At 62.9% G+C, this 204,329-nt stretch carries 196 protein-coding genes, 3 tRNA genes and 1 riboswitch (1 of these 200 cut by a window edge); of the genes, 105 read left to right on the top strand and 94 right to left on the bottom strand.

Going from position 1 to position 204,329, the window contains the following annotated elements; all coding sequences use genetic code 11:
* Nucleotides 1-466: 466 nt before the first annotated feature.
* Nucleotides 467-1,411, bottom strand: a complete 945-nt coding sequence (locus ACTJKE_RS04155) for a LysR family transcriptional regulator (protein ID WP_112997376.1) — start codon at nucleotides 1,409-1,411, stop codon at nucleotides 467-469.
* Between the two features lie 229 nt (nucleotides 1,412-1,640).
* Between ACTJKE_RS04155 and ACTJKE_RS04150 the strand changes: the two genes are divergently transcribed.
* Nucleotides 1,641-3,236: a GMC family oxidoreductase gene (locus ACTJKE_RS04150; RefSeq protein ID WP_113133423.1), complete on the top strand. Its 1,596-nt coding sequence runs from the start codon at nucleotides 1,641-1,643 to the stop codon at nucleotides 3,234-3,236.
* A 214-nt stretch (nucleotides 3,237-3,450) separates the two neighbouring features.
* Nucleotides 3,451-4,488 (top strand): Tim44 domain-containing protein, encoded by a 1,038-nt coding sequence (locus ACTJKE_RS04145; RefSeq protein ID WP_113133428.1) that lies wholly within the window; start codon nucleotides 3,451-3,453, stop codon nucleotides 4,486-4,488.
* An 82-nt stretch (nucleotides 4,489-4,570) separates the two neighbouring features.
* Here ACTJKE_RS04145 and ACTJKE_RS04140 read toward each other — a convergent pair whose 3' ends face one another.
* Complete coding sequence (locus tag ACTJKE_RS04140) at nucleotides 4,571-5,497, bottom strand: LysR family transcriptional regulator (RefSeq protein WP_057255078.1); 927 nt, start codon at nucleotides 5,495-5,497, stop codon at nucleotides 4,571-4,573.
* An 84-nt stretch (nucleotides 5,498-5,581) separates the two neighbouring features.
* Here ACTJKE_RS04140 and ACTJKE_RS04135 point away from each other — a divergent pair, with 84 nt between their 5' ends.
* From ACTJKE_RS04135 to ACTJKE_RS04100, 8 genes are all read left to right on the top strand, one after another.
* Nucleotides 5,582-6,070, top strand: a complete 489-nt coding sequence (locus ACTJKE_RS04135) for a DMT family transporter (protein ID WP_112997384.1) — start codon at nucleotides 5,582-5,584, stop codon at nucleotides 6,068-6,070.
* Between the two features lie 331 nt (nucleotides 6,071-6,401).
* Nucleotides 6,402-7,880 carry an aldehyde dehydrogenase family protein gene (locus tag ACTJKE_RS04130; protein WP_057255076.1) on the top strand — a complete coding sequence of 493 codons (1,479 nt, stop codon included), beginning with the start codon at nucleotides 6,402-6,404 and terminating at the stop codon, nucleotides 7,878-7,880.
* Between the two features lie 117 nt (nucleotides 7,881-7,997).
* Nucleotides 7,998-8,918 carry a polyphosphate kinase 2 gene (gene ppk2, locus ACTJKE_RS04125; RefSeq protein WP_440691214.1) on the top strand — a complete coding sequence of 307 codons (921 nt, stop codon included), beginning with the start codon at nucleotides 7,998-8,000 and terminating at the stop codon, nucleotides 8,916-8,918.
* Nucleotides 8,919-9,142: 224 nt separating this feature from the next.
* Complete coding sequence (locus tag ACTJKE_RS04120; RefSeq protein ID WP_112997395.1) at nucleotides 9,143-9,985, top strand: MurR/RpiR family transcriptional regulator; 843 nt, start codon at nucleotides 9,143-9,145, stop codon at nucleotides 9,983-9,985.
* Between the two features lie 294 nt (nucleotides 9,986-10,279).
* Nucleotides 10,280-11,743, top strand: a complete 1,464-nt coding sequence (locus ACTJKE_RS04115) for an MFS transporter (protein ID WP_058325623.1) — start codon at nucleotides 10,280-10,282, stop codon at nucleotides 11,741-11,743.
* Entirely contained in the window at nucleotides 11,740-12,399 is a 660-nt protein-coding gene (locus ACTJKE_RS04110; protein WP_112997078.1) for an aspartate/glutamate racemase family protein, read from the top strand. Before ACTJKE_RS04115 ends, ACTJKE_RS04110 begins: the two co-directional genes overlap by 4 nt.
* Before the next feature lie 133 nt (nucleotides 12,400-12,532).
* Nucleotides 12,533-13,123: an ankyrin repeat domain-containing protein gene (locus ACTJKE_RS04105; RefSeq protein ID WP_112997077.1), complete on the top strand. Its 591-nt coding sequence runs from the start codon at nucleotides 12,533-12,535 to the stop codon at nucleotides 13,121-13,123.
* A 29-nt stretch (nucleotides 13,124-13,152) separates the two neighbouring features.
* Entirely contained in the window at nucleotides 13,153-13,656 is a 504-nt protein-coding gene (locus ACTJKE_RS04100) for a YHS domain-containing (seleno)protein (protein ID WP_255571361.1), read from the top strand.
* Between the two features lie 29 nt (nucleotides 13,657-13,685).
* Here the strand turns inward: ACTJKE_RS04100 and ACTJKE_RS04095 are convergent, their stop codons facing one another.
* Nucleotides 13,686-15,902, bottom strand: a complete 2,217-nt coding sequence (locus tag ACTJKE_RS04095) for an adenylate/guanylate cyclase domain-containing protein (protein ID WP_113133422.1) — start codon at nucleotides 15,900-15,902, stop codon at nucleotides 13,686-13,688.
* A gap of 234 nt (nucleotides 15,903-16,136) precedes the next feature.
* Between ACTJKE_RS04095 and ACTJKE_RS04090 the strand changes: the two genes are divergently transcribed.
* Nucleotides 16,137-17,159 (top strand): DUF1254 domain-containing protein, encoded by a 1,023-nt coding sequence (locus tag ACTJKE_RS04090; protein ID WP_440691210.1) that lies wholly within the window; start codon nucleotides 16,137-16,139, stop codon nucleotides 17,157-17,159.
* A 39-nt stretch (nucleotides 17,160-17,198) separates the two neighbouring features.
* Nucleotides 17,199-18,005, top strand: coding sequence for an alpha/beta fold hydrolase (locus ACTJKE_RS04085; RefSeq protein WP_112997076.1), 807 nt, complete (start codon nucleotides 17,199-17,201; stop codon nucleotides 18,003-18,005).
* 78 nt (nucleotides 18,006-18,083) lie between these two features.
* On the opposite strand, the gene metH is transcribed toward ACTJKE_RS04085, so the two are convergent.
* The 4 genes from metH to ACTJKE_RS04065 form a co-directional block, all read right to left on the bottom strand.
* A complete protein-coding gene (gene metH, locus ACTJKE_RS04080) occupies nucleotides 18,084-21,854 on the bottom strand; it encodes a methionine synthase (RefSeq protein ID WP_440691208.1) in 3,771 nt (1,256 codons plus the stop codon).
* A 164-nt stretch (nucleotides 21,855-22,018) separates the two neighbouring features.
* The gene (locus tag ACTJKE_RS04075) at nucleotides 22,019-23,179 is read right to left on the bottom strand and encodes an AGE family epimerase/isomerase (protein ID WP_110878826.1); all 1,161 of its coding nucleotides are present in this window, start codon (nucleotides 23,177-23,179) and stop codon (nucleotides 22,019-22,021) included.
* 3 nt (nucleotides 23,180-23,182) lie between these two features.
* A complete protein-coding gene (locus ACTJKE_RS04070) occupies nucleotides 23,183-23,677 on the bottom strand; it encodes a heme-degrading domain-containing protein (protein WP_112997075.1) in 495 nt (164 codons plus the stop codon).
* 4 nt (nucleotides 23,678-23,681) lie between these two features.
* On the bottom strand, nucleotides 23,682-24,578 hold the full coding sequence (locus ACTJKE_RS04065) for an ROK family protein (RefSeq protein ID WP_112997074.1): 897 nt from the start codon (nucleotides 24,576-24,578) through the stop codon (nucleotides 23,682-23,684).
* Nucleotides 24,579-24,829: 251 nt separating this feature from the next.
* Between ACTJKE_RS04065 and ACTJKE_RS04060 the strand changes: the two genes are divergently transcribed.
* Together ACTJKE_RS04060 and ACTJKE_RS04055 are read left to right on the top strand one after the other, a co-directional pair.
* Nucleotides 24,830-24,906: transfer RNA gene (locus ACTJKE_RS04060), tRNA-Arg, on the top strand.
* Between the two features lie 132 nt (nucleotides 24,907-25,038).
* Nucleotides 25,039-25,539 carry a GNAT family N-acetyltransferase gene (locus ACTJKE_RS04055; RefSeq protein ID WP_112997073.1) on the top strand — a complete coding sequence of 167 codons (501 nt, stop codon included), beginning with the start codon at nucleotides 25,039-25,041 and terminating at the stop codon, nucleotides 25,537-25,539.
* On the opposite strand, the gene ACTJKE_RS04050 is transcribed toward ACTJKE_RS04055, so the two are convergent.
* On the bottom strand, nucleotides 25,536-26,438 hold the full coding sequence (locus ACTJKE_RS04050) for a LysR family transcriptional regulator (protein ID WP_112997072.1): 903 nt from the start codon (nucleotides 26,436-26,438) through the stop codon (nucleotides 25,536-25,538). The two genes, ACTJKE_RS04055 and ACTJKE_RS04050, sit on opposite strands and share 4 nt — an antisense overlap.
* A 113-nt stretch (nucleotides 26,439-26,551) precedes the next feature.
* Here ACTJKE_RS04050 and ACTJKE_RS04045 point away from each other — a divergent pair, with 113 nt between their 5' ends.
* Both ACTJKE_RS04045 and ACTJKE_RS04040 read left to right on the top strand, forming a co-directional pair.
* Nucleotides 26,552-27,274 carry an SDR family NAD(P)-dependent oxidoreductase gene (locus ACTJKE_RS04045; RefSeq protein ID WP_112997071.1) on the top strand — a complete coding sequence of 241 codons (723 nt, stop codon included), beginning with the start codon at nucleotides 26,552-26,554 and terminating at the stop codon, nucleotides 27,272-27,274.
* Nucleotides 27,268-27,756: a RidA family protein gene (locus ACTJKE_RS04040; protein WP_112997070.1), complete on the top strand. Its 489-nt coding sequence runs from the start codon at nucleotides 27,268-27,270 to the stop codon at nucleotides 27,754-27,756. The genes ACTJKE_RS04045 and ACTJKE_RS04040 overlap by 7 nt, the downstream gene beginning before the upstream one ends.
* Before the next feature lie 185 nt (nucleotides 27,757-27,941).
* Here the strand turns inward: ACTJKE_RS04040 and ACTJKE_RS04035 are convergent, their stop codons facing one another.
* The 4 genes from ACTJKE_RS04035 to ACTJKE_RS04020 all read right to left on the bottom strand — a co-directional run bounded on the left by ACTJKE_RS04035 (nucleotide 27,942) and on the right by ACTJKE_RS04020 (nucleotide 30,585).
* Nucleotides 27,942-28,904 (bottom strand): phosphatase PAP2 family protein, encoded by a 963-nt coding sequence (locus tag ACTJKE_RS04035; RefSeq protein ID WP_162752618.1) that lies wholly within the window; start codon nucleotides 28,902-28,904, stop codon nucleotides 27,942-27,944.
* A 159-nt stretch (nucleotides 28,905-29,063) separates the two neighbouring features.
* A complete protein-coding gene (locus ACTJKE_RS04030) occupies nucleotides 29,064-29,432 on the bottom strand; it encodes a VOC family protein (protein ID WP_440691203.1) in 369 nt (122 codons plus the stop codon).
* 135 nt (nucleotides 29,433-29,567) lie between these two features.
* Nucleotides 29,568-29,729 carry a Thivi_2564 family membrane protein gene (locus ACTJKE_RS04025; RefSeq protein ID WP_089044368.1) on the bottom strand — a complete coding sequence of 54 codons (162 nt, stop codon included), beginning with the start codon at nucleotides 29,727-29,729 and terminating at the stop codon, nucleotides 29,568-29,570.
* A gap of 133 nt (nucleotides 29,730-29,862) precedes the next feature.
* Complete coding sequence (locus ACTJKE_RS04020) at nucleotides 29,863-30,585, bottom strand: META domain-containing protein (RefSeq protein WP_112997068.1); 723 nt, start codon at nucleotides 30,583-30,585, stop codon at nucleotides 29,863-29,865.
* Nucleotides 30,586-30,794: 209 nt separating this feature from the next.
* On the opposite strand from ACTJKE_RS04020, the gene dxr reads away from it, so the two are divergent.
* On the top strand, nucleotides 30,795-31,970 hold the full coding sequence (gene dxr, locus ACTJKE_RS04015) for a 1-deoxy-D-xylulose-5-phosphate reductoisomerase (protein ID WP_113133425.1): 1,176 nt from the start codon (nucleotides 30,795-30,797) through the stop codon (nucleotides 31,968-31,970).
* 250 nt (nucleotides 31,971-32,220) lie between these two features.
* Here the strand turns inward: dxr and hemA are convergent, their stop codons facing one another.
* From hemA to ACTJKE_RS03995, 4 genes are all read right to left on the bottom strand, one after another.
* A complete protein-coding gene (gene hemA / locus ACTJKE_RS04010; RefSeq protein WP_057255058.1) occupies nucleotides 32,221-33,435 on the bottom strand; it encodes a 5-aminolevulinate synthase in 1,215 nt (404 codons plus the stop codon).
* A gap of 330 nt (nucleotides 33,436-33,765) precedes the next feature.
* Nucleotides 33,766-34,563 (bottom strand): FAD binding domain-containing protein, encoded by a 798-nt coding sequence (locus ACTJKE_RS04005; RefSeq protein WP_057255057.1) that lies wholly within the window; start codon nucleotides 34,561-34,563, stop codon nucleotides 33,766-33,768.
* Between the two features lie 15 nt (nucleotides 34,564-34,578).
* The gene (locus ACTJKE_RS04000; protein ID WP_112997303.1) at nucleotides 34,579-36,924 is read right to left on the bottom strand and encodes a xanthine dehydrogenase family protein molybdopterin-binding subunit; all 2,346 of its coding nucleotides are present in this window, start codon (nucleotides 36,922-36,924) and stop codon (nucleotides 34,579-34,581) included.
* Nucleotides 36,925-37,005: 81 nt separating this feature from the next.
* Entirely contained in the window at nucleotides 37,006-37,494 is a 489-nt protein-coding gene (locus tag ACTJKE_RS03995; protein WP_034802397.1) for a (2Fe-2S)-binding protein, read from the bottom strand.
* A gap of 430 nt (nucleotides 37,495-37,924) precedes the next feature.
* Here ACTJKE_RS03995 and ACTJKE_RS03990 point away from each other — a divergent pair, with 430 nt between their 5' ends.
* The 5 genes from ACTJKE_RS03990 (at nucleotide 37,925) to ACTJKE_RS03970 (ending at nucleotide 47,047) form a co-directional block, all read left to right on the top strand.
* Complete coding sequence (locus ACTJKE_RS03990) at nucleotides 37,925-38,182, top strand: glycine zipper domain-containing protein (protein WP_058321762.1); 258 nt, start codon at nucleotides 37,925-37,927, stop codon at nucleotides 38,180-38,182.
* 218 nt (nucleotides 38,183-38,400) lie between these two features.
* Nucleotides 38,401-39,630, top strand: coding sequence for an MFS transporter (locus ACTJKE_RS03985; protein ID WP_058325673.1), 1,230 nt, complete (start codon nucleotides 38,401-38,403; stop codon nucleotides 39,628-39,630).
* Between the two features lie 269 nt (nucleotides 39,631-39,899).
* Nucleotides 39,900-41,813, top strand: a complete 1,914-nt coding sequence (locus tag ACTJKE_RS03980; RefSeq protein WP_082616183.1) for an autotransporter assembly complex protein TamA — start codon at nucleotides 39,900-39,902, stop codon at nucleotides 41,811-41,813.
* A gap of 103 nt (nucleotides 41,814-41,916) precedes the next feature.
* Entirely contained in the window at nucleotides 41,917-46,095 is a 4,179-nt protein-coding gene (locus ACTJKE_RS03975; protein WP_440691200.1) for a translocation/assembly module TamB domain-containing protein, read from the top strand.
* A gap of 160 nt (nucleotides 46,096-46,255) precedes the next feature.
* Entirely contained in the window at nucleotides 46,256-47,047 is a 792-nt protein-coding gene (locus ACTJKE_RS03970) for an APH(3') family aminoglycoside O-phosphotransferase (protein WP_425985584.1), read from the top strand.
* A gap of 66 nt (nucleotides 47,048-47,113) precedes the next feature.
* Here ACTJKE_RS03970 and ACTJKE_RS03965 read toward each other — a convergent pair whose 3' ends face one another.
* Nucleotides 47,114-47,596: a VOC family protein gene (locus ACTJKE_RS03965; RefSeq protein ID WP_057255053.1), complete on the bottom strand. Its 483-nt coding sequence runs from the start codon at nucleotides 47,594-47,596 to the stop codon at nucleotides 47,114-47,116.
* Nucleotides 47,597-47,707: 111 nt separating this feature from the next.
* Nucleotides 47,708-48,142, bottom strand: a complete 435-nt coding sequence (locus ACTJKE_RS03960; RefSeq protein WP_043614769.1) for an Lrp/AsnC family transcriptional regulator — start codon at nucleotides 48,140-48,142, stop codon at nucleotides 47,708-47,710.
* A gap of 154 nt (nucleotides 48,143-48,296) precedes the next feature.
* Between ACTJKE_RS03960 and rocF the strand changes: the two genes are divergently transcribed.
* The 4 genes from rocF to ACTJKE_RS03940 all read left to right on the top strand — a co-directional run bounded on the left by rocF (nucleotide 48,297) and on the right by ACTJKE_RS03940 (nucleotide 53,485).
* Nucleotides 48,297-49,220, top strand: a complete 924-nt coding sequence (gene rocF / locus ACTJKE_RS03955) for an arginase (RefSeq protein WP_058321760.1) — start codon at nucleotides 48,297-48,299, stop codon at nucleotides 49,218-49,220.
* Between the two features lie 22 nt (nucleotides 49,221-49,242).
* Entirely contained in the window at nucleotides 49,243-50,448 is a 1,206-nt protein-coding gene (gene rocD / locus ACTJKE_RS03950) for an ornithine--oxo-acid transaminase (RefSeq protein ID WP_112997084.1), read from the top strand.
* Between the two features lie 339 nt (nucleotides 50,449-50,787).
* Nucleotides 50,788-51,267 (top strand): chemotaxis protein CheW, encoded by a 480-nt coding sequence (locus ACTJKE_RS03945; RefSeq protein ID WP_057255050.1) that lies wholly within the window; start codon nucleotides 50,788-50,790, stop codon nucleotides 51,265-51,267.
* 433 nt (nucleotides 51,268-51,700) lie between these two features.
* A complete protein-coding gene (locus ACTJKE_RS03940; protein WP_113133418.1) occupies nucleotides 51,701-53,485 on the top strand; it encodes a methyl-accepting chemotaxis protein in 1,785 nt (594 codons plus the stop codon).
* 150 nt (nucleotides 53,486-53,635) lie between these two features.
* Here the strand turns inward: ACTJKE_RS03940 and ACTJKE_RS03935 are convergent, their stop codons facing one another.
* The 7 genes from ACTJKE_RS03935 to ACTJKE_RS03905 all read right to left on the bottom strand — a co-directional run bounded on the left by ACTJKE_RS03935 (nucleotide 53,636) and on the right by ACTJKE_RS03905 (nucleotide 61,707).
* Nucleotides 53,636-53,869 carry a formate dehydrogenase subunit delta gene (locus tag ACTJKE_RS03935; RefSeq protein WP_057255048.1) on the bottom strand — a complete coding sequence of 78 codons (234 nt, stop codon included), beginning with the start codon at nucleotides 53,867-53,869 and terminating at the stop codon, nucleotides 53,636-53,638.
* Nucleotides 53,859-54,698, bottom strand: a complete 840-nt coding sequence (fdhD, locus tag ACTJKE_RS03930) for a formate dehydrogenase accessory sulfurtransferase FdhD (protein WP_113133417.1) — start codon at nucleotides 54,696-54,698, stop codon at nucleotides 53,859-53,861. The genes ACTJKE_RS03935 and fdhD overlap by 11 nt, the downstream gene beginning before the upstream one ends.
* 21 nt (nucleotides 54,699-54,719) lie before the next feature.
* On the bottom strand, nucleotides 54,720-57,599 hold the full coding sequence (gene fdhF, locus ACTJKE_RS03925) for a formate dehydrogenase subunit alpha (RefSeq protein WP_058321755.1): 2,880 nt from the start codon (nucleotides 57,597-57,599) through the stop codon (nucleotides 54,720-54,722).
* Nucleotides 57,600-57,610: 11 nt separating this feature from the next.
* The gene (locus tag ACTJKE_RS03920) at nucleotides 57,611-59,167 is read right to left on the bottom strand and encodes a formate dehydrogenase beta subunit (RefSeq protein WP_112995707.1); all 1,557 of its coding nucleotides are present in this window, start codon (nucleotides 59,165-59,167) and stop codon (nucleotides 57,611-57,613) included.
* Nucleotides 59,164-59,643: a formate dehydrogenase subunit gamma gene (locus ACTJKE_RS03915; protein ID WP_057255044.1), complete on the bottom strand. Its 480-nt coding sequence runs from the start codon at nucleotides 59,641-59,643 to the stop codon at nucleotides 59,164-59,166. The genes ACTJKE_RS03920 and ACTJKE_RS03915 overlap by 4 nt, the downstream gene beginning before the upstream one ends.
* A gap of 179 nt (nucleotides 59,644-59,822) precedes the next feature.
* Nucleotides 59,823-60,719 carry a LysR family transcriptional regulator gene (locus ACTJKE_RS03910; RefSeq protein WP_112995706.1) on the bottom strand — a complete coding sequence of 299 codons (897 nt, stop codon included), beginning with the start codon at nucleotides 60,717-60,719 and terminating at the stop codon, nucleotides 59,823-59,825.
* A 220-nt stretch (nucleotides 60,720-60,939) separates the two neighbouring features.
* Nucleotides 60,940-61,707, bottom strand: a complete 768-nt coding sequence (locus tag ACTJKE_RS03905; RefSeq protein ID WP_112995705.1) for an SDR family oxidoreductase — start codon at nucleotides 61,705-61,707, stop codon at nucleotides 60,940-60,942.
* A 171-nt stretch (nucleotides 61,708-61,878) separates the two neighbouring features.
* On the opposite strand from ACTJKE_RS03905, the gene ACTJKE_RS03900 reads away from it, so the two are divergent.
* From ACTJKE_RS03900 to ACTJKE_RS03865, 8 genes are all read left to right on the top strand, one after another.
* The gene (locus tag ACTJKE_RS03900) at nucleotides 61,879-62,643 is read left to right on the top strand and encodes a DeoR/GlpR family DNA-binding transcription regulator (RefSeq protein WP_058321804.1); all 765 of its coding nucleotides are present in this window, start codon (nucleotides 61,879-61,881) and stop codon (nucleotides 62,641-62,643) included.
* Nucleotides 62,644-62,774: 131 nt separating this feature from the next.
* Nucleotides 62,775-64,292: a glycerol-3-phosphate dehydrogenase gene (glpD, locus tag ACTJKE_RS03895; protein ID WP_058321751.1), complete on the top strand. Its 1,518-nt coding sequence runs from the start codon at nucleotides 62,775-62,777 to the stop codon at nucleotides 64,290-64,292.
* A 139-nt stretch (nucleotides 64,293-64,431) separates the two neighbouring features.
* The gene (locus ACTJKE_RS03890) at nucleotides 64,432-65,502 is read left to right on the top strand and encodes an ABC transporter ATP-binding protein (RefSeq protein ID WP_110878788.1); all 1,071 of its coding nucleotides are present in this window, start codon (nucleotides 64,432-64,434) and stop codon (nucleotides 65,500-65,502) included.
* 21 nt (nucleotides 65,503-65,523) lie between these two features.
* Nucleotides 65,524-66,594 (top strand): ABC transporter ATP-binding protein, encoded by a 1,071-nt coding sequence (locus tag ACTJKE_RS03885; protein WP_093233142.1) that lies wholly within the window; start codon nucleotides 65,524-65,526, stop codon nucleotides 66,592-66,594.
* Nucleotides 66,595-66,596: 2 nt separating this feature from the next.
* Nucleotides 66,597-67,463, top strand: coding sequence for a carbohydrate ABC transporter permease (locus tag ACTJKE_RS03880; protein ID WP_057255038.1), 867 nt, complete (start codon nucleotides 66,597-66,599; stop codon nucleotides 67,461-67,463).
* A gap of 22 nt (nucleotides 67,464-67,485) precedes the next feature.
* Entirely contained in the window at nucleotides 67,486-68,304 is an 819-nt protein-coding gene (locus ACTJKE_RS03875) for a carbohydrate ABC transporter permease (protein ID WP_057255037.1), read from the top strand.
* Nucleotides 68,304-68,726, top strand: a complete 423-nt coding sequence (locus tag ACTJKE_RS03870) for a DUF2160 domain-containing protein (protein WP_082616181.1) — start codon at nucleotides 68,304-68,306, stop codon at nucleotides 68,724-68,726. Before ACTJKE_RS03875 ends, ACTJKE_RS03870 begins: the two co-directional genes overlap by 1 nt.
* A gap of 79 nt (nucleotides 68,727-68,805) precedes the next feature.
* Nucleotides 68,806-70,527 (top strand): ABC transporter substrate-binding protein, encoded by a 1,722-nt coding sequence (locus ACTJKE_RS03865; protein WP_057255036.1) that lies wholly within the window; start codon nucleotides 68,806-68,808, stop codon nucleotides 70,525-70,527.
* Nucleotides 70,528-70,638: 111 nt separating this feature from the next.
* Here the strand turns inward: ACTJKE_RS03865 and ACTJKE_RS03860 are convergent, their stop codons facing one another.
* A complete protein-coding gene (locus ACTJKE_RS03860) occupies nucleotides 70,639-71,094 on the bottom strand; it encodes a hypothetical protein (RefSeq protein WP_162728077.1) in 456 nt (151 codons plus the stop codon).
* Nucleotides 71,095-71,395: 301 nt separating this feature from the next.
* Between ACTJKE_RS03860 and ACTJKE_RS03855 the strand changes: the two genes are divergently transcribed.
* Nucleotides 71,396-72,883, top strand: a complete 1,488-nt coding sequence (locus ACTJKE_RS03855) for a nucleobase:cation symporter-2 family protein (protein WP_113133414.1) — start codon at nucleotides 71,396-71,398, stop codon at nucleotides 72,881-72,883.
* A gap of 158 nt (nucleotides 72,884-73,041) precedes the next feature.
* Nucleotides 73,042-73,953, top strand: a complete 912-nt coding sequence (locus ACTJKE_RS03850) for a DMT family transporter (RefSeq protein WP_112995701.1) — start codon at nucleotides 73,042-73,044, stop codon at nucleotides 73,951-73,953.
* A gap of 71 nt (nucleotides 73,954-74,024) precedes the next feature.
* Here the strand turns inward: ACTJKE_RS03850 and ACTJKE_RS03845 are convergent, their stop codons facing one another.
* Nucleotides 74,025-74,453 (bottom strand): Fur family transcriptional regulator, encoded by a 429-nt coding sequence (locus tag ACTJKE_RS03845; RefSeq protein ID WP_057255032.1) that lies wholly within the window; start codon nucleotides 74,451-74,453, stop codon nucleotides 74,025-74,027.
* Between the two features lie 122 nt (nucleotides 74,454-74,575).
* On the opposite strand from ACTJKE_RS03845, the gene ACTJKE_RS03840 reads away from it, so the two are divergent.
* Genes ACTJKE_RS03840 through ACTJKE_RS03825 form a run of 4 tightly spaced genes read left to right on the top strand, consistent with a single transcriptional unit; the run spans nucleotide 74,576 to nucleotide 78,115 of the window.
* Entirely contained in the window at nucleotides 74,576-75,481 is a 906-nt protein-coding gene (locus ACTJKE_RS03840; protein WP_112995700.1) for a metal ABC transporter substrate-binding protein, read from the top strand.
* Complete coding sequence (locus tag ACTJKE_RS03835) at nucleotides 75,478-76,413, top strand: manganese/iron ABC transporter ATP-binding protein (protein WP_058321745.1); 936 nt, start codon at nucleotides 75,478-75,480, stop codon at nucleotides 76,411-76,413. Before ACTJKE_RS03840 ends, ACTJKE_RS03835 begins: the two co-directional genes overlap by 4 nt.
* Nucleotides 76,410-77,270 carry a metal ABC transporter permease gene (locus tag ACTJKE_RS03830; RefSeq protein WP_440691193.1) on the top strand — a complete coding sequence of 287 codons (861 nt, stop codon included), beginning with the start codon at nucleotides 76,410-76,412 and terminating at the stop codon, nucleotides 77,268-77,270. Before ACTJKE_RS03835 ends, ACTJKE_RS03830 begins: the two co-directional genes overlap by 4 nt.
* Nucleotides 77,267-78,115, top strand: coding sequence for a metal ABC transporter permease (locus tag ACTJKE_RS03825; protein WP_112995699.1), 849 nt, complete (start codon nucleotides 77,267-77,269; stop codon nucleotides 78,113-78,115). The genes ACTJKE_RS03830 and ACTJKE_RS03825 overlap by 4 nt, the downstream gene beginning before the upstream one ends.
* Before the next feature lie 39 nt (nucleotides 78,116-78,154).
* Here the strand turns inward: ACTJKE_RS03825 and ACTJKE_RS03820 are convergent, their stop codons facing one another.
* Together ACTJKE_RS03820 and ACTJKE_RS03815 are read right to left on the bottom strand one after the other, a co-directional pair.
* Nucleotides 78,155-78,904: a F0F1 ATP synthase subunit A gene (locus ACTJKE_RS03820; protein ID WP_112995718.1), complete on the bottom strand. Its 750-nt coding sequence runs from the start codon at nucleotides 78,902-78,904 to the stop codon at nucleotides 78,155-78,157.
* 432 nt (nucleotides 78,905-79,336) lie between these two features.
* Complete coding sequence (locus ACTJKE_RS03815; protein WP_112995717.1) at nucleotides 79,337-80,242, bottom strand: aminoglycoside phosphotransferase family protein; 906 nt, start codon at nucleotides 80,240-80,242, stop codon at nucleotides 79,337-79,339.
* Between the two features lie 277 nt (nucleotides 80,243-80,519).
* On the opposite strand from ACTJKE_RS03815, the gene ACTJKE_RS03810 reads away from it, so the two are divergent.
* Complete coding sequence (locus ACTJKE_RS03810) at nucleotides 80,520-81,446, top strand: DUF6030 family protein (RefSeq protein ID WP_255571356.1); 927 nt, start codon at nucleotides 80,520-80,522, stop codon at nucleotides 81,444-81,446.
* 36 nt (nucleotides 81,447-81,482) lie between these two features.
* Here ACTJKE_RS03810 and ACTJKE_RS03805 read toward each other — a convergent pair whose 3' ends face one another.
* Nucleotides 81,483-81,914, bottom strand: a complete 432-nt coding sequence (locus ACTJKE_RS03805; protein ID WP_057255025.1) for an Lrp/AsnC family transcriptional regulator — start codon at nucleotides 81,912-81,914, stop codon at nucleotides 81,483-81,485.
* Nucleotides 81,915-82,036: 122 nt separating this feature from the next.
* Here ACTJKE_RS03805 and ACTJKE_RS03800 point away from each other — a divergent pair, with 122 nt between their 5' ends.
* Nucleotides 82,037-83,140, top strand: a complete 1,104-nt coding sequence (locus tag ACTJKE_RS03800; RefSeq protein ID WP_057255024.1) for a saccharopine dehydrogenase family protein — start codon at nucleotides 82,037-82,039, stop codon at nucleotides 83,138-83,140.
* A gap of 223 nt (nucleotides 83,141-83,363) precedes the next feature.
* Here the strand turns inward: ACTJKE_RS03800 and ACTJKE_RS03795 are convergent, their stop codons facing one another.
* The 8 genes from ACTJKE_RS03795 to ACTJKE_RS03760 all read right to left on the bottom strand — a co-directional run bounded on the left by ACTJKE_RS03795 (nucleotide 83,364) and on the right by ACTJKE_RS03760 (nucleotide 93,100).
* The gene (locus tag ACTJKE_RS03795; protein ID WP_112995698.1) at nucleotides 83,364-84,791 is read right to left on the bottom strand and encodes a mannose-1-phosphate guanylyltransferase/mannose-6-phosphate isomerase; all 1,428 of its coding nucleotides are present in this window, start codon (nucleotides 84,789-84,791) and stop codon (nucleotides 83,364-83,366) included.
* Nucleotides 84,792-85,034: 243 nt separating this feature from the next.
* Nucleotides 85,035-85,436 (bottom strand): F0F1 ATP synthase subunit epsilon, encoded by a 402-nt coding sequence (locus ACTJKE_RS03790; protein WP_057255102.1) that lies wholly within the window; start codon nucleotides 85,434-85,436, stop codon nucleotides 85,035-85,037.
* 119 nt (nucleotides 85,437-85,555) lie between these two features.
* A complete protein-coding gene (gene atpD / locus ACTJKE_RS03785; protein WP_093233134.1) occupies nucleotides 85,556-87,073 on the bottom strand; it encodes a F0F1 ATP synthase subunit beta in 1,518 nt (505 codons plus the stop codon).
* 24 nt (nucleotides 87,074-87,097) lie between these two features.
* Complete coding sequence (locus tag ACTJKE_RS03780; protein ID WP_058325690.1) at nucleotides 87,098-87,979, bottom strand: F0F1 ATP synthase subunit gamma; 882 nt, start codon at nucleotides 87,977-87,979, stop codon at nucleotides 87,098-87,100.
* 27 nt (nucleotides 87,980-88,006) lie between these two features.
* Complete coding sequence (gene atpA, locus ACTJKE_RS03775) at nucleotides 88,007-89,536, bottom strand: F0F1 ATP synthase subunit alpha (RefSeq protein ID WP_057255020.1); 1,530 nt, start codon at nucleotides 89,534-89,536, stop codon at nucleotides 88,007-88,009.
* Nucleotides 89,536-90,096, bottom strand: coding sequence for a F0F1 ATP synthase subunit delta (locus ACTJKE_RS03770; protein WP_058325691.1), 561 nt, complete (start codon nucleotides 90,094-90,096; stop codon nucleotides 89,536-89,538). Before ACTJKE_RS03770 ends, atpA begins: the two co-directional genes overlap by 1 nt.
* 262 nt (nucleotides 90,097-90,358) lie before the next feature.
* On the bottom strand, nucleotides 90,359-90,745 hold the full coding sequence (locus ACTJKE_RS03765) for an AGROH133_08824 family phage infection protein (RefSeq protein WP_057255018.1): 387 nt from the start codon (nucleotides 90,743-90,745) through the stop codon (nucleotides 90,359-90,361).
* A gap of 138 nt (nucleotides 90,746-90,883) precedes the next feature.
* Nucleotides 90,884-93,100 carry a primosomal protein N' gene (locus ACTJKE_RS03760; protein ID WP_112995697.1) on the bottom strand — a complete coding sequence of 739 codons (2,217 nt, stop codon included), beginning with the start codon at nucleotides 93,098-93,100 and terminating at the stop codon, nucleotides 90,884-90,886.
* Between the two features lie 177 nt (nucleotides 93,101-93,277).
* Between ACTJKE_RS03760 and fsa the strand changes: the two genes are divergently transcribed.
* Complete coding sequence (gene fsa / locus ACTJKE_RS03755; RefSeq protein ID WP_057255016.1) at nucleotides 93,278-93,931, top strand: fructose-6-phosphate aldolase; 654 nt, start codon at nucleotides 93,278-93,280, stop codon at nucleotides 93,929-93,931.
* A 51-nt stretch (nucleotides 93,932-93,982) separates the two neighbouring features.
* Here the strand turns inward: fsa and ACTJKE_RS03750 are convergent, their stop codons facing one another.
* Together ACTJKE_RS03750 and ACTJKE_RS03745 are read right to left on the bottom strand one after the other, a co-directional pair.
* The gene (locus tag ACTJKE_RS03750; protein WP_112995696.1) at nucleotides 93,983-95,116 is read right to left on the bottom strand and encodes an AAA family ATPase; all 1,134 of its coding nucleotides are present in this window, start codon (nucleotides 95,114-95,116) and stop codon (nucleotides 93,983-93,985) included.
* 62 nt (nucleotides 95,117-95,178) lie between these two features.
* Entirely contained in the window at nucleotides 95,179-96,102 is a 924-nt protein-coding gene (locus tag ACTJKE_RS03745) for a GNAT family N-acetyltransferase (protein WP_057255014.1), read from the bottom strand.
* A gap of 134 nt (nucleotides 96,103-96,236) precedes the next feature.
* Between ACTJKE_RS03745 and ACTJKE_RS03740 the strand changes: the two genes are divergently transcribed.
* The gene (locus tag ACTJKE_RS03740; RefSeq protein ID WP_112995695.1) at nucleotides 96,237-97,172 is read left to right on the top strand and encodes a tyrosine recombinase XerC; all 936 of its coding nucleotides are present in this window, start codon (nucleotides 96,237-96,239) and stop codon (nucleotides 97,170-97,172) included.
* Between the two features lie 99 nt (nucleotides 97,173-97,271).
* On the top strand, nucleotides 97,272-98,360 hold the full coding sequence (locus tag ACTJKE_RS03735; RefSeq protein ID WP_113736639.1) for a TraB/GumN family protein: 1,089 nt from the start codon (nucleotides 97,272-97,274) through the stop codon (nucleotides 98,358-98,360).
* 27 nt (nucleotides 98,361-98,387) lie between these two features.
* Here ACTJKE_RS03735 and ACTJKE_RS03730 read toward each other — a convergent pair whose 3' ends face one another.
* Nucleotides 98,388-98,876, bottom strand: a complete 489-nt coding sequence (locus ACTJKE_RS03730; RefSeq protein WP_112995693.1) for a DUF2867 domain-containing protein — start codon at nucleotides 98,874-98,876, stop codon at nucleotides 98,388-98,390.
* Between the two features lie 215 nt (nucleotides 98,877-99,091).
* Here ACTJKE_RS03730 and ACTJKE_RS03725 point away from each other — a divergent pair, with 215 nt between their 5' ends.
* Nucleotides 99,092-99,586, top strand: coding sequence for an acyl-CoA thioesterase (locus ACTJKE_RS03725; RefSeq protein ID WP_057255010.1), 495 nt, complete (start codon nucleotides 99,092-99,094; stop codon nucleotides 99,584-99,586).
* A gap of 149 nt (nucleotides 99,587-99,735) precedes the next feature.
* Here the strand turns inward: ACTJKE_RS03725 and lpdA are convergent, their stop codons facing one another.
* The 17 genes from lpdA to sdhC all read right to left on the bottom strand — a co-directional run bounded on the left by lpdA (nucleotide 99,736) and on the right by sdhC (nucleotide 117,358).
* Entirely contained in the window at nucleotides 99,736-101,142 is a 1,407-nt protein-coding gene (gene lpdA, locus ACTJKE_RS03720; protein ID WP_058325694.1) for a dihydrolipoyl dehydrogenase, read from the bottom strand.
* Between the two features lie 24 nt (nucleotides 101,143-101,166).
* A complete protein-coding gene (locus tag ACTJKE_RS03715; protein ID WP_440691188.1) occupies nucleotides 101,167-101,919 on the bottom strand; it encodes an SDR family oxidoreductase in 753 nt (250 codons plus the stop codon).
* Nucleotides 101,916-102,416, bottom strand: coding sequence for a hypothetical protein (locus tag ACTJKE_RS03710; RefSeq protein ID WP_057255100.1), 501 nt, complete (start codon nucleotides 102,414-102,416; stop codon nucleotides 101,916-101,918). Before ACTJKE_RS03710 ends, ACTJKE_RS03715 begins: the two co-directional genes overlap by 4 nt.
* Before the next feature lie 2 nt (nucleotides 102,417-102,418).
* Complete coding sequence (locus tag ACTJKE_RS03705; RefSeq protein WP_057255008.1) at nucleotides 102,419-103,060, bottom strand: LysE family translocator; 642 nt, start codon at nucleotides 103,058-103,060, stop codon at nucleotides 102,419-102,421.
* Nucleotides 103,057-103,482, bottom strand: coding sequence for a VOC family protein (locus ACTJKE_RS03700; protein ID WP_057255007.1), 426 nt, complete (start codon nucleotides 103,480-103,482; stop codon nucleotides 103,057-103,059). The genes ACTJKE_RS03705 and ACTJKE_RS03700 overlap by 4 nt, the downstream gene beginning before the upstream one ends.
* A gap of 14 nt (nucleotides 103,483-103,496) precedes the next feature.
* Nucleotides 103,497-103,886, bottom strand: coding sequence for an MAPEG family protein (locus ACTJKE_RS03695; protein ID WP_057255006.1), 390 nt, complete (start codon nucleotides 103,884-103,886; stop codon nucleotides 103,497-103,499).
* A 64-nt stretch (nucleotides 103,887-103,950) separates the two neighbouring features.
* Nucleotides 103,951-105,183: a 2-oxoglutarate dehydrogenase complex dihydrolipoyllysine-residue succinyltransferase gene (odhB, locus tag ACTJKE_RS03690; protein ID WP_057255005.1), complete on the bottom strand. Its 1,233-nt coding sequence runs from the start codon at nucleotides 105,181-105,183 to the stop codon at nucleotides 103,951-103,953.
* Between the two features lie 56 nt (nucleotides 105,184-105,239).
* Nucleotides 105,240-108,236 carry a 2-oxoglutarate dehydrogenase E1 component gene (locus ACTJKE_RS03685; protein WP_057255004.1) on the bottom strand — a complete coding sequence of 999 codons (2,997 nt, stop codon included), beginning with the start codon at nucleotides 108,234-108,236 and terminating at the stop codon, nucleotides 105,240-105,242.
* A 244-nt stretch (nucleotides 108,237-108,480) separates the two neighbouring features.
* Nucleotides 108,481-109,383, bottom strand: a complete 903-nt coding sequence (gene sucD / locus ACTJKE_RS03680) for a succinate--CoA ligase subunit alpha (protein WP_058321727.1) — start codon at nucleotides 109,381-109,383, stop codon at nucleotides 108,481-108,483.
* A 17-nt stretch (nucleotides 109,384-109,400) separates the two neighbouring features.
* Entirely contained in the window at nucleotides 109,401-110,594 is a 1,194-nt protein-coding gene (gene sucC / locus ACTJKE_RS03675; protein ID WP_057255002.1) for an ADP-forming succinate--CoA ligase subunit beta, read from the bottom strand.
* Nucleotides 110,595-110,707: 113 nt separating this feature from the next.
* Entirely contained in the window at nucleotides 110,708-111,673 is a 966-nt protein-coding gene (gene mdh / locus ACTJKE_RS03670; RefSeq protein WP_057255001.1) for a malate dehydrogenase, read from the bottom strand.
* Between the two features lie 183 nt (nucleotides 111,674-111,856).
* Complete coding sequence (zapE, locus tag ACTJKE_RS03665; RefSeq protein ID WP_057255000.1) at nucleotides 111,857-113,011, bottom strand: cell division protein ZapE; 1,155 nt, start codon at nucleotides 113,009-113,011, stop codon at nucleotides 111,857-111,859.
* A gap of 59 nt (nucleotides 113,012-113,070) precedes the next feature.
* Nucleotides 113,071-113,619, bottom strand: coding sequence for a protease inhibitor Inh/omp19 family protein (locus tag ACTJKE_RS03660; RefSeq protein WP_057254999.1), 549 nt, complete (start codon nucleotides 113,617-113,619; stop codon nucleotides 113,071-113,073).
* A gap of 304 nt (nucleotides 113,620-113,923) precedes the next feature.
* Nucleotides 113,924-114,703 carry a succinate dehydrogenase iron-sulfur subunit gene (locus ACTJKE_RS03655; protein WP_057254998.1) on the bottom strand — a complete coding sequence of 260 codons (780 nt, stop codon included), beginning with the start codon at nucleotides 114,701-114,703 and terminating at the stop codon, nucleotides 113,924-113,926.
* A gap of 18 nt (nucleotides 114,704-114,721) precedes the next feature.
* A complete protein-coding gene (sdhA, locus tag ACTJKE_RS03650; protein WP_057254997.1) occupies nucleotides 114,722-116,563 on the bottom strand; it encodes a succinate dehydrogenase flavoprotein subunit in 1,842 nt (613 codons plus the stop codon).
* 7 nt (nucleotides 116,564-116,570) lie between these two features.
* Nucleotides 116,571-116,951 carry a succinate dehydrogenase, hydrophobic membrane anchor protein gene (sdhD, locus tag ACTJKE_RS03645; RefSeq protein WP_058321723.1) on the bottom strand — a complete coding sequence of 127 codons (381 nt, stop codon included), beginning with the start codon at nucleotides 116,949-116,951 and terminating at the stop codon, nucleotides 116,571-116,573.
* Nucleotides 116,952-116,965: 14 nt separating this feature from the next.
* Nucleotides 116,966-117,358 carry a succinate dehydrogenase, cytochrome b556 subunit gene (sdhC, locus tag ACTJKE_RS03640; protein WP_034802580.1) on the bottom strand — a complete coding sequence of 131 codons (393 nt, stop codon included), beginning with the start codon at nucleotides 117,356-117,358 and terminating at the stop codon, nucleotides 116,966-116,968.
* 305 nt (nucleotides 117,359-117,663) lie between these two features.
* Here sdhC and ACTJKE_RS03635 point away from each other — a divergent pair, with 305 nt between their 5' ends.
* Together ACTJKE_RS03635 and ACTJKE_RS03630 are read left to right on the top strand one after the other, a co-directional pair.
* Nucleotides 117,664-118,497: a hypothetical protein gene (locus tag ACTJKE_RS03635; protein WP_057254995.1), complete on the top strand. Its 834-nt coding sequence runs from the start codon at nucleotides 117,664-117,666 to the stop codon at nucleotides 118,495-118,497.
* A gap of 61 nt (nucleotides 118,498-118,558) precedes the next feature.
* Entirely contained in the window at nucleotides 118,559-118,837 is a 279-nt protein-coding gene (locus tag ACTJKE_RS03630; RefSeq protein ID WP_112995691.1) for a DUF4304 domain-containing protein, read from the top strand.
* A 290-nt stretch (nucleotides 118,838-119,127) separates the two neighbouring features.
* Here ACTJKE_RS03630 and ACTJKE_RS03625 read toward each other — a convergent pair whose 3' ends face one another.
* The 6 genes from ACTJKE_RS03625 to tsaD all read right to left on the bottom strand — a co-directional run bounded on the left by ACTJKE_RS03625 (nucleotide 119,128) and on the right by tsaD (nucleotide 123,241).
* Complete coding sequence (locus tag ACTJKE_RS03625) at nucleotides 119,128-119,535, bottom strand: DUF1761 domain-containing protein (protein ID WP_440691186.1); 408 nt, start codon at nucleotides 119,533-119,535, stop codon at nucleotides 119,128-119,130.
* Between the two features lie 49 nt (nucleotides 119,536-119,584).
* Nucleotides 119,585-120,250 (bottom strand): class I SAM-dependent methyltransferase, encoded by a 666-nt coding sequence (locus ACTJKE_RS03620; RefSeq protein ID WP_057254993.1) that lies wholly within the window; start codon nucleotides 120,248-120,250, stop codon nucleotides 119,585-119,587.
* Nucleotides 120,251-120,311: 61 nt separating this feature from the next.
* Nucleotides 120,312-120,743, bottom strand: coding sequence for an EVE domain-containing protein (locus ACTJKE_RS03615; RefSeq protein WP_058325701.1), 432 nt, complete (start codon nucleotides 120,741-120,743; stop codon nucleotides 120,312-120,314).
* A 6-nt stretch (nucleotides 120,744-120,749) separates the two neighbouring features.
* Nucleotides 120,750-121,043 carry a YciI-like protein gene (locus tag ACTJKE_RS03610; RefSeq protein WP_058325702.1) on the bottom strand — a complete coding sequence of 98 codons (294 nt, stop codon included), beginning with the start codon at nucleotides 121,041-121,043 and terminating at the stop codon, nucleotides 120,750-120,752.
* A gap of 78 nt (nucleotides 121,044-121,121) precedes the next feature.
* Nucleotides 121,122-122,123, bottom strand: a complete 1,002-nt coding sequence (locus ACTJKE_RS03605; RefSeq protein WP_112995690.1) for an NAD(P)H-dependent glycerol-3-phosphate dehydrogenase — start codon at nucleotides 122,121-122,123, stop codon at nucleotides 121,122-121,124.
* A gap of 23 nt (nucleotides 122,124-122,146) precedes the next feature.
* Nucleotides 122,147-123,241, bottom strand: coding sequence for a tRNA (adenosine(37)-N6)-threonylcarbamoyltransferase complex transferase subunit TsaD (gene tsaD / locus ACTJKE_RS03600; protein WP_112995689.1), 1,095 nt, complete (start codon nucleotides 123,239-123,241; stop codon nucleotides 122,147-122,149).
* A gap of 74 nt (nucleotides 123,242-123,315) precedes the next feature.
* On the opposite strand from tsaD, the gene hemC reads away from it, so the two are divergent.
* The 6 genes from hemC (at nucleotide 123,316) to ACTJKE_RS03570 (ending at nucleotide 129,398) form a co-directional block, all read left to right on the top strand.
* Nucleotides 123,316-124,245, top strand: a complete 930-nt coding sequence (gene hemC, locus ACTJKE_RS03595) for a hydroxymethylbilane synthase (protein WP_112995688.1) — start codon at nucleotides 123,316-123,318, stop codon at nucleotides 124,243-124,245.
* A gap of 4 nt (nucleotides 124,246-124,249) precedes the next feature.
* Nucleotides 124,250-124,963, top strand: coding sequence for a uroporphyrinogen-III synthase (locus ACTJKE_RS03590; protein WP_113132358.1), 714 nt, complete (start codon nucleotides 124,250-124,252; stop codon nucleotides 124,961-124,963).
* Nucleotides 124,964-125,119: 156 nt separating this feature from the next.
* Nucleotides 125,120-126,388: a COG4223 family protein gene (locus ACTJKE_RS03585; RefSeq protein ID WP_112995686.1), complete on the top strand. Its 1,269-nt coding sequence runs from the start codon at nucleotides 125,120-125,122 to the stop codon at nucleotides 126,386-126,388.
* Nucleotides 126,389-126,509: 121 nt separating this feature from the next.
* A complete protein-coding gene (locus ACTJKE_RS03580) occupies nucleotides 126,510-128,147 on the top strand; it encodes a heme biosynthesis protein HemY (RefSeq protein ID WP_112995685.1) in 1,638 nt (545 codons plus the stop codon).
* Nucleotides 128,148-128,173: 26 nt separating this feature from the next.
* Nucleotides 128,174-128,656 carry a TerB family tellurite resistance protein gene (locus tag ACTJKE_RS03575; RefSeq protein ID WP_057254984.1) on the top strand — a complete coding sequence of 161 codons (483 nt, stop codon included), beginning with the start codon at nucleotides 128,174-128,176 and terminating at the stop codon, nucleotides 128,654-128,656.
* 1 nt (nucleotide 128,657) lies between these two features.
* The gene (locus ACTJKE_RS03570; protein WP_058321716.1) at nucleotides 128,658-129,398 is read left to right on the top strand and encodes a glutamine amidotransferase; all 741 of its coding nucleotides are present in this window, start codon (nucleotides 128,658-128,660) and stop codon (nucleotides 129,396-129,398) included.
* Nucleotides 129,399-129,431: 33 nt separating this feature from the next.
* On the opposite strand, the gene ACTJKE_RS03565 is transcribed toward ACTJKE_RS03570, so the two are convergent.
* Entirely contained in the window at nucleotides 129,432-130,673 is a 1,242-nt protein-coding gene (locus tag ACTJKE_RS03565; RefSeq protein WP_058325708.1) for an MFS transporter, read from the bottom strand.
* 134 nt (nucleotides 130,674-130,807) lie between these two features.
* On the opposite strand from ACTJKE_RS03565, the gene ACTJKE_RS03560 reads away from it, so the two are divergent.
* Nucleotides 130,808-131,101 (top strand): YggT family protein, encoded by a 294-nt coding sequence (locus ACTJKE_RS03560; RefSeq protein ID WP_093233116.1) that lies wholly within the window; start codon nucleotides 130,808-130,810, stop codon nucleotides 131,099-131,101.
* Between the two features lie 2 nt (nucleotides 131,102-131,103).
* The gene (locus ACTJKE_RS03555; RefSeq protein WP_057254980.1) at nucleotides 131,104-131,421 is read left to right on the top strand and encodes a DUF167 domain-containing protein; all 318 of its coding nucleotides are present in this window, start codon (nucleotides 131,104-131,106) and stop codon (nucleotides 131,419-131,421) included.
* 2 nt (nucleotides 131,422-131,423) lie between these two features.
* Here ACTJKE_RS03555 and ppa read toward each other — a convergent pair whose 3' ends face one another.
* Nucleotides 131,424-131,957: an inorganic diphosphatase gene (gene ppa / locus ACTJKE_RS03550; RefSeq protein WP_057254979.1), complete on the bottom strand. Its 534-nt coding sequence runs from the start codon at nucleotides 131,955-131,957 to the stop codon at nucleotides 131,424-131,426.
* Nucleotides 131,958-132,118: 161 nt separating this feature from the next.
* Between ppa and ACTJKE_RS03545 the strand changes: the two genes are divergently transcribed.
* Nucleotides 132,119-132,721, top strand: coding sequence for a hypothetical protein (locus ACTJKE_RS03545; RefSeq protein WP_057254978.1), 603 nt, complete (start codon nucleotides 132,119-132,121; stop codon nucleotides 132,719-132,721).
* A 131-nt stretch (nucleotides 132,722-132,852) separates the two neighbouring features.
* Here ACTJKE_RS03545 and ACTJKE_RS03540 read toward each other — a convergent pair whose 3' ends face one another.
* From ACTJKE_RS03540 to ACTJKE_RS03530, 3 genes are all read right to left on the bottom strand, one after another.
* Nucleotides 132,853-133,359: an N-acetyltransferase family protein gene (locus ACTJKE_RS03540; protein ID WP_440691182.1), complete on the bottom strand. Its 507-nt coding sequence runs from the start codon at nucleotides 133,357-133,359 to the stop codon at nucleotides 132,853-132,855.
* 202 nt (nucleotides 133,360-133,561) lie between these two features.
* Nucleotides 133,562-135,388, bottom strand: coding sequence for a translational GTPase TypA (gene typA, locus ACTJKE_RS03535; RefSeq protein ID WP_058325711.1), 1,827 nt, complete (start codon nucleotides 135,386-135,388; stop codon nucleotides 133,562-133,564).
* A gap of 199 nt (nucleotides 135,389-135,587) precedes the next feature.
* Nucleotides 135,588-137,153, bottom strand: coding sequence for an alkaline phosphatase D family protein (locus ACTJKE_RS03530; protein WP_112995683.1), 1,566 nt, complete (start codon nucleotides 137,151-137,153; stop codon nucleotides 135,588-135,590).
* A gap of 262 nt (nucleotides 137,154-137,415) precedes the next feature.
* Here ACTJKE_RS03530 and ACTJKE_RS03525 point away from each other — a divergent pair, with 262 nt between their 5' ends.
* Nucleotides 137,416-138,726, top strand: coding sequence for an amidase (locus ACTJKE_RS03525; RefSeq protein ID WP_058325751.1), 1,311 nt, complete (start codon nucleotides 137,416-137,418; stop codon nucleotides 138,724-138,726).
* A 486-nt stretch (nucleotides 138,727-139,212) separates the two neighbouring features.
* Here ACTJKE_RS03525 and ACTJKE_RS03520 read toward each other — a convergent pair whose 3' ends face one another.
* Nucleotides 139,213-139,374 (bottom strand): hypothetical protein, encoded by a 162-nt coding sequence (locus tag ACTJKE_RS03520; protein WP_192495158.1) that lies wholly within the window; start codon nucleotides 139,372-139,374, stop codon nucleotides 139,213-139,215.
* A gap of 242 nt (nucleotides 139,375-139,616) precedes the next feature.
* Here ACTJKE_RS03520 and ACTJKE_RS03515 point away from each other — a divergent pair, with 242 nt between their 5' ends.
* The 6 genes from ACTJKE_RS03515 (at nucleotide 139,617) to ACTJKE_RS03490 (ending at nucleotide 144,984) form a co-directional block, all read left to right on the top strand.
* On the top strand, nucleotides 139,617-140,126 hold the full coding sequence (locus tag ACTJKE_RS03515) for a hypothetical protein (protein ID WP_113132357.1): 510 nt from the start codon (nucleotides 139,617-139,619) through the stop codon (nucleotides 140,124-140,126).
* Between the two features lie 160 nt (nucleotides 140,127-140,286).
* Nucleotides 140,287-141,420 (top strand): PspA/IM30 family protein, encoded by a 1,134-nt coding sequence (locus tag ACTJKE_RS03510; RefSeq protein WP_112995681.1) that lies wholly within the window; start codon nucleotides 140,287-140,289, stop codon nucleotides 141,418-141,420.
* A 5-nt stretch (nucleotides 141,421-141,425) separates the two neighbouring features.
* Nucleotides 141,426-142,055 (top strand): OB-fold-containig protein, encoded by a 630-nt coding sequence (locus tag ACTJKE_RS03505; RefSeq protein WP_112995680.1) that lies wholly within the window; start codon nucleotides 141,426-141,428, stop codon nucleotides 142,053-142,055.
* 21 nt (nucleotides 142,056-142,076) lie between these two features.
* Complete coding sequence (locus ACTJKE_RS03500) at nucleotides 142,077-143,750, top strand: flotillin family protein (RefSeq protein WP_113132356.1); 1,674 nt, start codon at nucleotides 142,077-142,079, stop codon at nucleotides 143,748-143,750.
* A 351-nt stretch (nucleotides 143,751-144,101) separates the two neighbouring features.
* Nucleotides 144,102-144,365: a hypothetical protein gene (locus ACTJKE_RS03495; RefSeq protein ID WP_058325717.1), complete on the top strand. Its 264-nt coding sequence runs from the start codon at nucleotides 144,102-144,104 to the stop codon at nucleotides 144,363-144,365.
* A 181-nt stretch (nucleotides 144,366-144,546) separates the two neighbouring features.
* Complete coding sequence (locus tag ACTJKE_RS03490) at nucleotides 144,547-144,984, top strand: hypothetical protein (protein ID WP_309239058.1); 438 nt, start codon at nucleotides 144,547-144,549, stop codon at nucleotides 144,982-144,984.
* Nucleotides 144,985-145,110: 126 nt separating this feature from the next.
* On the opposite strand, the gene ACTJKE_RS03485 is transcribed toward ACTJKE_RS03490, so the two are convergent.
* Nucleotides 145,111-145,200: transfer RNA gene (locus tag ACTJKE_RS03485), tRNA-Ser, on the bottom strand.
* A 294-nt stretch (nucleotides 145,201-145,494) separates the two neighbouring features.
* On the opposite strand from ACTJKE_RS03485, the gene rplU reads away from it, so the two are divergent.
* From rplU to ACTJKE_RS03465, 4 genes are all read left to right on the top strand, one after another.
* Entirely contained in the window at nucleotides 145,495-145,869 is a 375-nt protein-coding gene (gene rplU / locus ACTJKE_RS03480) for a 50S ribosomal protein L21 (protein WP_057254969.1), read from the top strand.
* Nucleotides 145,870-145,902: 33 nt separating this feature from the next.
* Complete coding sequence (rpmA, locus tag ACTJKE_RS03475) at nucleotides 145,903-146,172, top strand: 50S ribosomal protein L27 (protein ID WP_037470908.1); 270 nt, start codon at nucleotides 145,903-145,905, stop codon at nucleotides 146,170-146,172.
* A gap of 126 nt (nucleotides 146,173-146,298) precedes the next feature.
* Nucleotides 146,299-146,931, top strand: coding sequence for a GNAT family N-acetyltransferase (locus ACTJKE_RS03470; RefSeq protein ID WP_034802649.1), 633 nt, complete (start codon nucleotides 146,299-146,301; stop codon nucleotides 146,929-146,931).
* Nucleotides 146,928-147,512, top strand: coding sequence for a GNAT family N-acetyltransferase (locus tag ACTJKE_RS03465; protein ID WP_093233098.1), 585 nt, complete (start codon nucleotides 146,928-146,930; stop codon nucleotides 147,510-147,512). The genes ACTJKE_RS03470 and ACTJKE_RS03465 overlap by 4 nt, the downstream gene beginning before the upstream one ends.
* A gap of 39 nt (nucleotides 147,513-147,551) precedes the next feature.
* Here ACTJKE_RS03465 and ACTJKE_RS03460 read toward each other — a convergent pair whose 3' ends face one another.
* The gene (locus ACTJKE_RS03460) at nucleotides 147,552-148,412 is read right to left on the bottom strand and encodes an endonuclease/exonuclease/phosphatase family protein (RefSeq protein ID WP_112995677.1); all 861 of its coding nucleotides are present in this window, start codon (nucleotides 148,410-148,412) and stop codon (nucleotides 147,552-147,554) included.
* An 85-nt stretch (nucleotides 148,413-148,497) separates the two neighbouring features.
* On the opposite strand from ACTJKE_RS03460, the gene obgE reads away from it, so the two are divergent.
* From obgE to ACTJKE_RS03410, 10 genes are all read left to right on the top strand, one after another.
* The gene (gene obgE, locus ACTJKE_RS03455; RefSeq protein WP_057254966.1) at nucleotides 148,498-149,520 is read left to right on the top strand and encodes a GTPase ObgE; all 1,023 of its coding nucleotides are present in this window, start codon (nucleotides 148,498-148,500) and stop codon (nucleotides 149,518-149,520) included.
* A gap of 1 nt (nucleotide 149,521) precedes the next feature.
* Nucleotides 149,522-150,691 (top strand): glutamate 5-kinase, encoded by a 1,170-nt coding sequence (gene proB, locus ACTJKE_RS03450; protein ID WP_058325720.1) that lies wholly within the window; start codon nucleotides 149,522-149,524, stop codon nucleotides 150,689-150,691.
* Entirely contained in the window at nucleotides 150,684-151,967 is a 1,284-nt protein-coding gene (locus ACTJKE_RS03445; protein ID WP_112995676.1) for a glutamate-5-semialdehyde dehydrogenase, read from the top strand. Before proB ends, ACTJKE_RS03445 begins: the two co-directional genes overlap by 8 nt.
* Nucleotides 151,968-152,004: 37 nt before the next feature.
* Nucleotides 152,005-152,592, top strand: coding sequence for a nicotinate-nucleotide adenylyltransferase (locus ACTJKE_RS03440; RefSeq protein ID WP_112995716.1), 588 nt, complete (start codon nucleotides 152,005-152,007; stop codon nucleotides 152,590-152,592).
* 102 nt (nucleotides 152,593-152,694) lie between these two features.
* On the top strand, nucleotides 152,695-153,126 hold the full coding sequence (rsfS, locus tag ACTJKE_RS03435; protein WP_057254963.1) for a ribosome silencing factor: 432 nt from the start codon (nucleotides 152,695-152,697) through the stop codon (nucleotides 153,124-153,126).
* Between the two features lie 260 nt (nucleotides 153,127-153,386).
* On the top strand, nucleotides 153,387-153,869 hold the full coding sequence (gene rlmH, locus ACTJKE_RS03430; RefSeq protein ID WP_057254962.1) for a 23S rRNA (pseudouridine(1915)-N(3))-methyltransferase RlmH: 483 nt from the start codon (nucleotides 153,387-153,389) through the stop codon (nucleotides 153,867-153,869).
* Between the two features lie 164 nt (nucleotides 153,870-154,033).
* The gene (locus tag ACTJKE_RS03425; protein WP_112995675.1) at nucleotides 154,034-155,431 is read left to right on the top strand and encodes a murein hydrolase activator EnvC family protein; all 1,398 of its coding nucleotides are present in this window, start codon (nucleotides 154,034-154,036) and stop codon (nucleotides 155,429-155,431) included.
* Nucleotides 155,421-156,743 (top strand): S41 family peptidase, encoded by a 1,323-nt coding sequence (locus ACTJKE_RS03420; protein WP_057254961.1) that lies wholly within the window; start codon nucleotides 155,421-155,423, stop codon nucleotides 156,741-156,743. Before ACTJKE_RS03425 ends, ACTJKE_RS03420 begins: the two co-directional genes overlap by 11 nt.
* A gap of 352 nt (nucleotides 156,744-157,095) precedes the next feature.
* Complete coding sequence (locus ACTJKE_RS03415) at nucleotides 157,096-158,304, top strand: divergent polysaccharide deacetylase family protein (RefSeq protein ID WP_113132354.1); 1,209 nt, start codon at nucleotides 157,096-157,098, stop codon at nucleotides 158,302-158,304.
* 52 nt (nucleotides 158,305-158,356) lie between these two features.
* On the top strand, nucleotides 158,357-158,884 hold the full coding sequence (locus ACTJKE_RS03410) for an RNA pyrophosphohydrolase (protein WP_057254959.1): 528 nt from the start codon (nucleotides 158,357-158,359) through the stop codon (nucleotides 158,882-158,884).
* A gap of 87 nt (nucleotides 158,885-158,971) precedes the next feature.
* On the opposite strand, the gene bfr is transcribed toward ACTJKE_RS03410, so the two are convergent.
* Both bfr and ACTJKE_RS03400 read right to left on the bottom strand, forming a co-directional pair.
* Nucleotides 158,972-159,463: a bacterioferritin gene (bfr, locus tag ACTJKE_RS03405; protein WP_112995672.1), complete on the bottom strand. Its 492-nt coding sequence runs from the start codon at nucleotides 159,461-159,463 to the stop codon at nucleotides 158,972-158,974.
* Nucleotides 159,429-159,686 (bottom strand): (2Fe-2S)-binding protein, encoded by a 258-nt coding sequence (locus tag ACTJKE_RS03400; RefSeq protein WP_375374132.1) that lies wholly within the window; start codon nucleotides 159,684-159,686, stop codon nucleotides 159,429-159,431. The genes bfr and ACTJKE_RS03400 overlap by 35 nt, the downstream gene beginning before the upstream one ends.
* Between ACTJKE_RS03400 and ACTJKE_RS03395 the strand changes: the two genes are divergently transcribed.
* A complete protein-coding gene (locus ACTJKE_RS03395; protein WP_244495724.1) occupies nucleotides 159,588-159,812 on the top strand; it encodes a hypothetical protein in 225 nt (74 codons plus the stop codon). The two genes, ACTJKE_RS03400 and ACTJKE_RS03395, sit on opposite strands and share 99 nt — an antisense overlap.
* A gap of 298 nt (nucleotides 159,813-160,110) precedes the next feature.
* Here ACTJKE_RS03395 and ACTJKE_RS03390 read toward each other — a convergent pair whose 3' ends face one another.
* From ACTJKE_RS03390 to ACTJKE_RS03380, 3 genes are read right to left on the bottom strand one after another with little or no spacing between them, the layout of a single operon-like run.
* Complete coding sequence (locus ACTJKE_RS03390) at nucleotides 160,111-163,470, bottom strand: error-prone DNA polymerase (RefSeq protein ID WP_113132353.1); 3,360 nt, start codon at nucleotides 163,468-163,470, stop codon at nucleotides 160,111-160,113.
* Nucleotides 163,467-165,020 carry a DNA polymerase Y family protein gene (locus ACTJKE_RS03385; RefSeq protein WP_255571363.1) on the bottom strand — a complete coding sequence of 518 codons (1,554 nt, stop codon included), beginning with the start codon at nucleotides 165,018-165,020 and terminating at the stop codon, nucleotides 163,467-163,469. The genes ACTJKE_RS03390 and ACTJKE_RS03385 overlap by 4 nt, the downstream gene beginning before the upstream one ends.
* Nucleotides 164,935-165,888: an ImuA family protein gene (locus ACTJKE_RS03380; RefSeq protein ID WP_058321701.1), complete on the bottom strand. Its 954-nt coding sequence runs from the start codon at nucleotides 165,886-165,888 to the stop codon at nucleotides 164,935-164,937. The genes ACTJKE_RS03385 and ACTJKE_RS03380 overlap by 86 nt, the downstream gene beginning before the upstream one ends.
* Before the next feature lie 170 nt (nucleotides 165,889-166,058).
* Between ACTJKE_RS03380 and ACTJKE_RS03375 the strand changes: the two genes are divergently transcribed.
* Nucleotides 166,059-166,493, top strand: coding sequence for a metallopeptidase family protein (locus ACTJKE_RS03375; protein WP_057254954.1), 435 nt, complete (start codon nucleotides 166,059-166,061; stop codon nucleotides 166,491-166,493).
* A gap of 222 nt (nucleotides 166,494-166,715) precedes the next feature.
* Here the strand turns inward: ACTJKE_RS03375 and ACTJKE_RS03370 are convergent, their stop codons facing one another.
* Both ACTJKE_RS03370 and ACTJKE_RS03365 read right to left on the bottom strand, forming a co-directional pair.
* Nucleotides 166,716-166,922: a DUF1737 domain-containing protein gene (locus ACTJKE_RS03370; protein WP_057254953.1), complete on the bottom strand. Its 207-nt coding sequence runs from the start codon at nucleotides 166,920-166,922 to the stop codon at nucleotides 166,716-166,718.
* The gene (locus ACTJKE_RS03365; protein ID WP_112995668.1) at nucleotides 166,919-167,824 is read right to left on the bottom strand and encodes an HpcH/HpaI aldolase/citrate lyase family protein; all 906 of its coding nucleotides are present in this window, start codon (nucleotides 167,822-167,824) and stop codon (nucleotides 166,919-166,921) included. Before ACTJKE_RS03365 ends, ACTJKE_RS03370 begins: the two co-directional genes overlap by 4 nt.
* A gap of 125 nt (nucleotides 167,825-167,949) precedes the next feature.
* Between ACTJKE_RS03365 and ACTJKE_RS03360 the strand changes: the two genes are divergently transcribed.
* From ACTJKE_RS03360 to ACTJKE_RS03320, 9 genes are all read left to right on the top strand, one after another.
* A complete protein-coding gene (locus tag ACTJKE_RS03360; RefSeq protein WP_058321700.1) occupies nucleotides 167,950-168,204 on the top strand; it encodes a hypothetical protein in 255 nt (84 codons plus the stop codon).
* 188 nt (nucleotides 168,205-168,392) lie between these two features.
* Complete coding sequence (locus ACTJKE_RS03355; RefSeq protein WP_057254950.1) at nucleotides 168,393-168,824, top strand: VOC family protein; 432 nt, start codon at nucleotides 168,393-168,395, stop codon at nucleotides 168,822-168,824.
* A gap of 154 nt (nucleotides 168,825-168,978) precedes the next feature.
* Nucleotides 168,979-169,584 (top strand): 3-isopropylmalate dehydratase small subunit, encoded by a 606-nt coding sequence (gene leuD, locus ACTJKE_RS03350; RefSeq protein ID WP_057254949.1) that lies wholly within the window; start codon nucleotides 168,979-168,981, stop codon nucleotides 169,582-169,584.
* Between the two features lie 8 nt (nucleotides 169,585-169,592).
* The gene (locus ACTJKE_RS03345; RefSeq protein ID WP_057254948.1) at nucleotides 169,593-169,973 is read left to right on the top strand and encodes a RidA family protein; all 381 of its coding nucleotides are present in this window, start codon (nucleotides 169,593-169,595) and stop codon (nucleotides 169,971-169,973) included.
* 112 nt (nucleotides 169,974-170,085) lie between these two features.
* A complete protein-coding gene (locus ACTJKE_RS03340; protein WP_112995667.1) occupies nucleotides 170,086-170,925 on the top strand; it encodes an AAA family ATPase in 840 nt (279 codons plus the stop codon).
* On the top strand, nucleotides 170,922-171,374 hold the full coding sequence (locus ACTJKE_RS03335) for an NUDIX hydrolase (protein ID WP_112995666.1): 453 nt from the start codon (nucleotides 170,922-170,924) through the stop codon (nucleotides 171,372-171,374). The genes ACTJKE_RS03340 and ACTJKE_RS03335 overlap by 4 nt, the downstream gene beginning before the upstream one ends.
* Nucleotides 171,375-171,601: 227 nt before the next feature.
* A riboswitch (SAM riboswitch) is annotated at nucleotides 171,602-171,679 on the top strand.
* 61 nt (nucleotides 171,680-171,740) lie between these two features.
* A complete protein-coding gene (gene metA / locus ACTJKE_RS03330; RefSeq protein ID WP_057254945.1) occupies nucleotides 171,741-172,673 on the top strand; it encodes a homoserine O-acetyltransferase MetA in 933 nt (310 codons plus the stop codon).
* 3 nt (nucleotides 172,674-172,676) lie between these two features.
* Nucleotides 172,677-173,861: a vWA domain-containing protein gene (locus ACTJKE_RS03325; RefSeq protein WP_057254944.1), complete on the top strand. Its 1,185-nt coding sequence runs from the start codon at nucleotides 172,677-172,679 to the stop codon at nucleotides 173,859-173,861.
* Between the two features lie 160 nt (nucleotides 173,862-174,021).
* Nucleotides 174,022-175,038, top strand: coding sequence for an aldose epimerase family protein (locus ACTJKE_RS03320; RefSeq protein ID WP_440691221.1), 1,017 nt, complete (start codon nucleotides 174,022-174,024; stop codon nucleotides 175,036-175,038).
* A gap of 189 nt (nucleotides 175,039-175,227) precedes the next feature.
* On the opposite strand, the gene ACTJKE_RS03315 is transcribed toward ACTJKE_RS03320, so the two are convergent.
* A tRNA-Gly gene (locus ACTJKE_RS03315) sits at nucleotides 175,228-175,302 on the bottom strand.
* Nucleotides 175,303-175,550: 248 nt separating this feature from the next.
* On the opposite strand from ACTJKE_RS03315, the gene ACTJKE_RS03310 reads away from it, so the two are divergent.
* The 4 genes from ACTJKE_RS03310 (at nucleotide 175,551) to ACTJKE_RS03295 (ending at nucleotide 178,170) form a co-directional block, all read left to right on the top strand.
* Nucleotides 175,551-176,060, top strand: coding sequence for a prolyl-tRNA synthetase associated domain-containing protein (locus ACTJKE_RS03310; protein WP_093233086.1), 510 nt, complete (start codon nucleotides 175,551-175,553; stop codon nucleotides 176,058-176,060).
* Between the two features lie 58 nt (nucleotides 176,061-176,118).
* Entirely contained in the window at nucleotides 176,119-177,093 is a 975-nt protein-coding gene (gene trxA, locus ACTJKE_RS03305; RefSeq protein ID WP_057254941.1) for a thioredoxin, read from the top strand.
* A 197-nt stretch (nucleotides 177,094-177,290) separates the two neighbouring features.
* The gene (locus ACTJKE_RS03300) at nucleotides 177,291-177,971 is read left to right on the top strand and encodes an LON peptidase substrate-binding domain-containing protein (protein ID WP_057254940.1); all 681 of its coding nucleotides are present in this window, start codon (nucleotides 177,291-177,293) and stop codon (nucleotides 177,969-177,971) included.
* 10 nt (nucleotides 177,972-177,981) lie between these two features.
* On the top strand, nucleotides 177,982-178,170 hold the full coding sequence (locus ACTJKE_RS03295) for a Trm112 family protein (RefSeq protein WP_057254939.1): 189 nt from the start codon (nucleotides 177,982-177,984) through the stop codon (nucleotides 178,168-178,170).
* A 209-nt stretch (nucleotides 178,171-178,379) separates the two neighbouring features.
* Here ACTJKE_RS03295 and ACTJKE_RS03290 read toward each other — a convergent pair whose 3' ends face one another.
* Nucleotides 178,380-179,594 (bottom strand): ubiquinone biosynthesis hydroxylase, encoded by a 1,215-nt coding sequence (locus tag ACTJKE_RS03290; protein ID WP_112995663.1) that lies wholly within the window; start codon nucleotides 179,592-179,594, stop codon nucleotides 178,380-178,382.
* Nucleotides 179,595-179,678: 84 nt separating this feature from the next.
* On the opposite strand from ACTJKE_RS03290, the gene tesB reads away from it, so the two are divergent.
* From tesB to ACTJKE_RS03255, 7 genes are all read left to right on the top strand, one after another.
* A complete protein-coding gene (tesB, locus tag ACTJKE_RS03285) occupies nucleotides 179,679-180,563 on the top strand; it encodes an acyl-CoA thioesterase II (RefSeq protein ID WP_112995662.1) in 885 nt (294 codons plus the stop codon).
* 234 nt (nucleotides 180,564-180,797) lie between these two features.
* A complete protein-coding gene (locus ACTJKE_RS03280; RefSeq protein WP_057254936.1) occupies nucleotides 180,798-181,136 on the top strand; it encodes a P-II family nitrogen regulator in 339 nt (112 codons plus the stop codon).
* A 27-nt stretch (nucleotides 181,137-181,163) separates the two neighbouring features.
* Complete coding sequence (locus tag ACTJKE_RS03275) at nucleotides 181,164-182,588, top strand: ammonium transporter (protein WP_112995661.1); 1,425 nt, start codon at nucleotides 181,164-181,166, stop codon at nucleotides 182,586-182,588.
* A gap of 233 nt (nucleotides 182,589-182,821) precedes the next feature.
* The gene (locus tag ACTJKE_RS03270) at nucleotides 182,822-185,476 is read left to right on the top strand and encodes an FtsK/SpoIIIE family DNA translocase (protein WP_112995660.1); all 2,655 of its coding nucleotides are present in this window, start codon (nucleotides 182,822-182,824) and stop codon (nucleotides 185,474-185,476) included.
* 192 nt (nucleotides 185,477-185,668) lie between these two features.
* Nucleotides 185,669-186,331 (top strand): outer membrane lipoprotein carrier protein LolA, encoded by a 663-nt coding sequence (locus tag ACTJKE_RS03265; RefSeq protein WP_112995659.1) that lies wholly within the window; start codon nucleotides 185,669-185,671, stop codon nucleotides 186,329-186,331.
* 193 nt (nucleotides 186,332-186,524) lie between these two features.
* Nucleotides 186,525-187,331, top strand: coding sequence for an exodeoxyribonuclease III (locus ACTJKE_RS03260; protein WP_057254932.1), 807 nt, complete (start codon nucleotides 186,525-186,527; stop codon nucleotides 187,329-187,331).
* A gap of 346 nt (nucleotides 187,332-187,677) precedes the next feature.
* Entirely contained in the window at nucleotides 187,678-189,861 is a 2,184-nt protein-coding gene (locus tag ACTJKE_RS03255; protein WP_113736953.1) for a TonB-dependent siderophore receptor, read from the top strand.
* 22 nt (nucleotides 189,862-189,883) lie between these two features.
* On the opposite strand, the gene ACTJKE_RS03250 is transcribed toward ACTJKE_RS03255, so the two are convergent.
* Entirely contained in the window at nucleotides 189,884-190,339 is a 456-nt protein-coding gene (locus ACTJKE_RS03250; protein ID WP_112995657.1) for a cyclic nucleotide-binding domain-containing protein, read from the bottom strand.
* A gap of 120 nt (nucleotides 190,340-190,459) precedes the next feature.
* Nucleotides 190,460-191,143, bottom strand: coding sequence for a response regulator transcription factor (locus ACTJKE_RS03245; protein WP_034802783.1), 684 nt, complete (start codon nucleotides 191,141-191,143; stop codon nucleotides 190,460-190,462).
* A gap of 143 nt (nucleotides 191,144-191,286) precedes the next feature.
* Here ACTJKE_RS03245 and ACTJKE_RS03240 point away from each other — a divergent pair, with 143 nt between their 5' ends.
* Nucleotides 191,287-191,835: a L,D-transpeptidase family protein gene (locus tag ACTJKE_RS03240; RefSeq protein ID WP_110878750.1), complete on the top strand. Its 549-nt coding sequence runs from the start codon at nucleotides 191,287-191,289 to the stop codon at nucleotides 191,833-191,835.
* Between the two features lie 18 nt (nucleotides 191,836-191,853).
* On the opposite strand, the gene ACTJKE_RS03235 is transcribed toward ACTJKE_RS03240, so the two are convergent.
* The 5 genes from ACTJKE_RS03235 to rplS all read right to left on the bottom strand — a co-directional run bounded on the left by ACTJKE_RS03235 (nucleotide 191,854) and on the right by rplS (nucleotide 196,614).
* On the bottom strand, nucleotides 191,854-192,390 hold the full coding sequence (locus ACTJKE_RS03235; RefSeq protein WP_057254928.1) for a SixA phosphatase family protein: 537 nt from the start codon (nucleotides 192,388-192,390) through the stop codon (nucleotides 191,854-191,856).
* 261 nt (nucleotides 192,391-192,651) lie between these two features.
* The gene (gene leuC, locus ACTJKE_RS03230) at nucleotides 192,652-194,061 is read right to left on the bottom strand and encodes a 3-isopropylmalate dehydratase large subunit (RefSeq protein ID WP_057254927.1); all 1,410 of its coding nucleotides are present in this window, start codon (nucleotides 194,059-194,061) and stop codon (nucleotides 192,652-192,654) included.
* Nucleotides 194,062-194,304: 243 nt separating this feature from the next.
* A complete protein-coding gene (locus tag ACTJKE_RS03225; protein ID WP_110878749.1) occupies nucleotides 194,305-195,126 on the bottom strand; it encodes an amino acid ABC transporter permease in 822 nt (273 codons plus the stop codon).
* A 9-nt stretch (nucleotides 195,127-195,135) separates the two neighbouring features.
* Nucleotides 195,136-195,945 (bottom strand): basic amino acid ABC transporter substrate-binding protein, encoded by an 810-nt coding sequence (locus ACTJKE_RS03220; protein ID WP_057254925.1) that lies wholly within the window; start codon nucleotides 195,943-195,945, stop codon nucleotides 195,136-195,138.
* A 126-nt stretch (nucleotides 195,946-196,071) separates the two neighbouring features.
* Nucleotides 196,072-196,614, bottom strand: coding sequence for a 50S ribosomal protein L19 (gene rplS / locus ACTJKE_RS03215; RefSeq protein WP_057254924.1), 543 nt, complete (start codon nucleotides 196,612-196,614; stop codon nucleotides 196,072-196,074).
* Between the two features lie 326 nt (nucleotides 196,615-196,940).
* On the opposite strand from rplS, the gene ACTJKE_RS03210 reads away from it, so the two are divergent.
* Nucleotides 196,941-197,687 (top strand): sulfite exporter TauE/SafE family protein, encoded by a 747-nt coding sequence (locus ACTJKE_RS03210; protein WP_112995715.1) that lies wholly within the window; start codon nucleotides 196,941-196,943, stop codon nucleotides 197,685-197,687.
* Here the strand turns inward: ACTJKE_RS03210 and trmD are convergent.
* The 6 genes from trmD to ACTJKE_RS03180 all read right to left on the bottom strand — a co-directional run bounded on the left by trmD (nucleotide 197,669) and on the right by ACTJKE_RS03180 (nucleotide 202,054).
* Nucleotides 197,669-198,361: a tRNA (guanosine(37)-N1)-methyltransferase TrmD gene (gene trmD, locus ACTJKE_RS03205; protein WP_058321797.1), complete on the bottom strand. Its 693-nt coding sequence runs from the start codon at nucleotides 198,359-198,361 to the stop codon at nucleotides 197,669-197,671. The two genes, ACTJKE_RS03210 and trmD, sit on opposite strands and share 19 nt — an antisense overlap.
* A gap of 11 nt (nucleotides 198,362-198,372) precedes the next feature.
* Nucleotides 198,373-198,936 (bottom strand): ribosome maturation factor RimM, encoded by a 564-nt coding sequence (gene rimM / locus ACTJKE_RS03200; protein WP_065374096.1) that lies wholly within the window; start codon nucleotides 198,934-198,936, stop codon nucleotides 198,373-198,375.
* Nucleotides 198,937-199,082: 146 nt separating this feature from the next.
* Nucleotides 199,083-199,457 (bottom strand): 30S ribosomal protein S16, encoded by a 375-nt coding sequence (gene rpsP / locus ACTJKE_RS03195; protein ID WP_057254922.1) that lies wholly within the window; start codon nucleotides 199,455-199,457, stop codon nucleotides 199,083-199,085.
* 37 nt (nucleotides 199,458-199,494) lie between these two features.
* Nucleotides 199,495-199,830: a chorismate mutase gene (locus ACTJKE_RS03190; protein ID WP_065374094.1), complete on the bottom strand. Its 336-nt coding sequence runs from the start codon at nucleotides 199,828-199,830 to the stop codon at nucleotides 199,495-199,497.
* 13 nt (nucleotides 199,831-199,843) lie between these two features.
* Entirely contained in the window at nucleotides 199,844-201,409 is a 1,566-nt protein-coding gene (gene ffh, locus ACTJKE_RS03185; RefSeq protein ID WP_093233080.1) for a signal recognition particle protein, read from the bottom strand.
* 255 nt (nucleotides 201,410-201,664) lie between these two features.
* Complete coding sequence (locus ACTJKE_RS03180; RefSeq protein WP_255571351.1) at nucleotides 201,665-202,054, bottom strand: MarR family winged helix-turn-helix transcriptional regulator; 390 nt, start codon at nucleotides 202,052-202,054, stop codon at nucleotides 201,665-201,667.
* A 207-nt stretch (nucleotides 202,055-202,261) separates the two neighbouring features.
* Between ACTJKE_RS03180 and ACTJKE_RS03175 the strand changes: the two genes are divergently transcribed.
* The 3 genes from ACTJKE_RS03175 to mtaB form a co-directional block, all read left to right on the top strand.
* Complete coding sequence (locus ACTJKE_RS03175) at nucleotides 202,262-203,278, top strand: MBL fold metallo-hydrolase (RefSeq protein ID WP_112995655.1); 1,017 nt, start codon at nucleotides 202,262-202,264, stop codon at nucleotides 203,276-203,278.
* Nucleotides 203,279-203,370: 92 nt separating this feature from the next.
* Nucleotides 203,371-204,276 carry a diaminopimelate epimerase gene (gene dapF, locus ACTJKE_RS03170; RefSeq protein ID WP_058321794.1) on the top strand — a complete coding sequence of 302 codons (906 nt, stop codon included), beginning with the start codon at nucleotides 203,371-203,373 and terminating at the stop codon, nucleotides 204,274-204,276.
* On the top strand, nucleotides 204,273-204,329 hold the 5' end (the start) of the coding sequence (mtaB, locus tag ACTJKE_RS03165; RefSeq protein ID WP_112995654.1) for a tRNA (N(6)-L-threonylcarbamoyladenosine(37)-C(2))-methylthiotransferase MtaB. 1,218 nt of this gene lie beyond the right edge of the window; only the first 57 of its 1,275 coding nucleotides appear in the window; its start codon is at nucleotides 204,273-204,275; its stop codon lies beyond the right edge, outside the window. The genes dapF and mtaB overlap by 4 nt, the downstream gene beginning before the upstream one ends.

Below are 204,329 nucleotides of genomic sequence, written 5' to 3'. Positions count from 1 at the left end.
AGAAAATAGGTGTAGTCTCTTGTTAAAACGTGACCGCCAAAGTCTCTTTCTGAAAGAACCCTTTCGAGTTCCTCACGAGCTCCGCCGCCCACGTTTCTCTTTCTCTATATTCAATTGTCAAAAAACCGACGAACTCACCGTCCGTCAAACCGTTTCCTCAAAGCCCGAAACTCGCGTCCCAGACCCCAAAATCAGCCTCAGCCAACCAGGGAAACTCTAGAGCGAAGGTCGTCGTCGCCAGCAGCGCCGCCGCCCTCGTCAGTGATCGGGCTTATAGACCCCCATCCTCACAGACGTCAACAGCGATCTTCAAAAAAACTTCAAAAAAGAACAAGCTATTGAATTTAAAAGACAATTTCGACTGTTGATAAACTCGATCGATTTCGAGGAGCGAAAACACGGGCGTTTGCGGCGCAAATCACCCCGTGGCCACGAAGAGACCCATCCCGGCATCACCCGACACGGATTACGATCGCGATATGCGCCGCATGCCCGTCATCGGCGGCGCAGTTTCCCGGGTGAAATCCGCCCGGTGTTCCCGAACGATCTGCATCAGGAATTCGCGCACCGCCCTTACCCGCGGCACCGCGACCAGATCCCGGTGGCAAACCAGCCAATAGGTGCGCTTGAGCTCAATCTCCTCAGGCAGAACGATCTCCAGGTCTTCTTCCTGCTGTGCTATGAAGTAAGGCAACACGCATAGTCCCAGCCCCTGCCGCACAGCCTTTAGCTGCGTCAGGATGCTCGAACTCTGGAAATGCGCATGCAGGCCCGGCTGGAGTTCTCCCAGATAATCGAGACCCGGCGCAAAGATCATGTCTTCGATATACCCGACGAAGCGGTGCGCGGCGAGGTCGTTGCGTCCGGTGATTGGCGGATGTTTCGAGAGATAGCTGCGCGCGCCATAGACATGCAGCGTATAGGGCGTCAGCACCTCGGACTGGTAAGGTCCGGCCTTCGGCGCCGTCAGCGCCACCTGGATATCCGCTTCCTTGCGCGATAGCGACATGATCTGCTGGATCGCCACCAGTTCCAGCGAGACGTTCGGATAGTTTTCGGCAAAATCCGCCAACCGATCGGCCAGGAAGAAATTGCCGAAGCCTTCGAGCGTGTTCAACCTGACGACGCCGTGCTGCGCCGTCAGGCCATCATTGATGTCGAGCTGCAATTGTTCGGTCTCGCGCTCGATCCGCTCGGCGGTTTCGATGAAGCGCTGGCCCATGCCGGTCAACACGTAGCCGCGCGGATTGCGCTCGAACAGCTTGACCTTGAGCGCGAACTCCAGCCGATCGATGCGACGCGAGACCGTGGCATGGCTGGTCCTCAAGCGTCGGGCCGCCGTCGACAGTTGTCCGGTACGGGCAACCGCGAGAAAGAACTGCAGATCGTCCCAGGTGAAATTCGGATTCATCGCCACCCTCATCTGTTCGAAAATGAACAGATCCTGTTTCGCAATTTACGGTCCAGGCCGCTTGCATCCAAGCGGTTTTTTCCGGATTGTAGTCGCCGGAGCCGACATCTGAGGAGCATGTCTGGCCAATTATGAACAGAACGAAACGGCACCGCCATCCGCGCAGAGGAGCCCGCGTACATTCCTACGCGCCCGTTTCGCGGCGGTTCCCGAACACCAAGAGAACCCAATGGACACGTTCGACTATATCGTCGTCGGGGCGGGTAGCGCCGGCTGCGTGCTTGCCAATCGCCTTTCCGAAAACCTAGGGCATCGCGTGCTGCTGCTCGAGGCCGGCGGCCGCGACAACTACCACTGGATCCACATTCCGGTCGGCTATCTCTACTGCATCAACAATCCGCGCACCGACTGGTGCTTTACGACGGCCGCCGAAGAGGGCCTCAACGGCCGTTCCCTCGGCTATCCCCGCGGCAAGGTGCTTGGCGGCTGCTCCTCGATCAACGGCATGATCTACATGCGCGGCCAGGCGCGCGACTACGACCATTGGCGCCAGCTCGGCTGCACCGGCTGGGGCTGGGACGACGTGCTGCCGCTCTTCAAGAAGTCGGAGGACCACTATAAGGGTGCCAACGACATGCACGGCGCTGGCGGCGAATGGCGGGTGGAAAGGGCCCGCGTGCGCTGGGACGTGCTCGACGCGTTCCAGAAAGCCGCCACCGAAGCCGGCATTCCCGAAACGCCGGATTTCAACCGCGGCAGCAACGAAGGCTCCGGCTATTTCGACGTCAACCAGCGCTCCGGCATCCGCTGGAACACGGCGAAGGCGTTCCTGCGCCCGGCGCAGAAGCGCGGCAACCTGACGGTTCTGACCAAGGCGCATGTGCGCAAGCTGATCATCGAAGGCGACCGCGTCGCCGGTGTCGAGTTCCAGCATGATGGCACGGTCAAACGCGCCCGCGCAGCCCGCGAGACCGTGCTTTCCGCCGGCGCGATCGGCTCGCCGCAGATCCTTGAGCTCTCCGGCATCGGCCGCGGCGACGTGCTTCAGGCCAACGGCATCGAGGTCCGCCACGAACGCGCGAACGTCGGCGAGAACTTGCAGGATCATCTGCAGCTGCGCATGGCCTACAAGGTGACGGGCGTGCCGACGCTCAACGAAAAGGCCAATTCACTCTTCGGCAAGGCGTCGATCGGGCTGGAATATCTGCTGAAACGCTCCGGGCCGATGGCGATGGCACCAAGCCAGCTCGGGATCTTCACCCGGTCCGGCCCGGAGAAGGAAACGCCCGACCTGCAATATCACGTGCAGCCGGTCTCGCTCGACAAGTTCGGCGAACCTGTTCATTCTTTCCCGGCGATCACCGCCAGCGTTTGCAATCTGCGCCCGGAAAGCCGCGGCTCGGTGCACCTCAAAGGCCCGGACTTCGCCGCGGCACCGGACATCCGGCCGCGCTACCTGACCGCAGAGGCCGATCGCAACGTCGCCGTCAGCGCCATCCGCCTGACGCGGCAGATCGTCAAACAGCCCTCCTTCGCCCGCTTCAACCCGGTCGAGTTCAAACCGGGGCCATCCTACGAGACGGAGGACGACCTGAAGCGCGCCGCCGGCGATATCGGCACGACGATCTTTCATCCGGTCGGGACCTGCCGCATGGGCGCTGACGCTGAAAGCGTTGTCGATCCCGAACTGCGCCTTCGCGGCCTCAAGGGGTTGCGCATCGCCGACGCCTCGATCATGCCGACGATCACCTCGGGCAACACCAATTCGCCGACGATCATGATCGCCGAAAAGGCCGCCGCCATGATCCTGGCAGCCAATCGCTAGCGAAAATGCGGGGTGGTTTTGCGTCAACGAATGCGACATCCAATGTGATCGAAGGTGCTGATTCGACGCCGGATTCGGCCCGGAGAGCGGCAGCGGATAACGGTAAACTGGCCGAAATACGAGGCGAAACGCTTAAATCACGGGCCTTGAACCCCTATATCAGGCCCTGATGGCTCAGTTTTGAGCCCAAGCAAGAATAGGGGTTGTGATGGCAATGCAGCGATTTGGGCGTCTTGGACGAGCTCTGGCAATGATGGCGATTGGCTTGACCGTCGCGTTGACAGTTGTAGACGTCGCCGAAGCGCGGCGTTCGGGTGGCGGTTTCGGTAGCCGCGGCACCCGCACCTTCTCGCAGCCGCCCGTTACCCGCACGGCGCCGACCAACGCGGCACCGATCGACCGCTCGATGACGCCGCGCCAGGACGCCGGCCCCACCGCCACCAATCCGGCGGCCGGCCAGACGCGCCCGAACGCTACCCAGCCGAACGCCCGTCCGGGCTTCTTCAGCGGCTTTGGCGGCTCGCTGCTCGGCGGCCTCATGGTCGGCGGCCTGATCGGCATGCTGATGGGCGGCGGCTTCGGCGGTGCGGCCGGTTTCCTCGGCCTGATCGTGCAGATGCTCCTCATCGGCGGTCTGATCATGCTTGCCATGCGCTTCTTCGGCCGCAACCGCCAGCAGACGGCCTATGCGGGCCCGTCCGAGCGGTCGTCGGCTCAGCCGAACGGCATGCCGTCGTTCAAGATTCCGAGCATCGGTGGCGCCCAGGCCGGCGGTCAGGCGAACGCGCGCCCGACGGCAGCACCTGCACCGGCCCCCGTCACCGACGGCCCGGCTGACGAAATCGGCGTCCAGCAGGCCGACCTCGAACAGTTCGAAAAGATGCTGAAGGACGTGCAGGCGGCCTACGCCGCTGAAGACTACGGCACGTTGCGTCGCCTGACGACGCCGGAAGCCATGTCCTACCTCGCCGAAGAACTGAGCGACAACGCGACGAGCGGCGTCAAGAACGATGTGCGCGACGTGCACCTTGTCCAGGGCGACGTGGCCGAGGCCTGGTCCGAAAACGGGACCGACTACGCGACCGTTGCCATGCGTTACGAAAGCATCGACGTGATGCGAGACCGCGCCACGGGCAAGGTCATCAGCGGTGATCCGGACAAGCTGACCGAAGCGGTCGAGCTCTGGACCTTCGTCCGCAAGCCGGGCGCGGAATGGCAGGTTTCGGCGATCCAGGGCGTCAGCCACGACTGACGCGAAACAGAGTCTATGAGAAAGGCCCGGTCGGCATCGCCGCACCGGGCCTTTTCATTTTCAGGATCACATTTTCCCACGATCAAACGATGGCCGGAACCGACTCCGATGGCGCGAGAATGTGGGTGATCAGATCCCGGAGCCAGCGGTGGGCGGGATCGCCGTCGCGCCGCCGATGCCAGATCTGACGGAACGAAAAAGGCGGGATGGCGAAGGGCGGATCGAAGACGGTCAGTGACCCGGCCTCAGCATCACGCGGCAGGATGCGGTGTGCCACCGTAAGCACCATGTCCGTGCCGAGAACCAGGCCGGGCGCAGCACTCCAATGGGGCAGCGCCAGCACGATGCGGCGCTTGTGCCCCGCGGCCGCCAGCGCCAGGTCGATCTCGTTGCCGGTGTCGCCGCGCAGCGAAACGAGAATATGCGGCCGCTCCAGATAGGCCGTCAGATCCATCGCCTTTTCGCCACCAAGGCTCGCGCCATCTGCCAGGCAGGCGAAGTGTTCCTTAAACAGGAGCGATGTCCTCAGATCCTCGGTCAGCGTCGGAAACACCCCGAGCGCCAGATCGATCTCGCCGTCGACAATTTGCGACATCATCACTTCACGGCTCGCCTGGCTAACGATGAGATCGACGTACGGCGCTTGCCGGCGCAGCACCGCCATCAAGCGCGGCAGCAGAACGAGGGCGGCATAGTCGGACATCGCGAGCCGAAAGATATGGCGCTCCATTGCCGGATCGAACGGCTGAGACCCCATGAGCTGGCGCATGTGCGCCAGGGCCTCGGCAAGCTGTGGCGCGATCTCCAGCGCCCGCACCGTCGGTTCAAGCTGTCCGCCATGGCGGACGAGCAAGGGATCGTCGAAAAGAGCCCGCAAGCGCGCAAGCGCATGACTGACCGCCGGCTGGCTCTTGTTCAGCCGCAGGGCCGCACGCGATACATGGCGTTCCGCCAGCAGGGCATCGAGCACCACCAACAAGTTCAGGTCGATTCCGCCGAGATTATTCATGAGGCGAATGTAACACGTACGAAATTTGAATTTCCATTCCTCCCATCGATGCGTGAGGATGAGGCAATCAAGAAGGAAAAAACAATGCCCACTCTCTCCTCCCTCCTCATGCTTGCCACGGCGATCTTCGCCGGCGCCGTCGTCCCCCTCCAGGCCGGCGCCAATGCCAACCTTGGCCGCCTCCTCGGCCATCCGCTCTGGGCGACGGTCGTCTCGCTCGGCGTCAGTCTCGCGCTCATCCTGCCGATGCTGATCGCGTTGCGGGCGCCGTTGCCCAGCCTTGCGACGGCATTCAAGGGTCCGTGGTGGATCTGGATCGGCGGCGCCGCCGGCGTGATCTATATCACCGCTGCTCTCCTCCTTGCGCCGAAGCTCGGCGCGGCAAGCTTCATCGTCGCCGTCATCGCCGGCCAGATGGCGGTCTCCCTGCTCATCGATCACTTCGGCCTGATGGGTTTCCCCGCAAAGCCGGTCAATGCGGCGCGACTGACCGGCCTACTCTTCATCGTCGGCGGCATGGTGGTTACACAGATCGCCAATACTGCTCCGGCATTGGCCAACGCAACGCGATAGCGCATAGCCGCAAAGCGGACAGCGCTGCCTGCCCTTGGACGCCAGACGGTCTTCTATGCCGTTACCTTGCCCCTGATGGATCTTGGCCTTGCCGCAGGGATGCTGTCGGGAGCGATGTTTACGAATGGGCTCATGTCGCTTGGACAATTCTGGCTGTTTGCCAGTGCCTGCGCCGTGCTGCCGGTTCTGCCGTTCCTCGCATGGCGCGGGCGCGTTACCGACCGCTGAGCGACGTCTCCGAACCAAAAAGATCAACGCCAGCCGTAACTTGCGACTGGCGCGCTTCGCATAGACTGGCCATACTTGCTCCGGGCTAAAAAGGGGTTATGGCATGCAGGATCGGCTGTTCATTGGCGGCAAATGGGAAAAACCGCGGCGCGGCGGCACGCTCGACGTGGTCGACCCGGCAACGGAAGAGGTCATCCACCGGGCGCCGGCCGCGACCTATGAAGACGTGGACAGGGCCGCAAAGGCCGCCCGCATCGCCTTCGACAGCGGTTCCTGGCCGAAACTGTCAGGCACTGAGCGTGCCGTCTATCTCCGGGCGATCGCGGCGAAGATCGAAGAGAAGCGCCACTCGCTGGCGCGGCTCGAAGTCGCCGACAACGGCAAGCCGCTGCCTGAGGCGCTCTGGGACATCGACGACGCCGCCGGTTGCTTCCGCTTCTATGCCGGCCTCGCCGAGGAACTGGACGCCGATCCGGAGGAGACGATCCCCGTCGGCGACAGCCGCTTCACCGCACGCGCCGTGCGCGAGCCGCTCGGCGTGGTCGGTGCCATCACCCCCTGGAACTATCCGCTGCTGATGGTCTCCTGGAAGGTAGCACCGGCGCTTGCCGCCGGCTGCACCATCGTGCTCAAACCCTCGGAACTGACGCCGCTGACGGCGCTTGAGCTTGGCGTCATTGCCGAGGAAGTCGGGCTGCCGCCCGGCGTGCTCAATATCCTCACCGGCACCGGCCAGGATGCCGGCCAGCCGCTCACCGAGCATCCGCTGATCGACAAGCTCGCCTTCACCGGCTCTGTCGTGACCGGCCGCAAGGTGATGATGGCCGGCGCTCAGGACATCAAGAATGTCAGCCTCGAACTCGGCGGCAAGTCGCCCTTCGTCGTCTTTGCCGACAGCGACATCGACAAGGCCGTCGAATGGATCATGTTCGGCATCTTCTGGAACCAGGGCCAGGTTTGTTCGGCAACCTCGCGGGTGCTGGTCGAGGAGGAGATTTACGAGACCGTCGTCAGCCGTCTTTGCGAAGAGGCCGCGAAGATCAAGATCGGCAATGGCTTGGAGGACGGCACGCTGCTCGGGCCGATCGTCTCGCGCGGCCAATATGACAAGGTTGTCGGCGCCATCGATCGCGCCCGGCAGGACGGGGCCACGGTCGCTGCAGGCGGTGGCCGCCCGGCCGGCCTCAACAGCGGTTACTTCCTCGAGCCGACCGTGCTGACCGACATGCGCGAAGACAGCTTCGTCTGGCGCGAGGAGATCTTCGGCCCAGTCGTCTGCGTCAAGCCGTTCCGCGAAGAGGCGGACGCGATCCGCATGGCCAATGACAGCCGCTTCGGTCTCGCGGCGGCTGTCATGTCGGCTGACCGCGAGCGTTGCGAACGCGTCGCCCGGGCTTTTCGCGCCGGTATCGTCTGGATCAACTGCTCGCAGCCCACCTTCCCCGAGGCTCCCTGGGGCGGCTACAAGCAATCGGGCATCGGCCGCGAGCTCGGCCGCTGGGGCCTTTCGAACTATCTCGAGACCAAGCAGATCACCAGCTTCGACACCGACGAACCCTGGGGCTGGTATATGAAGGGATAGGGGCGATCAGGGGCGCAGAAGTCCCGGCGTCAAATTCCTTTCATGCGGCTGTGAAATAAGCCGACTAACGATAGAATTTGCAAAGCTGTCGGTGGACACATCGTATCGGAGGGTCAGATGAACAGGTCGAACGACGAGATCGAGACGCAGGACTGGCTGGAAGCGGAACTGGCCGGCACGCTCGACGAAGACTACGAACTCGAGCTTTCAGAACCGGCGCTCTCTGAAGAGATCCGCAAGATCTATCGCAAGAGCCACCCGCCGACGATCCCGCGCATCGATTACTTCCGCGCGCTGCTGAAGCTGCAGTCGGAGCTGATCAAGCTGCAGGACTGGGTGGTCTACCACAAGGAAAAAGTGGTGGTGATCTTCGAGGGGCGTGACTCCGCCGGCAAGGGCGGCGTCATCAAGCGCATCACCCAGAGGCTCAATCCGCGTGTCGTGCGCGTCGTCGCGCTGCCGGCACCCTCCGACCGTGAAAAGACGCAATGGTATTTCCAGCGCTACGTGCCGCATTTGCCGGCCGGCGGCGAGATCGTGCTCTTCGACCGCTCCTGGTACAACCGCTCCGGCGTCGAGCGGGTCATGGGCTTTGCCGCCGAAGATCAGGTCGAGCAGTTCTTCAACGACGTCCCTGAATTCGAGCGCATGCTGGTGCGTTCGGGCATTCGGCTGGTCAAGTACTGGTTCTCGATCACCGATGAAGAACAGCAGATGCGCTTCCTTGTGCGCATCCATGATCCGCTGAAGCAGTGGAAGCTGTCGCCCATGGACCTGCAATCGCGGGTGCGCTGGGAGGGCTATACCAAGGCCAAGGAAGAGACCTTCGCCCGCACCAACATTCCGGAAGCGCCCTGGCATATCGTCGAAGGAAACGACAAGAAGCGTGCCCGGCTCAACTGCATCGATCATCTTCTGACGCAGTTCCCCTACGAGGAGGTGCCGCACGAGGAAATCTCGCTGCCGGAACGCGTCTTCAACCCGGATTACGAGCGCAAGGTGCTGCCGCCGGAACTCTACGTGCCGTCGAAGTACTGACGGCGGGGCTACTGCATGTCTCCTTAAATCGACCTCGATTTAAGGACGAAGACATGCAGCAAATCAAAGTGCTACAGCGACCTTCGCGCGTCTGATAAGACGCGCGGCGCTGTAGGACCTTCCCCCGTTCCCAGTTGAAAGCGAGGCGGCACCCGCCCGCCTCGCTTGCAATATCCTCTCGAAAATCAGAGATTGCCGTGAAACGACAGTTTCATGGAATCGACATGAGCCCCAAAGAACGCTCCTTCCTCACGCGCGTCCGCCAGGTGCTGCCGGAGCTGCATCCGGCCGAGCGGCGGCTGGGGGATTTCCTTTGCGATTTTCCCGGCGAGGTCGCGAGCTACTCGGCCCAGGAGCTGGCGGCGCTGGCGCATGTGTCGAAGGCGACCGTCTCCCGCTTCATCCAGCGCTTGGGCTACGACAACTACGAGGAGGCGCGCCGTCATGCTCGCGCCGACAAGCAGACGGGCTCGCGGCTGTTCCTTGCGACTGCCACCGACAGCGGCGGCGAACAGTCGCTCTCCTCACATGTGGCGCAAGGCGTGGCCAACATCGAGGCGACCTTTCTCGCCATCTCCGAGACCCAGGTGACGGCGGCGGCAACCGCCATTCTCGGCGCCCGCAAGGTCTGGGTCATCGGCTTCCGCGCCAGCCATTCCTTCGCCACCTATCTGCAATGGCAGATGACCCAGGTGGTCGAACACATCGCCGCCATCCCCGGCGGCGGCCAGACGCTCGGCGAACATCTGGTCAGCATCGGCCGCGACGATGTCGTGATCCTCTTCGGGCTGCGCCGGCGCGTCTCCCTCATGGAGCCGATTCTCGGACAGCTGGAAAGATCCGGCGCGCGGCTGCTCTACATCACCGACGAGGGCGTGCCCTTCCTCAACCAGGCGGAATGGCATTTCCGCTGCCAGACACTGGCGCCAGGCCCCCTCTTCAACCACGTCTCGGTCATGGCGCTCTGCCATCTCTTGACGACACGATGCATCGAAATCGCCGGCACTGCCGGTCGAAATCGGCTGCGTGGCATCGAAGCCATCAACGATGCGCTCGAGGAATTGTGAGCGTAGATTGGGCAGCGGCCTGAAACGCCAGATTATTTTTTGCACATAAGAAATCTCAGTTTCGTTCGCTTGCGACACGACAGCCAGCCTCCAAGCCGCTGACTGCAAAAGAGAAACTGTGGTTTCTCTTGAGATGGCACGAAACCTGCATTCCACGAATTTTATGCAGCGAAGGGCTCCGTCCTTTCGCAGTGCATCACAGAATCTTCTATGAAACCTCAGTTTCATGATGTAGATTTCATGAAACTGAGTTTTCACATTTTCACGTTGTTAAGCCATAAAGGGGAACGAACCATGGCAGCGGAAAATATGGTGCCGTCCGGCAGGTCATCGCCGGTCATCAGACAGTTGGAATCAGCCTTCACCAAAATCGGCGTCACCGGCGCCCACAAACAGATCCTCGCCCTCGTGCTCATTGGCTGCCTGTTCGACAGCTTCGAACAGAACACCATCGGCGTCGCCGGTCCGATCCTGAAAGAACATTGGGGTCTCACCGGCACCGACATCGGCTTCCTCAACACCATCACCTTCGGCAGCGCCGCCATCGGCCGCCTGCTCTCCGGTATCCTTGGCGACCGCTACGGCCGCCGCGTGATGCTGACCATCAACCTCCTGCTTTTCACCATCGGTTCGGCCGCCTGCGCCATGGCGCCGAACTTCGCCACCCTCTGCTTTGCCCGCGCCATCGTCGGCTTCGGGGTCGGCGGCGAGATCTCCACGGCGGTCACGATGCTGTCGGAATTCTGCTCGCCAAAATTCCGCGGCACGGCAGCCGGCCTCGTCAATGTCGGTGCTGGCGGTTTCGGCAACTTCCTGGCACCTGCCTTCGGCCTGATGATCTTCACCCTCTTCCCGGGTGAAAACAGCTGGCGCTGGCTTTTCGCCTCGCTTGCTCTGCCGGCCCTGCTTGTCGTCTTCTATCGCCGTTTCGTGCCGGAAACACCGCGTTTCCTGGCATCACAGGGCAAGATCGACGAGGCCAATAAGGTGCTTTCGATCCTCGCCTCCGGGTCGCTGCGCCCGCGCAACCTCAAGGTCCAGGAATATCTGACCAAGGACCACCTCAAGGACCAAGAACCGGCCAAGAGCGACTGGAAGGAACTCTTCCGCGCGCCCTTCATCGGCCGCACCGTCCCGGTCGCCATCGCCATCCTGATGAGCTACGGCGCCCAGCTCTCGGTGCTCACCTTGATGCCGATCATCTTCGTGTCCATGGGCTACACGCTCCAGGGAAGCCTGCTCTACAGCATGATCATCCAGAGCGGCAGTGTGCTCGGTGCTATCGCCGCCTCGATGTTCGGCTATTACTTCCCGCGCAAGAGGGTGCTGACCCTGGGTGCCGTCTTCGCCTGCCTTGCGGCGGTCTCGATCGCCTATCTCGGCACCAACATCTATCTGGTGCTGATGTTCGGCGCGATCTTCCAGTTCTTCGTGCTCTTGCTCAACACCTCGATCTGGATCTATGCGCCCGAACTCTTCCCGACCCGCATCCGCGCCTTCGGCGTGGCGCTGATCCTGGCAACCGGCTCGGCCGCGGGCTCCTTCATCCCAACCATCGCCGGCGCGCTCTTCGACGTCTACGGCATGGTCGGGGTCTTCGGTCTCGCCGCCGGCATGTATGCGGTCTTCGCCTTCTGCATCCAGCTCGGGCCCGAGACCTATGGCATGTCGATGGAAGACCTGACCCAGCCTGCCGATGCCGACCTCGCAAAGGCTGACACTTCTGAAATCAAAGTCGGCGCGGAACTGAGAACGTGAGTGCACATATCCTTCTGATTAACCCGAACAGCTCGCTTGCCACCAGCGACATGATGGTCTCCATCGCACGCCGGGCTGCATCAGGACGCATGGCCGTGGCAGTCGCCACGGCCATGCGGAACCCGCCGATGATCGTGACGCCCGAGCAGTTGGATGCGGCCGCTGCCGAGGTCGTCGAGATCGGCGAAAGGCATGAGGCTGGATGCCTCGGTATTGTCGTCAGTGCCTTCGGCGATCCCGGCCTTGCCGCCCTCAAACGCCGCCTCGCGATCCCCGTGATCGGCATCTGCGAGGCCTCGATGATCGAGGCCTCGCAGGGCGGCCGCAAGTTCGGCGTCGCCACCACGACGCCGGAATTGATCCAGGCGATCGACGACCGCGCCCGCGATCTCGGCGTGTGGGACCAGTATACCGGCATTCGCTGCACGCCCGGCGACCCGCTCGCGCTCTCCGCCAACCCCGAGCGCCTGCTGGAAGCCCTCGGCGACGCTGTCCGTCAGTGTATTGACTTGGATGGCGCCGAGGCCGTCATCATCGGTGGCGGCCCGCTCGGCCAGGCGGCCGAACAGCTCCAGCCGCTGTTCCCGACGCCGATCATCGCGCCCATTCCGAGCGCGATCGACCGCATGCTCGACCTGATGCAGGTCGCCGCCTGACAGGCATTCATCATCGCAGCCACCCAAAAGGAGTATGGATCAGGCAACGGTAACGCCTGTTTCCACCGGTCGCCCTGTGGTATTTTCGCTCTTTCCAATTGGGCAAGACCGAAGCTGGGGCGGAGGTTGCGCGATGAAATCTATCCTGGCAGCATTCGTCGCGGTGGCGTCCTTTGCTGCGGTGGCGATGGCCGGCCCTTTGCATGACGCGGCACGGGACGGCGACACGGAACGAGTCAAGCAGTTGCTCGATCAGGGAACCGACATAACCGAGCCCGATGCGGCCGGCGAGCCGGCGCTGCTGATTGCCGCTCTCAAAGGGCGCACCGAAGTTGTCGCGCTTCTCATCGAGCGCGGCGGCGACATCGAGATCCGCAACAAAGGCGGCCTGACCGCACTGCACGCCGCCGCCTATGGCGGCAGTCTCGAAACCGTCAAGCTGCTCGTCGCCAAGGGTGCCGCCGTCAACGACGTCGCCAACTTCTACAAGATGTCGCCGCTGCATGCGGCAGCCGAAGAGGGCCACGCCGAGATCGTGGCTTTCCTGCTGACCAACAAGGCCGACATCGAGGCCAAGGAACGCAACGGCTACACCCCGCTGACGCAAGCGGGGTGGCGCTCCCACTGGCCGGCCGCCGAACTGTTGCTGAAGGCTGGAGCCACCTGCCAGAAGGCCGACCTCGTCGGCGACTGGCTCTACGGCGAATGCACCAAACGACAATAACAAGCACATCCGGAAACGGAGGACATAGCATGTCTCGATATCCGATAGCGGGCGCAATCACGGCGACGGCAGTGCTGTTCGCATTCGCCAGCCCGGGGTTAGCGGAAGAACCTGTCAACACCGGCTACTTCGGCGACGTGGCGATCAAGGGTTATGATCCGGTCGCCTACTTTACAGAGAACAAGGCGGTCGAAGGATCGCCCGAATTCAGCTATCGCTGGCTCGGCGCCACCTGGCAGTTCGCAAGCGCCGAGCACCGTGACCAGTTCATCAAGGAACCCACTCGCTATGCGCCGCAATATGGCGGCTACTGCGCCGACGGCGTCTCCTTCGGCACGGTGACGACCAACATCGACCCCAAGGCCTGGCGCATCATCGAGGACAAGCTGTACCTCAGCTACGATCCGGGCGCTGCTGACGGCCTTGTGAAGAACCCGAACAAGGTGGTCGATTCGCGCAAGCACTGGTCCGAGGTCGAGCAGACGCTGCTCACCGAGAAGGCGTCGATCAACTGGACGAAGCCCTCGCCCTGAGTGGCTTATCGCTCGGACGATGATCGCGATCACCGCTCGATCGAGAAGAACTTCAGAGCCTGCGGCGTGACGTTGATGTAGTCCGCCGTGCGCTCGCCCTTTGCCGTGTTGCGGTAGACGTAGCCACAAACCATGCGGTCGAGGAAATATCCGTCATACTTCTCGCAGAGCTGGTTGCCCTTCACCTCGATGCGGCCGGTGATGTTCGTATTGCTGGTGCGGTAGGCGGTGTTTCCGTCCTTGTCGAAGAACTGCGCGAAGCTCGTGCCGTTCTTGTGCACGCCAACCCAGGTCTTGTCATCGGTCAGTTGCTTGAGTTCCGCCGGGCCAAGCCGGTCGCTGGCAGCACCAACAAAGCCGAAGGGCCATTCCGGAATGCCAGCGACACGCAGGCCGAAAAGGTGACGATAGAGGTCCTCTTCGCGCCAGTAGTCATAGAGATAGCTATAATAGGTCAGGTTGGTGTCCGGAAAGAGTTTTAGCAGTTCCGCGGCTACTGCCGCTGCGCTCGGCTGATCGCCGCGCTGGGCATAGGCCGAGGCGAGATACTCCTTCACGGCTTCCGCCTTCGGCAGCGTCTCGCGCGCCGCTTCGATCAATGGGATCGCCTTTTCGAGGCGGCGCGCCGTGTAGTAGACGATGCCCGCCAGAAGCTGCAGGCTCGATGAGGGCGACGGATCGAGCCTGAGTGCCCGTTCGATATCGTCTAAGGCCTGCTCGTGCTCCCCGGTCTGGGCAAGGATCAGCGCCAGATTGGCGAGCGCCTCGGCATCGTTGGGCTGCATCGAGACAGCCCTAAGCGCCGATTCCTTTGCCTCCGAAGCGCGTCCATCGACGAGCTGCAGCAGCGCCAGCACCGTGTGGGCGCGCGCATTGTTGGCGTCGAGTTTCAACGCCTGCCCGGCCGCATCATAGGCGATCTTGCGTGCCACGGCCGCCGACCAGAGATAGTTGTAGTCGTTGCGCCAGACGTCGACCGCGATGCGGGCTATGCCGGCATGAGCATCGGCGAAATTCGGATCGAGATCGATCGCCCGCTGATAAAAGGTGAGTGTCTGACGATTTGTCTCGACATCGCGCCAGATAAGGCCTTGCTGCTCGGCGCGCATGTAGTTGTCATAGGCCTCGAGATTATCGGTGGGGATCCGTGCCAACCGGTCGCGCTCGCCCTCGCTGAGCTTGACCTCAAGCGCGGCAATGATCTTGCCGATGACGTCATCCTGAACGGCAAAGAGATCGGCATATTGGCGGTCATAGCGCTCCGCCCAGAGCGACAACCCGCTCACCGCGTCGAAGAGCTTGACGTTGATGCGCAGCCGCTGGTCGGCCCGCTGCAGCGTGCCCTCCAGCACATAATGCACGCCGAGTTCGGCCGCCACGTCCTGGATCTTGGTGGCGCTCCCTTTGAGCGCAAATACCGAGTGCCGGGCGATGACGAAGAGGCCGGAAACCTTGGACAACTCGGTGATGAGATCGTCGGTGAGTCCCTCGGCCAAGTGGTCGTGGTCGCTGTCGCCGCTGACATTGATGAAGGGCAGCACCGCGACGGAAGGCTGGTCCGGCAGGGGATAGGCGAAACGCTGCGCCGGGCCGTCCTGCCCGATCCATGTCCACGGCTGCCACCAGGCGAGCGCGGCTGAAATTGCGATCGCCGCAAGTCCGACCACCAGCCCCTTTAACCAGGCAGTATTTCGCCGGTTTTTCTCAACAAGCGTCCTGCCCGCGGCTTCCGGGTCCAGGAGCACACGGTAGACCCGGATCGGATCGCCGAGCCCCTTGACCGGCTGCTGCCCGAGCGACACGAAACCGGCCTTCAGCTTCGAGTTGACCTGGTCATAGGCCGTGCCGGATATCGCAATGCCGCCAGGCTCGGCCAATCCCTGCACCCGGTCGGCGATATTGACGCCATCACCATGGATGTCGTCGCCCTCGACGATGATATCGCCGAGATTGATGCCGATGCGGAAATCCAGCCGCTCGCCATCTGGCCCCTTGTCGACCTCTGCCGCCTTGCGCCTCTGGATTTCGATTGCGCACTGCGTCGCATCGACGACGCTGCGGAACTCGACGAGCAGCCCGTCGCCCATCGTCTTCACCAGACGCCCGTGATGCTCGATAAAAAGCGGCACCAGGATGTTGGAAAGGTCCGACTGGAATCGCAGGCGCGTCCCTTCCTCGTCCAGCCGGCTCAGGCGGCTGTAACCGACGACATCCGCGATCAGGACGGCAGCGAGACGGCGCTCCATCGACGAGCTCTCAACGTACGATGTACTCCAACGCAGATGTTACCGCAGCTTGGCAGGCGGCGCCATCGGCGCGGTCCGGCGATGGCGCCCCGCGTGCGTCGTAACCGTTACGTACTTGCGGTTCCCCGTCGAACTGGCACGATTTTGGGCGACCATCGGATGGAGTTTGCCACGCTAGGTGACGAAGCGAGCGCCGCCGATGCAGCGCGGCAACTGACTGAGAAGGATCCGAGCATGATGTTTTGTCGTTCGCTCTTCATGGCCGGCGCACTGGTGATGGCCGTCGCCACACAATCAACCGCCGCCGACCCCGACACGGTCGGCGTTGACAACTTCGTTCGTGCCGAAAGCGACATGTACCTCGCCTCCATGGTCAAGGACGGTGCCTTCGGCAAATTCCTGCACCGGCGCGAGCCCGCCTCGATCGACAATCAGACCGTCATTCGCCTCAACCGCGATACGCTCTATTCGTCGGCCGTGTTCGATCTCGATGCCGGGCCGGTTACCATCACCATGCCGGACGCGGGAAAACGCTTCATGTCGTTGCAGGTGATCAACGAGGATCACTACGTGCCTGAGGTCGTCTACGGCGCCGGCGAAACGACGCTGACGAAGGAAAAGGTCGGCACGCGCTACGTCGTCGTCGGCGTCCGCACGCTCGTCGATCCGGCCGACCCGAAGGATATCGCCGAGGTTCACACCCTGCAGGACGCGATCAAGGCCAGCCAGCAGAAGGAAGGCAAGTTCGAGGTTCCCGCGTGGGATCCGGCCAGCCAGAAGAAGGTGCGCGAGGCGCTGCTCGCCCTCGGCGCCACCATGCCGGACTTCAAGAAGGCGTTCGGCACCAGGGAAGAGGTCGATCCCATCCGCCACCTGATCGGCACCGCGACCGGCTGGGGCGGCAATCCCGACAAGGATGCGACCTATCTCAACATCACGCCCACTAAGAATGACGGCAAGACGATCTACAAGCTTGACGTCAAGGACGTGCCGGTCGATGCCTTCTGGTCGGTCAGCGTCTACGATGCACAAGGCTTCTACGAGAAGAACCGGTATGATGCCTATACCATCAACAACATCACCGCCAAGAAGGGCGACGATGGCAGCGTCTCGATCCAGTTCGGCGGCTGCGACGGCAAGATCCCCAACTGCCTGCCTGTGGTCGACGGCTGGAACTATACCGTGCGGCTCTACCGGCCCCGGAAGGAGATTCTCGACGGCTCCTGGCACTTTCCCGAGCCGCAACCGATGAACTAAGCTTCCCGCGTCGTGAATCAGGCACGGGAGACTGAGCGCATGGAGTTCCGGGACGATGATCTTGTCGCGTTTGCCGAGCATGGCGCAGCGCCTCTGCCCGTCGCAACCGTCGAGGGCCACGTCGAGCACAATGGCGCGCGCATCTGGTACGCAGCCTATGGCAGGGGCACTCCGGTGATCCTGCTGCATGGCGGCCTCGGCCATAGCGGCAACTGGGGCTACCAGGTCCCGACGCTGCTTGAGGCCGGGCACCGCGTCATCCTGATCGACAGCCGTGGCCACGGCCGCAGCACCCGCGACACCAGGCCCTACACCTATGAGCTGATGGCGTCGGACGTGCTCGCCGTTATGGACAGGCTCGAGCTTCAAAAAGCAGCCTTTGCCGGCTGGAGCGACGGCGCCTGCATTGCGCTCGTCCTCGCCTCGATGGAACCGGAGCGTGCCGCCGGCGTCTTCTTCTTCGCCTGCAACATGGACCCGAGCGGAACCATGGAAATCGAGCCGAGCCCGGCGCTCGACCGCTGCTTCGGCCGCCATTCGAGCGACTACAGACAGCTGTCGGCAACGCCGGATGATTTCGGCGCCTTCGTCGATGCCGTCAGCGAGATGCAGAAGACTGAGCCGAACTACACCGCCGAAGAACTCGGCCGGATCCGCGTACCGGTCGCGATCGTCCAGAGCGAAAACGACGAGTTCATCAAGCGCGAGCACGCCGACTATCTGGCGCGCAGCATTCCCGGCGCCGAGTTCATCCTGCTCCCCGGCGTCAGCCACTTCGCACCGCTGCAGCGGCCGGACCGCTTCAACGTCGCGCTCATCGGCTTTCTGGCAAGCCTTCCCGACTGACCGCACTCCCCGGGCGCGACGGCCTCCGTGCGAATGGACGGGCCAAGACCGGACCGTCTGGCTGCCATTCGAACGAGATTACTCGGCCGCCTCGGTCTCCGGCATCGGCACGTAGTTGAGGATCGGCGACAGCCAGCGCTCGACCTCGCGCACCGGCATGCGCTTGCGTGTCGCGTAATCCTCGATCTGGTCGCGCTCCACCTTGGCGACACCGAAGTAATATGCCTCGGGGTGGCCGATATAGAGGCCGGACACTGACGAACCCGGCCACATCGCATAGCTCTCGGTCAGGCTGACGCCGATCGCTGCCTCCGCATCGAGCAGCCGGAAGAGCGTCGCCTTTTCCGTATGGTCGGGCTGCGCCGGATAGCCCGGCGCCGGACGGATGCCGGCATAGGGCTCGCCGATCAGATCCTGCGGCGTGAAGACCTCGTCGGCCGCATAGCCCCAGAGCTCCTTGCGCACATATTCATGCATGCGCTCGGCAAAGGCCTCGGCAAAACGGTCGGCCAGCGCCTTGACCAGGATCGAGGAATAGTCGTCATTGGCGCGTTCGAAACGCTCGGCAATCGCCACTTCCTCGATACCGGCGGTGACGACAAAGCCACCGACATAGTCGTTGGAGCTGCTGTTGGCCGGAGCGACGAAGTCGGAAAGGGCCACATTCGGGCGGCCGTCGCGCTTCGTCAGCTGCTGGCGCAGCGTGAAGAAGGTCGCAAGCTCAGACGCCCGATCTTCGCCGGTGAAGAGCCGGATGTCGTCGCCGACGGTGCCGGCCGGCCAGAAGCCGACCACGGCCTTCGGCGCGAACCACTTCTCCTCGATGATCTGCGCAAGCATCGCCTGGGCGTCGTCGAACAGTTGCCGGGCGGCCGCACCTTGCGCCTCGTCCTCCAGGATCCTCGGATAAACGCCCTTCAGTTCCCAGGTCTGGAAGAACGGCGTCCAGTCGATGTAGCGGGCGAGTTCCGCCAGATCCCAGCTCTCGAAGACCCGCGTGCCGAGGAAGGACGGCGCCTTCGCCTGATAGGCAGACCAGTCGACCTTGTGCTGGTTGGCGCGCGCCTGCGACAAAGGCAGCCGTCGCTTTTCCGCTTCGTTGCGGGCATGCGCCTCTGCAACCTTGCGGTATTCCGCCCGGACGGTCTCCATATAGTTGCCCCGCGCCTCCGGCGACAGGAGGCTTGAAACCACGCCGACGGCGCGGCTGGCATCGGTGACATAGACAGTCTGGCCACGATCGTAGCGCGGATTGATCTTGACCGCCGTATGGACGCGGCTGGTCGTCGCGCCGCCGATCAAAAGCGGAATGTCGAAGCCTTCGCGCTCGAGTTCGGAGGCGACATGCACCATTTCGTCGAGCGACGGGGTGATGAGCCCCGAAAGGCCGATGATATCGACCTTCCGCTCGCGCGCCACGTCGAGGATCTTCGCCGAAGGCACCATGACGCCAAGATCGATGATCTCGTAATTGTTGCAGGCGAGCACGACGCCGACGATGTTCTTGCCGATGTCGTGCACGTCGCCCTTGACCGTCGCCATCAGGATCTTGCCGGCGCTTTCGCGCGCTTCGCCGCCATTGGCAAGCTTCTCCGCCTCCATGTGCGGCAAGAGCACGGCAACCGCCTGCTTCATCACGCGTGCGGATTTCACCACCTGCGGCAGGAACATCTTGCCGGAACCGAAGAGGTCGCCGACGACGTTCATGCCGGCCATCAGCGGGCCTTCAATGACGTACAGCGGCCGCGCGGCGGTTAGCCGGGCCTCTTCGGTGTCGATCTCGATATACTCCGTGATGCCGTTGACCAGAGCATGTTCCAGTCGCTTTTCGACCGACCATTCACGCCAGGAGAGATCCTTCTCGCGCGCCTGTGAACCACCCTGACCACGATAGCGCTCGGCGATTTCAAGCATGCGCTCGGTCGAATCGGCGCGGCGGTTGAGCACCACGTCCTCGCAGGCCTCGCGCAGCTCTGCATCGATTGCATCGTAAACGGCAAGCTGGCCGGCATTGACGATGCCCATGTCCATGCCCGCCTGAATGGCGTGATAGAGGAAGACGGCATGCATCGCCTCCCGCACCGGCTCGTTGCCGCGGAAGGAGAAGGAGAGGTTGGAGACACCGCCGGAGATATGCACATGCGGCAAGGTCTTGATGATCTCGCGCGTCGCCTCGATGAAGTCGACACCGTAATTGTTGTGCTCCTCGATGCCGGTCGCCACCGCGAAGATGTTCGGGTCGAAGATGATATCCTCGGGCGGGAAGCCGGCCTCTTCCGTCAAGAGCTTGTAGGCGCGGCTGCAGATCTCGACCTTGCGCGCCTTGGTATCGGCCTGACCGACCTCGTCGAAGGCCATGATAACGACCGCTGCACCATAAGCGCGGCAGAGTTTCGCGTGATGCAGGAAAGCCTCTTCGCCTTCCTTCATGGAAATGGAATTGACCAGCGGCTTGCCCTGAACGCATTTCAGGCCCGCCTCGATCACTTCCCATTTCGACGAGTCGATCATCACGGGCACGCGGGCGATATCCGGCTCGGAGGCGACGAGGTTCAGGAACTCGATCATCGCCTGCTTCGAATCGATCAGGCCCTCGTCCATGTTGATATCGATGATCTGCGCGCCGTTTGCCACCTGGTCCCGCGCGACATCGAGCGCTGCCGAATAGTCGCCGGCGGTGATCAGCTTGCGGAATTTGGCCGAGCCGGTGACGTTGGTACGCTCGCCGACATTGACGAAGGGAATGTCCGCGGTCAGCGTGAACGGTTCCAGGCCGGAGAGCCGCATCAGCGGTTCGACCTTGGGGATCTCGCGCGGCGGATGCTTGGCAACCGCTCTCGCAATCGCGCTGATATGAGCCGGCGTCGAGCCGCAGCAGCCGCCGACGACGTTGAGGAGGCCATCGCGCGCGAAGGCTTCCACTTGGGCGGCCATCTGCTCGGGTGTTTCGTCATACTGGCCGAACTCGTTCGGCAGACCGGCATTCGGATAGGCGCAGACAAGGGTATCGGCAACGCCCGAGAGCTCGTCGATATGGGCGCGCATGGCATTGGCGCCGAGCGCGCAATTGAGCCCGATGGTGAACGGATCGGCATGGCGAACGGAATGCCAGAAGGCGGTCGGCGTCTGGCCGGAAAGCGTGCGGCCCGAAAGGTCGGTGATCGTGCCTGAGATCATCACAGGCAGCTCGATGCCCTTTTCGGCGAAGACTTCCTTGGTGGCGAAGATCGCGGCCTTGGCGTTCAGCGTATCGAAGATCGTCTCGATCAGGATGATATCGGCGCCGCCGTCGATCAGCCCGCGGATCTGTTCGGCATAGGCGATCCTGAGGTCGTCGAAGGTGACGGCGCGGTAACCGGGATTGTTGACTTCGGGCGAGATCGACGCCGTGCGGTTGGTCGGTCCGAGCGCGCCGGCGACAAAGCGCCGGCGGCCGTCCTCGGCCTCGGCACGCTTGGCGGCGCGGCGCGCCAGCCGGGCGCCGTCGCGGTTGAGCTCATAGACCATGTCCTCCATGCCATAGTCGGCCTGGGCGATGCGGGTCGAGGAGAAGGTGTTGGTCTCGAGGATGTCGGCGCCGGCGATCGCATAGGCGTAGTGAATGTCCTCGATCGCCTTCGGCTGCGTCAGCGTCAGAAGATCGTTGTTGCCCTGCTGATGACACGCGCAGCCGCCGAACCGGTCACCACGGAAATGCTGCTCGATAAAGCCGAGCTGCTGGATTTCCGTGCCCATCGCGCCATCCATGATCAGGATGCGTTCACTCGCCGCCCGACGCAGCGCCTCTTTGATCTCGGAGCCGTCCGGCTTGGAGGAAACGTCACCGAAAAGGGCGCCGATGGCGGACATGGGAAATCTCCCGTTCTGAAAACGACAAACAATAATCGAGTCAATCACATAAAGATATCTTTATGTCAACATATGGCGCGATCACATTTGGCCATCTGGACAAAGAAAATGGCCCGCCGCGATTGCGACGGGCCATTATGAAAGGACCTGCTCCGGACGGCAAATCAAAGCCGTGCCAGGCAATCCTCGGTTTCGTATATGGCGCAGAGGATGTGATAGAAGCTGCTGGCCGGTGCAGGCTCGTCAACGAAGCTGCCATCGGCCTTCTGCTTGTCGCGCCAGAGACCCGCGACCGGGGTCTCCAGGAAAGTCTGAAGCGCTGCCGCCGCCCGCGCAGCCGAAGCGAGATAACGCTCCCGCTCGGCGCCGCCGGTCAGCGCCGCGAAACGAACCGCGGCCTTCAGCCACTCGGTCTGCGGCCAGAGCCGCGCGATCGGGTCGGCCACCGAGAGATCGTCGAGAAGTGTCATGATCGCAACGTTGCGGTTCGCGCAGATGCCGTGCGCCTCGCCGATATCGAAGAGCCGCCGCGCTTTCACGATCGCCTCGGCGCTGCCGCGGCGTTCCGCCCAGCGCAACAGCAGCCAGGCCCATTCGAAGAGATGACCGGGCTCTACGATGCGGCCCTTGTCGCCGGCAATCGGCGCCCAGTCGTGATCGAAGAACTCACGCAGGACGCCGGTCTCAGCGTCGATGAAATGATCCATCGCCAGATCCGCAATCTCGTCAGCGAGATTGGCCCAGGCGACCTGATCGAAGCCCTCGACCGCCTCGCTGGCGAGGCACGCCTCGAAGAGATGCATGTGCGGGTTGGAGCAAAGCGGCAGGCGCGGAGGGTTGTCTTCCTCGAAGCCGGCGACCGGATGCTTGACATGCGCCTCGATCCGAGACCGAAGGTCGTTGCTGCGTTCGATCATCTCCGCCTTTCGAGCCGGCACGACCTCGGCAAGGTAAGCGAAGGCGAGCAGCGCGAAAGCCTGGTTGTAGAGATCGAAGGACGGATCGAGAAGATTACCGTCGGCATCGGCGAGCGCGCCGTAGAAACCGCTCGGCTGCTTGAAGACGCGATCGAAATAGGCAAGTCCGCCTTCGGCAGCACCGCGCCAGTCGCCGCTCCATCCGCGTCGGCCCGCCTCCGAGAAGCAATAGACCTGCCGCGGCTGCACCCGCGAACGCCGGTTGGCGCGCGTCGGTTCACCTGCCATGTCGATCGTCTCAACGAAGCCACCTGAGGGATCGACACCCTTGTCACGCCAGAGCGGCAGGGCTTTGTCGGCCAGCCATTGCGACAAAATCTGGGACTGAGAGAAAATATCGCCTGCCAACACTTAACCCTCAAGCTTCAGCGCGTCGTGATCCTTGCTGAGCAAGGACGAAAGCGCTTCAACGACCATGTTGTGGTCCTCGCGCTGCGGCAAGCCGGAAACCGTGACTGCGCCGATGCAGCCGGTGCCTTTGACGACGATCGGGAAGCTGCCGCCATGCGCGGCGTAATCAGCATCGGCAAGCCCGAGCTTTGCCTGCAGATTGGTCTGTGCCTTGGCGAGCTCGCGGCCCGTGGCATAGCTGCTCTTGAACAGCCGGAAGACGGTGTTGCGCTTGCGGCGCACCCAGTTCGGATTGTCGGGCGTCGCCCCTTCGAGCGCGGCGTAGAACACCTGCATCGAAAACAGCGTGATATCGATGACCACACCGAGCTTGCGCTCGACCGCCATCTTGCGCAGCAGCGCGCCGAGCTCCCAGGCCGTTTCGAGATCGAAGCGCTCGAACTGCAATTCCTGTTCCTGCCGCGCGATGCGGCCCAAGTCCTTGTCGATATTCATGGGTTCAGTCCTTCCAGAGCCAGGCCGCACCGCGCACACCGGAACTGTCGCCATGCAGGGCCTTGCGGATGGGGGTTTCGAACGTGTCGCCGAAGAGATAGTTGACCACCCGCGGCGGCACGTCGTCATAGATCTCGTCGACATTCGACATGCCACCGCCGAGCACGAAAACGTCGGGATCGACGATATTGGTGAGCAGCGCCAGGCTGCGCGCCAGCCGGTCGACGAAGCGCTCGTAGACGCCCGTTGCCACCGGGTCGCCCGCCCGCTTCGCCTCGATGATGTCGCGCCCGCGCTTTTCGACACCTGTCGTCAGGCGATAGTCGAGCTCGACGCCGGTACCGCAGGCATACATGTCGAGGCAGCCGTGTTTGCCGCACCAGCACTTATGCCCGGGATACTCGTCCTTCGTCATCCAGGGCAGCGGATAGTGGCCGATCTCGGCGGCAACGCCCTGGTAGCCGGCATGCACCTTCTTGTCGATCGCAAGGCCGCCGCCATGGCCGGTGCCGACGATGACGCCGAAAACCACATGCGCGTCCTTGCCCGCACCGTCGACCGCTTCCGAAACCGCCAGGCAGTTGGCGTCGTTGGCGAGCCTGACCGCACGGCCGAGTGCCGCCTCCAGGTCACGTCCGAGCGGCTTGCCATTGATCAGCACCGCATTGGAGTTGCGCACGATGCCGGTGCGCGGGTTGGGGCTGCCGGGAATGCCGATGCCGATGGAGCCTTTTTCGCCCGCCGTCTGCTCCGCCGCGGCAACCAGGTCGAGAACGGCGCGAATGCAGTCGTCGTAACCGCTGGTCGGGGTCGCGACGCGATGCCGGGCGCGCGTTTCGCCATCGCGGCCAAGCGCGATGACTTCCATTTTTGTGCCGCCCCAATCTATTCCGATGAACATATGTGGATCAGGTCTCTGATGAAGGTCTCACGGGGAACGCCAGCCTCCTCAAGCCGACGCCCGCCTTGCTTAGCATTCGAAAGACCGGAAAGACCAGCCCCCGTTTCGTAATCGATTTCAACCCGTGGGGACCCCGGCGACGCGCCGCCCTTTCAGGATAGCCGAAGCTCGACACGGCCTGCATTTCCGCCGGTACTCATGCAAAAACACTTGGCTAAGACGCCTTGCTTTTGTATGGGTGCTATCCAAGTGGTCCCGTAGCTCAGCAGGATAGAGCATCAGATTCCTAATCTGGGGGTCGCGCGTTCGAATCGCGCCGGGATCACCATAAAAATCAAATAGATAGAATTCCAACCCTCCGACACATTCCCCGGGCCGTTCCCCACTCGCGTTTACGCAGCGCTCTATGCCCCCGGCCAAAATGTGAGATTCCAGCCAAACGCATTACACTGGTGCACTCATGGTTCAGTTGCTCGTGACCTATATGGAAATGCGTGGACAACGCGCGGGCGAAGCGCTTCCACCGCCGATCGAGCATGCAGCGGTCGCGCCCGAGCTGCCCGATGCCGCCACGTTCCTATCGCTCTACCGCGCCGTCGGCGAGCCGTTGCGCTGGGATCAGCGCCTGCGCATGAGCGCAGCCGAGCTCGACGGTTTTCTTCGCAGCGAATCGACTGGCCTCCACATCCTGCGGGTGGACGACCGAGCGGTCGGGCTCTGCGAATTCGACCGCGTCGGGACACCCGACATCGAGCTCACCCATTTCGGCTTGGTCCCCGAGGCGTACGGCAGGAAGCTCGGACCGTTCCTGCTCGACAGCGCGCTGCGCGCTGTCTGGAGCCGCGGCCCGAACCGCATCTGGCTTCACACCGACGAATGGGATCATCCCAAGGCGCAGGACACCTATCGCCGCGCCGGCTTCAGCGTTTTCGCGCAGAAGCGCGAAGAGGTCGACGGCTAGCGAAGCGGCTGCCATGCCGGGCCACGCCAGGCTCTCAACGCCTGCAGAAAGACCTGCAGTCGCGACGGCAGAAACCGCCGCGTCGGATAGACCGCGTGCACAAAGACATCAGGGGCCGACCATCCGGGAAGCACGCGCACGAGCCTGCCGTTCGCAAGCAGGCTGTCGCAGAAGATCGGCGGTAGCCGGCCGATGCCATGGCCTCGCTCGGTCATGGCGCTGGCCGATTGAATATCGTGGACCGAGACGGCTCCGGTCACGTGAAGCCTGATCGATTCGTCCCCGTTGACGAGATGCCATTCGGTTTCATTGTTCCGGGCGTTGACCAGCACACAGCGGTGGTCGCGCAGATCTTCCGGCGCGGAGGGCATGCCGTGTTCGTGCACGTATTCTGGAGCAGCCACGAGGAAGTGGGTGCTCCTGCCGATGCGCTGTGCGACGAGCGACGAATCGCGCAATTCGCCAAACCGGACCGCGACGTCGATGTTTTCGGCAACGAGGTCCATGAACATGTTTGTGACCAGCAGGTCGACCTTGATCTCGGGGTATTTCTTCAGGAAACCAGACAGGAAATCAAAGAACGGCGGCTGCCCGAGAGTCATGGGGACTGTGATGCGCAAAAGCCCCTCGGGTTTTCTTTGCGCTTCGCTCAGGACCCGTTCCGCGTCGTGAAGCTGCTTCAGCGGTTCGCTGCATTCCGCGTAGTAAGCGCGCCCCTGAAGCGTGAGGTTCAGTTTGCGCGTCGTCCGCTGCAACAGAGTGACGCCCAGTTGCTCCTCGAGGGCCGTGACCTTGCGGCTGACGGTGGAGACCGGCATGCCAAGCGCCCGCGCCGCCCGGCTGAAGCTCTCGAATTGGGCAACGGCCGCAAAGACCGCGATATCGTTCAAATCGACCATGCCCGCGACTTTTGCACTGATGGAAAAGTAATTCCAGATAATTTCATATAATCGTGCAATCGCACCTCGATCATATTGATCCCACGAACGCAATCCAACCGTGGAGAGATCAAATGACCAACAAGGTCGCCATCATCACCGGCGCGTCCCAGGGTATCGGCGCGGGCCTTACAAACGCCTTCCTCGCTCAGGGCTACAGTGTCGTCGCAACCTCGCGAAGCGTCAGCCAGTCCCGGGACATCGTCGAATCGGACCGGCTGGCCCGCGTCGACGGCGATATCGCCGATCCGGCCACGGCGAAACGCGTGGTCGAAACCGCGATCGATCGATTCGGCTCGATCGACGCACTCGTCAACAATGCCGGTATCTTCTTCACCAAGCCCTTCGTCGACTACACCGCCGAAGACTACCGCCAGCTGAGCGCGACGAACATCGAAGGCTTCCTCCACACGACCCAGCTGGTCGTCAAGCAGATGCTGGCGCAAAAGAGAGGCGGCAGCATCGTCAGCATCACGACGCCGCTGGCCGATCGCCCGATCGCGGGCATGAACGCCTCGGTCGCGATGCTGACCAAGGGCGGCATCAATGCGATCTCGAAGAATATCGCCATGGAATACGCAAGGGACGGTATCCGCGTCAACGTCGTTGCACCCGGCGTCGTCGACACCCCGCTCCACAAGGACAACCCGAAGGATTTCCTCAACACGCTCTCGCCGATGCACAGCATTTCCAGCGTCGATGAAATCGTGGATGCGGTCCTGTTCCTGACCAGGGCGCCCCGCGTCACCGGGGAGGTGCTGAACGTCGACGGCGGCGCGCATTTGGGCAAATGGTAAGCCGCGGGCAAGCACCCGCCGCTGGCGCAGAACAGCGGCTGAATGAACTCGGCATCGCGCTGCCTCCTCCACCGACACCGTTCGGCAACTATGTCGAAGGGGTCAGGATCGGCAAGCTGCTCTATCTGAGCGGAATGCTGCCGGTTATCGACCGCAAGCCGCAGGTCGTCGGCCGGCTTGGGGTCGAATTAACGGTCGATGAGGGACGGCGCGCCGCGGAAATCGCTACCCTGAGTGCATTGTCGGCAATCAAGGCGGCGCTCGGTTCGCTCGACAAGGTCGCTGCCGTCGCCAAGCTCGGCGTCTACATCGCAACATCAGGCGATTTCCGCGATCATCCTCAAGTCGCCGATGGCGCATCCGATCTGCTGGCCAAGGTCTTCGGTCGCGAGCTTCTCTCGGGCCGTATCGTCCTCGGCGTCGCCAGCCTTCCGCTGGGATTGTCGGTCGAAATCGAGCTTTTGGTCGAAGTGGCAGATTGAGACCATCGGTCGGCGGCGATCCACGCCGCCGACTTTCGGGAAGGAAGTCAGTTCGTCATTCGCCTGTCACGAACAGAAGCTATTTGAACAGTCACACCTTCTTGATGACCACGGATGAACTGGCGTCGATCGAAGGTGATGAGGAAGGTCGGGTTTGCCCCGGCCTTTTTTGTTTCGGTCATTGCCTACAGTGTCGTCGCAGCCTGCTCTGGCCGGTACCGTTCCCTTCCCAGCCCCATGACCGCTCTAACCACCAGGATTGAAACCACAGCGACCATTGCGCCGGCAATCACATCACTCAAATGATGTCCACCTTCCGGCAGCGTACCGATGATCATCACTGCGTTCAAAACAGCGATCGGGCCGGCGGCCCAGCGAACGCTGCGCAGGGAATACACGACCATGATTCCAAGGGCCGTGTGGTAGGAGGGGAAAGTCACAAGGCCTTGCGCGTTCCCAACGAACAGGTTGAAGTTGTCCCCCGACCTCAGCCTCAGCAGTTCGGAGTAGTGCCACATCCCGGCTTGTGCCGTAAACGCGTCGAAGGTTTCGGGCGGCGGATCGAAATAGGCATAGGCGCCCGCGGCCGGAAACATCGCCATCAACAGGCCGGTAAACACCGAGGAAACCGCAAGCAGCGCGACGAACTCCAAGGCTTTGTCCGCTCGCCGAGCCGCACTGTACAAGAGAAACAGCGCAATCACCTGAGGCGTCAGGCTGTGATAGGCGATTACCAATGCCCATGCGACCGGCGGAGACCCGTTCGTCGTCTCCAGAAACGAACGCCAATCGAAGCCTAGCGCCGCGTCGAGTGCGGCCAGTTTGCCATCGACCAGGGGAACCTGGGTTGCCGAGGCCAAATACATGAAGATGGCACTGACGAAGCCGAGTGGTAGAAAGATCGTGGAAACCGCGACCAGTACAATCAGGCGGTCCGCAGCCCATCGCATCGCACCGGCCGCCCACGATCTTTCATCGCGCAGGCGGTAGAGAACAAGCCTGCCGATCAGATAGGCAGCCAAAGCGGCCGACGCCGCCTTCGCAAGGTGACCAAAGTTTCGAGGATCAAGGCTGATCACTGAAAATGGCAGCCACACAACATCGATCGCCGCGAACAAGACAGTCACGGCAACGATGATCGAAACCAAACGACGATTAGCCCCCATATCGCATAGAACCATTCTTTGCCAGTACCGGCAATACTTGGTTCAACTCGAGCAAGGGCCGCGTCACTGCTTTCCCGAATAGGGATCAACCACCTGCAGGCTTAGGCAAAATCGACCCGGAATCACAGCGTTCGCAGCACTTCAATCATCGGGCCGGCACACACGCAGCCGATGGCCATCCGGGTCGAGCGCGACGAAGGTGCGACCGAAGACGGCCGTTTTCAGCTCCTGCTCGATCGTAAGCCCCCGCTCCCGCCAAGCGGCATAGAGCCGCTCGACCTCGGCATCGTCCTTCACCATGAAGGCGATTTCCGAGCGATGGCCCGTGCCGGAGGATACGAAATCCTTCGCCGCCGTGGACCAGAGACTGAAGGTCAGGCCGTTTTTCAGTTCGAAGGCGACATAGCTTGGAAAGGCGGCGGCGGGCTCGCCATCGAGCAGGTCGGTGTAGAAGCGTGCGCTCGCCAGCGGGTCTTCGACATAAAGCAGGATGAGGTTCGGTGACAGCATGGTCGGGTCTCCCGTTTCGATGACGCGACCCTAGACATAACGACTGTCAGCTTCCGTCAGCATCGACCGACCGCGCAGAAAAACCGCAGGCACATCGGAGCCGGCGGCTTTCACATTGGTTGGGAACGAGGTGCGTCAGAAGACGGCCAGGTATTTCAACAGAGAGATGATGCCGATGATGATGACGATGATCTGGACGATCTGTTTGGCGCGCGCGTCGAGCGGCAGCCGCTGGACGAGATAAAGCACCAACACGATGACAAGGAACGTAATCAGGATTCCGATAAGTAGCCCCATGGATCAACTCCCTTTTCACAACGACAGCGCGATTGCGCCGGGATTGTAACTATGGAGCGAGGGTAAAAGTTCCGATTCTCCCGGAAACTTCTTTAGCCGGGTTGGTTGGAGAAGTTGCCGGGCAGCCTCCGCGTCAAGGCGCAGGCTTGCAGGCGATGCCCTGGTCCTGTTCGCCCTTCGTCGCGTCGAAAAGCGTCGCTTCGTCGCCCTTGGTCCACCAGATATACTGGCCGCCGGCATATTTCGCGCCCGAAGCGGCAATCACATTGGAGGCGACGACAAAGGTATCGTCGATCGTGAAAGTCACCAGCGAGACCGGGCCGGCATTGATGTACTCCGCTTCGACGGGCTTGCCGCCGCAGTCATAACGCGCCGATTGCCGGTTCACCGCACCGGCTCCCGGAGCACGGAACGTCACGTCGATCCCTTCGGAACCCACCGTCATCGACGCCAGTTTGATCGCGGTCCGGCCCTCCGCCTTGCTGAGCACGAGTTTCGATCCGTCGACTGCCCAGGAGAGTTCGCTGCCAAGCGCCTCCAGGAATTTCTGTTCCTGGGTCATCGCCGCCGGCACGCACATCTTGCGTGTCGATGCGGCCGGGCCGAAGGTGATCTTCGTGCCCGACAGACTGAAGGTGCCGGTGAAATGGTTGCAGCCGGCCATGCCGCCATAGGTGCCGTCCTCGCGGATTTCCAGCGTCGATTGCAGATCGTCGATGACGCCGCCGCCACCGATGTCCTCGGCAAGCCAGGTACCGACGAGCTGCGGCGGAACGTTTTCGGCTGCAACCGGCTGCATCGAGGCCATCTCGATGGTCACGCACGCGCAGGAAACGGCGGTAATGATCTTCAGCATCGCGAACTCCTTCGGGCTCCGACTCAAAGCAGTCCGATTCTTAGCCCGTGGACGACACGGATTGAAGACCGCGCCCTTGTTGCCGGCGGAATTCGCCTGTAGAGCCTAGCAAACAACATAAAAACTCGGATCGATCTCGCGAAGATCACGTGTCCGCAGCGCAGGCTGCGCCGGGCATCCCGTCCGAAAAGAAGAACATGGGTATTGGTATGGCATCCCGCGACAGTGCGAAGCGCCGACTGACGATCCTCGGATCAACCGGTTCGATCGGCACCAACACGCTCGACGTCATCGAGCGCCTTGGCGGTCGCGAGCGCTTCGAAGTCGTCGCTGTCACCGGCAACGGCAACATCCCCCTGCTCGCCGAACAGGCCGTGAAGGTTGGTGCAGAACTCGCCGTCACCGCCAACGAAAACCAATTCGAAAACCTGAAGGCAGCCCTTGCCGGCACCGGCATTGCCGTCGCCGCCGGCCGAAGCGGTCTGATCGAGGCAGCCGAACGCGATGCCGATTGGGTGATGGCGGCGATCGTCGGCAATGCCGGTCTTGCTCCCACGCTCGCAGCCGCCCGCCGCGGCGCCGACATCGCACTCGCCAACAAGGAGTGCCTGGTTTCCGCCGGAAGCCTCTTCATCGACGCGGTGAAGAAGGGTGGCGGCCGGCTGCTGCCTGTCGACAGCGAGCACAATGCCATCTTCCAGGTGCTGGACGAGCACCAGCGCCACGCGGTCGAGCGCATCATCCTGACGGCTTCGGGTGGCCCCTTCCGCACCAAGTCGCTCGAGGAGATGCGGCATGTAACCGCCGATGTCGCCCGCGCCCATCCCAACTGGTCGATGGGCCTCAAGATCTCGATCGACAGCGCCTCCATGTTCAACAAGGCGCTGGAGATGATCGAGGCGAAGCACCTCTTTGCCCTCAAGCCGGAACAGGTCGAGGTGATCGTGCATCCGCAGTCGGTGATCCATTCGATGGTCGGCTACACGGATGGCTCGGTGCTGGCGCAGCTCGGCTGCCCGGACATGCGCACCGCCATCGGCTACGCACTCGCCTATCCGAGCCGCTGCAGCCTGCCGATCGAACGGCTCGATTTCGCCAAGCTGTCGCGCCTCGATTTCGAAGCGCCGGACGAAGTGCGCTTCCCGGCAATCCGCCTGGCGCGCCGCGCCATGGTCGAGGGCGGCGTGCAGGGGGCCGTGCTCAACGGCGCCAAGGAAACGGCGCTCGACGCCTTCATCGCCGGACGAACCGGCTTTCTCGCCATGGCGGAGATCGTCGAGAAGGTCATGGACAAGCTCGCCGACCTGCCGGCGGCTACATCGATGGACGATGTCTTCGCCGCCGACGAAAAAGCCCGGCATCTCGCGGCCGGGCTGCTTCAATAACTGGTCTGGTCGGGCATCCCGCCCCTCATCCGCCTGCCGGCACCTTCTCCCCGCAAGCGGGGCGAAGGGACGTTGCAGCACCCGCTCTGATCCGCCCCTAACGCTCGAAGTTCCTGCTTCTCTGAATGGAGAGAGGCGGTGTTTCGGCATTGAACGGACACAGAGTTCAGCCGTTGTCCTCGTTCCCTCTCCCCGCGAGCGGGGAGAGGGTTAGGGTGAGGGGCATACTTCTCGGAAGCTAAGCCGCCGCTTACGCGACCGCGCGGGCCAGCGCACAGCGCGACCACAGCGAATGCAGCGCGTTGACGAGATGGTCGATATCGGCATCCGAATGCAGCGGCGTCGGGGTGATGCGCAGGCGCTCGGTCTTCTTGGGCACCGTCGGATAGTTGATCGGCTGCACATAGACGCCGAAATTGTCGAGCAGCAGGTCGGAGATCCACTTGCACTTGGCAGCGTCGCCAACCATGACCGGCACGATATGGCTCGGGTTCGGCATATGCGGAATGCCGCGCTGGTCGAGCAGCGAACGCAGACGACGGACGCGCTCCTGGTGTGCGAAGCGTTCGACCTGGCTTTCCTTCAGGTGGCGGATCGAGGCGAGCGCACCGGCGGCAAGCGTTGGCGGCAGCGCCGTGGTGAAGATGAAGCCGGAGGCAAACGAGCGGATGAAGTCGCAGAGCGCCGCAGAACCGGTGATATAGCCACCCATGACGCCGAAGGCCTTGCCGAGCGTGCCTTCGATCACCGTCAGGCGATGCATCAGGCCTTCGCGCTCGGCAATACCGCCACCGCGCGGACCGTACATGCCGACGGCATGCACTTCGTCGAGATAGGTCATGGCGCCGTACTTGTCGGCGAGGTCGCAGAATTCCTTGATCGGCGCGATGTCGCCGTCCATCGAATAAACCGACTCAAACGCGATGATCTTCGGCGCGCGCGGATCGGCGGCGGCGAGCTTGGCTTCGAGGTCAGCGACCGAATTGTGCTTGAAGATGACGCGTTCGCACTTGGAGTGACGGATCCCCTCGATCATCGAAGCGTGATTCCCGGCGTCCGAGAAGACGATGACGCCAGGAATCTTCGAACAGAGCGTCCCGAGTGCGGCCCAGTTGGACACGTAGCCCGAGGTGAACAGCAGCGCCGATTCCTTGCCGTGCAGGTCCGCGAGCTCGCGCTCAAGCAGGACGTGGTAATGGTTGGTACCGGAGATGTTGCGGGTGCCGCCGGCGCCGGCGCCGCATTCGTCGATGGCGCGCTTCATCGCCTCGGTGACGATGGAATGCTGGCCCATGCCGAGATAGTCGTTCGAACACCAGACGGTGACTTCCTGAACGCCCGCAGCCGTGTGGCGCGCTGCCTTCGGGAAGTTGCCGCGATGACGGGCGAGGTCTGCGAAAACCCGGTAGCGGCCTTCCTGATGCAGCCCGTCCAGCTCGTTCTTAAAGAAATTCTCGAAATCCATCATTTTCTCCAGTGCCCGGTCGCTTTTCTTCAATCAAAGCGACCTGGGGTCAACCTCGGAATGCTCGGCATCTGCCAACTGCGGCAAAAGGCCCCTGAAGCGCTGCGTGTCCAATGAATGCATCCGGAATGATCTAGCATTTTCGGACCGAAGCATCTTCGCTGCTTTCACTGAAACCGTTTCAACCTGGAGAGCCCTAGTTTTGAAACATTCCAAAGAAAGCCCTAGCGCATGTTCATCTCTTCAAGCTTGATCGAAGTCAAGCAAGGATGAAAAAAGGACGGCCGAAGCCGCCCCCTTTTTTTGCTGTTTGGCGATACCCCATGCCGGTCAGGCCGCCGCCACGGCGCGCTTGGCCATGACCTTCACCAGATTGGCGCGGTAGGCCGCGTCGGCGTGAATGTCGGAGAGCAGTTCCGAGGCATCGACGCTGACATTGCTGAGCGCGTCCGGCGACCAGTTGGCAACCAGCGCCGCCTCCATATCGCCATGCCGGAACACCCCGTTCGCTCCCGCTCCGGTAACGGCCACCCGGACGTCGCCATTGTCCCGTCGCGCGACGAACACACCGGTCATCGCGTAGCGCGATGCCGGATTGGCGAACTTCTGATAGGCAGCCTTGGCAGGCGCTTCGAAGCTGATGGCGGTGACGATCTCGCTGTCCTCCAGCGCTGTTTCGAACAGGCCGGTGAAGAAATCATCTGCCGCAATCTCGCGCTTGTTGGTCACGATCGTCGCACCGAGCGCCAGCATCGCCGCCGGATAATCGGCCGCCGGGTCGTTGTTGGCGATGGAACCGCCGATCGTGCCCATGTGCCGCACATGCGGGTCGCCGATATGGCTGGCAAGGCTGCAGATCGCCGGACAGACGGCTTTGAGCGCCGCCGCCGACGCCACGTCATAATGTGTCGTGGCGGCGCCGATCCGCACTGACCGGCCGGAAACCGTGATGCCTTGCATCTCGGCGATATGCCGGAGGTCAATGAGATCGCTCGGTGCCGCCAGCCGCTGCTTCATCGTCGGGATCAGCGTCATGCCGCCGGAGACATACTTGCCTTCGCCGGCCGCTTCCATTCGGCTGACGGCATCCTGAACCGAGGACGCCCGGTGATATTGGGTCTCGTACATGCGGTGTCCTCCCGTTCACTTGGCCGCGTGCGCCGCCGCCCACACCTTCTGCGGTGTTGCCGGCATGGTGAGCGCGTTGTTGCCGATGGCATCCGTAATGGCGTTGATCAGCGCCGGCGGCGAGCCGATCGCGCCCGCCTCACCGCAACCCTTGATCCCCAAGGGATTGTTCGGGCAGGGCGTGTTCGAGGTCGAGACCTGGAACGACGGCAGATCGTCGGCACGCGGCATGGCGTAGTCCATGTAGCTTGCCGTCAGCAGCTGGCCCGAGGGGTCGTAGTGTACCCCTTCGAGCAGTGCCTGGCCGATGCCCTGGGCAATGCCGCCATGAACCTGCCCCTCGACGATCATCGGGTTGATGATATTGCCGAAGTCGTCGGCGGCGACGAACTGGACGATCTTGGTCCGCCCCGTATCGGGATCGACCTCCACCTCGCAGATGTAGCAACCGGCCGGGAAGGTGAAGTTGGCCGGATCGTAGAAGGCGCCCTCCTTCAGGCCCGGCTCCATGCCCGCGGGCAGGTTATGGGCGGTGTAGGCGGCAAGCGCCATCTGGAACCAGGGCACCGCCTTGTCGGTGCCGGCAACCTTCAGTTCGCCGTTCTCAATCACGATGTCGCTTTCGTCCGCTTCCATCAGATGCGCGGCGATCTTCTTCGCCTTGGCCTCCACCTTGTCGAGTGCCTTGACGACGGCGGACATGCCGACGGCGCCGGAGCGCGAGCCGTAGGTGCCCATGCCCATCTGCACCTTGTCGGTATCGCCATGCACGATGTTGACGCTGTCAATCGGAACGCCGAAGCGGTCGGCGACGAGCTGTGCAAAGGTGGTCTCGTGGCCCTGGCCGTGGCTGTGCGAGCCGGTCAAGACCTCGATCGTGCCGACCGCATTGACCCGCACCTCGGCCGATTCCCACAGACCGACGCCGGCCCCGAGGGAGCCCACCGCCGCCGACGGCGCGATGCCGCAGGCCTCGATGTAGCAACTCATGCCGATGCCGCGCTTCATGCCGCGGCGATCGGCTTCCGCCTTGCGGGCGGCAAAGCCGTTCCAGTCAGCCGCCTGCATCGCTGCGTTCAGCGACGCTTCGTAGTCGCCCGCGTCATAGTTCATGATCACGGGCGTCTGGTGCGGGAAGGAGCGGATGAAGTTGACCCGCCTCAGTTCCGCCGGTGAGACCCCGAGTTCGCGCGCCGCCGTCTCCATGGTGCGTTCGAGCAGATAGGTCGCCTCCGGCCGCCCGGCGCCGCGATAGGCATCCACCGGTGCGGTGTTAGTGTAGACCGTGCGCACATTCGCGTGGATCGCCGGGATGTCGTACTGGCCGGAAAGCAGCGTCGCATAGAGATAGGTCGGCACCGCCGAGGAGAAGAGCGACATATAGGCGCCGAGATTGGCGATCGTGTCGACCTTCAGCCCGATGATGCGATTGTTCGCATCGAAGGCCATCTTCACCGTCGACACGTGGTCGCGGCCATGCGCATCGGTCAGGAACGCCTCGGTCCGATCCGATGTCCATTTGACCGGCACGCCGGTGCGCTTCGACGCCCAGAGACAGACGATCTCCTCCGGATAGATATAGATCTTCGAGCCGAAGCCACCGCCGACATCGGGCGCGATCACCCTGAGCTTGTTTTCCGGAGCGACATTATAGAAGGCGCTCATCACCAGCCGCGCCACATGCGGGTTCTGGCTGGTGGTGTAGCAGGTGTAGTGGTCGTCGCCGGCGTCATAGATGCCAAGTGCGGCCCGCGGCTCCATCGGATTGGGCGAGAGCCGGTTGTTATGAATCGTGACCTCGGTGACATGCGCGGCCGATGCGATCGCCTTGTCAGTCTCCGATTCGTCGCCGATCTGCCAGTCGAAGATCAGGTTGTTGGGCGCTTCCGGATGAAGCTGTGGCTGTCCCGCCTCGAGCGCTTTCGACGCATCGATCACGACGGGAAGTTCCTGATAATCGACGACGACCGCCTCGGCCGCATCGCGTGCCTCGGCCACGCTATCGGCAACGACGATCGCCACGGCATCACCTACATAACGCACGGTCTCGTGCGCAAGCGGCCGCCAGGCGCCCATCTTCATCGGCGATCCGTCCTTGGAGTGGATCATCCAGCCGCAGATCAGGTTGCCGATACCGTCGGCGAGGATCTGCTTGCCGTCGAGCACGTCGATCACGCCGGGCATGTCCTTGGCCGCAGACGCGTCCACCTTCAGAATCTTCGCGTGCGCATGCGGGCTGCGCACGAACACCGCATATTTCATGCCCGGCACGGACATGTCGTCCGTATAGCGGCCCTTTCCGGTCAGGAACCGCTTGTCTTCCTTGCGCGCCACCCGCGCGCCAATGCCTTCAACGCCCATTGCCTATCTCCTCCCGAGATATCCAGCGACAGTCCTTCGATGACATGCCTTCGGGGCGAGGTCCCGCCCCCAAATCTACCGCTATTCTGCGGCCACGCGGGCGCCGCTCATCTCAGCGGCGGCAGCAAGGATCGCCTTGACGATATTGTGATAGCCGGTACAGCGACAGATGTTGCCTTCGAGCTCGGCGCGCACCGTCGCCTCGTCCAGTTGGCCCTGGTGCCTTCGGATCATGTCGACGGCCGTCATCACCATGCCGGGTGTGCAGAAGCCGCATTGCAGGCCGTGATTGGCCTTGAACGCCGCCTGCACCGGATGGAGTTCGCCGTCCGCCGCCAACCCTTCGATGGTGGTGATCGTGGATCCGGCCGCCTGTGCGGCGAGGATGGAACAGCTCTTGACCGATTTTCCGTCCATATGGATGACGCAGGCGCCGCACTGCGACGTGTCGCAGCCGACATGGGTGCCGGTCAGTCCGAGATTTTCGCGTATGAATTGCACCAGCAGTGTGCGGTCGTCGCAATGACCGCTCACCTGACGGCCGTTGACCGTCATTGTTACTTTCGCCATTTCGCTCCTCCGGGGTCGGTCAATGCCAACACGAGCGCGGCCGAAAAGTCGGGTGAGATGGTTCACGCGACTAGGGTACGCGCCAACTGATATCGATGCCCGTCGCCCACGGATCCGCTCCTCCGGATGTCGCAGGCTTGTTTGTATCATTTGTCTTTTTTGGGAATGCCGCAACCGCTACCGCCCGCCGGACGACAATATTTTTCCACGCGGGTTGTATCTCGCGGAACTGAGCCTTCATGTCCCGTTCAGGAACGATATCATTATCTTGCGCGCCGGAAGAAGCCGCAGGTCCCCGTAGACTTTCAATAGGGACCGCGTATTTTCCGAACTGCAAGTTCAGGTGGAGCGGGATGTTCCCGGCTTCGCCATCATCCACGGGACGGACTGAGCGCTAGGCTTAAGATCCGTAGAGATCGGAGAGAACAACATGAAGAAAGCCATCGCACTTGTGCTGGTCGCCCTATCGGTCGCAAGCTGCACCCAGACGGAAAAAGGCGCCGGCATCGGTGCCGTTTCCGGCGCGATCATCGGCGGCGCTGTCACCGGCGACGTCCGTGGCGCAGCGGTCGGCGCGGCCATCGGCGGCGTTTCCGGCGCAGTCATCGGCAACGTCACCGAGCAGCCGGGCCAGTGCTACTACCGCGACCGCTATGGCCGCCGCTACATCGACTCTTGCCCGCGCTAAGGCGTAGCGAAGACGGTCATCCTTCGGCGTAGCGCAAGCTCTCCGTAGGATCCAATTACCCCCCTCATGGCGCAAAGCCTGAGGGGGTTTTTCGTTCCGGACGCGCCGGCGAAGCTAGGCATACCCCCAAGAAATGATCCGACGCGCGCAAACCGGGTGGTTATCGGCCGCGCAAATCCGTCTGCTGTCCTCGAAGTATCATCCATCGAGGCCGTCACATGTCGAAATCACCAGGCAATCCACTGCCGCCAGCCTTCAAGCGGATCGGCTGGTCCAATCTTTTTGCGCAATTCTCGGAGCAGATGGCGCTGGCTGCCGCTCCGCTCGCCGCGGTGCTGCTGCTCGCCGCCGGTCCGGCGGAAACCGGATGGCTGCAGATGGCCCAGACACTTCCGTTTCTCCTGCTCGCCATTCCGGCCGGGCTCGTCGCCGATCGCGCCTCGCGACTGAGGCTGATGGTCTCCTCGGAAATGCTGCGCGCGCTGTCGCTGGTCGCCACGCTGCTCCTGATGGTCAGCGGCCTTTTGACCCTGCCGCTTCTGGCTGCGATGGGGTTCGTCGGTGCCATCGGCACCGTTTGTTACAATGTCGCTGCCCCTGCCCTTATTCCGGTGATCGTTCCCCGCGCCCAACTGGCCGATGCCAACCGCTGGCTGGAACTCGCCCGCAGCCTTGCCTATTCGGGCGGGCCGGCGATCGGCGGCGCGATCGTCGCATGGACGGGCGCATCCCTGGCCTATGTCGCTGCCACATGCCTTTCTCTTCTCTCCGTCGTCCTGCTTGCCGGCCTTGGCGAGCATCACCAACCCGCCGCGGCAAAACGCAAACTTCTGCAGGATCTGACCGAAGGCGCACGGTTCCTTGCCGGCCACACGCTGCTCAGGCCGATCCTCGTCACGGCGATAGTCTTCAACACCGCCTGGTTCGTGCTGCAGGCGGTCTATGTCGCTTATGCCATTCAAACCCTCGGCATGACGGCGACAGGCGTCGGCATCACGCTCGGCATCTATGGCGCCGGCATGATGATCGGCGCATTCGCCGCGCCCGCCATTGCGCGCCGTGTCCCCTTCGGCGTGATGATTGCGCTTGGTCCGCTCGGCGGGTTGGCGGCGGCCGCCGTGATGCTCTCGACGATCTGGATGCCATCCGGCGTTCTTGCCGGCTTGAGCTTCTTCCTCTTTGGCGCAGGGCCTGTGCTCTGGTCGATCGCCACCCTCACCTTGCGCCAGGCCGTCACGCCGAATGCGATGCTGGGTCGGGTTTCCGCCTTCATCACCACAGCCACGTTCGGCGCGCGGCCGATCGGCGCAGCGCTGGGTGCCGTCGTCGCCACGCGTTTCGGCGTCGAGGCATGCCTGGCCGTTGCCGCGACGGGTTTCCTGGTCCAGTTTCTCGTTATCATAGCCTCTCGCGTGCCGCAGTTGCGGGCACTGCCGGAAGCCGCATAGGCCCGACGATCCGCGGACAAAACCAGCCAAACACCCAGCAAAATGCCGGCGCGCCTGGCTGGCAACCGTCCGTCCGGAGCCTATGGTTGTGCTGCGCCGACAACATTTCGGAGCTTTTTCCCGGAAAACGGCACCGAAAATCGGTATCAGGGGTGGATGCAGCCGGCTGTCATCGTTAACAGATGGAAAACCTTAGGCATGCAATAGTGACCCGGCCGCATAAGCAGGCAGTTTGTATTGGGTCGCCTGAAGACGGGATGCGGAAGCGAATGTCCCCACCACGGTCGAGTATTGCGTACTGGAAGGCCGCAACTGCGCTTGCAGTCGCCTTCTCGTTTGCGCTCGGCCCGATTTCCGCCAAAAACGCCCATGCCTTCAAGCTCTTCGGCATGAAGTTCTTCGAGAGCGACGAAGAGGAAGCGCCGGTCATCGACCCGGTCAACTATACGCTTACCTTCGACGCCGGCACCGAAGACAAGGAACTGAAGGAAGCGCTGGAAAACAGCTCGCAGCTCGTCCAGGGTCAGGAAAAGCCCGTGTCCGGCGATCTCGGTCTTGCCATCCGCGCGCGCGACGATCGCGACCGGCTGCTCGCCGCCCTCTACGAAAAGGCCCGCTACGGCGGCACCGTGGCAATTCGCGTCAACGGCCAGGACATCGACAGCCTGCCGCCGGATCCCGCCTTCCCCGACGGGCAGGCGATCCCGGTAACGGTCACCGTCACGCCCGGCCCCGCCTTTACGGTCGGTTCCGTCAGGTTCGAAGGTGATGCGGCCGGCTTCAATCCTGATAACTATGGCCTGCCTGCCGGCGCACGCGCCGATTCGACCCTGATCATCAAGGCTGGCGAAAAGGTCGTGAACGACCTGCGCGAGCAGGGCCGGCCACTCGCCAAGCTCACCGAACGCAGCGCCGTCGCCAACCACGCCAATTCCACCGTCGACGTCGTCATCGGCGCAAGCGGCGGGCCGGTCGCGCCTGTCGGCGATGTCAGCGTATCGGGAACCAAGACCGTCGATCCCGGTTTCGTGCGCGACTATTCGCGCCTCAACGAAGGGCGCCCCTATTCGCCCGAGGATATCCGCAAGGCATCCGAGCGCCTGCGCCAGCTCGGCGTGTTCTCAAGCGTGACGATCAAGGAAGCCAACACGCTGTCGCCTGACGGATCGATCCCAATGAAGATCGAGGTCTCGGAAGGCAAGCATAAATATTTCGGCTTCGGTGCGCAGGTTTCGACCACCGATGGTCTGGGTGTCTCGGGTTATTGGGGACACCGTAATCTCTTCGGGCGGGCGGAATCGCTGCGCATAGAAGGCTCGGTCGACCGCATCGGCGAGACGAAGGAACTGGACAAGCTCGACTATTCGGTCGGCATCCTCTTCGCCAAGCCCGGCGCCTTCGGCCCCGCCTCGACCTTTACCGCCAGCCTCAAGGCCAACATCCAGGATCCGGACGCCTACCGCGCCAAGATCCTGACGGGTGCTGCCGGCGCCACATTCGAACTCTCGCCGACCGACACCGTGTCCGGTGGCGGCGAGCTGAGCTGGGCCAACATCGACGACGCCTTCGGCTCGAACTCCTACCTGACTGCCGCCATTCCGCTCGAATATGTGCGCGACACTCGCGACGACAAGCTGAACGCGACCGACGGCTACCGGGCGATGATCAACGCCAAGCCGAGCTACGAGATCAAAGGCCAGACCTTCTTCTCGTCCTTCGAAGCGTCGGCATCGGGCTACCATGCGCTCGGCGACGAGAAGCGTTTCGTTCTCGCCGGCAAGATCGGCGCCGGCGTGCTCGTCGGCGGCAGCGGGCTTGAGGATATCCCGGCGAACCGTCGCTTCTATCTTGGCGGTGGCGGTTCCGTGCGCGGCTACTCCTACCAGGAGATCGGCCCGCGCAACGCCGACAACGAGGAGACCGGCGGGCGTTCCTATGTCAACGCCTCGCTTGAAGCCCGCATCGCGATCACCGACACGATCGGCGTGGTGCCGTTTATCGATGCCGGCACGGTGTCGGCGAAAACGACGCCCGATTTCTCCGACATTCGCGCCGGCGCCGGCATCGGCCTGCGTTATGCCACGCCCTTCGGCCCCATCCGTCTCGACTTCGCCGTGCCGCTCAACAAATATCCCGGTGGCACCAAGTACGGCATCTATGCCGGTATCGGCCAATCGTTCTGAGTAGGGCCGATTCTCCAGCAAGAACCGGCAAATTGCCGTCATTGCGCGATAGTTTCGCCCTGCGGCGATTCCGCTGCAGCGCAACTTGCGCTAAGGGTAGAGCATGAATCAGGTCGTCCGCTTCCTTCGCGCGACGCTGCGCTATGGCCTTCGTGTGCTTGGCGTGATTGCGGTCGTTGCCCTCCTTCTCGTCGCCTTCGTGGGCTTCACGACTCCAGGCGCCCGCCTCGTCGCCTGGGCAATCGAGAAATATGCGGCAACGCCTGACCAGATCGTGCGGATCGCTGATCCGAGTGCGCTGCTGACAGGTGAGTTTGCGGCAGGAAGCATCACGCTTTTCGACGGCCAAGGCGTCTATGCGGAGGTCCGCGACCTCAAGCTCAACTGGTCGCCGGCGGCCCTCCTCTCCTTCCGCTTCGACGCCGCGGCGTTGTCCGCCGGCTCGGTGCGTGTCGAACGCCTGCCGATCCCCTCGACCGAGACCAAGGAAGTGCGCGCGACCTTCGCGCTTCCCGTCGACGTCAAGATCGACGCGATCGATCTCAAGGAGATCGTCATCGGCAAGGCAATCGCCGGCGAAGATCAGTTCCTGACCGCCAGCGGCAAGATCAATGCGACCAACGAGAGCATTGCCCTCAGCCTGACCGCCGCCCAGCGTGACCGGCCGGAAGCGCGCGCCGTCGCCGATATCGTCTTCAACCCGGCGGGCAACGAGCTGAAGCTGGAGGCAACCGTCGATGAGCCCAACAACGGCGTGCTCGCAAAACTCCTTCGCCTGCCCAACGAGCCCGCGGTCAACATCAAGCTGACCGGCGAAGGTCCTCTTTCCGACTGGGCCGGCACTGCCACGGCCGCGCTCGACGGCAGCGAGATCCTCAAGCTCGACGGTCGCCACGTCCAGACACCCGACGGCATGCATCGGCTCACCGTCACTGGCGGCGGCGGCTTCGGTTCGCTGATGCCGCCGGCACTGCGTGCGATGTTCGAGGGCGAGACCAGCATCGACGTCGCAGCCGCGTTCAACGGCCAGGGCATGGTGCGCGTCGACAAGGGGCAGATCGCGACCGGCGCGCTGACCTTTGGCGCCTTCGGCACCTTCGACAGCAAGGGCGACAACAATCTGCAGGCCCGGCTTGCCGGCACCAACGGCGCGATCGACTTCCGCTGGCCGCTGCAGAAGGGCGAGGCCCAGGCAAAGATCAACGCCGTCAACCTGTCGCTGATCGGCGACGCGCAGGCCGCAATCCTCGATCTCGCCGCCGACGTCGCCTCCGTGACGCTGCCGGACGCGGCACTTGGCGCCGTCAAGCTGTCGGCGCGCAGCGACGGCTTCAACCTCGCTACACAATCAGGCCCGCTAAAAACGGTGATCGAAGTCGGTGAGGCAGGCTTCGTCGACGCCAACGTCACCCGGCTGGTCCAGGCGCCAATGAAGATCGACGCCAGCCTGTCGGTGACGAAGGAGAACATCGTCTTCGATCCGGTGACGATCGAAAGCCCCGGCATTGGCGGTTCGGTCACCGGTGCCGTCTCACGTGAGGAAAACACAGTTGCCGCCGCGTTCAAGCTCTTTACCGTTCCGGAGGCTCTGCCGCCGGCTGCGGCAGCGAAGTTCGACGGGACCATCGCGCTTGCCGGCGAAGTGAAGACGGCGACCGACGGCAGCGTGACCGTCGAGGGCCTCGAGCTCAAATCGAGCACGATCGAGGCGGCCGGCACGATAGCCTTGGCCCAGGGACAACTGACCACCGATCTCAAGGGAAAGCTGCCCAATCTCGGCAAGCTTCTGGCTGACGCCAAGGGCGAGGCTGAGTTTACCGCAGCCGTGACCGGCCCGCTCGCCGAACTCGGCATCAAGGCCGAACTGACCTCGAGCGGCGCCACGCTCGCCGGACGCACCCTCAGCGACCTCACGATCAAGGCCGACGCGAAGGCCAACCCCTCGAGCCCGCAGGCGAGCCTGACCGCAACCGGTGCGCTCGACGGCCAGGCGATCGACGTCAAGGCCGACGTCGTCTCCAAGGACGGACGCACCGCGATCCCCGTGCTCGAAGCCAGGATCGGTGAAAACAAGCTGACCGGTGCGATCAGTTTCACCCCGGACTTCAAACCGGACGGCAAGATCGATTTCAACCTGCCCGATCTCGGCCTGCTTGCCGCCATGGCCGGGCAGAAAGCCTCTGGCGATATCAACGGGTCGGCCGCAATCAAGACCGCAAACGGCATCACCTCCGTCGTCGTCAAGGCCGGCGGCAGCGGCATCAAGCGTGATGCCCTGACGATCGCCAAGCCGACTGCCGATATCACGATCTCCGATGTCGCGGCCCTCGCCATCAAGGGCAGCGTGCGCGCCGAAACCATCGCTCAAGGCGCCAACCGCGTTGCCGGCCTCGCCGTCGATTTCCAGCAGCAGGCGGGACGCACCGGCTTTTCGATCGACGGCAAATATGATGGTGGCCCGCTCACGGCTAAGGGCGATCTCACGAGTGCGAAGGGACGCACGGAAATTCGCCTCGCCTCCTTCGGCGCGACGCCAAAGGGCATCCCGCTGAAGCTCGCGCAGCCGACGGTCATCGCCATCGAAAACGGCACCGTCCGCCTCAACGCGCTGACGATCCAGGCATCGAAGGGCACCATCGCGGTCAACGGAACGGCCGGCGAAAAACTCGACATCACCGCCAAGCTCAATGCGCTGCCCGCAGCGCTGGCCAACGCTTTTGTCCCGGACCTCGGCGCCGAGGGCACGATCGCCGGCACCGTCGACGTCGCTGGCGCAACGTCCGCACCTGTCGTCGCCTACAACCTCAAATGGTCTGGCGCGTCGCTGGCCGCCGCACGCACGGCCGGGGTCGCCGCCTTCGACATCGCCGCCATCGGCAAGTTCGCCAACAACAAGGTAACGCTCGACACGACGCTTTCGGGCGCCAGCGGCCTTTCCTTCAAGGGCGGCGGCAATGTCGATATCGGCGGCAACATGCCGATCGCAATGAAGTTCAACGGCAACCTACCCTTTGCCCTCATTGCCAACCTGATGGCGGAAAAAGGCTTCACGCTCACGGGCCAGGCCGGCATCAACCTCGCGATTTCCGGCTCCGCCAAGGCGCCGCAGATCGCCGGCACCGTCAGGACATCCGGCGGGCGGCTCGTCGACGTGCGCCGCAACCTGGCACTGAACGATCTGACCGCCAATGTCGCGCTCGACGGAAAGCAGGCGACGATCTCCAAGCTCTCGGCCAATCTCGCGACCGGCGGCTCGATCGAGGCGACCGGCACCGTCGGCACGGTCCCCGGCTCCGGCTTCCCGGCCAATCTGACGATCCGCCTGAACAATGCCACCTATGTCGACGGCACGCTGTTCAACGCCAATCTCAATGGCGAAATGACGCTGACCGGTCCGCTGGTCGCGACCCCGACGCTCGGCGGCAAGGTTACGATCCGCAAGGCATCGATCACCATTCCCGAGAAGCTGCCCACCTCGCTCTCGGCAATCGACATCAAGCACAAGAATGCGCCGCCCAAGGTGCAGAAAATGGTCAAGGACCTGCGCAAGGACGAGGTGCCGGCAGCCGGCGCCAATGCCAGCGGCGGCATCGCCTTCGATCTGGCAGTTGCCGCCAACCAGGTCTTCGTGCGCGGCCGCGGCATCGACGCCGAACTCGGTGGCAACCTGACGATCCGGGGCACGGCCGTGCAGCCGATCGTTTCCGGCGGCTTCGAAATGCGCCGCGGGCGCCTCGAAATCCTCGGCAAGCGCCTGACCTTCACCGACGGCAATATCGGCTTCGGTGGCGACCTGATCCCGACGCTTGACCTCAAGGCGACCTCCAGCGTCGGCTCGACGACCATCACAGTCTCGGTTGCGGGCCTCGCTAACAATCCGCAGATCGCCTTCTCGTCATCGCCGGCGCTGCCGCAGGACGAGATCCTGGCACAGCTGATCTTCAACCGGTCGCTGTCGAACCTCTCGGCCTTCCAGATCGCCCAGCTCGCCTCCGCCGTCAGCCAGCTTGCCGGCGGAGGCTCGACGTCGCTGCTTGATGGCCTGCGCAACAAGCTCGGCGTCGACGACCTCGACGTCACCACCGACGAGCACGGCGGCGCTTCGGTGCGCGCCGGCAAGTATCTCAACGACCGGACCTATATCGAGCTGCAGCAGGGCTCTGATTCCGCCTCCAGCAAGGCGGTCATCAATCTCGATGTCGGCAAGGGCGTGAAACTCAAGGGCTCGGCCGCCGGCGACGGCTCGGCCTCGGGCGGTATCTTCTTCGAAAAGGAATATTGAGGGGCGGTTTGTCTGGCGTCGCGCTCCTCGACGACATTTTGATCAGATCAAGATATGGCCTGCGGACCGAATACGATTCGCAGCCGCGCGAATGCGTACCTACATCGGCATCAGCCGCCGTCACGGCCGATTTGCTGCATTCATTTTTCAGGTGATTGTATTGTCTTCCCGAAAACCGCATCTCGAATTGCCCGAGAATCTCCTGCCACTCGTTGCAGGCTATGACTGGAATCATGACACGCTCGGACAGTCGGACTCGAGCATCTTTCTACTGAAGGCGCCGGATCGCGCGATGCTGGTGCTGAAAGTCGAGGCTGCCGGCCCCTTCAGCGAATTCGTTGACGAGGCGGAGCGGCTTGATTGGCTGGCGTCTCAGGGCATGCCCTGTCCGCGGGTGATCGCCCGCGCCTTCGACGCGGAAACGAACTGGCTGCTGCTGCAGGCTGTCGAGGGCACGGACCTCGCCTCCACGACGCTGTCGCCAAAGGACCGGATCGTCATCTTGGCGGACGCCCTGAAACGCTTGCATGGGCTGGACGTCGCCGACTGCCCCTTCGATCACCGGATCGAAAAGCGCATCGCCATCGCGGGAGCGCGCACCGAAGCCGGCCTTATCGATGAAGACGATTTCGACGAAACGCGACTCGGCCGCACGGCGGCAGATCTTTTTGCAGAACTCCGAGCCCGCGTACCTTCGATCGGCAAGCTCGTCATTACCCACGGCGACGCCTGCCTGCCGAACATCATTGAGAGGTATGGCCGGTTCTCCGGTTTCATCGATTGCAGCCGGCTGGGCGTCGCCGATCCCTATCAGGACATTGCACTTGCCTGTCACAGCATCGCCCACAATCTCGGCGAGGAATGGGTGCAGCCGTTTCTGGCGCGCTATGGCATCGACAGGGACGATCCGGAGAAACGCGACCTCTACTGCCTGCTCGACGAGTTCTTCTGATTGCCACGCGGCGGGCAACATATCCCGCCAAAGTGCACGGCCATACAGGGAGAGGCCCGCAACGCCTCAGGCGGCGTTGCGGGCCTCGATGTTCAGATCGACGATTTCGGCATCCTCAATGGCGTTGAACAGCGCCCAGATATGGCCGAAAGGATCGATAAAGGCACCGACGCGGTCACCGGTCGACAAAGTCTCGGCCGGATTGCGCAGGCTTGCCCCCGCGCCGATCGCCCGGCCGATCACACGATCGACATCGCGAACATGCAGTTCCAGGATCACCGCCGTCGTGCCCAGCGCATGCGGAGAGCGCGGTCCTCCAAGCTTGGGCTCCGCATCGCGGCGCGGGTTGGCCCCGGCAATCCGGAAGACCGATTCCCCGATCCTCAGATCCGCACTCGTCAGAATGCCGCTCGGCCATTCGTGCCGCTGCAGGAGCTCGGCGCCGAGCGCCTCGCGATAAAAGGCGATGGCGCGATCCTCGTCGCCATGCCTGACAAACAGCTTCACACAGATCTGCCGATCGGCAAGCCTGCCGCCATTGGCAACCATGACATCCTCCATCTTGGGTGAGGCGCACATCATAGCGAAACATGAGAACAAAGCAAGAACAATTCGACTCCGAGTCGCGATTTCCTCACCGCTTTGGGCGGCGAAAGATGATCAGAATGCACCGGTCATCTTGCTGGTTTTCAACAGGATATTCGTCTCGGTGACGGTGATCCCGTCGATCAGGCGGATGCGCCGCAGCGTCTCGTCGAAGGAGACGAGATCGCGATCCTGCAGCTCGGCGATGAAGTCCCAGCGGCCATTGGTGCTGTGCAGCGCCCGGACCTGCGGCAGGCCGCGCAACTGTTCGGCAACGCGGTCGGCCATCTTTCCATGCACCTCGATCATCACCACGGCGCGGACCCCGGAAGCCGGGATTTCCGCGCCGGTTCGGATGGTAAAGGCGGCGATCGTGCCATTAGCGACGAGCCTGTCGATGCGGGCAGCAACGGTCGCGCGCGATACGCCTGTCATTTCCGATAGCGTTGAAACGGGGATGCGCGCATTCTGGCGCAAGGCGCTGATGAGTGCCTGATCGAGATCATCCATTGCTATCACTTTGTAACATGGTGCTTATCAATCTGTCGATTTTATCTCACTAATCGGCAGTTTTCCATCTTTTTGCTGACATGCATTTTGGCCATAATCCGCGCGATCCCAACCGGGTACACACGGAATTATCTTGAGAAGGAATCGGGCGGATATGACGACCATCACGCTGATCGGCGCACCCATCGAAGAAGGTTCTGGACGGCGCGGCGCAGCCATGGGGCCGACGGCCCTGCGCATAGCCGGCATCGACACGGTGCTGCGCGACCTCGGCCACACGGTTCACGACGAAGGCGACGTCAAGCCGCTGCCGGCCCGCGACCTCGCCAACCACCCGGGCGCCAACAATCTGCAGATCGTCGCAGCCTTTGCCCGCGCGCTGCACGATTCCGTGCACGACACGGTTCGCAAGGGCCACTTCCCGATCATCCTCGGCGGTGACCACGCGCTCTCCATGGGCAGCGTCTCCGGCATGGCGCGTTACGCCGCCGAAGTCGGCCGGCCGCTCTTCGTGCTCTGGCTCGACGCCCACGCCGACTTCAATTCGCCGTCAACCTCCCCCTCCGGCAACATGCACGGCATGCCGGTCGCGTATTTCTGTGGCGAAGCGGAATTCGCTCCGATTCTGCCGGCCGACCGGCCGTTCGTCGATCCGAAGAAGGTCTTCCAGGTCGGCATCCGCTCCGTCGACGATCGCGAGCGCGAAGAGATCACCGAGCACGGCGTACGCGTCTATGACATGCGCGCCGTCGACGAACTCGGCATGGCCCACATCATGCGCCAGATCCTCAATGAGGTTCGCGCCGCCAACGGCCTGCTGCATGTCAGCCTCGACGTCGATTTCATGGATCCGGAACTCGCCCCCGGCGTCGGCACCACCGTTCCCGGCGGCGCGACCTTCCGCGAGGCGCACCTGATCATGGAAATGCTCTGGGAAAGCGAACTCGTTTCCTCGCTCGACGTCGTCGAGCTCAACCCCTTCCTCGATGACCGCGGCAAGAGCGCGCGTATCCTGGTCGAATTGACGGCGAGCCTCTTCGGCCGCCGCGTGCTCGACCGGCCGACCCGCAGTGCCTGAGATAACAAACGGAGGACAATGTATGAATACGACGGCAGCCCTGATCGAAACCGAATACCGGCTTGGCGCGCATAACTACAAACCGCTCGACGTGGTGCTCTCGCGCGGCGAAGGCGTCTATGTCTGGGACATGGAGGGCAATCGCTACCTCGATTGCCTCTCGGCCTATTCGGCCGTCAACCAGGGCCACTGCCATCCGAAGATCCTGAAGGCGATGATGGTGCAGGCGCAGAAGCTGACGCTCACCTCCCGCGCCTTCCGCAACGACCAGCTCGCGCATTTCTATGAAGAGATCGCAGCCCTCACCGGCTCGCACAAGGTGCTGCCGATGAACTCCGGCGCCGAAGCCGTCGAAACCGCCGTCAAGGCGGTGCGTAAGTGGGGTTACGAGGTCAAGGGCGTGGCCGAAAACCAGGCCGAGATCATCGTCTGCTCCAACAACTTCCATGGCCGCACCATGGGCATCGTCGGCTTCTCCACCGACCCGGATGCCCGCACCGGCTTCGGCCCGTTCGCGCCCGGCTTCAAGGTCGTGCCCTTCGGCGACATCGAGGCTTTCCGCGCTGCGATCAACGAGAACACCGTCGCCTTCCTCGTCGAGCCGATCCAGGGCGAAGCGGGCGTTATCGTTCCGCCGGTTGGCTATTTCACGACCGTTCGCGAGCTCTGCACCAAGCATGGCATCACGCTGATCCTCGACGAAATCCAGACCGGCCTTGGCCGCACCGGCAAGCTGCTCGCCGAAGAGCACGAAGCCATCGAAGCCGACGTGACGCTGATCGGCAAGGCGCTCTCTGGCGGCTTCTACCCGGTCTCCGCCGTGCTTTCGAACTCCGAAGTATTGGGTGTTCTGAAGCCGGGCCAGCACGGTTCGACCTTCGGCGGCAACCCGCTCGCCTGTGCCATCGCCCGGGCGGCGCTGAAGGCGCTGACGGAAGAAGGCATGATCGAGAACTCAGCCCGCATGGGCGAGCGCTTCCAGAAGGGCCTCACCGACATCCGCTCCAACATCATCAAGGAAGTTCGCGGTCGCGGCCTGATGCTGGCGGTCGAGCTGGTGCCGGAAGCCGGTGGCGCCCGCAAGTACTGCGAAGCACTGAAGCAGCTGGGTATCCTTGCTAAGGACACCCATGGCGACACGATCCGCATTGCGCCGCCGCTAGTGATCAACGCTGAACAGGTCGACTGGGCCGTGGAACAGTTCGCAAAGGTTCTCGCCTCCGCCTGACCCCAAGATCCGATCCGCCCCGAGCCAGGCTCAGGGCGGATCTTCCTTGAAGCGACGCAATTCCGGACGGAAAACCGTTTCACACTTTTCCTGGAACTGCTCTAAGCACTTGCAAAAGCAAGTCTTAACGAATCCCGGCCTATAGTCCCTTCCCAAAGCGCAAAGCGGTTCTTCCGCGCATGATGCAGCTGCGCCCCGCCGGATGTGATCGGCGGACTGTAAGGATCTCTCCCCAACGGACCATCGCCGCGCTCCCATGCGCCGGCAGCCATGCGGAGATATCTCGAGTTTGGCGGTGTCGCGCCATGGGCGTCGACCGGAAAGCTGGAAGGACCTTCGATGACAAGCACACTCAGGACGGCCGGGTTTGACGGCGAGACGCTGGAGATCATTGCGTTCCGCCTCCACGATCAGGAATTCTGCGTCAAGACGACGACGATCCGCGAAATCCGCGGCTGGGCGCCCTCCACCCCCATTCCCCATTCGCCGCCGGAAGTGATCGGTGTCATGAACCTGCGCGGCACAGTGATCCCGATCATCGATCTTGCCCACAAGCTCGGCATGAAATCGACGACGGCCAACGAACGCAGCGCCATCGTCGTCGCCGAAGTGCACAACATGGTGATCGGCCTCGTCGTCGATCGCGTCTCCGACATCCTCACCGTTCAGGGCAGCCAGGTGCAGCCGGTGCCGGAAGTGACAGCGTCCTTCGACAAGAGCTTTGCCGAAGGCATCATCGCCAACGAGAACGGCATGATCTGCTTCCTCAACCTGGCGCGAATGTTCAAGGAACGTGAAGTCGAAGAACTGGCCGCCTGAGGTAACCCTGAGGTAGCAGACGAACGACATGAAGGCCGCCCTACGTGCCGTGGGGCGGCCTTTCTTATTGGCGGCAGACCCAGATTGCACGGCAGTAGATTAGAAAAGCAGGATCAACTAATTCAACTAAAATTGGATATACGAGTTTTTACAACTGAAATTTGATAGTTGCTATTTTAACACCGGCTTAATAGTCCTGTTACTAACCTAGATTGTAGAAACACGGCGCCTTGGGCATGAAGCCCGGTAGTTCGAACTCCCCTCACGAAGCACGAAGCCGCTGACCCGGTGGGCCGGCGTAGGACGACCAGACAATTTTCGGCAGGCCGGTATTTGTCTTAGTCCGGGAGTTGCGCCGCTTTGGCCCCGCAAACCCTGTCAAAGAAGGCACGAAGCCCCGGCTTGAGCCAACAAACGAGATCAGAGGGTTACAATGTTCGCTCTCGGTAAAATTGCAGATGCGCGCCAGATCGTCGCCGCGCTTTCGAAGTCGCAGGCCATCATTCAGTTCGACCTGACCGGCAAGATCCTGACCGCCAATGAGAACTTCTGCCAGGCGCTCGGCTACGGCCTTTCGGAAATCGTCGGCCAGCACCATCGCATGTTCTGCCCGGCCGACTACACCCAGACGCAGGAATACCGCGACTTCTGGGCCCGCCTCGGGCGCGGCGAGTTCGACGCCAATGCCTACAAGCGCATCGCCAAGGGCGGCCGCGAAATCTGGATCCAGGCGACCTACAATCCTGTGTTCCGCGGCGGCAAGCCGTACAAGGTGGTGAAGTTCGCAACCGACATCACCGCCGCCAAGGCGCGGGCAACCGAGGATGCCGGCAAGCTCGACGCGATCTCCCGTTCGCAGGCGGTCATCGAGTTCACACCGACAGGCGAAATCCTGACGGCCAACGAGAATTTCTGCGCCGCACTCGGCTACAGCCTCTCGGAAATCCAGGGCAAGCATCACAGCATGTTCTGCGAACCGAATTACGCCCGCACCGCCGAATATGCCGACTTCTGGAAACGTCTCGCCGCCGGCGAATTCTTCTCCAACGAGTTCGTGCGCTACGGCAAGGGGGGCAAGGAGATCTGGATCCAGGCGGCCTACAACCCGATCCGCGACTTCAGCGGCAAGGTCTACAAGGTCGTCAAGTTCGCGACCGACGTCAGCGAGCGCATGAGCGCGATCAACAGCCTCGGCGCCGGCCTGAGGGCGCTCGCCGAGGGCGACCTGACCCGCAACCTCGACACGCCCTTCGTGCCCAGCATGGAAACGGTGCGGACCGACTTCAACGGGGCGACCGCCAAGCTGCGCGAGGCGATGCGCACCGTCGGCGACAATGCCAGCGCGATTGCCTCCGGCGCCCGGGAAATCCGCTCAGCGGCCGACGACCTGTCGAAGCGCACGGAACAGCAGGCGGCCTCCGTCGAGGAAACCGCAGCCGCGCTCGACGAGATCACCACGACGGTTGCCGACTCCAGCCGCCGGGCCGAAGAGGCGGGCGGACTGGTGGCCAAGACCAAGGCCGGCGCCGAACGCTCCGGCAATGTGGTCAAGAGCGCCATCGGCGCGATGGGCCAGATCGAACAGTCGTCACGCGAAATCTCCAACATCATCGGCGTCATCGACGACATCGCCTTCCAGACGAACCTCCTGGCGCTCAACGCCGGCGTCGAGGCGGCACGCGCCGGTGAAGCCGGCAAGGGCTTCGCCGTCGTCGCCCAGGAAGTGCGCGAACTGGCGCAACGCTCCGCAAGCGCGGCCAAGGATATCAAGGCGCTGATCGGCACCTCCACCGAACATGTCAAGAACGGCGTGTCGCTGGTCGGCCAGACGGGTGCGGCGCTCGAAGAGATCCTGACCCAGGTCCAGGAGATCAATGCCAACGTCTCGGCGATCGTCGAGGCCGCCCGCGAACAGTCGACCGGCCTCAAGGAGATCAACCAGGCGGTCAACTCGATGGACCAGGCGACCCAGCAAAATGCAGCGATGGTCGAGGAAAGCACGGCCGCAAGCCACGCCATGGCCCGCGAGGCAGACGCCCTGCACGAACTGCTCCGACAGTTCCGCTACGGCGAGCAAGCCCAGATCATCGACGCGAACCGCCACTTTGACGACCGCGCGCAACCGACCCGGCTCCACGCAACCGCCCGCGCCATGCGCAGCGGCCAACGAACAAGCCTTGCTGCGGCACCGGCCGCGGATGGCTGGCAGAATTTCTGAGCGCACATCCCTGCACCCCGCGCTCGGGAATGGGGAAGGCGGCTACCGGTAGCCGCCTTCCCTTAAATCTTTTCAGACGCAGCAATTGCTTGGAAAACGCCCTGTCCGCGGAGAGCGGAGAACCTGCGGTCGATGATGAGCGCAGGCTAGCTAGGCGGCTTCCGGACGCTTGATCTTCGCCGCCGCTTCCAGCACCAGCGGCGTCAGCCCCTCGCCGCCATTGTCGATATGCTCGAACAATTTCCGCCGCATGCGTGGCTCCCAATATTTGTTGATATGGGTGGCAACGCCCTGGGCCGCCTCGTTCTGCGGCTGGCTCTTGAAGAAGGTGGCGATCTGGTTCGCCATGTAGATCAGCTTGGCGTTGGTGTTGTCATGCGACATCGGCGACAGCTCCGGACTTGATGCGTTCGGCATGGGTGAATATCTCGAATTCGTCGCCGCGCACCAGCGCAATCAGCGTCATGCCCGCAGCCTCGGCCGTGCGGATGGCCAGCGCCGTCGGCGCCGAAATGGCGATGATCACGGGGCTGCCGACGACAGCCGTCTTCTGCACCATCTCGACGGAAACGCGGCTGGTGACGACGACGACACCCTCGCTTCCCCTAAAGCCGGCACGCGCCGCAGCACCCACCAGCTTGTCGAGCGCATTGTGGCGGCCGACATCCTCTCGGACCGCGATCAGGCCGCGTCCAGGCACATAAAAGGCAGCACCGTGCACGGCGCGCGTCTCGAAATGCAGCGGCTGCTGGCCGTTGAGCAGTGCCACGGCGGAGACGACATCCTCCTGCGACAGCGTCAGCTTCGACCCGGAAACATCCGGCGTCGGCCGCACCGCCTGCTCGATCGATTCGATGCCGCAGAGCCCACACCCGACCGGACCCGCCATGTGCCGGCGACGCTGGCGGAGCATGTCGTTCTCTTCGTCCTCAAGCACAATCTGCAGGTCGATGCCGAGATTGCCGGCCACCGTCTCGGCGACGATCTCGACCGTTTCGATCTGGCCGGGATCCGTGATGATGCCTTCGGTCAGGCTGAAGCCGACGGCGAAGTCTTCAAGGTCGCCGGGCGTCGCCATCATCACCGCGTGGGTCGAGCCGCCATAGCTGAAGGCAACCGGCGTCTCCTCCGGCACGGCGCGTGAACCGTCCCGAAGCGCGCCCTTGCGGCGGGCAGCCTCGGGAACGGTTGTCGATGTCCTAAACGTCGCCATGGTCGGTCGCGGCGCAAAACATCATTCCGCCGCCTCCAGCTTGCCGGAAATCCGGCGCGACTGGCGGGCCTGCTCGTCATAGTCCACCTGCCAGTCCGAAGGCCCGTTCGACGGCATCACCTGCACCGCCGTCACCTTGTATTCCGGGCAGTTCGTCGCCCAGTCGGAGAAGTCGGTGGTGATGACGTTTGCCTGCGTCGTCGGGTGGTGGAAGGTGGTGTAGACGACGCCCGGCGCCACGCGGTCGGTGATCAGCGAACGCAGGGTCGTTTCACCGGCGCGGCTGGCAAGCCTGATCCAGTCGCCGTCGCGAATGCCGCGCTGCTCTGCGTCGTGCGGGTGGATCTCCAGCCGGTCCTCCGCGTGCCAGACAACGTTGTCGGTGCGCCGCGTCTGGGCGCCGACATTATACTGGCTGAGGATACGGCCGGTGGTCAAAAGCAGCGGGAAGCGCGGACCGGTGCGTTCGTCGGTCGCGACATATTCGGTGCGGATGAACTTGCCCTTGCCACGCACGAAGCCGTCGACATGCATGATCGGCGAGCCCTCGGGATGCTTCTCGTTGCATGGCCACTGCACCGAGCCCAACTTGTCGAGATAGTCGTAGGAGACCAGCGCGAAGCTCGGCGTCGTCGCGGCGATCTCGTCCATGATCTCGGACGGATGACGATAGTTCCAATTGAGGCCCATGGCCTGGGCAAGCTTCTGCGTGACCTCCCAGTCGGCATAGCCGTTCTTCGGCGTCATCACCTTGCGCACCCGGTTGATGCGGCGCTCGGCATTGGTGAAGGTGCCGTCCTTTTCCAGGAACGTCGAACCCGGCAGGAAGACGTGGGCGTAATTCGCCGTCTCGTTGAGGAAGAGGTCGTGCACGACGACGCACTCCATCGCGGCAAGCCCGGCGGCCACATGCTTGGTGTCCGGGTCGGACTGCAAGATGTCTTCACCCTGGATATAGATGCCCTTGAAGGTGCCATCGACCGCGGCATCGAGCATGTTCGGGATGCGCAGGCCAGGCTCGTTGGAAATCTCGACGCCCCAGAGCTTCTCGAAGGTTTCGCGCGTCGCGTCGTCGGAGATATGGCGGTAGCCCGGCAGCTCGTGCGGGAACGAACCCATGTCGCAGGAGCCCTGCACGTTGTTCTGACCGCGCAGCGGGTTTACGCCGACGCCCGGCCGGCCGATATTGCCGGTGACCATCGAGAGGTTGGCGATCGCCATGACCGTCGTTGAGCCCTGGCTGTGCTCGGTGACACCAAGACCATAGTAGATCGCGCCATTGCCGCCGGTGGCATAGAGCCGGGCGGCACCACGCACGAGTTCGGCCGGCACGCCGGTATAGGCCTCGGTCGCTTCCGGGCTGTGATAGGGCTCGGCGACGAAAGCCGCCCAGTCCTCGTATTCCGACCAGTCGCAGCGCTCGCGGATGAATTTCTCGTCGGCGAGGCCTTCGGTGACGATCACATGCGCCATCGACGTCAGGATCGCGACATTGGTGCCTGGCTGCAGCGGCAGGTGATAGGAGGCTTCGATATGCGGCGAGCGCACGATGTCGGTGCGCCTGGGATCGATGACGATCAGTTTGGCGCCCTCGCGCAGCCGCTTCTTCAGTCGTGACGCGAAGACCGGATGGCCGTCCGTCGGGTTGGCGCCGATGATGACGGCAACGTCAGTGAACTCGACCGAATCGAAATTCTGCGTGCCGGCCGATGTGCCGAAAGCCTGGCCGAGTCCGTAGCCGGTCGGCGAGTGGCAGACGCGGGCGCAGGTATCGACATTGTTGTTGCCGAAGCCGGCACGCACCAGCTTCTGCACCAGATAGGTCTCTTCATTGGTGCAGCGCGACGAGGTGATGCCGCCGACGGAATCACGGCCGTACTGATACTGGATCCGCCGGAACTCGGAGGCCACATGCGCATAGGCCTCCTCCCAGGTGACCTCGCGCCAGGGATCGGAGATCTTCTCGCGGATCATCGGGTTGAGGATGCGGTCCTTGTGGTTGGAATAGCCATAGGCAAAGCGACCCTTGACGCAGGAATGGCCGCGGTTGGCCTGGCCATCCTTCCACGGCACCATGCGCACCAGCTCCTCGCCGCGCATCTCCGCCTTGAACGAGCAGCCGACGCCGCAATAGGCGCAGGTGGTGACGACGGAATGTTCCGGCTGGCCGATCTCGATGACCGATTTCTCTGTGAGCGTCGCCGTCGGGCAGGCCTGCACGCAGGCGCCGCAGGAGACGCATTCGGACGACATGAAGTCTTCCGCCATACCGGCCGAAACGCGACTGTCGAAACCGCGGCCGCCGATCGTCAGCGCAAAAGTCCCCTGCACTTCCTCGCAGGCGCGCACGCAGCGCGAACAGACGATGCACTTGGCCGGATCATAGGTGAAGTACGGATTGGATTCGTCCTTCGGCATCCACTTGGCGTTGATCTCGCCATTGTTGCGGGCCGTGACGTGGTTCTCGCCCTCGTAGCCGTAGCGCACGTCGCGCAGGCCGACGGCGCCGGCCATGTCCTGCAGCTCGCAATCGCCGTTGGCCGCACAGGTCAGACAGTCGAGCGGGTGGTCGGAAATATAGAGTTCCATCACGCCGCGGCGCACATCCTTCAGCCGCGGCGTCTGGGTGGAGACTTCGATACCCGCCGCCACCGGCGTGGTGCAGGATGCCGGCATGCCGGCGCGTCCCTTGATCTCGACGAGACAGAGCCGGCAGGAGCCGAAGGCATCCATCATGTCGGAGGCGCAGAGTTTTGGCACTTCGATGCCAGCGTCCATCGCCGCACGCATGATCGAGGTCCCCTCAGGTACCGTGACCTCGCACCCGTCGATCGTCAGCGTCACCAGTTTTTCGGACTTGGAAGCGGGAGTGCCGTAGTCGATTTCATGTATGAGAGACATGGTCTTCCTCCTCACTCCGCCGCTTCAACGCGCGGTGCCGGCTGAAAGTCATCCGGGAAATGGGTCATGGCGCTCATGACGGGATAGGGCGTGAAACCGCCGAGCGCGCAGAGCGAACCGAACTTCATCGTGTTGCAGAGGTCGGCGAGCAGTTCGCGGTTTTTCTCCGGCTCGATGCCGGCCGCGATCTTGTCGGCCACCTCGACGCCGCGGGTCGAACCGATGCGGCAGGGCGTGCACTTGCCGCAGCTTTCGACAGCACAGAATTCCATGGCGAAGCGCGCCTGGTGCAGCATGTCGACGGTATCGTCGAAAACGACGATGCCGGCATGGCCGATGAGGCCGTCGCGCGCGGCAAAGGCCTCATAGTCGAACGGCGTGTCGAACAGAGCGCGAGGGAAATAGGCGCCGAGCGGGCCGCCCACCTGTACGGCCTTCACCGGCCGGCCGCTCGCGGTGCCGCCGCCGATGTGATCGATGATCTCACCGAGCGCGAGGCCGAAGGCGGTCTCGAACAGGCCGGCATGCTTGACGTTGCCGGCGATCTGGATCGGGATCGTACCGCGCGAGCGGCCCATGCCGAAATCGCGGTAGAAGGTAGCCCCCTTGTCCATGATAACAGGGACGGAGGCGAGCGAGATCACGTTGTTGATCACAGTCGGACAGTCGAAGAGGCCCTTGTGGGCCGGGAGCGGCGGCTTGGCGCGAACGATGCCACGCTTGCCTTCGAGGCTGTTGAGCAGCGCCGTTTCCTCGCCGCAGACATAGGCGCCGGCGCCGGTGCGCACCTCCATGTCGAAGGCCTTGCCGGAGCCGAGCACCGAAGCGCCGAGCACGCCGGCCTTGCGCGCGATCTCGATCGCCTCAGCCATCGCCGCGATCGCATGGGGATATTCGGAGCGGGTATAAATGAAGCCCTTGGTGGCGCCGGTCGCGATGCCTGCGATCGCCATGCCCTCGATCAGCACGAAGGGATCACCCTCCATGATCATCCGGTCGGCAAAGGTGCCGCTGTCGCCCTCGTCGGCATTGCAAACGATGTATTTGCGTGTCCCCGCGGCCTCGAGAACCGTCTTCCACTTGATGCCTGTCGGGAAACCGGCGCCGCCGCGGCCGCGAAGGCCGCTCTCGGTCACCTGCGCGACGATCGCCTCCGGCGCCATGGCGATGGCGTTGCGCAGACCGGCAAGGCCGCCATGGGCCTGGTAGTCGTCGAGCGACAGCGGATCGGTGATGCCGCAGCGCGCAAATGTCAGTCGCGTCTGCTGCTTGAGGAAGGGGATCTCCTCGGTCTTCCCGAGACAGAGCGCGTGGTCGCCGCCATCGAGCAGCCCGGCATCAAGCAGTGAACCGGCATCGCGTGCCTTGACCGGACCGTAGGCGACGCGACCTTCAGCGGTTTCCACTTCGACCAGCGGCTCCAGCCAGTGCATTCCGCGTGAGCCATTGCGTATGATTGTCGCGTCGAGACCGCGGGCCGCGATCGTCTCGGCCACGGCCTTGGCGACCTTCTCGGCACCGAGCGCCACGGCGGCGGCGTCACGCGGGATATAGATTTTCACCGTCATCGCCGCGCCTCCTGAACGAGCGCCTCGAGATCGGCGGCATCGACCCGGGCATGCACCTCTCCGTCAAGCATGGCCGAGGGTGCGCAGGAACAGAGCCCGAGACAGTAGACCGGCTCCAGCGTCACCGCGCCATCCGGCGTCGTCTCATGGAAATCGATGCCGAGCAGCCGCTTGGCGCGCTCGGCGAGCTGATCACCGCCCATCGACTGGCAGGCCTCGGCGCGACAGAGCTTCAGCACATGGCGTCCGGCCGGATGCTCGCGGAAGTCATGGTAAAACGTCATCACACCGTAGACTTCGGCGCGCGACAGGTTGAGCTCGCGCGCAATCACCGGAAGGCACTCCTGCGGTACGTAGCCGAATTCCTCCTGCAACTCGTGCAGGATCGGCAGCAGCGGACCTTCGAGCCCTTTGAGCTCCTCTACGATGGCAAGGGTGGTTTCCGCGATGTCGGCACGCGGCTGATGGATGTTCAACGGGAGCCCTCCCGGCTCATGGGCTGGACGGCGACACCCGCAAACGGGCGACCGGTCCAGCCGACATTTCAATACCTGGCGAAGGCCGTTCCTCGGCGGTCTCCGGCCATGATCAAAAAAGCTTCGCGCTTATGGCCCGATGGGTCAATAAGGCTGTTCCGTCGATCGATAGAAAAAATCTATTGAACCTGGTTTCGCTCACCCAGGATACGCGCCTCGTGCAACAGAGCCGAGACAAGCGGCGTAAACGGCTCACGATGGGTCGCAACCAGGCCGACCGTGTGACGGGCATCCGGCTCGACGATCGGGATCATCCGGATAGCCTCATGAAAACCGAATGATTTCGCGACGTTGAACGGCATGATGCTGGCCCAGCGCCCGGTCCGCACATGCGAAAAAAGCACGATCATCGAGTTCGATTCGAGCGTCGGCCTGGCGACCACGCCTGCCTCGGCAAAATGCTGGTTGACGATGCGGCGGTTCTGCATGTCGGCCGTCAATAGACAAAGCCGAACGTCGCTAACCTCTTTCCACGTCACGCTTTCCCGCTCTGAAAGCGGCGTTCCGGCGGCGGTGACGAGGTGATAGCGCTCGACTTGCAGCGGAACGCTGGTTACCCGGCCGAGCGGCTCGTTCTCCAGATAGGTGAGACCTGCATCGATCTCTAGGTTTTCGAGCAGCGCCAGAATCTGCAGCGACGTGGTCGACAGCACCGAGAAGGTGACATCAGGATGTTTCTCCTGGAATGGCGCGGTAATCATCGGCACCATCGCCAGCGTCGTCGGCACCGCGGCCAGGCGGATATGGCCGGAAAGGCCCTTGCGCGCCGCCCGCATCTCCTCGCGCATGGTGCGGGCATCGCCGACGATACGGCGCGCCCATTCGAGCACGCGCTGCCCCTCCGGCGTCAGTCCCTGGAAGCGCGACCCGCGGCTGACGAGCATCACGCCAAGCTGATCCTCGAGCTGGCGGATGGCGGCCGACAAGGTCGGTTGCGCTACGCCACACTCCTCCGCCGCGCGACCGAAGTGTCTTTCGCGCGCGAGAACGAGGAACATTTCCAGCTTGTCGATCATGTCATGCCTTTGGAGTTCTTGATTCTGCCACGCTACTGGACTGGCTTGCCCCTCACCCTAACCCTCTCCCCGCTCGCGGGGAGAGGGGACGTGCCCGGCGAGACAAGCCCGCTTGCAGTCAAGGCAGAACAAATACGGCGCAGCGCTGTCCCTTCTCCCTGCGCGCGGGGAGAAGGTGCCGGCAGGCGGATGAGGGGCGAACGCCGACGCAAACACATGTTCAAGCAATCAATTGCCCGCCATTGACCTCCAACACCTGCCCGGTGATGTAGCCCGACAGCGCGTGCGAAGCGAGGAACAGATAGGCCGGCGCGCAATCTTCCGCCGTCCCGAGCCGGCCGAGCGGGATGGTCTTGCGGGTCGCCTCCAGTTTTTCCGGCGACGAATAGCGCTCGTGGAAGTCGGTGGTGATCGTGCCCGGCGAAACGCAGTTGACCCGGATGCCCTCGGGCGCGAGCTCGCGCGCCAGCGCCTTGGAATAGGTGGCGACGAAGGCCTTGCTGGCCGAATAGATCGAAGAGCCGGCGCTGCCCCCTGTCAGGGCAGAGATCGATACGGTGTTGACGATCGCCGGATGCGTACCCTTACGCAGAAGCGGCAGCATCGCCCGCGTCATTTCGACGACCGCAGTCTGGTTGAGCTGCACGACGGTTTGGTACTGCTCGTCGGTCAGCTCTGCCGCCGGGAAGCGACCGACCATGGTGCCGGCATTGTTGATGAGGATATCGATGCTATCGAACTGGCCTCTGACCTCCTCGGCCAGCCCCTCGACGCCACCGGGCGCCAGAAAATCCGCGGTGACGACATGCGCCCGGCCTTCCGTCGCCGCCGATTCGAGAAAATCGGGCAGATCGCCGATCGATCGGCCGGCATGGACGAGCACATGCGCGCCGCAATCCAGAAACTGCCGGGCAACCTCCAGCCCGATGCCGCGCCCTGCACCGGTGACCACAACGGTCATGCCCTTGAACAACGCCGGATGAAACATGTCCTTCCCCTCTTCATTCCTCAAGCAGAGTCGCCCATCGGCGAAACGAATGCAACGCGCACTGATCCTTTGGCCCGCAGCGAAAGCGATTTCATCGAAACCGCCGAATCTGAAATTGCATGGCTTTCGTTTTTGCATATTATGAAACAAAACGAAAATGGGGAGGACGGAATGTACCTGACAGGTCGGCAGGCGGAAATCCTGGAGCTGGCGAAGAGCGAGGGCCGGGTGCTCGTGGAGGAACTGGCGCAGCGCTTTTCCGTTACGCCGCAAACCATCCGAAAGGACCTGAACGACCTCTGCGACGCCAAGATTTTGAACCGCATTCATGGCGGTGCGATCTTCCCGAGCGGCAAGGAAAACGTCAAATACGATGCCCGCCGCCAGATCGCAGCACCGGAGAAGCAGGCGATCGGCAGGGCGGCCGCCGAACTCATCCCCGACAACGCCTCGCTGTTCATCAATATCGGCACGACGACCGAGGCCGTGGGTGAAGCGCTGCTCGACCACAAGGAATTGATGGTCATCACCAACAACATCAACGTCGCCAACCGCTTGCGAGTGTTCCCCTCGATCGAGGTGGTGATCACCGGCGGCGTCGTGCGTGGCTCCGACGGCGGTATCGTCGGCGAGGCCGCCGTCGACTTCATCAAGCAGTTCAAAGTCGATTTCGCGGTCATCGGCGCCTCGGCGATCGACCATGACGGCGCGCTACTCGATTTCGATTTCCGAGAAGTGAAAGTCGCCCAGGCGATCATCGCCAATGCACGCCATGTCATCCTCGTTTCCGACTCGACCAAATTCGAAAGAACCGCGCCGGTGCGCATCGGCCATATCTCCCAGGTCCAGACCTTCATCACCGATCGCTGTACGCTTGAAAATGTCAGGAAAATCTGTGCCGAACAGGATGTTCGGCTGATCGAAACCGACGTCTGAATCGGGAGGTTTAGACACCCCTAAAGATTCGGGGAGCATTCGTTTGACATTCGGTATGTTTTCGTTTTAACTGATTTCACTTTCGCTCATGCATCAATTTGTGCATCGCGAAAAGTGGAGGGGAAACAGCAGTGTCAGAGCAGGCAATCTACGACGTCTTCGTCATCGGCGGCGGCATCAACGGATGCGGCATCGCGCGCGACGCGGTCGGCCGCGGATACTCGGTCGCCTTGGCCGAAATGAACGATTTCGCCTCCGGCACCTCTTCCGGCTCCACCAAGCTCATTCATGGCGGCCTGCGCTATCTCGAGCATTACGAGTTCCGCCTCGTGCGCGAAGCGCTGATGGAGCGTGAAGTGCTCTGGGCAATGGCGCCCCACGTCATCTGGCCGATGCGCTTCGTGCTGCCCTATCATAAGGGCGGCCTGCGCCCGGCCTGGCTCATCCGCCTCGGCCTCTTCCTTTACGATCACATCGGCGGCCGCAAGCTGCTGCCGGCAACGGCGACGCTGGACATGAACCGCGATCCGGCCGGCAAGCCGCTGAAGCGGCTGTTCAACAAGGCGTTCGAATATTCCGACGGCTGGGTCAATGACGCCCGCCTGGTTGTGCTCAATGCCCGCGATGCTGCCGATCGCGGCGCCGTGATCATGGCCCGAACCCGCGTCGTCTCGGCACGGCGTAACGGCGCGCTCTGGACCGTCGAGACCGAAAATCAGGCAACCGGCGAACGCAAGACCCTGCAGGCGCGCATGCTCATCAATGCGGCCGGCCCCTGGGTCGATGCGGTGCTTTCGGGCGCGCTCGGCAAGAACGACGTCCACAATGTCCGCCTCGTCCAGGGCAGCCACATCGTCGTGAAGAAGAAGTTCGACGATCCGCGTGCCTATTTCTTCCAGAACCCGGATGGCCGCATCATGTTCGCCATCCCTTACGAGGAAGACTTCACGCTGATCGGCACCACCGATCGCGACTACACCGGCAACCCGGCGGATGTGCGCATCAGCGATGCCGAGGTCGACTATCTCTGCAGCGCGGCGAGCGAATATTTTCTGGAACCGGTGACGAAGGACGATATCGTCTGGACTTATTCGGCCGTGCGCCCGCTCTATGATGACGGCGCCAGCAAGGCGCAGGAAGCAACCCGCGACTACGTGCTGCGCGTCGAGGGCGACAAGGGTGCGGCACCGCTGCTCAACGTCTTCGGCGGCAAGCTCACGACCTACCGCCGCCTCGGTGAATCCGCGCTCGAAAAGATCGGCGAGGCGATCGGCGTCAAGGGTTCGAAATGGACCGCAGGATCAAAGCTGCCGGGCGGAGAATTCCCCGCCCAGGGTTATGCCGACGAAGTCGCAAGACTGCAAAAGCAATACCCCTTCCTTGCGCCTGTGCATGCCCGTCGCCTTGTGCGCCTCTACGGCACGCAGGCAGCCACCCTCCTGGGTTCGGCCTCGAACGAGGCGGCGCTCGGCCGCCGCTTCGGCGCCGATCTCTACGAGGCGGAAGTCAAGTGGCTGATCGCCAAGGAATGGGCACGGCGCGCTGAGGACGTGCTGTGGCGCCGCACGAAACTGGGATTGAAGCTGACGCCCGGCGAGGCGGCGGCACTGGAGGAATACATGCGAGGCGCGGCCGACGCAGCCGCGTGAGGATCCTCGCATTCCGAAGCATTTCCAGCCAAAGCGCGCTGCGGTTCTGGGTCCGGAAATGCGAAAAACGACGAGATGGAGCGTTTCCACGCCGGCTTGGAAACGCTCGGGACTGCCGACAGGCTGGGTGGAGAATTCAATGCTTGAAATGAAGAAGATATCCAAGGTCGTGGGCGGGGAGACGCATATCTACCCGACCGACCTGGTGCTGGAGAGGGGGTCGCTCAATGTACTGCTCGGCCCGACCCTGTCCGGCAAGACGTCGCTGATGCGGCTGATGGCCGGTCTCGACAAGCCGGCTTCCGGTTCGCTGATCTTCGACGGCATCGATGTGACGGGCCTGCCGGTGCAAAAGCGCTCGGTCGCCATGGTCTACCAGCAGTTCATCAACTACCCGGCGATGACCGTCTATGAGAACATCGCCTCGCCGATGCGCATCAGCGGCGCCGACACCGCGACGATCGACCGCGAAGTGCGCAAGGCCGCCGATCTCCTGAAGCTGACGCCCTATCTCGACCGCACGCCGCTCAATCTCTCGGGTGGCCAGCAGCAGCGCACGGCGCTGGCGCGCGCCATCGTCAAGAACGCCGATCTCGTGCTGCTCGACGAACCACTCGCCAACCTCGACTACAAGCTGCGCGAGGAACTGCGCGAGGAACTGCCGAAGATCTTTTCCGCCTCCGGTGCCATCTTCGTCTATGCGACGACAGAGCCTTCGGAAGCGTTGTTGCTTGGCGGCAATACGGCAGCCCTCAGCCAGGGCCGCATCACCCAGTTCGGCAAGACCATCGACGTCTATCGTCGTCCGGTCGACCTCATCACCGCCCGCACCTTCGCCGATCCGCCGCTGAACTGCATCGAACTCGTCAAATCAGGCGCGGCTTTCGCGCTCGACGGCAAGCCGGTGCTGACGGTGCCTTCGCATCTGGCTGGCATTGCCGACGGTCCCTGCACTGTCGGCTTCCAGCCGCACCATATATCGTTCGATCGTCCGCAAGGCAGCGGCGACGCACTCACCGTCAAGACCGCGATCTCCGAGATCGCAGGCTCGGAAAGCTTCATTCACGTCGGATTTGCCAATGCGCGCTGGGTCATGCTCGCGCCAGGCATTCACGACATCGAACCCGACGCGACCCTCGAGGTCTTCGTCGACACCCGTCATCTCATGGCCTTCGGGCCTGATGGACGCGCCATCGGCGGCGCGGCCTAAAGGGGGCGCTGGGAGGAAAACATGGCACGCATCGATCTCGAACATATTCGCCACGCCTATGGCGCCAAGCCGAAGTCTGAAAACGACTACGCGCTGAAGGAAGTGCATCACGAATGGAACGACGGCGGCGCCTATGCGCTGCTCGGCCCTTCCGGCTGTGGCAAGACCACGCTGCTCAACATCATCTCGGGCCTGATCAATCCGTCCGAAGGGCGCATTCTCTTCGACGGCAAGGACGTGACGCATCTCTCGACCCAGGAACGCAACATCGCCCAGGTGTTCCAGTTCCCGGTCATCTACGACACGATGACCGTCTACGACAATCTGGCCTTCCCCTTGCGCAACCGGCATGTGCCGGAAGCCGAGGTCGACCGCCGCGTCAAGGAGACGATCGAAATGATCGGTCTCGGCGGCTGGGCGAAGAAGACCGCCCGCGGGCTGACCGCCGACCAGAAGCAGAAGATCTCGCTTGGCCGCGGCCTCGTGCGCAACGACGTCAGCGCCATCCTGTTCGACGAGCCGCTGACCGTCATCGATCCGGAAATGAAGTGGGTGCTGCGCTCGCAGATCAAGCGGCTGCACAAGCAGTTCGGCTTCACCATGGTCTATGTCACCCACGACCAGACCGAGGCGCTCACTTTCGCCGACAAGGTCGTCGTCATGTATGACGGCCAGATCGTTCAGATCGGTACCCCGGCCGAACTCTTCGAGCGCCCGCGCCACACGTTCGTCGGCTACTTCATCGGTTCGCCGGGCATGAACGTGCTTCCGGTCAAGCTCGACGGCAACACCGCGACGGTCGGCGGCGAACACGTGGCCTTGAACTTCCTGCCCAAGTTCAAGGCCGGCGCCAAGACCGAGCTTGGCATCCGCCCGGAATTCGTCTCGCTCGGCCGCGAAGGCATGCCCGTCGCGATCACCAAGGTCGAGGACATCGGCCGCCACAAGATCGTGCGCGCCCGCTTCGCCGATCAGCCGATCTCGATCATCGTCGACGAGGATGGCGAGATCCCCGCCGATCCGCGCGTCCGCTTCGATCAGAAAGCCATCAACATCTACGCCGATTCCTGGCGCGTCGGCGAGGAGGCCTGACCATGGAAAAAACCTGGAACAACAAGGCCTGGTTCATGGTGCTGCCGGTTCTCGTGCTGGTCGCCTTCTCGGCCGTCATCCCGCTGATGACCGTCGTCAACTATTCGGTCCAGGACACCTTCGGCAACAACGCGTTCTTCTGGGCCGGCACCGACTGGTACGTGCAGGTGCTGACCTCCGACCGTTTCTGGGACGCGCTCACCCGCAACCTGATCTTCTCGGCGATCATTCTGGCCATCGAAATCCCGCTCGGCATCATCATCGCGCTCAACATGCCGAAGAAGGGCCTCGGCGTCCCGGTCTGCCTCGTCCTGATGGCGCTGCCGCTCCTGATCCCGTGGAACGTCGTCGGCACCATCTGGCAGGTGTTCGGCCGCGTCGATATCGGCCTGCTCGGCCGCACGCTCGAAGGCATGGGCATCAACTACAACTATGTGCAGAACCCGGTCGCTGCCTGGGTGACGCTGATCGTCATGGACGTCTGGCACTGGACGAGCCTCGTCGTGCTCTTGTGCTATGCCGGCCTCGTCTCGATCCCGGACGCCTATTACCAGGCGGCCAAGATCGACGGCGCCTCGCGCTGGTCGGTGTTCCGCTACATCCAGCTGCCGAAGATGAAGCGTGTGCTCCTGATCGCCTTCCTGCTGCGCTTCATGGATAGCTTCATGATCTACACCGAGCCCTTCGTCGTTACCGGCGGCGGCCCCGGCAACTCCACCACCTTCCTGTCGATCGACCTCGTCAAGACGGCCATTGGCCAGTTCGACCTCGGTCCGGCGGCAGCGCTATCGATCATCTACTTCCTCATCATCCTGCTGCTCTCGTGGATCTTCTACACCGTGATGACCACGAGCGACGCGCAAGGCTGATAAAGGCGGGAGGAGAACCAACATGCAAACACAACCGCTTACCGAACGCCTTTCCTGGCTGGTGCCGACGATCTACATCGTCTTCCTGCTCCTGCCGATCTATTGGCTCGTCAACATGAGCTTCAAGGAAACGAGCGAGATCCTCAGCACCTTCTCGCTCTGGCCGGTGAACCCGACGCTCAGGAACTATCAGGTGATCTTCACCGATCCATCCTGGTACAACGGCTACATCAACTCGATCATCTACGTCGTGATGAACACGGTGATCTCGGTATCGGCAGCGCTGCCGGCGGCCTACGCCTTCTCGCGCTACCGCTTCCTCGGCGACAAGCACCTGTTCTTCTGGCTCTTGACCAACCGCATGGCGCCGCCGGCCGTTTTCGCCCTGCCGTTCTTCCAGCTCTATTCGGCCTTCGGCCTGATCGACACGCACATCGCCGTGGCGCTTGCCCACTGCCTGTTCAACGTGCCGCTCGCCGTCTGGATCCTCGAAGGCTTCATGTCGGGCGTGCCGAAGGAAATCGACGAAACCGCCTATATCGACGGCTATTCGTTCCCGCGCTTCTTCGTGAAGATCTTCATGCCGCTGATCGCCTCGGGCATCGGTGTCGCCGCCTTCTTCTGCTTCATGTTCTCCTGGGTCGAACTGCTGCTAGCCCGCACGCTGACGACCACGGACGCCAAGCCGATCGCCGCCACCATGACCCGCACCGTCTCCGCTTCCGGCCTCGACTGGGGCGTGCTGGCCGCTGCCGGCGTGCTCACCATCATTCCGGGGGCGCTGGTGATCTATTTCGTCCGCAACTACATCGCCAAGGGCTTTGCCCTGGGGAGGGTATGATGACCGCTCAACCCATTCGCAAGGCTCGTTGGCAACTGCCCTTCGCCGCCGTTCTGATCGTCTACGCCGCCGCCGCCGGGCTGCTCATGAGCATGCTGCCGATCAAGGACGGCGCACGCGACTGGTTCGCGCCGCTGGTCGCCGGCGGCTGGATGGCCTGGTCGTTTCCGTCGGCCATGTTCTTCCTCACCATCTTCGCGCTGCTGTCGATGATGGCGGTCTGGGAATATGCCGCGCCGGGCGGAAACCCGCGCGTCGGCATCCTGCGCTTCGAGACGACACGGGGCGATCGCCTCTTCGTGTCGCTGCTCGGAAGCGCCTTCATTCACCTCGCATGGCTCGGTTTCGTCGGCGGGCAGAACCTGTGGTGGGCGCTCGCGCTCTCGCTGGTCTATGCCGTCGGCGTCTTCCGCTATGTCTGAGGCGAGCCGATTTGAGGGGCCGCGGGAGCGGCCCCTCAAAAGCTAAAGAACCGCATTCGCAAACCTAAGGGAGGGAATTATGCGACGGCATCTTTTGACTACGACGGCGGCTATGCTGCTGGCTTTCACCGGCACCGCTTTTGCCGGCATGGACGAGGCAAAGAAGTTCCTCGATACCGAAATCGGCGACATGTCCTCGCTCGACCGCGCGGCCCAGGAAGCCGAAATGCAGTGGTTCGTCGATGCGGCCAAGCCCTTCGCCGGCATGGAAATCAAGGTCGTTTCCGAAACAATCACCACCCATGAATACGAATCGAAGACCCTGGCCAAGGCCTTCGCCGACATCACCGGCATCAAGATCACCCACGACCTGATCGGCGAAGGCGACGTCGTCGAAAAGCTGCAGACGCAGATGCAGTCGGGCGAAAACGTCTATGACGCCTACATCAACGACTCTGACCTGATCGGCACCCATTGGCGTTACCAGCAGGCGCGCAGCCTGACGGACTTCATGGCCAATGAAGGCAAGGACGTCACCAACCCGAACCTCGACATCGACGACTTCATCGGCAAGTCCTTCACGACCGCGCCGGATGGCAAGCTCTACCAGCTGCCCGACCAGCAGTTCGCGAACCTCTACTGGTTCCGCTACGACTGGTTCAACGACGAGAAGAACAAGGCGGACTTCAAGGCGAAGTACGGCTACGACCTCGGCGTTCCGGTCAACTGGTCGGCCTATGAGGACATCGCCGAGTTCTTCACCGGCCGCGAAGTCGACGGCAAGAAGGTCTATGGCCACATGGACTACGGCAAGAAGGACCCGTCGCTCGGCTGGCGCTTCACCGACGCCTGGCTGTCGATGGCCGGCAACGGCGACAAGGGCATCCCGAACGGCAAGCCGGTCGACGAATGGGGTATCAAGGTCGACGAGAACTCGCGTCCGGTCGGCTCGTGCGTTGCCCGCGGCGGCGACACCAACGGCCCGGCCGCCGTCTACTCGATCCAGAAGTACCTCGACTGGATGAAGGCCTATGCACCGGCTGCTGCCCAGGGCATGACCTTCTCGGAATCCGGTCCGGTTCCGTCGCAGGGCGAAATCGCCCAGCAGATGTTCACCTACACGGCCTTTACCGCCGACTTCGTCAAGCCGGGCCTGCCCGTCGTCAACGAGGACGGCTCGCCGAAGTGGCGTTTCGCGCCGAGCCCGCACGGCGTCTACTGGAAGGACGGCATGAAGCTCGGCTACCAGGACGCCGGTTCCTGGACGCTCTTGAAGTCCACCCCGGACGACCGCGCCAAGGCCGCATGGCTCTATGCGCAGTTCGTGACCTCGAAGACCGTCGACGTGAAGAAGAGCCATGTCGGCCTCACCTTCATCCGCCAGTCGACGCTCGACCACAAGAGCTTCACGGACCGTGCTCCGAAGCTCGGCGGTCTGATCGAGTTCTACCGTTCGCCGGCCCGCCTGCAGTGGTCGCCGACCGGCACGAACGTTCCTGACTATCCGAAGCTGGCTCAGCTGTGGTGGCAGGCGATCGGCGATGCATCCTCGGGTGCGAAGACCGCTCAGGAAGCCATGGACTCGCTGTGCGCCGAGCAGGAGAAGGTTCTCTCCCGTCTCGAACGTTCGGGCGTTCAGGGAGACATCGGTCCGAAGCTCGCCGAAGAGCATGACCTTGAGTACTGGAACGCCGAAGCCGTCAAGGCTGGCAACCTCGCTCCGCAGCTGAAGGTCGAGAACGAGAAGGAAAAGCCGCAGACCGTCAACTATGACGATCTGGTCAAGAGCTGGCAGAAGTAACAAGAAGGCCGCCCAAACCGGGCGGCCTTTTTCTTTCAGGAGATGCGGCACCGGGGTCGGCAACGGCCCCGGTATTTCTTTGCCGGCAATCCCTGAGCGGCATGGCCGTGCCTACATGCGGGCCAGCCGAAGGCGTCCGGACTTCTCGGACCGGCGCTTGTCGAAGATCGCCCGGACGGCGCGCGTCGAGCCGTCGTCCATCTGCACGGTCATGTCCATCTCGAGATGCTTGTCGACGATAGCGATCCGGATATCGAATGGCCGGCCGCGATAGTGGCTGTCCCCGTCCTCGCTCCAGCGGCCGATCCCCTCGGCGCTATGGCCGCCTCCAGCGCGTCCGAGATGGACCACCGCGAACCATCCGTCCTTGCCCGTCACCTTCAGGACCGGACCGTTCCGCTTGATTTCGACCCAGCAGGTCCCGCAGGCGTCCGTGCCGGACGCCACCTGCTGCCACTGCCCCGGAAAGGTGGCGCCGTTGGCGCGCGCGGCAACCGGTGGAAGCGCGAAGGCGAGCGCGAACGGCACAGCGAGCAAGCGCCAGAAGGCCAATCTCCAAGATACCATCGATCATGATCCCAAACGAACAGCGCCGGAGCACCGGCGTAAGGGACCATCGCTGCTTCGCATTGCGGCTACGTTGCATGGTCTCCGGCCTCGTCAGGCTCGCCTGCAGCTTTTCGTCAAGGCTCGCGGCCTTGCGGCAACCGTTCCCGCCGCCAGCGCATCGTGACTGATTTCCCCCGGATTCCGGAAAGTGTTTTCGTTTTCGCAATACTTGCGACATTCTGCCTCGGCACGGAAAAATTGCGCTCCCCTGTTGGAGGACGGGGGAACCGGACTGGTCGACGTGATGGGAGGAGGAACCATGAGCGACGTTTCCAGCATACACCCGGTGGACGAGAAGCTGCCTGTGGGCAGGCTCGCGACGCTTGGGATCCAGCACGTTCTTGTCATGTATGGCGGCGCCGTCGCGGTACCGCTGATCGTCGGCCGGGCATTGCAGCTCAGCCCCCAGGATGTCGCTTTCCTGATCTCGGCCGATCTGTTCGTCTGCGGCATCGTCACCATCATCCAGTCGCTCGGGCTCGGTCGCAGCTTCGGCATCCGCCTTCCCGTCATGATGGGCGTCACGTTCGCGTCTGTCGGCCCGATGGTTTCGATGGCGGCGATGACCCCGGGCCAGGAGGGCGCGCGCATGATTTTCGGCGCCATCATCGGCGCCGGCCTCGTCGCCCTGCTGATCGCGCCGTTGATGGGCAGATTGCTCAAGTTCTTCCCGCCGATCGTCACTGGCACCATCATTCTCGTCATCGGCGTTTCGCTGATGCGGGTGGGCGTCAACTGGATCTTCGGCAATCCTTTCGGCCCAACGGCGCCGAAACTGGTCGACCCAGCCCATGCCGAATGGCTGGCCGCGATGAAGGCCGCGGCCGCCGCCGGCGGCGGGCCTGCTATTCCTGATGGTCTGGTGCTCGGCGCCACGGTGCCGAACCCGCTCTATGCGGAGCCGAGCCACATCGCGCTTGCCGCCTTCGTGCTTGTGTCCATCCTCGTCATCGCACGCTTCGGCCGCGGATTGATCAGCAACATCGCGGTGCTGACCGGCGTCGTCCTCGGCTGCGTCCTCGCCGCCGCACTCGGCATGATGCACTTCGACCGGGTGGCCGACGCCGGTTGGTTTGCCGTGGTCACGCCGCTGCGCTTCGGCATGCCGATCTTCGATCCGGTTCTGATCGCCACCATGTCGCTCGTCATGATCGTCGTCATGATCGAATCGACCGGCATGTTCCTGGCGCTCGGAGAAATGACCAACCGCGAAGTATCGCAGCAGCAATTGACCGCCGGCCTTCGGGTCGATGGCCTCGGCACGATGATCGGCGGCCTGTTCAACACCTTCCCCTATACGAGCTTCTCGCAGAATGTCGGCCTCGTCGGCGTCACCGGCGTGAAGAGTCGCTATGTCTGCGTGATGGGGGGCGTCATCATGATCGCGCTCGGACTGATCCCGAAGATGGGCGCTCTGGTGGAAGCGGTGCCGACCTTCGTGCTCGGCGGCGCCGGCCTGGTGATGTTCGGGATGGTGGCGGCCACCGGCGTGCGCATCCTGTCGACCGTCGACTTCAAGTCGTCACGCAACAACCTCTTCGTTGTCGCCGTCTCGGTCGGCTTCGGCCTGATCCCGTTGATCGCGCCGAACTACCTGATGTGGCTGCCGCATGCGATCCACCCGATCATCGAGTCCGGCATCGTGCTCGCCTCGATCTCGGCGGTGGTGCTCAACGCCTTCTTCAACGGCCTGAGCCTGGAAAGGTCCGCGTCCGTCAACGCGGCCAAGCTCGCCGACAGCCACTGAGCGATACAGAAAGCACCCGCCCCGGTCCCGAAAGGTGACCGGGGCTTTGTCGTCTCACGTCCACGGAGAGATCTCGATACTTCGATCGCCACCGAAGCATCTGCCATCTCCACGGCGCTAGAAGAAGGACAACGACGACGACACGAAGGTTCCATGCCATGGCCAAGACCAATCTCACCCTCGAGCTTCTCCTGCTGCTTGCGCTTGCCACGCTCTGGGGCGCTTCCTACACCTTCATCAAGATCGGCGTTGAAACCATTCCGCCGGTCACGCTGATTGCCGCTCGTACCTTGATCGCCGGCGCCCTGCTTCTCGCGGTTCTCCGTTGGCGTGGCCTGAAGATGCCGCGCGACCTCGCAACCTGGCGACGGTTTCTGTTTCAGGCTTGCCTCAACAGCGTCGTGCCCTTCACACTGATTGCCTGGGCCGAGCAGACGATCGATGCCGGCATCGCCTCGATTCTCAATGCGACGACGCCGATCTTCGCCTTCCTTATGACGGCCCTGGTCACCCACCACGAGCCGGTCACCGCCCGCAAGCTCGTCGGCGTCATTGCCGGCATGACCGGCATCAGCCTGATCATCGGCATGGAGGCCTTCGGCGGCCTCGGCGAACAATTGCTGCCACAGCTCGCCGTGGTGCTCGCCACCGTTTGTTATGCAGGTGCCGCCATCTTCGGGCGCAGCTTCAAAGGGCTCGACCCGATGATGCCCGCCGCCGGCTCGCTGATATCAGGCACGGTGCTGCTGATCCCCACCAGCCTCATCGTCGACAGGCCCTGGACGCTGGCTCCATCCATGGATTCGCTGCTTGCGCTCCTTGGCCTCGCAGTCTTTTCGACAGCACTTGCCTTCGCCATCTACTTCCGGCTGATCCAGACGCTGGGTTCGGTCGGCGCCACGGCCCAGGCCTATCTGCGCGTGCCGGTCGGTGTCGCCATCGGCGCGATCTTCCTCGGCGAACGGTTGTCGGACACCGCCTGGATCGGCCTGGGTTGCGTCATCATCGGCGTTGCGGCCATGACCATACCGGCACGGCGGCGCACCTCCGACGTCGCGGGTCGCGGCTGACACTCTTTCATTTGAAAGCAAAAGGAGACGTTGCGCGACATCACGAGCGCAACGTCTCTGACGAGCTTCGCTCAGTCCTTGCGCTTGCGGCAGTAGAGCTCGAGCCGGTGGCGCACGAGATCGTAGCCGAGCTCGGCGGCAATCTCCGCTTGCAGTTGCTCGATCTTGTCGGAACGGAACTCGATCACAGCCCCCGTGTCGATATCGATCAGATGATCGTGATGCGGCGCGTCGGCGGTCTCGAAACGCGCCGTCGCGCTTTCGAAGGCATGGCGCTGCACGACGCCCTGCTGCTCGAGCGCTGACAGCGTCCGGTAGACCGTCGAAAGCGAGACGGTGGCGTCGATTTCCTTCGCCCGGCGATGCAGTTCGTTTGCATCCGGATGGTCTTCGGCGGTGGCGAGAATCTTCAGGATTGCGGAGCGCTGGCGCGTAACGCGCACGCCGCCATCCCGCAAAACGCCTTCCAGCTCTTCGACACGATTCTTGTTCTGTTTCATGGTCGTTACACTAGCCAAGGGCATTGGTTTTGAAAATAGCTAGTTGCGAATGCTTCGCATTTGCATTGACTTATGCAAATCATTCCCCTACTCCTGTTGATGTCAACATCTGGGAGTAGCGAATGATCGATCAGACGAAGCGCGCGATCCTGGCAGCGGCAGCTGCCCTGGCAGCCATCGCGCTCTTTCCCGGCGCCGGCTCAGCGCAGGAGAAATTCAAGGCAGTGACGACCTTCACGGTCATTGCCGACATGGCGAAGAACGTCGCGGGCGACGCCGCAATCGTCGAATCGATCACCAAACCGGGTGCCGAGATCCACAACTACCAGCCGACCCCGCGCGACATCCTGAAGGCGCACGACGCCAAGCTGATCCTGTGGAACGGTCTGAACCTGGAACTCTGGTTCGAGAAGTTCTTCCAGAACTTTGATGACGTCCCCGGTGCCGTCGTCTCGACCGGCGTCGAGCCCATGGGGATTGCCGAAGGCCCCTACAGCGGAAAGCCCAATCCGCATGCCTGGATGTCGCCATCGGCAGCCCTCATCTATGTCGACAACATTCGCGACGCCTTCGTGAAGTACGATCCCGCCAATGCCGAGACCTACAAGGCGAATGCCGAGGCCTATAAGCAGAAGATCGAGGCGACCATCGCGCCGATCCGCGCCGAGATCGCCAAGATCCCCGAAGACAAGCGCTGGTTGGTTTCGAGCGAAGGCGCCTTCAGCTACCTGATCCGCGATTTCGGCATGAAGGAACTCTACCTCTGGCCGATCAATGCCGACCAACAGGGTACCCCGCAACAGGTCCGCAAGGTCATCGACGCCGTCAGGGCCAACCACATTCCGGTCGTCTTTTCCGAAAGCACGATCTCGCCCGATCCGGCTGAGCAGGTGGCGCGCGAAACCGGTGCAAAATACGGTGGCGTGCTCTACGTTGATTCCTTGAGCGAGGCGGACGGTCCGGTTCCCACCTATATCGATCTGCTGCGCGTCACATCGGAAACCATCGCCAAGGGGCTTTCGCAATGAACCTTCAGGTGAAGCCCCGCTCCGGCCCCGTGCCGGCGTCCGGCGAACAGGGCAGCGGCATCCGTGTCTCTGGCGCGACAGTCACCTACCGCAACGGCCTGCGGGCCCTGCGCGACGCGACCTTCGAGATCCCGACGGGCACGATCACCGCGCTCGTCGGCGTCAACGGCAGCGGCAAGTCGACACTCTTCAAGGCGATCATGGGCTTTGCCCGGCTCTCGCGCGGCGAGATCTCGATCCTTGGCCGTTCGGTTCCGGAAGCGCTCAAGAAGAACCTCGTCGCCTATGTGCCGCAGGCCGAGGAGGTCGACTGGAACTTCCCGGTCCTGGTCGAGGACGTCGTCATGATGGGCCGCTACGGCCACATGAACATGCTGCGCATCCCGAAGACGGCGGATCATGAGGCGGTCGAGGCAGCGCTTGCGCGCGTCGGCATGAGCGACTATCGCAAGCGCCAGATCGGTGAACTCTCCGGCGGCCAGAAGAAGCGCGTCTTCCTGGCGCGCGCGCTCGCCCAGGATGGCAAGGTCATCCTGCTCGACGAACCGTTCACCGGCGTCGACGTCAAGACCGAGGACGCGATCATTCGCCTCCTGATCGGCCTGCGTGACGAGGGCCGGGTCATGCTGGTTTCCACCCACAATCTCGGCAGTGTGCCGGAATTCTGCGACCGCACCGTGCTCCTCAAGAACACCGTGCTCGCCTATGGCCCGACGGAAACCACCTTCACCCGCGAAAACCTGGAACTCGCCTTCGGCGGCGTTCTCCGGCACTTCGTGCTCGGCGGCGAAAACCTGCATGACGATGCCGATCCGCGGCAGCTCGCCGTCATCACCGACGACGAGCGCCCGCTCGTCATGTATGGCGACAAGGATCGGATGGTGGCGCAGCCGGCAAAACCCGAGACCAACGGGGAACCGAACGGCAAATGATCGCCACGCTCCTGGAACCCTTCACCTATGGCTACATGGTCAATGCCATGTGGGTGAGCGCGCTGGTCGGCGCCGTCTGCGCCTTCCTCTCCTCCTATCTGATGCTCAAGGGCTGGTCGCTGATCGGTGATGCCCTCTCGCATTCGATCGTCCCGGGGGTCGCCGGCGCCTATATGATGGGCCTGCCCTTCTCGCTCGGCGCCTTCTTCTCCGGCTCGCTTGCCGCCGGCGCCATGTTGTTTCTCAACCAGCGCACAAGGCTCAAGGAAGACACGATCATCGGCCTGATCTTCACCTCCTTCTTCGGCCTCGGGCTTTTCATGGTCTCGCTGTCGCCGACATCGGTGAATATTCAGACCATCGTGCTCGGCAACATCCTGGCGATCACGCCCGCCGACACACTGCAGCTCGCGATCATCGGCATCGTCTCGCTGGTCATTCTGACAGCGAAGTGGAAGGACCTGATGGTGACCTTCTTCGATGAGAGCCACGCCCGCTCGATCGGCATTCCCACCACCTTCCTCAAGGTGCTGTTCTTCACCCTGCTCTCGGCCTGTACGGTCGCAGCACTGCAGACCGTCGGCGCTTTCCTTGTCATCGCCATGGTGGTGACGCCTGGCGCGACCGCTTACCTGCTCACGGATCGCTTTCCGCGGCTGATCCTGATCAGCGTCGCCATCGGTGCGCTGACGAGCTTCTTCGGCGCCTATTTCAGCTACTTCCTCGACGGTGCCACCGGCGGCATCATCATCGTGCTGCAGACACTCATCTTCCTGACGGCCTTCGTCTTGGCCCCGAAGCACGGGCTGCTCGCCGCGCGCAGGCGCAGCGCCGAACCGATGGAGGCTGCCCGATGATCTCGCTCGACATGCTGCTTGCGGTCTTCGAATTCGAGTTCATGCGCAACGCGCTTCTGATCTCGGTGCTGGTGGCGATCCCGACCGCCATGCTCTCCTGTTTCCTGGTGCTGAAGGGCTGGTCGCTGATGGGCGACGCGATCTCGCATGCGGTCTTCCCCGGCATCGTCATCTCCTACATCGTCGGCCTGCCGCTTGCCGTCGGCGCCTTTGCCGCCGGCATGTCCTGCGCGCTTTTGACCGGCTATCTCAAGGAAAACAGCCGCATCAAGCAGGATACGGTGATGGGCGTGGTCTTCTCCGGCATGTTCGGCTTCGGGCTGGTGCTCTACACCAAGATCCAGAGCGACGTGCACCTCGACCACATCCTCTTCGGCGACATGCTCGGCATCGGCTGGCGCGACATCGCCGAGACCGGCGTGATCGCCTTGGTCGCCACCGGTATTCTCGCCGTCAAATGGCGCGATTTCCTGCTGCACGCCTTCGATCCCGCCCAGGCCAAAGCCGTCGGTCTTCCGGTTAACTGGTTGCACTATGGGCTGCTCGCGATCCTGTCGCTGACGATCGTCGGCGCGCTGAAGGCGGTGGGGCTGATCCTTGCCATCGCCATGCTGATCGCACCCGGCGCCATCGCCTTCCTGGTCACCCGCACCATGGGCGCCATGCTCATCGTCGCCGTGATCATCGCGATGACGGCCTCCTTCTGCGGCGTCTATCTCTCCTTCTTCATCGACAGCGCGCCGGCGCCGACCATCGTGCTCCTGATGACCGTGATGTTCCTGATCGCCTTTGCCTGGACCTCCTGGCGGACCTACCGGAACGAAGCGCGGCGGGCGATCGAATGACAAAGAGGCTCCCGGTGCAGGGAGCCTCATCGCCTGTTCTCAGTGGCTCGGATGGAGCGCGTCGTTGAGATACATGCAGGTCAGCATGGTGAAGATATAGGCCTGGATGAGCGCCATCAGCAGTTCGAGCCCGGTCAGCGCCACCGTCATCAGCAGCGGCATGACCGCGGCCAGGATCCCGAGCGCCCCAAAGCCGCTGAGGCCCACGACGAAACCGGCGAAAACCTTGAGCGTGATGTGGCCGGCCAGCATGACCGCGAATAGACGAACCGAGTGGCTGACGGGACGCGAGAGGTAGGAGACCACCTCGATCGGGATGATGATCGGCGCCAGAATCAACGGCACGCCCGCCGGCATGAACAGCCTGAGGAAGCCGAAGCCGTGCCGGTAAAGGCCATAGAGCGTGACCGTCAGGAACACCAGCATGGCCAGCGCGAAGGTGACCGCGATATGGCTCGTCACCGTGAAGGCATAGGGGAACATGCCGATCAGGTTGGCGGTGAGGATGAACACGAAAAGCGAGAAGACCAGCGGGAAGAAGCGCATGCCCTTCTCGCCGGCATTGTCGCGCAGCGTCTTTGCCGCAAACTCATAGAGGATCTCTGCCGCCGACTGCGCCCGGTTCGGCACGAGGCCGCGTCTTCCCGTTGACAGGATCAGGAACAGACTGGCGATCGCCACCGTCAGCACCATATAGGCGGCCGAGTTGGTAAAGCTGATCTGGTGACAGCCGATCTCGGCGATCGGTAGGAGTGACTTGATCTCAAATTGTTCGATGGGTCCGGCTATCATCAACCTCATGTGTTGGCGGAGACGCATCGGCGGCGCGCGTCGGCGGCCGCCGGCGCGTCAATGTGTTGGATAAGCGATCGGCGGCCGAGGCCGTCCCACGAAGCGATTGCTTCCGATGGAATGACTAGAGCGCCGCGCGTTCAACTGAACGCGCAAAGGACGCTCTAGCACTTTGATTCTAGAGCATCTTTCCGCCTCCAGTGACTCCACTTGAGAGCGGGATGCTCTAGGCTGCTCAATAAAGGGAAAGGTCGCGCGGACGTGCCGCGAGCTTTGGGGCTGCATGATGCGATCGACTCCAAGTATCTCGGTCGAGATACTGGGGCCGTCCCCAGGCGAAGCACCGACGCGGGTCGTCCCGCGTGCGCCTGAGCTAGAGGCAATTTGCAGCGGGGTCAAGCTGGCTTGCGCCCGATCGTGGCTCGGGCGCTAGCCGAAGCGGCGATGATCCGCAAGCACGTCTTCGATCACCGTGAGCTGCTTTGCCTTCTCGCTTGCGGACGCGCCGGTCATGCCGGCAAGCACGATCAGCGCCTTCCACAGGGTCCAGCCACGCCCGCACGCCCAGGCACCGCGATCGAGTGCCATGCCATCACGGAAGACCTCGCGGCTCTCGCCGTGGAAGAACGTCCAGGCTATCGCCAGATCGCAGGCGGGGTCGCCGACACCCGAGGTGCCGAAATCGATGACCGCGCTCAAGCGACCTTGCTCGACCAAAAGGTTGCCCCAGGCGATGTCGCCGTGAAACCAGACGGGGGCCCCCTCGAATGGCGCAGCAAGGGCCGCTTCCCAGACCTCTCTGGCCGCCGCCGTGTCGACCTGTCCCTCAAGCAGTGCGAGCGCCTGGCGCGTCTGCTCGTCATAGAAGGCAGGCGGACCGCCGCGGTGGAAATTGTGGTCGCCAGGCAAGGGCCCACCCGCGGCATCCGCCTGCCGCAAGGCGCGCAGAAACCGCGTGAGATCCTTCGCCACTTGCCCGAGATCTGCGACCCGCTCCACGGCCAACGTTTCCCCCTGACGCCAGCGGTAGACCGACCAGGGCCAGGGAAAGCCTTCTCCCGGCATGCCCTTGGCCAGCGGCACGGGAATGGGCAGCGGCAATTGGGGAGCCAGCCGCGGCAGCCAGCGGTGCTCCTTATCCACTTGCAGCACATAGTGCTCGGCGCTCGGCAGGCGCACGGTCATCCGCTCGCCGAGCCGGAAGCTCCTGTTGTCCCAGCCGCCGGGCTCGATCGGACGCACCGCAAGATCCGACCACTGCGGAAACTGTGTCGCGATCAGCCGCCGTACCAGCGACGCATCGATCACAAGCTCGGCTGAATTCGGGTTTGCCATGACGTATTCCATTCGATGTTTGCGTCCAGCAAGCTATGTGATCGCCCCCGGATTTCAACTTCCTAGTTCACGGTAATTCTCGTTCAGCGGCGCGTTGTGTTGAGACGTGACAGTGGCTTGCCGATATCGGCGGTTGCATATTGCGACCGCGACGGATTTCGGGGATGAAGAAGGCCTAGACCCGTTGATAACTTGAGATCATGGAAGCCCGGCCGACCGATCACCTTTTGCTGGAGGTACCGCGCCTCATCGCGCCCCGCCGGGCAGGCGGGACCGCATGAGCACGCCCCGTGGCAAGACGCCGGCTCCAAAGCCTGCCGGTCGGACGGGACTGCGCTTCTTTCTCGTCGCTCTCATCCTGATCGTCACCGCCATTCTCGCGACGGCCCTGCTTGCCAACGAACAGCGCAACCTCAAGAAAGTTCTCGTGGCATTGGGTCTGCCGACGACCTTCCTGGCGAAGAGCAAGCCCTCCGAATCGACGGCCGAGAAGCCGGCAAGGCGCGAACCGCCACGCATCGCCCTGCCCGCCTGGACCTTCCAGGATCTGCAGACGCCGGAGCAGCAGTTCCTGCGCGTCATCCGCAGCGATCCCAAGGCGCTCTGCGACGAGTTGCGCGACGCCGGCTTTCGCGAACTCGAATGGAAAGCCGGTGCCGGTGAGCGTGCCCAATGGGAATGTTCGTCACTCGTCTCCTTCCCGCGTCCGGGCGAGGACAAGCCCTCATCGATCTTCATCTTCGTCAAAGGCAGCGGCGAGGAGGAAATCACCTCCTTCCGCGTCAAGCTCAACATCGAGCGACCGGAGGACCGCCAGGCCGTGACCACGGCAGCGGCGCGGGCAGCGGCGGTGTTCCTCGACCACGTGCGCTGGGCCGATGCCGCAAGCGTCACCCTGCAAATCCAGGCGCTGAAGGAATTCGATCTCAAGCGTTTCGGCAGCCGCATCCAGTTCAAGCGCGAGTCCGACGAGGTGACGCCGCGCTTTAACTTCCTTGCCAACCAGCCGCCGCGCGCGCGGCCGAAGAGCATTGCCGAGCTTTACTTCGACCGGAGCAAATGGCTCGCCTATGGCGATGCCGGACTGCGTAGCTTCGTCAAGGGCCCGACAGACTGGAACGTGCCGGCAAAAGTGCCGAATGGGAAGGAGCCAGCGACGGACGCCACATCAGGCGAGAAGCCCTCCGCGGGGCATGCGCCATGACGATCCCGTCACTCGCTGACTTAGGAAAGCAACGGCCTACCGATCGATCCGGGTCGAAAGGATAATCGAAGAAAGCGTCCGGTCGACGCCGTCGATCTCGCCAATGCGATCGATCAGAAGATCGAGTTCGCTGATCGACGTCGCCGCGACCACCGCGATAAGATCGAAACTGCCGCTGACAGAATGCAGCGTCTGGATTTCACGGATGGCACTGAGTTCGGGGGTCACGCGGCTCAGCGCCCGCGGCGCGATGGTGATCAGCACATGCGCCTTGACCAGCCCCTTCTCGTAGCTCTCCGACAGGCGCACGCCATAGCCGGCGATGATTCCCTCGCGCTCCAACCGCTCGATCCTCGCCTGCACTGTCGTGCGCGACAGGCCGAGCCGGCGCGCGATCGTCGCCGTCGGCATGCGGGCATTTTCGCTGAGGACGGCGAGGAGCTCTCGATCCTTATCCGTGATTTGCATTTCGTCGGTCCGGTTGGGCAATCTGCCGAATATCTATAGGCGATTTAGTCGTTTCAGCGCTTCAAATCAACAACCCCTCCCACGACAATAGGGGCACACACACTCATGCCCTGGGGGAAAGAATGAAGAATATCGTCGTCATCGGAGCAGGCAAGATCGGCTCCACCATCGCTCGCATGCTCGCCCATACCGGCGACTACAGCGTCTGCGTCGCCGACCGCAGCGCCGAGCAGCTGGAGCAGGTGGAAAAGCACGCTGCTATCACGACCGCGACGGTCGATATCGCCGACAAGAAGCAGCTCGTCGCTCTTCTGTCGGGCAAGTTTGCCGTCCTCAGCGCCGCTCCGTTCCACCTGACGGTCGCCATCGCCGAAGCCGCTGCTGAAGCCGGCATCCACTACCTGGACCTGACCGAAGACGTCGAATCCACTCGCCAGGTCAAGGCGATCGCCGCCAAGGCGAACACCGCCTTCATCCCGCAGTGCGGCCTCGCACCGGGCTTCATCTCGATCGTCGCCAACGATCTCGCCAGCCACTTTGAGACGCTGGAAAGCGTGCGCATGCGCGTTGGCGCCCTGCCGCAGTACCCGTCGAACGCGCTCAACTACAATCTTACCTGGAGCACCGACGGCGTTATCAACGAATATATCGAGCCCTGCGAAGCGATCGTCGAAAACAACCTCATCGAAGTGCCGGCCATGGAAGAGCGCGAAGAATTCTCGCTCGACGGCGTCACCTATGAAGCCTTCAACACCTCGGGCGGTCTCGGCACCCTCTGCGAAACGCTGAAGGGCAAGGTTCGCACGCTCAACTACAAGACGATCCGCTATCCGGGCCATGCCGCCATCATGAAGGCGCTCCTCAACGACCTCGGCCTGCGCCACCGCCGCGAAGTCCTCAAGGACATCTTCGAGAACGCCCTGCCGACCACCACCCAGGACGTCGTCGTGATCTTCGTTACGGTTTCGGGCTTCCGCAGCGGCCGCCTGATCCAGGAAACCTACGCCAACAAGGTCTATAGCGGCGTCGTTGCCGGCCGCATGCAGAGCGGTATCCAGATCACCACGGCAGGCAGCATCTGCGCCGTGCTCGATCTGCTCGCCGAAGGCAAGATCGCCTCGAAGGGCTTCGTTCGCCAGGAAGACATCAGCCTCGACACCTTCCTCGCAAACCGCTTCGGCCACTACTACGCTCAGAAGGGCGAAACCGAGCGCGTCGCCGGCTGATCCATCAGCTATAAGCGTGCCGAATTTGGAGCGGGACAGCCCTCCCGCTCTCACCTACGCAAAGCCCGGGTCTTGGCCCGGGCTTTTTTCGTGTCGTCCGATCATTCGGGCCTGCGGCGCAGTCTCATCAGACGCGCAAAGGTCGCTAGCACTTTGATTTGCTGCAGGTCTTCGTCCTTAAATCGAGGCCGATTCAAGGAGACATGCAGTAAGGGATTACCCCTTAGCTTCGGCCGAATTCGTCCTCGATACGGATGATGTCGTCTTCGCCGAGATAGGAGCCGGTGCGCACCTCAATCAGTTCCAGCGGGATTTTGCCCGGGTTGTGAAGCCGATGCACGATCCCCGGCGGAATATAGACCGACTCATTCTCGTGCAGCATTCGCGTTTCCCCGGACATCGTGATCTCCGCCGTGCCGCGCACCACGATCCAATGTTCCGCCCGATGATGATGCTTCTGCAGTGAGATCTTCTTGCCGGGGTTCACGCGCAGACGTTTGACGGCAAAGCGTTCTCCGTCCGAAATGGCCGCGACCGCCCCCCAGGGGCGATAGGACGTCGGGTGTATCTCGGTCAGCGCCGCCGTCTGTGGCGACTTCGCCAGCGTCTTGACGATGGAACCGACGCTCTGGCTATCGGCCAGCCGTCCGACATAGACGGCATCCTCGCCGGCAATGACGGCGACATCGTCCAGCCCTTGAACTGCAAGGTGAATGTCGCGCGACAGGACCAGCGAATTGCGCGTGTTCGACACCGTGGCCTTGTCGGTGACGACATTGCCGTCGCCGTCCTTTTCTCCCGTCTTCCAGACGGCGTCCCAGCTGCCGAGATCGGACCAGAGGAAGGAAGACGGCACCACGGCTGCCCGCTCGGTCTTTTCGAAGACCGCATAATCGACTGAAATATCAGGCGCGGCCGCGAAGCTCTCGGCATTCAGCCGCGTGAAGTCGAGATCCTTCTGAGCCCCGTCGACCGCGAGCTTCGTCGCTTCCCAGACTTGGGGCGCGTGGCGCTTCATCTCATCAAGAAAGGGTTTTACCGGCAGCATGAACATGCCGGAGTTCCAGAGGTAGCGCCCGGTCTCGAGCATTGCCTCGGCTTTGGCGCGGTCCGGCTTCTCGACGAACCGCGCCACACGGTTCGTGCCAGCCGTCAGTTCTTCGCCGCGCTCGATGTAGCCGTAGCCGGTCGCCGGTTCCGTCGGCGTGATGCCGAAGGTCACCAGTTCTCCGTGGCGGGCGGCCTGGTGCGCCCTGAGTATGCAATCCCTGTAGACCTCGCCGGCATCGATCTCATGGTCAGAAGCAAGCACCTGCATGACCGCACCCTTGCCGTAACGGCTGAGTACCTGGAAAGCCGCGGCAGTCAGCGCCGGCGCTGTGTTGCGTGCAACCGGCTCAAGGAGGATGTCGCCCAGATGTACGTCGATCGCCCGCGCCTGCTCCGCGACGATGAAGCGAAAGTCGCTGTTGGTGACGATGATGGCCGGCTCGAACTGGCCGGCGTCGCGCACGCGCTCCAGCGTCTGCTGGAACAGTGAACGATCGGAAAGGATCTGCAGGAATTGCTTCGGAGCGGCGGCGCGAGAGAGCGGCCACAAACGGGTGCCGCGCCCGCCCGCCATGATCACCGGAACAATCTTTGACGTCATGCCGGCGCCTCTTCTTCTTTGAGCTGAACTTTCAGGGACCAATAAAGGGCTTCTGATGAAGAATAGCTAAAGCGCCGATCCGGGCAAGCCATTCACCGACGCGAAGGCTAAAAGGGTATACGGTTGTCCGCCCGCATCCCGCTCCACTTAAGCGAAGCGTCACGGCAAAGAACTCGCGATCAACAAAAAACCCCGCACGAAGGCGGGGCTTTCGGATTTGCATTACCCTTCCGGGTGTCCCTTTCAGGCCGGGATCACGATCTCGCCGAGCTTCGTCAGTTCGGCGACGAACTGCTCGAGACGGGTCTTCTTCTCGTCGCCGGCGCCTTCCAGCTCGGCACGAACCGCATCGATGCGGTTTTCAAGAACCGTACGGTCGAGTTCGTCGACGTGGACGGCGGACTCGGCCAAAAGCGTGCAGCCGGTCGGCAGGATGTCGGCAAAGCCGCCGAACACAGCAAAGCGCTCGGTCTTGCCGTCCGCCGTCTTCACCGTGACCACGCCGGGCTTGACCGTCGTCATCGTCGGAGCGTGATTGGCCATCACGGTCATCTCGCCCTCGGTCGCCGGAATGACGACTTCCGTCACCTTTTCGGAGAGGAGCAGGCGCTCGGGGGAAACAAGCTCAAAGTTGAAATCGGCCATGACCATTCACTTCTCGTGGGCGCGCCACCTAAAAGGCGGCTGTGCATGTCTTCCCTGCCTTCTGATAAGGCAGGATGAAAGCCTCGGCGCTTGGATCGCGCCGAGGCTTAACAGTGCAATCAAGCGGCTTCAGCAGCCAGCTTCTTGGCCTTTTCGACCGCTTCTTCGATCGAGCCGACCATGTAGAAGGCAGCTTCCGGCAGGTGGTCGTATTCGCCGTTGACCAGGCCCTTGAAGCCCTTGATCGTGTCTTCGAGAGCGACGAGCTTGCCCGGCGAACCCGTGAAGACTTCGGCGACGAAGAACGGCTGCGACAGGAAGCGTTCGATCTTACGAGCGCGGGCAACGGCGATCTTGTCTTCTTCAGACAGTTCGTCCATGCCGAGGATGGCGATGATGTCCTGGAGCGACTTGTAGCGCTGCAGGGTCGTCTGCACCTTACGCGACACTTCGTAGTGCTCCTCGCCGACGATCATCGGGTCGAGCATGCGCGACGTGGAGTCGAGCGGGTCAACGGCCGGGTAGATGCCCTTTTCGGCGATCGAGCGCGACAGAACCGTCGTTGCGTCCAGGTGGGCGAACGAGGTAGCCGGCGCCGGGTCGGTCAAGTCGTCGGCCGGAACGTAAATGGCCTGAACCGAGGTGATCGAACCCTTGGTCGTCGTGGTGATGCGTTCCTGCATCTGACCCATGTCGGTCGCCAGCGTCGGCTGGTAACCCACGGCCGAAGGAATACGGCCGAGCAGAGCCGACACTTCGGAACCTGCCTGGGTGAAGCGGAAGATGTTGTCGACGAAGAACAGAACGTCCTGGCCCTTGTCGCGGAAGTCTTCAGCGATCGTGAGGCCCGTCAGAGCGACGCGAGCGCGGGCGCCCGGCGGTTCGTTCATCTGGCCGTAAACGAGCGCAGCCTTGGAGCCTGCGCCGCCGCCATGCTTGTTAACGCCGGACTCGATCATTTCGTGGTAGAGGTCGTTGCCTTCGCGGGTGCGTTCACCCACGCCTGCAAACACCGAGTAACCACCGTGCGCCTTGGCGACGTTGTTGATCAGTTCCATGATGAGAACGGTCTTGCCGACGCCTGCACCACCGAAGAGGCCGATCTTGCCGCCCTTTGCGTAAGGCGCGAGAAGGTCGACGACCTTGATGCCGGTGACAAGGATCTGTGCTTCCGTCGACTGCTCGACGTAGGACGGCGCATCCTGGTGGATCGCGCGCTTGCCCGAGGTAACGAGCGGACCGGCTTCGTCGACCGGCTCGCCGATGACGTTCATGATGCGGCCGAGCGTTTCGTCGCCAACCGGAACCGTGATCGGCGCACCGGTGTCGGTGACCGGCTGGCCGCGCACGAGACCTTCGGTCGAGTCCATGGCGATCGTGCGGACGGAGTTTTCGCCGAGGTGCTGAGCGACTTCGAGAACGAGGCGGTTACCGTGGTTGTCGGTCTCCAGCGCGTTCAGGATCTGCGGAAGCTGGCCTTCTTCGAACACGACGTCAACGACGGCGCCGATGACCTGCGTTACGCGACCGACAGCGCCGGTTGCGGCAACTGCTGCGGTCTTGGCGGAAGCTGCCTTCCTCGGTGCAGCGGGCTTCTTCTCCACTGCGGTTTCTTTCGGGGTAGCTGCCTTAGCCATAATCCTTACCCTCTTTCCGTAACCTTAGAGCGCTTCCGCGCCCGAGATGATTTCAATGAGTTCCTTGGTGATCTGAGCCTGGCGCTGACGGTTATAGTTCAGCGTCAACTTGTTGATCATCTCACCAGCATTGCGCGTCGCATTGTCCATCGCGCTCATCTTCGCGCCCATTTCGCCGGCGACGTTCTCGAGCAGGGCCCGGAAGATCTGCACGGAAATGTTGCGCGGAATGAGGTCGCTCAGGATCGCGCCCGCGTCCGGCTCATATTCATAGACGGCCGAAGCATCCGATGCTTCCGCTGCGACCGGGCCGGCCGAAGCGGGGATCAGCTGCTGAGCCGTCGGAATCTGGGCGATAACGGACTTGAACTCGGAGTAGAACAGCGTGCAGACATCGAACTCGCCCTTTTCGAAGAGCGCGATGACCTTGTGGCCAATCTGGTCGGCGTTTTCGAAGCCGATCTTCTTGACTTCACGCAGGTCGACACGATCGATGATCAGCGACGCGAATTCGCGACGCAGAATATCGAAGCCCTTCTTGCCCACGCAGATGATCTTGACCGTCTTGCCGGCTGCGAGCAGCTTGCGAACGTGGTCGCGGGCATGACGGGCGATCTGCGAGTTGAAGCCGCCGCAAAGGCCGCGTTCAGCCGTGCAGACGACCAGAAGGTGCGTATCGTCCTTGCCGGTTCCGGTCATCAGGGCAGGCGCGCTGTCGTCCGCACCAACCGCCTGAGCGATGTTGGCGAGAACGGTAGCCATGCGCTGCGAGTAAGGCCGGGCGGCCTCGGCCGCCTCCTGCGCACGCCGAAGCTTCGCCGCGGCGACCATTTTCATCGCCTTGGTGATCTTCTGCGTCGCCTTGACGGAGGCGATCCGGTTCTTCAGATCCTTAAGTGAAGGCATCCGTTATCCGTCCTAAATGAAATCCGCTCAGGCGAAAGACTTGGCGAAGCTGTCGATTGCAGCCTTCAGCTTGCCCTTGACGTCGTCGGAGATCGCCTTGTCCTTGCGGATGGTTTCCAGGATGTCCTTGCCTTCCGAACGCATGTACGAAAGCAGGCCCTGCTCGAACTTGCCGACCTGGTTGACCGGCAGCTTGTCGAGGTAACCGTTGACGCCAGCGAAGATGACCGCGACCTGCTCTTCCGTCTTCAGCGGCGAGAACTGCGGCTGCTTCAGGAGTTCGGTCAGGCGGGCACCGCGGTTCAGCAGGCGCTGCGTAGCGGCATCGAGGTCCGAGCCGAACTGCGCGAAGGCGGCCATTTCACGATACTGAGCGAGTTCGCCCTTGATCGAGCCGGCAACCTGCTTCATCGCCTTGATCTGCGCGGCAGAGCCGACGCGCGAAACCGACAGACCGACGTTAACGGCCGGACGGATGCCCTGGTAGAACAGGTCGGTTTCAAGGAAGATCTGGCCGTCGGTGATCGAGATCACGTTGGTCGGGATGAACGCCGAAACGTCATTGCCCTGCGTTTCGATGACCGGCAGAGCCGTCAGCGAACCGGCGCCATTGTCGTCCGAGAGCTTTGCAGCGCGCTCGAGCAGGCGGGAGTGCAGGTAGAAAACGTCGCCCGGGTAAGCTTCGCGGCCCGGCGGGCGGCGCAGCAGGAGCGACATCTGACGGTAGGAAACAGCCTGCTTCGACAGGTCGTCGTAGCCGATGAGGGCATGCTTGCCGTTGTCACGGAAGTATTCGCCCATCGCGCAACCGGCGAACGGTGCGAGGTACTGCATCGGAGCCGGGTCGGATGCGGTTGCAGCAACGATGATCGAGTACTGCAGAGCGCCACGCTCTTCCAGAACCTTCACGAACTGGGCAACCGTCGAACGCTTCTGGCCGATTGCGACGTAGACGCAATACAGCTTGTCACCTTCCGGACCATTGTCGTGAATGGCCTTCTGGTTGAGGATCGTGTCAAGGATGATCGCGGTCTTGCCGGTCTGGCGGTCGCCGATGACGAGCTCGCGCTGGCCACGACCAACCGGGATCAGAGCGTCGATGGCCTTGAGGCCGGTCGACATCGGCTCATGAACCGACTTGCGCGGAATGATACCCGGAGCCTTGACGTCAACGCGCGAGCGCTGCTTGGCGTTGATCGGGCCCTTGCCGTCGATCGGGTTGCCGAGCGCGTCGACGACGCGGCCGAGCAGTTCCGGACCAACCGGGACGTCCACGATGGCGCCGGTCCGCTTGACGGTGTCGCCTTCCTTGATGTCACGGTCCGAACCGAAAATAACGACACCGACGTTGTCGGCTTCGAGGTTCAGCGCCATGCCGCGAATTCCACCCGGGAATTCGACCATCTCGCCTGCCTGAACATTGTCGAGGCCGTAGACGCGGGCAATACCGTCACCGACGGAAAGCACCTGACCGACTTCGGAGACTTCTGCTTCCTGGCCGAAATTTTTGATCTGATCTTTGAGAATTGCGGAAATTTCCGCGGCGCGGATATCCATCAGCCGACCTCTTTCAGTGCAAGCTTAAGGGTAGAGAGTTTGGTGCGAAGGGAGGTGTCAATCTGGCGGGACCCGACCTTGACGATCAGACCTCCAAGAATAGACGGGTCGACGGTGACGTTGACCGTCACGTCTTTGCCGGTGACGCTTTTCAGCGTCGCCTTCAATTCGTTTTCCTGCACTGCAGAGAGCGCATGGGCCGACGTGACGTCGGCGGAGACTTCGCCACGATGGCGTGCGGCGATCAGGCGGAACGCCTTGATCATGCCCGGCAGCGCGAAGAGGCGGCGATTGCGGGCAACGACCTTGAGGAAGTTGCCGACGAGCCCGGAGATACCAGCCTTCTCGGCAACTGCCGAAATGGCCTTGAACTGGTCGTCTGCAGAAAAGACCGGGCTTACGATCAGCCGCTTCAGATCATCGCTGCCGTCGATCAGGGCCTGGACGCGGGTCAGATCCGCGCCGACTGCCTCGACGGAACCGGCGCCGAGCGCGAGTTCAAAAAGCGAGGACGCGTATCTTTCTGCAACACCGGAAATAAGCTGGGATGTGTCTGCCACGGGCACAAGCTTCTCTCATTTTCATCCAAGAACCGAGCTGGCGGTGGGCCGTCAACTTAAATTCTTGAATTTGCTGCAATAATTTGCAGGATATCGAGGCCTGGCGACCCACTTCCCCCGCAATTCGCGGTTCGTCTAGCATAGGATGTTTGGACTCGCAACACGCGAACGGCAGGAATGCGGCATAAGTCGGCCACCTTGGCCGAATTTTGCCGTAAATTCGTTTCCTGCGTTGTGAATCGCGGAACGGCCCGCGGCACGATCAGATCATGCCGAAGACGTATGCGAGCGGAAGGATGGCGAGTGCCGCCTGAACGAAGAGCGCCAGCCAGTTGTAGACCGTGCCGCCGTTGTCGCTCATCATCGAGAGGATTCGGCCGAAGGCGGCAAGCGCGAACGCCGCTCCGACTGCAAGATAGACCATCGGCTGCGCCAGGAGGATCGCGGCAAGGCCGAGCCCCACATGCATGCCGCCCATGGTGGAGCGTGCCTCGGCATAACCGCCGCGCCGCCCCTCGGCAATGCCGATGCCAGCCGCACGAAAGGTAAGCCGCGGCGCAAACAGCATGACGACGCCGATCAGCGCCGCAGCCACGGCCGCGCAGAAGGCGAGGAATTCGCCGGTTTCCGTCGGAATGTAGAATTCCATGCCCGTTCCTGCAGATGAGCCCTTGTCATGCCGTTTCGTCTTCGGCCGAAGCGGCGCGTCCTTGACCTCTAGCGCATGTCGCCCCGGTTGTGAATCGCCCGCGGCCTGTTCAACGCGACGATCACAGGAAACTTGAATTTACAGGAAGCTTTGGGGATCGATGTCGAGCTGGACGCTGATCGAGCCGCGCTCCTTGGGGCCGGCGGCGATCATCGCCTTGACGAAAGCCTGCATGTCGCTGTTGCGCCGGCCATGCACCAGCAGGCGGAAGCGATGCCGTCCACGGATCAGCGCCAGCGGCGCCTCCGCCGGGCCGAGAATGGTGATGCCGTCGGTCCGCGGCGCAGCCATGCGCAAGCCCCGCGCATGGCCCTCGGCATCCTGACGGGTATCGGCCGAAACGATCAGCGAGGCGAGCCGGCCGAAGGGCGGCAGCAAGGCCTTTTCGCGCTCGGCGATCTCGCGGTCGTAGAAGGCATCCGCATCGCCGGAGACGATGGCCTGCATCACCGGATGCTGCGGCTGGTAGGTCTGCAACAGGCCGAGACTCTTGAGGCCGGTTCGCCCGGCGCGGCCGGTCACCTGCGAAAGAAGCTGGAACGTCCGCTCGGCTGCCCGCGGATCGCCATTGGCCAAGCCGAGGTCGGCATCGACGATGCCGACCAGCGTCATCAGCGGAAAGTTATGCCCCTTGGCGACAAGCTGGGTGCCGATGACGATGTCCGCTTCGCCGCGCGCAATGGCGTCGAGTTCCAGCCGCAGCCGCTTGACGCCCATGAGGTCGGAGGACAGCACGATCGTGCGCGCCTCGGGGAAATGCCGCTCCACCTCCTCGGCAATGCGTTCGACCCCCGGGCCGCAGGCAACGAGATGATCGAGCGTGCCGCATTCGGGGCAGGCCTCCGGCGTCTTCTCCGTATAGCCGCAATGGTGGCACTGGATCTGCCCGCGGAAGCGGTGTTCGACGAGCCAGCTTGAACAGTCCGGGCACTGGAAGCGATGGCCGCAGACGCGGCAGAGCGTCAGCGGCGCATAACCGCGGCGGTTGAGGAAAAGCAGCGCCTGTTCGCCGCGCTCAACGGCCTTGCCGATCTGGTTGATGAGAACCGGCGAAAGGAAGCCGCCGCGCGCCGGCGGATGCTGGCGCATATCGACCACGCCGAGCCGCGGCAGCGCCGCATCGCCGAAACGCGTCGGCAGGTGGATCGGCTTGTAACGGCCGACTTCGCCATTGACTCGGCTTTCGACCGATGGCGTCGCCGAGACGAGCACGACGGGAAAGCCGGTGATCCGACCGCGCACGACCGCCATGTCGCGCGCATTGTAGAAGACGCGGTCTTCCTGCTTGTAGGCCGGGTCGTGCTCTTCGTCGACGATGATGAGACCGAGCTCTTCGAACGGCAGGAACAGCGCGGACCGCGCGCCGGCAACGACACGCACCGTGCCGGTCGTCACCTGGCGCCAGACCTTTTCGCGCGTCCGCGGCGCAAGGTCCGAGTGCCACTCCGCCGGCTTCGCCCCGAAACGATCCTGGAAGCGCTCGAGGAAACTCGATGTCAGCGCGATCTCCGGCAAGAGTATCAGCACTTGCTTGCCTGCCCGAAGCGTCGCGGCAATCGCCTCGAAATAAACCTCGGTCTTGCCGGAGCCGGTGATGCCGTCGATCAGCGACACAGAGAAGCCGCCCTCCTCCACCGCCGCCAGGAGATCGGCTGCCGCATCCTTCTGGGGCCCTTCGAGCCGGGGCGCGACAAAATCGGGATCAGGCAAGGCAACCACCGGCGGCGGCGCCATGAATACGGTTTCTAAGACGCCTTGCTGCGTCAGCCCCTCGATCACGCTCGACGATGTGCCGGCCGCATGCGCAAGCCCGGAGCGCGTCCAGGAGAGGCCGTCGCTCGCGGTCGCGATGACGCGCTCACGAGCCGCCGTCATGCGCTCCGGTCGCATCTCCGTGAGGCGCAGCGCTTCCACCATCGGCTCCGGATCGAAGGCCGCCGGTGCCCGGAGCGCCATGCGCGCGACGAGCCCCGGCGGCGTCACAGTGTAGGCAGCAACCCAGTCAAGAAAAGTTCGCATGTCCCTCGTCAGCGGCGGGCAGTCAAAAACCTTCTCGATTGTCTTGAGTTTCTTCGGATCGACATTGCCGTCATCGTCTCCATCCCAGACCACGCCGACGACGAGACGGGGGCCGAGCGGCACCTGCACGATCGAGCCCGGCTCGACCGCCATGCCGTCGGGAACCGCATAGGAATAGGCTTTCGGCGCCGGCATGGGCACCAGGACCGGCACGACGCGACGGGCAGAAATCGGCCCGAGCAAATCGCCGAATAAATCGGTTGAATCGCGAGTCATTTTGCCGTGACCTTGCCACGTGTTTCGGTTAAAGAAAACTGCGCTGCGAACCGCAGCCTTGCCGGCGCAGGGTTTGTCACGGTTCCACCAGAGTTTCAACGCGCGCGATCTCTGCCAACGGAATTCCTCCCCGGTAGAGATGCGCCCGAGCGGCAATCGTGCCCAAGGAGTGACTCCATGAAATTTTTCGTTGATACCGCCGACGTCAAGGAAATCCGCGAGCTGAACGATCTCGGCCTTCTCGATGGCGTCACCACCAACCCGTCGCTGATCCTGAAGTCGGGCCGCGACATCACGGAAGTCACCAAGGAAATCTGCTCGATCGTCGAAGGCCCGGTTTCGGCTGAAGTGACCGCCACCGAATACGCCGAGATGATGAAGGAAGCGGCCGTTCTTTCGAAGATCGCCGACAACATCTGCATCAAGCTGCCGCTGACGCTCGACGGTCTCAAGGCCTGCAAGGCGCTGACCTCGGACGGCCACCAGACCAACGTGACGCTGTGCTTCTCGGCCAATCAGGCCCTGCTCGCCGCCAAGGCCGGCGCGACCTTCGTTTCGCCCTTCGTCGGCCGCCTCGACGACATCGCCTTCGATGGCATGGACCTGATCCGCGAGATCCGCCACATCTTCGACAACTACGGCTATGAGACCGAGATCCTTGCAGCCTCGATCCGCACCGTGAACCACGTCAAGGAAGCCGCCCTCATCGGCGCCGACGTCATCACCGCGCCGCCGGCAACGCTGAAGGCTCTGGTCAAGCACCCGCTGACCGACAAGGGCCTCGAAATGTTCCTGGCCGACTGGGCCAAGACCGGCCAGAAGATCGCCTGATTGCTTCAGGAATGAATGAAAACCCCGCATCGCTGCGGGGTTTTTTGTTGCCTACTCGTCGTCGTCCATCAGCCCCGTCAGCCGCATGCCATCGATCCAGGTGGCGCTGTCCTTGCGGATCACCCGGCGCGGACGGATGCCGCAACGCTGGCGCACTTCCTCCGCCAACCGCTCAGAATGAGTGACGATCCAGATCTGGCTTTCGCGCGAAGCGCTGGCGACCATGTCGGCGAGCGCCGGCAGCATGTCCGGATGCAGGCTCGTCTCCGGCTCGTTCAGCGCAATGAACCGGGGCCGGCGATAGGAAAGCAGCGCCGCCGCCAGCGCCAGGAACCGCATCTGCCCATCCGACAGCTCGCGCGGCGAAAACGGCCGGTTGGGGAAATCCGGAAAGACCAGCGAAAACTCGGCAAACTGTCCCGGTTCGGGAACGTCGAGATAGGCGCCGCCGAAGGCGTCGGCGACCGCTCGATCGAGATCAACCGTATCCTCACGTGTGTGCCTGAGCGTCGCAAACACCGCAGCCATGTTGACACCCGTCTCGTCAAGCATCGGCGCCGTCACGGCGAGGCAAGGCAACCGCAACGGCGAATCGCGATCGGTGCGGAAGCCATGGAAGAACCGCCATTGGTCGACCGCGCGGCGAAAGGTGCCGACCTCCGGATAGTGGCCGGCATCGCCGAGCAGCGAGATCGCCGTTTCCGAGGTCAGAGCCGTTTCCGGATAGTCCTCCATCCGCCCGCGGTCGCCGCGCACGAAGATGCCGGGGCCGGACCGCTTCATCATCGTCACGGGACGGCGGCCGGTTTCAACGGTCAGTTCCTCTTCCTTGACCTGGGGCTCATAGGCAAACCCTGCGGCCGCCAAAGGCGGACGCAGCCCGGCCTCGATGCGGTAGCGAAAGGTGATCGCCCGCTCCTCATCCAGCAACTCGGTCTCGAGCCTTATGCGCGCCGGCTTGTCGGCGCGGCGGCGGCCACTCCAGAGCGCCGACGACATCCCGCCCTCCTCCGCGATCTCGCGCGCCAGAGTGCCGCGCGTCGCCGACTGCACGAGTTGAAGCGCACGATAGAGATTGGACTTGCCGACGCCGTTCTCGCCGATGAACAGGTTGACGCCCGTCAGATCCATGCGGATCGACTTCAACGAACGGTAGTTTTCGGCAAACATGGATTGAAGCTGCATGCCCAAGACCTAGCCGATCCGCCGCACGGCGTGAAGCCCGGCAGGCATGGCGCGGCTGATCGCTAGAGCGCGACCTCTGCTTGCAACCGGGGCTGGAACGCCACGTCCGCGTCCATGGCCAGATCGAACACCGTGTGCCGCTCGAGCGCCTTCGTCACCTCGCCAGGCTCACCTTCCAGCGCCTCCGGCGGGATCAGGTTGCCGATGCGGAAATCGAAGAAGTCGCCCTTCTTGTTGAGCAGCTCGTGGAACACGGTCATGTCGCGCAGTTCCGTCGACCATTTGGCGAACCAGTAGAACAGGCCGGAATTGCGGGCGCTCATGTGCACCGGCAGGATCGGCAGGCCGTATTTGCGCGCAAAGCCCACCGCAGACGTCTTCCACGGCCGCTCGTTGAGGCAGCCGTCCGCCCAATAGGCGATGCGCCCGGAAGGGAAGAGCACCGTCGCCTTGCCCTCGCCGATCGCCCGGTTGGTCACCTGCAGCGTCTCGCGGGCCTTCAGCTTGCTCTTGTGCTCCTCGCGCCATTCGACCGGGATGACCATCTCGACAAAGCGTGGATTGACGCGGATGGCGTCGCGATTGGCGAAGAACATCATGTCCGGCCGCCGTGTCTTGAGCAGGTCGAAAACAGCGATACCGTCGGCAATGCCGGTCGGATGGTTGCTGACGAGCAGGAAGCCGCCCTTGGCCGGAATGCGCTCGGCCCGGTCGACCCGCACCTCCAGCGAGAGAAGCGAACTCAGATGTTCGAAGGCCTGGAAGCCGGGCATGTTGGCGACCGCATCGGCGAACTCGTGCGCCTTGCGGTAGTTCAGCAACGCGTAGAGAAAAGGTCGCATCAACGGCCACATCGGGCTCTTGACGATGCGCTGCCCGCGCTCGGCAATCAGGGTGTCAACGATGTGACCAGGTTTTCCCTGTGAGACCAGGGCGAGTACTTCAGCAAAATGCGCGAATCCGTTCACCGAATCCCGTCCCACCATAGTCCGATCCGATTCTTTCCGGCTGACCATCGCAATTCTATATGATCGAAGAATGACAGATTCCAAGGGCGCATTAGCAAAAACATAAGATGCGTCAGGGCATTGTCGCCGATGGACCAACTTGGGAAGCGACAATGAACGAGCTCCTCGTCATCGGCCATCCGGAACTCCTTGCCGAACGCCAACGTTGGCTCAATGGGCTCATGCGGGAGCGGCGCCTCTCCGACAACACCGTCGAGGCCTATGAGCGCGACACCCGTCAATTCCTGACATTCCTGACCGGCCATCTGGCCGGGCCGCCGCGCCTTTCCGACATCCGGACGCTGCGGCCGGCGGATCTGCGCGGCTTCCTCGCCCAGCGCCGCAAGGGTGGCGCCGGTGCACGCACGCTCGGCCGTGGCCTCGCCGGTTTGCGCTCCTTCCTGCGCTTTCTCGAACGCAATGGCCTTGCGAACGCAGCAGGTGCCGCCGCCGTGCGCTCGCCGAAGCAGCCGAAATCCCTGCCGAAGCCGCTGACCGACCGAGAGGCGCTGAACGTCGTGACCTCGGAGGCGCAGCTTGCCGAGGAGCCCTGGATCGCCGCGCGCAATGCCGCGGTGCTGACCCTGCTCTATGGCTGCGGCCTGCGCATTTCCGAAGCGCTCGGGCTGACATCGGGCGATTTCGCCGACTCGCCCTCGTCGCTGCGCATCATCGGCAAAGGCGGCAAGACGCGGCTCGTGCCATTGATTCAGGCTGCGCGTGAAGCCGTCGCAGCCTATATCAAACTCTGCCCCTATCAGCCGCCTGCTGATGAACCGTTGTTTCGTGGTGCCCGTGGCGCCAAGCTGCAGCCGGCAATCATCCAGCGGGAAATGCAGAAGCTGCGCGGGGCCCTCGGCCTGCCGGACACGGCAACGCCGCATGCGCTGCGACACTCCTTCGCCACCCATCTGCTGGCCGGCGGCGGCGATCTGCGAACCATCCAGGAACTGCTCGGCCACGCCAGCCTGTCGACCACGCAGGTCTATACCGGTGTCGATTCCGCGCGGCTTCTGGAAATCTACGATCGCGCCCATCCGCGCGCCTGATTTTCGGCGAAACGATGGATTAACCATGCCCTTTAAGGAAGCCGTGACCGGCCCGGCCCTAGGGTTCAGCAACGACCGTCCGACCGTCGGGGAACAATGATGACCGCCTTTGCGAGACCTGATCGAAACCTGCCCCGCAACCTGCTTGCGCGGGTCGCTGACGATACGCTTTGGCTCATTGCCCTCTTGCATGTTGTTCTTGCCGCCAGCCTCGTCGTTGCACTCTTCTTCGTTGCGGAAGCCGATGCGCAGGAAGCCGAATGCGGCGGCTCGAATGTGCTCACCGCCCTTGCCAAGTCGGATCCGACCAAATTCGCCGCACTCGAAGCGGAAGCCGCCGCCGTGCCGAACGGCAAAGGCATCTTCTGGAAGATCGAGAAGGACGGCATCGCGGCCTCCTGGCTGCTCGGCACCATGCACGTGACCGATCCGCGCGTACTGGCGTTGCCTGCCGAGGCGCCGGCCGCTTTCGAAGCAGCCTCAACCGTCATCGTCGAATCGGACGAGATCGTCGACGAGAAGAAATCGGCCGCCGCGATCCTGATGCGGCCCGACCTCACCATGTTTCCGGACAACAAGACGATCGCCGATTTCCTGGAGCCCGGCGATCGCGAACAGCTCGAAGCGGGCCTCAAAGCCCGCGGCATTCCGCTGACGCTCGTTGCGCGCATGAAACCCTGGATGATCGCGAGCTTCGTCGCGTTGCCCGCCTGCGAGATCAGCCGCAAGGCGACCGGCGCCTCCTTCCTCGACAAGAAGATTGCCGAGGATGCGGTCAGCCAGGGCAAAACGCTCAAGGGCCTGGAGACGCTGATCGAACAGCTCGCAGCGATGGATTCGCTTCCGACAGAACTGCACCTGCGCGCGCTGATCGAGACGCTGGCGCTCGGCAAGACGATCGACGACGTCTTCGCGACAATGACCGATCTCTACCTTTCCGGCGACACCGGCATGATCATGCCGATGATGAGATCCGTTTCCGACAAGGGCTCCGCCGAGGATTTCGGCTATGCCGATTTCGAGCAGCGCATCATCGTCGACCGCAACAAGACGATGGCGACACGTGCCGAACCGATCCTGAAGGACGGCGGCGCTTTCATGGCGGTCGGAGCGCTGCACCTTCCGGGCAAGGAAGGTCTTGTCGAACTGCTCCGCGCCCAGGGCTTCACGGTCACGCGCGCCAACTGACTGGCGGGCGTTCAAGCCGGAGACTGATCAGCCAATCTGACCGCCCGGACCCGCCACCCGGGCCAGAAGCGTCGGCACGATCACCTTGTGAAACGGTGTGACCGCCGCCAGGTAAACCCGCCCGAGCGTATTGTGCCTGCGGACGAGCGTGGTGACGCCGACGATCTGGTTGACCGCGGATCCCGCCCTGACATCCACGACGATGCGAAAATCGAGATGCTTGTCGTCGAAACCGAGCACCACTTCGTCGTCGCTTTTCGACAGCACTGGAAACGCCCCGACCAGCCCGAAGCGACCCGGTTTCGGCGCTGCCGATTTCAGGCCAATGAGCGAGACCACGCGGTTGCGCAGGCGCAGCAGTTCGCGAATCCATCGCGGCGAACGGCCAAGCGAACGTTCGGCCGCTTCCGCAGCGGTCACGCCCTTGCCGTCGAGCGCGAGCTCGAATCGGTCGGCCCAATCGGCGTCGGGTAGATGCCGGTTCGGCAACGAGGTGGCCACGGCTCTCGGATTCATGTTTCCTCCTGACGCCACGGCGTCGCTTGTCCTTTGAGACATGATTGCGCCCTCCGTCGTGCCTGGACAGGAGACCGCTTGTCGCAGCCCTCGGTCCAATCGTCACACCCAGTCTGCCGCCGGGGCCGTCATTCGCCGATGCGGTGAGGCCCCTTCCCTTCGCGCCGACAAGCTGCATAACTCAAGCTGAGCGTTGCAAATTCTGGAGATGGACAATGGAAACCAGCCACGACACACGCGAACTCGAAATGGTCGTGCTGATGACGCCGGACATGGCGAATTTCAGCGGCAAGGTCCATGGCGGCGCGCTGCTCAATCTCCTGGATCGCGTGGCGTTCTCATGCGCCTCGCGCTATTCGCAGCAATATGCGGTGACGCTTTCGGTCGACCAGGTGACCTTCCGCCAGCCCATCCACGTCGGCGAGCTCGTCACCTTCCGTGCCGCGGTCAACAATGCCGGCCGCACCTCGATGGAAATCGGCATCCGCGTCGAGGCCGAGAACATCAGGAGTGGCGAGCGGCGACACACCAACTCCTGTTACTTCACGATGGTCGCGGTCGACGCCGACGGCGCGCCGACGCCCGTACCTCCGCTGAACACTGACACCGCCGACCGCAAGCGCCGGCAGCGCGCGGCCGAAGCACGACGCAGCCTCAGGCGGGAGTTCGAGGAGCGCTTCCACGCGCTCCGATCTGCTTCTGAAGAATGAGAGATAGTCGCCATCCGCCACGAAATCTCCGGGGGGGATGTCAGCGAACGCTGACGCGGCACTGGTGAAAGCGCCGCAACAACAGCCGGCGTGTTGAAGCGCGCGGCTGGAACAAGGGGGCCGCTTGCTGCAGCCCCCTCGCTGGATCATTACATGTGGATCGGCTTGAAGAAGGTCGAAAGAGCCGCTTCCTTGACCGCTTCCGACATGGTCGGATGCGCGTGGCAGGTGCGGCCGAGGTCTTCCGACGAACCGCCGAACTCCATCAGCACGGCGATTTCGTGGATCATCTCGCCGGCGCCGAAGCCGACGATGTGGCCGCCGAGAACCCGGTCGGTTTCCTTGTCGGCGAGGATCTTCACGAAGCCGTCGGTGGCAAGCATGGCGCGCGCGCGGCCATTGGCGGTGAAGGGGAACTTGCCGACCTTGTAGGCGACGCCCGCAGCCTTCAGCTCTTCCTCGGTCTTGCCGACGGAGGCGACTTCCGGCTGGGTGTAGACGACGCTCGGGATGACGTCATAGTTCACGTGGCCGGCCTGTCCGGCGAGAATCTCGGCAACCGCGACGCCTTCGTCTTCCGCCTTGTGGGCGAGCATCGGGCCGCGCACGACGTCACCGATCGCGTAGATGCCGGTAACGCTCGTCTGGTAGTGATGGTCGATCTCGACACGACCGCGCTGGTCCATGACGACGCCGGCCTTATCGAGGCCAAGACCATCGGTGTAAGGCTTGCGGCCGGTGGCAATCAGCACCACGTCGGCATCGAGCGTCACGGCGTCGCCGCCCTTGACCGGCTCGAAGGTCACCTTGGCGCCCTTGCCGTCCTTGACGACGCCGGTCACCTTGGCGCCCAGCTTGAAGTCCATGCCCTGCTTCGCGAGCATGCGCTGGAACTGCTTGGCAACTTCGCCGTCCATGCCGCCGAGGATGGTATCGAGATATTCGACAACCGTAACCTTGGCGCCGAGGCGCGCCCAGACCGAGCCGAGCTCGAGGCCGATGACGCCGCCGCCGACGACGATCATGTTGGCCGGGACCTTTTCGAGCGCGATGCCGCCGGTCGAGGAGATGATCACCTTCTCGTCGATATCGACCTGAACGCCCGGAATGCCGGCGACGTCGGAGCCGGTGGCGATCACGATGTTCTTGGTTTCGAGGATCTGCTCCTCGCCCTTGTCGTTGGTGACCGAAACCTTGCCCTGACCGAGAACCTTGCCGGTGCCCTGGATGCCGTCGATCTTGTTCTTCTTGAACAGGAACGAGACGCCCTCGACGTTGGACTTAACGGTCGCGTCCTTGTGGGCCAACATCTTTTCGAGGTTCAGCTTCGGTGCTGCGACTTCGACGCCAAGCGCGTCGACGCCATGGGCGACCTGATGGAACACCTCCGAAGCATGCAGTAGCGCCTTCGACGGGATGCAGCCGATGTTGAGGCAGGTGCCGCCATAGGTGGCGCGCTTCTCGACGACGGCCACCTTCAGGCCGAGCTGAGCCGCCTTGATGGCGCAGACATAGCCGCCGGGGCCGCTGCCGATAACGATGAGATCATAAGCCATTAGAATATCCTTCCTTCAGGGCGGTTACCGCCCGCCGCTGACATTGAGAATTGCCCCCGTCACATAAGTCGCCTTGTCTGACAGGAGGTAGAGAACCGCGTCAGCGACTTCCTCGGCGGTGCCGGGTCGCTGAACGGGAATGGTGGGAGCAAGATCGCGCGCCCGGTCCGGCAGGCCGCCGGAGGCATGGATCTCGGTATCGATGACGCCGGGACGGATCGCATTGACGCGAATGCCCTCGGTCGCAACCTCGCGCGCAAGGCCGATGGTGAAGGTGTCGATCGCACCCTTCGAGGCGGCGTAGTCGACATATTGTGCCGGCGAGCCGAGCACGGCTGCGGCCGAGGAGATGTTGACGATGGCGCCACCCTTGCCGCCGTAGCGCGTCGACATGCGCCGAACCGCTTCCGCCGCGCAGCGAATGGAGCCGGTGACGTTAATGCGGAACATCCGCTCCAGCCGCTCGACCGACATCTCGTCGATCCGCGCGGTCGGCCCAACGATGCCGGCATTGTTGACGAGGCCATCCAGCCGGCCGAAGGCCGCATCGACGGCAGCGAACATCGCCTGGATATCCGCCTCCGAGCCGACATCGCCCTGAACCGCAATCGCCGAGCCGCCGGCCGCTTCGATCGCGCCGACAACCGCATCTGCCGCATCACGGTTCGTCGCGTAGTTGACTGCGACACGCCTGCCGGCTTTCGCCGCGGCGACACAAACCGCCGCGCCGATACCGCGGCTACCGCCTGTCACGAGAAGAACGGGGCCTGCGCTCATGCGGCGCATCCCTTGAGGGTGAAAGAATCCCAGCTGTCGGCCTCGGCCTTGCCCTTGCCCCAGGCGCTCGATGCTCTGAGGGAAGGCCCGAAATCGGGAAGCAGCAACTGCTCGGCCGCCTGTTCGGCTTCACCAGGGATCTCGCTGATCGCACCGGCCTTGTCGAGCGCATAGACGACGCCCTGCCATACCGTGCAGGCGCGCAGTTCCTCGCCGGTCGCGTCACCCTCCGGGCAATTGTGCATGATCAGCCCCGTGGCGCGTTCCGGCTCTCCCGCCGGCATCACGACGCCGTCGAGCAGAAGCCCGGGTTTGAGCACCGCCACCTTGAAGTGGTTGCTGGTCGCCGCACTTGCCGAGCCGACCGGCTCGAAGCGCAGCTCATAGCCGCCGTCACGATCGGCGTAGATCGCGTGCGACTGCTTGCAATCGGCAGCGGCAGCCGGCGCTGCAAGCGCGGTGCAGAACAGCATCAAGATGAAGCGACCGGAGATCATGATCAGGCTGCCTTCTCCGTCGCGAGCCTGAGACCAAGCGCAATGAAGACCACGCCGCTGGCGCGGTCGATCCACTTGCTGGCGCGGGTGAAGGCGGCGCGCATCCGCGGCGTCGTCATGAACAGGCTGACGCCGACGAACCAGAGGATCAGGCAGGTGGCCATGACCAGCCCATAGCCGAACTTGACGAGGATCGGCGTGTGGGCGCTGACGACGGTCGAGAAGATCGACAGGAAGAAGAATACCGGCTTCGGATTGAGCGCATTGGCGGCAAAGCCGAGGCCGAAAGCCTTGGCGGTCGACTGGCCCTTGGCCGGCTCATTGCCTTCCGCGCGCTCGACCTTGATCTCCGTCTGGCCGGCACGGAGCGCCTTGATGCCGATATAGATCAGGTAAGCGACGCCGCACCATTTGACGATGTTGAAGAGGTAGATCGACTGCGAAATGATCAGCCCCAGACCGAGGATCGTGTAAGTCACATGGAACATCAGCGAGGTGCCGATGCCGAAGGACGTGATGATGGCCGGGCGCCGGCCATGCACGATCGACTGGCGCATGACCATGGCCAGATCGGCGCCGGGAGAGACGATCGCAAAGGCGAAGATCGCCATCAGCGATGCGAGTTCTAGGAGATATTGGCTCATGGTTGTGCGACCGGTGCGTTGAAGGCCCAGACGTGGCCGAAGGGATCCTGGATGCGCGCGTAACGTGCGTGCCAGAAGGTATCCTGCGGCTCCAGAACTGTCGATGCCCCGGCGGCGATCGCCCGGTCATAGGCTGCATCGACGTCGGCGGCATCAGGCAGATTGATGTTGATGGCGACGCTCGCACCACCGACCGTCTTCGGCGAAAGAACGTTCGAGCCGAATTCGGGAAATTCGTCGTGCAGCATGATCTCGCCGCCGAAGAGCGCGAGATTGGAATGCATCACGCGCTTGCGATCCTCCGCCAGCTGGCAAAAGGTGTGTTGGGCACCAAAGGCCTTCTCGTAAAAGGCGATCGCCGCGATGCCGTCCTTGACGCAGAGATGCACCTGGATCGGCGGAACGTTTGGTTCGGATGCCATGCGAGTTCCTCCGTTCAGATCAGAATACCCGCAATCATCAGCAGGAGCCCGACCGCCGAAACGGTCCAGACGGCGGAGCGAACCAATCCGAGGCCGCCAATATAAATCGGCAGGTAGGCGGCTCTTGCCCAGAACCAGATCCCCACGCCCCATTGGGTGAGCGGTCCGCTCCGTCCGGAGAATTCTATCACGACCGCAAGGGCGATGAAGACCGGATAGGTCTCGTGAAAATTGCGCAGCGCCCGTCCCGCCCGCCCGGTAAAGACATTGGGCTCCGGCACGACGTCGCGATTGGTATCAGCTTCGATGACGCCGTGCTGCAGGCGATAGGCGCCCGCCTGCGCCATCATATAGGCGAAGGCGAGAACGGCACTCCAGAGCAGGTAGGTCAGTTCGAACGACATCGATGCGATCCGGAGAAGCGCGGCGCAGAAAGAAGCGGGGGCTGCAATCGCCCCCGCCCAACTCTTAGAGATCGAGAACCAGACGCTCCGGATCCTCGAGGCTTTCCTTGACGCGGACGAGGAAGGTCACGGCTTCCTTGCCGTCGACGATGCGGTGATCGTACGAGAGCGCGAGGTACATCATCGGGCGGATGACGACCTGGCCGCCGATGGCGACCGGACGGTCCTGGATCTTGTGCATGCCGAGAATGCCCGACTGCGGCGCGTTGAGGATCGGCGAGGACATCAGCGAACCGTAGACGCCGCCGTTGGAGATGGTGAAGGTACCGCCCTGCATGTCGGCCATCGACAGCGCGCCATCACGCGCAGCCTTGCCGAGACGGCCGATGTCCTTCTCGATCTCGGCGATCGACATCTGGTCGGCATCGCGCACGATCGGAACGACAAGGCCCTTGTCGGTGCCGACGGCGACGCCGATGTGGCAGTAGTTCTTGTAGATGATGTCGGTGCCGTCGATCTCGGCGTTAACAGCCGGGATTTCCTTCAGCGCGTGGGTCACGGCCTTGGTGAAAAAGCCCATGAAGCCGAGCTTCACGCCATGCTTCTTCTCGAAGATGTCCTTGTACTTGTTGCGCAGCGACATGACGGCGCTCATGTCCACCTCGTTGTAGGTGGTGAGCATGGCGGCGGTGTTCTGCGCATCCTTGAGGCGCTTGGCGATCGTCTGGCGCAGGCGGGTCATCTTGACGCGCTCTTCGCGCACGACATCTTCTGCCGTCGACGGCGCACGGGCCTGGACCTTTGCGGGCTCTGCGACAGCAGGGGTCGAGATGCCCTTGGCGACGGCTGCAAGCACGTCACCCTTCAGCACCTGGCCACGCTTGCCGGAGCCATCGAGCTGATCGGCCGACAGGTTGTTTTCGGCGAGCAGCTTCGCGGCAGCCGGTGCCGGCGGCATCGACGAGGCAGCGGGTGCTGCAGCGGCAGCCGGGGCAGCCGGAGCGGCAGCGGCCGGCTCGGCCTTCTTTTCGGCAGCAGCCGCCGGAGCGGCAGCAGCAGCGCCGGCAGCGATCTGGCCGAGCAGCGCGCCGAGACCGACGGTCTCGCCGGCCTGCGCAACGATTTCGGAAAGCGTGCCAGCGGCTGGCGCCGGCACTTCGATCGTCACCTTGTCGGTTTCGAGTTCGAGCAGGGGCTCATCGGCCTTGATGGCATCGCCGACCTTCTTGAACCAGGTGCCGACGGTCGCTTCGCTGACGGATTCGCCGAGGGTGGGAACGCGGATTTCTGTTGCCATGATTTTTGTTCCGTTGATCAGATATCTGTTTCTATTGGCTCAGAGCGTGGGGAGCGTCAGCCCCCCAGCGCGTCCTCGAGGAAGGCGGCAAGCTGCGCCTGGTGCTTCGACATCAGGCCCGTTGCCGGCGAGGCGGCAGCCGGACGGCCGGTGTAGCGCACGCGCTGATACTTGGCGTCGATATGGGCGAGAACCCATTCGAGATAGGGGTCGATGAACGACCAGGCGCCCATGTTCTTCGGCTCTTCCTGGCACCAGACCATCTCCGCGTTGCGGAAGCGGCTGAGCTCGTTGATCAGCGCCTTGGCCGGGAACGGATAGAGCTGTTCGACGCGCAGCAGGTAGACGTCGTCGATGCCGCGCTTCTCGCGCTCTTCGAGCAGGTCGTAGTAGACCTTGCCCGAGCAGAGCACGACGCGACGGATCTTCGAGTCCTTCTGCAGCTTGATCGGACCATCCTTGATCACCTCGGCATCGTCCCACAGCAGGCGGTGGAACGAGCTCTCGCCGGCCATTTCCGACAGACTCGAAACCGCCCGCTTGTGGCGCAGCAGCGACTTCGGCGTCATCAGGACCAGCGGCTTGCGGAAGTCGCGCTTCACCTGCCGGCGCAGGATGTGGAAGTAGTTCGCCGGCGTCGTGACGTTGGCGACCTGCATGTTGTCTTCGGCGCAGAGCTGCAGGAAGCGTTCGAGGCGGGCGGACGAGTGCTCCGGACCCTGGCCCTCATAACCGTGCGGCAGCAGGCAGACGAGACCAGACATGCGCAGCCACTTGCGTTCGCCCGACGAGATGAACTGGTCGAAGACGACCTGTGCACCGTTGGCGAAGTCGCCGAACTGGGCTTCCCAAAGCGTCAACGCGTTCGGACGGGCGAGCGAGTAACCGTATTCGAAGCCGAGGACCGCTTCTTCCGAGAGCATCGAGTTGATGACTTCGTAGCGGGCCTGGGTCGGCGACAGGTTCGCAAGCGGAATGTAGCGCTCTTCGCTCTGCTGATCGTAGAGCACGGAATGACGCTGCGAGAAGGTGCCGCGTTCGCAATCTTGGCCCGAAAGGCGGATCTTGGTGCCTTCGGTGACGAGCGTGCCGAAGGCGAGTGCCTCGGCCATGGCCCAGTCGACGCCTTCGCCGGTCTGGATCATCTGAGCGCGGTTTTCCATGAAGCGCTGGATCGTGCGGTGTGCATTGAAACCGGCCGGGATCTCCGAGATCTTGCGACCGACTTCCTTGAGCTGCTTCATCGGCACCGAGGTCTTGCCGCGGCGCTGTTCGTCCTGGTTGTCGGCCGAGCGCAAGCCCGACCAGACACCATCCAGCCAGTCGGCCTTGTTCGGCTTGTAGGACTGGCCAGCCTCGAACTCCTGCTCGAGGTGAGCGCGCCAGTCGGCCTTCATCTTCTCGACTTCGCCTTCGGACATCAGGCCCTCGGCGACCAGACGGTCGGAGTAGAGCTGGACGACGGTCTTATGGGCGCGGATGACCTTGTACATCTTCGGCTGCGTGAACGCAGGCTCGTCGCCTTCGTTGTGGCCGAAGCGGCGGTAGCAGAACATGTCGATGACGACAGGCTTGTGGAACTTCATCCGGAATTCGGTGGCGATCTTGGCCGCGTAGACGACCGCTTCCGGATCGTCGCCGTTGACGTGGAAGATCGGCGCCTCGATCATCTTGGCGACGTCGGACGGATAGGGCGACGAACGCGAGAAGGCCGGATTGGTGGTGAAGCCAATCTGGTTGTTGATGATGAAATGGACGGTACCGGCAACGCGGTGGCCGCGCAGGCCGGAAAGGCCGAGGATTTCAGCAATCACGCCCTGGCCGGCAAAGGCGGCGTCGCCATGCAGCAAGAGCGGCATGACCTTCGAGCGTTCGCGCAACGGAATGATGTCGCCTTCAAACACGGTCGCCATCTGGTCCTGCTTGGCACGGGCCTTGCCCATGACGACAGGGTTGACGATTTCGAGGTGCGAGGGGTTCGCCGTCAGCGACAGGTGAACCTTGTTGCCATCGAATTCGCGGTCCGAGGAAGCGCCGAGGTGGTACTTCACGTCGCCCGAACCTTCGACGTCGTCAGGCGCGTAGGAGCCGCCCTTGAACTCGTGGAAGATGGCGCGATGCGGCTTGGCCATCACCTGAGACAGCACGTTCAAGCGGCCGCGGTGGGCCATGCCGAGCACGATTTCCTTGAGGCCTTCCTGGCCGCCGCGCTTGATGATCTGCTCGAGTGCCGGGATCAGCGATTCGCCACCGTCGAGACCAAAGCGCTTGGTGCCCTTGTACTTGACGTCGATGAACTGCTCGAAGCCTTCCGACTCGATCAGCTTCTGGAGGATCGCCTTCTTGCCCTCGGGCGTGAACTCGACGCCCTTGTCCGGTCCTTCGATGCGCTCCTGGATCCAGGCCTTCTCTTCCGGGTTGGACATGTGCATGAATTCGACGCCGATCGTCGAGCAGTAGGTGCGCTCGAGGATTTCGACCATTTCGCGAATGCTCGCGTATTCGAGGCCGAGCACGTTGTCGATGAAGATCTTGCGGTCGAGATCCTTCTCCTCAAACCCGTAGTTCGAGGGCGAAAGCTCGTTGTAGTCCTCGACCGGGGCAGCAAGGCCGAGCGGATCGAGCTTGGCATGCAGGTGGCCACGGGCACGATAGGCGCGGATCATCATGATGGCGCGGACGGAATCGCGCGTCGCCTGAAGGATATCTGCCTCGCTCACGGCAGTGCCGGTGGCGACGGCGGCTTCCTCAGCCTTCGCCTTGACCTTCTTCTCGATGACCTTTTCGACCGTGCCCCAATCGCCGTCGAGCGCAGAGACGAGTTCGCCATTGGCCGCGATCGGCCAGTTGTTCTTTTTCCAGGAGGCGCCCTTGGCTGCCTTCACCACATCTTCCGGCCGGTCGGCGAGCGCCTTGAAGAAGGCCTGCCATTCGGCCGAGACGGACGCCGGGTCCGTTTCATAGCGTGCTTGGAGCTGCTCGATATAGGCGGCGTTGGCGCCGTCCAGAAACGAAGTGAGCTGGAATTGCTCGTTGGCCTCTTGCCTTGTCATGGTCTCACGCGGACTGTTCTGTCCGCCTCCTGACTGAAGTTGGGTTGCCGGGTATCCCGGTCGTTCATGTTCGTTCGGCGCGGTTGGCGCCTGGCCTTTCCTACGGCGCCGCGCATCAAAGGGACGCGCCGGGATCGCCGTGGCAGTAGATTGCCGCATATCCTGATCTTCAATCAGCCAAGGAAACACGCGGCAGGCACGCTGTCCGGACCGGAATGGTCCGGCCCGGACAGAAGTCTTGCGATCAGCCCTTGAGGACTTCGACGAGCGTCTTGCCGAGACGGGCCGGCGACGGCGACACGCGGATGCCTGCCTGCTCCATCGCAGCGATCTTGGATTCCGCATCGCCCTTGCCGCCGGAAACGACGGCGCCGGCGTGACCCATGGTGCGGCCCTTCGGCGCGGTACGGCCCGCGATGAAGCCGGCCATCGGCTTCTTGCGGCCCTTCTTGGCTTCGTCGATGAGGAACTGCGCCGCATCCTCTTCGGCCGAGCCGCCGATTTCGCCGATCATGATGATCGAGGTCGTGGCCTCGTCCGCCAGGAACATCTCCAGCACGTCGATGAACTCGGTGCCCTTGACCGGGTCGCCGCCGATGCCGACGGCCGTCGTCTGGCCGAGGCCTTCGTTGGAGGTCTGGAACACGGCTTCATAGGTCAGCGTACCGGAGCGCGAAACGATGCCGACCGAACCCTTGCGGAAGATCGAGCCCGGCATGATGCCGATCTTGCATTCTTCCGGCGTCAGGATACCGGGGCAGTTCGGGCCGAGCAGGCGCGACTTGGAGCGGTCGAGACGAGCCTTGACGCGCACCATGTCGGCAACCGGGATGCCTTCGGTAATGCAGGTGATGAACGGGATTTCCGCATCGATCGCCTCGATGATCGCGTCCGCGGCGCCTGCCGGCGGAACATAGATCACGGATGCGTCCGCACCGGTCTTTTCACGGCCTTCGGCAACCGACGCGAAGATCGGCAGGGTTTCGCCCTTGGAGCCGGTCCAGGTTTCGCCGCCCTTCTTCGGGTGAATGCCGCCGACCATCTGCGTGCCGTAATAGGCAAGCGCCTGTTCGGTATGGAAGGTGCCGGTCTTGCCGGTCAGGCCCTGAACGAGGACCTTGGTGTTCTTATTGACGAGAATCGACATGAGGTCTGGTCCTTCAGTTAGCCGTTGATCGCGGCGACGATCTTCTTGGCAGCGTCATCCAGATCGTCGGCGGCGGTGATCGCCAGGCCGGATTCGTTCAGGATCTTCTTGCCAAGCTCGACATTCGTGCCTTCGAGACGAACGACCAGCGGAACCTTGAGGCCGACTTCCTGCACGGCCGCAACGACACCTTCAGCGATGACATCGCACTTCATGATGCCGCCGAAGATGTTGACGAGGATACCCTCGACCTTCGGGTCGGCGGTGATGATCTTGAAGGCTGCCGCAACCTTCTCCTTGCCGGCGCCGCCGCCGACGTCACAGAAGTTCGCCGGCTCCTTGCCGTAGAGCTTGATGATGTCCATCGTCGCCATCGCAAGGCCGGCGCCGTTGACCATGCAGCCGATGTTGCCGTCGAGCGCGACATAGGCGAGGTCCCACTTGGAGGCCTCGATTTCCTTGGCGTCTTCTTCGGTTTCGTCGCGCAGTGCCTTGATGTCGTCGTGGCGGAAGAGCGCGTTGCCGTCGAACGAGACCTTGGCGTCGAGAACGCGCACGCGGCCGTTCTTCATGACGATCAGCGGGTTGATCTCGAGCAGGCTCATGTCCTTCTCGACAAAGGCCTTGTAGAGGATCGGGAAGAGCTTTTCGGCATCAGCCTTGGCTTCGCCTTCGAGCTTCAGGGCCGAGGTGAGCTTGGCGAGATCAGCGGCGGTGACGCCGGCTTCCGGGTTGATCGCGACGTTGACGATCTTTTCCGGCGTGTCGTGCGCAACAGCCTCGATGTCCATGCCGCCTTCGGTCGAAACGACGAAGGCAACCTGGCCGACCGAGCGGTCGACGAGCAGCGACAGATAGAGTTCGCGGTCGATGTCGGCGCCATCCTCGATATAGAGGCGGTTCACCTGCTTGCCGGCAGGGCCGGTCTGCGCAGTGACGAGCGTGTTGCCGAGCATGTCCTTGGCATGAGCCTTGGCTTCATCGATCGAGAAGGCAAGACGAACGCCGCCCTTGGCGTCGGCGGAAAGTTCCTTGAACTTGCCCTTGCCGCGGCCGCCAGCATGGATCTGGCTCTTGACCACGTAGAGCGGGCCCGGGAGCTTCTTGGCAGCGGCTTCTGCCTCTTCTGCGGAGAAGATCGCGACACCTTCCGCGACCGGCGCGCCATAGCTCTTCAGGAGAGCCTTGGCCTGATATTCATGAATGTTCATGGTGTTTTTCCTGTCTGGAGCATTCTGCAGACAGGTGAAACACCTGCCGTCGCACAAATGCGGCAAAAACAAAGAGGTTGAGCGGATGCCAGCATCCGCTCAACGCGACGCGATTACTGCTTCAGGCTCGGCGCAATGCCGATGCAGGCTTCGCAAAGGCCAGCGACCGAAGCGACCGACTTGTCGAACGCTTCCTTCTCGGCCTTGTTGAGATCGATCTCGATGATGCGCTCGACGCCGCCGGCGCCGATGACCGTCGGAACGCCGACATACATGTCCTTGACGCCGTACTGGCCGGTCAGATGCGCGGCGCAGGGCAGCACGCGCTTCTTGTCCTTGAGGTAGGCTTCCGCCATCTCGATCGCCGAAGCGGCCGGAGCGTAGTAGGCCGAGCCGGTCTTGAGCAGGCCGACGATTTCAGCGCCGCCGTCACGGGTGCGCTGGACGATTTCTTCGAGGCGCTCCTTGGTGAGCCAGCCCATCTGCACGAGGTCGGTCAGCGGGATGCCGGCAACGGTCGAGTAGCGGGCGAGCGGCACCATGGTGTCGCCGTGGCCGCCGAGAACGAAGGCGGTGACGTCCTGGACCGAAACGTTGAATTCCTGGGAAAGGAACAGGCGGAAGCGCGCGCTGTCGAGAACGCCGGCCATGCCGACGACCTTGTTCTTCGGCAGGCCCGAGAACTTCTGCAGCGCCCAGACCATGGCGTCGAGCGGGTTGGTGATGCAGATGACGAAGGCGTTCGGAGCGTACTTTTTGATGCCGGCTCCGACCTGTTCCATGACCTTGAGGTTGATGCCGAGCAGATCGTCGCGGCTCATGCCGGGCTTGCGGGCAACGCCGGCGGTGACGATGCAGACATCGGCGCCTTCGATGGCGGCGTAGTCGCTGGCACCCGTCAGGTTCGCGTCGAAACCTTCGACCGGGGAGGACTGGCCGATGTCGAGACCCTTGCCCTGGGGGATGCCGTCGGCAATGTCGAAGAGGACGATGTCGCCCAGCTCCTTCAGGCCGGCGAGATGCGCCAGCGTGCCACCAATCATCCCTGAACCGATAAGTGCGATCTTGTTGCGAGCCATGAAAGTGCTTCCTTTGTGATCCCAATATGATCAAGGCCTGAAACGCGGCAAACGCCAAACCTTCGCCGAAAGCCATTAAACGGCAAATGGTAAAATATCAAACGATACTTTTGGATGAAGCAATTTCAATCGGTTAGATCATAAAAGTCTTACGTAAACGTAAGACTTTCCGTCACAACCGCGTCACGAAACGGTCCGATTGGCGGGGTGTTCGGCGGCATATTCCTCACTTTGCATCTCGATCAGACGCGAAACCGTGCGGTCGAACTCGAAGCCTTCCGTACCCTTCTTCTGGGTCAGGAGATCCTGTGGCTCGGCCGCGGCCGACGCGAACAATCGGGCGCCATTGTCGTAGAGCGTGTCGACCAGAAGGATGAAGCGCTTGGTCTCGTTGCGCATATGGGGTCCCAGATGCGGCACGTGGTCGACGAAGATCGTCGAGTAACGCTCGAGGATCGCCAGATAATCGGCAGCACCCAGTGGCTGCTGGCAGAGATCGGCGAACGCAAAGCGGGCGCTCTGGCCGGCGGCGGCCGGCACATGGATCTTGCGGCCCTTGCGCGGCACTTCGGCCGGAGCAACAGCCTCGTTGCGGGTTTCCCGCATCCAGGCGCGCGCCATCGCCGCATCCGCCTCCGGGCCGAGCGGCGAAAGCCACACCGGACTTCCGTCCGTCTTCGTGAGGCGATAGTCGGTATCCGTGTCCAAGGAAATGACCTCGGCATTCGCCTTGAGCAGATCGATGAAGGGCAGGAACAGGCCGCGATTGAGGCCGTCGCGATAGAGATCGTCAGGCGCCACGTTCGACGTCGCGATCAGCACGCAGCCCTTTGCGAAAAGCTCGCCGAAGAGCCGCCCAAGGATCATCGCGTCGGCAATATCGGTCACCGAAAACTCGTCGAAACAGAGCAGCCGGGCCTCGCCGAAAAGCTCCGAGGCGACAGGCGGGATCGGATCGGCCTGTTTCGTCTCGCCGTTCTTCAGCTTCTGGCGGTGCTTGTAGATGCGCTCGTGCACATCGGCCATGAACTCGTGGAAGTGCGCCCGACGCTTGCGCTGGATCGGCACGGTATCGAAGAACAGGTCCATCAGCATGGTCTTGCCACGCCCGACGCCGCCATGGATGTAGAGGCCCTTTACCGGCGGATGGTCCTTCTTGCGCGAGGCGAACAGCCAGCCGAGCGCATTGGTCTTGCGCGACGGGCGGCTGGCGAGCAGCTCGGCGGAAAGATGATCGAAACGCCGCGCAATCGTAAACTGTGCGGGGTCGCGCTTACGCTCGCCACTCGTAACGAGCGCTTCGAGCTTGCGGTAGATACTGTCGTCAGGATTGAGCACGTCTCACCCGAGAGGAGCCGGAAAACAAAAGCCCGGCGCGAGACCGGGCTGGAAAAGCGTCAGCGGCTGAGGCTGACCGGCTGGCCGCCATTGGTCGAGCCGTCGAACCGGGCGTCGGCCGTCTTGTAGAGACGGGCGATGGCGTTGCCGCTGCGGTCTTTCAGAACCACCTGCTTGCCGGCCACTTCCCAGGAGCCCATGGTCGTCAGCTCGCCGGCGCAGCCGCGGGTGCCGCCGCGCGAGCCGGAGCCGAGATTGGTAAGCGTCAGGAACATGTCACAGGAGGAGCCGGCGCTCGATACGCGCCAGTTGCCGACCATCGATTCCTTGGTGACGTCAAGCCCGCCGCCCGCCGCCGCGGCGACCTGCGTGCCGGGCTGCTGAACACCGCCGCCGGCGATCGCCGTGCCGCTCGCCGGTGCAGCCGGGAATTGCGAGGTGTTGCCGCTCGGCGCCGGAAGCTGGTTCGACGAAACCGAGGGAACCGGTGCGGCCTGGATGGGAGCGGGTGAAACATCCTGGGAACCGAAACCGCCCATCGATGTTCTTTGGCATCCGGTCAGCGCAAGCACAACTGCCAGCCCCGCCGCCGCATGAATAACCCGCATATCCCTACTCCTGTTCGTGTCCGCGAACCATGATGCAACGCGACAATATAGGCCGAAATACAGCAAATCCACCTGACAAATCAAGCGACGACGATTCCTTGCGACCTGTTGCAGGATTGAAACGTCCTGACAGCCCGGCTGCAAGACGCATGCTCGGCGCGGTTATCGCCACATTGCCAACTGCCTATCCCCTGTCGCCGCGGCACAATCACGAATTGTCGATCGCCGTTTCACCGATGACATCAAAAAGAAAACGGCGAGCCAAGGCTCGCCGTCTCCTGAACTTCGTTTCCAATCCGGCCGGTCAGACGCGGCGCTCGACCAGCATCTTCTTGATTTCGCCGATCGCCTTCGCCGGGTTCAGGCCCTTCGGACAGGCCTGGGCGCAGTTCATGATCGTGTGGCAGCGGTAGAGGCGGAAGGGGTCCTCGAGATTGTCGAGACGCTCGCCGGTCGCTTCGTCGCGGCTGTCGATCAGCCAGCGATAGGCCTGCAGCAGCACGGCCGGACCGAGGTAGCGGTCGCCGTTCCACCAATAGCTCGGACAGGAGGTCGAGCAGCAGGCGCACAGAATGCACTCGTAGAGGCCGTCGAGTTTCAGGCGGTCCTCGTGGCTCTGCTTCCATTCCTTGGCCGGCGTCGGCGACACCGTCTTCAGCCAGGGCTCGATCGAGCGGTGCTGGGCGTAGAAGTTGGTGAGGTCCGGCACAAGGTCCTTGACGACAGGCATGTGCGGCAGCGGATAAACCTTCACCGTGCCCTTCACCTCGTCCATGCCCTTGGTGCAGGCGAGCGTGTTGGTGCCGTCGATGTTCATGGCGCAGGAGCCGCAGATGCCTTCGCGGCAGGAGCGGCGCAACGTCAGCGTCGGGTCGATCTTGTTCTTGATGTAGAGCAGACCGTCGAGCACCATCGGGCCGCAATCGTCGACATCAATGTAGAAGGTGTCGATGCGCGGATTGGCGCCGTCATCCGGGTTCCAGCGGTAGATGCGGTATTCGCGAACGTTGGTCGCGCCCTGCGGCTTCGGCCAGACCTTGCCTTCCGTCATCTGCGAGTTCTTGGGGAGAGCGAGTTCAACCATGTGGCTTATTCCTCAAGATCAGTAGACGCGCGCCTTCGGCTCGATCTTCTTGGGATCGATGCCGTCGGCAATCAGGTCGGTATGAACGGGGCGGTAGTCGAGCTTGACGTCGCCGGCTTCGTTGACCCAGGCAAGCGTGTGCTTGCGCCAGTTGACGTCGTCGCGGCCGCCGAGAGCGCCTTCGGTGAAGTCCTCGCGGGCGTGCGACCCACGGCTCTCCTTGCGCGCTTCGGCGCCGTAGATCGTCGTGATGGCGTTGGCCATGAGGTTTTCGAGTTCCAGCGTCTCGACCAGGTCGGAGTTCCAGATCATCGAGCGGTCGGTGACCTTGATATCAGGCAGCTCCTTCCAGATCGCCGAGATGCGCTTGCAGCCCGATTCCAGCGATTCCTGGGTGCGGAACACGGCCGCATCTTCCTGCATGGCGCGCTGCATCTTTTCGCGCAGCACCGCCGTCGGCGTGCTGCCATTGGCGTTACGCAGGCGGTCGAAGCGGTCCATGATCCGGTCGCAGGCGGCCTTGTTGAGCTCCGGCACCGCCTCGTTGCGGTCGATCACCTGGCCGGCGCGGATGGCAGCGGCGCGGCCGAAGACCACGAGGTCGATCAGCGAGTTGGAACCGAGACGGTTGGCGCCGTGCACCGAGGCGCAGCCGGCTTCGCCCACCGCCATCAGGCCGGGCGCGATGCGCTCCGGGTTTTGGGCATCGGCGTTCAGGACTTCGCCCCAGTAGTTGGTCGGCACGCCGCCCATGTTGTAGTGCACCGTCGGCAGAACCGGGATCGGCTCGCGCGTCACATCGACGCCGGCAAAGATCTTCGCCGATTCCGAGATGCCCGGCAGGCGCTCGTGCAGGACCGCCGGATCCAGGTGGTCGAGGTGCAGGAAGATGTGGTCCTTGTTCTTGCCGACGCCGCGGCCTTCGCGGATTTCCATCGTCATGCAGCGCGATACGACGTCACGCGAGGCAAGGTCCTTGGCCGAGGGCGCGTAGCGCTCCATGAAGCGCTCGCCTTCGGAGTTGACGAGGTAACCGCCTTCGCCGCGTGCGCCTTCGGTGATCAGGCAGCCCGCGCCGTAGATGCCGGTCGGGTGGAACTGGACGAATTCCATGTCCTGCAGCGGCAGGCCGGCGCGCGCGATCATACCGCCGCCGTCGCCGGTGCAGGTGTGCGCAGAGGTCGCCGAGAAATAGGCGCGGCCGTAGCCGCCGGTCGCCAGCACCACCATCTTGGCGGAAAAGCGATGGATCGTACCGTCATCGAGGTTCCAGGCGACGACGCCGGTGCAGCGGCCGTCATCCGACATGATCAGGTCGAGCGCGAAATACTCGATGAAGAACTCGGCATTGTTCTTGAGCGACTGGCCATAGAGCGTGTGCAGGATCGCGTGGCCGGTACGGTCGGCAGCAGCACAGGTGCGCTGAACCGGCGGGCCTTCGCCGTAGTTCTGCATGTGGCCGCCGAAGGGCCGCTGGTAGATCTTGCCTTCGGCATTGCGCGAAAAGGGCACGCCGTAGTGCTCGAGCTCATAGACCGCCTTCGGCGCTTCCATGGCGAGATACTGCATGGCGTCGACGTCGCCGAGCCAGTCGGAACCCTTGACGGTGTCGTAGAGGTGCCACTGCCAGCTGTCCGGCGTCATGTTCTGCAGCGAGGCAGCGATGCCGCCCTGGGCGGCAACCGTGTGCGAGCGGGTCGGGAAGACCTTGGTGATGCAGGCGGTCTTCAGACCCTGCTCTGCCATGCCGAGGGTGGCACGCAGACCGGCGCCGCCGGCGCCGACGACGACGACGTCGAAGGCGTGATCGACATATTCATAGGCCTTGCCGTTTGCAGCGGGTGAACTGTTCGATGCCATGGCGAAATTACCCTGCAAAAGCGATCTTCAGGATGGCGAAGAGACAGAGCCCACCAACCGCGATCGTGAAAAATGTATTGAGCATGAGAAGGACGATCTTCATGCCTTCGCCATGCACGTAGTCTTCGATGATCACCTGCATGCCGAGCCGCATGTGGATGAGGCCCGAGAGCACGACAAGAGCCATGACGACGGCGACGAAGGGGTTCGCAAGCGCGGCGACGACGTCCGCGTGGGGCGCACCGGCGTAGCGAACGAGGAAGATGACGAAGAAGATCAACAGCGGAACGTTGGCGACCGCCGTCAGGCGCTGGCGCCAGAAGTGATCGGTGCCTTCCTTGGCCGAACCGAGGCCGCGGACCTTGCCGAGAGGTGTGCGCATATCCATGGGTGTCTTTCCTCTTAGCGGACGAGATAGCCGACAACCCAGATCAGCAGCGTCAGAGCCACCGAACCGATGATCGTCGCCTTGGCCATCTTGGTGGCGAAGTGCTTCTCGTAACCGTAGCCGAGATCCCAGGCAAAGTGGCGCAAGCCTCCGAGCATGTGGTGCACCAACGCCCAGGTGTAGCCGAAGAGCACCAGCTTGCCGATCAGCGTGCCGAACAGCCAGCTGACCCAGTCGTAGTAGGCCGCACCCGACGCGGCGGCGATCAGCCACCAGGCAACGAGGATGGTGCCGAAGTAGAGCGCGCCGCCGGTGATGCGGTGCACAATGGACATGACCATCGTCGGGATCGGCTTATAGATTTGAAGATGCGGCGAGAGTGGCCGGCTTCTTGTGACATTCGTCATCGGAACCTCACGGAATGCCCGGATTTTCGCCCAAAAAACTGGACGAATTTAGTCCGGTATCGCACCTGATTGTGCGCAATTCAGTCATTCGGACCTTTAATCACCATAATGCTTAACGACAAGTGTGTTTGCGGTGCAAAATCAATTTAATCGATTAGACGAATTGCGCCATTTTCCAGCCTGCCGGAGACATGGGCATCCGTTAACGATAGCCGCAAAAAGCCAAGCAATTCCGTGACTTTCCCGCGAAAGTGGGCGAGAGTGATCTTAACCAATTGTTAAGTGTCCTCCGGAGGGCGAACAGAATGACTCTGTTCAAGGCAATCCATGCGACCAAAGTGCTAGCGCTCGCCGGCCTGGTCATCGTCACCACCTGCATCCCCTTGGAGGCCCGCGACTGGGGCGGAGCACGCGGCGTTCAGACACGAACCAACCATGTCCGCATGTATCAAGGTCGCCCCGGTCCGCGCTACGAGTTTGGCGGCATGGGCTACCGCAACGGCTGGAACCGCAATCGCATGCACCGTCGCGACTGGATGGCCAACGATGGGTTGCCGGACGTGAACACCCGCACCCGGCACGTTCGCCTTCCCCGATATCGCCCCTATCCCGGCCCCTACACCGGGCGCTGGGAGCATCGCGGCGGATGGGTTCGTGACAGGGCAGGCAACGACATCTGGACGTCCGGAGGCCGTCGCCACGATGGTCGACCACGCATCGCCAATGGACTGCCGGAAGTCGAGACACGCACGCGGCATGTTCGCCTCCCGCAGTATCGCCCATATCCCGGCCGCTATGCCGAGCACTGGGGAAGCGGCGGCGGATGGGTTCGCGACAGGGCCGGCCGCGAGATCTGGACGTCCGGTGGCCAGCGCCGCGACTATCGCCAGGGCTACTATGGCGGCGATGAATATCCAGACACCATCCCGGGCATCGGCACCTATGTCGGCGGCATTTCCGCCTATGTGGATCTCGGCAACGGCATCTATTTCAACCAGGAAGGCGACTATGGCTATGCCGACGACGGGCAGTCCGAATCGCCGCCGCAGACCAGACGCGGCAAGATCATCAATGTCACGCCGCAGACGATGAACGGCTCCTGCGCCTATGAACACGGCGTCTGTGTGATCCGGCGTTAGTTCATGTCACGGATTCGCGGGAAACCGCGGCTATGAGCCCGTCTGGAGCCATTTCGTCCAAATGCCTGTAGCAAACCCCGTCGCTGATGCCGTGTCGTCGCTGTTGAAGCCACTTGGCTTCAGGAGAAAGTCATCAAGCTGGTATCTCGAAAATGACGAAACCGTTCTGATCGTAAACGTCCAAAGGTCGCAGTTCGGCCCCCAGTATTACCTCAACTTTTCTGTGGTCATCCGAGCGATCTCGACAGTGCCACAACCCAAAGAATACCATGGAGACACCGCTTCAGGCTCGAAGAGACTCTGCCCGCCCACTCGCGCGAACTGTGCAAGAAGCTGCTGAACCTTGAATACCCGCTCTCTGACGATGAACGGTCGTTGCGTCTGGTGGAATTGATCAAGCGCCACGGCTTGCGGCTATTGCTGACATGCAATTCGGAGGCCGGCTTAAAAGAGGCGCTTGAAAGCAAATCACTTCCGGACTGGACATTCTCAAGTGCCGCGCGGGCGCATCTTGTCGAGCGCGTCACACGCGCCTCGATCTAGCAGAGGTCGGATAACGCTCGTCAGCGTGTTGGCGTTCTCCTCATGCGAGCGGCCGCCCGCGAGGCGAAGTCACCGACCGGCTCAGCATCACACGCCCATGGCGCCGATGATCGCGCCCATTGCCAGAAGCACCAGCAGCCAGTGTCCGCCGTCGATCAGCGACAGGTCCCAACCGAAGCCCTGGTAGCGATGGTTGACGATGAGGGTCGTCGCGACGAAGCCGAGCCAAAGGAAGAAGGCCGAGACGACGCCGTTGACGAGCGTGACCTCGCCCGGCCCGAGGTGGCCGACGACGCCGGCGACCATGGTCGCCATCACCAGTTCCGAGACGAAGGAAATGGCAAAGAGAACCGGCGACATTTGCGCAGCCGCGGGATCGATGCGCGCCGACTTCATCCAGCGTTTGCCGAGAACGCCGTAGTAGATCGCGCCGATGACGAAGGCCGCAATGGCGGCGATCAGCACCGCCAGATAGTTCATGCCCGCAAATACCATGTTCGTTCCCCCGTTTTTGCGGGGATTGGAATCGAAGGCCTTTGGGCTGTCAACTGTCCGTGTTCGCAGTGCCCCCGAAGCGCCAGACCGTCGTGCACTTGACCTCGCTGTCCTCCAGCGCGCGGGTCACGGGAACCTCGTAGGTGGCAAGGGCCGTCATCATCTCGCGCGGGCAATAGGAACGGCCGGGGTCGCCGACGATCACTGTCGCCCCTTTCGCCGTCAGATCCGAAAACCACGGTTTCAGCCGGTCGGCAAAAGCCTTGTCGTAGAAGACGTCGCCGGCGAGGTAGACATCGGCCCCAAGTTCGCGACCGGTCACGTCCTCGTCCGTATAGGAAAGGGCGACGCCGTTGAGTTCGGCATTGAGCCGGACCGCCGTTTTCGCCCAGGGATCGATATCGGCGGCAAGAACCGATGCCGCCCCCGCCTTCATCGCGGCGATTGCTACCAAGCCCGAACCGGAGGCGAAGTCGACGACCTGCCTGCCGCGCACCGTCTCGGGATGATCAAGGATGTAGCGGGCAAGCCCCTGCCCGCCGGCCCAGGCAAAGGCCCAGAACGGCGGCGGCAGGCCGATTTCCTGCAATTCCTCCTCGGTCTTCAGCCAGAGCTCATGCGCCTCGGTTGCCAGATGCAGGCGCACCTCCGGCACGTGAGGCGGCGAAAGCACGCCGGTATTGGCGAGGATGAAACTTTCCGGATCGGTCTTCACGAAAACTCTCCGAGCCTATCCGAAAGGCGAAAGCGGTTTCAGGATAGGCGGAAAAACAAGATTACCGCGGAGGATTGTCGAGCCCGCCCATGCGGCAGACCTCGATCCATTCGTCCTCGGTCACCGGCTGCACCGACAGGCGCATGGAAGTGACGAGCGACATCTTGGCGAGCTTCGGATTGTCCTTGATCTCTTTCAATGTCACCGGACGCGGCATGTCGGTGACAGCGCGGATATCGACGCAATCCCAGCGGGCGTCACCCTCGGCAGTCGAATCCGGATGCGAAAGCGCGCAGACCTCGGTAATGCCGACGATCTCCAGACCCTCGTTCGAGTGGTAGAAGAAGCCTTTGTCGCCGATCTGCATCGCCCGCATGTTGTTGCGCGCCAGATAGTTGCGCACGCCGGTCCATTCGGTGCCCTTGGCGCCTGCATCCTTCTGCATCTGCCAGGACCACTTGACCGGTTCGGATTTGTAGAGCCAATGCGCCATCGCGTCTCAGGCCTCCGGATTGTTGAAGACCCAGTTGAAGGCCTTGATCTCGACATCGGAGAAGAGGCCCGCCTTGGCATAGGGATCCGCTTCGGCAATGGCGCGGGCTTCTGCGATGGTCTCGGCCTTGACGATCACCAGGCTGCCGGTCGGCTTGCCGTCGTCACCCAGGAACGGGCCCGCGATCTTTAGAATGCCCTTGGCGTTGAGATCGTTGAGATAGGCGACATGATCGGGGCGGGTATCGAGCCGAAGCTGCAGCGCGCCGGGTTTGTCGGTGCAATGAAGTGCGAAGAGCATGCTTCCTCCTGAAGTTGTCGTTTGGCGCGGGATGCGAGCGGAAAACCGCTTTACACTTTTGCGCACCCCGCTACCGGATTATTCCTGGGTGATCGGGCGTGTCATCAATTGTTCGAGTGCGGTGCGGACATCGAGCTTGCCGTCGATAATCGCCGCCACCGCTTCGGTGATCGGCATCTCGACGCCGAGATCATGGGCGACGCGCGCGGCGACCGACGCGGCAAAGGCGCCTTCGACCAGCTCGCCCTTGCCCCCATCGGCGCGGCCGTTCTGGCCGAGCGCGATGCCGAAGCGCAAATTGCGCGACTGGTGGCTGGTGGCCGTCAACACGAGATCGCCGAGACCCGAGAGGCCGCGCACCGTGTCGGCCTCACCACCCTCGGCGGCAATGAAGCGCGACATCTCGGCAAGGCCGCGCGAGATCAGCGCTGCGCGGGCGGAATCGCCGAGACCCGCACCCTCGACGATGCCGCAGGCAATCGCCAGCACGTTCTTGAGCGCGCCGCCGAGCTGCACCCCGATGCGATCCTGCGACGGGTAGAGCCGGAAGGTCGGGCCTGAAAGCACCTCTGCCAGCATCGTCGCCGTTTGAGCATCGGCGGCAGCGATTACCATCGCAGTCGGCAGGCCCTTGGCGATATCTGCGGCGAAACCGGGACCCGAGAGCACGCCGATCGAACGACCGGGCAATTCCTCCGCCAGAACGTCGGTCAGCAACCGGCCGGTCGCTTGCTCCATGCCCTTGGCACAGGTGACGATCGTAGCGGCTGCATTGATCTGCGGGCCATATTGCCGCGCCGCATCACGGTGCGCCTGAGACGGCATGGCGAACAGCACGACTTCGGCTTCGGCGAGAACGGAGACATCCGCCGTATGTTTCAGCGCCGGCGGCAGATCGATGCCCGGCAGGGCATCCTCGTTGCGACCGGTATTGCGGCACGCTTCAGCAATCTCCTGCCGACGGGCGAGCAACGTCACGTCGCTGCCTGCCGCCGAGGCCGCAACCGCAGCCAAGGCAGTGCCAAAGGCGCCAGCGCCAACCACGACGATTTTCGGCCCGATCTTGGAGGTTTCGCTCATTCTTTATCCGTCACATTCTGGCATCATGCCTTGGCGCCGCGTTTGCCGGAGCCGAGCAGTGCCTGCGCTTGGGCGTCGAGCGGCCAGCGCGAGCGCGGCGCAACGTCGAGGCCATCGGCCACCATGCCCGCCGCCAGGCGCTCCGCACCGGCCCAGGCGATCATCGCGGCATTGTCAGTGCAAAGCGAAAGCGGCGGCGCGATAAAGTCGAAACCGGATTGAGCGCACAGGGTCTGCAGCGTCGAACGCAGCATCTGGTTCGCGGCAACGCCGCCGGCAACCACCAGGGCCGGACGCGCCACGCCCGCGTGTTCCGCCTTGAAGCGCTTCAGCCCGCGCCCGACGCGATCCTTCAGCGTGCGCGAGATCGCACGCTGGAAGGAAGCGCAGATATCCGCGATGTCCTGCTCCGTCACGGGCTCCAGCGATTGCGCCGCCTGGCGCACCGCCGTTTTCAGTCCCGAGAAGGAGAAATCGAGCCGGGCGTCACCGACGAGCGGGCGCGGAAAATCGAAACGCTGGGGATTGCCGGCGAGCGCCGCACGCTCGACCGCCGGACCACCCGGATAGGCAAGACCGAGCAGTTTCGCCGTCTTGTCGAAGGCCTCGCCAAGCGCATCGTCGATCGTCGTGCCCCAGCGCTCGTATTCGCCGACGCCCTTGACGAGGATAAGCTGCGTATGGCCGCCGGAGACGAGCAACATCAGATAGGGAAAGGAAAGTCCGTCCGTCAGCCGCGCCGTCAGCGCGTGGCCTTCGAGATGGTTGACGGCGTAGAGCGGCTTGCCGGTCGCGCGCGCGATCGCCTTGCCGGTCATCAGCCCGACGATCAGGCCGCCAATCAGACCGGGACCACTTGTCGCAGCGATCGCATCGATGTCGGCAAGCGTGACGCTGGCGCGCAGCAGCGCCTCCTCGATCAGCGTGTCGAGCGCTTCCACATGGGCGCGCGCGGCGATCTCCGGAACCACGCCGCCATAGGCGCTATGCTCTTCCAGCTGGCTCAGAACGACGTCGCCGAGAATGTGACCCTTGCCGTCGGAATCGCGCAAAATAACGGAAGCGGCGGTTTCGTCGCAGCTTGTTTCTATGCCGAGGATGCGCAGGGGCGGAGACATCAGAGTATACTCAAAGATTGCGGTCGCACCGAAAGGTGGGTACACGGAACTCCGGTAACAATGGATAGCCTTTGATGCAAACAAAACCTTTCCGGATCGGCACGCGCGGCAGTCCGCTGGCGCTCGCACAAGCCCATGAAACGCGCGATCGCCTCGCAGCGGCGCATGGTCTGGCGCCGGAAATGTTCGAGGTCGTCATTCTCTCGACCAAGGGCGACCGGATCACCGACCGCTCGCTCGCCGAGATCGGCGGCAAGGGCCTGTTCACCGAGGAGATCGAGCAGCAATTGCTGTCGGGCGAACTCGATTTCGCCGTGCATTCGTCCAAGGACATGCCGACGAAGCTGCCGGACGGGCTCTGTCTTTCCGCCTTCCTGCCGCGCGAGGACATTCGCGACGCCTTCATCGGCCGCACGGCACCGAAACTGATGGAACTGCCTGAAGGCGCCACTGTCGGTTCCTCGTCGCTGCGCCGCCAGGCGCTGATCCGCCGGCTGCGGCCGGATCTCCACGTCATCACCTATCGCGGCCAGGTGGAAACGCGGCTGAGAAAACTCGCCGAGGGCCAGGTCGATGCAACGCTGCTCGCCTATGCCGGGCTGAAGCGGCTCGGCATGACCGACGTTCCAACCGAACTGCTGGACCCGGCCGATTTCCCGCCGGCCCCGGCGCAAGGCGCGATCTGCATCGAAAGCCGGGTCGGCGACAGCCGCATCAACGACCTGCTCGCCGCCGTCGACGATCCGCGCACCCATGAGGCGGTTACCTGCGAGCGCGGCTTCCTCGCGACGCTCGACGGTTCCTGCCGCACGCCGATCGCCGGCCTCGCCACCTCGGATGGCACCCATCTCAGTTTTTCCGGCATGATCCTCACGCCCGATGGCCAGACCCATCATCGCGTCACGATCGAAGGCAAGGCCACCGACGCCGAAGCGCTCGGCAAAAAGGCGGGCGAGGAAATCCGCGCCAAGGCCGGCCCGGGCTTCTTTGCAAGCTGGACCTGAGCCGATGCGCGTGCTCGTCACCCGGCCGCTTCCCGCCGCCGAGGCGACTGCGCGTCGGCTGGAGGCTGCCGGCCACCAGCCGATCCTCCTGCCATTGATGCGGGCCATGCATCTGACCGCCGTTGCCGAAGCAGCGCTAGACATACCGTTTGCAGCCATTGTCTTGACCAGCGCCGAAGCGGTTCGGGTCCTCGCCGCTCTGGGCGGCGAAATGGAAAAGCATCTGAAAACCCCATGCTTCTGCGTCGGCGAGGCGACTGCGCGGGCAGCACGAGAACTTGGCTTCACCGATCTCCGCATCGGCGATGGCACCGGCGAAGCGCTGGCCGGGCTGATTGTTTCGGCCGTCGGCACCTTGCCGAAACAGCCGCTGCTCTACCTGACCGGCTCTCCGCGCTCCGATGGTCTCGAGGCCGCCCTCAGGCATCATGGCATCACTCATAGAACGGTAGAATGCTACCGCATGGAACCGATCGCACACCCGCCTGACACGCTACGGGATCTCGTGCAAACCGGCCGGCCCGACGCCGTTCTGCTCTATTCCCGCGAGACGGCTCGACGCCTGGCGGCATTGCTGCTGGAGGGCTGTCTGGACGCTGCGTCCTTCAGCCCGCGCTATCTCTGCCTGAGCGCTGCCGTCGCCGAGGCGCTGCCAAGCAACGTCATGGCGCAGATTGCCGCAAAGCCCGACGAAGAAAACCTTTTTAGTTTGATCTAAAATGGGATGAAGAAAAATGTTGGCGGTTTTCCGCCCGCATTCCACGTCACTCCAGGGCCGATTCAGCCAAAATCGAAACGGAGGGGCTTTCCCTCACCGTTCGGGCTGACTAGGTTTGGGAGAAGAGCCGACAGGAACCAACGGTAAGAGGTCACCATGGTATCGGAAAACCCGCCGCGCCGCTCGAAGTCCGAGAAGGAACCGCTGACGATCGACCTCGAAGCGGAAAAAACCGTTGCGGAACCGGCTGAGGCCGAAACAACCCGCGAGACGGTGACGGACGTGGCAAGCGAAAGTCCGACAAGCGACGCCAAGGCGGATGAGACGGCAACGGACAGCAGCGATGACAGCGCCGCCGGATCGCGCCTGGAAGAAGAGATCGAGGAGCAGCGTGCCGACGCGGCCGCAGCCGTCTTCGCCGAAGAACCGCCGCACGCGGCACAGGAGACGGAACCGGCGCCTCGACAGAAACCGGTGTCGAACTCCGGCGCGCTCGCCGCCGGTATCCTCGGTGGCCTTGTGACGCTGCTCGGCTTTGGCGGCCTGCAATATGCCGGCATCGTCCCCGGACTTGGCCCTGAGCGTGGCGTCGAGCAGAACATCTCCAGCGAACTGCAGGCACTGCGCGATCAGGTCGCAGCACTGCCCACGACCGCCGCAGTCGTCGACAACACGGCGCTCGAAGGCCGCATCGCCGCCCTCGAACAATCAGCCGCCCAACCCGGCACGAACGGCGCGCCGAGTGCCGAGGTCGAAACGCTGAAGGCGGAGATCGACAACCTTACCAAGGAACTAGCAGGGCTGAAGACGACACTCGCCGACGCCCAGCAGACGGCGACAACGGAGAAGGCGGAACTGACGAGCCGCATCGAATCCGCAGAGCAGAAACTCAACGAGCCGGTCAACGACATCCAGATGGCTAAGGCGGTCGCGGTCACCGCGCTGAAGTCGGCAATCGATCGCGGCGGCCCCTTCCTCGCCGAACTCGACGCGCTGCGCAGCATCGCACCGGACGAACAGGCCGTCGCCGCTCTGGCCCAGGACGCTCAGGTCGGCGTGCCGACCCGCTCCGATCTACGGCGCGAGTTCCCGAAGACGGCCGACGCCATGCTCGACGCCCTCAATCAACCCGATCCGAACGAGGGCATCTTCGACCGGCTGGTGTCCAGCGCCATGTCCGGCATTCGCGTACGCCCTGTCGGCAGCGTCGAGGGTGAAACGCCCGAAGCCGTCATTGCCCGCATCGAGGACAAGCTGAACAATGGCGATCTCAAGGGCGCTGCCCTGGAGTGGGATGGCCTGCCGGATGCCGCCAAACCGGCGGGCGAGGCCTTCAAGGCCAAGCTCGACCAGCGTCTGCGTGTCGAAGCCGCGATCGATGCCGCCGTCGCCGCGACGATGGCAAAGCCGGGCACAGAGGGCTAGAGCGGATGAGGAAAAGTGTATGCGGTTTTCCGCCCGCATCCCGCTCTAACTTATGGAAAACGATCATGTCTATGACTTTGGGTCGGCGACCCAAAATCATCGTGATCTGAGGGAACCAGATATGATCCGCATTCTGATTTTCATCCTGATCGTGCTTGGTCTCGGCCTCGGCTTCGCGTGGCTCGCGGACCGACCGGGTGAACTTTCGCTGGTCTGGCAAGGTCAGCTCATCGAGATGAGCCTGATGCGCGCCGCATCACTGCTGATTTCGCTGATCGCGGCCGTGCTGATCGCCGTCTGGCTGGTACGCACCATCTGGCTCTCGCCCCACACCGTCACCCGGTATTTCCGCGCCCGCAAGCGCGACCGTGGCTACCAGGCGCTTTCGACCGGCCTGATCGCTGCCGGCGCCGGCGACGCCAATCTTGCCCGCAAGATGACCGCCCGCACCCGCGGATTGATCAGCGCCGACCAGGAGCCGTTGATCCACCTGCTCGAAGCGCAAACCGCCCTCATCGAAGGCAAGTACGACGACGCGCGCCGCAAGTTCGAGCTGATGGCCGACGATCCGGAGACCCGCGAACTCGGGCTTCGCGGCCTCTACCTCGAAGCCAAGCGCCTCGGTGCCCACGAGGCCGCCCGGCAATATGCCGAACGCGCCGCCGAGAAAGCACCGCATCTGCCATGGGCGGCTCTCGCGACGCTCGACAGCCAGAGCCAGGCTGGGGAGTGGGACGATGCTCTGCGTCTTCTCGACAAGAGCCGCGCCGCCCATGTGGTCGAACGCAAGGAGGCCGACCGTAAGAGGGCGGTGCTCTTGACCGCCCGAGCGATCACAAAGCTCGACGGCGACGTGAAGGGTGCCCGCGACGATGCGCTTGCGGCACTGAAGCTCGACGAACATCTGGTGCCGGCGGCGCTGACGGCCGCCAAGGCGCTGTTTCGCGAGGACAACCTGCGCAAGGGGACCTCGATCCTGGAGAAAAACTGGAAGCACGAGCCTCACCCGGACGTGGCGCGGCTTTACGTGCGTGCCCGCGGCGGCGACACCGCCGTCGACCGGTTGAAGCGGGCGCGCAAACTTGAAGCCCTCAGGCCCAACAATGCCGTGGCGATGGCAGCTGTCGCCGAGGCCGCGCTCGAAGCGCGCGAACTGCTTCTGGCCCGCACCAAGGCGGAAGCCGCCGCCAGGCTCGATCCGACCGAGAGCGTCTTCCTGTTGCTCGCCGACATAGAAGAAGCCGACACCGGCGACGAGGGCCGCATCCGCCACTGGATGGCGCAGGCCCTGCGCAGCCCACGGGATCCGGCCTGGACTGCCGACGGCGTGACGTCGCCGACCTGGCTGCCGGTCTCGCCCGTCAGCGGACGGCTCGATGCGTTCGAATGGAAAGCGCCGCCGCATACGCTTTCGGCGACCGTCGACCACGACCAATCGAATGCCGACGAAGCGATCCGCAGTCTGCCGCCGGTGGCCGCGGAGCCGCGTGCGCATGAACCGGCCCCCGTAGCCCGCCGCAGCGAAGCGCCCGTCATCCTCGAGGCCGAACGGGAACCGCAACCGATCAAGGTCACGGAGCGCAAACCGTCCGAGCCGATCGCCGACAAGACTCCGGTCAAGAAGACGGAGAAGGAAGAGGTTACCAACGGCGAGCACATGCCTGATCCCTTCTTCGGCCGTCCGCCGGATGATCCCGGCGTGCGCGATCCAGCTACCGGCGAGAAGGCGCCGGAAAAGGCTAGTTTCCGACTGTTCTGAACTCTCAAGGGGCTGTGGCAGAATACATGTTTGAACGCTTACGGACGTTTCTCGACGGCCTGACCGGCCCGGCGACGCGGATAGAGCACGGCGATCCACGCGTGGCGGTCATCGCCCTCTGTTTCCAGGTCATGGAAGCCGACGGCCGGATCCTTGCGTCCGAACGGCGCAAGATGCGATCGGTCATCAAGCAACACTACAAGCTCGACGATGCCTCGCTTGCCGCGCTGATCGAAGCGGGCAAGACTGCCGAAAGCGAGGCGATCGATTACTACCAGTTCACCGCCGAGCTCAAGCGCCACCTCTCGGAGGAACAGCGCATCGAACTCGTCGGCATGCTCTGGGATATCGTCTATGCCGACGGCAAACGCAGCGAAATGGAAGACCACGTGATCTGGCGCATCGCCGATCTGCTCGCCGTCTCCGGGCGCGACCGGGTGTTGCAGCGGCAGGAGGCCGCAGCGAGAAGCGACACCGTCGAGGACGCCGAGCCGCAACAGGAAACCTGAAATGCCGATGCCGGACACAAGCGCGCGAAAACCAGTCTTGATCATCCTGCATCAGGAGCGGTCGAGTGCCGGCCGTGTCGGCCAGATTCTGGAGCAGAAGGGCTTTCGGCTCGACATCCGCCGGCCGGCCCTTGGCGATGACCTGCCGCCGACCCTGGAGCATCATAGCGGCACGATCATTTTTGGCGGTCCGATGAGCGCCAATGACGAGGAAGAGTTTGTCCGCCGCGAGATCGACTGGCTGTCCGTGCCGCTCAAGGAGAACAAGCCCTATCTCGGCATCTGCCTCGGCGCGCAGATGCTGGCGCGCAATCTCGGCGGCTCCGTGGCGCCGCATCACGAGGGCATGACCGAGATCGGCTGGTATCCGCTGATCGCAACCGATGCCGGCAAGGCGCTGATGGATTGGCCTGATATGGTTTACCATTTCCACCGCGAGGGTTTCGACCTACCTGCCGGAGCCGAGCTGCTCGCAACCGGTAACACCTACCCCAACCAAGCCTTCCGCTATGGCGACAATGCCTGGGGCATTCAGTTCCACGGCGAGCTGACACGCGCGATGATGCACCGCTGGGTCGTGCACGGCGCGCACCGCTTCGAGATGCCCGGTGCCCAGGTGGGCAAGGCGCATCTCGATGGCCGCATGCAGCATGACGGTCCACTGCGCACCTGGATGGAAAACTTCCTGGAACTGATCTTCCTGCGCGATGAGCGGCCGGAAGCAATTCCAGGAAGACCGTAAGACCCCATAGGAGCCCCCCTGGGGCGTGCGCCCTTACTTGTGGTGGTCGGGCACGTCGAGCGTGTCGATCTTGCGCAGTTGCGGGAAGCCGAGCGCCCAGAGCCCGGACACGAGCAGCGTGCCCATGCCGCCGAAGACCACCGCAAAGACGGCGCCGAAGCCGGATGCCATCATGCCGGCACGGAACTCGCCAAGCTCGTTCGACGCGCCGATGAACACCATGTTGACGGCGTTGACCCGGCCGCGCAGCTCGTCCGGCGTCCAGAGCGTGATCAGGATTTCGCGCACATAAACCGAGATCATATCGGCAGCGCCCATGACGATGAGCGCGGCGATCGATATCCAGGGCGTCGCCGAAAGACCGAAGACAACGGTACCGAGCCCGAAGAGTGCGACACCGGTGAACATGTAGAAACCGGCACGGTGGCGGATCGGATGCGCCGCGAGCCAGACCGCCATACTGACGGCACCGATACCCGGAGCGGCGCGCAAGAGGCCGAGACCCCAGGGACCGAGATCGAGGATGTCGCGGGCAAAGACCGGCATCAGCGCCACCGCACCGCCGAGCAGGACCGCGAAGAGATCGAGCGATATCGCGCCCAGAACCACCTTTTCGGCCTTGATGTAGCGGAAACCGGCGGTGATCGTCTCCCAGCTCTGGGCGGAGGCTTGCGTGCGGGTCGCGGGCCTCGGGATGGCAAAGACCATGAGCGCGGATGCCAGGAAGAAGCAGACGCCGACGGCATAGGGAACGACGGCGCCGAGCGCATAGATCAAGCCGCCGGCAACGGGGCCGACGATCATCGCCGTCTGCCAGGACGTGGAATTCCAGGCGATCGCATTGGGTAGGTCTTCGGGCGGCACAAGGTTGGGCGCCAGTGACTGGGACGCGGGCGCCAGGAAGGCGCGTTCGATGCCGAAGACGACTAGGATTGCATAGACCGGCCAGGGCGAAAACAATCCGGATACCGTCAGCAGCAGCAATGCCGTCGCGCAGAGCGTGCTGATGACCATGCAGATCCCCATGATCATGCGCCGGTTGTAGCGGTCTGCAGCCGCGCCAGTGACGAGGATCAGCACCAGTGACGGCAGAAACTGGAAGAGGCCGATCAGGCCGAGATCGAACGGGTCACGCGTAAGGTCATAGATCTGCCAGCCGACGGCGACCGAAATGATCTGGATCGCGAAGTACGCCAGGAAGCGCGAGAAGAAATAGCGGCGATAGCCGACATGCCGAAAGGCGGCAAAACGATGCGAGGCATGAACGGCGGACATGCGGAAGGGGCTCCTGCTGAGGCTCGGTTATCGTGCGGTCCCATGTTAAACATGATCGCGCCCGATAAACCGGCGTACTTGCTCGTTTAGGTCTCAATGTCTACATGTCTGTCAATAACGATTTGGAGACCGGCATGCTTGCTGTCATCGGCACCTTGAACTTCATCATCAACATCGCGTGGTTTCTGGTTATCGCGTCGGCCATCTTTTCCTGGCTCTACGCGTTCAACGTCATCAACGTGAACAACCAGGCGATCAACATGATCGGCCGCTCGCTCTATCAGCTGACGGAGCCGCTCTATCGCCCGATCCGCCGCGTGCTGCCCGACATGGGCGGCGTGGACCTGTCGCCCCTGGTGGTGCTGGTGATCCTCTATTTCATCCAGCTCTTCCTGAACACGACGGTCGCGCAGGCGCTGCTTGGCTGACGATGGCCAATCCGGCCTTCACCGCGCATGGCGACCACGTTCGCCTGACGGTACGCTTGACGCCGAACGGCGGCCGCGATGCCATTGATGGCTTGGAAGCGGCTGCCGACGGGGAAGAACATTTGAAAGTGCGCGTCAGCGCGGTTCCGGAAAAAGGCAAGGCCAACCAGGCGCTGATTGCCTTTCTTTCGAAGAAGCTCGGGCTTGCCAAGAGCAAGCTTTCCCTCATCTCAGGCGAAACGCAGCGCAAAAAAATCCTCCGGATCGATGGCGACCCGGAGGATTTGATAGAGCGACTTGCACAGTTGGTCGGCAAGTAAACTTACTTGGCGCCCTTGGCGCGCTCGACGGCTTCCTTGATCAGCTGCCTTGCGACGGAAGCATCCTTCCAACCAAAAATCTTCACCCACTTGCCGGGCTCCAGATCCTTGTAGTGCTCGAAGAAGTGCTCGATCTGCTTGAGCGTGATTTCCGGCAGGTCGGTGTATTCGTGCACCTTGTCGTAGCGCTGCGTCAGGTGAGCCGACGGAACCGCGATGATCTTTTCGTCCTGGCCGGAATTGTCTTCCATCATCATCACGCCGATCGGGCGGACATTGATGACGCAGCCCGGAACGAGAGGGCGGGTGTTGCAGATCAGAACGTCGATCGGATCGCCGTCGTCCGAGAGCGTGTGCGGCACAAAGCCGTAGTTACCCGGATAGGTCATCGGCGTGTAGAGGAAGCGGTCGACGACCAGCGTGCCGGCTTCCTTGTCCATCTCGTACTTGATCGGATGGCCGCCGACGGGAACTTCAACGATGACGTTGACATCTTCTGGTGGATTCTTTCCGATGGAAATCGCGTCGATGCGCATGGATCTACTCCAGGGTCAGTTTGAGAAGTTTGCCCCGTCGGATAAAGGGAAACATGCCGCGATGCAACATAACTTTCGTCCGAAATGCAGATTCAACCGGTCGTTTTGTCATCACCGAACGACCCGCATGATCGTCAAAATCTCGTTCGAGGGAGTTCACGATGAACGGAAAGGTTGCATGCCTGTCGCTGGTCCTGTTGTCCGCCGGACCCGCGGTGGCCAATGAGAGCGTCTATGTCAACGTCAGCCGCGAAAAGTGCAAGACGATTAAAGAGGAGCCGGGCAGGTACTCCCTGATGACCTGCCCGGGCCATGGCGATTATCCGGCTCATTTCAAGGAGATGGATATCCGCCAGAGCTTCTCCTTCGGTCACCTCAACGAGCGCTACCGCAACGAGGCGTTCGAAACCTTCATCCCCTTCAACCACGCCGGCGCCACAGTGGAATGGCGCATCGTCAAAGGCGGCACCCCGGTCGCGACGATCCTGCGCTGGTTCATCGAGAACCCCGACCCGGCGACGGGAGCATCGGCACCTGCGCTTGAAGGGCAGGTTCTCGTCGTCTCCACGGTAGCCCAGAAGGACGACGGCAAGGGCTGCGTCGCCGGCTATGTCGATGCGCTCGCCAATCCCGATCCCAACGCGCTCGCCCGCAAGATCGCCGACGAGGTGGCGCCGACCTTCCGCTGTGGCGTCGACAAGGCGGTCTACCATGGCACGCAAGGCGACAAGGCAAGCGCACCACGCAACGAACTGCCGGAATAGCGGCTGATCTCAACCGGAAGCGGGAAAGCCTAGAGCGACGTGCGTTCAAATGAACGCACAAAGGATGCTCTAGCACTTTGATTCTAGAGCATCTTTCCGCCTCCAGTGATTCCACTTGAGAGCGGGATGCTCTAGTTCCAGGCGAAGCCGACCTTCTTCAGATGCTTGTCGCCGAAATCTTCCATGCCTTCGGCGATGTCCGTGCCACCGGCGCCCTGGAAGAACTGGTAGGCGTGCTCACTATCCTCGAGGCACCAGACGACGAGGCCGCGGCAGCCGAGCGAACGCAGCAGGCTCTTGGCTTCGCCGAAGAGAATGCGCCCGAGACCGATGCCCTGATATTCCGGCCGGAGATAGATCTCGTAGATCTCGCCTTCCTGCGGCAGGGCCTTGGCGCGGCTGAGGCCGAGCGTGGCGTAGCCGGCAATGGTTCCGGCCACGTCGACGACGAGCAGCGTAGCAGGCCCGCGTGTCGCCTTGCGCCACCAGACCTCGTCGCGGCGGTTGACCATCTGAACCAGGGGACGGTGGGGGATGAGACCGCCATAGGCTTGCAGCCACGAAACGCGGTGCACACCGGCAATTGCCGACGCTTCCTGCGGCTCTCCGGGCCGAATCTCTATCGAAACAGTCTTCATGACTCGCGACTCTAAACGCACACAAGGCGAACAGGAATCCCGCCCGGTTGCCGGCCAGCGTTAACCCACAGGCAACTTTAACGGCACCCTATGGAAGGTTAACGCCTTTTTAACTTTATCCGCAAGTCGCCCATCCGTGGCACACACAGCAAAAAACCCCGGATCGCTCCGGGGTTTTTTCAGGCTCGGTAATGTCAGAAGCTTAAGCCGCGCCGGCGGTGCGGGCCTTCTCGAAGCGCTTGCGATCGTTCGGGTCGAGATGCAGCTTGCGCAGACGGATCGACTTCGGCGTGACTTCGACGAGTTCGTCGTCCTGGATCCAGGAGAGCGCGCGCTCCAGCGTCATGCGGATCGGCGGCGTCAGGCGAACAGCTTCGTCCTTGCCGGCAGCGCGCATGTTGGTGAGCTTCTTGCCCTTGAGAACGTTCACTTCCAGATCGTTGTCGCGGGTGTGGATGCCGATGATCATGCCGGCATAGACCTTCTCGCCGGCCTCGATGATCATCGGGCCGCGGTCTTCCAGGTTGAACATCGCATAGGCAACCGATTCACCGGCATCGTTCGACAGGAGAACGCCGTTGACGCGACCACCGATCTCGCCCTTGTAAGGCTGGTAGGCGTGGAACAGGCGGTTCATGATCGCCGTGCCGCGCGTGTCGGTCAGTAGTTCCGACTGGTAACCGATGAGGCCGCGGGTCGGAGCGAAGAACACCAGACGGACGCGGTTGCCGCCGGACGGACGCAGTTCGACCATCTCGGCCTTGCGCTCCGACATCTTCTGAACGACGACGCCGGAGTGCTCCTCGTCAACGTCGATGACGACTTCCTCGATCGGCTCGAGCAGCTGGCCATTGTCGTCCTTGTGCATGACGACGCGCGGACGCGACACGGCAAGCTCGAAGCCTTCGCGGCGCATGGTTTCGATCAGAACCGCGAGCTGCAATTCGCCGCGACCGGAGACGAAGAACGAATCCTTTTCCGAAGATTCCTCGATCTTCAGCGCAACGTTGCCTTCGGCTTCCTTGAACAGACGGTCGCGGATGACGCGGCTCGTGACCTTGTCGCCTTCGGTGCCGGCAAGCGGGCTGTCGTTGACGATGAACGACATGGTAACGGTCGGCGGGTCGATCGGCTGTGCCGTCAGCGCTTCCGTGACCGACGGATCGCAGAAGGTGTCGGCGACGGTGCCCTTGGTCAGGCCGGCGATCGCGACGATGTCGCCCGCCTGTGCTTCTTCGATCGGCTGACGCTCGATGCCGCGGAAGGCGAGGATCTTGGAGATACGGCCGGTTTCAAGCAGCTTGCCATCCTGGCCGAGAACCTTGACGGCCTGGTTCGGCTTGACGGAGCCGGAATAAACGCGGCCGGTGATGATGCGGCCAAGGAAGGGGTTGGCTTCGAGAATCGTGCCGATCATGCGGAACGGGCCTTCGGCAACCGTCGGCTCCGGTACGTGCTGCAGCACGAGGTCGAGAAGCGGCGCCATGCCCTGGTCCTTCGGACCTTCCGGGTTGACGTTCATCCAGCCATCGCGGCCCGAACCGTAGAGGATCGGGAAGTCGAGCTGCTCGTCGGAGGCGTCGAGGTTGGCAAAGAGGTCGAAGACTTCGTTGATGACTTCTTCGTGGCGACCGTCCGGACGGTCGATCTTGTTGATCGCGACGATCGGCTTCAGGCCGACCTTCAGCGCCTTGCCGACGACGAACTTCGTCTGCGGCATCGGACCTTCGGAAGCGTCGACGAGAACGATGGCACCGTCCACCATCGACAGGATGCGCTCGACTTCACCGCCGAAGTCGGCGTGGCCGGGGGTGTCGACGATGTTGATGCGCACGCCCTTCCACTCGACCGAGGTCGCCTTGGCGAGAATGGTGATGCCGCGCTCTTTTTCGATGTCGTTGGAGTCCATGACGCGTTCGGCAACGCGCTGGTTTTCGCGGAACGAGCCCGACTGCTTCAGGAGCTCGTCAACAAGGGTCGTTTTCCCATGGTCAACGTGCGCGATAATCGCGATGTTACGAATGCTCATTTTTCGTCTCGGAGGTTCAGGGCAAGCCCCGATGGGCCACGCCGCTTTTTCAATGGTCGCGCTCATACAGGTTTTTTTGCGATTGCGAAAGGGGGCGCGCGCATCAGTGCCGCGGTCAAATGCCGGTAGGCCATGGGTTTGCAACCGCCAGGGGTCTCGCGTGAGGGGTTTGGAAAGCTGTTGGCCGCGACCAGATTCGTCATGCAATCGCGGCCGGATCGAGCGTCACGCGCCACAGTTCCTGGTCCTGCCGGTCCATCAGCCGCACGGTCATCTGCTGCGTCTGACCGTTGATATCGACGATGCCGAAGAACTGTAAGCCGGCCGATGGCGGCAGGTTACTGTCGATGCCGCCGCCCGACGCCTTGATGAAGCGGACCTCCGGCCCGAAGGTCATGTCGAGTTCCTTCGGCCCATAGGTGCCGGAATGAAGCGGCCCCGACACGAACTCCCAGAAAGGCGTGAATTCCTTGAACGCGGCACGCGTGGGATCGTAGTGATGCGCGGCGGTATAATGTACGTCCGCCGTCAGCCAGACGAGGTTGTCGATGCCGTTGTCGCGGATGAAGCGCAGGAGATCGGCAAACTCCGGCTCGCGCCCCGAAGGTAGGCCGTTGTCGCCATTGGCGATGGCGTCGGAGCCGCGCTTATTCGTGTAGTCGTCCCAGACCACGAGCCCGATCGGCATGTCGCAGGCAATCACCTTCCAGACCGCGCGCGAAGCGGCAAGCTCGCGCTTCAGCCAATCCGCCTGCCGCCAGCCGAACAGCGCGCCGCCGCCGTCTTCGCCCTGGTTGGCGCCGCGATAGGAGCGCAGGTCGACGAAGAACACATCTAGCAGCGGCCCATAGCCGACCTTGCGGAAGATGCGGCCGGGCTGCGTCGCGACGTTGCGTATCGGCGTCATCTCGTGGAACGCGCGGGCTGCCCGTTCCGCGTAGACGGCGACGTCCTTTTCCGGATAGCGGGCATCGTCGCGAAGGTCGGTCGAAGCCGACCAGTTGTTCAAGACCTCATGATCGTCCCATTGATAAAAGGTGGGACAGACGGCATTCAGCTGCCGCACATGATCGTCGAGCAGATTGTATTTCCATTGCCCGCGATATTCCTCGAGCGTTCGCGCCACGTCACGCTTTTCATGGGTCACCACCCGGTTCTTCCAGACGCCGCCGTCGCGCAGCTGGATCTCGTCAGGAATAGGATTGTCGGCATAGATCGTATCGCCGGAATGGATGAAAAAATCCGGCTCATGCAGCCGCATGGTCGAATAGGTCTTCATGCCGACATCATCGATTCCCCAGCCCTGGCCGGCGGTATCGCCGGACCAGACGAAGCGGACCGAGCGCTTGCGCAAGGGTGCTGTGCGAAACCGGCCGGTGACCGGTTCGGAGACCCGGTTGACATCATAAAGATCGGTGGCGGTGAACCGGTAGAAGATGTCCTGGTCCGGCAGCAATCCGTCGAGCGAACACTTGATCGCACAATCCGTCTGCGGCGTCGCTGTGAGATCGGCAAGGCGAACCGGATTGGAGAAGCTCTCGGTGGTCGAATACTCGACCGACACCTTCGACGGTCGATCCACCCGCGTCCAGATCATGCCGGAGGACGTATCGACATCGCCCGATTGCACGCCATGTATGAACTCCGGCCGGCCGTAGCCTCTCGCATAGAAGGGTGTCGCAAGACCGGACGAAGCCACGAAGCCCGCGGCACCAGCGGAAAGCAGAAAAGAACGCCGGGAAAGCGTCTTGAGGATATCGGCCAAACAGACCTCCGATTCGGCAGCGCGACCGCGCGTACCGGACCTTTGGTCATACCGATGTCAGCGGCGTAACAACGGCATGAAACTATTTGAACGGTTTGGCGACAGTTCAGTGAAGGTAGGGGCACTTCGCTCTGCATCGGAGCAATGGCTTTCGCTGCCAATGCTGCTATCAAAGTAGATAGCTCGGCAGCTTTCGCGAATCCGGGCAATGATCCCGCCTCATGCCGCCGCGCGGCGACACCGAAATCGACAGGTCATCATCGTGTCTCACTTTGCCAACACGCCCGCCCGCGATCGACTGGAACAGATCCTGAGCCGGCTCAACGATCGCCGGCACGAAGAAAAAGCCTTCGTGCGCCTCTATGCGGAACGTGCCCGCGCGGAAGCTGATGCCGCCGACCGCCGGCGGCAAGGCGGCGCGAGCCTTGGTGCGCTCGACGGCAAGATCGTTTCGATCAAGGATCTCTTCGACGTGGCGGGCGAGCAAACGCTTGCCGGTTCCATCATCCGTCGCGATGCGGCACCGGCCCAAAGAGACGCGCTCGTCGTCCAGCGGCTGCGCGCCGCGGGTGCCGTAATCATCGGCAAGACCCACATGACCGAGTTCGCCTTCACCGCGGTCGGCCTCAACCCGCACTATCCGGTGCCCGGAAACGCCACCGACCAGCGGCTCATCCCCGGCGGCTCGTCTTCCGGTGCCGGGGTTTCGGCGGCCGAAGGCACCTGCGACATCGCCATCGGTTCCGACACCGGCGGCTCGATACGAATCCCCGCAGCGCTCAACGGCATCGTCGGCTTCAAACCGACGGCCAGCCGCGTTCCGCTCGATGGTTCCTTTCCGCTGTCGCCGAGCCTCGATTCGCTCGGGCCGCTCGCCCGAACCGTTGCCGATTGCGCGATAACAGACGCCGTGATGGCCGGTGAGCAACCGATACCGCCTGTCGCCCGCCCGATTGCAGGACTTCGCATCGGTATTCCCCGGGGAAGGCTGCTCGAAGAGCTCTCGCCCGAAATCGCCAATGCCTTTGCCGCAAGCCTCGACCGGCTGGCCAAGGCGGGCGCCGAGATCGTCGACTGTACACTCGATGACTTGATTGAGCGGCTTGCCGAAGCAACGCGAATCGGCTCGATCGCCGGCCTGGAAGCAAGCCGCATCCATGCCGGCTGGCTAAATGACGATGGTGCTCCCGTCGATGACAGGGTCAAGCTCCCGCTTCGCCGCCGCCTCACCGTACCGGATGCAGCCATCTCGGCCCTGTTGGAAACTCGGCGCGCACTCGCCGCCGCCATGGACGAGCGGCTTTCGCCCTTCGATCTCATCGCACTGCCGACGACACCGATCGCCGCCGTGCCGATCGCCAGCGTCGAAACGGACGTGGCGGAATACAACCGCGTCGAGGGACTGCTCCTACGCAATTGCCAGGTTGCCAACCAGTTCGATCTCAACGCCATCACCCTGCCGATGCCGGGTCTCGTGCGGCCGGCCGGACTGATGCTGGTTGGGCGAAACGGAACCGATGCGACCGTACTGGCCTCAGCCCTTTCGGCCGAGGCGCTGCTTCAGGAAAATTGAGCGTCGCCCGATGGTCATCGAATGAAACACCGGCCTGTAAACAGGCCGGTTCAGCAGTCGCTGTCGATAAGGACATCGAGCGGGCACGAATCCCGTCGAAATCGGACCCCGCAACGCCCTGTTCTCTACGGCCGATCGCTCGCGCCTTGATGCGCCAAGCATGCCGAGTGAAGTGCGCGCCGATTTTGCGACAGCGATATGCGATGAAGCAGAATTGATCGCGGCGCGCTTTAGCGTGAGCGTTTCAAGGCCCGAAGGATCAGCCAGACGGGTACGCCGATGATCAGCAGCGCCATGACCATATGCCAGATAGAAAATGTCATGCTCATACGCCTCCCCTAGCGCTGGCGATAAGCGGCCGCGAACTCTCCCGAAATCCGACGCGTCGCCGATTGGAACCCGGCCAGAATAGGATATCCATGATTCGATTCGCAACCGATGGTGGATTACGTTCCAAGAATACTTCGTGGAGGAGACACGCTCCGCTCAATGCATCGTTTCGCCGGAGATCTCGTCGCGGAGGATGCGGAACGCATCTTCAAGCGCGGCGACCAGGACATCGGTCAGTTCGTCGCCGTCATTGTTCGCGAGATAGAGGGCAACCATCGAATCGGATGGGTCGCGGTAATGCTCGATATCGTTTGACATATCATTGTCCTTCATTCGCCGTGTCACATCCCGGCCATTGAGGTGACGATAGGCAAAGGGACTTGCGTAAAGCTGGACGCATGATGTGCGAGGAAGGGCACTCTGCACGCAGCTGCGCGTTATACTCATGTGCTCCCTAACGGGATCGACCTCCAAAGGATAGAGGATAGCGACCTATTTCGCTCGCGCCCGGCGCGCGAGCGCGCTAGAGCATGTCGCGGACGAACGACGCGGGAACGAGCATGTCGAAAAAAATCAAGCGCGACGAAACCGTTGACGTGCAGCGCCTGAAGCTCGATTTCCCTGATATTCATGCGGACCTGCTGGCCGGCCGCATCCCATCGCTGCGCAAGGCGCTTGTTGCGGCAGGGCTCAAGGACGAGCGCACCCGCCTCGACAAACTCAAGAATTCCTGGACCAAGGCAAGCCCCGCCGAGCGTGAGACTTTCCTGAAGTGGCTGAGCAGCAATGGCGCCGTGGAAATGGCCTCCGCACAAGCAGAAAACGATCCGCCGCTCGTGGCGCACCAAGCCGCGGCGATTGCCAGCGGTCGCTATCTCCTTCCTGAAACGATCGCCGAAATCCGCACCATCATGAACCGCCGCCGGATGCGCGCGAACGACATCATGGCCGAGATGGGTTTTGCAGGCGACGACATGTCCCTCACCCGCGCTTTGTCCAAGGGCGCAAGCCTGCGACTGTCCGTCATCGCCGCGCTGGAAACCTGGCTCCGCAACAACGCAGCGGATTGAGTCCGCCGGGCGATTTCGCACCTCCGGCGTCACCCTCCTCCGCCGGTCCCGACCCGCTTTTCGAGCGCAACGGTCGTGGCCGCGTTCAATGTAAGAAAATTACAACCTAAAACTGAGCCGATCCTTGAAAGCACAAAAGCGGTGCTTTATGTAATTACTCATGGCTCAGAGCAACCACACGTCGATCTTGTGCTACGACCTCGCGCCTGACGAGGAGGCCAGACACGCGCTGGAGGAAACCTTCGTCGCCTACGCCAATATGCTCGCAATGCTCGATGAACTGGCCGGTGAAAAGGCGGGGGCCAACCTCGTAACCCTGCACGAGCTTGCCTACGAAACGGTCCGCGAGCGTACGGGGCTTCCGGCACGGATGGTCACGCTCGGACTGCGCGACTTCGCGGCGAACCGGGGACAGGCGGCCAACGCCGAAAGGCTGCCGCTGGACGACAAGCTTTTTGCAATCAAGGGTCCGTCGGATCTGACCGTCGCCACCGTGCGCGGTCGCGTCGCCATCCCCTACGATGTCGCCGGCTATTCGCCCGGCACCTTGAATATCTTCGCCGCCCAGCTCGTTGCACAAGACGGCGGCTATCAGATCCACATCGGCGTCACCACGCATTCCGACCGAACGGAGAAGAAAATGATGACGAATGAAGGCATCCTATCGCGCATGGGCCGCTTGATCGCCGGTCTCGCCAATGCCGCCGTCGACAAGGCGGAAGGCAGCAACAAGATCGTGATCGTCGAACAGGCGCTCCGCGAAATCGACGCCGCCGCCGAAGAAGCCCGGGTCGATATCGGACAGGCGCGTGCCGAGGAATACCGCATCCTCAGCCGCCGCGACGAAATCGGCGCTGATCTCACGAAACTGGACGAAAAGATCCGGACCGCGATCTCCGCCGCCCGAGAGGACCTCGCCAAGGCCGGCGTCGCACGCCAGATCGATCTGGAATCGCAGCTTGCCGCTCTGGACAAGGCGCTGGCCGGCGCCCGCACCGATCTCGAAGAGGGCCAGCAGGCGCTCCAGGCGGTCCTCGCCACCCGCCGCGAAGCCGAAGCGCGGCTCGCCGATCTCAAGCGCAGCATCGCCCAGTTCCCCGAGAGCAAGGCATCCAGCCTGGCCAAGCCGAGCCCGGTGGAAGGCGCGGCCCGCGCCGCCGCCGCCGTCTCCCGCGCTACGGGCGTGCCGGGTGGAGAACAAGGAAGCAGCGCCGAGCTGGACGAACTCGACCGCCTGCATCGCGACCGGGCGATCGAGGCGAGGCTGGCCGCGCTCAAGGCAAGGCAGCACTGACGCCCATGCTGTTTTTCCTCGCCCCGGAATCCCTGCCATTCGCGGTTGCGGCGGTGATGCTGGCCGCCTTCACCGGCATCGAGATCCTCTGCCTGCTGCTCGGCTTTTCGCTGGGCGAGGCGATCGACAAGGCCTGGCTGGACGACCACAACGCGCTGGGCGGACTGATGTCCTGGTTCAATGTCGGCGGCGTGCCGCTGCTTGTTCTGCTGATGCTTTTCCTCGGCCTCTTCGCCATGTCCGGGTTTGTCATTCAGGCGGTGGCAGGAGCCCTGTGGGCGCCGCTGCCGGCGCTTGCCGCGGCCCTGCCGGCGCTCGCCTTCTCGCTACCCGCAGTTCGCGCGTCGAGCCGGTGGGTGGCGAAGATCGTCCCGCGTGACGAAAGCTATGTCGTCGACCTCGGCGATTTCGTCGGCCGCAGCGGCGAAGTCACTGTCGGTCCGCTGGACCAGGGCCTGCCGGGACGCATCCGCCTCAAGGATCGCCACGGCAACTGGCACGTACTGCGCGCGCGGGCCGCCCGCAACGAGCAGCCGATCGCCATCGGCGCGCAGGTGCTGATCGTTGATCGCGCATCAGACATTTTTATTGCGATATCCGCGCCGTCGGACCTGCTGACGCCGCCAAACCCTTAATCCTTCCTCATCGGAGCAACCATGTTTTACGAACTCTTGGTGCCGGCCGGCATCGGCATCGTCCTGATCCTCGGCATCGGCTTTGTTCTTGCATCGCTCTATACCCGCTCGAGCCGCGATGAAGCCTATGTGCGCACCGGCCTCGGCGGCCAGAAGGTGGTCCTCGACGGAGGCTCCATCGTGCTGCCGATCTTCCACTCGATCGCCCGCGTCAACTTGAAAACGCTCCGCCTCGAGGTCCGCCGCGGCGAAGGCGACGCGCTGATCACCAAGGATCGTATGCGCGTCGATATCGGCGCGGAATTCTATGTCCGCGTCAAACCCGATGCCTCCTCGATCGCGCTTGCGGCCCAGACGCTCGGCGACCGCACCAATGACGCGGAGCAACTGCGCGTGCTGATCGAGGCGAAGTTCGTCGACGGCCTGCGCTCGGTTGCCGCCACCATGAGCCTCGACGCGCTGCAGGAGCAGCGCATGGATTTCGTCAAGGCGGTGCAGGAGGCGGTCGGCGCCGACCTGCAGTCGAACGGTCTCGAGCTCGAATCCGTTTCGCTGACCCGCCTCGACCAGACGGATATCAAGCATTTCAACGCCAACAACTTCTTCGACGCCCATGGCCTGGCGGCGCTGACCCGCATCACCGAGGGCCGCAAGAAGGAGCGCAACGAGATCGTCCGCGACACCGAAGTCGCCATCGCCCAGAAGGACCTGGAAGCCCGCCAGCAGTCGCTGGCGATCGAGCGCACCAAGCGCGAGGCGGAACTGAACCAGGAGCGCGACATCGCCAACAAGTCGGCCGCCACCCGGGCCGAAACCGCGCAGCAGGAGCAGGCCGCCAAGCGCGCGGAAGAAGAAGCCCGCATTGCCACCGAACAGGCGATTGCCGAGCGCGAGGCGACCGCCAAGCAGGTTCGTGAAAGCGCCAACATCGACGCGACCCGGTCTGTCCAGCAGCGCGACACGGAAGCCAAGCGCGATCTGCAGATCGTCTCTCAGGAAAGCGCCATCGCCGTCGCCAACAAGAGCCGCGAGGAATCGGAAGCCAAGGCCAAGGCCGAAAACGCCCGTGCCCTAGCGATTGCCGCAGAAGAAAAGGTCGAAACCGCAAAGGCCGTGGAAATCGCCGAACGCGAACGCCAGATCGCCGTCATCGACGCCCGCAAGAACGCCGAAACCGAAGCAACGGCCGTGACCGTTGGCGCCGAAGCCGAAAAGCAGGCGGCCCTCGACCAGGCCGATGCGATCAAGACGCTCGCCACCGCCGAAGCCGAAGCGGCCATCATCAAGGCCAAGGGCGTGCTCGAAACCGGCAAGGCCGCGGCCGAAAGCGAGGCCCTGCTCAACGAAGCCCGCAACAAGCTGAGCTCCGCCATCATCGAGTTCGAGATCCTACGCGAGCGCATCCGCATCATTCCCGAAGCGCTGGCTGAAGCGGTCAAGCCGATCGAGAAGATCTCCGACATCCGCATCTTCGACACCGGCGGCATGCTCGGCCGCGGTGCAGGCGGCGAAGGCGCCAAGAACGGCATCGGCCTCGGCGACGGCCTTGCGGGCCAGCTACTCGCCTATCAGGCCAACAAACCGGTCCTCGACCAGCTGCTGAAGGAGGCCGGCTTCAACGGCGAAAACGCCATTTCCTCGCTGCTCGGCGACCTACAGGCCCCGGCACCTGCGGAGAAAGCACCGAAGAAGTAAGGCAAGACTGACAAGATCCCTGACCCCTTGTGGGGCCGGGGATCCGACTGTGAGCAGTCACCGACGCTGCCGCTCCGACCGGGAAATCCGGCCTACGAGCTGGAGAACGTCCGCCCGCCTCGCTCCCTTTTTGGCGACAGGCCATGGGTCGGTCAAAATGCGGGCGCACCGTGGCGCGTGTTGCTTGCCCCGAGCGCCGCCGTTTCCGCAAGTTGCCGTGAACTGGGCAAATACACCCACAAGTGCTAATATTTTCGCGCCGAGGGTTCCAGACGAACCGGTCTCGCAGACGATAATCAGATAAACGCGAATTGTTTGCAGCCAATTGCCGCGCCGTCGGGCGACCGCTCCATGAGTGCTGTCGATGTCCGACGACATCAACGTGGAGGAAAAGCCAATGGCCTGGAGGAGATCTCAGGCGGGTTCGACAAGGTAAGCAGCACGGCCGGGCAACTGTCTGCCGAGCAAAAGGCAGCCCTTTCGGCACTGGTCGGGCCGATGATGCCGACGCTCAACGGGCTGTTCGACAAGGTGTTGGCCATCCCCGGCGTTTCAGACATCCTAAAGCCGACGATCGACGCATTGAAGGCCAAGCTCGCCGGCCTGTCGGCCTGACAGAGCGGCTAGAGAGAGAGAGAGAGAGAGAGAGAGAGAGAGAGAGAGAGACCGCCGGCCTTTTGCGCGCTGCGCGGACTGGCGGCAATTGTCATCGACAAAATCGAACGAAGGAGGATCAGCCATGGCTGACAAATCGACATTCACCTCGGAAGAATGGACGCTGCTCTTGGAGAGCGTGATGATGGCCGGCATTGCCGTGACGGCGGCAGAGCCGAGCGGCCTCTGGGGTATGCTGAAGGAGGGCATCGCCAATAGCAGCGCGCTTCTGCAGGCAAAATCGGATGCCGCAAATCCCCTTGTCAAAGCGCTTGTCGCCGACTTCGAAACCTCGGAAGGACGGACCGCCGCCCGCGACGGCCTGCAGGCAAAACTCAAAGGTGCCAAGCCCCAAGAAATGAAGACTCGTTGCATTGAAACGCTGCGGCAGGCCCGAACCACCGTCGAGACCAAGGCGCCCGGCGACGCCGGGGCATTTGCCGCATGGCTGTACCAGATCAGCCAACGGGTGGCAGAGGCCGCCAAGGAAGGTGGCTTCATGGGCTTTGGCGGCGTTGCGGTGAGCGACGCGGAGAAAGCTACCTTGTCGGAAATATCGGCAGCTCTGAAAGTCGCCTGACGCAGGCCCTGCCGGAGCAGGTCACGTCGTGCAACGGGCCTTTGACGGAACTACGAGATTCGCGCCGCCATCTCTGGCCGTTTGACGAACTGCGGCATGATTGCGACGATTGAGTCGAAGAAAATATGGCGGAGAGGGTGGGATTCGAACCCACGGTACGGTTGCCCGTACGCCGCATTTCGAGTGCGGTGCTTTCGACCACTCAGCCACCTCTCCGCTTTGCTGGTCGGCGCTTGGTTAGCGCGGTCGGGTTCATAGCGGCAGATTCGGGTGCTGGCAAGGGCCTGTTTGAAGAATATGTAACGGCCCCGTTGCTTTCGCCTTGACACACACGCGCGATTCCTTGTAATCCGCGCAATGAAGTGGTGTGGCCTGGCCATTCCGCATCGGGTGTGATTTGCGCCCTTTCACCGGTGGATATCCTTTTGGGCATTCCACTCAACTGTCGACTGACAAAAAGACGGCCTTGTCCTCGGGCAGAGAGCCGGATCGAACATGAAAGGATAAAAAATGTTCGCAGTCATCAAGACCGGCGGTAAGCAGTACCGCGTGGCCGCCAACGACGTCCTCACCATCGAAAAGCTGGAAGGCGTTGCAGGCGACAAGATCGAATTCACCGAGATCCTGATGGTCGGCGTTGGCGCCGATGCAACCATCGGTGCTCCGTTTGTCGAAGGCGCCGTTGTCAGCGCTGAAGTTGTGGAACAGGGCCGCGCCAAGAAGGTCATCGCCTTCAAGAAGCGTCGCCGCCAGAACTCCAAGCGTTCGCGCGGTCACCGCCAGCACCAGACGACCGTCCGCATCCTGGACATCGCTGCTGCTGGTGGCAAGGCGAAGAAGGCTTCGAAAAAGACCGAAGCCGCCGCTGAAGCCGCTGCAAACTGAGTTCAGGGATCTAAGGTTTAAAGGAGAACACCAATGGCACACAAAAAAGCTGGCGGTTCGTCGCGTAACGGTCGCGATTCTGAGTCCAAGCGCCTTGGCGTGAAGAAGTTCGGCGGCGAAAACGTCGTTGCAGGCAACATCATCGTGCGCCAGCGCGGCACGAAGTGGCATCCGGGCGCCAATGTCGGCCTCGGTAAGGACCACACGATTTTTGCACTTACGGCCGGCAACGTGGACTTCCGTACGAAGGCCAATGGCCGCGTGTACGTGTCTGTAATGCCGAAAGCCGAAGCAGCGGAATAAGCCGGTAGCGCTCTAAAACAGCCGGCGTCTCATCGACCCGGCTGACGCACCTGATGGTTCCAAGCCAGACTTCAAAGGGGAGATGGGGCAATACCCAACTCCCCTTTTTCGTTTCTGGAGGAAACCATGCAAACCGAGTTGTTGAGGGAAGACCAATCCCGGTCTCCCGAGCAGAGGCTGAGGCCCCAACGGTCAAGGACCGATTGCCCGATATTGTTGTCACCCCGGCTCGTTCTGCGCGCGCCCCATGAAGACGATATCGACGCCCTTGCCCATCTTGCCAACAATGCCAATGTCGCGACCATGGTCTCGCGCATGCCGCACCCGTATACGACGGCCGATGCCGCCGACTTCGTGCGACGCGCGAAAGCCGGCACGATTGGCAAGTGCGTCTACGCGATTACCAAGGCGGACAATGGCGCATTTCTCGGTTGCTGCGGTATCGAGCCGCATCCCGACGGCAAGACGGCGGAACTTGGCTATTGGCTGGGCGAACCATACTGGAACCAGGGCTATGCCACCGAGGCGGCCCAGGTCCTGACCGACATGGCCTTCCGCACCCGCGATATCGACCAGATCGATGCGCGCTGCCGGGTCATGAACCTCGCATCCCGCCGGGTCATCCAGAAGTGCGGCTTCCAGTTCCAGGGAAGCGGCATGGTCGGCAGCCTGGCGCTCGGCGGCTCGATCGCTGTCGAATGGTACCGGCTCGACCGCAAGACCTGGGTCTCCTTGAGAAGCTGGGGAGGCATGCGATGAACGCGCTCGTTTCCGAACGCCAGCGGGTCGTCGCCCGCCCCGGTCCCGGGCCCTGCCCGGTCATCGAGACGAAGCGTCTTGTCCTGCGCCCGCACCGGCGAAATGACGCCGAGGCGATCGCCCAGTCGCTCGGCGATTTCCAGGTGGCGCGCATGCTTGCGCGCGTTCCGGCGCCCTACGACCTGCAGGACGCGCTCGACTGGCTGACGGCGCAGACCTCAGGCCTGACGCCCGACTGGACATTCGCCGTCACCACTGGCGACGACGTGCATATCGGTTGCGTCGGCATCGAGCTCCGCCATGGCCAATGGCATGTCGGCTACTGGCTGAACCGCTTCTACTGGGGCAAGGGTTTTGCCTCCGAGGCGGTCTATGCCGCGGTCGAGCGCTTCTTCCGCCGCATGCCGGAAACGATGCTGCATTCCGGCGTCTTTGCCGACAATCCGGGCTCGCTGAAGGTGCAGGAAAAGATCGGCTTTCAGATCACCGGCTGCACCCAGGTCTATGCGCTCGCCCGCAACGCCATGGTCGCGCATATCGAAACCCGGCTGACCGCTGCCGATCTGCACCGACCGCATTGAACGACATCCCCCGCGAAGCTCGCCTTTGCGGGGGATTTTTCATGAAAGCGTGAAGCCGACTGGCAGGTGATCGGAGCCCTTGGCGTCATATTCCGTCCAGGCGTCCGTCAACCGCGGAACGAGGCCGGCGCTTAAGAAACAATAGTCGAGGTGCATGCGTTTTTCGGGGTTTTCGGGATGAATCCAGCTATAGCTTTCCGGCGTCAGTCGACCGAGATGGGCAAGCACGTCGACCGGATTCTCAAGCCGCAGCGAACGGCCATAGTAGGCATCGCGCGCACCCACCATGGCACAATATTCCGGCGTCTCCGGCTCCATGTTGAAATCGCCCATGACGACGAAGTCCTCCGGATGCGGCGGCTCGGCAAGGCCGAAATCGACCGCCCCGGTGATCGCGCCACCTTCGAGCGGATAGCCGAGCAACCGGTCCTTCAGGTAGCGGATCTGGGCGATGCGCTCGGCGGGAAGCACATGATCGAGATGCACGGAATAGACCCGGAGCGGACCGCCGGGCGTCGCGATCAACGCTTCGGTCGCACCGCGCTGCAGGTTCATCGGGCTGATCGTGCGGGTGCGTGGCAGGGGGATCAGCCGCGTCGCAAGGATCGGCCAGCGCGACAGGATCATGTTGCCGAACTGGAAGCGGCGGCTGACGGCGCGGCCATCTTCGATCGTCGAGCCGACGTCGATATCGCAGGGCGCGTGAAAGGCCGCGAAATGACCCGGGAACAACTTTTCGAAGCGGGCGACGAGATCGACGTGATCGTTGCGATGAAAACCGCGCGTTACTTCCTGCAACGCAATGATGTCGGCGTCCCCGACCGAGGCCGCGATGCGTTCGGGGTCGAAGCGGCCGTCGAGACCGATACCGTATTGGATGTTGTAGCTGACGAACCGCACGATATTCTTTGACCTCCGAATAAACCGCCTATATCGATGGCGGCAAATTAAGACCGCGCACCTACACCGAACAGATGGCAGCCCAATGAAATTTCTCGACGAAACGAAAGTCTATATCCGCTCCGGCGACGGCGGCGCAGGCGCCGTCTCGTTCCGGCGCGAGAAGTTCATCGAGTTCGGCGGACCGGACGGCGGCGATGGCGGTCGCGGCGGCGATGTCTGGGTGGAGGCCGTCAACGGTCTCAACACCCTGATCGACTTCCGCTACCAGCAGCACTTCAAGGCCAAGACCGGCCAGCACGGCATGGGCCGCAACCGCACCGGCGCCGGTGGCGACGACGTGACGCTGAAGGTGCCGGTCGGCACCCAGATCTTCGAGGAAGACAACGAGACGCTGATCGTCGACATGGTGGCCGAGGGCCAGCGCTACCGGCTGGCCGCCGGCGGCAATGGCGGCTTCGGCAACGCCCGCTTCAAGTCGTCCACCAACCAGGCGCCGAACTGGGCCAATCCAGGCCTCGAAGGCGATGAGAAGACCCTCTGGCTGCGGCTGAAGCTGATCGCCGACGCCGGCCTCGTCGGCCTGCCTAACGCCGGCAAGTCGACCTTCCTCGCCGCCTGCACCCGTGCGCGTCCGAAGATCGCCAACTACCCGTTCACGACGCTCCATCCCAATCTCGGCGTCGCGACCATCGACGGCAACGAGTTCATCATCGCCGATATCCCGGGTCTGATCGAAGGCGCGCATGAGGGTGTGGGCATCGGCGACCGCTTCCTCGGCCATGTCGAGCGCACCCGCGTTCTGCTGCATCTGGTTTCCGCCCAGGAAGAAGATGTCGCCAAGGCCTATAAGACGGTGAAGTACGAGCTCGAAGCCTATGGCGGCGGCCTCGAGGATAAGCCGCAGATCGTCGCGCTGTCGCAGATCGACGTGCTCGACGAGGACGAATTGAAGGTGAAGGCCAAGGCGCTGGCAAAGGCCTGTGGCGAACAGCCCCTTCTGCTTTCCGCCGCAGTCGGCAAGGGCATGACCGAGGCGCTGAGGGCGCTGCGCAGCGTCATCGTCGCCGCCAAGGCCGGCGAAGGCTTCGGCGAGGAGAACCTCTAAGATGACCAAGACCCGCAAGCCGCTTTTGAAGTATCGCCGGGTCGTCATCAAGATCGGGTCGGCATTGCTGGTCGACCGCGCCACCGGGTTGAAAAAAGCCTGGCTCGACGCGATGTGCACCGATGTCGCCAATCTCAAGGCTAACGGCGTCGAAGTGCTGGTCGTCTCATCGGGCGCGATCGCGCTTGGCCGCACGGTGCTCAACGTGCCGGCGGGCGCGCTCAAACTGGAAGAAAGCCAGGCGGCCGCCGCCGTCGGCCAGATCGCGCTGGCGCGCGCCTGGTCGGAGAGCCTCTCGACCGATGCGATCGTCGCTGGCCAGGTCCTGCTGACGCTCGGCGACACCGAGGAGCGCCGCCGTTATCTCAATGCCCGCGCCACCATCAACCAGCTGCTGAAGCTCGGTGCCGTGCCGATCATCAACGAGAACGACACGGTCGCAACGACCGAAATCCGCTATGGCGACAATGATCGCCTCGCCGCCCGCGTCGCCACCATGGTCGGCGCCGACCTCCTGGTGCTGCTCTCCGATATCGACGGGCTCTATACCGCCCCGCCGCATCTCGACCCGAATGCCCGCTTCCTCGAAACGATTGCCGAGATCACGCCGGAAATCGAGGCCATGGCCGGTGGTGCCGCGTCCGAGCTTTCGCGCGGCGGCATGCGCACCAAGATCGATGCCGGCAAGATCGCGACGACCGCCGGCTGCGCCATGATCATCGCCTCCGGCAAGCCCAACCATCCGCTTGCAGCAATCGAAGAAGGCGCCCGCTCCTCCTGGTTTGCCCCCTCGGGTTCACCGGTGACCGCGCGCAAGACCTGGATTGCCGGGCAATTGCTGCCCGCCGGAACACTCAGTGTCGACGCCGGTGCCGAAGAGGCGTTGCGCTCTGGCAAGAGCCTGCTGCCGGCCGGCGTTCGCGACGTCACCGGCAGCTTCAGCCGCGGCGATACCATCGCTATTCTCGGCACATCGGGCCGCGAGATCGCCCGAGGGCTTGCCGGCTACGACGCCGACGAGGCGCGCCAGATCGCCGGCAAGAAATCGGCCGAGATCGCCGCGATCCTCGGCTATGCCGGCCGCGCCGCCATGGTGCATCGCGACGATATGGTGATGACCGGAAAACGCGCCCAAGAAGGGGGCAGCCGGAAGGATGAGGTCCATGCTTGACGAGGTGAAGAACAAGGACGACGTCGAGAGCGTCATGCTGGAAATCGGCCGCAGGGCCAAGGCCGCCAGCCGACCGCTTGCTGTCGCCAGCGCCGAACGCAAGCACGCCGCCCTCATCGCCATGGCTGATGCGATCGTCGCGCGCATGGACGAGATTCTCGCCGCGAACGCGATCGACCTGGAAAACGCCCGCGAGACCGGCGTCGCCAGCGCCTTCATCGACCGCCTGACGCTCACCGAAGGCCGCATCCGCGACATGGCGAACGGCATCCGCGCCATCGCCGAGTTCAAGGACCCGGTCGGCGACGTGATTGCCGAATGGGACCGGCCGAACGGCCTACACATCGAGCGCGTGCGCACCCCGCTCGGCGTCATCGGCGTCATCTATGAAAGCCGGCCCAACGTGACGGCAGACGCCGGCGCGCTCTGCCTCAAGGCCGGCAATGCCGTGATCCTGCGCGGCGGCTCCGACAGTTTCCATTCCTCGGGCGCCATCCACGCCTGCCTCGTCGAGGGCCTCAGGGCCGCGGGCCTGCCCGAGCACGCGATCCAGATGGTGCCGGTCGCCGACCGCGCCGCCGTCGGCGCCATGCTTGCTGGTCTTGGCGGCGCAATCGACGTCATCGTGCCACGCGGCGGAAAGAGCCTGGTTGCCCGCGTCCAGAATGAAGCGCGCGTGCCGGTCTTTGCTCATCTCGAAGGTCTCTGCCACATCTATGTCGACGCTTCGGCCGACCTTGCCATGGCGGAAAAGATCGTCGTCAACGCCAAGATGCGCCGCACCGGCATCTGTGGCGCGGCCGAAACGCTGCTGATCGACCGCAACGACGCCGAGCGGCTGGTCAAGCCACTGTTGAGCGCCCTACTTGCGACCGGCTGCGAAGTGCGTGTGTCGGATGAGCTCGCAGGCACTATCGACGGCCTAAAGGCCGCGACCGACGAAGACTGGGCAACGGAATACCTCGACGCCATCATCTCGGTGAAGCTGGTCGACGGCATCTCGGGCGCCATCGAGCACATCGCCACCTGGTCGTCGGCCCATACGGAGGCCGTCATCGCCGAGGATGCTGCGGTGGTCGAGCGTTTCTTCTCGGAGATCGATTCCGCGATCCTCTTGCACAACGCCTCGACCCAGTTTGCCGATGGGGGCGAGTTCGGCATGGGCGGCGAGATCGGCATCGCGACGGGCAAGATGCACGCGCGCGGACCAGTCGGTGTCGAGCAACTGACCTCCTTCAAGTATCGGGTGCGTGGTGCTGGACAGGTCAGGCCCTGAAGTGACCGCGGGCAAGGTCAACGCCCGCTACCTGCGCATGCCCCATGTCGAGAGCGGCATGGTGGTCGGCCTCTTCGGTGGATCGTTCAATCCGCCGCACGAGGGCCATGTGCTCGTTGCCGATACGGCGATCCAGCGGTTGGGGCTCGACCAGCTCTGGTGGATGGTGACCCCCGGCAATCCGCTGAAAGACCACAACAACCTGGCGCCGCTCGCCGACCGCATCGCCTTGAGCGAGAAGATCGCACCCAACCCGCGCATCAAGGTGACCGCCTTCGAACAGGCACTAGGCCAAAGCTACACCGCCCGCACGCTGGAGACGGTGCGCGCCCGCAACCGCGATATCCGCTTCGTCTGGATCATGGGCGCCGACAACCTGAAGAGCATTCACCGCTGGCAGAACTGGCAGAAGATCGCCCGCACCTTCCCGATCGCCGTCATCGACCGGCCGGGCTCGACGCTCGCCTATCTCTCCTCGCGCATGGCCAGGACCTTCGACTATGCCCGCATCGACGAGGACGACGCCCGCCGTCTGGCCTATCACGCAGCCCCCGCCTGGACCTTCATCCATGGGCCGCGCTCATCGATGAGCTCGACCGCGCTTCGGGCGGCGAAGCCTACGTGAATTCCCATGATTCACTTCTCCTGTCTTGAAACCGCTACGGTTTGATGCCTACATTCACTAACGGTTCGATCTTTGTTCGAATCGATAGTGCCTGTTCTGTTCATGTGGAAAGGAAAGACCCTGACAACAGCACACGCCAAGGGATATGCGGTCTCCGCGTTCCCGCGCAGCACGGGATCTAGCGACGAAGCCGCTGTCCGTGCGCTTCAACTGGTCCTCGAAAGCCTAGAGGACTCGAAGGCAGAAGATATCGTCAGCATCAACATTGCCGGAAAATCGGCGCTGGGAGACTTCATGGTCGTTGTCTCCGGGCGATCGACGAGGCATGTGATGGCCATTGCCGATCACCTGACGACCGACCTGAAAGACGGGGGCTTTGGCAATGCCCGTGTCGAAGGTCTGGAAGGCGGTGACTGGGTGCTGATCGACACCGGCGATGTGATCGTTCACATCTTCCGGCCGGAGATCCGGGAGTTCTACAACATCGAGAGGATGTGGGCGGCTCCTGAGATCGAGGACGGCACCTTGCATTGAGACCGACCGGGTCGCCGCGCAGCTGAGTGCCGGACGAGCCGAGATGCGGTCATGCATGAATTTGAAGGGCTGGCGCCGCTCGCGGCGTTGTCAGCCGGAAGTTTGTTGCGACTGATCGTAACCTTTTGGGCTCGTTATCCGGACCAGGCGCGAACGACGCTGCAAGGCTCCATGGACGCGGCATAAGATTCTCCTTGAATCGATCCGATTTCAGGAACTATGCAGTGTGCGTTGCAGCGCAAGCGAGGACGGGTAAGGTCATGCGTATCGGACTTTTCGCAGTCGGCCGCCTCAAGGCGGGGCCGGAAAAGGATCTCGCGGCCCGTTATCTCGATCGCTTTTCCAAGGCCGGTCCGGCGATCGGTCTGGAACTTTCCCGCGTCGTCGAAGTCAACGAAAGCCGTGCGTCGAATGCCGACACGCGCAAGCGGGAAGAAGCCTCCCAGCTTGAGAAGGCGCTTGCCGAAGGCAGCCTGCTCGTGCTTCTCGACGAACGTGGCAAGGCGCTCGATTCCGAAGGCTTTGCATCGCTCCTCGGTACGTTCCGCGACAGCGGCAAGCGCGACCTGATGATTGCGATCGGCGGCGCCGACGGCCTCGACCCGAGCCTTCACGCCCGCGCCGATGCGGTGCTCAACCTTGGAAAGATGACCTGGCCGCACCAGCTCGTGCGTATTCTGATCGCCGAGCAGCTTTACCGCGCCGTCACCATTCTCTCCGGCCACCCCTATCATCGGGTCTAGGCGACGTGGGCCGTTTTCCGCGGGATCCTTCACCCGGCAACACGCACCGATAACGAGAATATGCTTGGTCGTGCGCGACAAATCAGATTAGGTTTTTTCTTCATATTTTTCGGATGGACGCACGCAAACCGATGACGCGCCGAGGCAGGACCAGCGCTTTCAGCATGGGAAGAGACGACGCAGGACGGCTTGCCCGTAAAGCGGCGGCCTTTGCGCTCGCGCTGGCGATCGGCCTGCCGGCCGGCGCCCAGGAGGTCACGCCGCCCGGCGCCTCGATGGCCGGCCAGGAACAGGGGCCACCCGATCCTGCCGCCGACCTCACCCTTCGCCGCAACAGCACGCGCAGCGAACTCGACGCGCTTTCGAAGACCATCACGCTGTCGCAGGAACGCGCCAACGCGCTGACCGAGACCATCGCCGAGATCGACAAGACCAACGAGACGCTGCGCGCTGCGATCGTCGATTCCGCCAAAAAACGCCAGGGCCTTGAGCAACAGATCGTCGACGGCGAAAAGAAACTGAGCGATCTGCGAACCAAGGAGGACGCCGTCCGAAAGTCCCTGCATTCGCGCCGCGGGGTACTTGCCGAAGTTCTCGCCGCGCTGCAGCGGATGGGACGCAACCCGCCGCCAGCGATCCTGGTGACGCCGGAGGATGCGCTGTCCTCGGTGCGAAGCGCCATTCTGCTCGGCGCCGTCGTACCCGGTCTTCGCAAGGAAACCGAAAACCTGGTGGCCGACCTCAAGGCATTGGCCGACATTCGCGCCGGCATCGACCGGCAGCGTGAAGAGCTGACTGCGACGATGACGGCCAATGTCGAAGAAGAGCGCCGCATGTCGATGCTGGTCGCCGAAAAGGAGAAGCTGCGCCAGTCGCGCGCCAGCGAGCTCGCCGCCGAGCAGCGCAAGGCGCAGGAACTTGCCAGCCAGGCCACCAATCTCCAGGGCCTGATCGGCTCGCTCGAAAGCCAGATCGCCTCTGTTCGAGAGGCCGCAGAAGCAGCCCGCGCCCAGGAGCAAGAGCGCCTGCGCATGAGCGAGGCCGAGCGCGAAGCGGCACGCGAGTTGGCCCGCAATGCCGTGCCCGACAAAAACCGCATTGCGCCAGCATACGTGTTTTCGGAGCTGAGGAATAAGCTTGCCTATCCGGCCGCGGGATCGCTTTTGCGAAAGTTTGGTGATGCCGATGGCACGGGGCACTCCCTGCAAGGGATCATGCTGGAAACCAATCCCGGCGCGCTGGTGACTGCGCCGTCAGATGGCTGGATCGTCTATGCAGGCAATTTCCGCAGTTATGGGCAGATGATCATTCTCAATCCTGGTGACGGCTACCATGTGGTGCTGTCCGGCATGGAGACGGTGAGCGTGCAGACCGGACAATTCGTCGTGGCGGGTGAACCGCTGGCGACGATGGGCGCAAAAAGAGTCGCAAGTGCTGCGGCCTTGGCGCTGGAAACGGACCGGCCGACGCTTTACATTGAATTCCGAAAAGACGGAAAACCGGTTGATTCCCGACCGTGGTGGACCGCAGCAGAGGTTGGAAAGGCGCGAAATGATACGTAGGGCTTCACTTGTTCTGGTCGGAGCGCTCATGGGCGCGACCGCGATGGGCGTGGTTTATTCGGCTGTCGTTCCGGCCGTCGCTGCCAACACCTCGACCTATCGCGAACTGGCAATTTTCGGCGACGTATTCGAACGCGTGCGCGCGCAATATGTGACGCCGCCGCAGGACGACAAGCTGATCGAGAACGCCATCAATGGCATGCTCTCCTCGCTTGATCCGCATTCGAGCTACATGAACTCGGCCGACGCCGAGGACATGCGCACCCAGACCCGCGGTGAGTTCGGCGGTCTCGGCATCGAAGTCACGATGGAAGACGACCTCGTCAAGGTGACGAGCCCGATCGACGACACGCCTGCGGCACGCGCCGGCGTGCTTGCCGGCGACTTCATTTCGAAGATTGACGGTGCGGACGTTCGTGGCCTGAAGCTCGAAGACGCGGTTGAAAAGATGCGCGGCGCCGTCGGCACCCCGATCAAGCTGACGATCCTGCGCAAGGGCGCGGACAAGCCGATCGAACTGACGATCGTTCGCGACGTCATCGCCGTTCGCGCCGTCAAGGTTCGCACCGAAGGCGACGTCGGCTACCTGCGCGTCATCTCCTTCACCGAGAAGACCTATGACGACCTGAAGAAGGGCATCGAGAAGATCAAGGCGGAAGTGCCGGCCGACAAGCTCAAGGGCTATGTGCTCGACCTGCGCCTCAATCCGGGTGGCCTGCTCGACCAGGCGATCAACGTCTCCGACGCCTTCCTGGAGCGTGGCGAGGTCGTTTCGACCCGCGGCCGCAACCCGGACGAAACCCGCCGCTTCAACGCGACGCCGGGCGACCTGACCGATGGCAAGCCGGTGATCGTGCTCGTCAACGGCGGCTCGGCTTCCGCTTCGGAAATCGTCGCCGGCGCCCTGCAGGATCTGAAGCGCGCAACCGTTCTCGGCACGCGCTCCTTCGGCAAGGGTTCGGTCCAGACGATCATCCCGCTCGGAGAAGCCGGTGCACTGCGTCTGACGACGGCGCTCTACTACACGCCGTCGGGCAAATCGATCCAGGGCACGGGTATCTCGCCCGACATCAAGGTCGAACAGCCACTACCGCCGGAACTGCTCGGCAAGGTCGAGGCTCAGGGCGAATCCGACCTGCGCGGTCACATCCAGGGTCAGAGCGAGACCGACGAAGGTTCGGGCTCGGTCGCCTATGTGCCGCCGGAAACGAAGGACGACCTGCAGCTCAACTACGCACTCGACCTGTTGCGTGGCAAGAAGACGGATCCGACCTTCCCGGCCAACCCGGAACAGGCGCAGCTCAAGAAGTAAGCCTGCAGGGTATGCAATTGAGAGCGCCGCGTGTTCGAAAGAACACGCGGCGCTCTGCATTTCAGTAAGGCGCATCCTCCGCCCAAGGCAGATGCACTGGTCAACGCGACACCGCTAAATTATAGGGGTACAGGCGCTGTCGCGGCCACTGATTCTCAGGCCACCGGCGCGCTAAGGGAAGAACAGGCGAAGCGTCTCAGCGCCGCCTCGCACTGCAGCGCCGCGCGTCCTGCTCGATGCGCAAAGGTCGCTGCAGCACTTTGAATTGCTGCGTGTTTTGTCCTGTGATCGACTATGATCTTAGGCGGGCGTGCAGAAGCGGCAACATCGCACAGATCGACCGAGGCTCCGTTTGGGAACTGATCTCAATGCCCCCCTGGGCCAGAACCGGCGGGTAAAGCCAGCGGCGAAGCGCAATCCCCGACGCATGCTCGGGTTCTCTTTACTCGGCCTCTGTATTGCGACGGTTGTCGGACTGTCGCTGTGGGGCACCCTTGCGCCTGATGGACTGAAGCGCGGTCAGACCGAAACAGCGGCGAACGAGAGCGCCAAGGGCACCGACGAGAAACCAGCGAAGGCAGAAAATGGCCAATCGGGCGCGGGCGGAACGATGAAGCCGGGGACCGCCTATTCCGGCGCCGACGTCGAACATACGCTCACCGATGACGGTTCCACCGTTACCACGTTTTCGCCGCGCGGCCGCGACGGCAAGGGCCCTGCCCTCATCAATGTCGGTCCGATCCGCGGCCAGGATCCGCGCATGGCGGCCATGCCCAATGACGATCTCCTGGAAGAGAGCCCCGCCGGGCGCCTGCCGATCACCGGTCCGGACGGGCTGCGCCCGATGGATCAATATGCGCGGCCCTGGTCCGGCGCGCGCGGCACCCGCATCGCGCTGGTCGTCGGCGGTCTCGGCCTCAGCCAGACCGGAACGCAGAGGGCGATCCGCGACCTGCCGGGCGAAGTGACGCTGGGCTTTGCTACCGCCGGAAACAGCCTGCAGCGCTGGATGCAGGAGGCACGCCGAAGCGGCCATGAGATCCTGCTGCAGGTGCCGATGGAGCCGTTCGACTATCCGGCCAATGATCCCGGTCCCAACGCCTTGCGCATCGGTCTCGGCGCCAAGAAGAACCTGACCGAACTGCACCGCAACCTCGCCGAGATCACCAATTATACCGGCATCATGAATTATCTCGGCGGCCGCTTCCTGTCGGATGCCGATGCGCTGGAGCCGGTCATGCGCGATCTCGGCAAGCGCGGCCTGCTGTTCCTCGACGACGGTACCTCGGCGCAATCGCTCTCGGGCAAGCTCGCCGATGCCTTCGATGTGCCGCATGGCTTTGCCGACCTGACACTCGACACGGAGCTCAGCCGCAGCGCGATCCTGAAGAAGCTCGACGAGCTCGAGCGCATTGCGCGCCGCAATGGCACCGCCATCGGCGTCGCCTCCGCCTTCGACGAAAGCGTCGGCGCGATTGCCTCCTGGATCGGCGAGGCACAGGGGCGCGGCATCGAGATCGTCGGCGTTTCCGCGCTCGTCAAGGATCCGCAACAGAACTAGGTTACAGCCATCCCGACAGGATGATTTGACGATTGTAAAGAAGAGGCAGCCGATGAGCAAAGACAAGGACAAACAACTCAGAGCGGAGGACCTTCCCTATCGTCCTTGCGTAGGGGTCATGGTGCTGAACCGCGCGGGTCTCGTCTGGGCTGGACATCGCATCGCCGTCGGCAATTCCGAATATGATGGCTCGCCGCAGCAATGGCAGATGCCGCAGGGCGGCATCGACAAGGGTGAGGATCCGCTGAAGGCCGCCTATCGCGAACTCTACGAAGAAACCGGCATGAGCACAGTGTCGCTGCTCGCCGAAGCGCCCGGCTGGATCAACTACGATCTGCCCGAGCACCTGATCGGCATCGGTCTCAAGGGCAAGTATCGCGGCCAGACACAACGCTGGTATGCCTTCCGCTTCGAGGGCGAGGAGAACGAAATCGCCATCAACCCGCCGCCGGGCGGGCATGAGCCGGAGTTCGACGCCTGGGAGTGGAAACCGATGCGCGAACTGCCGGAACTGATCGTGCCGTTCAAGCGCAAGGTCTACGAGGAGGTCGTCACGGCCTTCGCGCATCTCGCGCCGTAAGGCGTGTGGCGCAAAAGTGCGCAGCAGTTCTCACTGACAAAAAAGCCGGCGAGATCGCCGGCCTTTCTTTCAAATATTGCGCCGAACTCAGTCGGCTTCGGCCTCGTTGGCCGGGGCAGCGTTGAGCTGGCCGTATTTCTCTTCGCCGATCTTGTCGAGCAGCTCGAGCTGGGTTTCCAGGAAGTCGATGTGGCCCTCTTCGTCGGCGAGCAGTTCTTCGAAGAGCTTCATGGAGACATAGTCTCCAGCGGCGTGACAGATGTCGCGTGATTTCTTGTAGGCGGTGCGGGCGTCGTATTCGCCGGCGAGGTCGGCCTTCAGCACTTCCTTGACGTTCTGGCCGATGCGCAACGGCGCAACCGTCTGCAGGTTGGGGTGGCCTTCAAGGAAGATGATGCGCGCAACGAGCTTGTCGGCATGCTGCATCTCCTCGATGGATTCTGCGCGCTCCTTCTTGGCGAGAAGCGTGTAACCCCAGTCTTCGAGGAGGCGGTAATGCAGCCAATACTGGTTGACGGCACCGAGTTCGAGATAGAGCGCTTCGTTAAGCTGCTCGATGACTTTTGTGTCGCCTTTCAAGATCCGCCCTCCGATTATCCTCATGGAATTGTTTGAGGCGGGTCATGAAATCAAATATCTCGGCGTCCGTCGAGTCGCGGTGCGCGTGATATTGCTCGGTGGTGCGGATGATGATGTCGACGACATTGGGGAAGCAACCGCAGCAACGGCCGCGCTTTTCCATCGCGTGATAGACTTTCGCCGGCACGATCAGCTGCCAACAGTCCTCGTCGAGGAGGCCGATGATCGTATCCTCGATCTCTTTTTCCGTGATGAAATTGCAGCTGCAAACCAGCATGTCGTCTCGCCTGTCGTACGCAACGCCCTGTATCAGCGCATAAAGCAAAACAGGACATTTAGTGTCAACTAAAAACTCCGCGAGCGGAAGTTGCAGGTCGATTAGAACGACTCTAAACTTGACAAAAAACTTCGTCTTTTCAGAATTTTAGAGAAACGTGAACGACTATTCTTGTAAACCAGAGGTCGATCATGCCGCGCGTTTCCTGCGACATTTTTACACACCGCAGGCGCTACCCTACTATGAAGAGCCCGACTGTGGCCTCACACATGATGATCCGGACCGTTCCGGACCTAGGTAAGTTGATCTGCTTTTTCCTCGAAAGGCCCACCCGGCTGCCCGTTGCAGCAGCGAGGGTCGGACCCTCCCTTCAATGGAAATTGCGCCCCTTCGGCATCACGTCTGCCACCTCGGCCGTCGTCTGTTCCGGGCTGCCACCGGAACGCCGCACCGTGGCCAGGCGCAGATCGCCCTGCGCCTTCTTCTCGCGCGCGTCGCCGGTGGGCCTCAGCGCTTCATCGGCACGGTCGCTTGCGCCGAACCGCCGCGCCTCCGTGCGCAACAGTCCCAGCATCGGCGTGATGTCCTCGATGTGTTCGGCGACCACGTGGATGACGCTGCTTTCGCGCTGCAGCCGGCCGCGGATCTTGACCAACCGCGCGCCCATGACCACCGGGCGATAGGTCGCAAACACCTTCGGCCAGACGATCGCATTGGCAACGCCGGTTTCGTCCTCGATCGTCATGAAGATGACGCCCTTGGCGGAGCCCGGACGCTGGCGAACGAGCACCAACCCGGCGACGGTTATCCGCCGCCCGACCGGGGCGGTCGCAAGCGTGCGGCTGGTGACGATGCCCTGTTCGGAAAGCGTCTCTCGCAGGAAGGAGACCGGATGCGCCTTGAGCGAGAAGGAGAGATAACGATAATCGTTGATCACCTGCTCGCCCGGCAACATCTCCGGCAGGATCATGGCTGGCTCCGGCCGCAATTCCGCCCTCGCCGCGCCTTCGAAGAGCGGTAGCCTTTCGGCAGCACTCTTTTCGTCCAGCGCCTTCACCGCCCAGAGCGCCTTGCGGCGATCGAGCCCGATCGAACGGAAAGCGTCCGCATCGGCGAGCCTTTCGAGCGCGGAACGGGAGAGACCCGAGCGCAGCCAGAGGTCACGGACCGTCCCGTAACCGGTACCCCGGTTGGCGACGAGTTTCTTCTCGATCTCTTCTTGGTTCAGCCCCTTGATCGAATTGAAGCCGAGGCGCATCGCCTTGTCAGTCTTGATCACGTCCTCCATTTCGCGATGACGCGGCTCGATGGCACCCTTATCGAGGCCACCCTCTTCGAGATCGGCATCCCAGACCGAATGATTGATGTCGACGGGACGCACCCGGACCCCATGCTCGCGCGCGTCGCGCACCAGTTGCCCGGGCGCGTAAAAGCCCATCGGCTGCGAGTTCAGAAGGGCGGCACAGAAGACATCCGGATAATAGGTCTTCAGCCAGGACGAGACATAGACCAAGAGCGCGAAGGACGCGGCATGACTTTCGGGAAAGCCATATTCGCCGAAACCTTCGATCTGCTTGAAGCAGCGCTCGGCGAAATCGCGCGGATATTTGTTCTTGACCATGCCTTCGATCATCTTCTCGTGGAAGGTATGGATGGTGCCGGTGCGCTTGAAGGTCGCCATGGCGCGACGCAGCCGATCGGCCTCACTGGGTGAGAAACCGGCGGCGGTGATGGCGATCTGCATCGCCTGCTCCTGGAACAGCGGCACGCCGAGCGTCCGCTCCAGCACGACCTTCAGCTCAGGGCTTGGATATTCGATGGGGATATTGCGTGCGCGCTGCTCGCGCCGCTTCAGATAGGGATGCACCATGTTGCCCTGGATCGGCCCGGGCCGGACGATCGCCACCTCGATGACGAGATCATAGAAGATGCGCGGCTTCAGCCGTGGCAGCATGCTCATCTGCGCCCGGCTTTCGATCTGGAAGACGCCGATCGTATCGGCGCGGCATATCATGTCGTAGACGGCTTTCTGCTCATCCTTGAAGAGCTGGTGCAGGTTTTTCCGCTCGCCGTAATGCCGGTCGAGAAGCTCGAAGGCGCGGGCGATGCAGGTGAGCATGCCGAGCGCCAACACGTCGATCTTCAGGATCTTCAGCGTGTCGAGATCGTCCTTGTCCCACTCGATCATGTAGCGGTCGGGCATTGCCGTGTTCATGATCGGCACGACCTCGTCGAGCCGGTCGCGGGTAATAACGAAGCCCCCGACATGCTGCGAAAGATGGCGCGGGAAGCTCATCAGTTCGGTGGCATAGTCGAGCACCTTCACCGTCGTCGGATCCTTCGTATCGAGCCCGGCAGCCTGCGCCTCACGCTCCGAGAGATCGGCGACCGACCAGCCCCAGACCGAACCGGCAAGCGCCGATTGCACGTCTTCTGAGAACCCGAAAGCCTTGGCAGTCTCGCGGCCGGCCGAGCGCGCCCGATAGCTGATGACGGCGGCCGTCAGCCCCGCATGCTCCTTGCCGTAGGTGCGGTAGATATGCTGGATCACCTCTTCCCGCTTCTCGTGCTCGAAATCGACGTCGATATCCGGCGGCTCGTCGCGCTCGGTCGAGAGGAAGCGGTCGAAGAGCAGGGTGGTCGAAAGCGGATCGACTTCGGTGATCCTCAGACAGTAACAGACGGTGGAATTCGCCGCCGAGCCGCGGCCCTGGCAGAGGATTTCGGCCTTGCGCGCAAACTGCATGATATTGCGCACCGTCAGGAAATAGGGCTCGTAACGCTTGCTGGCGATCAGCTCGAGCTCGTACTCGATCTGCGTCGAAACCTTCTGCGAAATGCCCTCGGGATAGCGCTCGTGTGCGCCTTGCATCGTCAGCCGCCTAAGGGTCTGCGTCGGCGTCTCGCCCGGAATGCTTTCATCCGGATACTGATATTCGAGATCCGACAGCGAGAACTTCAGCCTCCCGAAGAAATGCCCGGTATTGGCGATCGCTTCCGGATAGTCGCGGAAGATGCGCGCCATTTCGGCGGGCGTCTTCAGATGCCGCTCGGCATTGGCATGCAACCGGTAGCCTGCGGTGGCGATCGTCACATGCTCGCGGATGGCGGTGACGACATCGGCAAGCGGCCGTCGCGCGGCGACATGAAACAGCGGACTGTTGGTGGCGACGAGCTTGATCGCGGCATGGCGGGCAATGGTCGCAAGTCCGGCGAAGGCAAGCTGGTCGAAGCCGTCATAGCGCGGCACCAGCGCCAGATAGAGCCGGTCGGCAAAATGCGGCTTCAGGCGCTTGAGAAAGTCGGCAAGCAAGGTTGCTTCCGGCGCGCCGATGACAGGATCCGGCAGCACGACGAGCAACAGGTCCTCGCCCCACTCGACGAGATCGGCTTCATAGAGCGTGCAGGTGCCCTTCTTGGCGCGCAGGTTTCCAGCACTCAGCATCCGGCAGAGATTGCCCCAGCCGTGGCGATTGCAGGGATAGGCGAGCACGTCGGGCAGGTCCTCCGCAAAGGAGAGCCGCGCGCCGGGCTGGAAGGCGTATTTTTCCACCTTGGCCTGCGCATGGGCGCGCACCACACCGGCAACCGTGTTGCGGTCGGCAATACCAAGGCCGCCAATGTTAAGACGGCTCGCCGCAACCACCATCTCGCCCGGATGGGACGCGCCTTCGAGGAAGGAGAAATTCGACCAGGCGCCGATCTCGAAATAGGGGACAGCGTCGCTCATGCGAAGACTCCATGCATGAACCAGCGCGGCGGGGCGCTCGCACCATAATGACCCTCGCGAAACAGCCAGAACCGCCGGCCGCGCTCGTCTTCCACCCGGAAATAATCGCGCTCCATCGCCGGCTCGCCGTCGAGCCACCATTCGCCGGCGATCCGCTCCGGCCCTTCGGCCCGTGCGATGCGGTGCAGCGTGCGCCGCCAGCGGAAGCTTCTCGGCGGCCCCTCCGGCACCTCGGCCACCGCCTCTACCGGTTCGGGGCTTGGAAAGAGCCGCTGCGGCCGAGCCGCCGCGGCAAGCAGGGTCGCGGGAATGTTTTGCGCAGGCGCCTCGGCCTTGCCCATGAGCCCCAGATCCGTGAGTGGGCGGAAGCTTGCCGCCCGCTCCGGCACGTGGCTTTCCGAAAGAGCCGGCACCAGCAGGCTCTCCGCCCCGAACCTTGCCATCACCCGGTCGGCGAAAGCCGCAAGCGGGCGCTCGCGGTCCGGAGTGCCGGAGAAATCCTCCTGCATCACCTCGTATTTTTCGCTCTTCGGCACCGAGAGCCTGAGGATTTCGAAGCCGAAGCCGGCATCGAGATCCTCGTGCACCGCCTGCAGCCGTTCGCGGAAGAGACCGGCGACGCGCCGCGGCTCGTTGAGCGGCGAGGACGTGCCGGCGGCGATGCGGAAGACCGCGCCATCGACGCGGAAAAGCAGAAGCTCGAACAGACGCCCGCCCTGCCCACGCTTTTCCAGTTCCGGTTTCAGCCGCATCGCCAGCTCTTCCGTCAAGCCGAGAATATCGTCTTCGCCCTGGACCGGTTCGCCGAGACGGCGCTCCACTGAGAGGGCAGCAACGGGCAGCCGCGGCGACAGTGGCTCATCCTCCCGCCCGAGCGCCTGATCGAGGCGCAGAAGCAGGGTCGCGCCGAACCGGCGGGCAAGCGGCGCGCGCGGCGCCTCGATGATGTCGCCGATCTGCTTGAGCCCGACCCGGCCAAGCGTTTCGATCGTTTCCCGCGGCAGCCGGAGCGCCGCCATCGGCAACGGCGCCAGCACCCGCGCCGCCTCGTCCGGGGCGAGAATGCCGTCGGAGCCGAAGCGCGCCACCGCCCAGGAGAGCCCGGCGGACGAGGAGATCGCCGCCCGGGCCTCGACCCCCAGATGGAAGAGGCGGGCAAGCAGATCGTCGAGCAGCGCCTTTTCCCCACCGAGAAGATGGGCGCAGCCGGTGATGTCGAGAAAGAGGCCGCTGTCGCCATCAAGCGCGACGAGCGGCGTATAGCGGCAACACCAATCCGCAAGCCCTTCGAGCAGGGCCCGATCGGCGGCGGGATCGGCCGGCAGCACGTCGATCTCGGGACACATGGCCCGGGCTTCGGCAACACCCTGGCCGATGTGAAAACCCGCTTTTTCGGCGTAACCGTCGAGCGCGACGAGGCGCATCGCACTCTTCACCTTGTCGGCAAAGACGAGGGGCGGATGCTCAGGACGCCCGCGGGAAAGCCACGAGTTCCCCCAGCGCTTGCGCGCGACCCGATCGGCCGGGAGATGCGGAAAGGCGAGCGACAGAATGCGCTGGTTCTGGATCTGCCGCAGCAGCGGCTGGTAGGGGCTCGATGGGGTAAAGGCGGCGGTCATGGGGGTTCCACTCCAGCAGGAAGCCGAGCGGCGCAGGAGCCCTGCTCTTCTCGGCGATGACATGAAAGACGGGATGGCCGATGCTGCCGCGAAGCATCGATCCATCCGGTAGGGGACGCTCGCGCGCCGGCGCCGGCTCGACAAGGAAGCGGAAGAAGGCGCTGCTGGCCTCCTCGTGTCCGGACTGGCGCAGGAGCAGAAGGGGAACATGGCCCGCGCGTGAGCGAACATGCAGGCGCCGGCTCTCGCTGAGCGCAAGAGCTGCGGGATTGCCGCGAATTTCCAGGATGACGGCACAGAAGCTTGGAACGGAAAGCGCCGCCTCGGCGATCCAGAGCGCGTCCTTCACCGTGCGCGGCAGGCTGAAGACGAGGCCGCGGATATCGAGCCCATAGGCCTTGAGACCCAACCCATAGGGCAGGCCCGCCTCGTTGGAAGCCATCGACTGGCTGATCCAGAGAACGGGGGCTGCCGGCTCGCCTTTTTCCAGGCGCGCCTGCTGGCAGAGCACACTGAGCGCTGCGGCAAAACCGGCGGCAGCGCCGGCATCGCGCGTCTCGGCATTGCGGATTTCCGTCATGCCTTCGAGCGGTAGGCCGCCTTCGAGAAGCGTGTCCAGATCCGTAACGCCAAGCGCAAGCGCCCGACGGCCAGGCTCATCTTCCTCGCGCTGACGGAAGCCGCCGGGATCGGCCGCCTTGGCGGCGCGCACGACGCCCGGAAGCCGACGGTTTTCGATCCTGGCTATGGTCTCTCGGAGCGAAAGTACCGTCTCCCGCTCCACGGCTTTGTCGGCCATGACGGTCAACTCCCATCATAAATGTTCATGTTATGTTCTATTAGATTCCAGAGCTTCCTAAATGAGTCAACAGCCAATTCTAAGAATTTATTCCTGTCCCCATGCCCGCGGAATTCAACACTCGAAAAACACTGGCAAAATCGCTATATGGAGGGCAACAAGGAGTGCCTATGGCCCGCATTGACCAGACCGATGATTGGCGGGAACGCCACGCACCGACGCTTACCACTTTTGAACAGCTCGCACTGGAAGCCTACGGCCACCTGCCGCAGGAATTCCGCCAGCTGACGACCGACCTCATCATCGAAGTTGCCGACTTCCCGAGCGACGACATTTTCGAGGACATGGCACTGGAAACGCCTTTCGATCTGCTGGGCCTTTTCGAGGGCCGTGGCATCAGCGAGCGCTTCACCATGGAAACCGGCCAGTTTCCAAACCGCATCACCCTCTATCGCCGCCCGATCATCGACTATTGGGCTGAGAACGAGGAGACGCTGGGTGACATCATCACCCATGTCCTGATCCATGAGATCGGCCATCACTTCGGCCTTTCCGACGACGACATGGAGCGGATCGAAGCCAGCGTCGAGCACGTCGGCGGCTAACCCGTTTTATCTGCCCCTCATCCGCCTGCCGGCACCTTCTCCCCGCAAGCGGGGCGAAGGAGACTCGCGGTACCGTTCGCATCCCAATCGGAGCACGGGTTAACCGATACCAGAAAACAGGCCTCACACGCCGATTGCGAGCATCAACCGCGTCCCCTCGCCCCGCCTGCGGGGAGAGGGTTAGGGTGAGGGGCAAACTTGCACGACGGCAAACAGCCTCGACTACTGTTCCGACAGCTTGATATCCGGGGTGTAATCCTTGCCCTCGACCTCCTTGAACACCGCCTGGCCGCACTGCATGTGCTGCGTATCGGCATTGAAGGCATAGGTGGGCGAGCCGTGCAGGCTCCAGCCCTGGTTCAGCGCTGCCGTCACCTTGTGACAGAAGGAAGCGTCGTCGGGACCGGTCAGGAAGCGATAGAGTTTCAAGATCTTGTCTTTCGTTTTTCGATGAGATCCGCCTTGGCGGCGAGCATCACGGCCTGATCGAGGTGCAGCCGCTCGACCATCCGTCCGTTGAGATTGATGACGCCCTTGCCGGCGTTTTCCGAGAGCGCAAAGGCAGCGATGATCGCGCGCGCCTCGTCGACGGCGATCTGCTCGACGCCGAAACGTTCGTTTGCCGGGCCGATCTGGGCCGGGTGGATCAGCATCTTGCCGTCATAGCCCATGTCGCGGCCCTGCCGGCATTCCTCGTCGAATCCATCAGCGTCGCGAAAATCGTTGAACACGGCGTCGATGACGTCGAGCCCGCCGCCGCGGGCGGCAAGCAGGATCTGCATCAGCCAGGGAACGAGATAGGGGCGACCGGGGCGATCCGGAACGCCGGTGTCCTTGCGCAGGTCGTTGAGACCAACGACGAAACAATCGAGCCGGCCGCCGAAGGTGCGGCCGGTCTCGGCGATAAGAGGCGCGTTGATGACACCGCGCGGCGTCTCGATCATCGCCCAGAGACGCAGCGTCTCCGGCGCATCGTTTTCGGCCAGCCAGTCGGCCGCCGCCTGGATATCCGCCGGGCTTTCGACCTTCGGCAGAAGAATGGCGTCGGGCTTCGCCGCAAGCACCGCGGCGAGATCGTCCTGGCCAAAGCCGGAACCGAGCGCATTGATGCGGATGACGATCTCACAATCCGGCCGGTTCGTCGTCAGATGCCGAACCAGCGCCTCGCGTGCTTCCATCTTGCGCTCAGGCGCAACCGCATCCTCGAGATCGAAGATCGCGGCATCGGTCGCGAGTTCAGCGACCTTGGCAAGCGCGCGGGCATTGTCGGCCGGCACCGATAGCACCGAGCGACGCAGGCGCACCGGGTGATGTTCGATCGATTTGCTCATGTTTCAGTTGTGCCCGCCTTTGCCTCGTTCCGCAAGACGAGGCGAACCGCCGCACCCCTTTCGCAAAGCCGCCTCTTGCAAGTGCGGGGAGGAGCCCCCACATCGCCATCAGAAAGGTGACGATTATGCAAAGCATTCGCTCTGTTCTCTTCACGGCCGCAGCCCTGACCATCACGTTTGCGGCCTTCGTTCTGACCGCCTCGCTGGCGCTGGCACTGGCCGGCATCGCCGCCGTCGTCGTGATCGGCAGCGCGATTGCCGCCCGGCTGAACCTCAGGCCGGCCCGCGCCACCGCCCGTCCGGCCGCCGCCGCTGCCGCCCACAGCCAGCGCGAGATGCGCATCTGGAACGACGGTCGCGGCACGATCATCGACCTCTGATCCCGGCGATCGTAGTGATCCGCAATCGGGCCGATCCGTAATCGGCTCGAAGCCTTTTGCTGTTTCTCGAGAGCTGCCATTCAGCCGGCTGCGAAATTTTTCCATCCCCGTGTCGGATCCATCGCTCCATGTCCGTCCTTGAGGCAGGCCAGCACGGTCCTGGCTCTTCGAACAGGATGGAGAACGACATGGACACTGAGACGCAGCAAACCGAAACGAAGCAGCCGGCACCGGTCCTGAACGGGCTTCTGCCCTATCTTCAGGTCGATGGCGCCGCCAAGGCATCCGAATTCTACCAGCGCGCCTTCGGCGCCAAGGAGGTCAACCGGCATCCGCTCGACGAGCAGGGCCGGACGATGCACATCCATCTCTACGTCAACGGCAGCTCGCTGATGCTGGCGGATGCCTATCCGGAATATGGCCATCCGCTGGAAAAGCCGCAGGCCTTTACCTTGACGCTCACCGTCGAGGACATCGATGCCTGGTGGGACCGCGCCGTTGCCGCCGGCGCCGAGGTGGTGATGCCGATCGAGGTGATGTTCTGGGGCGACCGCTACGGCCAGCTCCGCGATCCCTTCGGCGTTCTCTGGGCCATGAACAGCCCGGTGAAGGCAGGCTGAGGCTTCCCGACAATCGAAATCCGGGCGAAGCTTTCACCGGGCGGGCATTTTCACCCGCCCGGCGAAGCGTGTTTGGATAGATTTTCCTTCATTTCGGCGCAAAACTCATCTAAACGCTAGCGCAACATTCTTCTGAAATCGAAGGCCTGAAGTTATGGAAAAATTCGTCAAGCTCACCGGTGTCGCCGCCCCCCTCCCCGTCGTCAACATCGACACGGACATGATCATTCCGAAGGATTACCTGAAGACGATCAAGCGCACCGGCCTAGGCAAGGGCCTTTTCGCCGAAGCCCGCTACAATGAGGATGGCTCGGTCAACCCGGACTTCGTGCTCAACAAACCCGCCTACCAGAACGCCAAGATCCTGGTTGCCGGCGACAACTTCGGCTGCGGCTCCTCGCGCGAGCATGCCCCCTGGGCGCTGCTCGACTTCGGCATCCGCTGCGTGATCTCCACGTCCTTTGCCGACATCTTCTACAACAACTGTTTTAAGAACGGCATTCTGCCGATCGTCGTCAGCCAGGCCGACCTCGACAAGCTGATGGACGACGCTTCGCGCGGCTCCAACGCCATCCTCTCGGTCGACCTGGAATCCCAGGAAATCACCGGCCCGGACGGCGGCTCGGTCAAGTTCGAGGTCGATGCCTTCAAGCGCCACTGCCTGCTGAACGGCCTCGACGATATCGGCCTGACGCTGGAAAAGGCAACCGCGATCGACAGCTTCGAGAAGACGGTCGGCGCCTCGCGCCCCTGGGCTTAAAGCGAGACATGGCGCGCAAGCTCATCTCTTCGGGTTCGCCCTTCGAAAAGACGGCAGGCTATTCGCGTGCCGTCGCGATGGGCGACTGGTGCTTCGTCTCCGGCACGACCGGCTACGACTATGCCACCATGACCATGCCCGAAACGGTGGAAGAGCAGGCGCGCAATTGCCTGAAGACGATCGAGGGCGCACTGAAGGAAGCGGGCTTCTCGCTTAAAGACGTGGTGCGCAATCACTACTACGTCACCGATGCCAGCTTCGCCGACCGGGTGTTCCCGATCTTCGGCGAAGTCTTCGGCGAGATCCGTCCGGCCGCAACCATGATCGTCTGCGATCTGATCCGCCCGGAAATGCTGATCGAGATCGAAGTCACCGCCCTCCGCGGCTGAGACCGAGCTTTTCTGCTCACGCCATCTCTTCTCAAATCGATTCCGATTTTGGCCAATATGCGATAGTCCATGGACACCGCCTGCTAGACCTATGCTGAACCGGAAGACGATTATGCAATTCGAAGGCACCGCAGATTACATCGCCGACAAGGACCTGATGATCGCCGTCAATGCTGCGATCCGGCTGGAGCGGCCGCTGCTCGTCAAGGGTGAACCCGGCACCGGCAAGACCGAGCTTGCCCGCCAGATTGCCGCTGCCCTTGGCCTCGATCTGATCGAATGGAGCGTCAAGTCGACGACCAAGGCGCAGCAGGGCCTTTACGAGTATGATGCCGTGTCGCGCCTGCGCGACAGCCAGCTCGGCGACGAGCGCGTCAACGAGGTCAGGAACTATATCCGCAAGGGCAAGCTCTGGCAGGCCTTCGAGGCCGACCGTCGCGTGGTGCTTCTGATCGACGAGATCGACAAGGCCGACATCGAGTTTCCGAACGACCTCTTGCAGGAACTCGACCGCATGGAATTCCATGTCTACGAGACCGGCGAGATGATCGGCGCCCGTCACCGGCCGATCGTCATCATCACCTCCAACAACGAGAAGGAATTGCCGGACGCATTTCTGCGCCGCTGCTTCTTCCACTATATCCGCTTTCCCGACGCCGAAACGCTCGCCCGCATCGTCGAGGTGCACTATCCCGGGATCCGCAAGACGTTGCTTTCGGCAGCCCTTGCCGCCTTCTACGACATCCGCCAGGTGCCGGGCCTCAAAAAGAAGCCTTCCACCTCCGAAGCGCTCGACTGGATCCGCCTGCTGGTTGCCGACGAGGTCGATCCGGCCGACCTCCGCGCCGACGCCAAGACCATGCTGCCGAAGCTGCACGGCGCGCTGCTGAAGAACGAGCAGGACGTGCATCTCTTCGAACGCCTGGCCTTCATGGCACGCCGCGACGGATGAGCCCGGACGCCCACAAGGTCCTGATCTACGCCACCTGGCAAGATCAGTTGCTGGTCTTCGACGAGCCGGACTTTCCCGAGATCGAGCTGCAGGTGCCCGGCGGCACGATGGAGCCGGGCGAGAGCCCGGAAACATCGGCCTTGCGGGAATTCGTGGAAGAGACCGGGCTGACGCCATCGCGGGGCCTCACCCATCTCGTCACGAAGGACTACTCCTTCCGGAAGGAAGGCCAGACCATCTGCCATCGCCGGCACTATTTTCATGTCGCCCTTGCCGGCGAGCAACAGAAAACCTGGCTGCACCATGAAATGACGCCCTTTGGCGGTGGTGCGCCGATCCGCTTTCGCTTCTTCTGGCTCGGCTTAGACGAGGCTAGCCGTCGGCTCGGATACGGCATGCAGGACGGCCTAGATTATCTTCACACGCACGGAAGTTGCCCCTCACCCTAGCCCTCTCCCCGCAGCCGGGGAGAGGGGACGGAAATGGCGACGGTCGCCGCGAGACAATGATGTCCGGGCTTCTTTCTGGAACGGAAATGATCGGTCCCTGGGAGGCGCGAGCGGGTGCCACAAGCTCCCTTCTCCCCGCCTGCGGGGAGAAGGTCGCGGAAGCGGGATGAGGGGCCGCCCGACCGCCCGAATCGTTTTTCTTGACCCCCGCGCCCCAGTCGCGCTATCAAATTCCTCGTGGTGATTTGGCCGGCCGGCTTGCAGCCACGTTAAACAAGTCGCTAAAGGGCCGAGGAAAGTTGGATTTCCGAGGACCGGTCGCGATCAATCGCCGCCGGTTTTTTTGTATTGATCGAGTGGAAGCCCATGCCCATCAAGATTCCCGATACGCTGCCCGCTTTCGAAACCCTCGTGCATGAGGGTGTGCGGGTGATGACCGAGACCGTGGCGATCCGTCAGGATATCCGCCCGCTCCAGATCGGGCTCCTGAACCTCATGCCGAACAAGATCAAGACCGAGATCCAGATGGCGCGCCTGATCGGCGCCTCGCCGCTGCAGGTGGAATTGTCGCTGGTACGCATCGGCGCCCACCGGGCGAAGAACACCTCGGAAGATCACCTGCTTTCTTTCTACGAGACCTGGGACGAGGTGAAGGGCCGCAAGTTCGACGGCTTCATCATCACCGGCGCGCCGGTCGAGACGCTCGAATACGAGGACGTCACCTATTGGGACGAATTGAAGCGCATCCTCGATTGGACGGAGACCAACGTGCATTCGACGCTTAATGTCTGCTGGGGGGCGATGGCGGCGATCTACCATTTCCACGACGTGCCGAAGTATCCGCTGAACGAGAAGGCCTTTGGCGTCTACCGCCACCAGAACCTCAATCGCTCGTCGGTCTATCTCAACGGCTTCTCCGACGACTTCGCCGTCCCCGTCTCGCGTTGGACCGAGGTCAGGCGTGCCGACATCGACAAGGTGCCCAGCCTCGAAATCCTGATGGAATCGAAGGAGATGGGCGTCTGCCTCGTGCACGAGAAAAAGGGCAACCGGCTCTACATGTTCAACCACGTGGAGTATGATTCGACCTCGCTGTCGGACGAATATTTTCGCGACGTGGACGCAGGCGTGCCGATCAAGATGCCGCACGACTATTTCCCGCACAACGATTCGACCCTGCCGCCGCAGAACCGCTGGCGCAGCCATGCGCACCTCTTCTTCGGCAACTGGATCAACGAGATGTACCAGACGACGCCCTATGATCTCGCAGAGATCGGCACCGGAGAAAGCCAGGACTGACCGATGTTCATCCCCTTCTTCCTCGAACTCAAAGCGGCGAAAGTTCCGGTGACGCTCCGGGAATTCCTGTCGCTGATCGAGGGGATGGAGGCGGGCATCGCCACATTCGATGTCGAAGCCTTCTACTTCCTGGCGCGCACGGCGCTGGTGAAGGACGAGCGCCATATCGACCGCTTCGACCGGGTGTTCCAGCACTGCTTCTCCGGGCTCGAGGCGGTCAATCCCATGGAGACGGGCGAAGAGGCCGTCATCCCCGAGGACTGGCTGCGCAAGCTCGCCGAAAAACACCTGACCGAGGAAGAAAAGCGCCTGATCGAATCCCTCGGGGGCTTCGACAAGCTGATGGAGACCCTGCGCCAACGGCTTCGGGAGCAGCAAGGCCGGCATCAGGGCGGCTCGAAATGGATCGGCACCGCCGGCACCTCCCCCTTCGGCGCCTATGGCTACAATCCCGAAGGGGTCAGGATCGGCCAGGACCAGTCGCGCCACCGCCGCGCCGTCAAGGTCTGGGACCGGCGCGAGTTCAGGGATTATGACGACACGGTCGAACTCGGCACCCGCAACATCAAGGTGGCGCTGAAAAGGCTCAGGCGCTGGGTGCGCCAGGGGGCGGCTGACGAACTCGACCTTTCCGGCACGATCCGTGCCACCGCCGAGCACGGCTATCTCGACGTGGTGACGCGGCCCGAACGCCGCAATGCGGTCAAGCTGCTGATGTTCTTCGATATCGGCGGCTCGATGGACGATCACATCCGCATCGTCGAGGAACTGTTTTCAGCCGCCCGCGGCGAGTTCCGCCATATGGAGCATTTCTACTTCCACAACTGTGTCTATGAGGGTCTGTGGAAGGACAATCGTCGCCGCCGCGTCGACATCACCCGCACCACCGAAGTGCTGCGCACCTATGGCGGCGACTATCGCGCCATCTTCGTCGGCGACGCGTCGATGAGCCCCTATGAGATCAGCCATCCCGGCGGCTCGGTCGAACATTGGAACGACGAGGCGGGCGCACTCTGGCTTTCGCGCATGACAGCGCATTTTCCGCGTTCGATCTGGATCAATCCCGTGCCCGAACAGCACTGGGGCTACACCCAGTCGATCGGCATGGTGAAGAGCCTGTTCGAGGGGCGGATGTTCCCTTTGACACTCGCCGGCCTGCAGGATGCCACCAAGCAGCTATCGCGCTGACATGACCGCAGAGAGGTCGCTGTAGCACCTTGAATAGCTAGACGTTTTTGCCCTCAGGCCAGAGACGAAGCAAGGCCCCATTTAGTATGATTTTCCGGTTGCCGTGCCTTTGGAAATGACGCAGGTTGCTGCGGTCGCGAAGAGGGAGCCAGCGGTGAACATGCATCAGAACACGGAAATCTTCGGCCATCTGCCGTCCGGCGAGCCGGTCCATCGTATGGTGCTCTCCGGTGGCGGCCTCACCGCCCATGTCTTGACCTGGGGCTCGGTGATTCAGGACCTGCGCCTGGAAGGCCATGAGCCGCCATTGGTGCTCGGTTTCGCCGATCTCGAAAGCTATCTCGCCCATTCGCCCTATCTCGGCGCGACACCGGGGCGCTGCGCCAACCGGATCGCCGACGGGCGCTTCACGCTCGACGGTGAGACCTACCAGCTCGAACTGAACGAGAAGGGTGTCACCCACCTGCACGGCGGCAGCGACAATATCGGCAAGCGCAACTGGACGATCGGCCGCCAGACGCCTGATAGCGTGACGCTCACCATTACCGATCCGGATGGACGCGCCGGCTATCCCGGCAACTGCAAGGTCACTTGCACCTACGCGCTGAAGCCCGGCGGCGTCTTGAGCGTCGTCTACGAGAGCGAGACCGGCCGGCCGACGCTCGCCAATGTCTGCCAGCACAGCTACTTCAATCTCGACGGCACTGTCGACGCGCTCGGACACGACATCATGATCGCCGCCGACCACTACCTGCCGACCAACGAACGCCAGGTGCCGACGGGCGAGATCCGTGCGGTCGAGGGCACCGCCTTCGATCTCCGCGAAATGACGTCGATGCGTCGCCAGACCGAGGGCGAGCGCATCAGCTACGACCACAATTTCTGCCTTTCGAACGAGCGCATGACGAAACATTCGGTGGCGCTTGCCCGTAGCATCAATTCCGGCGTCACGATGGAAGTGCTGACGACCGAGCCTGGTGTACAGCTTTATACCGGCGCAAAGCTCGACATCACCGTCCCCGGCCTCGAGGGACGCCGCTATGGCCCATTTGCCGGTTTCTGCCTGGAAACCCAGATCTGGCCGGACGCCATCAACCATGCCGGCTTCCCGAACGCGGTACTGCGCACCGGTGAGATCCGCCGGCAGGAGACGGACTACGTCTTCATGAAGAGCTGAGTGGCGCGCGGGCGTCGACGATCTCTAGCGACAAGGGAAGGGACGGCGAACGTTCCAAAGGACCGTCGTGCTGTCCGATCGCCGACAGGTGTTCGCATGGCGAAGCATCCGGTTGCGAAGCGCAATGCGCCTGACGGCGGATGCCGTTCATTTCCAAAATAACAGTGAAATGAAGTGGTTGGGAGAAATTGGAGCGGGTGAGGCGATTCGAACGCCCGACCCCAACCTTGGCAAGGTTGTGCTCTACCCCTGAGCTACACCCGCTCATAAACCGCGGTCCGGGGGTAGTCGGTGGACCGTGGCGTCGCTGTCTTGCGGCGACGGGCGGTATATGGCCTAAGCGATTTTGGAATGCAACAGGGAAATGACGAGAAATCGAATATTTTTTTGGAGACCCCTCGCGAAGCCCGGAAATGCCGCGTTTTCGGCCGCTGCCGCCGCCTGTGAGATTGCGCGGCCACCGGCTTCTCCCCTAAAGCAGAGGCGAAACGAATGCCCAAGGGATGAGAATCATGAGTGAATCACAGCCGAAGACCGCCGAAGACCTCTTTCATTTTCTCGACGGACTTGGGATCGAGCATAAAACCAAGAGCCACGAGCCGGTGTTCACCGTCGCCGAATCGGTGGCGCTGCGTGACGAGATCCCTGGCGGCCACACGAAAAACCTTTTCGTGAAGGACAAGAAGGACAACTATTTCCTGCTCACCGTCGAGGAACACGCGACGGTGGACCTGAAGACCGTTCACCAGGTGATCGGTGCGGCAAGCAAGGTGTCCTTCGGCAAGCCGGAGAAGCTGATGGAATATCTGGGCGTCATTCCAGGTGCCGTGACCGCCTTCGGCGCGATCAATGACACCGAGGGCAACGTCAAGATGATCCTCGACGAGGAGCTGATGAAGTTCGACATCGTCAACTGCCATCCGCTCTCCAATGACGCGACGACCTCGATCGCATCCAGCGATCTGCTGCGCTTCATGGAAGCGACCGGACACGAACCGCTTGTCTTGAAAGTCACGGCCTGACATACGATCTTTGGCGCGAATGCAGTAAGCTGGCAGACGAGCCGGCGAGGAGAGAAGAATGACGGGCAGCGACAATCCCTATGCAGGGTCTTTCGGCACTCAGATGACGGCTTCGGCCTCTTTCGGTCAGCCGGCGCCGGCGGCCGCGTCGGACGGTGACCTGATCAAGGAAACCACCACTGCCAACTTCACCAAGGACGTGCTCGACGCCTCCAGGCAGCAGCCGGTTCTCGTCGATTTCTGGGCGCCCTGGTGCGGCCCCTGCAAGCAGCTGACCCCCGTCATCGAAAAGGTGGTCACGGAAGCCGCAGGCCGCGTCAAACTCGTGAAGATGAACATCGACGATCATCCCTCGATCGCCGGACAGCTCGGCATCCAGTCGATCCCCGCCGTCATCGCCTTCGTCGGCGGGCGTCCGGTCGATGGCTTCATGGGCGCGGTGCCGGAAAGCCAGATCAAGCAATTCATCGAAAAGATCGCCGGTCCGGCCGTCGACGACAGCAAGGCCGAGATCGAAGCGGTTCTCGCCGATGCCAAGGCGCTGCTCGACGCCGGTGACGCCCAGAACGCCGCCGGCCTCTACGGCGCCGTGCTTCAGGCCGACCCCGAAAACGTCGTGGCGATCGCCGGCATGGTCGATTGCATGATCGCGCTCGGCCAGGTCGCCGAAGCCCGCGAAGCGCTCTCCGGGCTGCCGGAAGACCTTGCCAAGGACGCAGGCATTGCGGCCATCGGCAAGAAGCTCGACCAGATCGAGGAAGCCCGCAAGCTCGGCGATCCCAATGAGTTCGAGCGGCGCCTTGCCGCAAATCCCGATGATCATGAGGCGCGCGTGCTGCTCGCCAAGATCCGCAATGTCGAAGGCGACCGGACGGCTGCGGCCGATCACCTGCTGACGGTCATGAAGCGCGATCGAACTTTCGACGACGACGGCGCGCGGCGCGAGTTGCTCTCCTTCTTCGAGGTCTGGGGACCGAAGGATCCGGCAACGATCGCCGCACGGCGCAAGCTCTCGTCGATCCTGTTCTCCTGAACCGTCAGGCATTTTTTTCGAGGAGGGGCGCTGTTTGCGCCCCTTTTTCGTAAGTACGTCTGATCACGATCCACATTCACCCATGAAGATCGGTGTGCTCGTCCCTTGAGATTTTCAAGGAATGCACCATCTTTTGGTCTGGTTGACCACGCTTCCTTGGCGGGGCAAGAGCGGACATCTGCAAGGTCTATCGGAAAATGCACGTCGGAAATGCACGCTATCTCGGTCCGAAGGACTTGCCGGAGATCATTCCGGTGTTTCCGCTGACCGGTGCCCTGCTGCTTCCCGGCGCCCAGCTTCCGCTCAACATCTTCGAACCGCGCTACCTTGCCATGCTCGATGACGCGCTCTCCGGCAACCGCCTGATCGGCATCGTGCAACCCTCCTTCTGCGAAGGCCGCAGCGAGACTGCCACCGGCCCGATGCAGGCGCTCTGCGAGGTCGGCTGCATCGGCCGCATCACCTCCTTCGCCGAGACCGGCGATGGCCGCTACATCACCTCGCTCACCGGCGTCTGCCGCTACCGGCTGTTTTCGGAAGTCTCAGCGACGCGCGGTTACCGCCGTTTCCGCATCGGCCCCTTTGCCGCCGATCTCGAAAACCGTGACGATGAAACTCTCGTCGACCGGGCAGCTCTGCTTGCCGCCTTCAAGGCCTATCTCGAAGCCAACAAGCTCAAGGCCGATTGGGAAAGCGTCGAACGGGCGAGCAACCGCACCCTGGTCAATTCCATGGCGATGATGTCGCCCTACGGCCCGGCAGAAAAACAGGCGCTGCTCGAAGCGCCCGATCTCAAGACACGCGCGGAAACCCTGATCGCCATCACCGAGATCGTGCTCGCGCGCGACTTCGGCGATATGGACAGCATCCTGCAGTGAGCGACGGATAATGGATATCAACGCCAGCAAGGTCGATCCGAAACTGCTTGAACTGCTCGTCTGCCCGCTGACCAAGGGGCGCCTCAGCTACCACGCCGAAGCCAACGAACTCATCTCGGAAAAGGCCCGCCTCGCCTATCCGATACGCGACGGCGTGCCGATCATGCTGGTCTCGGAAGCCCGCAAGATCGAGGATTGAGGGCGCGGCCTTCTTTGATGCGGAGTTTTTAGCCCCTCATCCGGCCTGCCGGCCACCTTCTCCCCGCAGGCGGGGAGAAGGAACCTCGTGGCGCACTCGGCGCCAACCTCTTCTCTTCGACATCAAGACAGTGCCACGCATTCGACCGAGTCCCCTCGCCCCGCTTGCGGGGAGAGGGCTAGGGTGAGGGGCAATCCTCAGGTCGATGTTCAGATCGGCTCGCCCGACAAGAGCCGCGGATCCGCCTCGCCGGCAATCCCGGCCGCCTGGCGAATGAAGAAATTCTTGAGAGACGGCAGCCGGTCGACCAGACCGAGGCCGAAGTCGCGGGCGATGCGAACCGGAGTGATATCGTTGGAAAACAGCCGGTTGAGCACGTCGGTCGTCACCCCCATGCGGAAGGTGTCGAACCGCCGCCAGCTCTGGTAGCGCTCGAGCACGGCGAGCGAGCCGATGTCGAGCCCGAGGCGATCCGCCTCGACGATCGTTTCCGCGAGCGCCGCCACATCCTTGAAGCCGAGATTGAGCCCCTGCCCCGAGATCGGATGAATGCCGTGGGCCGCGTCCCCGGCAAGCGCGAAACGCGGTTTGACGAAATCGCGCGCAAGCGTCAGGCCCAGCGGAAAGGCCCGCCGCCCGCCAACCACCTTCAGGTGCCCGAGCTTGTGGCCGAAGCGGCGCTCCAACTCTTCCTCGAACAGGAAATCGTCGCCGGCGACCAGGCGTTCGGCGTCCTCGGTGCGCTCGGTCCAGACCAGCGACGAGCGGTTGTTCTTGAGCGGCAGGGTCGCAAACGGACCGGCCGGCAGGAAATGCTCCTCCGCCGTGCCCTCGTGCGGCCGCTCGTGCTCGACCGTCGTGACGATGCCGGACTGGCCGTAGTCGAATTCGACCGTCTTGATGCCGGCGGCATCGCGCAGCTTGGAGCGTACGCCGTCACAGGCGACGAGCAGGCGCGCTTCCAGTTGTTCGCCGCCGGCGAGCGTGACGGCGACCGCATGGTCCCCGCTTTTAAAGGTTTCGACCATCGTCGACTGACGATTGACGACGCCAAGGTCCTCGCACGCCCCGCGCAGCGCACCGACCATTGCCGTGTTCGGCACCATATGGGCGAAGGGCCGGCCATCGCCGCTGTCGCCATCGAACGTCAGAAACACAGGGCGCACCGGATCGGCCGCCTTCGAATCGGTAATCACCATGCGGCGGATCGGCTCCGCCTCCGGCACGATCTGATCCCAGACGCCAAGCACGTCGAGCATGCGTTCGGCAGCCGACGCAACCGCCGAGGCGCGCTGGTCCTTCTTCCAGGCGCCTTCCGGCGCGCCGTCGATCACCATGACGCTGAGATGCGGCGCCGCCTTTTTCAGGGATAAGGCGAGCGAAAGGCCGACATAGCCGCCACCGGCAATCAAGACATCGAGCATCGGCTTTCTCCGTCGCACTTGAGCATCGTTTTATGTCTATATAGATCAATGCCATCGACGTTCCTACCATCGGAGACAGCCGAAATGTCGCGCCCCACCGAGACCACCACGCCCATGGATGCGCTGCTCGCCATTCTCGATCTCGAGAAGCTGGAGGAAAACCTGTTCCGCGGCTTGAGCCCGCAGGTCGGCTGGCAACGCGTCTTCGGCGGCCAGGTCATCGGCCAAGCACTGGTGGCGGCCCAGCGCACCGTCGACGCGGGCCGCTTCGTCCATTCGCTGCATGCCTATTTCATGCGGCCGGGCGATCCATCCGTGCCGATCATCTACGAGGTCGACCGTATCCGCGACGGTTCGAGCTTCGCCACAAGGCGCGTCGTCGCCATCCAGCACGGCAAGGCGATCTTCTCGATGTCCGCCTCGTTCCAGTATGACGAGGACGGTTTCGACCACCAGATCGAAATGCCGAAACTCCCCATGCCGGAAACCTTGCCGGGCGAACAGGAACTGAAGGAGAAATTCCTCGTGCATGCGCCGGAGGCGATCCGGCGTTACTGGGAGCGGCCGCGACCGATCGAGATCCGCCCGGCCTCGCTGCAGCATTATTTCACCCGCAACGACGGCAAGCCGATCCAGGATGTCTGGGTCAAGGCGGTGGGCACGGTTCCGGACGAACGCCATATCCAGGCGGCCATCCTTGCCTATCTCTCCGACATGACCCTGCTCGACACCTCGCTCTATGCGCACGGCACCTCGGTCTTCGATCGGAACCTGCAGGTTGCGAGCCTCGATCATGCCATGTGGTTCCACCGCCCCTGCAAGATGGACGACTGGCTGCTCTATACCCAGGACAGTCCGAGTGCACATGGTGCCCGCGGGATGACCAGAGGCAGCCTTTTTACGCGTTCCGGCGTGCTGATCGCCTCCGTCGCCCAGGAAGGGCTGATCCGGAAAAAGGCAACTGAATAGAAAACGGGCAGTTTTTTCAATCTGCCTATTTTTTAATCTTCTAAATTGACGATTTTTTGATGCGCCGCAGCATTGTCGCTGCGGCGTCCGTTTTTCCCATTGTTTTTCATAGACTTAGAACAGTCATCCGAATCTGGCACGCCCCTTGAATGTCATAGTCCGGTTGCACGGCGCACTGGCGCTCCGCAGCAAGGAGAGATGGCCTCCTCCGGAGGCGAACAAGGATGAAACCAGATGAAAATTGTGATGGCCATTATCAAGCCGTTCAAGCTCGATGAGGTTCGCGAAGCCCTCACTGCTGTCGGCATCCAGGGCCTGACCGTGACCGAAGTCAAAGGCTACGGCCGCCAGAAGGGACACACCGAAATCTACCGCGGCACCGAATATGCCGTCAGCTTCCTGCCGAAACTGAAGATCGAAATCGCGGTTCCCTCGGAGCTCGTCGACATGGCGGTGGAAGCGATCGCCGCAGCCGCCAAGACCGGCCAGATCGGCGACGGCAAGATCTTCGTCTACGCCATTGACCATGCCGTGCGCATCCGCACCGGCGAAACCGATTCAGAAGCGTTGTAAATCACGCCGTTCAGGGAGCACTACTCGATGTCATCAACGAAACTTTCCACCTCTCTTGGACGCCTCGGCGCGCTGACGGCCGCCTTGCTTGCGCCGGTTGTCGCCTTCGCACAGGAAACAGCCCCGGCTGCAACGGAGGCTGTTGCCGCCGTCCCGGTTCCCGACAAGGGCGATACCACCTGGATGCTCTTGTCCACCATCCTCGTGCTCCTCATGACCGTTCCGGGCCTTGCGCTCTTCTACGGCGGCCTGGTGCGCGCCAAGAACATGCTGTCGGTTCTGATGCAGGTACTGATGATCACCGCGATCGTCATGATTATCTGGGTCACCTACGGCTACTCGCTGGCCTTCACTGACGGCGGCTCGCTCAACCCGTTCGTCGGCGGCTTTTCGAAGATGTTCCTTGCCGGCGTTGATACGACAACGCTCGCCGAGAGCTTCTCCAAGGGCGTGTTCATCCCCGAATACGTCTTCGTGGTGTTCCAGATGACCTTCGCCTGCATCACGCCGGCGCTGATCGTCGGTGCCTTTGCCGAGCGCATCCGGTTTTCGGCCGTCGTCCTGTTCGTCATTCTCTGGGTCACTTTCGTCTACTTCCCGATCGCCCACATGGTCTGGTTCTGGGGCGGCCCGAGCGCCTACACGGCTCCGACCGGCCTGATTTTCTCCTTCGGCGCGATCGACTTTGCCGGCGGCACCGTGGTCCACATCAATGCCGGTATTGCCGGCCTCGTCGGCGCCATCCTGCTCGGCAAGCGTACGGGCTATAAGAGGGAAATCATGGCTCCGCATTCGATGACGCTCACGATGGTCGGCGCATCGCTGCTCTGGGTCGGCTGGTTCGGCTTCAACGCCGGCTCCAACCTTGAAGCCAACGCCTATGCCGGCCTCGCGATGATCAATACATTCCTCGCAACTGCCGCTGCCATCATCTCCTGGGCGGTCGTCGAAACGCTCGTCCGCAGCAAGGCTTCGATGCTTGGTGCGGCCTCCGGTGCCGTCGCCGGTCTCGTCGCCATCACGCCGGCCGCTGGCTTTGCCGGCCCGATGGGCGCGATTGTGCTCGGTCTCATCGTCTCCCCCGTCTGCTACTTCTTCGTCGACGTCGTGAAGAACAAGTTCAACTACGACGACAGCCTTGACGTCTTCGGCGTTCATGGCGTCGGCGGCATCCTCGGCGCGATCGCCACGGGCATTCTTGTCAATCCGGCGCTCGGCGGTGCCGGCATCGTCGACTACTCGACCGCGGATTTCGCGGCGGGCTATCCCGGCGTGGCAACCCAGGTCCTGGCACAGCTCAAGGGCGTGCTCGTCACCGTCGTCTGGTCCGGCATCGGTTCGTTCATCATCTTCAAGATCGTGGACGCGATCGTCGGCCTGCGTGTCTCCGTCGAAGCCGAGCGCGAAGGCCTCGACCTCTCGTCCCACGGCGAAGCCGCCTACCACATCTAAGCGGATTGCAGCGTCGAATCTGGCGCCGCTCATAGTCCCGTCGCGATCCGTCTGATGCGGATCGCCCTTGGCCCGGATCGAAAGGTCCGGGCCTTTTTCATGCCGATCTTCAGGTCAACCACCGCTATTTTAGCGGCAACTACGCATGGTTAATGTCGCATTAACCGTACTCCGCTTAGGTTGATTCCATGGCGCGCAATGCGCCCTAGAGATCGAGACGGGCAGCAGGCAACATGAGCAGAAGCAATCCGGCAACGCTTGACAGCCGTTCCAACCGGTTCGTGCTAACCACCTTCGTTTGGCGACAGATCGCGTCGCTGGCGGGCTTTGCGCTGTTCGGCGCATTGGCGCTGGCCGTCGCGGCGCTATCGACATGGAACGTCGCCGACCCGAGCTTCTCCTACGCCACATCGGAAGCACCGACCAACGTGCTTGGTTATCCGGGTGCGGCCTTTGCCGATATCTTCATGCAGTTCTTCGGCCTTGCCAGCGTCGTCGCCCTGCTGCCGGCTGTCGCCTGGGCGCTGGTGCTGATCAGCGGCAAGCGCTTCGACAAGACCTTCAAGCGCCTTGGCGTCTGGTTCATCGGCTCCGTGCTTGCCGGCGCGGCGCTGAGCTGCGTCCCCGCCCCGATCACCTGGCCGCTGCCCAACGGCCTCGGCGGCGTCTTCGGCGATATGATTCTCCGCTTCCCGGCACTCTTCACCGGCGCATTCCCGACCGGCACGCTCGCGACCGTACTCGCCTGCATCTTCGCCGCACCGGCCGCCTGGTGCCTGATCTACAGCGCCGGCCTCATCGGCGTCAGCGATGAAGAAGAAGACGAAGAGGTTGTCGAGCCGACGCCGAGCAAGGCGCGCACCGTTCGCGACGAGCTGGACGAGGACGACAGCGAGGGCCCCTTCACCCTGCTGATGGGCTCCTTCGCCCATATGCGCTACACCATGCACGCACGCGTGCGCCGCATTTTCGGCATGAGCGGCACGCGCAGTTCGCCCAAGCGCCAGTATGACGAGCCTTACGATTTCAACAATGACGAGTTCGGCACGCTGAACGAGCCGGTCCGGCCGAAGCCGATGGCCGCCGGCGACCGCATCGAACCCTCGCTCGACCGCTCCGAACGCCGTGTCGTCACGCCGCCGCCGATCATGGCCGATGACGAGGACGACGACATGCCCTTCGATATCGACGAGCGTCGCCCCGCCGGCATCCTGCCCGACGACGAAGACGACGATCCGGCAGCCGACTGGGCGCCGCGAGCAGCGCCGCCGAAGCAGGGTCTGCCGAAGTCGGGCTCGCGCGTGGCAACGCCGGCTCCCCGTCCGAAGACTGGCCAGCGGATCGAGCGTGAAGCCCAACGCTCCTTCGTCGAAGACGATGGCGACTTCACGCTGCCGCCAATGCATTTCCTTGCGGAACCGAAGAACGTCGGCCGCGACGCATCGCTCTCACCGGACGCGCTTGAACAGAATGCCCGCATGCTCGAGGGTGTGCTTGAGGACTTTGGCGTCAAGGGCGAGATTATCCACGTCCGCCCCGGCCCGGTCGTAACCCTCTATGAACTGGAGCCGGCGCCCGGCATCAAGTCGTCCCGCGTCATCGGCCTTGCCGATGACATCGCCCGCTCGATGAGCGCGATCGCTGCCCGCGTCGCCGTCGTTCCCGGCCGCAACGCCATCGGCATCGAACTGCCGAACCAGCGGCGCGAGACCGTCTACCTGCGCGAGCTCATCGGCTCGCGCGACTTCGAGACCTCCAAGGCGCGCCTTGCCATGGCGCTCGGCAAGACGATCGGCGGCGAACCCGTGGTCGCCGATCTCGCCAAGATGCCGCATCTGCTCGTTGCCGGCACCACCGGTTCGGGTAAGTCGGTCGCGATCAACACCATGATCCTGTCGCTGCTCTATCGCCTGCGCCCGGATCAGTGCCGCCTGATCATGATCGACCCGAAGATGCTCGAACTCTCCGTCTATGACGGCATTCCGCACCTGCTTTCGCCCGTCGTCACCGACCCGAAGAAGGCGGTGGTCGCGCTGAAGTGGACGGTGCGCGAGATGGAAGAGCGCTACAAGAAGATGTCGAAAATCGGCGTGCGCAACATCGACGGCTTCAACAGCCGCGTCGAGCAGGCGCTTGCCAAGGGCGAGCAGATCACCCGCACAGTGCAGACCGGCTTCGACCGCCAGACGGGCGAAGCCATGTACGAGACCGAGGAATTCGACCTCACGCCGCTGCCCTACATCGTCGTCATCATCGACGAAATGGCCGACCTGATGATGGTCGCCGGCAAGGACATCGAAGGCGCGGTGCAGCGTCTCGCCCAGATGGCGCGTGCCGCCGGCATCCATGTCATCATGGCGACGCAGCGCCCCTCGGTCGACGTCATCACCGGTACGATCAAGGCCAACTTCCCGACCCGCATCTCGTTCCAGGTCACCTCGAAGATCGACAGTCGTACGATCCTTGGCGAACAGGGTGCCGAACAGCTGCTCGGCATGGGCGACATGCTCTACATGGCCGGTGGCGGCCGCATCCAGCGCGTCCACGGCCCCTTCGTCTCCGACACCGAGGTCGAGGAAGTGGTTGCCTATCTCAAGACTCAGGGCGTGCCACAATATCTCGACGCGATTACCGAGGATGATGACGAGGATGGCGAAGGCGGCGGCCCGGCCGGCACCTCCAATCTCGCCGATTCGGACGACCCTTACGACCAGGCGGTCGCCGTCGTCCTGCGTGACGGCAAGGCATCCACATCCTACGTTCAACGGCGCCTCGGGATCGGTTACAATCGTGCCGCCTCGCTGATCGAGCGCATGGAGCAGGAAGGCATCATCGGCCCGGCGAACCACGCCGGAAAACGCGAAATCCTGGTTCCGACCGAGGAATAAAGCAATTTCGGCAGGATCTCGGGGCATTTTTCGTCCGGAGTTACGCCGATAGATCAACACGGCGATCCCGCACCGGATTGCGGGGCCGAACTGGTAACGGTCATGTGAGAGCGCGAGCCTTGAAGCTCGAAAGTAGCGCCTTGAAGGCGCCGCACTTGCGCTCCAGATGATCCGTAAATGAAGGAGACTGAGATGACAGAGACCAAGAACGGCGAGCGCAACCACCCGGTAATTTCGCGCCGCCTCTTCGTGTGCGGGCTTGCGGCATTCGCCGGCATCGGCGGCACCGGTCTCGACATCGCTGAAGCCTTCGCCCGGGCGCCGAGAGCCGCCCAGAAGATCGCCGATCACTTCTCCTCGGTAAAGACGATGGCCGGCGAGTTCGTGCAGTTCGGCCCGCGCGGCGAGCAGACCGGCGGCAAGTTCTATATCCGCCGCCCCGGCCGCATCCGCTTCAACTACGAGGCCCCCTCGCCGATGCGTGTCATTGCCGACGGCAAGTCGGTGGTCATCGGCAATATGAAGCTCAAGACCTGGGACATCTATCCGCTGTCGAAGACGCCGCTCAATCTGCTGCTCAGCGAGAAGATCGACCTGACCGGCAAGATGGTGCGCGACGTCAAGGAAGAGTCCGACCTCATCACCATCGTGCTTGGCGACCGCTCGATTTTCGGCGATTCGACCATCACCATGATGTTCGACCCGAAGACCTATGACCTGCGCCAGTGGACGATCACCGACGCGCAGAAGAAGGACACATCGGTCATGATCTTCAATGTCCAGACCGGGATGGCGCTGGACGACAAGGTCTTCCAGATCCCCTACGACGAGGTCCGCAACAAGCGGGGCGGCTGAGCGACCTAACCGCCGGCATCTCGACCGCTGGTATTATGCACACAGGCCGCCGGATGGCGGCCTTTTTCATGCGCTCCCGTTCGCGCATTCCTTGTCCCGGCGCGCCGGACCTGCTTAAAGCTCGGGTCAACATCCATCCCGAGCCGGCCTTCCCTTCGCGAGCGTCCGGCCCCAGCCGATCAGGGAATGACGCATGGCCCTTTCCGTCGCCACTTGGAACATCAACTCCGTTCGCCTGCGCATGCCGCTCGTCGAACACCTGCTGAAGACCTGGCAGCCGGACATCCTCTGCCTGCAGGAAACCAAGTGCCCGAATGACCAGTTCCCGTCCAAGCCACTGAAGGCACTCGGCTACAATCATATCGAGATGCACGGCCAGAAGGGCTATCACGGCGTGGCGACGATCTCGCGCCTGCCCCTGCATGAGCTCAGCGACCGCCGCGACTATTGCGGCGTCGGCGATGCCCGCCACCTCTCGGTTGTTTTCGAGGCCGGCGGCAAGAAGATCCGCCTGCACAATTTCTATGTCCCGGCAGGCGGCGACGAGCCGGACCGCAGCATCAACCCGAAATTCGGCCACAAGCTCGATTTCGTCGAAGAGATGAAGCTGCTACATGCCGAAGCCGAGGCTGGCATTTCCTCGATCCTCGTCGGCGACCTCAACATCGCGCCTCTGGAAGACGACGTCTGGTCGCACAAGCAGCTCCTGAAGATCGTCAGCCACACGCCGATCGAAACCGAAGGGCTGACCACGGTCATGAACGGCGGCGGCTGGGTCGATCTGATGCGCCAGCACACACCGGCGCCGACCAAGCTCTACACCTGGTGGAGTTACCGGGCGAAGGACTGGGAAGCGGCCGACCGCGGCCGCCGGCTCGACCACATCTGGTCCTCCGCGGACCTGGCGCCGGCGCTCAAGAACGTCGACATCCTGCGCGAAGCGCGCGGCTGGGAACGCCCCTCCGACCACGTGCCCGTCATTGCGCATTTCGATATCTAACCGCTTTTCACCAAGCGGCGGCACGCGCCTTGCGCGCTTGACGTTTTCATCAAGAAAAACATGACTAAAAGAATCATATTTTTCTTGATGCCCATTTCCAAACGGACTATCCCTCTTTTCGGGCGGCGGGGACACCGCCTCCGACGGCAGATCAGCCGTCGTTTTCACTAGATCACGATGATTGTGGGTCGTTCGACCCACAATCATAAACGTGATCGATTCTCAGAAATGAGAGCGAGATGCGGGCGGAAAACCGCACGCACTTTTCCTCATCTCGCTCGGATATTGGGGCGCTTTGCTCTGGCCTTCGCCGGAGGGCTTTCGTGCGCCCGCAAGAGGGCCAGACATGCGAAAGACCTTGCCGATCCACGTCATGCGCGCGTCGCGCCGCGCGCTCTCCGCAACCACCGTCCTGGCTGCAAGCGCTGCCGCCGTATTCCTTTCGTCGACTGCGGCCTCTGCGCAATCGACCGAAAGCCAGAAGACGACACGGCTGGAAAAAATCGAGGTGACGGCCGGCAAGACAGCCGCGACGATCGCTGAGGATAACGACACAATCGTGCCGACGCGCAACGTTTCGGCGCTGAAGACCGATACGCCGCTGATCGAAACGCCCCGCTCCGTCTCGGTGGTCACGCGCAAGGAACTCGAAGAGCGCGGCGTGCAGGACATGATCCAGGCGACGCGTTACGCCGCCGGCGTCACGACCGGCGCCTTCGGCTTCGATCCGCGCTTCGACCAGATCTACATCCGCGGCTTCGAGACGACGACGACCGGCGACTTCCGCGATGGCCTGCGCCAGCCCTACATGAACTACGGAACCTTTCCGACGGAGGTCTACGGCCTCGAACGAATCGAGATCCTCAAGGGTCCGGTCTCGGTCATGTACGGCGCGGCCGGCGTCGGCGGCATCGTCAATCGCATATCGAAGATGCCTGAGGAGGAGACGCACCGCGAGGTCGAGCTGCAATATGGCACGATCGGACGCACCCAGGCCGCCTTCGACGTCGGCGGGCCGGCAACGGCCGACGGCGATTTTCTCTATCGCATCGTCGGGCTCCTGAGGAACGGCGAGACCAACTACGACGTCGCCGACGACCGCTACCTGCTGCAGCCTTCCTTTACCTGGAAGCCGGACGAGGGCACGTCGCTGACCGTCTATGGCCTCGGGCAGCAGGGCGAGAGCGATGCCAGCCCGCGGGTGCTCGAACATGATGGCCGGCTGCTGCGCTACAGCGACCCGGACCACGACTACCAGAAGGTTCGGCAGTATCAGGCCGGCTACAAGTTCGAGCACGACTTCGACAACGGCCTGACCTTCCGCCAGCACGGCCGCGTCAGCGATCTCGACCTGAAGGCCCGTTACCTGCAGTTCGGGACCGAGGTGGCACCCGACGTCTTCGATCGCTCGCCCGTCGCGATCAAGGACGACCAGCGTGCCTACCAGATCGACAATCAGCTCGAGGCCGCCTTCGACACCGGCGCAGTCTCGCACACGCTCCTGACCGGCCTCGACTATACCTGGATCACCTCCGATTTCGGTCTCGGCTTCGGTGCCGTCGATCCGGCCTATCGTTTCGATCTCAACAACCCCATCTTTGGGATCAGCGGCCCGACGCCTGCGCTCACCAGCTTCAGCGGTCGTGATCTCCGGCAGACCGGCATCTATGTCCAGGACCAGGCGGAGTTCGGCAACTGGCGCGCCGTCGGCGGCCTTCGCCATGACTGGGTCGACCAGACCAGCACCAACAAGAACACCGGCGTCGTCGACCGCAAGGATGATGGCGAACTCACCGGCCAGGCGGGCCTTCTCTATCTCTTCGACAACGGCATCGCGCCCTATGCCAGCTACAGCACCTCCTTCGTGCCGCGCACCGAACTTTCGGCCGACGGCACCGTGCTCGATCCGACGACCGGCGAGCAGATCGAGCTTGGCGTGAAATACCAGCCCGAGGGCGAGGCCTACTCGTTGAGTGCGGCCTACTACCGGATCGTCGAAACCGGCGCTCCGCAATATGTATCGGACGCGTCCCTTCCTGTCGGCTACTACTACAAATCGACAGGCGAAGTGACGACCAATGGCTTCGAGGTGGAAGGGCGCCGGGAGTTCGACAACGGCCTGAGCGTCATCGCCGCCTACACCTACAACGACGCCGAAATCACCGGGAATGTCGACCCGTCGCTGATCGGCAACGTGCCGTCGACGAAGCCGCGCCATGTCGCATCGCTGTGGGTCAACTATCTGCTGCCCGACGACATGCAGCTAGCAGGCTTGAGCCTCGGCGGCGGGGTGCGCCTGGCATCAAGCTCCTACACATCCGATGCCAATACCGCCAAGAACGGTGGTGCCGTCTATTTCGACGCCTCGATCGCCTACGACTTCGGCGTCAAGAACCCCGACCTCGACGGGCTGTCGCTCGCCGTCAGCGCCACCAATCTCGGCGATCGCCGCGAAGAGGTCTGCACCGATGGCTATTGCTATTTCGGGCAGGGCCGCACGGTGCTCGGTTCGCTGAAGTATCGGTGGTAGCGCCCGGAAGCCGTTACTTACTTCAAGCAAAGCGGCCGGCGAGCGCGCCGGCCCGGCGGATCATCGCCTGCAGATTCTCGCGGATGCGCGCTTCGACGAGCTCTGCCACTTCCGGGTACTCTTCCAGCATGCGGCGGAAGAGCGGCCGGTTGATGCGGATGACTTCGCTGTCTTCCTCGGCGGTCGCCGTGAACTTGCGTTCGACCATCGAGATCAGCGCCAGTTCCGACAGCAGCGCCCCGCGGCCGACCGTCGAGACCGTCGCCTCGGAACCATCGACGCCAACCTTCGACAAGGACAGGCTGCCACTCGCAATCGCATAGGCGCAATCCGCGGGCGCCCCTTCGCGAAACAGCTCTTGCCCCTTGAATATGCGGCGTCGTTCCGCGCCGAAGGCGATCAGCCTCAGCTTGTCCTCGCTGATATCGGCAAACAGCGGCACGTTGGACAGAAGCACGATATCGTCGTTGAGCGCCAAACGGCTAACCTCCCGAAATCACGGCACCCGACCCCAAGCGAGCCGGATCGCGCACGATCAGTCTAGATGACATGGAGCAGGATTCGGGCGGCAAACCGCTTCGCACCTTCCCCACCCCGGCTACGGTACGATCTTGTAGCCGCCGTTCTCTGTCACCAAAATCTCGGCATTGGAAGGGTCCCGCTCGATTTTCTGGCGCAGCCGGTAGACGTGGGTTTCGAGCGTGTGTGTCGTGACGCCGGAATTGTAGCCCCAGACCTCTTCGAGCAGCACGTCGCGCGTCACCACTTTCTGGTCGGCGCGGTAGAGGTAGCGGATGATCGCCGCTTCCTTCTCGGTGAGGCGGATCTTCTGGCCGTTTTCCAGCGTCAGCAGCTTCTGGCTGGGCTTGAACGTATAGGGCCCGACGCTGAAGGTCGCATCCTCGCTCTGTTCATGCTGGCGCAACTGCGCACGGATACGGGCAAGCAGCACGGCGAAGCGGAACGGCTTCGTGACATAGTCGTTGGCGCCGGCCTCGAGACCGAGGATCGTATCCGAATCGGTGTCGTGCCCGGTCAGCATGATGATCGGCGCCTTGAAGCCGCCCTTGCGCAGAAGCTTCACCGCCTCGCGGCCATCCATGTCGGGCAAGCCGACATCCATGATCAAGAGGTCCACCTGCTGCGCCCGCGCGGTCTGGATGCCCTTGCCGGCGGTCGCTTCCTGGATGAGATCGAACTCTTCGTAGAGCGAGAGTTGCTCGACCAATGTTTCGCGCAGGTCATTGTCGTCATCGACAAGAAGAATGGTACGGGTCGCCATGGGACAATTCCTGTTTGCTTCCGTTTTCAAACTAGCTCAAATGCCCGTGTTGGCAAGCGAGCCAGCGTCGGTAAGTCCTTATACCTGCAACCGTGCTTATGGTGCCGCCCAAATCACGGGCAAAGCAAAAATCCGTGAGAATGATGCGCAAGAAAACGTCGGGAAAAAGACCAGCCAAGTCCATCATCACAGTCCGCCCGGCGCCGCGCGATCGAAAGCGGGCCCTGGTGTGTTTCGATGGCCGCGTCGAGCAGGCGGCGATCGGACGAAGCGGCATTACCAGCCTGAAGCGTGAAGGCGACGGCGCGACGCCGCGTGCCGCCATGAAGGTGATCGGCGGCTATGTCAGGCGCGATCGTCTCTTTCTGCCGCCGACACCACTGCCGACGCGAGCGACGCGCAAGGACATGCTCTGGTGCGACGCCCCAGGTCACGCCCAATACAATCGTCCGGTCATGGCACCTTTCTCACCGAGCCACGAAGAGATGATGCGCGAAGACGGGCTCTACGACATCTGCCTGGTGATGGACTGGAACCTCCTCGCACGCCGTCGAAATGCCGGTTCGGCGATCTTCTTCCACCTGATCCGGCCGGGTTATGAACCGACGCAGGGCTGCGTCGCGGTCAGCCTGCCCGCCATGTCGCGGCTGATGCCTCATATGCGGCGCGGCACCGTCGTGCGGGTGCTTTGATCCAGGCCTGCAAACAACTCAGTCGAGCGAGCGCGGGGTCACAAAACGCGCGAGTTTGGCGCCGCCGGGCATAAGCTCACGCCAGCCCACAGCTTCGAACTCGAGCACCGCAAGGGCGGCCGTCGGAAACTTGTCCGCCATGCGTATGCGCAGATCCGCATCGCCGGAGCCGACGAGTTCGTGCGCCAGATCTTCCATGCCGGGATTATGGCCGACGATCAGCAAAGTCCTGACAGCCGGATCCGTCGCGCGCAGAACGCTCAGGATCTGCGAGGCGCCCACCTCGTAGATCGCACGGGTATTCTCGACCGCGACCTCGGACGACAGGGCGGACGCCACCAATTGCCAGGTCTCTTGCGCGCGCTTGGCGGTCGAAACCAGTGCAAGATCCGGCACGAGCTTATGCCGGGCTATGTACTTTCCCATCAGCGGCGCCGCCTTGCGGCCGCGCTCGCCGAGCGGACGATTGATGTCGGCAACACCATCCGGCCAGGCGGACTTGGCATGGCGCAACAGCATCAGGCAGTAGCTTTGTACAGGCAGATCGTCGCTCATCCGTCGTCCTCCCAAACGCCCTTCGGCCAACCGTTCCTACTGCATGTTTCCTTTAATCGTAGCCGATTTAAGGACAAAAACATGCAGCAATTCAAAGTGCTACAGCGACCTTTGCGCGTCTGATAAGACGCCCGGCGCTGTAGACTTGTGAGCAGGCAGCTTAGCGCAATTCGCCGATCCGCGCGGAGCGCTGACGTGCGGACAAACAAAAAAGGCCGCCCCGAAGGGCGGCCATTTGCGCCGGAAAAGCTCAAATCCGGCTTATTTCCATTCGCGGATGTCGACGAAGTGACCCGAAACCGCAGCGGCCGCCGCCATTGCCGGCGAGACCAGATGCGTGCGCCCCTTGAAGCCCTGACGTCCCTCGAAGTTGCGGTTCGACGTGGACGCGCAACGCTCGCCCGGCTTCAGCCGGTCGTCGTTCATCGCCAGGCACATGGAGCAGCCCGGCTCGCGCCAGTCGAAGCCGGCTTCCTTGAAGATCTTGTCGAGGCCTTCGGCTTCCGCCTGTTCCTTGACGAGGCCCGAGCCCGGAACGATCATTGCCGAAACCGTCGAAGCAACCTTGCGGCCTTCCACCACCTTGGCAACTTCACGCAGGTCCTCGATGCGGCCGTTGGTGCAGGAGCCGATGAAGACGCGGTCGATACCGATGTCGGTGATCTTGGTACCCGGCTTCAGGCCCATATAGTCGAGCGCACGCCACTTGGAGGCGCGCTTGGTTTCTTCCTGGATCTCGTCCGGGTTGGGAACGATACCCTGAACCGAAATCACGTCTTCCGGAGAGGAACCCCAGGAAACGATCGGCGGCAGGTTGGCAGCATCGAGCACGACGACGCGATCATAATGGGCGCCCTCGTCCGTGTGCAGCGTCTTCCAGTAGTCGAGCGCCATGTCCCAGGCCTTGCCCTTCGGCGCGCGCGGCTTGTCCTTGATATAGGCAAACGTCGTCTCGTCCGGCGCGATCAGGCCGGCGCGGGCGCCGCCTTCGATCGTCATGTTGCAGATGGTCATGCGACCTTCCATCGACAGCGAGCGGATCGCTTCGCCGGCAAATTCGATCACGTGGCCGGTACCGCCGGCCGTGCCGATCTCGCCGATGATGGCGAGGATGATGTCCTTGGCGGTGACGCCGGGCGGAAGCTGGCCGTCGACGCGCACCAGCATGTTCTTCGCCTTCTTCTGGATCAGCGTCTGGGTGGCGAGCACGTGCTCGACCTCGGACGTGCCGATGCCGTGCGCCAGCGAACCGAAGGCGCCGTGCGTCGAAGTGTGGCTGTCACCGCAGACGATGGTCATGCCCGGCAGGGTGAAGCCCTGCTCCGGGCCGACGATGTGCACGATGCCCTGGCGCTTGTCGTTCTCGGAGTAGTATTCGACGCCGAACTCGGCGGCGTTCTTGGCCAGCGCCTCGACCTGGATGCGGCTTTCCTCGTTCTTGATGCCGAGGTGGCGGTCAGGCGAGGTCGGAACGTTGTGGTCGACGACGGCAAGCGTCTTTTCCGGGGCGCGGACCTGGCGGCCGGCCATGCGCAGGCCTTCGAAGGCCTGCGGGCTCGTCACTTCGTGAACGAGGTGACGGTCGATGTAGAGAAGACAGGTGCCGTCTTCCTGTTCGTTGACCAGGTGGTCGTCCCAGATTTTGTCATAGAGGGTACGCGGTGCGCTCATGGCGGTATATCCATCGAGTTTTTCAAAAGGTAGGGAAAGCCGGCGGCAGGGCGGCCGGAAACACTGATCAGCAGATCAGGATAGGCGGCTTGTGAGCGCCCCGTGGACGCGCGCAAAGAAGCGTGCCGGCAGGCGCTTGTGATCCTGCAGCACGACGATTTTCTGTTCGCGACATCCGAATTTGGATTCCATGAGCGCGTTCATATCAATTTTTTGACAGGTCGGCAATTGGCGTGATCGCGCTCAGCGGGCCTCCGCGCGCCGCAGCCGCCGCTCCAGACCCCGCAATCCCAGCGACAGACCGATGGTCAGCACCAGATAGACATAGGCGACGATCGAATAGGTCTCGAAGAAGCGAAAGGAACCGGAAGCATAGACCTTGCCCATCTGCGTAATGTCGGCGACGCCGAGCACCGAGACGAGCGAGGAATCCTTGACCATGGCGATGAAGTCGTTGCCAAGAGGCGGCAGGATCACCCGGATTGCCTGCGGAAAGACGACCAGGCGAAAGCGCTGGTAGCGCGAGAGCCCGAGCGCCTTGGCCGCCTCGATCTGTCCCTTGTCGACCGAGAGGATGCCGGCCCGGAACACTTCGGCAATGAAGGCGGAATAGCCGATCATCAAGGCGATGATCGCCCGCCACATCAGCGATATGTCGCGCACGACGAAGGGTTCCATCCAGCCGGCGCCGATCAACGGCGCGCAGATGAAATTGGCGGCGACGACAAGCGCCGGCGCCCCGACGAAGGCGATATAGAAGAGAAGCACAAGGATCGGCACACCGCGGATGATCTCGGTGTAGAAGCGCGCGATCTGCCGGAGCGACGAGTGCTCGGACAGCGCCATCAGCGCAATACCGAGGCCGAGCGTCGTCGCCAGCACAAAGCCCATGAGCGTTACGAAGACGGTGACGCCAAGGCCTTTGAAGACGACGGTGAAGACCTCGGAGAAGATGTCATTGCTGACGATCACGGCGGCAAGCGCCACCGCGATCACAAGAAGGGCGACCAACCACCAGGGATAGTCGCCCTTGCCGGACATGTCAGGAGATTGCGGAGCGGCCATAGCCTCGGATCAGCCGCCCATTTTGTATTCGAGGAACCACTTCTTATCGAGGGCATCGAAGGTGCCGTCTTCCTTCAGCGCCTTGATCGCGGCGTTGACCGGAGCGACGAGGTCCGAGCCCTTCGGGAAGATGAAGCCGAAATCCTCGGTGCCGAGCGGACCGCCGACGACCTTGAGCTTGCCTTCGGAGGAATCGACATAACCCTTGGCGGCGACGCTGTCGGTCAGAACCACGTCGACGTCGCCGGCCTTCAGCGCCTGGACAGTCGCACCGAAGGTCTCGAACAGCTTGATGCGTGGGTTCTGCTCGTTGCCGTCGAGCATTTCGTAGACGGCGGTGTAGAACGGCGAGGTGCCCGGCTGTGCGCCGACGAGACCGTCGGCAAAGGCGCCGAAACTCTTGCCGTCGTTGAAACGGTTTTCATCGCTGCGCACCAGCATGAACTGCTGCGAGCGCATGTAGGGGTCCGAGAAGTCGACCTTCTCCTTGCGGTCGTCCTTGATGGTGATGCCGGTCATGCCGATCTGGTACTGGCCGTCATGCACTGCCTGGATCATCGCGTCCCAGCTGGTGTTCTGGTATTCGACCTTGAAATTCAACCGCTTGGCGATCTCGTTCATGGCGTCGTATTCCCAGCCTTTGGCCTCGCCGGTCTTGGGGTCGACGAACTGCAGCGGCGGGTAGGCGTTCTCCGTGACGACGACAACCGTCTTGCCGCCGAGATCGGGCAGATCGCTGGCAACAGCCGGTGCAGAAAATGCGAAAGGAACGGCAAGTGCAGCTGCGATGCCCGCAAGCACGTGGCGACGGATTGTCATTGGAGGGCTCCCGAAAAGTGTGGCAGCGGAAAATGTCACAAATTCCGTCGGAAAGACAAGCGCATAGTACCAAAAAAGAAAGGCGGCCTGACGCCGCCTTTCCAACAATCCGAATGGATTGAAATCTTATTCCGCTGCAGCTTCTGCTGCCTTGGCTTCGGCGGCTTCTGCAGCGGCCTTGGCTTCTGCTGCTTCGGCTGCTGCCTTTTCGGCGGCGAGAGCCTGAGCTGCTGCGATCTTTTCAGCTTCGATGCGTGCCTTTTCCTCGGCAACGGCCTGGCGCTCGGCGTCGTTCAGCTTGCGGGCGCGCGTACCGGTGTTCTCGACGATACGAGCCGACTTGCCGCGACGATCGCGCAGGTAGTAGAGCTTGGCGCGACGGACCTTACCGCGGCGAACAACTTCGACGCTTTCGACGAGCGGAGAGTAAACCGGGAATACGCGCTCGACGCCTTCGCCGTAGGAGATCTTGCGAACGGTGAAGCTTTCGTTGATGCCGCCGCCCGAACGAGCGATGCAGACGCCTTCATAGGCCTGAACGCGGGTACGGCTGCCTTCGACAACGCGGACGTTGACGCGCAGCGTGTCGCCGGCGGAGAATTCGGGGAGCGTGCGCTTGGCGGCAATCTTGGCGGCCTGTTCGGCTTCCAGCTGCTGGATGATGTTCATCGGTTTAACCTTTCAAGTTCTTCTGAAACAGCCAGAGCGCTCTCGATGAACCTGTCGGGCTTGCCTTCAGGTCTTGCCGGAAACCGGCAGGAGCGGATTCGCCATTCTTTGTTTTGGTCGACGGGCACAGAACCCGAACCGGGCCGGCACATACACCAATCGATCCGCCTTGTCATCCCCGGAAGCCATATTTTCTCGGCGATCCGCGGCAAGAAACGCCTTTCTATCAGAAAACCCGGATGGATGCATGCTCGATTGTCCGAGCGGACGGGCTTGCGGCCATCCCTGCCACCGGCTATCCCGAGCGTGGTGGGTCGGGGGAGACCATGCATATCTTTGAAGTGCTCATGCTGTTTGCGGCCGGCTTCCTGTCCGGCGTCGTCAATGCCATCGCCGGCGGCGGAACGTTCCTGACCTTCGGGGCGATGACGCTTGGCGGCCTCTCGCCGATCGTGGCCAACGCGACCTCCTCGATCATCCAGCTCCCGGGCTACATCACCTCGGCGCTCGCCTATGCCAAGGAGATCCGCGCCGACAAGCGCTATGCCATCCTGCTCGGCGTGATCTCGGCGCTCGGCGGCCTTGCCGGCGCACTGCTTCTCATCTCGCTTTCCAACGCCTCCTTCCGCGCGCTGGTGCCCTGGTTGCTGCTGGCGGCGACGGCGATCTTCGCCGCCGGGCCGCTCTTGAAGCCCAAGGCGCGCGTCGACGAGCATGCGATCAATCCGGCCGGCATCGGCGCCCAGTTCGTCACCTCCATCTATGGCGGCTTCTTCGGCGCCGGCATGGGCATCATGATGCTGGCGGTGCTGGGGCTGGCGACCGGTGGTGGCTATCACCGGCTGAACGCGCTCAAGAACTTCATCTCGATCGTGATTGCGGCAATCGCCATCGTCGTCTTCGCCGCCGGCGGCGTCGTCTCCTGGCTGCATGCGGCGATCATGGTGCCGGGGGCAGCACTTGGCGGCTACAGCGGCGTCTGGGCGGCCCGGAGGGTACCGCAGGCCGTCATTCGCGCGCTGGTGGTCGCCGTCGGCCTGCTGCTTGCCGCCTATTATTTCTTCACGGGCTGATCGAGAAGATCGGGCCTGCGCTCGGCCGTCAGACGCCGCGCCTCTGCCTCGCGCCACTTGGCAATGGCGCCGTGATTGCCCGAGGTCAGCACCGCCGGGATCTCGCGGCCCTCGAAGATCTGCGGGCGGGTGTAGTGCGGATGTTCGAGCAGGCCGCCTTCGAAGCTCTCATGCACGCCTGAAAGCTCATTGCCCATGACACCCGGCAGGATGCGCACCACGGCATCGAGCAGTGTCAGCGCCGCCGGCTCGCCGCCCGAAAGAATATAGTCGCCTATGGAAACCTCTTCGAGGCCGCGGGCATCGATCACCCGCTGGTCGACGCCTTCGAAGCGTCCGCAGACGATGACGACGCCAGGCCCGGCCGCGAGCTCACGCACCCGCTCTTGCGTCAGCGGCCGACCGCGCGGGCTCATCAACAGGCGTGGACGGTCGTCGCCCTCAGAGACATGGTCGATCGCGCGGGCGAGCACGTCCGGCTTCAGCACCATGCCGGCTCCGCCGCCGGCCGGCGTGTCGTCGACGGTGCGGTGCTTGTCCTCGGCGAAATCGCGGATCTGCACCGGCTCGATCGACCATTGGCCGCGCTCCAGCGCCTTACCCGAAAGGGACGCGCCGAGATGGCCCGGAAACATTTCGGGATAGAGCGTCAGGACAGTCGCGCGAAAAGTCATCGCCGCATCGCTCACTTGCGCTTGGCGGAAAACGGATTGCCCGAATCCTGGTCCTTGTCCTCGGAAAGGCCTGCCGCGACCGGATCGACCAGCAGCTTGCCCGCTTCCAGATCGATCTCCAGAACCGACCATTCGGTGAAGGGGATCAGCACCGGGCGCCGGCCCGGACCTTTCAGCTCCAGAAGATCGCCGGCGCCGAAATCGAAAACGCCGCTAACCTTGCCATAGCTGGTGCCATTGCCGTCGATCGCTTCCAGCCCTTCGAGATCGGCATAGAAGAACTCGTCCTCGTCGAGGTCGTCGTCGGGCAGGTTGTCCCGCTCGATGAACAGCTCAAGACCATTGAGCGCCTCGGCGGCGTTGCGATCGTTGACACCACGGAAGCGCACGATGACGACGTTCTTCGCCTCGCGGATTTCCAGCACCTCGAAAACACGTCCGTCGGCGCTGTGCAAATTGCCGTAGTCGCCGAGCGCCGTCGGGTCGTCGGTAAAGGATTTGACCCTGACCTCGCCGCGCAAGCCTTGCGCCGCGCCGATCGTCGCCATCAGAACCGGGTTTTCGAGTTTGCTCATCGTCCGCGTCCATTTCGGGAGTTCAGGGTGCACATAACGGAAAACGGGCGGCATGGAAATGCCACCCGTTTCCTTAAAGTCACGACAGGTTGGAAGTGGACGCGGACGGAAGCCCGTGCATCCTGCTTCAAACCATTTGCCGGCTATTATTCTGCGGCAGCTTCTGCAGCGGCAGCAGCGGCGTCTTCAGCCTTCTGCTTGGCTTCAGCAGCGCGCTCCTGAGCCTTCTTGCCCGGAACAGCCTTGGTCGGGTTGCTGCGAGCCGGACGCTTTGCGAGGCCAGCCTGGTCGAGGAAGCGCAGAACGCGGTCGGTCGGCTGGGCGCCCTGGGCGATCCAGTGAGCGATGCGCTCGGCGTCGAGCTCGACGCGCTTTTCGTCGTCCTTGCCGAGCATCGGGTTCCAGGAGCCGATCTTCTCGAGGAAGCGGCCGTCACGCGGGCTGCGGGCGTCAGCAACGACGATCTGGTAGTACGGACGCTTCTTGGAACCGCCACGGGCGAGACGAATTTTCAGTGCCATTTCAATTACTCCTTGCAGGCTTTCTTGACCGCTTCGTTCAAGCGGAATGGTTTGTGCCGGCGTTGCCCGCGTTGTGCGAGCGATCGGCGGCGATGGCTTCATGATGCCGGATGACTTCCTTGATGATGAAGTTCAGGAACTTCTCGGCGAAATCCGGATCCAGATTGGCATCCTTGGCCAGGCGGCGCAGGCGTTCGATCTGGTATTCTTCGCGCGCCGGGTCGGCCGGCGGCAGATCATGCTTGGCCTTGAGAACGCCGACTGCCTGGGTGCAGCGGAAGCGTTCGGCCAGCATGTGGACGAGTGCGGCATCGATGTTGTCGATCGACTGCCGGTAACCCGCCAATTCCTGTTTGATTTCGGGATCAATCATCTCTCACCGATCCTCACTTCTTCTTCGGCAGGCCGGGAAGGCCGGGGAAACCGCCACCGAGGCCCGGAAGCTTGGCGCCGCCGAGACCCGGCAGGCCACCGCCGCCAAGACCCGGCATGCCGCCCGGCTTGAGGCCGGCTGCTTCCGCCTGCTTCTGCAGCGCTTCGAGCTGCTTCGGGTCGAGCTTCGACAGGTCGGGCACACCGCCGCCGCCGAGGCCACCAAGCCCCATCTTGTTGGCAAGGCCGCCCATCATCTGCTTCATCATGCCGCCTTTGCCCTTGCCACCCATCATCTTCATCATGTCCGCCATCTGGCGGTGCATCTTCAGAAGCTTGTTGATGTCGGCGGCATCGGTGCCGGAACCGGCGGCAATGCGCTTCTTGCGCGAATGCTTGAGCAGGTCCGGATTGGCGCGCTCGGCCTTGGTCATCGAGGAGATGATGGCGATCTGGCGTCCGAACAGCTTATCGTCGAGACCGGCGGCGGCCATCTTGTCCTTCATGCCGGCCATGCCGGGCATCAGGCCCATGATACCGCCCATGCCGCCCATCTTCTGCATCTGGCCAAGCTGGTCGGCGAGGTCGTTGAGGTCGAACTTGCCCTTGGCCATCTTGGCGGCCATGGCGGCCGCTTTTTCGGCGTCGATGTTCTCGGCCGCCTTTTCGACCAGCGAGACAATGTCGCCCATGCCGAGAATGCGGTCGGCAACACGGCGCGGATGGAACTCTTCAAGTTCGCCCATCTTTTCGCCGACACCGATGAGCTTGATCGGCTTGCCGGTGACGGCACGCATCGACAGCGCTGCACCGCCTCGGCCGTCACCGTCCATACGGGTGAGCACCAGGCCGGTGATGCCGACGCGTTCGTCGAAGCTGCGGGCAAGATTGACGGCGTCCTGACCGGTCAGCGCATCGGCGACGAGCAGGATTTCATGCGGATTGGACTTCCGCTTGATCTCCGCCATCTCGATCATCAGCGGCTCGTCGATATGGGTACGGCCGGCGGTATCGAGGATGACGACGTCATGACCGCCGAGCTTGGCGGCCTGGACCGCGCGCGCGGCGATATCGGTCGGCGACTGGCCGGTAATAACGGGCAGCGTATCGACGCCGGTCTGCACGCCGAGCTGACGCAGCTGCTCCTGGGCAGCCGGGCGGCGCGTGTCGAGCGAAGCCATCAGGACCTTTTTCTTGTCCCGCGTCTTCATCCGGCTGGCGATCTTGCCGGTGGTGGTCGTCTTACCCGAGCCCTGCAGACCGACCATCATGATGACAACCGGCGCCGGCGCGTTGAGGTCGATGGTGACTCCCTCGGAGCCGAGCATCTCGATCAGCTGATCATGGACGATCTTGACGACCATCTGGCCAGGCTTGATCGATTTCAGGATTTCGGCGCCGACGGCCTTTTCGCGAACCTTTTCAGTGAAGGAGCGCACGACGTCGAGCGCGACGTCGGCTTCGAGCAGCGCACGGCGAACCTCGCGAAGCGCAGCGGAAACATCGGCTTCCGACAATGCGCCGCGGCCGGTCAGTCCATTCAATATGGAACCAAGGCGGTCCTGGAGGCTCTCGAACATTCTCACTTCCTTCTGGTTTCCGGTGGCGATCAACTCGCCGGAAACGTGGGTTCCTTCGCGCAGAAAACAAGGCGCAAAGCCAAAAACCACCCGAGGGCGCAACGCGCTGTCGGATGTTGACCTCCGGGTTCTCTTTACACCTTTACGGGACCCGGTCGGCGGCTTCGAAGACTTGAGCTTGCGAAGGAATTGCGGCGGATAAACAGGAAAGCGCGGCAAAAGTCAAGGACGGCAGGGCAATGACGGCGTTTTGGCTCAGACCGCCTCGCCCTCGACGGCTGCATCCAGTTCGCCCGCCAGCTGCTCAAAGGCCGTCGCCACCCGCGTCATCACCCGGAGCGTAGCCACCACTTCGGTCTGATTGATATCGCCGAGCAAGGCGTGCAGCATCTCGACTTCGCGGCGATGGATTTCCTCGAACAGATCGCGTCCGGCGGCAGTCGGGACGCAAAGATAGGCGCGTCGGTGCTCCGGATTCGGCTGCCGTTCCAGCAATTGCTTGTCCATCAGCCCGGTGACGATGCGCAGCACGAACTGCCGTTTCATCGACAGGCGTCGCGCCGCGTCCGGCACAGTCAGCTGCACTTCGTAAAAAAGTTCGAGAACCGCGCGCTCCGCCACGGATATACCTGCGCCATCGAGCATATGCTCCGACGCTCGTTGCATATTGAGATGGACGGAGCGGACCAGCCGAAGGGTCTTGTAGAGGCGTTCATGCGGGTCGAATCGAACGAGCATCAAAGCACGATAGCAATCCAGTTGCTGTTTTCAAGAATTTGTTAAAGCCCGATCTTCCATCGGATGCGCCGGCGCACCATCTCATGCAATCACAGACATGCCGAAAGGCTCGGGATGAAGAAATCGCAGAACCCATACTATCGAGGCCCCGTCTCCGACCATTTCGACGGGACGCGCTTCTTCAATCCCGGCGGCAGGCCGCCCAAGGGCATGGCTGATTTGCTGCGCTGGCAGTTCGCTGGTGGCAAGGCACGCTGGCCGGCGCACAATCCAAGTCCGTTCGAGCAAGTGAAACCCGAACTCAGCGTCGAAGGCGAACGCCTGCGCGTGACGATGGTCGGCCACGCGACGTTGCTCGTCCAGGTGCACGGCGTGAACATTCTCACCGACCCCGTCTGGGCGCGTCGCGCCAGCCCTTTCGCCTTTGCCGGACCGCAGCGCTACAACGCCCCCGGCATCGAGCTCGACGATCTGCCGCCGATCGACATCGTGCTCGTCACCCACAACCACTACGACCATCTCGATGTCGAAACGCTGGCCGCACTGCAGGAGGAGCACGCGCCCCGGATCATCACCCCGCTCGGTAACGACACGATCATCCGCCACGCCGTTCCCGATGCCGAGATAACCGTGGTCGACTGGAACGACCGGGTCGATTGCGGTGATGACATCGTGATCCATGCGGAGCCCTGCCATCACTGGTCGGCCCGCGGCTCGCGCGACCGCCGCATGGCGCTCTGGGCCGCCTTCGTTCTGGAGACTCCGGCAGGCAAGATCTACCATGTCGGCGACACCGGCTTTCACGACGGCATAAATTATCGGGCCGCCCGCGAAAAACACGGGCCGTTCCGCCTCGCCAACCTGCCGTTCGGTTCCTACGAACCGCGCTGGTTTATGCAGGACCAGCACCAGAATCCGGAAGAGGCAGTGCGCGGGATGATCGATTGCGCCGCCACCCATGTCGCCGGCCACCACTGGGGCACGTTCCGCCTGACCGACGAGGGCGTCGACGAGCCGCGGCTGGCGCTGGAACGGGCGCTTGATGCGGCCGGTATCGCCCGCGCCCGCTTCCGGCCGCTGCGCCCCGGCGAGGTCTTCGACGTGCCTGCCGCTGCATCCGCCGCGGAATGAAGGCGGCACTGGTAATTTCCGGGCTTTTCCGCCATATACAGCCCGAATGAAGGGTGCCCTGCTTGACGCGGGCCGGTTTGGACCATCGCTACATGACCGACAACGTGCAATTCGCCAGAATGAACGGGCTTGGAAACAAGATCCTCGTCGTCGACATGCGCGGTCGGAAAGATCGGGTGACGCCGGCAGCCGCGATCGCGCTCAATGCCGACGCAGCAACTGCCTTCGACCAGATCATGGCGATCCACGACCCGAAGGCCACCGGCACCGATGCCTGGATCGACATCGTCAATTCCGATGGCTCCATGGCCCAGGCCTGTGGCAACGGCACGCGCTGCGTCGTCCAGGCGCTCGCCGCCGAAACCGGCAAGAAGGCCTTCCTCTTTCATACGGTCGCCGGCCTGCTCGAAGCCAAGGAACACGACGACGGCACCATATCCGTCGACATGGGAACCCCGCGCTTTGCCTGGAACGAAATCCCGCTTTCCGAGGAATTCCACGACACGCGCCGCATCGAGCTGCAGATCGGCCCGATCGACAATCCCGTGCTGCATTCGCCGTCGGTCGCCTCGATGGGTAATCCGCACGCGATCTTTTGGGTCGACAACGACGTCTGGTCCTACGATCTCGAGCGCTTCGGCCCGTTGCTCGAAAACCATCCGATCTTCCCCGAGCGCGCCAACATCTCGATTGCCCGTGTCCTTTCGCGCGGCGAACTGGATCTTCGGACCTGGGAGCGCGGCGCCGGGCTGACGCTTGCCTGCGGCTCGGCCGCCTGCGCCGCCGCCGTCAGCGCCGCCCGTACCGAACGCACCGACCGCAATGTCATCGTCAACGTGCCCGGCGGGCCGCTGACGATCGAATGGCGCGAGCGCGACGATCACGTGATCATGACCGGCCCGGCCGAATGGGAATGGTCCGGCACGCTGAACCCGACCACCGGCACCTGGCAGCGCGACGAGGCGGAGAGCGCGGGCAGCGGAGCGCGGGCGCTTTGAGCGGCGTCGAGGTCATAACCTTCGGCTGCCGTCTCAATACCTACGAATCCGAA

It is taken from the genome of Ensifer sp. 22521 (assembly GCF_052044795.1).
Taxonomy (GTDB): Bacteria; Pseudomonadota; Alphaproteobacteria; order Rhizobiales; family Rhizobiaceae; genus Ensifer.
Note: the sequence above shows the minus strand (reverse complement) of the source record. Positions and strands in the feature narration are given on the sequence as shown.

What these genes read in the sequence shown, in the direction of transcription:
- ACTJKE_RS04005 (WP_057255057.1), bottom strand. Translation starts at nt 34,563, where the DNA reads ATGTACGAGACCCAATATCACCGGGCGTCCTCGGTTCAGGATGCCGTC.
- ACTJKE_RS03985 (WP_058325673.1), top strand. Translation starts at nt 38,401, where the DNA reads ATGTCGAAATCACCAGGCAATCCACTGCCGCCAGCCTTCAAGCGGATC.
- ACTJKE_RS03240 (WP_110878750.1), top strand. Translation starts at nt 191,287, where the DNA reads ATGCGCAAGAAAACGTCGGGAAAAAGACCAGCCAAGTCCATCATCACA.
- ACTJKE_RS03825 (WP_112995699.1), top strand. Translation starts at nt 77,267, where the DNA reads ATGATCTCGCTCGACATGCTGCTTGCGGTCTTCGAATTCGAGTTCATG.
- ACTJKE_RS03490 (WP_309239058.1), top strand. Translation starts at nt 144,547, where the DNA reads ATGATGGCCGGCATTGCCGTGACGGCGGCAGAGCCGAGCGGCCTCTGG.
- ACTJKE_RS03470 (WP_034802649.1), top strand. Translation starts at nt 146,299, where the DNA reads ATGCAAACCGAGTTGTTGAGGGAAGACCAATCCCGGTCTCCCGAGCAG.
- ACTJKE_RS03175 (WP_112995655.1), top strand. Translation starts at nt 202,262, where the DNA reads ATGAAGAAATCGCAGAACCCATACTATCGAGGCCCCGTCTCCGACCAT.
- ACTJKE_RS03700 (WP_057255007.1), bottom strand. Translation starts at nt 103,482, where the DNA reads ATGGCATCCGAACCAAACGTTCCGCCGATCCAGGTGCATCTCTGCGTC.
- rsfS (WP_057254963.1), top strand. Translation starts at nt 152,695, where the DNA reads ATGTGGAAAGGAAAGACCCTGACAACAGCACACGCCAAGGGATATGCG.
- dxr (WP_113133425.1), top strand. Translation starts at nt 30,795, where the DNA reads ATGGCATCCCGCGACAGTGCGAAGCGCCGACTGACGATCCTCGGATCA.
- ACTJKE_RS03865 (WP_057255036.1), top strand. Translation starts at nt 68,806, where the DNA reads ATGCGACGGCATCTTTTGACTACGACGGCGGCTATGCTGCTGGCTTTC.
- sdhA (WP_057254997.1), bottom strand. Translation starts at nt 116,563, where the DNA reads ATGGCATCGAACAGTTCACCCGCTGCAAACGGCAAGGCCTATGAATAT.
- ACTJKE_RS03505 (WP_112995680.1), top strand. Translation starts at nt 141,426, where the DNA reads ATGCTGTTTTTCCTCGCCCCGGAATCCCTGCCATTCGCGGTTGCGGCG.
- ACTJKE_RS03580 (WP_112995685.1), top strand. Translation starts at nt 126,510, where the DNA reads ATGATCCGCATTCTGATTTTCATCCTGATCGTGCTTGGTCTCGGCCTC.
- ACTJKE_RS03905 (WP_112995705.1), bottom strand. Translation starts at nt 61,707, where the DNA reads ATGTTTCATCCGGCGTTGTTCAAGGGCATGACCGTTGTGGTCACCGGT.
- ACTJKE_RS03995 (WP_034802397.1), bottom strand. Translation starts at nt 37,494, where the DNA reads ATGGCGAAAGTAACAATGACGGTCAACGGCCGTCAGGTGAGCGGTCAT.
- ACTJKE_RS03585 (WP_112995686.1), top strand. Translation starts at nt 125,120, where the DNA reads ATGGTATCGGAAAACCCGCCGCGCCGCTCGAAGTCCGAGAAGGAACCG.
- ACTJKE_RS04095 (WP_113133422.1), bottom strand. Translation starts at nt 15,902, where the DNA reads ATGGAGCGCCGTCTCGCTGCCGTCCTGATCGCGGATGTCGTCGGTTAC.
- tsaD (WP_112995689.1), bottom strand. Translation starts at nt 123,241, where the DNA reads ATGTCTCCGCCCCTGCGCATCCTCGGCATAGAAACAAGCTGCGACGAA.
- ACTJKE_RS03445 (WP_112995676.1), top strand. Translation starts at nt 150,684, where the DNA reads ATGCTTGACGAGGTGAAGAACAAGGACGACGTCGAGAGCGTCATGCTG.
- ACTJKE_RS03940 (WP_113133418.1), top strand. Translation starts at nt 51,701, where the DNA reads ATGTTCGCTCTCGGTAAAATTGCAGATGCGCGCCAGATCGTCGCCGCG.
- ACTJKE_RS03545 (WP_057254978.1), top strand. Translation starts at nt 132,119, where the DNA reads ATGAACGGAAAGGTTGCATGCCTGTCGCTGGTCCTGTTGTCCGCCGGA.
- ACTJKE_RS03555 (WP_057254980.1), top strand. Translation starts at nt 131,104, where the DNA reads ATGGCCAATCCGGCCTTCACCGCGCATGGCGACCACGTTCGCCTGACG.
- ACTJKE_RS04100 (WP_255571361.1), top strand. Translation starts at nt 13,153, where the DNA reads ATGTCTCGATATCCGATAGCGGGCGCAATCACGGCGACGGCAGTGCTG.
- rlmH (WP_057254962.1), top strand. Translation starts at nt 153,387, where the DNA reads ATGCGTATCGGACTTTTCGCAGTCGGCCGCCTCAAGGCGGGGCCGGAA.
- ACTJKE_RS03910 (WP_112995706.1), bottom strand. Translation starts at nt 60,719, where the DNA reads ATGATCGACAAGCTGGAAATGTTCCTCGTTCTCGCGCGCGAAAGACAC.
- ACTJKE_RS03880 (WP_057255038.1), top strand. Translation starts at nt 66,597, where the DNA reads ATGGAAAAAACCTGGAACAACAAGGCCTGGTTCATGGTGCTGCCGGTT.
- atpA (WP_057255020.1), bottom strand. Translation starts at nt 89,536, where the DNA reads ATGGATATCCGCGCCGCGGAAATTTCCGCAATTCTCAAAGATCAGATC.
- ACTJKE_RS03840 (WP_112995700.1), top strand. Translation starts at nt 74,576, where the DNA reads ATGATCGATCAGACGAAGCGCGCGATCCTGGCAGCGGCAGCTGCCCTG.
- ACTJKE_RS03225 (WP_110878749.1), bottom strand. Translation starts at nt 195,126, where the DNA reads ATGGCCGCTCCGCAATCTCCTGACATGTCCGGCAAGGGCGACTATCCC.
- ACTJKE_RS03870 (WP_082616181.1), top strand. Translation starts at nt 68,304, where the DNA reads ATGACCGCTCAACCCATTCGCAAGGCTCGTTGGCAACTGCCCTTCGCC.
- rplS (WP_057254924.1), bottom strand. Translation starts at nt 196,614, where the DNA reads ATGAACATCATCCAGCAGCTGGAAGCCGAACAGGCCGCCAAGATTGCC.
- ACTJKE_RS03575 (WP_057254984.1), top strand. Translation starts at nt 128,174, where the DNA reads ATGTTTGAACGCTTACGGACGTTTCTCGACGGCCTGACCGGCCCGGCG.
- ACTJKE_RS03890 (WP_110878788.1), top strand. Translation starts at nt 64,432, where the DNA reads ATGCTTGAAATGAAGAAGATATCCAAGGTCGTGGGCGGGGAGACGCAT.
- hemA (WP_057255058.1), bottom strand. Translation starts at nt 33,435, where the DNA reads ATGGATTTCGAGAATTTCTTTAAGAACGAGCTGGACGGGCTGCATCAG.
- ACTJKE_RS03565 (WP_058325708.1), bottom strand. Translation starts at nt 130,673, where the DNA reads ATGTCCGCCGTTCATGCCTCGCATCGTTTTGCCGCCTTTCGGCATGTC.
- lpdA (WP_058325694.1), bottom strand. Translation starts at nt 101,142, where the DNA reads ATGGCTTATGATCTCATCGTTATCGGCAGCGGCCCCGGCGGCTATGTC.
- obgE (WP_057254966.1), top strand. Translation starts at nt 148,498, where the DNA reads ATGAAATTTCTCGACGAAACGAAAGTCTATATCCGCTCCGGCGACGGC.
- ACTJKE_RS03610 (WP_058325702.1), bottom strand. Translation starts at nt 121,043, where the DNA reads ATGCTCTTCGCACTTCATTGCACCGACAAACCCGGCGCGCTGCAGCTT.
- ACTJKE_RS03750 (WP_112995696.1), bottom strand. Translation starts at nt 95,116, where the DNA reads ATGCAGCTTCAATCCATGTTTGCCGAAAACTACCGTTCGTTGAAGTCG.
- ACTJKE_RS03965 (WP_057255053.1), bottom strand. Translation starts at nt 47,596, where the DNA reads ATGGTTGCCAATGGCGGCAGGCTTGCCGATCGGCAGATCTGTGTGAAG.
- ACTJKE_RS03220 (WP_057254925.1), bottom strand. Translation starts at nt 195,945, where the DNA reads ATGACAATCCGTCGCCACGTGCTTGCGGGCATCGCAGCTGCACTTGCC.
- ACTJKE_RS03235 (WP_057254928.1), bottom strand. Translation starts at nt 192,390, where the DNA reads ATGAGCGACGATCTGCCTGTACAAAGCTACTGCCTGATGCTGTTGCGC.
- ACTJKE_RS03570 (WP_058321716.1), top strand. Translation starts at nt 128,658, where the DNA reads ATGCCGATGCCGGACACAAGCGCGCGAAAACCAGTCTTGATCATCCTG.
- ACTJKE_RS03795 (WP_112995698.1), bottom strand. Translation starts at nt 84,791, where the DNA reads ATGACGTCAAAGATTGTTCCGGTGATCATGGCGGGCGGGCGCGGCACC.
- ACTJKE_RS04040 (WP_112997070.1), top strand. Translation starts at nt 27,268, where the DNA reads ATGGTAAGCCGCGGGCAAGCACCCGCCGCTGGCGCAGAACAGCGGCTG.
- ACTJKE_RS03355 (WP_057254950.1), top strand. Translation starts at nt 168,393, where the DNA reads ATGGACACTGAGACGCAGCAAACCGAAACGAAGCAGCCGGCACCGGTC.
- proB (WP_058325720.1), top strand. Translation starts at nt 149,522, where the DNA reads ATGACCAAGACCCGCAAGCCGCTTTTGAAGTATCGCCGGGTCGTCATC.
- ACTJKE_RS03375 (WP_057254954.1), top strand. Translation starts at nt 166,059, where the DNA reads ATGGCCCGCATTGACCAGACCGATGATTGGCGGGAACGCCACGCACCG.
- ACTJKE_RS03335 (WP_112995666.1), top strand. Translation starts at nt 170,922, where the DNA reads ATGAGCCCGGACGCCCACAAGGTCCTGATCTACGCCACCTGGCAAGAT.
- ACTJKE_RS03425 (WP_112995675.1), top strand. Translation starts at nt 154,034, where the DNA reads ATGGGAAGAGACGACGCAGGACGGCTTGCCCGTAAAGCGGCGGCCTTT.
- ACTJKE_RS03860 (WP_162728077.1), bottom strand. Translation starts at nt 71,094, where the DNA reads ATGGTATCTTGGAGATTGGCCTTCTGGCGCTTGCTCGCTGTGCCGTTC.
- ACTJKE_RS04030 (WP_440691203.1), bottom strand. Translation starts at nt 29,432, where the DNA reads ATGCTGTCACCGAACCTCATCCTGCTTTATGTCGAAGACCCGCTGGCG.
- ACTJKE_RS04045 (WP_112997071.1), top strand. Translation starts at nt 26,552, where the DNA reads ATGACCAACAAGGTCGCCATCATCACCGGCGCGTCCCAGGGTATCGGC.
- ACTJKE_RS03885 (WP_093233142.1), top strand. Translation starts at nt 65,524, where the DNA reads ATGGCACGCATCGATCTCGAACATATTCGCCACGCCTATGGCGCCAAG.
- ACTJKE_RS03900 (WP_058321804.1), top strand. Translation starts at nt 61,879, where the DNA reads ATGTACCTGACAGGTCGGCAGGCGGAAATCCTGGAGCTGGCGAAGAGC.
- ACTJKE_RS03990 (WP_058321762.1), top strand. Translation starts at nt 37,925, where the DNA reads ATGAAGAAAGCCATCGCACTTGTGCTGGTCGCCCTATCGGTCGCAAGC.
- ACTJKE_RS04050 (WP_112997072.1), bottom strand. Translation starts at nt 26,438, where the DNA reads ATGGTCGATTTGAACGATATCGCGGTCTTTGCGGCCGTTGCCCAATTC.
- fdhF (WP_058321755.1), bottom strand. Translation starts at nt 57,599, where the DNA reads ATGTCTCTCATACATGAAATCGACTACGGCACTCCCGCTTCCAAGTCC.
- typA (WP_058325711.1), bottom strand. Translation starts at nt 135,388, where the DNA reads ATGAGCATTCGTAACATCGCGATTATCGCGCACGTTGACCATGGGAAA.
- ACTJKE_RS03875 (WP_057255037.1), top strand. Translation starts at nt 67,486, where the DNA reads ATGCAAACACAACCGCTTACCGAACGCCTTTCCTGGCTGGTGCCGACG.
- ACTJKE_RS03850 (WP_112995701.1), top strand. Translation starts at nt 73,042, where the DNA reads ATGGCCAAGACCAATCTCACCCTCGAGCTTCTCCTGCTGCTTGCGCTT.
- ACTJKE_RS03685 (WP_057255004.1), bottom strand. Translation starts at nt 108,236, where the DNA reads ATGACAAGGCAAGAGGCCAACGAGCAATTCCAGCTCACTTCGTTTCTG.
- ACTJKE_RS03380 (WP_058321701.1), bottom strand. Translation starts at nt 165,888, where the DNA reads ATGGCCGACAAAGCCGTGGAGCGGGAGACGGTACTTTCGCTCCGAGAG.
- ACTJKE_RS03500 (WP_113132356.1), top strand. Translation starts at nt 142,077, where the DNA reads ATGTTTTACGAACTCTTGGTGCCGGCCGGCATCGGCATCGTCCTGATC.
- ACTJKE_RS03615 (WP_058325701.1), bottom strand. Translation starts at nt 120,743, where the DNA reads ATGGCGCATTGGCTCTACAAATCCGAACCGGTCAAGTGGTCCTGGCAG.
- trmD (WP_058321797.1), bottom strand. Translation starts at nt 198,361, where the DNA reads ATGACTTTTCGCGCGACTGTCCTGACGCTCTATCCCGAAATGTTTCCG.
- ACTJKE_RS03695 (WP_057255006.1), bottom strand. Translation starts at nt 103,886, where the DNA reads ATGTCGTTCGAACTGACCTACCTGCTCTGGAGTGCCGTTCTCGCCTTC.
- ACTJKE_RS03835 (WP_058321745.1), top strand. Translation starts at nt 75,478, where the DNA reads ATGAACCTTCAGGTGAAGCCCCGCTCCGGCCCCGTGCCGGCGTCCGGC.
- rpsP (WP_057254922.1), bottom strand. Translation starts at nt 199,457, where the DNA reads ATGGCACTGAAAATTCGTCTCGCCCGTGGCGGTTCCAAGAAGCGTCCG.
- ACTJKE_RS03180 (WP_255571351.1), bottom strand. Translation starts at nt 202,054, where the DNA reads ATGCTCGATGGCGCAGGTATATCCGTGGCGGAGCGCGCGGTTCTCGAA.
- ACTJKE_RS03540 (WP_440691182.1), bottom strand. Translation starts at nt 133,359, where the DNA reads ATGAAGACTGTTTCGATAGAGATTCGGCCCGGAGAGCCGCAGGAAGCG.
- ACTJKE_RS03760 (WP_112995697.1), bottom strand. Translation starts at nt 93,100, where the DNA reads ATGACTCGCGATTCAACCGATTTATTCGGCGATTTGCTCGGGCCGATT.
- dapF (WP_058321794.1), top strand. Translation starts at nt 203,371, where the DNA reads ATGACCGACAACGTGCAATTCGCCAGAATGAACGGGCTTGGAAACAAG.
- ACTJKE_RS03190 (WP_065374094.1), bottom strand. Translation starts at nt 199,830, where the DNA reads ATGATTGATCCCGAAATCAAACAGGAATTGGCGGGTTACCGGCAGTCG.
- ACTJKE_RS03410 (WP_057254959.1), top strand. Translation starts at nt 158,357, where the DNA reads ATGAGCAAAGACAAGGACAAACAACTCAGAGCGGAGGACCTTCCCTAT.
- tesB (WP_112995662.1), top strand. Translation starts at nt 179,679, where the DNA reads ATGTCGCGCCCCACCGAGACCACCACGCCCATGGATGCGCTGCTCGCC.
- ACTJKE_RS03295 (WP_057254939.1), top strand. Translation starts at nt 177,982, where the DNA reads ATGGATATCAACGCCAGCAAGGTCGATCCGAAACTGCTTGAACTGCTC.
- ACTJKE_RS03510 (WP_112995681.1), top strand. Translation starts at nt 140,287, where the DNA reads ATGGCTCAGAGCAACCACACGTCGATCTTGTGCTACGACCTCGCGCCT.
- ACTJKE_RS03260 (WP_057254932.1), top strand. Translation starts at nt 186,525, where the DNA reads ATGGCCCTTTCCGTCGCCACTTGGAACATCAACTCCGTTCGCCTGCGC.
- ACTJKE_RS03740 (WP_112995695.1), top strand. Translation starts at nt 96,237, where the DNA reads ATGAACGAGCTCCTCGTCATCGGCCATCCGGAACTCCTTGCCGAACGC.
- atpD (WP_093233134.1), bottom strand. Translation starts at nt 87,073, where the DNA reads ATGGCTAAGGCAGCTACCCCGAAAGAAACCGCAGTGGAGAAGAAGCCC.
- leuC (WP_057254927.1), bottom strand. Translation starts at nt 194,061, where the DNA reads ATGAGCGCACCGCGTACCCTCTATGACAAAATCTGGGACGACCACCTG.
- ppk2 (WP_440691214.1), top strand. Translation starts at nt 7,998, where the DNA reads ATGAACAGGTCGAACGACGAGATCGAGACGCAGGACTGGCTGGAAGCG.
- ACTJKE_RS03745 (WP_057255014.1), bottom strand. Translation starts at nt 96,102, where the DNA reads ATGGTGGGACGGGATTCGGTGAACGGATTCGCGCATTTTGCTGAAGTA.
- ACTJKE_RS04140 (WP_057255078.1), bottom strand. Translation starts at nt 5,497, where the DNA reads ATGAATAATCTCGGCGGAATCGACCTGAACTTGTTGGTGGTGCTCGAT.
- ACTJKE_RS04115 (WP_058325623.1), top strand. Translation starts at nt 10,280, where the DNA reads ATGGCAGCGGAAAATATGGTGCCGTCCGGCAGGTCATCGCCGGTCATC.
- fsa (WP_057255016.1), top strand. Translation starts at nt 93,278, where the DNA reads ATGAAATTTTTCGTTGATACCGCCGACGTCAAGGAAATCCGCGAGCTG.
- ACTJKE_RS04085 (WP_112997076.1), top strand. Translation starts at nt 17,199, where the DNA reads ATGGAGTTCCGGGACGATGATCTTGTCGCGTTTGCCGAGCATGGCGCA.
- ppa (WP_057254979.1), bottom strand. Translation starts at nt 131,957, where the DNA reads ATGCGCATCGACGCGATTTCCATCGGAAAGAATCCACCAGAAGATGTC.
- ACTJKE_RS03800 (WP_057255024.1), top strand. Translation starts at nt 82,037, where the DNA reads ATGAAGAATATCGTCGTCATCGGAGCAGGCAAGATCGGCTCCACCATC.
- ACTJKE_RS03810 (WP_255571356.1), top strand. Translation starts at nt 80,520, where the DNA reads ATGAGCACGCCCCGTGGCAAGACGCCGGCTCCAAAGCCTGCCGGTCGG.
- ACTJKE_RS03345 (WP_057254948.1), top strand. Translation starts at nt 169,593, where the DNA reads ATGGCGCGCAAGCTCATCTCTTCGGGTTCGCCCTTCGAAAAGACGGCA.
- ACTJKE_RS03290 (WP_112995663.1), bottom strand. Translation starts at nt 179,594, where the DNA reads ATGCTCGATGTCTTGATTGCCGGTGGCGGCTATGTCGGCCTTTCGCTC.
- ACTJKE_RS03625 (WP_440691186.1), bottom strand. Translation starts at nt 119,535, where the DNA reads ATGGTATTTGCGGGCATGAACTATCTGGCGGTGCTGATCGCCGCCATT.
- ACTJKE_RS03515 (WP_113132357.1), top strand. Translation starts at nt 139,617, where the DNA reads ATGTCGAAAAAAATCAAGCGCGACGAAACCGTTGACGTGCAGCGCCTG.
- ACTJKE_RS04070 (WP_112997075.1), bottom strand. Translation starts at nt 23,677, where the DNA reads ATGAATATCGACAAGGACTTGGGCCGCATCGCGCGGCAGGAACAGGAA.
- sdhD (WP_058321723.1), bottom strand. Translation starts at nt 116,951, where the DNA reads ATGGATATGCGCACACCTCTCGGCAAGGTCCGCGGCCTCGGTTCGGCC.
- sucC (WP_057255002.1), bottom strand. Translation starts at nt 110,594, where the DNA reads ATGAACATTCATGAATATCAGGCCAAGGCTCTCCTGAAGAGCTATGGC.
- ACTJKE_RS03845 (WP_057255032.1), bottom strand. Translation starts at nt 74,453, where the DNA reads ATGAAACAGAACAAGAATCGTGTCGAAGAGCTGGAAGGCGTTTTGCGG.
- rimM (WP_065374096.1), bottom strand. Translation starts at nt 198,936, where the DNA reads ATGAGCAAACTCGAAAACCCGGTTCTGATGGCGACGATCGGCGCGGCG.
- ACTJKE_RS03630 (WP_112995691.1), top strand. Translation starts at nt 118,559, where the DNA reads ATGCCTGTAGCAAACCCCGTCGCTGATGCCGTGTCGTCGCTGTTGAAG.
- leuD (WP_057254949.1), top strand. Translation starts at nt 168,979, where the DNA reads ATGGAAAAATTCGTCAAGCTCACCGGTGTCGCCGCCCCCCTCCCCGTC.
- ACTJKE_RS03420 (WP_057254961.1), top strand. Translation starts at nt 155,421, where the DNA reads ATGATACGTAGGGCTTCACTTGTTCTGGTCGGAGCGCTCATGGGCGCG.
- ACTJKE_RS04020 (WP_112997068.1), bottom strand. Translation starts at nt 30,585, where the DNA reads ATGCTGAAGATCATTACCGCCGTTTCCTGCGCGTGCGTGACCATCGAG.
- ACTJKE_RS03960 (WP_043614769.1), bottom strand. Translation starts at nt 48,142, where the DNA reads ATGGATGATCTCGATCAGGCACTCATCAGCGCCTTGCGCCAGAATGCG.
- ACTJKE_RS03265 (WP_112995659.1), top strand. Translation starts at nt 185,669, where the DNA reads ATGACAGAGACCAAGAACGGCGAGCGCAACCACCCGGTAATTTCGCGC.
- ACTJKE_RS03790 (WP_057255102.1), bottom strand. Translation starts at nt 85,436, where the DNA reads ATGGCCGATTTCAACTTTGAGCTTGTTTCCCCCGAGCGCCTGCTCCTC.
- ACTJKE_RS03365 (WP_112995668.1), bottom strand. Translation starts at nt 167,824, where the DNA reads ATGAGCAAATCGATCGAACATCACCCGGTGCGCCTGCGTCGCTCGGTG.
- ACTJKE_RS03830 (WP_440691193.1), top strand. Translation starts at nt 76,410, where the DNA reads ATGATCGCCACGCTCCTGGAACCCTTCACCTATGGCTACATGGTCAAT.
- ACTJKE_RS04130 (WP_057255076.1), top strand. Translation starts at nt 6,402, where the DNA reads ATGCAGGATCGGCTGTTCATTGGCGGCAAATGGGAAAAACCGCGGCGC.
- ACTJKE_RS03360 (WP_058321700.1), top strand. Translation starts at nt 167,950, where the DNA reads ATGCAAAGCATTCGCTCTGTTCTCTTCACGGCCGCAGCCCTGACCATC.
- ACTJKE_RS03660 (WP_057254999.1), bottom strand. Translation starts at nt 113,619, where the DNA reads ATGCGGGTTATTCATGCGGCGGCGGGGCTGGCAGTTGTGCTTGCGCTG.
- rocD (WP_112997084.1), top strand. Translation starts at nt 49,243, where the DNA reads ATGAATACGACGGCAGCCCTGATCGAAACCGAATACCGGCTTGGCGCG.
- metA (WP_057254945.1), top strand. Translation starts at nt 171,741, where the DNA reads ATGCCCATCAAGATTCCCGATACGCTGCCCGCTTTCGAAACCCTCGTG.
- ACTJKE_RS04155 (WP_112997376.1), bottom strand. Translation starts at nt 1,411, where the DNA reads ATGAATCCGAATTTCACCTGGGACGATCTGCAGTTCTTTCTCGCGGTT.
- ACTJKE_RS03730 (WP_112995693.1), bottom strand. Translation starts at nt 98,876, where the DNA reads ATGAATCCGAGAGCCGTGGCCACCTCGTTGCCGAACCGGCATCTACCC.
- ACTJKE_RS03300 (WP_057254940.1), top strand. Translation starts at nt 177,291, where the DNA reads ATGCACGTCGGAAATGCACGCTATCTCGGTCCGAAGGACTTGCCGGAG.
- ACTJKE_RS03715 (WP_440691188.1), bottom strand. Translation starts at nt 101,919, where the DNA reads ATGAGCGCAGGCCCCGTTCTTCTCGTGACAGGCGGTAGCCGCGGTATC.
- ACTJKE_RS03980 (WP_082616183.1), top strand. Translation starts at nt 39,900, where the DNA reads ATGTCCCCACCACGGTCGAGTATTGCGTACTGGAAGGCCGCAACTGCG.
- rpmA (WP_037470908.1), top strand. Translation starts at nt 145,903, where the DNA reads ATGGCACACAAAAAAGCTGGCGGTTCGTCGCGTAACGGTCGCGATTCT.
- rplU (WP_057254969.1), top strand. Translation starts at nt 145,495, where the DNA reads ATGTTCGCAGTCATCAAGACCGGCGGTAAGCAGTACCGCGTGGCCGCC.
- ACTJKE_RS03945 (WP_057255050.1), top strand. Translation starts at nt 50,788, where the DNA reads ATGACAAGCACACTCAGGACGGCCGGGTTTGACGGCGAGACGCTGGAG.
- ACTJKE_RS03270 (WP_112995660.1), top strand. Translation starts at nt 182,822, where the DNA reads ATGAGCAGAAGCAATCCGGCAACGCTTGACAGCCGTTCCAACCGGTTC.
- ACTJKE_RS03275 (WP_112995661.1), top strand. Translation starts at nt 181,164, where the DNA reads ATGTCATCAACGAAACTTTCCACCTCTCTTGGACGCCTCGGCGCGCTG.
- ffh (WP_093233080.1), bottom strand. Translation starts at nt 201,409, where the DNA reads ATGTTCGAGAGCCTCCAGGACCGCCTTGGTTCCATATTGAATGGACTG.
- ACTJKE_RS03920 (WP_112995707.1), bottom strand. Translation starts at nt 59,167, where the DNA reads ATGACGGTGAAAATCTATATCCCGCGTGACGCCGCCGCCGTGGCGCTC.
- ACTJKE_RS03780 (WP_058325690.1), bottom strand. Translation starts at nt 87,979, where the DNA reads ATGCCTTCACTTAAGGATCTGAAGAACCGGATCGCCTCCGTCAAGGCG.
- ACTJKE_RS03710 (WP_057255100.1), bottom strand. Translation starts at nt 102,416, where the DNA reads ATGATCTCCGGTCGCTTCATCTTGATGCTGTTCTGCACCGCGCTTGCA.
- ACTJKE_RS03975 (WP_440691200.1), top strand. Translation starts at nt 41,917, where the DNA reads ATGAATCAGGTCGTCCGCTTCCTTCGCGCGACGCTGCGCTATGGCCTT.
- ACTJKE_RS03255 (WP_113736953.1), top strand. Translation starts at nt 187,678, where the DNA reads ATGCGAAAGACCTTGCCGATCCACGTCATGCGCGCGTCGCGCCGCGCG.
- ACTJKE_RS03325 (WP_057254944.1), top strand. Translation starts at nt 172,677, where the DNA reads ATGTTCATCCCCTTCTTCCTCGAACTCAAAGCGGCGAAAGTTCCGGTG.
- sdhC (WP_034802580.1), bottom strand. Translation starts at nt 117,358, where the DNA reads ATGACGAATGTCACAAGAAGCCGGCCACTCTCGCCGCATCTTCAAATC.
- ACTJKE_RS03705 (WP_057255008.1), bottom strand. Translation starts at nt 103,060, where the DNA reads ATGAGCCAATATCTCCTAGAACTCGCATCGCTGATGGCGATCTTCGCC.
- ACTJKE_RS03495 (WP_058325717.1), top strand. Translation starts at nt 144,102, where the DNA reads ATGAGTGCTGTCGATGTCCGACGACATCAACGTGGAGGAAAAGCCAAT.
- ACTJKE_RS03465 (WP_093233098.1), top strand. Translation starts at nt 146,928, where the DNA reads ATGAACGCGCTCGTTTCCGAACGCCAGCGGGTCGTCGCCCGCCCCGGT.
- metH (WP_440691208.1), bottom strand. Translation starts at nt 21,854, where the DNA reads ATGTCCGCCATCGGCGCCCTTTTCGGTGACGTTTCCTCCAAGCCGGAC.
- ACTJKE_RS03245 (WP_034802783.1), bottom strand. Translation starts at nt 191,143, where the DNA reads ATGGCGACCCGTACCATTCTTCTTGTCGATGACGACAATGACCTGCGC.
- ACTJKE_RS03605 (WP_112995690.1), bottom strand. Translation starts at nt 122,123, where the DNA reads ATGAGCGAAACCTCCAAGATCGGGCCGAAAATCGTCGTGGTTGGCGCT.
- mdh (WP_057255001.1), bottom strand. Translation starts at nt 111,673, where the DNA reads ATGGCTCGCAACAAGATCGCACTTATCGGTTCAGGGATGATTGGTGGC.
- sucD (WP_058321727.1), bottom strand. Translation starts at nt 109,383, where the DNA reads ATGTCGATTCTCGTCAATAAGAACACCAAGGTCCTCGTTCAGGGCCTG.
- ACTJKE_RS04000 (WP_112997303.1), bottom strand. Translation starts at nt 36,924, where the DNA reads ATGGGCGTTGAAGGCATTGGCGCGCGGGTGGCGCGCAAGGAAGACAAG.
- odhB (WP_057255005.1), bottom strand. Translation starts at nt 105,183, where the DNA reads ATGGCAACAGAAATCCGCGTTCCCACCCTCGGCGAATCCGTCAGCGAA.
- ACTJKE_RS03635 (WP_057254995.1), top strand. Translation starts at nt 117,664, where the DNA reads ATGACTCTGTTCAAGGCAATCCATGCGACCAAAGTGCTAGCGCTCGCC.
- rocF (WP_058321760.1), top strand. Translation starts at nt 48,297, where the DNA reads ATGACGACCATCACGCTGATCGGCGCACCCATCGAAGAAGGTTCTGGA.
- ACTJKE_RS03815 (WP_112995717.1), bottom strand. Translation starts at nt 80,242, where the DNA reads ATGGCAAACCCGAATTCAGCCGAGCTTGTGATCGATGCGTCGCTGGTA.
- ACTJKE_RS04135 (WP_112997384.1), top strand. Translation starts at nt 5,582, where the DNA reads ATGCCCACTCTCTCCTCCCTCCTCATGCTTGCCACGGCGATCTTCGCC.
- ACTJKE_RS03210 (WP_112995715.1), top strand. Translation starts at nt 196,941, where the DNA reads ATGCATATCTTTGAAGTGCTCATGCTGTTTGCGGCCGGCTTCCTGTCC.
- ACTJKE_RS03280 (WP_057254936.1), top strand. Translation starts at nt 180,798, where the DNA reads ATGAAAATTGTGATGGCCATTATCAAGCCGTTCAAGCTCGATGAGGTT.
- ACTJKE_RS03340 (WP_112995667.1), top strand. Translation starts at nt 170,086, where the DNA reads ATGCAATTCGAAGGCACCGCAGATTACATCGCCGACAAGGACCTGATG.
- ACTJKE_RS03725 (WP_057255010.1), top strand. Translation starts at nt 99,092, where the DNA reads ATGGAAACCAGCCACGACACACGCGAACTCGAAATGGTCGTGCTGATG.
- ACTJKE_RS03735 (WP_113736639.1), top strand. Translation starts at nt 97,272, where the DNA reads ATGACCGCCTTTGCGAGACCTGATCGAAACCTGCCCCGCAACCTGCTT.
- ACTJKE_RS04150 (WP_113133423.1), top strand. Translation starts at nt 1,641, where the DNA reads ATGGACACGTTCGACTATATCGTCGTCGGGGCGGGTAGCGCCGGCTGC.
- ACTJKE_RS03590 (WP_113132358.1), top strand. Translation starts at nt 124,250, where the DNA reads ATGCGCGTGCTCGTCACCCGGCCGCTTCCCGCCGCCGAGGCGACTGCG.
- hemC (WP_112995688.1), top strand. Translation starts at nt 123,316, where the DNA reads ATGCAAACAAAACCTTTCCGGATCGGCACGCGCGGCAGTCCGCTGGCG.
- ACTJKE_RS04065 (WP_112997074.1), bottom strand. Translation starts at nt 24,578, where the DNA reads ATGTTCATCGGAATAGATTGGGGCGGCACAAAAATGGAAGTCATCGCG.
- ACTJKE_RS03855 (WP_113133414.1), top strand. Translation starts at nt 71,396, where the DNA reads ATGAGCGACGTTTCCAGCATACACCCGGTGGACGAGAAGCTGCCTGTG.
- trxA (WP_057254941.1), top strand. Translation starts at nt 176,119, where the DNA reads ATGACGGGCAGCGACAATCCCTATGCAGGGTCTTTCGGCACTCAGATG.
- ACTJKE_RS03390 (WP_113132353.1), bottom strand. Translation starts at nt 163,470, where the DNA reads ATGAGCGACGCTGTCCCCTATTTCGAGATCGGCGCCTGGTCGAATTTC.
- ACTJKE_RS04120 (WP_112997395.1), top strand. Translation starts at nt 9,143, where the DNA reads ATGAGCCCCAAAGAACGCTCCTTCCTCACGCGCGTCCGCCAGGTGCTG.
- ACTJKE_RS03440 (WP_112995716.1), top strand. Translation starts at nt 152,005, where the DNA reads ATGCCCCATGTCGAGAGCGGCATGGTGGTCGGCCTCTTCGGTGGATCG.
- ACTJKE_RS04025 (WP_089044368.1), bottom strand. Translation starts at nt 29,729, where the DNA reads ATGGGGCTACTTATCGGAATCCTGATTACGTTCCTTGTCATCGTGTTG.
- ACTJKE_RS03310 (WP_093233086.1), top strand. Translation starts at nt 175,551, where the DNA reads ATGAGTGAATCACAGCCGAAGACCGCCGAAGACCTCTTTCATTTTCTC.
- ACTJKE_RS03320 (WP_440691221.1), top strand. Translation starts at nt 174,022, where the DNA reads ATGCATCAGAACACGGAAATCTTCGGCCATCTGCCGTCCGGCGAGCCG.
- fdhD (WP_113133417.1), bottom strand. Translation starts at nt 54,698, where the DNA reads ATGGCGACGTTTAGGACATCGACAACCGTTCCCGAGGCTGCCCGCCGC.
- ACTJKE_RS03805 (WP_057255025.1), bottom strand. Translation starts at nt 81,914, where the DNA reads ATGCAAATCACGGATAAGGATCGAGAGCTCCTCGCCGTCCTCAGCGAA.
- ACTJKE_RS03765 (WP_057255018.1), bottom strand. Translation starts at nt 90,745, where the DNA reads ATGGAATTCTACATTCCGACGGAAACCGGCGAATTCCTCGCCTTCTGC.
- ACTJKE_RS03935 (WP_057255048.1), bottom strand. Translation starts at nt 53,869, where the DNA reads ATGTCGCATGACAACACCAACGCCAAGCTGATCTACATGGCGAACCAG.
- ACTJKE_RS04105 (WP_112997077.1), top strand. Translation starts at nt 12,533, where the DNA reads ATGAAATCTATCCTGGCAGCATTCGTCGCGGTGGCGTCCTTTGCTGCG.
- ACTJKE_RS04055 (WP_112997073.1), top strand. Translation starts at nt 25,039, where the DNA reads ATGGTTCAGTTGCTCGTGACCTATATGGAAATGCGTGGACAACGCGCG.
- ACTJKE_RS03655 (WP_057254998.1), bottom strand. Translation starts at nt 114,703, where the DNA reads ATGGTTGAACTCGCTCTCCCCAAGAACTCGCAGATGACGGAAGGCAAG.
- ACTJKE_RS04090 (WP_440691210.1), top strand. Translation starts at nt 16,137, where the DNA reads ATGATGTTTTGTCGTTCGCTCTTCATGGCCGGCGCACTGGTGATGGCC.
- ACTJKE_RS03520 (WP_192495158.1), bottom strand. Translation starts at nt 139,374, where the DNA reads ATGTCAAACGATATCGAGCATTACCGCGACCCATCCGATTCGATGGTT.
- ACTJKE_RS04145 (WP_113133428.1), top strand. Translation starts at nt 3,451, where the DNA reads ATGCAGCGATTTGGGCGTCTTGGACGAGCTCTGGCAATGATGGCGATT.
- ACTJKE_RS03560 (WP_093233116.1), top strand. Translation starts at nt 130,808, where the DNA reads ATGCTTGCTGTCATCGGCACCTTGAACTTCATCATCAACATCGCGTGG.